236 protein-coding genes, 1 pseudogene and 3 riboswitches are annotated in these 229,064 nt (G+C 32.3%); of the genes and pseudogenes, 134 read left to right on the forward strand and 103 right to left on the reverse strand.

Going from position 1 to position 229,064, the window contains the following annotated elements:
* Positions 1-65: 65 nt before the first annotated feature.
* The 3 genes from BX659_RS01510 to BX659_RS01525 all read right to left on the reverse strand — a co-directional run bounded on the left by BX659_RS01510 (position 66) and on the right by BX659_RS01525 (position 2,387).
* The gene (locus tag BX659_RS01510; protein ID WP_097016060.1) at positions 66-593 is read right to left on the reverse strand and encodes a hypothetical protein; all 528 of its coding nucleotides are present in this window, start codon (positions 591-593) and stop codon (positions 66-68) included.
* A 937-nt stretch (positions 594-1,530) separates the two neighbouring features.
* Positions 1,531-1,707, reverse strand: a complete 177-nt coding sequence (locus tag BX659_RS01520) for a YqaE/Pmp3 family membrane protein (RefSeq protein WP_097016062.1) — start codon at positions 1,705-1,707, stop codon at positions 1,531-1,533.
* 239 nt (positions 1,708-1,946) lie between these two features.
* Complete coding sequence (locus BX659_RS01525; protein WP_097016063.1) at positions 1,947-2,387, reverse strand: hypothetical protein; 441 nt, start codon at positions 2,385-2,387, stop codon at positions 1,947-1,949.
* Positions 2,388-2,537: 150 nt separating this feature from the next.
* Here BX659_RS01525 and BX659_RS19345 point away from each other — a divergent pair, with 150 nt between their 5' ends.
* From BX659_RS19345 to BX659_RS19350, 3 genes are all read left to right on the forward strand, one after another.
* Positions 2,538-2,669: a hypothetical protein gene (locus tag BX659_RS19345; RefSeq protein ID WP_258176085.1), complete on the forward strand. Its 132-nt coding sequence runs from the start codon at positions 2,538-2,540 to the stop codon at positions 2,667-2,669.
* A gap of 90 nt (positions 2,670-2,759) precedes the next feature.
* Positions 2,760-3,278, forward strand: a complete 519-nt coding sequence (locus tag BX659_RS01530; RefSeq protein ID WP_097016064.1) for a host-nuclease inhibitor Gam family protein — start codon at positions 2,760-2,762, stop codon at positions 3,276-3,278.
* 247 nt (positions 3,279-3,525) lie between these two features.
* Positions 3,526-3,660, forward strand: a complete 135-nt coding sequence (locus BX659_RS19350; protein WP_258176086.1) for a hypothetical protein — start codon at positions 3,526-3,528, stop codon at positions 3,658-3,660.
* A gap of 193 nt (positions 3,661-3,853) precedes the next feature.
* Here BX659_RS19350 and BX659_RS01535 read toward each other — a convergent pair whose 3' ends face one another.
* From BX659_RS01535 to BX659_RS18870, 6 genes are all read right to left on the reverse strand, one after another.
* Positions 3,854-4,360 carry a peptide deformylase gene (locus BX659_RS01535; protein ID WP_172431776.1) on the reverse strand — a complete coding sequence of 169 codons (507 nt, stop codon included), beginning with the start codon at positions 4,358-4,360 and terminating at the stop codon, positions 3,854-3,856.
* Between the two features lie 125 nt (positions 4,361-4,485).
* Positions 4,486-5,175, reverse strand: coding sequence for a type 1 glutamine amidotransferase family protein (locus BX659_RS01540; RefSeq protein WP_219884420.1), 690 nt, complete (start codon positions 5,173-5,175; stop codon positions 4,486-4,488).
* 134 nt (positions 5,176-5,309) lie between these two features.
* The gene (locus tag BX659_RS01545) at positions 5,310-5,630 is read right to left on the reverse strand and encodes a hypothetical protein (RefSeq protein ID WP_097016067.1); all 321 of its coding nucleotides are present in this window, start codon (positions 5,628-5,630) and stop codon (positions 5,310-5,312) included.
* A 176-nt stretch (positions 5,631-5,806) separates the two neighbouring features.
* Positions 5,807-6,058: a hypothetical protein gene (locus BX659_RS01550; protein WP_097016068.1), complete on the reverse strand. Its 252-nt coding sequence runs from the start codon at positions 6,056-6,058 to the stop codon at positions 5,807-5,809.
* A gap of 300 nt (positions 6,059-6,358) precedes the next feature.
* The gene (locus BX659_RS01555; protein ID WP_097016069.1) at positions 6,359-6,994 is read right to left on the reverse strand and encodes a LysE family translocator; all 636 of its coding nucleotides are present in this window, start codon (positions 6,992-6,994) and stop codon (positions 6,359-6,361) included.
* A gap of 520 nt (positions 6,995-7,514) precedes the next feature.
* Positions 7,515-7,658, reverse strand: a complete 144-nt coding sequence (locus tag BX659_RS18870; RefSeq protein ID WP_172431777.1) for a hypothetical protein — start codon at positions 7,656-7,658, stop codon at positions 7,515-7,517.
* Between the two features lie 511 nt (positions 7,659-8,169).
* Between BX659_RS18870 and BX659_RS18875 the strand changes: the two genes are divergently transcribed.
* Positions 8,170-8,334 (forward strand): hypothetical protein, encoded by a 165-nt coding sequence (locus BX659_RS18875; RefSeq protein ID WP_172431778.1) that lies wholly within the window; start codon positions 8,170-8,172, stop codon positions 8,332-8,334.
* Between the two features lie 417 nt (positions 8,335-8,751).
* On the opposite strand, the gene BX659_RS01565 is transcribed toward BX659_RS18875, so the two are convergent.
* Positions 8,752-9,330: a DJ-1/PfpI family protein gene (locus tag BX659_RS01565; RefSeq protein ID WP_097016071.1), complete on the reverse strand. Its 579-nt coding sequence runs from the start codon at positions 9,328-9,330 to the stop codon at positions 8,752-8,754.
* Between the two features lie 259 nt (positions 9,331-9,589).
* Between BX659_RS01565 and BX659_RS01570 the strand changes: the two genes are divergently transcribed.
* Entirely contained in the window at positions 9,590-9,826 is a 237-nt protein-coding gene (locus tag BX659_RS01570; protein ID WP_097016072.1) for a LysM peptidoglycan-binding domain-containing protein, read from the forward strand.
* A 118-nt stretch (positions 9,827-9,944) separates the two neighbouring features.
* On the opposite strand, the gene BX659_RS01575 is transcribed toward BX659_RS01570, so the two are convergent.
* The 6 genes from BX659_RS01575 to BX659_RS18880 form a co-directional block, all read right to left on the reverse strand.
* Complete coding sequence (locus tag BX659_RS01575; protein ID WP_097016073.1) at positions 9,945-10,385, reverse strand: NUDIX domain-containing protein; 441 nt, start codon at positions 10,383-10,385, stop codon at positions 9,945-9,947.
* A 62-nt stretch (positions 10,386-10,447) separates the two neighbouring features.
* Positions 10,448-11,089: a lactate utilization protein gene (locus BX659_RS01580; RefSeq protein ID WP_097016074.1), complete on the reverse strand. Its 642-nt coding sequence runs from the start codon at positions 11,087-11,089 to the stop codon at positions 10,448-10,450.
* A 119-nt stretch (positions 11,090-11,208) separates the two neighbouring features.
* Complete coding sequence (locus tag BX659_RS01585; protein WP_097016075.1) at positions 11,209-11,961, reverse strand: cyclase family protein; 753 nt, start codon at positions 11,959-11,961, stop codon at positions 11,209-11,211.
* A 27-nt stretch (positions 11,962-11,988) separates the two neighbouring features.
* On the reverse strand, positions 11,989-12,420 hold the full coding sequence (locus BX659_RS01590; RefSeq protein ID WP_253250634.1) for an N-acetyltransferase: 432 nt from the start codon (positions 12,418-12,420) through the stop codon (positions 11,989-11,991).
* 148 nt (positions 12,421-12,568) lie between these two features.
* Positions 12,569-13,114: an FxLYD domain-containing protein gene (locus tag BX659_RS01595; protein ID WP_097016076.1), complete on the reverse strand. Its 546-nt coding sequence runs from the start codon at positions 13,112-13,114 to the stop codon at positions 12,569-12,571.
* Between the two features lie 274 nt (positions 13,115-13,388).
* Positions 13,389-13,547: a hypothetical protein gene (locus BX659_RS18880; protein WP_172431779.1), complete on the reverse strand. Its 159-nt coding sequence runs from the start codon at positions 13,545-13,547 to the stop codon at positions 13,389-13,391.
* Between the two features lie 305 nt (positions 13,548-13,852).
* Between BX659_RS18880 and BX659_RS01600 the strand changes: the two genes are divergently transcribed.
* Positions 13,853-15,202 carry an FAD-dependent oxidoreductase gene (locus BX659_RS01600; RefSeq protein ID WP_097016077.1) on the forward strand — a complete coding sequence of 450 codons (1,350 nt, stop codon included), beginning with the start codon at positions 13,853-13,855 and terminating at the stop codon, positions 15,200-15,202.
* Positions 15,203-15,238: 36 nt separating this feature from the next.
* Here the strand turns inward: BX659_RS01600 and cooS are convergent, their stop codons facing one another.
* Positions 15,239-17,377, reverse strand: coding sequence for an anaerobic carbon-monoxide dehydrogenase catalytic subunit (gene cooS / locus BX659_RS01605; protein WP_097016078.1), 2,139 nt, complete (start codon positions 17,375-17,377; stop codon positions 15,239-15,241).
* Between the two features lie 141 nt (positions 17,378-17,518).
* Here cooS and BX659_RS01610 point away from each other — a divergent pair, with 141 nt between their 5' ends.
* From BX659_RS01610 to BX659_RS01630, 5 genes are all read left to right on the forward strand, one after another.
* Positions 17,519-18,283 carry a DUF438 domain-containing protein gene (locus tag BX659_RS01610; protein ID WP_097016079.1) on the forward strand — a complete coding sequence of 255 codons (765 nt, stop codon included), beginning with the start codon at positions 17,519-17,521 and terminating at the stop codon, positions 18,281-18,283.
* A gap of 327 nt (positions 18,284-18,610) precedes the next feature.
* Positions 18,611-19,036, forward strand: a complete 426-nt coding sequence (locus tag BX659_RS01615; RefSeq protein ID WP_097016080.1) for a flavodoxin — start codon at positions 18,611-18,613, stop codon at positions 19,034-19,036.
* Between the two features lie 238 nt (positions 19,037-19,274).
* Positions 19,275-19,544 (forward strand): hypothetical protein, encoded by a 270-nt coding sequence (locus tag BX659_RS01620; protein WP_097016081.1) that lies wholly within the window; start codon positions 19,275-19,277, stop codon positions 19,542-19,544.
* Between the two features lie 390 nt (positions 19,545-19,934).
* Positions 19,935-21,533, forward strand: coding sequence for a bacteriohemerythrin (locus BX659_RS01625; protein WP_097016082.1), 1,599 nt, complete (start codon positions 19,935-19,937; stop codon positions 21,531-21,533).
* 330 nt (positions 21,534-21,863) lie between these two features.
* Entirely contained in the window at positions 21,864-23,066 is a 1,203-nt protein-coding gene (locus BX659_RS01630) for an FprA family A-type flavoprotein (protein ID WP_097016083.1), read from the forward strand.
* A 306-nt stretch (positions 23,067-23,372) separates the two neighbouring features.
* Here the strand turns inward: BX659_RS01630 and BX659_RS01635 are convergent, their stop codons facing one another.
* Complete coding sequence (locus BX659_RS01635) at positions 23,373-23,990, reverse strand: FxLYD domain-containing protein (RefSeq protein WP_097016084.1); 618 nt, start codon at positions 23,988-23,990, stop codon at positions 23,373-23,375.
* Between the two features lie 342 nt (positions 23,991-24,332).
* On the opposite strand from BX659_RS01635, the gene BX659_RS01640 reads away from it, so the two are divergent.
* Positions 24,333-24,665 carry a LysM peptidoglycan-binding domain-containing protein gene (locus BX659_RS01640; RefSeq protein WP_097016085.1) on the forward strand — a complete coding sequence of 111 codons (333 nt, stop codon included), beginning with the start codon at positions 24,333-24,335 and terminating at the stop codon, positions 24,663-24,665.
* A gap of 86 nt (positions 24,666-24,751) precedes the next feature.
* Here the strand turns inward: BX659_RS01640 and BX659_RS01645 are convergent, their stop codons facing one another.
* On the reverse strand, positions 24,752-25,258 hold the full coding sequence (locus tag BX659_RS01645) for an HD domain-containing protein (RefSeq protein WP_097016086.1): 507 nt from the start codon (positions 25,256-25,258) through the stop codon (positions 24,752-24,754).
* A gap of 250 nt (positions 25,259-25,508) precedes the next feature.
* Here BX659_RS01645 and BX659_RS18885 point away from each other — a divergent pair, with 250 nt between their 5' ends.
* The 3 genes from BX659_RS18885 to BX659_RS01655 all read left to right on the forward strand — a co-directional run bounded on the left by BX659_RS18885 (position 25,509) and on the right by BX659_RS01655 (position 27,611).
* Positions 25,509-25,685 (forward strand): hypothetical protein, encoded by a 177-nt coding sequence (locus tag BX659_RS18885; protein ID WP_172431781.1) that lies wholly within the window; start codon positions 25,509-25,511, stop codon positions 25,683-25,685.
* A gap of 178 nt (positions 25,686-25,863) precedes the next feature.
* A complete protein-coding gene (locus tag BX659_RS01650; RefSeq protein ID WP_097016087.1) occupies positions 25,864-26,637 on the forward strand; it encodes a methyl-accepting chemotaxis protein in 774 nt (257 codons plus the stop codon).
* Between the two features lie 251 nt (positions 26,638-26,888).
* Positions 26,889-27,611 carry a class I SAM-dependent methyltransferase gene (locus BX659_RS01655; RefSeq protein WP_097016088.1) on the forward strand — a complete coding sequence of 241 codons (723 nt, stop codon included), beginning with the start codon at positions 26,889-26,891 and terminating at the stop codon, positions 27,609-27,611.
* A gap of 110 nt (positions 27,612-27,721) precedes the next feature.
* Here the strand turns inward: BX659_RS01655 and BX659_RS01660 are convergent, their stop codons facing one another.
* A complete protein-coding gene (locus BX659_RS01660; RefSeq protein ID WP_097016089.1) occupies positions 27,722-29,095 on the reverse strand; it encodes a hypothetical protein in 1,374 nt (457 codons plus the stop codon).
* Between the two features lie 652 nt (positions 29,096-29,747).
* On the opposite strand from BX659_RS01660, the gene BX659_RS01665 reads away from it, so the two are divergent.
* Positions 29,748-30,476, forward strand: coding sequence for a DUF421 domain-containing protein (locus BX659_RS01665; protein ID WP_097016090.1), 729 nt, complete (start codon positions 29,748-29,750; stop codon positions 30,474-30,476).
* 29 nt (positions 30,477-30,505) lie between these two features.
* Here the strand turns inward: BX659_RS01665 and BX659_RS01670 are convergent, their stop codons facing one another.
* Together BX659_RS01670 and BX659_RS01675 are read right to left on the reverse strand one after the other, a co-directional pair.
* Positions 30,506-30,772, reverse strand: a complete 267-nt coding sequence (locus tag BX659_RS01670; RefSeq protein ID WP_097016091.1) for a hypothetical protein — start codon at positions 30,770-30,772, stop codon at positions 30,506-30,508.
* A gap of 108 nt (positions 30,773-30,880) precedes the next feature.
* Positions 30,881-31,147: a hypothetical protein gene (locus tag BX659_RS01675; protein WP_097016092.1), complete on the reverse strand. Its 267-nt coding sequence runs from the start codon at positions 31,145-31,147 to the stop codon at positions 30,881-30,883.
* Between the two features lie 476 nt (positions 31,148-31,623).
* Here BX659_RS01675 and BX659_RS01680 point away from each other — a divergent pair, with 476 nt between their 5' ends.
* Entirely contained in the window at positions 31,624-32,007 is a 384-nt protein-coding gene (locus BX659_RS01680; protein ID WP_097016093.1) for a PadR family transcriptional regulator, read from the forward strand.
* A gap of 210 nt (positions 32,008-32,217) precedes the next feature.
* Positions 32,218-32,382: a rubredoxin gene (rd, locus tag BX659_RS01685; RefSeq protein ID WP_097016094.1), complete on the forward strand. Its 165-nt coding sequence runs from the start codon at positions 32,218-32,220 to the stop codon at positions 32,380-32,382.
* A 37-nt stretch (positions 32,383-32,419) separates the two neighbouring features.
* Here the strand turns inward: rd and BX659_RS19355 are convergent, their stop codons facing one another.
* Positions 32,420-32,545, reverse strand: coding sequence for a hypothetical protein (locus BX659_RS19355; protein ID WP_258176088.1), 126 nt, complete (start codon positions 32,543-32,545; stop codon positions 32,420-32,422).
* 633 nt (positions 32,546-33,178) lie between these two features.
* On the opposite strand from BX659_RS19355, the gene BX659_RS01690 reads away from it, so the two are divergent.
* The 15 genes from BX659_RS01690 to BX659_RS01760 all read left to right on the forward strand — a co-directional run bounded on the left by BX659_RS01690 (position 33,179) and on the right by BX659_RS01760 (position 49,331).
* A complete protein-coding gene (locus BX659_RS01690; RefSeq protein WP_097016095.1) occupies positions 33,179-33,484 on the forward strand; it encodes a hypothetical protein in 306 nt (101 codons plus the stop codon).
* A 345-nt stretch (positions 33,485-33,829) separates the two neighbouring features.
* Positions 33,830-35,677: a hypothetical protein gene (locus BX659_RS01695; RefSeq protein ID WP_097016096.1), complete on the forward strand. Its 1,848-nt coding sequence runs from the start codon at positions 33,830-33,832 to the stop codon at positions 35,675-35,677.
* A gap of 233 nt (positions 35,678-35,910) precedes the next feature.
* Positions 35,911-36,162: a hypothetical protein gene (locus BX659_RS01700; RefSeq protein WP_253250635.1), complete on the forward strand. Its 252-nt coding sequence runs from the start codon at positions 35,911-35,913 to the stop codon at positions 36,160-36,162.
* 124 nt (positions 36,163-36,286) lie between these two features.
* A complete protein-coding gene (locus BX659_RS01705) occupies positions 36,287-36,520 on the forward strand; it encodes a hypothetical protein (RefSeq protein ID WP_097016097.1) in 234 nt (77 codons plus the stop codon).
* A gap of 757 nt (positions 36,521-37,277) precedes the next feature.
* Positions 37,278-37,817: a stage V sporulation T C-terminal domain-containing protein gene (locus tag BX659_RS01710; protein ID WP_097016098.1), complete on the forward strand. Its 540-nt coding sequence runs from the start codon at positions 37,278-37,280 to the stop codon at positions 37,815-37,817.
* A gap of 772 nt (positions 37,818-38,589) precedes the next feature.
* Entirely contained in the window at positions 38,590-40,050 is a 1,461-nt protein-coding gene (gene ptsG / locus BX659_RS01715) for a glucose-specific PTS transporter subunit IIBC (RefSeq protein WP_097016099.1), read from the forward strand.
* 328 nt (positions 40,051-40,378) lie between these two features.
* On the forward strand, positions 40,379-41,263 hold the full coding sequence (glcT, locus tag BX659_RS01720) for a glucose PTS transporter transcription antiterminator GlcT (RefSeq protein ID WP_253250636.1): 885 nt from the start codon (positions 40,379-40,381) through the stop codon (positions 41,261-41,263).
* Between the two features lie 110 nt (positions 41,264-41,373).
* Positions 41,374-41,859: a PTS sugar transporter subunit IIA gene (locus tag BX659_RS01725; RefSeq protein ID WP_097016100.1), complete on the forward strand. Its 486-nt coding sequence runs from the start codon at positions 41,374-41,376 to the stop codon at positions 41,857-41,859.
* A 66-nt stretch (positions 41,860-41,925) separates the two neighbouring features.
* Positions 41,926-42,189 (forward strand): HPr family phosphocarrier protein, encoded by a 264-nt coding sequence (locus tag BX659_RS01730; RefSeq protein WP_097016101.1) that lies wholly within the window; start codon positions 41,926-41,928, stop codon positions 42,187-42,189.
* 254 nt (positions 42,190-42,443) lie between these two features.
* Positions 42,444-44,447 carry a PAS domain-containing sensor histidine kinase gene (locus BX659_RS01735; RefSeq protein WP_097016102.1) on the forward strand — a complete coding sequence of 668 codons (2,004 nt, stop codon included), beginning with the start codon at positions 42,444-42,446 and terminating at the stop codon, positions 44,445-44,447.
* Positions 44,440-46,125, forward strand: a complete 1,686-nt coding sequence (locus BX659_RS01740; RefSeq protein WP_106231555.1) for a DUF3369 domain-containing protein — start codon at positions 44,440-44,442, stop codon at positions 46,123-46,125. Before BX659_RS01735 ends, BX659_RS01740 begins: the two co-directional genes overlap by 8 nt.
* 457 nt (positions 46,126-46,582) lie before the next feature.
* The gene (locus BX659_RS01745) at positions 46,583-46,771 is read left to right on the forward strand and encodes a hypothetical protein (RefSeq protein ID WP_097016104.1); all 189 of its coding nucleotides are present in this window, start codon (positions 46,583-46,585) and stop codon (positions 46,769-46,771) included.
* A 160-nt stretch (positions 46,772-46,931) separates the two neighbouring features.
* A complete protein-coding gene (gene rsgA / locus BX659_RS01750) occupies positions 46,932-47,963 on the forward strand; it encodes a ribosome small subunit-dependent GTPase A (protein ID WP_097016105.1) in 1,032 nt (343 codons plus the stop codon).
* Positions 47,964-48,103: 140 nt separating this feature from the next.
* Complete coding sequence (locus tag BX659_RS01755) at positions 48,104-49,033, forward strand: alpha/beta hydrolase (RefSeq protein ID WP_106231556.1); 930 nt, start codon at positions 48,104-48,106, stop codon at positions 49,031-49,033.
* A gap of 22 nt (positions 49,034-49,055) precedes the next feature.
* Positions 49,056-49,331: a hypothetical protein gene (locus BX659_RS01760; RefSeq protein WP_097016107.1), complete on the forward strand. Its 276-nt coding sequence runs from the start codon at positions 49,056-49,058 to the stop codon at positions 49,329-49,331.
* A gap of 67 nt (positions 49,332-49,398) precedes the next feature.
* Here BX659_RS01760 and msrA read toward each other — a convergent pair whose 3' ends face one another.
* Positions 49,399-49,869: a peptide-methionine (S)-S-oxide reductase MsrA gene (gene msrA, locus BX659_RS01765; protein WP_106231558.1), complete on the reverse strand. Its 471-nt coding sequence runs from the start codon at positions 49,867-49,869 to the stop codon at positions 49,399-49,401.
* A gap of 430 nt (positions 49,870-50,299) precedes the next feature.
* Here msrA and BX659_RS01770 point away from each other — a divergent pair, with 430 nt between their 5' ends.
* The 12 genes from BX659_RS01770 to BX659_RS01825 all read left to right on the forward strand — a co-directional run bounded on the left by BX659_RS01770 (position 50,300) and on the right by BX659_RS01825 (position 66,507).
* Complete coding sequence (locus tag BX659_RS01770; RefSeq protein WP_097016109.1) at positions 50,300-51,082, forward strand: class I SAM-dependent methyltransferase; 783 nt, start codon at positions 50,300-50,302, stop codon at positions 51,080-51,082.
* Between the two features lie 66 nt (positions 51,083-51,148).
* Positions 51,149-51,790, forward strand: coding sequence for a PAQR family membrane homeostasis protein TrhA (trhA, locus tag BX659_RS01775; protein WP_106231560.1), 642 nt, complete (start codon positions 51,149-51,151; stop codon positions 51,788-51,790).
* Between the two features lie 61 nt (positions 51,791-51,851).
* Positions 51,852-52,481 carry a TetR/AcrR family transcriptional regulator gene (locus BX659_RS01780; RefSeq protein WP_097016111.1) on the forward strand — a complete coding sequence of 210 codons (630 nt, stop codon included), beginning with the start codon at positions 51,852-51,854 and terminating at the stop codon, positions 52,479-52,481.
* A 750-nt stretch (positions 52,482-53,231) separates the two neighbouring features.
* On the forward strand, positions 53,232-55,361 hold the full coding sequence (locus tag BX659_RS01785; protein WP_097016112.1) for an InlB B-repeat-containing protein: 2,130 nt from the start codon (positions 53,232-53,234) through the stop codon (positions 55,359-55,361).
* A 26-nt stretch (positions 55,362-55,387) separates the two neighbouring features.
* Positions 55,388-58,642: a hypothetical protein gene (locus BX659_RS01790; protein WP_097016113.1), complete on the forward strand. Its 3,255-nt coding sequence runs from the start codon at positions 55,388-55,390 to the stop codon at positions 58,640-58,642.
* 155 nt (positions 58,643-58,797) lie between these two features.
* Positions 58,798-59,898 (forward strand): hypothetical protein, encoded by a 1,101-nt coding sequence (locus BX659_RS01795; RefSeq protein ID WP_097016114.1) that lies wholly within the window; start codon positions 58,798-58,800, stop codon positions 59,896-59,898.
* A 308-nt stretch (positions 59,899-60,206) separates the two neighbouring features.
* Positions 60,207-60,827 (forward strand): TetR/AcrR family transcriptional regulator, encoded by a 621-nt coding sequence (locus BX659_RS01800; protein ID WP_097016115.1) that lies wholly within the window; start codon positions 60,207-60,209, stop codon positions 60,825-60,827.
* 82 nt (positions 60,828-60,909) lie between these two features.
* Positions 60,910-61,599: an ABC transporter ATP-binding protein gene (locus BX659_RS01805; RefSeq protein WP_097016116.1), complete on the forward strand. Its 690-nt coding sequence runs from the start codon at positions 60,910-60,912 to the stop codon at positions 61,597-61,599.
* 131 nt (positions 61,600-61,730) lie between these two features.
* A complete protein-coding gene (locus BX659_RS01810) occupies positions 61,731-62,978 on the forward strand; it encodes an ABC transporter permease (RefSeq protein ID WP_097016117.1) in 1,248 nt (415 codons plus the stop codon).
* Between the two features lie 13 nt (positions 62,979-62,991).
* Entirely contained in the window at positions 62,992-64,254 is a 1,263-nt protein-coding gene (locus BX659_RS01815; RefSeq protein WP_097016118.1) for an ABC transporter permease, read from the forward strand.
* Positions 64,255-64,325: 71 nt separating this feature from the next.
* A complete protein-coding gene (locus BX659_RS01820; protein ID WP_097016119.1) occupies positions 64,326-65,075 on the forward strand; it encodes an outer membrane lipoprotein-sorting protein in 750 nt (249 codons plus the stop codon).
* A 370-nt stretch (positions 65,076-65,445) separates the two neighbouring features.
* Positions 65,446-66,507: a hypothetical protein gene (locus tag BX659_RS01825; protein WP_097016120.1), complete on the forward strand. Its 1,062-nt coding sequence runs from the start codon at positions 65,446-65,448 to the stop codon at positions 66,505-66,507.
* A gap of 35 nt (positions 66,508-66,542) precedes the next feature.
* On the opposite strand, the gene BX659_RS01830 is transcribed toward BX659_RS01825, so the two are convergent.
* Positions 66,543-66,734 (reverse strand): DUF3006 domain-containing protein, encoded by a 192-nt coding sequence (locus BX659_RS01830; protein ID WP_097016121.1) that lies wholly within the window; start codon positions 66,732-66,734, stop codon positions 66,543-66,545.
* 10 nt (positions 66,735-66,744) lie between these two features.
* Positions 66,745-67,032: a lamin tail domain-containing protein gene (locus tag BX659_RS19630; protein ID WP_097016280.1), complete on the reverse strand. Its 288-nt coding sequence runs from the start codon at positions 67,030-67,032 to the stop codon at positions 66,745-66,747.
* A gap of 856 nt (positions 67,033-67,888) precedes the next feature.
* Here BX659_RS19630 and BX659_RS01840 point away from each other — a divergent pair.
* Positions 67,889-68,542: a hypothetical protein gene (locus BX659_RS01840; RefSeq protein WP_097016122.1), complete on the forward strand. Its 654-nt coding sequence runs from the start codon at positions 67,889-67,891 to the stop codon at positions 68,540-68,542.
* Positions 68,543-68,641: 99 nt separating this feature from the next.
* On the opposite strand, the gene BX659_RS01845 is transcribed toward BX659_RS01840, so the two are convergent.
* Together BX659_RS01845 and BX659_RS01850 are read right to left on the reverse strand one after the other, a co-directional pair.
* The gene (locus BX659_RS01845; RefSeq protein WP_097016123.1) at positions 68,642-68,833 is read right to left on the reverse strand and encodes a DUF3006 domain-containing protein; all 192 of its coding nucleotides are present in this window, start codon (positions 68,831-68,833) and stop codon (positions 68,642-68,644) included.
* Between the two features lie 10 nt (positions 68,834-68,843).
* Entirely contained in the window at positions 68,844-70,019 is a 1,176-nt protein-coding gene (locus BX659_RS01850) for an MBL fold metallo-hydrolase (protein ID WP_097016124.1), read from the reverse strand.
* 850 nt (positions 70,020-70,869) lie between these two features.
* Here BX659_RS01850 and malQ point away from each other — a divergent pair.
* Positions 70,870-72,387: a 4-alpha-glucanotransferase gene (gene malQ / locus BX659_RS01855; protein ID WP_097016125.1), complete on the forward strand. Its 1,518-nt coding sequence runs from the start codon at positions 70,870-70,872 to the stop codon at positions 72,385-72,387.
* Positions 72,388-72,441: 54 nt separating this feature from the next.
* On the opposite strand, the gene BX659_RS01860 is transcribed toward malQ, so the two are convergent.
* From BX659_RS01860 to BX659_RS01870, 3 genes are all read right to left on the reverse strand, one after another.
* Positions 72,442-72,636: a hypothetical protein gene (locus tag BX659_RS01860; RefSeq protein WP_097016126.1), complete on the reverse strand. Its 195-nt coding sequence runs from the start codon at positions 72,634-72,636 to the stop codon at positions 72,442-72,444.
* A 382-nt stretch (positions 72,637-73,018) separates the two neighbouring features.
* Entirely contained in the window at positions 73,019-73,393 is a 375-nt protein-coding gene (gene mgsA / locus BX659_RS01865; RefSeq protein WP_097016127.1) for a methylglyoxal synthase, read from the reverse strand.
* Between the two features lie 186 nt (positions 73,394-73,579).
* On the reverse strand, positions 73,580-74,230 hold the full coding sequence (locus tag BX659_RS01870; protein ID WP_097016128.1) for a hypothetical protein: 651 nt from the start codon (positions 74,228-74,230) through the stop codon (positions 73,580-73,582).
* Positions 74,231-74,500: 270 nt separating this feature from the next.
* Between BX659_RS01870 and BX659_RS01875 the strand changes: the two genes are divergently transcribed.
* Positions 74,501-74,674: a small, acid-soluble spore protein, alpha/beta type gene (locus tag BX659_RS01875; RefSeq protein ID WP_097016129.1), complete on the forward strand. Its 174-nt coding sequence runs from the start codon at positions 74,501-74,503 to the stop codon at positions 74,672-74,674.
* A 327-nt stretch (positions 74,675-75,001) separates the two neighbouring features.
* Here BX659_RS01875 and BX659_RS01880 read toward each other — a convergent pair whose 3' ends face one another.
* Positions 75,002-76,231: a restriction endonuclease gene (locus tag BX659_RS01880; RefSeq protein ID WP_097016130.1), complete on the reverse strand. Its 1,230-nt coding sequence runs from the start codon at positions 76,229-76,231 to the stop codon at positions 75,002-75,004.
* A gap of 620 nt (positions 76,232-76,851) precedes the next feature.
* Between BX659_RS01880 and BX659_RS01885 the strand changes: the two genes are divergently transcribed.
* The 20 genes from BX659_RS01885 to recQ all read left to right on the forward strand — a co-directional run bounded on the left by BX659_RS01885 (position 76,852) and on the right by recQ (position 94,364).
* Positions 76,852-78,330 carry a sensor histidine kinase gene (locus BX659_RS01885; protein ID WP_097016131.1) on the forward strand — a complete coding sequence of 493 codons (1,479 nt, stop codon included), beginning with the start codon at positions 76,852-76,854 and terminating at the stop codon, positions 78,328-78,330.
* A 176-nt stretch (positions 78,331-78,506) separates the two neighbouring features.
* Entirely contained in the window at positions 78,507-79,475 is a 969-nt protein-coding gene (locus BX659_RS01890) for an RNase H family protein (protein ID WP_097016132.1), read from the forward strand.
* A 566-nt stretch (positions 79,476-80,041) separates the two neighbouring features.
* The gene (gene larA, locus BX659_RS01895) at positions 80,042-81,298 is read left to right on the forward strand and encodes a nickel-dependent lactate racemase (RefSeq protein ID WP_097016133.1); all 1,257 of its coding nucleotides are present in this window, start codon (positions 80,042-80,044) and stop codon (positions 81,296-81,298) included.
* Positions 81,299-81,359: 61 nt separating this feature from the next.
* Positions 81,360-81,920 (forward strand): hypothetical protein, encoded by a 561-nt coding sequence (locus tag BX659_RS01900; protein ID WP_097016134.1) that lies wholly within the window; start codon positions 81,360-81,362, stop codon positions 81,918-81,920.
* A complete protein-coding gene (locus tag BX659_RS01905; RefSeq protein WP_097016135.1) occupies positions 81,913-82,317 on the forward strand; it encodes a hypothetical protein in 405 nt (134 codons plus the stop codon). The genes BX659_RS01900 and BX659_RS01905 overlap by 8 nt, the downstream gene beginning before the upstream one ends.
* A gap of 341 nt (positions 82,318-82,658) precedes the next feature.
* The gene (locus BX659_RS01910) at positions 82,659-83,102 is read left to right on the forward strand and encodes a DUF3795 domain-containing protein (protein ID WP_097016136.1); all 444 of its coding nucleotides are present in this window, start codon (positions 82,659-82,661) and stop codon (positions 83,100-83,102) included.
* 187 nt (positions 83,103-83,289) lie between these two features.
* Positions 83,290-84,519, forward strand: coding sequence for a type II secretion system F family protein (locus BX659_RS01915; protein ID WP_097016137.1), 1,230 nt, complete (start codon positions 83,290-83,292; stop codon positions 84,517-84,519).
* A gap of 71 nt (positions 84,520-84,590) precedes the next feature.
* Positions 84,591-85,031: a type II secretion system protein gene (locus BX659_RS01920; RefSeq protein WP_097016138.1), complete on the forward strand. Its 441-nt coding sequence runs from the start codon at positions 84,591-84,593 to the stop codon at positions 85,029-85,031.
* A gap of 41 nt (positions 85,032-85,072) precedes the next feature.
* The gene (locus tag BX659_RS01925; protein ID WP_097016139.1) at positions 85,073-85,543 is read left to right on the forward strand and encodes a type II secretion system protein; all 471 of its coding nucleotides are present in this window, start codon (positions 85,073-85,075) and stop codon (positions 85,541-85,543) included.
* 69 nt (positions 85,544-85,612) lie between these two features.
* Complete coding sequence (locus BX659_RS01930; RefSeq protein ID WP_097016140.1) at positions 85,613-86,020, forward strand: type IV pilus modification PilV family protein; 408 nt, start codon at positions 85,613-85,615, stop codon at positions 86,018-86,020.
* Positions 86,021-86,051: 31 nt separating this feature from the next.
* Positions 86,052-86,489 carry a prepilin-type N-terminal cleavage/methylation domain-containing protein gene (locus tag BX659_RS01935; protein ID WP_097016141.1) on the forward strand — a complete coding sequence of 146 codons (438 nt, stop codon included), beginning with the start codon at positions 86,052-86,054 and terminating at the stop codon, positions 86,487-86,489.
* A 12-nt stretch (positions 86,490-86,501) separates the two neighbouring features.
* Positions 86,502-86,852, forward strand: a complete 351-nt coding sequence (locus tag BX659_RS01940; protein ID WP_097016142.1) for a hypothetical protein — start codon at positions 86,502-86,504, stop codon at positions 86,850-86,852.
* A 41-nt stretch (positions 86,853-86,893) separates the two neighbouring features.
* Positions 86,894-87,859 (forward strand): type IV pilus biogenesis protein PilM, encoded by a 966-nt coding sequence (gene pilM / locus BX659_RS01945; protein ID WP_181186401.1) that lies wholly within the window; start codon positions 86,894-86,896, stop codon positions 87,857-87,859.
* Positions 87,852-88,358, forward strand: coding sequence for a PilN domain-containing protein (locus BX659_RS01950; protein ID WP_097016144.1), 507 nt, complete (start codon positions 87,852-87,854; stop codon positions 88,356-88,358). Before pilM ends, BX659_RS01950 begins: the two co-directional genes overlap by 8 nt.
* A gap of 5 nt (positions 88,359-88,363) precedes the next feature.
* Positions 88,364-88,873 carry a hypothetical protein gene (locus BX659_RS01955; protein ID WP_143786638.1) on the forward strand — a complete coding sequence of 170 codons (510 nt, stop codon included), beginning with the start codon at positions 88,364-88,366 and terminating at the stop codon, positions 88,871-88,873.
* Positions 88,874-88,906: 33 nt separating this feature from the next.
* Positions 88,907-89,428 carry an ECF transporter S component gene (locus tag BX659_RS01960; protein ID WP_097016146.1) on the forward strand — a complete coding sequence of 174 codons (522 nt, stop codon included), beginning with the start codon at positions 88,907-88,909 and terminating at the stop codon, positions 89,426-89,428.
* 72 nt (positions 89,429-89,500) lie between these two features.
* The gene (locus tag BX659_RS01965) at positions 89,501-90,166 is read left to right on the forward strand and encodes a hypothetical protein (protein WP_097016147.1); all 666 of its coding nucleotides are present in this window, start codon (positions 89,501-89,503) and stop codon (positions 90,164-90,166) included.
* 159 nt (positions 90,167-90,325) lie between these two features.
* Complete coding sequence (locus BX659_RS01970) at positions 90,326-91,120, forward strand: L,D-transpeptidase (RefSeq protein WP_181186402.1); 795 nt, start codon at positions 90,326-90,328, stop codon at positions 91,118-91,120.
* Positions 91,121-91,299: 179 nt separating this feature from the next.
* The gene (locus BX659_RS01975; RefSeq protein ID WP_097016149.1) at positions 91,300-92,040 is read left to right on the forward strand and encodes a sulfotransferase; all 741 of its coding nucleotides are present in this window, start codon (positions 91,300-91,302) and stop codon (positions 92,038-92,040) included.
* A 206-nt stretch (positions 92,041-92,246) separates the two neighbouring features.
* Entirely contained in the window at positions 92,247-94,364 is a 2,118-nt protein-coding gene (gene recQ, locus BX659_RS01980) for a DNA helicase RecQ (RefSeq protein WP_097016150.1), read from the forward strand.
* A gap of 44 nt (positions 94,365-94,408) precedes the next feature.
* Here the strand turns inward: recQ and BX659_RS01985 are convergent, their stop codons facing one another.
* Complete coding sequence (locus tag BX659_RS01985; RefSeq protein WP_097016151.1) at positions 94,409-94,993, reverse strand: lysophospholipid acyltransferase family protein; 585 nt, start codon at positions 94,991-94,993, stop codon at positions 94,409-94,411.
* Between the two features lie 207 nt (positions 94,994-95,200).
* Between BX659_RS01985 and BX659_RS01990 the strand changes: the two genes are divergently transcribed.
* The 8 genes from BX659_RS01990 to BX659_RS02025 all read left to right on the forward strand — a co-directional run bounded on the left by BX659_RS01990 (position 95,201) and on the right by BX659_RS02025 (position 102,914).
* On the forward strand, positions 95,201-95,719 hold the full coding sequence (locus tag BX659_RS01990) for an ECF transporter S component (RefSeq protein ID WP_097016152.1): 519 nt from the start codon (positions 95,201-95,203) through the stop codon (positions 95,717-95,719).
* A gap of 26 nt (positions 95,720-95,745) precedes the next feature.
* Positions 95,746-96,735, forward strand: a complete 990-nt coding sequence (locus BX659_RS01995; protein WP_097016153.1) for an AIR synthase family protein — start codon at positions 95,746-95,748, stop codon at positions 96,733-96,735.
* Positions 96,736-97,075: 340 nt separating this feature from the next.
* Positions 97,076-98,617, forward strand: a complete 1,542-nt coding sequence (gene cls, locus BX659_RS02000) for a cardiolipin synthase (protein WP_097016155.1) — start codon at positions 97,076-97,078, stop codon at positions 98,615-98,617.
* Between the two features lie 178 nt (positions 98,618-98,795).
* Positions 98,796-99,572: a tRNA lysidine(34) synthetase gene (locus tag BX659_RS02005; protein WP_097016156.1), complete on the forward strand. Its 777-nt coding sequence runs from the start codon at positions 98,796-98,798 to the stop codon at positions 99,570-99,572.
* A 308-nt stretch (positions 99,573-99,880) separates the two neighbouring features.
* Positions 99,881-100,378 carry a cupin domain-containing protein gene (locus BX659_RS02010; protein WP_097016157.1) on the forward strand — a complete coding sequence of 166 codons (498 nt, stop codon included), beginning with the start codon at positions 99,881-99,883 and terminating at the stop codon, positions 100,376-100,378.
* Positions 100,379-100,575: 197 nt separating this feature from the next.
* Positions 100,576-101,166 carry an HD-GYP domain-containing protein gene (locus BX659_RS02015; RefSeq protein WP_106231564.1) on the forward strand — a complete coding sequence of 197 codons (591 nt, stop codon included), beginning with the start codon at positions 100,576-100,578 and terminating at the stop codon, positions 101,164-101,166.
* Between the two features lie 32 nt (positions 101,167-101,198).
* Positions 101,199-101,534 (forward strand): hypothetical protein, encoded by a 336-nt coding sequence (locus BX659_RS02020; protein ID WP_106231566.1) that lies wholly within the window; start codon positions 101,199-101,201, stop codon positions 101,532-101,534.
* A 339-nt stretch (positions 101,535-101,873) separates the two neighbouring features.
* On the forward strand, positions 101,874-102,914 hold the full coding sequence (locus BX659_RS02025) for a GGDEF domain-containing protein (RefSeq protein WP_097016159.1): 1,041 nt from the start codon (positions 101,874-101,876) through the stop codon (positions 102,912-102,914).
* A 90-nt stretch (positions 102,915-103,004) separates the two neighbouring features.
* Here BX659_RS02025 and BX659_RS18775 read toward each other — a convergent pair whose 3' ends face one another.
* The gene (locus BX659_RS18775; RefSeq protein ID WP_143786639.1) at positions 103,005-103,211 is read right to left on the reverse strand and encodes a hypothetical protein; all 207 of its coding nucleotides are present in this window, start codon (positions 103,209-103,211) and stop codon (positions 103,005-103,007) included.
* A gap of 158 nt (positions 103,212-103,369) precedes the next feature.
* Complete coding sequence (locus tag BX659_RS02030; RefSeq protein ID WP_097016160.1) at positions 103,370-103,600, reverse strand: DUF1657 domain-containing protein; 231 nt, start codon at positions 103,598-103,600, stop codon at positions 103,370-103,372.
* 209 nt (positions 103,601-103,809) lie between these two features.
* Between BX659_RS02030 and BX659_RS02035 the strand changes: the two genes are divergently transcribed.
* From BX659_RS02035 to BX659_RS02055, 5 genes are all read left to right on the forward strand, one after another.
* Complete coding sequence (locus BX659_RS02035) at positions 103,810-104,358, forward strand: DJ-1 family glyoxalase III (protein WP_097016281.1); 549 nt, start codon at positions 103,810-103,812, stop codon at positions 104,356-104,358.
* 246 nt (positions 104,359-104,604) lie between these two features.
* Positions 104,605-106,185: a DUF3794 and LysM peptidoglycan-binding domain-containing protein gene (locus BX659_RS02040; protein ID WP_097016161.1), complete on the forward strand. Its 1,581-nt coding sequence runs from the start codon at positions 104,605-104,607 to the stop codon at positions 106,183-106,185.
* Positions 106,186-106,409: 224 nt separating this feature from the next.
* Positions 106,410-106,703 carry a glycerophosphodiester phosphodiesterase gene (locus BX659_RS02045; RefSeq protein WP_097016162.1) on the forward strand — a complete coding sequence of 98 codons (294 nt, stop codon included), beginning with the start codon at positions 106,410-106,412 and terminating at the stop codon, positions 106,701-106,703.
* A 246-nt stretch (positions 106,704-106,949) separates the two neighbouring features.
* On the forward strand, positions 106,950-107,579 hold the full coding sequence (locus BX659_RS02050) for an HAD hydrolase-like protein (protein ID WP_097016163.1): 630 nt from the start codon (positions 106,950-106,952) through the stop codon (positions 107,577-107,579).
* An 85-nt stretch (positions 107,580-107,664) separates the two neighbouring features.
* Complete coding sequence (locus BX659_RS02055) at positions 107,665-108,564, forward strand: MBL fold metallo-hydrolase (RefSeq protein ID WP_097016164.1); 900 nt, start codon at positions 107,665-107,667, stop codon at positions 108,562-108,564.
* Positions 108,565-108,642: 78 nt separating this feature from the next.
* Here BX659_RS02055 and BX659_RS02060 read toward each other — a convergent pair whose 3' ends face one another.
* Both BX659_RS02060 and BX659_RS02065 read right to left on the reverse strand, forming a co-directional pair.
* Positions 108,643-109,071 carry a bacteriohemerythrin gene (locus BX659_RS02060; RefSeq protein ID WP_097016165.1) on the reverse strand — a complete coding sequence of 143 codons (429 nt, stop codon included), beginning with the start codon at positions 109,069-109,071 and terminating at the stop codon, positions 108,643-108,645.
* A 549-nt stretch (positions 109,072-109,620) separates the two neighbouring features.
* Positions 109,621-109,869 (reverse strand): AbrB/MazE/SpoVT family DNA-binding domain-containing protein, encoded by a 249-nt coding sequence (locus BX659_RS02065; protein ID WP_097016166.1) that lies wholly within the window; start codon positions 109,867-109,869, stop codon positions 109,621-109,623.
* 555 nt (positions 109,870-110,424) lie between these two features.
* Between BX659_RS02065 and BX659_RS02070 the strand changes: the two genes are divergently transcribed.
* From BX659_RS02070 to BX659_RS19640, 36 genes and pseudogenes are all read left to right on the forward strand, one after another.
* Positions 110,425-113,586 carry a BTAD domain-containing putative transcriptional regulator gene (locus tag BX659_RS02070; protein ID WP_172431785.1) on the forward strand — a complete coding sequence of 1,054 codons (3,162 nt, stop codon included), beginning with the start codon at positions 110,425-110,427 and terminating at the stop codon, positions 113,584-113,586.
* A 362-nt stretch (positions 113,587-113,948) separates the two neighbouring features.
* Positions 113,949-117,119 carry a BTAD domain-containing putative transcriptional regulator gene (locus BX659_RS02075; protein ID WP_106231567.1) on the forward strand — a complete coding sequence of 1,057 codons (3,171 nt, stop codon included), beginning with the start codon at positions 113,949-113,951 and terminating at the stop codon, positions 117,117-117,119.
* 200 nt (positions 117,120-117,319) lie between these two features.
* A complete protein-coding gene (locus BX659_RS02080) occupies positions 117,320-117,496 on the forward strand; it encodes an aspartyl-phosphate phosphatase Spo0E family protein (RefSeq protein ID WP_172431786.1) in 177 nt (58 codons plus the stop codon).
* A 45-nt stretch (positions 117,497-117,541) separates the two neighbouring features.
* On the forward strand, positions 117,542-118,189 hold the full coding sequence (locus tag BX659_RS02085) for a hypothetical protein (RefSeq protein WP_097016170.1): 648 nt from the start codon (positions 117,542-117,544) through the stop codon (positions 118,187-118,189).
* Between the two features lie 158 nt (positions 118,190-118,347).
* Complete coding sequence (locus tag BX659_RS02090; RefSeq protein ID WP_258176091.1) at positions 118,348-119,217, forward strand: CheR family methyltransferase; 870 nt, start codon at positions 118,348-118,350, stop codon at positions 119,215-119,217.
* 59 nt (positions 119,218-119,276) lie between these two features.
* The gene (locus BX659_RS02095) at positions 119,277-121,316 is read left to right on the forward strand and encodes a methyl-accepting chemotaxis protein (protein WP_106231570.1); all 2,040 of its coding nucleotides are present in this window, start codon (positions 119,277-119,279) and stop codon (positions 121,314-121,316) included.
* Positions 121,317-121,571: 255 nt separating this feature from the next.
* Complete coding sequence (locus BX659_RS02100; protein ID WP_097016173.1) at positions 121,572-121,928, forward strand: hypothetical protein; 357 nt, start codon at positions 121,572-121,574, stop codon at positions 121,926-121,928.
* A gap of 44 nt (positions 121,929-121,972) precedes the next feature.
* Positions 121,973-122,356: an HD-GYP domain-containing protein gene (locus BX659_RS02105; protein WP_097016174.1), complete on the forward strand. Its 384-nt coding sequence runs from the start codon at positions 121,973-121,975 to the stop codon at positions 122,354-122,356.
* Between the two features lie 93 nt (positions 122,357-122,449).
* Positions 122,450-123,703: an HD-GYP domain-containing protein gene (locus BX659_RS02110; RefSeq protein WP_253250638.1), complete on the forward strand. Its 1,254-nt coding sequence runs from the start codon at positions 122,450-122,452 to the stop codon at positions 123,701-123,703.
* A 96-nt stretch (positions 123,704-123,799) separates the two neighbouring features.
* Positions 123,800-124,000 carry a hypothetical protein gene (locus tag BX659_RS02115; protein ID WP_097016175.1) on the forward strand — a complete coding sequence of 67 codons (201 nt, stop codon included), beginning with the start codon at positions 123,800-123,802 and terminating at the stop codon, positions 123,998-124,000.
* Positions 124,001-124,083: 83 nt separating this feature from the next.
* Complete coding sequence (locus tag BX659_RS18890; RefSeq protein WP_172431787.1) at positions 124,084-124,227, forward strand: hypothetical protein; 144 nt, start codon at positions 124,084-124,086, stop codon at positions 124,225-124,227.
* A 525-nt stretch (positions 124,228-124,752) separates the two neighbouring features.
* On the forward strand, positions 124,753-125,097 hold the full coding sequence (locus tag BX659_RS02120) for a hypothetical protein (protein WP_106231572.1): 345 nt from the start codon (positions 124,753-124,755) through the stop codon (positions 125,095-125,097).
* A gap of 674 nt (positions 125,098-125,771) precedes the next feature.
* On the forward strand, positions 125,772-127,967 hold the full coding sequence (glgB, locus tag BX659_RS02125) for a 1,4-alpha-glucan branching protein GlgB (protein ID WP_106231574.1): 2,196 nt from the start codon (positions 125,772-125,774) through the stop codon (positions 127,965-127,967).
* A gap of 19 nt (positions 127,968-127,986) precedes the next feature.
* Complete coding sequence (locus BX659_RS18895; RefSeq protein ID WP_172431775.1) at positions 127,987-128,154, forward strand: hypothetical protein; 168 nt, start codon at positions 127,987-127,989, stop codon at positions 128,152-128,154.
* A gap of 188 nt (positions 128,155-128,342) precedes the next feature.
* Complete coding sequence (locus BX659_RS02130) at positions 128,343-128,864, forward strand: GNAT family N-acetyltransferase (protein WP_097016178.1); 522 nt, start codon at positions 128,343-128,345, stop codon at positions 128,862-128,864.
* Positions 128,865-128,912: 48 nt separating this feature from the next.
* A complete protein-coding gene (locus BX659_RS02135; protein WP_097016179.1) occupies positions 128,913-129,398 on the forward strand; it encodes a GNAT family N-acetyltransferase in 486 nt (161 codons plus the stop codon).
* Between the two features lie 171 nt (positions 129,399-129,569).
* Entirely contained in the window at positions 129,570-129,971 is a 402-nt protein-coding gene (locus tag BX659_RS02140; RefSeq protein WP_097016180.1) for a YkvA family protein, read from the forward strand.
* Between the two features lie 105 nt (positions 129,972-130,076).
* On the forward strand, positions 130,077-130,778 hold the full coding sequence (locus BX659_RS02145; protein WP_097016181.1) for a Crp/Fnr family transcriptional regulator: 702 nt from the start codon (positions 130,077-130,079) through the stop codon (positions 130,776-130,778).
* A 311-nt stretch (positions 130,779-131,089) separates the two neighbouring features.
* The gene (locus BX659_RS02150) at positions 131,090-132,319 is read left to right on the forward strand and encodes an FprA family A-type flavoprotein (protein ID WP_097016182.1); all 1,230 of its coding nucleotides are present in this window, start codon (positions 131,090-131,092) and stop codon (positions 132,317-132,319) included.
* Positions 132,320-132,457: 138 nt separating this feature from the next.
* Positions 132,458-133,171, forward strand: coding sequence for an iron-sulfur cluster repair di-iron protein (ric, locus tag BX659_RS02155; RefSeq protein ID WP_097016183.1), 714 nt, complete (start codon positions 132,458-132,460; stop codon positions 133,169-133,171).
* Positions 133,172-133,328: 157 nt separating this feature from the next.
* On the forward strand, positions 133,329-133,862 hold the full coding sequence (locus BX659_RS02160; protein WP_106231576.1) for a hypothetical protein: 534 nt from the start codon (positions 133,329-133,331) through the stop codon (positions 133,860-133,862).
* A 102-nt stretch (positions 133,863-133,964) separates the two neighbouring features.
* On the forward strand, positions 133,965-134,273 hold the full coding sequence (locus BX659_RS02165) for a DUF5412 family protein (protein ID WP_106231577.1): 309 nt from the start codon (positions 133,965-133,967) through the stop codon (positions 134,271-134,273).
* A gap of 49 nt (positions 134,274-134,322) precedes the next feature.
* Positions 134,323-134,460: a hypothetical protein gene (locus BX659_RS18900; protein WP_172431788.1), complete on the forward strand. Its 138-nt coding sequence runs from the start codon at positions 134,323-134,325 to the stop codon at positions 134,458-134,460.
* Positions 134,461-134,576: 116 nt separating this feature from the next.
* Positions 134,577-135,635, forward strand: a complete 1,059-nt coding sequence (gene dusA / locus BX659_RS02170; RefSeq protein ID WP_106231579.1) for a tRNA dihydrouridine(20/20a) synthase DusA — start codon at positions 134,577-134,579, stop codon at positions 135,633-135,635.
* Between the two features lie 19 nt (positions 135,636-135,654).
* The gene (locus tag BX659_RS02175) at positions 135,655-136,395 is read left to right on the forward strand and encodes an NADPH-dependent oxidoreductase (RefSeq protein ID WP_097016187.1); all 741 of its coding nucleotides are present in this window, start codon (positions 135,655-135,657) and stop codon (positions 136,393-136,395) included.
* Between the two features lie 170 nt (positions 136,396-136,565).
* Positions 136,566-137,330, forward strand: coding sequence for an exodeoxyribonuclease III (locus tag BX659_RS02180; RefSeq protein ID WP_097016188.1), 765 nt, complete (start codon positions 136,566-136,568; stop codon positions 137,328-137,330).
* A gap of 133 nt (positions 137,331-137,463) precedes the next feature.
* Positions 137,464-138,135 carry an L-serine ammonia-lyase, iron-sulfur-dependent subunit beta gene (sdaAB, locus tag BX659_RS02185; protein WP_097016189.1) on the forward strand — a complete coding sequence of 224 codons (672 nt, stop codon included), beginning with the start codon at positions 137,464-137,466 and terminating at the stop codon, positions 138,133-138,135.
* A gap of 12 nt (positions 138,136-138,147) precedes the next feature.
* On the forward strand, positions 138,148-139,026 hold the full coding sequence (gene sdaAA / locus BX659_RS02190) for an L-serine ammonia-lyase, iron-sulfur-dependent, subunit alpha (RefSeq protein ID WP_097016190.1): 879 nt from the start codon (positions 138,148-138,150) through the stop codon (positions 139,024-139,026).
* A gap of 342 nt (positions 139,027-139,368) precedes the next feature.
* Positions 139,369-140,286: a Gfo/Idh/MocA family protein gene (locus BX659_RS02195; RefSeq protein WP_106231580.1), complete on the forward strand. Its 918-nt coding sequence runs from the start codon at positions 139,369-139,371 to the stop codon at positions 140,284-140,286.
* 21 nt (positions 140,287-140,307) lie between these two features.
* The gene (locus BX659_RS02200) at positions 140,308-141,294 is read left to right on the forward strand and encodes an SDR family oxidoreductase (RefSeq protein WP_258176092.1); all 987 of its coding nucleotides are present in this window, start codon (positions 140,308-140,310) and stop codon (positions 141,292-141,294) included.
* Between the two features lie 104 nt (positions 141,295-141,398).
* Positions 141,399-142,343, forward strand: coding sequence for an esterase/lipase family protein (locus BX659_RS02205; RefSeq protein WP_106231583.1), 945 nt, complete (start codon positions 141,399-141,401; stop codon positions 142,341-142,343).
* 219 nt (positions 142,344-142,562) lie between these two features.
* Positions 142,563-143,246, forward strand: a complete 684-nt coding sequence (locus BX659_RS02210; protein ID WP_097016194.1) for a cell wall hydrolase — start codon at positions 142,563-142,565, stop codon at positions 143,244-143,246.
* 214 nt (positions 143,247-143,460) lie between these two features.
* Positions 143,461-143,946: an ECF transporter S component gene (locus BX659_RS02215; protein ID WP_106231585.1), complete on the forward strand. Its 486-nt coding sequence runs from the start codon at positions 143,461-143,463 to the stop codon at positions 143,944-143,946.
* 97 nt (positions 143,947-144,043) lie between these two features.
* A complete protein-coding gene (gene lnt / locus BX659_RS02220; RefSeq protein ID WP_106231586.1) occupies positions 144,044-145,531 on the forward strand; it encodes an apolipoprotein N-acyltransferase in 1,488 nt (495 codons plus the stop codon).
* Between the two features lie 414 nt (positions 145,532-145,945).
* Positions 145,946-147,790 (forward strand): annotated as a pseudogene (locus tag BX659_RS19635) (rhamnogalacturonan lyase); the annotation flags it as partial.
* Positions 147,773-148,216, forward strand: a complete 444-nt coding sequence (locus BX659_RS19640) for an RICIN domain-containing protein (RefSeq protein ID WP_258176096.1) — start codon at positions 147,773-147,775, stop codon at positions 148,214-148,216. The pseudogene BX659_RS19635 and the gene BX659_RS19640, both read left to right, overlap by 18 nt.
* A gap of 127 nt (positions 148,217-148,343) precedes the next feature.
* On the opposite strand, the gene BX659_RS02235 is transcribed toward BX659_RS19640, so the two are convergent.
* Entirely contained in the window at positions 148,344-148,727 is a 384-nt protein-coding gene (locus tag BX659_RS02235) for a hypothetical protein (RefSeq protein ID WP_097016198.1), read from the reverse strand.
* 235 nt (positions 148,728-148,962) lie between these two features.
* A riboswitch (TPP riboswitch) is annotated at positions 148,963-149,061 on the forward strand.
* Between the two features lie 71 nt (positions 149,062-149,132).
* On the opposite strand from BX659_RS02235, the gene thiT reads away from it, so the two are divergent.
* The 6 genes from thiT to BX659_RS02260 all read left to right on the forward strand — a co-directional run bounded on the left by thiT (position 149,133) and on the right by BX659_RS02260 (position 152,998).
* Positions 149,133-149,594, forward strand: coding sequence for an energy-coupled thiamine transporter ThiT (gene thiT, locus BX659_RS02240; RefSeq protein WP_106231588.1), 462 nt, complete (start codon positions 149,133-149,135; stop codon positions 149,592-149,594).
* Positions 149,594-150,232, forward strand: coding sequence for a thiamine diphosphokinase (locus BX659_RS02245; RefSeq protein WP_106231589.1), 639 nt, complete (start codon positions 149,594-149,596; stop codon positions 150,230-150,232). The genes thiT and BX659_RS02245 overlap by 1 nt, the downstream gene beginning before the upstream one ends.
* A 128-nt stretch (positions 150,233-150,360) precedes the next feature.
* Entirely contained in the window at positions 150,361-150,654 is a 294-nt protein-coding gene (locus BX659_RS02250) for a 4Fe-4S dicluster domain-containing protein (protein WP_097016201.1), read from the forward strand.
* Between the two features lie 75 nt (positions 150,655-150,729).
* Positions 150,730-150,900, forward strand: coding sequence for a hypothetical protein (locus BX659_RS18905; RefSeq protein ID WP_172431789.1), 171 nt, complete (start codon positions 150,730-150,732; stop codon positions 150,898-150,900).
* 95 nt (positions 150,901-150,995) lie between these two features.
* Complete coding sequence (locus BX659_RS02255; protein WP_106231591.1) at positions 150,996-151,391, forward strand: ribosomal maturation YjgA family protein; 396 nt, start codon at positions 150,996-150,998, stop codon at positions 151,389-151,391.
* A 671-nt stretch (positions 151,392-152,062) separates the two neighbouring features.
* A complete protein-coding gene (locus tag BX659_RS02260) occupies positions 152,063-152,998 on the forward strand; it encodes a tyrosine recombinase XerC (RefSeq protein WP_097016203.1) in 936 nt (311 codons plus the stop codon).
* Here the strand turns inward: BX659_RS02260 and BX659_RS02265 are convergent, their stop codons facing one another.
* The gene (locus tag BX659_RS02265) at positions 152,999-153,454 is read right to left on the reverse strand and encodes a hypothetical protein (protein ID WP_097016204.1); all 456 of its coding nucleotides are present in this window, start codon (positions 153,452-153,454) and stop codon (positions 152,999-153,001) included.
* Positions 153,455-153,578: 124 nt separating this feature from the next.
* Between BX659_RS02265 and BX659_RS02270 the strand changes: the two genes are divergently transcribed.
* A complete protein-coding gene (locus tag BX659_RS02270) occupies positions 153,579-153,791 on the forward strand; it encodes a DUF1540 domain-containing protein (RefSeq protein WP_097016205.1) in 213 nt (70 codons plus the stop codon).
* Between the two features lie 30 nt (positions 153,792-153,821).
* Here the strand turns inward: BX659_RS02270 and BX659_RS18910 are convergent, their stop codons facing one another.
* Positions 153,822-153,971, reverse strand: coding sequence for a hypothetical protein (locus BX659_RS18910; protein ID WP_172431790.1), 150 nt, complete (start codon positions 153,969-153,971; stop codon positions 153,822-153,824).
* Between the two features lie 141 nt (positions 153,972-154,112).
* On the reverse strand, positions 154,113-154,565 hold the full coding sequence (locus tag BX659_RS02275) for a DUF5667 domain-containing protein (protein ID WP_106231592.1): 453 nt from the start codon (positions 154,563-154,565) through the stop codon (positions 154,113-154,115).
* Positions 154,566-154,745: 180 nt separating this feature from the next.
* Between BX659_RS02275 and spoVB the strand changes: the two genes are divergently transcribed.
* The gene (gene spoVB / locus BX659_RS02280) at positions 154,746-156,296 is read left to right on the forward strand and encodes a stage V sporulation protein B (protein WP_258176093.1); all 1,551 of its coding nucleotides are present in this window, start codon (positions 154,746-154,748) and stop codon (positions 156,294-156,296) included.
* A gap of 61 nt (positions 156,297-156,357) precedes the next feature.
* Here spoVB and nhaC read toward each other — a convergent pair whose 3' ends face one another.
* The 3 genes from nhaC to BX659_RS02295 all read right to left on the reverse strand — a co-directional run bounded on the left by nhaC (position 156,358) and on the right by BX659_RS02295 (position 158,470).
* Positions 156,358-157,731: a Na+/H+ antiporter NhaC gene (gene nhaC, locus BX659_RS02285; protein WP_106231594.1), complete on the reverse strand. Its 1,374-nt coding sequence runs from the start codon at positions 157,729-157,731 to the stop codon at positions 156,358-156,360.
* A gap of 69 nt (positions 157,732-157,800) precedes the next feature.
* Complete coding sequence (locus BX659_RS02290; protein WP_097016208.1) at positions 157,801-157,986, reverse strand: type Z 30S ribosomal protein S14; 186 nt, start codon at positions 157,984-157,986, stop codon at positions 157,801-157,803.
* 169 nt (positions 157,987-158,155) lie between these two features.
* Positions 158,156-158,470 (reverse strand): hypothetical protein, encoded by a 315-nt coding sequence (locus BX659_RS02295; protein WP_097016209.1) that lies wholly within the window; start codon positions 158,468-158,470, stop codon positions 158,156-158,158.
* A 375-nt stretch (positions 158,471-158,845) separates the two neighbouring features.
* Between BX659_RS02295 and BX659_RS02300 the strand changes: the two genes are divergently transcribed.
* A complete protein-coding gene (locus tag BX659_RS02300) occupies positions 158,846-159,913 on the forward strand; it encodes a hypothetical protein (RefSeq protein WP_106231596.1) in 1,068 nt (355 codons plus the stop codon).
* 87 nt (positions 159,914-160,000) lie between these two features.
* Entirely contained in the window at positions 160,001-161,206 is a 1,206-nt protein-coding gene (locus BX659_RS18915) for a hypothetical protein (RefSeq protein WP_181186403.1), read from the forward strand.
* 87 nt (positions 161,207-161,293) lie between these two features.
* On the opposite strand, the gene BX659_RS02315 is transcribed toward BX659_RS18915, so the two are convergent.
* From BX659_RS02315 to BX659_RS02330, 5 genes are all read right to left on the reverse strand, one after another.
* The gene (locus BX659_RS02315) at positions 161,294-161,893 is read right to left on the reverse strand and encodes a hypothetical protein (RefSeq protein WP_106231602.1); all 600 of its coding nucleotides are present in this window, start codon (positions 161,891-161,893) and stop codon (positions 161,294-161,296) included.
* A 58-nt stretch (positions 161,894-161,951) separates the two neighbouring features.
* On the reverse strand, positions 161,952-162,791 hold the full coding sequence (locus BX659_RS02320) for a DUF7164 domain-containing protein (RefSeq protein WP_106231604.1): 840 nt from the start codon (positions 162,789-162,791) through the stop codon (positions 161,952-161,954).
* 436 nt (positions 162,792-163,227) lie between these two features.
* On the reverse strand, positions 163,228-164,424 hold the full coding sequence (locus tag BX659_RS02325; protein WP_106231605.1) for an O-acetylhomoserine aminocarboxypropyltransferase/cysteine synthase family protein: 1,197 nt from the start codon (positions 164,422-164,424) through the stop codon (positions 163,228-163,230).
* A 28-nt stretch (positions 164,425-164,452) separates the two neighbouring features.
* The gene (locus BX659_RS19245; protein WP_219884421.1) at positions 164,453-164,566 is read right to left on the reverse strand and encodes a DUF6485 family protein; all 114 of its coding nucleotides are present in this window, start codon (positions 164,564-164,566) and stop codon (positions 164,453-164,455) included.
* A gap of 57 nt (positions 164,567-164,623) precedes the next feature.
* Positions 164,624-164,737, reverse strand: a riboswitch (SAM riboswitch).
* 64 nt (positions 164,738-164,801) lie between these two features.
* Positions 164,802-166,202, reverse strand: coding sequence for an ABC transporter substrate-binding protein (locus tag BX659_RS02330; protein WP_258176094.1), 1,401 nt, complete (start codon positions 166,200-166,202; stop codon positions 164,802-164,804).
* A gap of 278 nt (positions 166,203-166,480) precedes the next feature.
* Between BX659_RS02330 and BX659_RS02335 the strand changes: the two genes are divergently transcribed.
* Positions 166,481-166,744 (forward strand): hypothetical protein, encoded by a 264-nt coding sequence (locus tag BX659_RS02335; RefSeq protein WP_106231607.1) that lies wholly within the window; start codon positions 166,481-166,483, stop codon positions 166,742-166,744.
* Between the two features lie 90 nt (positions 166,745-166,834).
* Here the strand turns inward: BX659_RS02335 and thiI are convergent, their stop codons facing one another.
* Genes thiI through BX659_RS02350 form a run of 3 tightly spaced genes read right to left on the reverse strand, consistent with a single transcriptional unit; the run spans position 166,835 to position 169,534 of the window.
* A complete protein-coding gene (gene thiI, locus BX659_RS02340; protein WP_097016218.1) occupies positions 166,835-168,019 on the reverse strand; it encodes a tRNA uracil 4-sulfurtransferase ThiI in 1,185 nt (394 codons plus the stop codon).
* Between the two features lie 5 nt (positions 168,020-168,024).
* On the reverse strand, positions 168,025-169,176 hold the full coding sequence (locus BX659_RS02345) for a cysteine desulfurase family protein (protein WP_106231608.1): 1,152 nt from the start codon (positions 169,174-169,176) through the stop codon (positions 168,025-168,027).
* A 58-nt stretch (positions 169,177-169,234) separates the two neighbouring features.
* Entirely contained in the window at positions 169,235-169,534 is a 300-nt protein-coding gene (locus BX659_RS02350) for an MTH1187 family thiamine-binding protein (RefSeq protein ID WP_097016220.1), read from the reverse strand.
* Positions 169,535-169,781: 247 nt separating this feature from the next.
* Here BX659_RS02350 and BX659_RS02355 point away from each other — a divergent pair, with 247 nt between their 5' ends.
* On the forward strand, positions 169,782-170,558 hold the full coding sequence (locus BX659_RS02355) for a DUF1385 domain-containing protein (protein WP_097016221.1): 777 nt from the start codon (positions 169,782-169,784) through the stop codon (positions 170,556-170,558).
* Positions 170,559-170,706: 148 nt separating this feature from the next.
* Complete coding sequence (locus tag BX659_RS02360; RefSeq protein WP_097016222.1) at positions 170,707-171,273, forward strand: 5' nucleotidase, NT5C type; 567 nt, start codon at positions 170,707-170,709, stop codon at positions 171,271-171,273.
* Between the two features lie 84 nt (positions 171,274-171,357).
* Here the strand turns inward: BX659_RS02360 and BX659_RS02365 are convergent, their stop codons facing one another.
* From BX659_RS02365 to BX659_RS02380, 4 genes are all read right to left on the reverse strand, one after another.
* Positions 171,358-172,830: a sodium-dependent transporter gene (locus BX659_RS02365; protein ID WP_097016223.1), complete on the reverse strand. Its 1,473-nt coding sequence runs from the start codon at positions 172,828-172,830 to the stop codon at positions 171,358-171,360.
* A 236-nt stretch (positions 172,831-173,066) separates the two neighbouring features.
* Positions 173,067-173,348 carry a hypothetical protein gene (locus BX659_RS02370; protein WP_097016224.1) on the reverse strand — a complete coding sequence of 94 codons (282 nt, stop codon included), beginning with the start codon at positions 173,346-173,348 and terminating at the stop codon, positions 173,067-173,069.
* 56 nt (positions 173,349-173,404) lie between these two features.
* The gene (gene splB / locus BX659_RS02375; RefSeq protein WP_097016225.1) at positions 173,405-174,418 is read right to left on the reverse strand and encodes a spore photoproduct lyase; all 1,014 of its coding nucleotides are present in this window, start codon (positions 174,416-174,418) and stop codon (positions 173,405-173,407) included.
* A gap of 72 nt (positions 174,419-174,490) precedes the next feature.
* The gene (locus BX659_RS02380; protein ID WP_097016226.1) at positions 174,491-175,477 is read right to left on the reverse strand and encodes an asparaginase; all 987 of its coding nucleotides are present in this window, start codon (positions 175,475-175,477) and stop codon (positions 174,491-174,493) included.
* A 446-nt stretch (positions 175,478-175,923) separates the two neighbouring features.
* Between BX659_RS02380 and BX659_RS02385 the strand changes: the two genes are divergently transcribed.
* The gene (locus tag BX659_RS02385) at positions 175,924-176,130 is read left to right on the forward strand and encodes a hypothetical protein (RefSeq protein WP_097016227.1); all 207 of its coding nucleotides are present in this window, start codon (positions 175,924-175,926) and stop codon (positions 176,128-176,130) included.
* A 199-nt stretch (positions 176,131-176,329) separates the two neighbouring features.
* Here BX659_RS02385 and BX659_RS02390 read toward each other — a convergent pair whose 3' ends face one another.
* The 5 genes from BX659_RS02390 to BX659_RS02410 all read right to left on the reverse strand — a co-directional run bounded on the left by BX659_RS02390 (position 176,330) and on the right by BX659_RS02410 (position 182,678).
* Positions 176,330-177,385, reverse strand: a complete 1,056-nt coding sequence (locus tag BX659_RS02390) for a GTP pyrophosphokinase (protein ID WP_097016228.1) — start codon at positions 177,383-177,385, stop codon at positions 176,330-176,332.
* Positions 177,386-177,451: 66 nt separating this feature from the next.
* Complete coding sequence (locus BX659_RS02395) at positions 177,452-178,462, reverse strand: M42 family metallopeptidase (protein WP_097016229.1); 1,011 nt, start codon at positions 178,460-178,462, stop codon at positions 177,452-177,454.
* Positions 178,446-179,483 (reverse strand): M42 family metallopeptidase, encoded by a 1,038-nt coding sequence (locus BX659_RS02400; protein ID WP_097016230.1) that lies wholly within the window; start codon positions 179,481-179,483, stop codon positions 178,446-178,448. Before BX659_RS02400 ends, BX659_RS02395 begins: the two co-directional genes overlap by 17 nt.
* Entirely contained in the window at positions 179,474-180,529 is a 1,056-nt protein-coding gene (locus BX659_RS02405; protein WP_097016231.1) for a M42 family metallopeptidase, read from the reverse strand. Before BX659_RS02405 ends, BX659_RS02400 begins: the two co-directional genes overlap by 10 nt.
* A gap of 634 nt (positions 180,530-181,163) precedes the next feature.
* On the reverse strand, positions 181,164-182,678 hold the full coding sequence (locus tag BX659_RS02410) for a Mur ligase family protein (RefSeq protein WP_097016232.1): 1,515 nt from the start codon (positions 182,676-182,678) through the stop codon (positions 181,164-181,166).
* Between the two features lie 266 nt (positions 182,679-182,944).
* On the opposite strand from BX659_RS02410, the gene BX659_RS02415 reads away from it, so the two are divergent.
* Entirely contained in the window at positions 182,945-183,868 is a 924-nt protein-coding gene (locus tag BX659_RS02415) for a VanW family protein (protein ID WP_097016233.1), read from the forward strand.
* On the opposite strand, the gene BX659_RS02420 is transcribed toward BX659_RS02415, so the two are convergent.
* The 8 genes from BX659_RS02420 to BX659_RS02455 all read right to left on the reverse strand — a co-directional run bounded on the left by BX659_RS02420 (position 183,865) and on the right by BX659_RS02455 (position 194,821).
* Positions 183,865-184,896, reverse strand: a complete 1,032-nt coding sequence (locus tag BX659_RS02420) for a hypothetical protein (protein WP_097016234.1) — start codon at positions 184,894-184,896, stop codon at positions 183,865-183,867. The two genes, BX659_RS02415 and BX659_RS02420, sit on opposite strands and share 4 nt — an antisense overlap.
* 139 nt (positions 184,897-185,035) lie before the next feature.
* A complete protein-coding gene (locus tag BX659_RS02425) occupies positions 185,036-186,067 on the reverse strand; it encodes a hypothetical protein (protein WP_097016235.1) in 1,032 nt (343 codons plus the stop codon).
* A 197-nt stretch (positions 186,068-186,264) separates the two neighbouring features.
* Positions 186,265-189,021: a UPF0182 family membrane protein gene (locus BX659_RS02430; RefSeq protein ID WP_097016236.1), complete on the reverse strand. Its 2,757-nt coding sequence runs from the start codon at positions 189,019-189,021 to the stop codon at positions 186,265-186,267.
* Between the two features lie 193 nt (positions 189,022-189,214).
* On the reverse strand, positions 189,215-190,387 hold the full coding sequence (locus BX659_RS02435; RefSeq protein ID WP_097016237.1) for a HEAT repeat domain-containing protein: 1,173 nt from the start codon (positions 190,385-190,387) through the stop codon (positions 189,215-189,217).
* Between the two features lie 661 nt (positions 190,388-191,048).
* Positions 191,049-191,753 (reverse strand): vWA domain-containing protein, encoded by a 705-nt coding sequence (locus BX659_RS02440; RefSeq protein ID WP_097016238.1) that lies wholly within the window; start codon positions 191,751-191,753, stop codon positions 191,049-191,051.
* A gap of 224 nt (positions 191,754-191,977) precedes the next feature.
* The gene (locus BX659_RS02445) at positions 191,978-192,241 is read right to left on the reverse strand and encodes a hypothetical protein (RefSeq protein ID WP_097016239.1); all 264 of its coding nucleotides are present in this window, start codon (positions 192,239-192,241) and stop codon (positions 191,978-191,980) included.
* A 371-nt stretch (positions 192,242-192,612) separates the two neighbouring features.
* Positions 192,613-194,163, reverse strand: coding sequence for a Na+/H+ antiporter NhaC family protein (locus BX659_RS02450; RefSeq protein ID WP_097016240.1), 1,551 nt, complete (start codon positions 194,161-194,163; stop codon positions 192,613-192,615).
* 110 nt (positions 194,164-194,273) lie between these two features.
* Positions 194,274-194,444: riboswitch (Lysine riboswitch) on the reverse strand.
* Positions 194,445-194,575: 131 nt separating this feature from the next.
* Positions 194,576-194,821 (reverse strand): hypothetical protein, encoded by a 246-nt coding sequence (locus BX659_RS02455; protein WP_097016241.1) that lies wholly within the window; start codon positions 194,819-194,821, stop codon positions 194,576-194,578.
* A gap of 299 nt (positions 194,822-195,120) precedes the next feature.
* Between BX659_RS02455 and BX659_RS02460 the strand changes: the two genes are divergently transcribed.
* Positions 195,121-195,387: a hypothetical protein gene (locus tag BX659_RS02460; protein WP_097016242.1), complete on the forward strand. Its 267-nt coding sequence runs from the start codon at positions 195,121-195,123 to the stop codon at positions 195,385-195,387.
* Between the two features lie 621 nt (positions 195,388-196,008).
* Here BX659_RS02460 and BX659_RS02465 read toward each other — a convergent pair.
* The 30 genes from BX659_RS02465 to BX659_RS02610 all read right to left on the reverse strand — a co-directional run bounded on the left by BX659_RS02465 (position 196,009) and on the right by BX659_RS02610 (position 223,476).
* Complete coding sequence (locus BX659_RS02465; RefSeq protein WP_097016243.1) at positions 196,009-197,202, reverse strand: ABC transporter permease; 1,194 nt, start codon at positions 197,200-197,202, stop codon at positions 196,009-196,011.
* The gene (locus tag BX659_RS02470; RefSeq protein WP_097016244.1) at positions 197,199-197,879 is read right to left on the reverse strand and encodes an ABC transporter ATP-binding protein; all 681 of its coding nucleotides are present in this window, start codon (positions 197,877-197,879) and stop codon (positions 197,199-197,201) included. Before BX659_RS02470 ends, BX659_RS02465 begins: the two co-directional genes overlap by 4 nt.
* Positions 197,879-198,928 (reverse strand): efflux RND transporter periplasmic adaptor subunit, encoded by a 1,050-nt coding sequence (locus tag BX659_RS02475; RefSeq protein WP_097016245.1) that lies wholly within the window; start codon positions 198,926-198,928, stop codon positions 197,879-197,881. Before BX659_RS02475 ends, BX659_RS02470 begins: the two co-directional genes overlap by 1 nt.
* On the reverse strand, positions 198,912-200,333 hold the full coding sequence (locus BX659_RS02480; RefSeq protein ID WP_097016246.1) for a TolC family protein: 1,422 nt from the start codon (positions 200,331-200,333) through the stop codon (positions 198,912-198,914). The genes BX659_RS02475 and BX659_RS02480 overlap by 17 nt, the downstream gene beginning before the upstream one ends.
* Positions 200,317-201,396 carry a TolC family protein gene (locus BX659_RS02485; protein ID WP_097016247.1) on the reverse strand — a complete coding sequence of 360 codons (1,080 nt, stop codon included), beginning with the start codon at positions 201,394-201,396 and terminating at the stop codon, positions 200,317-200,319. The genes BX659_RS02480 and BX659_RS02485 overlap by 17 nt, the downstream gene beginning before the upstream one ends.
* Before the next feature lie 195 nt (positions 201,397-201,591).
* Positions 201,592-202,008, reverse strand: a complete 417-nt coding sequence (locus BX659_RS02490; protein ID WP_097016248.1) for a DUF2721 domain-containing protein — start codon at positions 202,006-202,008, stop codon at positions 201,592-201,594.
* 10 nt (positions 202,009-202,018) lie between these two features.
* A complete protein-coding gene (locus tag BX659_RS02495; protein ID WP_253250643.1) occupies positions 202,019-202,417 on the reverse strand; it encodes a DUF2721 domain-containing protein in 399 nt (132 codons plus the stop codon).
* Positions 202,418-202,657: 240 nt separating this feature from the next.
* Positions 202,658-202,930 (reverse strand): hypothetical protein, encoded by a 273-nt coding sequence (locus tag BX659_RS02500; protein ID WP_097016249.1) that lies wholly within the window; start codon positions 202,928-202,930, stop codon positions 202,658-202,660.
* A gap of 16 nt (positions 202,931-202,946) precedes the next feature.
* Positions 202,947-204,359, reverse strand: coding sequence for a sensor histidine kinase (locus BX659_RS02505; RefSeq protein WP_097016250.1), 1,413 nt, complete (start codon positions 204,357-204,359; stop codon positions 202,947-202,949).
* Entirely contained in the window at positions 204,343-205,023 is a 681-nt protein-coding gene (locus tag BX659_RS02510; RefSeq protein ID WP_097016251.1) for a response regulator transcription factor, read from the reverse strand. Before BX659_RS02510 ends, BX659_RS02505 begins: the two co-directional genes overlap by 17 nt.
* Positions 205,024-205,198: 175 nt before the next feature.
* The gene (locus tag BX659_RS02515) at positions 205,199-206,113 is read right to left on the reverse strand and encodes a cation diffusion facilitator family transporter (protein ID WP_097016252.1); all 915 of its coding nucleotides are present in this window, start codon (positions 206,111-206,113) and stop codon (positions 205,199-205,201) included.
* Between the two features lie 232 nt (positions 206,114-206,345).
* Positions 206,346-206,747, reverse strand: coding sequence for a cytidine deaminase (locus tag BX659_RS02520; protein ID WP_097016253.1), 402 nt, complete (start codon positions 206,745-206,747; stop codon positions 206,346-206,348).
* A gap of 246 nt (positions 206,748-206,993) precedes the next feature.
* Positions 206,994-207,476 carry a protease complex subunit PrcB family protein gene (locus BX659_RS02525; RefSeq protein ID WP_097016254.1) on the reverse strand — a complete coding sequence of 161 codons (483 nt, stop codon included), beginning with the start codon at positions 207,474-207,476 and terminating at the stop codon, positions 206,994-206,996.
* A 128-nt stretch (positions 207,477-207,604) separates the two neighbouring features.
* Positions 207,605-208,129, reverse strand: coding sequence for a chromate transporter (locus BX659_RS02530; protein ID WP_172431791.1), 525 nt, complete (start codon positions 208,127-208,129; stop codon positions 207,605-207,607).
* Positions 208,113-208,676, reverse strand: coding sequence for a chromate transporter (locus tag BX659_RS02535; protein ID WP_097016256.1), 564 nt, complete (start codon positions 208,674-208,676; stop codon positions 208,113-208,115). The genes BX659_RS02530 and BX659_RS02535 overlap by 17 nt, the downstream gene beginning before the upstream one ends.
* Positions 208,677-208,856: 180 nt before the next feature.
* Complete coding sequence (locus BX659_RS02540) at positions 208,857-209,678, reverse strand: sigma-70 family RNA polymerase sigma factor (protein WP_097016257.1); 822 nt, start codon at positions 209,676-209,678, stop codon at positions 208,857-208,859.
* Between the two features lie 429 nt (positions 209,679-210,107).
* Positions 210,108-210,782, reverse strand: a complete 675-nt coding sequence (locus BX659_RS02545; protein ID WP_097016258.1) for a Crp/Fnr family transcriptional regulator — start codon at positions 210,780-210,782, stop codon at positions 210,108-210,110.
* A gap of 114 nt (positions 210,783-210,896) precedes the next feature.
* The gene (locus BX659_RS02550) at positions 210,897-211,574 is read right to left on the reverse strand and encodes a DUF4912 domain-containing protein (RefSeq protein WP_097016259.1); all 678 of its coding nucleotides are present in this window, start codon (positions 211,572-211,574) and stop codon (positions 210,897-210,899) included.
* A gap of 232 nt (positions 211,575-211,806) precedes the next feature.
* The gene (locus tag BX659_RS02555; RefSeq protein WP_172431792.1) at positions 211,807-212,280 is read right to left on the reverse strand and encodes a DUF4912 domain-containing protein; all 474 of its coding nucleotides are present in this window, start codon (positions 212,278-212,280) and stop codon (positions 211,807-211,809) included.
* Positions 212,281-212,560: 280 nt separating this feature from the next.
* Complete coding sequence (locus BX659_RS02560; protein ID WP_097016261.1) at positions 212,561-213,622, reverse strand: Gfo/Idh/MocA family protein; 1,062 nt, start codon at positions 213,620-213,622, stop codon at positions 212,561-212,563.
* Between the two features lie 311 nt (positions 213,623-213,933).
* A complete protein-coding gene (locus tag BX659_RS02565; RefSeq protein ID WP_097016262.1) occupies positions 213,934-214,800 on the reverse strand; it encodes a nuclease-related domain-containing protein in 867 nt (288 codons plus the stop codon).
* 340 nt (positions 214,801-215,140) lie between these two features.
* Positions 215,141-215,455, reverse strand: a complete 315-nt coding sequence (locus tag BX659_RS02570; RefSeq protein WP_097016263.1) for a carbohydrate-binding protein — start codon at positions 215,453-215,455, stop codon at positions 215,141-215,143.
* 62 nt (positions 215,456-215,517) lie between these two features.
* Positions 215,518-215,805, reverse strand: a complete 288-nt coding sequence (locus tag BX659_RS02575) for a carbohydrate-binding protein (protein ID WP_097016264.1) — start codon at positions 215,803-215,805, stop codon at positions 215,518-215,520.
* 89 nt (positions 215,806-215,894) lie between these two features.
* Positions 215,895-216,185: a carbohydrate binding domain-containing protein gene (locus BX659_RS02580; protein ID WP_097016265.1), complete on the reverse strand. Its 291-nt coding sequence runs from the start codon at positions 216,183-216,185 to the stop codon at positions 215,895-215,897.
* Positions 216,186-216,411: 226 nt separating this feature from the next.
* Entirely contained in the window at positions 216,412-216,702 is a 291-nt protein-coding gene (locus tag BX659_RS02585; protein ID WP_097016266.1) for a carbohydrate-binding protein, read from the reverse strand.
* A 143-nt stretch (positions 216,703-216,845) separates the two neighbouring features.
* Positions 216,846-217,817 carry a flagellar filament capping protein FliD gene (gene fliD / locus BX659_RS02590; RefSeq protein WP_097016267.1) on the reverse strand — a complete coding sequence of 324 codons (972 nt, stop codon included), beginning with the start codon at positions 217,815-217,817 and terminating at the stop codon, positions 216,846-216,848.
* Between the two features lie 92 nt (positions 217,818-217,909).
* On the reverse strand, positions 217,910-220,489 hold the full coding sequence (gene clpB, locus BX659_RS02595) for an ATP-dependent chaperone ClpB (RefSeq protein ID WP_097016268.1): 2,580 nt from the start codon (positions 220,487-220,489) through the stop codon (positions 217,910-217,912).
* A gap of 86 nt (positions 220,490-220,575) precedes the next feature.
* Positions 220,576-221,013, reverse strand: a complete 438-nt coding sequence (locus BX659_RS02600; protein WP_097016269.1) for an Hsp20/alpha crystallin family protein — start codon at positions 221,011-221,013, stop codon at positions 220,576-220,578.
* 239 nt (positions 221,014-221,252) lie between these two features.
* Entirely contained in the window at positions 221,253-222,650 is a 1,398-nt protein-coding gene (gene asnS / locus BX659_RS02605; RefSeq protein WP_097016270.1) for an asparagine--tRNA ligase, read from the reverse strand.
* 256 nt (positions 222,651-222,906) lie between these two features.
* A complete protein-coding gene (locus BX659_RS02610) occupies positions 222,907-223,476 on the reverse strand; it encodes a hypothetical protein (protein ID WP_097016271.1) in 570 nt (189 codons plus the stop codon).
* Positions 223,477-223,755: 279 nt separating this feature from the next.
* Between BX659_RS02610 and BX659_RS02615 the strand changes: the two genes are divergently transcribed.
* On the forward strand, positions 223,756-224,457 hold the full coding sequence (locus tag BX659_RS02615; RefSeq protein ID WP_097016272.1) for a hypothetical protein: 702 nt from the start codon (positions 223,756-223,758) through the stop codon (positions 224,455-224,457).
* Between the two features lie 35 nt (positions 224,458-224,492).
* Here the strand turns inward: BX659_RS02615 and BX659_RS02620 are convergent, their stop codons facing one another.
* The 4 genes from BX659_RS02620 to BX659_RS02635 form a co-directional block, all read right to left on the reverse strand.
* Positions 224,493-226,082, reverse strand: coding sequence for an NAD(P)/FAD-dependent oxidoreductase (locus tag BX659_RS02620; RefSeq protein WP_097016273.1), 1,590 nt, complete (start codon positions 226,080-226,082; stop codon positions 224,493-224,495).
* A 329-nt stretch (positions 226,083-226,411) separates the two neighbouring features.
* Positions 226,412-226,660, reverse strand: coding sequence for a hypothetical protein (locus BX659_RS02625; protein WP_097016274.1), 249 nt, complete (start codon positions 226,658-226,660; stop codon positions 226,412-226,414).
* 131 nt (positions 226,661-226,791) lie between these two features.
* Positions 226,792-228,006: a divergent polysaccharide deacetylase family protein gene (locus BX659_RS02630; RefSeq protein ID WP_097016275.1), complete on the reverse strand. Its 1,215-nt coding sequence runs from the start codon at positions 228,004-228,006 to the stop codon at positions 226,792-226,794.
* Positions 228,007-228,060: 54 nt separating this feature from the next.
* The gene (locus BX659_RS02635; protein WP_097016276.1) at positions 228,061-228,798 is read right to left on the reverse strand and encodes an N-acetylmuramoyl-L-alanine amidase family protein; all 738 of its coding nucleotides are present in this window, start codon (positions 228,796-228,798) and stop codon (positions 228,061-228,063) included.
* Between the last annotated feature and the right edge of the window lie 266 nt (positions 228,799-229,064).

Genomic DNA, 229,064 nt, shown 5'->3' on the forward strand with positions numbered 1-229,064 from the left:
ATAGCTTTAGCTATAGTCCTTTAGTGGGCTTTAGCCTAAACGCGACTTCCAGTCGCAAAAGCATTCTACCGACTTCTAGTCGGTAGTTGTTGAATAGCTTTCATGATTTTATTAATAAATTCGATAGGGTTTCCAGGGTAGAAAGTAGCAGTACCATCTGCTGATAAAAGCCAATTTCTCTGTTCTACTGTTTCTTTATCAAATCTATATTTCACTAGTAAATTATCACCTAAATATTCATTCCATGAAATGAAGAGCTGAGTTTGTCCATTTTGATATCTAATAAATAGTGTTTTTTTTGATAAAATATTTGGATTTTCATCTACTAGCTTAAAGATTATTATCTGCTTATCGGTGAGGGGATCTGTTTTAGAATGTGAGATCCATTTACCCTTGCCTTTGAGTGAATCATCTTGAAGGGCTAGGTTTTTTATAAATGTATCATAAGCTAACAGTCTATCTTTATCATCTGATATTTGGGATATTTTTTTCAACTGAATTAGTATCTTTTCTTTGGTTAAAGTTTCTGCAGTTACTGCAAAAGTAAATAGAAAAATGATAATTAAGGTTAAACTAATAATTTTCTTTTTCATGATATCATTCCTTATAATTTTATTTTTAATTCATCATATGTAAATAACTATTCCAACTATTTGCAAAATGCCCTATTGCAAATATCAGAGTGGTAATTGTTAAATAAATTGAATTTATCCAAAAGGAAGCAAATAAAAAATAGCATACAGGAAAAATAGCCATTGGTATTGGAATAAATAATAAAGGCGTAAACAGTAATGAAAAATCTTGTCCTTTTAAAACATAACGTAACCATAAAACATAATATATTACTATACACAATATCATTAATAGTAAAAATAAATTAAAATTTAAATTAATAAAGCTCACATTTGAAGTTAGGAGAATAACTATAAAAGCAATTATTCCCATTCTCTCAATTATAGTGAACAATAAATTAACATCTTGTAACCTATTAGGAATATTTTTGGGGGGAAATATTACAAATAACAAGTTTGGTAACAGCACTACTGCTACAATTATTAATCCTACATAAGAAAATCCCAAATAAAACACCTCACTTCTTAGAAATAGACTCTAATTTGAATTTATATCAATACTTTATTTATCATTAGTTTATCAGTAATTAAAACAATCTAGGAATGTCTGATAACTATTATATTCCCGATATATCATGTTGCAAATACCTTTGATTGATGAGTCTTTGCGAAGTATGTCGGAAATATTTACTTTAATAACCATCTAATCAATATCACAATTACTTTTCTCCTCAAACAGAGTAGGGGAGTGGACTAAATCTAACACAATCCCTCACCATACCATAATCTTCGTAACTAAGCTAAAATAAAGAAGTTTGACATTATTTATTGTTGTCTTACTCACTTTTTCGATATAAAATATTAATTACCGACATAATACATTAATGTTAAAAATATCCCGAATAACTATTAATAAAAACTTAGCAAATCGCTAAGTTTTTATTAATTTTAATTTTTCCTATCTGTTTAATCTTTTAAATCTTTTATCATCTTTTTTATCCTTAACTACCATAATAGCATGAATCATTCCTGGTATATAAAGTAAAAAACATAGCAAAAAGTTTAAAAATGCTTGAAAAGGCTTACCGCATAGCAAAACCGCTACAGGTGGAAACAATATAGCCAATAAGTACATATATATTACCTCCCTCTAATTCGATATTACAGAACAATATCAATCCATATATTAACATATCTAGAAAGTAATTTAATATCACACATAGTTAATATTTAAAACTATCTCCCCAAAGCCCTCAGAGCCTGTACAGCCATCAAATCAGCAGCTTTCTCCATCTTACTATGCTGCATGTCCAATTCAAGAACGTAAGGTTTATTAGGCAGATGCTCATTAAGGCGATATAGATTCCCTCAGTATCAATTATTTAGCTTATGTCCATCTTTCTCAATTCTCCTAATAATATTGATAACATCCTGGATAGCTTCTTTAGGAAGGTCACGAGTCTGTTCAAATAATAGCTGTAAATCTTCTCGTTGACTTAGTTCATCCCAGAATTCTAATAGTTCAGGATCATCAGAGATTGCTGGTTCAATTTTATTATTAGGGTTTTGGCGATTGTCTTCAGTTATTCCTTCTAAGTAACCAGCTGCATCCATTAATTGTTTATATGTTATATTATTTCGAGCTACATTAGCTAAATTTTTTAATATTTCAGGACTAGGAGGTTTTTCTAGACTTTTATTTATAGATTGAGAAATATAAGTTCTACTTACATTAGATTCTCTAGCATATTCTGAGTTAGATCTATCTCCTCTGGCTTTTTCTATGAGTTTTCTAAATTTACTAGTGTTAAACATTTTAACACCTCCTATCTTAGATTATACTATATACGTTATAAATTTCAACAAAGCTATTGTTTAAATTTTTTTCATTTTCTGTTTAAAATATCAACAATAAGGTGGAAGTGGTTTATAATATTAACAGAGTTTAGAAAAAGAGGGCTGTTCTTGGAAGCAAACATGGATGAGATAGATAGATTATTTGAAAATGAATTTGAAGGTAATATAAGTTTATTTACTAAAGAAATAGGAGTTAATAGGAGAATTATCCAAAAGGATAGGAATAGAAAAAAGATGTAGATTATTCACAAAAAGAAGATATTGAGATGGAGGGACCGGCAATACTATTAATAGTTACTGATTAAGATAATTTAAGAAAGGGTGAGTAAGATGAGTGAAATTAAAGAAAGAGTTGAAGAAAGCCAAGAGAGGTTTATCATTACCGATGATGCTAAGGCAGATTGGGCTTTGGAGAAGTTAAGGGAATTGAAGGGTTTAAAGAGAGAAAAAGAAGAATTAGCAGAAAAGAGAAAAATAATGATTGATAGTTGGTTAGAGGAGGAGAGTTCTAAGATTGATAATGATATAGAGTTTTTTGAAGGGTTATTGACTGAATATGCTATGAAGTTAAAGGAAAAGAATAAAGATCTTAAAACTCATTCCCTGCCATTTGGTAAATTAAAATTTAGAAAACAGAATGCTAAATGGAATTATGATGAAGAGAAATTACTAAAATTCCTTAAGGTAGTGGGGATAGATGCTATTAAGGTTAAAGAGCAAATTGATAAGCAAGCATTGAAAAATATGGTTAAAGTAGTTGGTAATAAAGTTATTCACCCTGAAACTGGAGAGATTATTGAGGGTGTTGAGATTGAAGAAAGAGATGAAAAGTTTACTATAGATGTATAAAGCTAATCTACTATCTGTATCCACTAAGGAACAAGTGGCAGAGAAGGACAGGCTCATAACTCCTAACTTGGTGTAGCCTAGAGCATGGAATAGCTCAAGGCAAAAACCAAAAACAAGAGAGGAGGAGCCACCTTAGTATTATTCATCTTAAGTAGCTGGTCTAAGCCTAAGACCAGCTACCAATAAAGATTTGGCTTTATTAAAAAGGATGTGGAAAGAAGGTAAGAACAAAAAGGGGAGAATGTAAATGCCTAATTATAGTGAAGCTCTAGAAGTTGAAGAGATTGCTCAAGAAATTATAAAAGAACATAGAAATGATTTAGCTAACGCTCAGATATACTATATCTTTAGAGATAAAGCAGCTAAAAGTAAATGTCAATAAATCCATTTCCAACCTGTTGTTAATATTAATATGCTTTTAATATATCATTGATATACTCAAATATGTAATAAGCAGAATATCAGTATTGCTCTTGGGTTGGGTATTATATATCCTTTTTATATAACGATATTTAATAGTAAAATAAGGCAAATAAGAAGCAAATCATATTCTAAATATCTTATTATCTTTAATCTTATTTATATCTCTTTTCCCATTCATTTCTCATTATAATTTTTTGATTATCAACTAAATAATCAGTGGCTAGCTTGCCATAGAGGTGGTCAATCTCATGTTGGAATAATTCTGATAAATCATCATTAAATTGTTTAGTTATTTCTTTTCCTTCTTTATTTTGATAGTTAACTTTGATACTTCTGTGCCTTGTAATATTTACAAAAAAAGCAATATTAAAGCTATAACAACTATCCCAGACATTAAAGGTTTCTTCACTCTTCCATATGATTTTAGGATTAACCATAATTATCTCTTTATTATCTGAATTATAGTAGATTACCTTTTTCATATGACCTATTTGTGGGGCTGCTAATGCTCTACCTAGATTCTTTTTCAGTTGAAGGTCTGTTAGTGTATCCTTCAGATCTTGAATGATTTCTAGTAATTTTTTGTTAAAATCAGTCACAGTTGAAGATTTTTCTCGTAACTTTGGATTTCCGATCATTAATACTTCCTTTATAGCCATCATTATTTTCTCCTTTTGATTTAATAAACTTACTGTATTATTTCACTCACTAAGTAGAGTAGGGGATTGGGTTTAATACATTTCTGCTTAGCTCTTACTTATATTTGCTGTTAGGTATTTTTGATTTATTTTAGTGATTCCATTAATTTGTAAAAATATTTTGAGTCTTTAGTTTTATATAATTGATACCATGCTTCTAATGCATCCTTTTTCATTACCTCTATCTTTTTAAATACCTCGTATGAGAATTCCAATGGAGCAAGTCCTGAGGCAGTTATTAAATTATCATCTACCACTGTTGGGGCATTTATATAATGAGAACTTCCAATATAATCAGGACAGAACATTTTTAGAAAGTCCTGATCGTTACTTGTATGTTTTTTATTATCTAATAAGCCAGTTTGAGCTAAGGCTACTGTAGCACCACAAATTGCTGCAACTATAATCTTCTTATTAATTAGATTTGATACAATTTCTAATATCTTTTTATTTTTCTCATCCATCCATGTATCTGCTCCAGGAAGGATGAGTAAATCTCCAGCTTGGAATTTAACATCATTAATATCCTTATCGGGAGTGATAGTTATTCCCCCCATGGTCTTAATTGGCTTCAAAGTATTTCCAATCATTACAAGCTCTAATTTTGTATTTTTAGCAAAATATCTGCGACTATTTAACTCTGCAGTTATGAAAGCAATTTCCCAGTCAGCTAAAGTATCCAGAACATATAGATAGCATTTTTTAGAATTTGATTTGTTTGTCATTATTATCCTCCTAGTTTTTATTTCTATAATCATCTCAAAATTGAATGGCATCTAATTCTAAATAGAGTAGGGGCGGGATATAAGAACCTCTTATAATAAAAGTAATATTAAATAATTCAAATTAAGGCTAACTTAATTAAGTTAGCCTTAATTGTTATCAACTTTTATTTAGATCTTATTTATTACTAGTTAATACCAGTCTCTATTTCTTGGATAGGATTAGCAAAGTGTATTCCTTTAGTACTTAAATTATTTTTAGAATATTCATCAGCCGGAAGATAGCCTTTTTCTAAAAGATCCTTGATATAGAGTTTATTGTAGATAAAAGGGAAAACAAGAGCTGAAACTCCCGCAGTAACACAAGCAGCTAGGAACATGATTATTGCCCATTTGATATCTCCTCTGAATATAGCAGGGAAGAAACCAAAAAAGAATGTGGTCCATGAAAAGCCGATTGGTACTTCCTTGATTAGATTATTATTTTGGTTCTGTAAAGTAACTTTCATTATTAACACCCCTTAAGTATTTGATTTATTATATATGTAAAAATAAGTAGGTATAGACTCCTAATTACTAATATTAAAATATCTGAATTAAGTATAAATAAAAGTTAAAACTTGTCAATATGTATTAACTTACCACAATATAAATTTGGTGACTAAGATATATTATTTATTCTCCTCTAATCTCCTTCTTTTTTTAGTGGAATAATCCAGATTACAATATTGATAATTATAACTCCTATTCCTAAATAATAAGATACTGCATCTAGATCAGGTCCATAGATATTTCCTATAGCAAAAAAGGATATAAATAAAAATAAAGTAAATGTAAAGACTATTGTAAGTAATGTTAAGATTATCTTTCCTAATTTAGTTCTAATCTTAAATAAGCCTATAATAAATGCAACTAAAAGCATACTGAGTAATTCCATCTTTAACTCCTTTTGAAAATTTTTCTTAAGACATTAGATGGTGCTTCTACACTCTCACTTAAATCTTTCCTATGTAATTAAACCCATTTGACTTATTTCCATTCATAGTTGTATATACTACCTTTTCATACTCTAATTTATCAAAATCTTTTATTAGTTCGTCAATTCTTTTTTCAGCAAAATGCCTTAATATTGCTCCTTCATCTAATTCGAATACTCCATAACAATTATACTTATCTTTAAATTTCTTATATCTTTTAATATTTCTATCATCATCATTGAGTAAAAAATCATTAATATTTATTTAAAAGAATTAGTCAATATAATTTTTATAATTCTTAATATCCCATAACCTATTAAAATCAAAGCAACTAACATATTAGCTAATTGGACGATTAATGGTGAAATCAATGTCTTTAATATTGTTATAAGAAAGATAGAGAGGCTAAGAAAAAGAGGTGTAGCAAGACCTGCTGACAATCCAAAGACCATTAACTCTTTTTTGTTTAAGGAATATTCAACTGATCTAGCTGCAAATAAGCTAGTCCAAAAAAGAACTGTTAATGGACTGGATATGGTCAATAAAAAAGCTGAAATAAAACTTTTAAATAGATTTGATGAAGGGTCACTTATAGTTAAATTAATATTAATAGTCTCTGGAATATTTATAGCCATATAAAATCCAAAAGCAATAAGAACAATGGAACTAATAACTCCTAAAGTTTTTTTGACTTTTTTCTTCTCTAATAATTTACCTATTCCAGCAATAGCCAGTGCTATATATAAGTAATCTACAATTGTTACAGCAGCAACTGCAAATAATCCATCGATTAAAGATTTTTGAAGTGCAAGGTTTGCTAGAAAGAAGAAGACAGGTCCGATGGCTATTTGAAGAATTAATCCTGTTGATAGACCTCTTAAGAATACTTTTTTCATTTAATAAAGTCCTCCTTTAAGAATGGGAGCCATACTAATTAATAATTAATAGTATATTTATTGTTCTCACCAAGTAGGGTAAGGGAGGGAACTAAACCTCTAACACAGTCTCTCACCATATCACAATCTTCACAACTAAGCTAAAATAAAAAAGTTTTACAATTATTTATTATTGGTTTACTCATTTTTTTGACATTAAATATTAATTTCCGGCATAATACATTAATGTTAAAAATATCCCAAATAAGTATAAATAATAACTTAGCAAATCGCTAAGCTATAGAATAGAATTACTTTTTGCACAACCTTGCAACTGTATTATATCATACTGATTTAAATATTTGAAAATGTTTTTTATTACTAAGGGTTCTATTTTATAGCTAATAAAAGAATAATCCAAAAATAAAGAACCCCCAAATAGGGGGTTAACTAATAGATGCTGCTTCAATGAGAAGTCCGCTCCATAATTCATCAAAGATAGGTTCTTCACAATAGAAACCACCTTTTCTTAATGTATCTCTTATATGGATTCTAGTTCAAGATTATTATTTACAAGTTCTTTCATATCTATATTCTTGATGTTGTTTAGTCTGTTTTTTGAAACATTCTTTGCTAAGTAATAAGCTGCTTGTTTTGATTCTTTGTTGTCAGTTTTATTTAGCATACATATGCCTCCTTATAATCTTATAGAATTTTGGCTTATATATAAAATGTTCTTTAAATTTAAAACCTTTTATATGTTTTAATATAAACTAAGACTATTAACCTAATATTAACTATATGTTAATTTTTAATTAAATATAATCAGTTTTAGTGATGATTATAGATAGCATAGGTTTGATTAGAAAGATAAGAAAATCTTATGGAAGGATACGAAGTGTGATAACTTACTTGTAAAAAGGATTTACAGTAGAAAATTCTAATATATTAAATTTAAACAGAAAAATAGATATTTATATTTAGAATATTCTATCCTGTTTATTTTTTATAACTCAAGATTTCTGTATGGTTATAGGTATTATTTAGTCTAAGTATATAATCTTATAGTATAATTATTTACTTAGACACCTGATTAAGGTGTCTTTTTATACCTTCTCTTATACAATAACCTTTAACATATATGGCTATTAATTCATATGTTGAAGAGTGATTAAATGTAAAAGGAGGTATAATGGATGGAGAAAGTTGCTAGGAAAGTCGCTGAGATAGATAAGCTAATAGAGAAGTATAAATCAAAAATAAATAGCCCAGATACTTCGAAAGTAGTAAAGATAGCATCTCAGCATATGATTAGAGATTTAGAAATTTATAGAGCTAAGATCTCAAAACAGCTTAATTAATATTATTAATATGAAGTATTGAGTTGCTTAGTAAAAACAATGCAGGTTAAAATATAACTATAATTTGGGATGAAATGACAGTTAAATCAATAATTCAAAATCTGTATTGTAATGGTTATAAGGAAGATTGGATTTATAATTGAATATATAATAAGAGTAGGAACTAACACTCAGCAAGAGCTGGGTGTTTTTTTATGAACAATAAAATAATGGTAGATCTATTCATCAATATTAAGAAAAGCTTTTTTAAGCTGATTTAATTAGTATTTGAAGCAAAGAAATAATAAGGATTCTTGTATGCCAACTTTGTTACAAAAGAGAATGGGCAAAAGACTGGCAGGGGCAGCAAGTAATAAGAGAGAATTTATGAAATAGAGAAAACCTCCTAGGATAATCCTTAGGAGGTTAATAATCAACTTATAATTCAATTTTTATTTCTAAGACATCTAAAAATTTAGCTAACCATTCTGGATGTGCTGGCCAAGCAGGAGCAGTTACAAGATTACCATCTACATGAGCTTTATCAACTGCACAGTCGATCCAAGTTCCATTGGCATTTATCACATCTGGTCTTATAGCTGGATAAGCAGTACATTCTTTTCCTTCTAATACATTAGCTGCAGTTAAGATTTGAATTCCATGACAAATTGCAGCTATTGGTCTTTCTTGTTTAGCAAAATATTGAACCAAAGATATAACCCTTTCATTTAGCCTGATATATTCTGGAGAACGGCCTCCTGGAAGAAGCAAAGCATCATAATTATCAGGATTTACATCTTTAAAACTTGCATTTAACGTAAAGTTATGTCCTTGTTTCTCACTATAAGTTTGTGCTCCTTCAAAATCATGAATAGCTGTTTTTACAATATCATTTTTCTCTTTATCTGGACAAACTGCATCAATAGTACAACCTAGCATCTGTAGTGCTTGAAATGGAACCATTACCTCATAGTCTTCAACATAATCTCCTACTAACATTAGAATTTTCTTACTCACTAATATTTTCCTCCTCCATCTTGGTTTATGGTATTTATTTCTTCATTTATATTAATATCCCTTTGTATAATTTGGAAAAATCTCAAGATAAATATATACTATACTTTATCTATAAAGTACTTTGTTTATATTTTGAATTTATTACTGATTAATCTCATCTGCAGGAACTATTAATTTACAAATTATTATGGAATAAATTAACATGTTAGGTTAGTTTGAATATAATAATGTATATTAAACTAAAGAAAGGGGTGATTTGATGGGAATGTATCGCCGTCCAAGACCGCCAAGACCAAGACCTCCACGACCTGGTAGATGTCCTAGAGGATCAAGAGAGTATGTAGTTAGAAGAGGAGATACTTTTTATACGATAGCACGAGACTTTAATACAACAGTAGCGGAATTAAGAAGATTAAATCCAGGTATTAATCCAGATAGGCTTAGAGAGGGGCAGATTATCTGTGTTCCAGGTAGAGGTCCTTGTCCATATTATTAGACTGAGATCAGAGGGAGAAATATAGTAGTGAATAGGAAGTTTAAATTAGAATAAGCAATAAAACCCTTAGGATTTTATTGCTTATTATTTTTAATTTGTAAATAATTTATCTTAGACACTAATAATTATAAAGAATTTCTGTGTTATATTCAGATTTCTCTTTTTTCTTTAATTCTATTAATAGTTCTTTAGTAAATCCTCCTAGTTTATAGTTATCAATTGCATCTAAGTCTACCCAAGCATACTTTTGTGCTTCTTCATTTAATATTACATTATATGAATCGGTTTTACAGATGTAGTCGATAAATATGAAGTGTTTTTGCTTATGAAAAGTATCACTATAGATACTCTCTTTTAAACTGATTAGTTTGATATCATATATTTCTAACCCTGTTTCTTCTAGAATTTCTCTTTTTAGAGCATCTTCTATACTTTCACCTAATTCAATGTGTCCACCAGGAATTACATATTTGTTATCCCACTTATCTGATTTACATAGAAGTATTTTATTATCGGGGTTAAAGATGATAGCTCCAACAGTAGGTTCAGGATATGCCAATTAGATCACTCCTTATATCTTTGTTAGTCATAAAATTTATAACAGCTATGTATTAGCTAAATTTAGTATCCTAAATTTTCATCAACTATAATAATTTTAATTCTGTCCTTTTTTAGCTGTTTTTTGATTATTGTGATGTTATTACATATTCTATCTTTTGAATTACAGTCTACACAATAGCCAACTTTAGTGCAGGGAGTATTTTTATTGAGTCTTTTGGCATCAATAGGGGCTGCTATATTCTTAACCCTATTTTTGGCTTCCTCTAAATCTTTAACTATTTTATTCTTTCCAGCTACAATTATAACTTGTTTTGGTCCAAAGATCATTGCAGCCACTCTATTGCCATACCCATCAATATTATATAATTCGCCTTCTTCTGTAATTGCATTTGTACTGCATAAAAAGGAATCAGCACTGAAAACATCTGAATAAAGCTGATCTTTCTCTGTTCTTGTTAAATTTTCTTGATATTTATCTAAGAAAATATAATCTTTTTGTCTTAACAGATCGATAATACCAGTTTCAAATAAAGTCATCGAATCTCCAACTCCAACAACAGAACCCTTTGGAATAAGTTCGTTTACTTTAGTGAGCAACTCTTTGCGGGTTTTGACATAAAAGCCCTGCATATTATTATCACTTATATTATCTAATAATCTTCTTATTTGTAAATCATGGTACCATTTAATGTTTTCATCCATTGTTTTATCTTCCTCCTGAGTATAAAGTTATTAAGATTATTATAACTTGTATAAGATATTTTAGCTAATCGCATATTAGGAGTGATATACTATGAATATCATATTAGGATAACCAAGTATTAATTTGATAAGTTTTCCGAATCATCTTTTTCTATAAATTCAAGCTGTTTTGATAATGTGTTCTTTACAGGACAATCTAAAGTTTCCGCAAAAGCTCTAATTGGCAAAGCAGCAACACCTTTAGCTTTCAAAGGGACTGCAAAAAATCTAAATATCTTATTATGTAATTTCTCTAATCCTGTTAAATTTTCTACTATCAAAATTTCATTCTTCAAAAATAAGGTGTGAGCAGGGCGGTTCATCTTTTTTGAACTATCGATATTTAATGTGTCAACCCCCACAAGCCGTACTTCTTTAGCGATTAAATATGCTATTAATTCTTCTGACATATAAGGATATGAATGGTATTTGTCTTTACCCCAATATTTATCCCATCCAAAATTAAATAAAACTGCTTTACCTTTTAACTCTAAATTTTTGGGAATAACATCTAGACATACTGGTTTAAATTCATCTCTTCCCCGAACATCTATAACGATTCCTGGAAGAATTACCTCATCAATTTTAATTTCACTAATATCTCTACCAGCTGGATATCTATGATAAGGTGAATCAAGGTAGGTACCGATTGAAGTTTGAAATGAAATTTCTGTTATCTCAAAAGAAGCTTTTCCCTGATATTTGGGTTTTGATTCTTTATGGGTTAAAAATGGTTTTATATTTGCAGTATATTTAGTATAAGTACCATCTTCATTTTTCATTTTAAAACCTGGCATATCATTTTCGAAATAATGGCTTAAATCAATAAACATTTATATCATCCCTTCTTTAAGATTTTCTTACTTTTCAGCTCTCCATACCATTAAATATTCTTTCTCCTTTAAATCTTCAGATAATAACTCTTGTTCTATAATAAATTCATTATTAGAGTAGAAGTTATAAGCTTTTTTATTCTTCTTAAAAACCTTCAATTCTATATAATCTCTATTCTTTTTGACATGGTCTAATAGCCTTTTTCCATAACCACTGCTTTGAAAGTTGCTAGCAACAAATAGTGCTGCAAGATAATTATCTACCATTGAGATAAATCCTCGTAGTTGATTATCTTCCTCTATAATGTAAGTATCAGATAGTGGAATATATTTTTCTTTCATATCTTGCTGTGATGTTTTCCAATATTCTTTATCAATAAAATCATGGGCCTTCAAGGATACTTCATACCAGAGATGAACTATTTTATCAAGGTCATCTTTATTACTGTTTCTTATCATCAGCAACTCTTCCTTTCTTTAGTAAAGTCAAGATCTTAAGTTATTTATCTATTCATAAATCCCTATGTTGTAGAAATGATAGGGATTTATGATAATATAGCCTCTATTAGTAATAGGATTTTTAGAATTAAGTTAAAATAGCCATTTTTTAGATTCCGCTTTCAAATTTAATAACATAATCTTTTACTTGTGATAAGTAGCCAGCTGTAGTCAACTTAAAAGATTTAGTCTGCTTATCAGCAAAGTTATTAAGCTGGATATAGTTAGTTCCAATAACAGAACCTAAGTTATTATATAATTTAATAATAAAAGTAGTTGATTGATAGTCTTTACCTGTCTGATTGGTCAGCTTGCCAGTAATATTAATTCTACCATTACTTCCTCTTAGCTTAATATCCTTATAGACAAATCCAGGGTTTATAGTTTCCCCATCTGTATCTTCTGATAGATTATTAGATATAGATTCTTTGGATATCCAACCTTCAACCTTGACCTTAATCCATCTGTCAGTTGAACCAATTACCTCAACTTGAGTATCTTTAGGAAGGGTGGTTATAGCTCTTCCATTTGGTTCAATTCTTAATTTCTCTTGATTTACTTTAATGAAGAATATCTGTTTAGCCCAAGCGGTTAGTGCTATCAGTAGAAAAGAAAAAATTATTAAGAAAATTATCTTCTTATTAATATTAATCACTCCTATCTTAGATGTTATTAAATTTAGTTTTAGCTTAAATCTTGTTGCTTAAATAAAAATCAATTATATTAATTTTTCTATAAAAATAATTATAGTCCTGTTTATTGTCATTTATTTCTGTTAAGTGGTTTAGTTGATTCTCTAAACTGAATTTATCTAGTTTAGCTTCCTAAAAGTTGAGAAAGAAGATAAGAAGAAGTAAGTCCCTATATTTGAGATATGATAATGGGCTAGTGAGACTCTAGGTAAAGCAATAATATATTTTTGGTTGTTCTTATTTAATTATTTGTTTAAGCCTTTTAAGCTCTCGTTTTATTTCCCGTTTCACTTGATATTGAGCTTTTTTTATTTCAGTCTCTATTTTACGTTCTATTCTTTTTTCTATTTCTATCCTTTTTTGATTAACTTCCTTTTCAGTTTCAGACTTACCCAATCTTATCTACCTCCTAAATTATTGAACTTTACCTAGAGAATAGACTTATAATTCTAGGATAAAATTGTTATTCCTTCAAATAGAATCAAGAAAAAATCAAAATATTCTAAAACTTAAAAAGGTTAATTTCTTTTAAAACCTAACTATAAGTATCGAATTTTAGAGTTGAATAGTTATAGTAAAGGATTTAGCTATATAGCAAGGAGAATTACTCTTATTATAGAAGGTATAATATAAAGTATTTAAGTAAATTAGATTCTTAGATATCTACTTGATGGATATAATATAGTTGAGGAGGCGATAAGATGAAAATAGTAGTAATTGGTGGAGTTGCTGCAGGGACTAGTGCGGCAGCTAGAGCCAAACGGATTAATCCTGAAGCTGAGATTGTAATCTTTGAAAGAGATAGTGATATCTCTTATTCTGGTTGTGGACTCCCTTATTATATATCTAATATAGTTGAAGCAAGAGATGGTGTTATTATTTATACGCCAGAGAGGTTTGAAGCTAAAAAAGGGGCAGAGGTCAAAGCTCAACATTCTGTTGAAGATATACTAGTAGATAGAAAAGAGATAGTAGTGAGGGATATTTTAAGGAATGAAGTTAAGAGGGTAAGCTATGATAAACTATTAATTGCTACTGGAGCAAGCCCTATTGTTCCTGAGATTAAAGGGATAGACTTAGATAATATCTTTCCCTTAAGAAATGTCCATAATGCTGATAGAATCATTGATTATATCCAATTAAATCAGCCTAAAAAAGCAGTGGTTATTGGTGGTGGATATATTGGTTTAGAATTGACTGAAAGCTTATTAGAGTATGGTATAGAGGTCAGTGTAGTAGAGAAAGCCCACCAACTTTTAACCAATCTCGATGCTGATATGGCAGAGATAGTCGCTGAGCATCTAGAAGCTAAAGGGGTAGAGCTAATTTTAGGCGATGGAGTTGTAGAGTTTCAAGGTGATAAGAGTGTAAAACGAGTTATTACAGAATCAGGCCAAGAGTTGGACTGTGATTTTGTGATCTTAGCCATTGGTGTCAGACCAAATACAGATCTAGCAAAGAGGGCAGGGATTGAGTGTGGAAATACAGGAGCAATCAAGGTTAACTCCAAGATGGAGACCAATATTGCTGATATCTATGCAGCAGGAGATTGTGTTGAGAGTATCAATTTGATTACTGGTCAGCCAATTTGGGTGCCGCTAGGTTCTACTGCTAACAAGCATGGTAGGGTAGCAGGTAGTAATTTATGTGGAGTAGAGGATCAATTTAAAGGTATTTTAGGTACAGCAATTACTAAAGTCTGTGACTTAGCTGTTGGATGTACAGGGTTAACTGTTAGAGAGGCAGAAGAGAAGGGGTATAAAGTGGTCAGTTCTGTAATTAAAGCAGGTAATCATGCTGGCTATTATCCTGGTTATACTAAGATTAATATCAAGCTGGTTGTAGAACAAGATAGTGGTAGAATCTTAGGTGGGCAGATAGTTGGTAAAGATGGGGTAGATAAGAGAGTAGATGTCTTAGCTACAGCTATTCACAATGAAATGAAGGCAGCTGAGTTGATTGATCTTGATTTATCCTATGCACCGCCTTTTTCTGTACCTAAAGATGGATTAATGATAGCAGGTTTAGTAACTGATAAGAAGAGAAATTAAGAAGAAGTGGAGATGATTCTCCACTTCTTTTCTTCTTTATAGTCCTAACTCTTTTCTTTTCTTCTCAATATGATCTACATAGATTTGGACTGTCTTTTCAGCATCCATCTCTACTACTACCTTACCTAATCCAAGAGTTTCTGTAGTCTCAGTAAGAGTCTTAACTACTACATCACTACCTGTAATAGAAGGTACTGGAGCAACATGTACCAACCAACCAAGTGCAATAGCAGTACAAGCATCAGCAACGGCCTTCTGTTCAAGATACTCTGGTGCACCAATAACTAATGGTAGTTTATTAGTATCTACCTCTAAGGTATCAGCAATCTCCTTGGCAGTTTGAGTCATCTTACCGATATCGACACAAGCACCATAACTCAATACAGGTGGAATACCCAACTGTTCACAGACAGCTTTTAATCCATCACCACATTCCTTAGCAGCTTTAGGATCAGTTAATCCTGTATATTCCATCACAGCAGAAGTACATCCACCAGACAGAACTAGGATATTATTCTCAATCAATCCTTTAGTAATCTTAAAGATATTACTTCCACCTTGACCATAGCGAGCAGTAGTACATCCTACAATAGTAGCGATACCTCTGATATTACCATTGGCAATCTGGTCAATTAGTGGTTTAAAGTCCCCACCAAGGGCTTCTTTGACCGATTCTGTACTGAATCCAACCATACAGTCAGAAGTATGTGGTGGGATATAAGTTTCTTTATTAGATTGTTTACGTTCTTTAAAGGATTCAATTGCTTTTTCTAAGGCTTTTTCTGCTTGTTCTTTCATCTTTTCTGGAACAAAGTCTAAAGTTTCAGTTCCTTGTAACTTAATTACAGGGTGGGTACTTAATAATTTAGTACCGAATTTTTTAGCAAAGAGTGGCATAGTAGGCACAGTACAGTTATAGTCGAACATGAACATATCTACTACACCAGTTGCCAATAGATATTCTTGGCTCAACCATTCCCCTTCTTGTCCTCCGTATCCTGCTTGGTTATGGGTACCTTCATAGTTCATCAGTTGTTGTCCTTCACAGACATGACCAAGAATTTGAATACCTTCTGCACCAGCATCTTTGGCCTTTTGTTGCCACTGCTCACTAGAAGCAAGATCAATTGCAACATGAGAAAGTAAGGGCATATGACCATTTGTTACAATGTTAATCATATTCTCATCTAAAAGACCCATATTCTGTTTCTTCTTAGTTATCTCTTGAGTACCCATCAGGATTTCTTGGAGAATATCCAATAGGAATAACCCTTGATATTCATTGGCAACTCCTAAACGAACAGATCTCAATAAGAACTCAATTGGGTCAGAGTTGAAGTTGGTCATACACTGAGTCTGAGAATAAGCAACCTCACTATATCCACCACCTGGGAATAGTCCAAGCTCTCTCCATAGCTTTTTACGTTTAGCAGGAGCAAAGGCTTCTACAGCTTTAGATTCAATATGATAAGGGCTGTGGATATCATCTATAACCCAATTAGCAAAGGAAACGGCTAGCTCTTCAATAGATTTATTTGAGTCCAGTCCTGCCATTTCAGCATACTTCTTCAATTTTTCTGGATCACGAATCTTTAATCCACTCTCAGGATGCTCACCAGCAGCTTTTAGAGTTCTAGCAGCTTGCTGGGCATGGAAGATGTTGGCTGAGGTACCGATAGTAACATGGCGATACATGAAGTTTCTAGCAACCATAGTATGAGCATCAACACCACAGGTTCCACGAGGGGCTTTAGGATGGATACGGCAAGGACCGTTAGCACATAATTGGCAAGAAAGTCCCTCTACACAAAATTTACATTGAATCGGTTGTTGTTCACTAAAACGGTCAAAGACATTTGTCATCTCTGCTTTATTGACCACTTGATACATCTCTCTCATCGCAGGGTCAATAATAACATTCATTGGATACCCATCTTTACCTTGGTCATCCTTTGCAATATGTTCTCTCTGCCATTTATGTACCTCTTCCATCGAAGGTGACTTTTCAAAATCATTATAATCTACTTTTACATTATTGTGAATATCTCCATGGGTTTCAGGGTCATTATAGTCTTTATTTGATAATTGGGAACCGATAGTCTTATCGGCTTGGGATTTACCTTGCATTCTCTTAGCACTTCGTTCATAAGAATTCTTTACATCTTGATCTGACATTAAAAAACCTCCCCTTTTTTGAAAATTTGATTGAAATCACATACTGATAGTATTAATTAAAGTTATAATGAATATACAAAGAAAGAATTATTTTTGAAAAATCAAATTTTAGATAGATGATTATTTAAAGGAGGGATATTGATGAGCAGAAATAAAGTGGAGTTAAAAGAGTTATTGCTAAGATTGAATTCAGGAGAGAATATTGCAGAAGTAAAAGAAGAAGCTAGGGCATTACTAGAAAGAATTAGCCCTAAAGAGTTATCTGAAGCAGAGCAGGAGCTAATTAATGAGGGCTTGCCAGAGACAGAATTACGCCACTTATGTGAAGCACATATTGAAGCAATGGCAGAAGAGCTAACAGCATTAAAAGCCGAAGTAGAAGTTGGTCATCCTTTACAGATTTTAATTGCTGAGCATGATGAGATATTAAAGGTCTTAACTAGGTTAGAAGAAGTAAATCGAGCAATTCAGAAGCTAGATAGTTATGATACTAATAACTTTATTTTTGATGAATTAAAGGAGATAGCCTACCTATTATTAGAGACAGAGAATCACCATAAGCGGGAGGAAGAAGCCTTATTTCCAGAGGTAGACCAGACAGGGGTTACAGGACCAACAAGAATTATGAAGATGGAGCATGAAGACCTTTGGCCTAGAAAAGAGAGGATTGACTATTTAGCTCAACATGTGGAAGGGATAGATTTTGATGATTTTAGAGAAGAGTTAAATCAGCAGGCAGAGTATTTGATTTTAACACTAAGAGACCATATCTTTAAAGAGAATTACATTCTATATCCAACAGCTAAAGAGGTAATTCCAGAGGATAGATGGGAAGAGATTAAAAGAAATAGTGATGAAATTGGTTATTGTTCCTTTACACCAATAAGAGTGGATAGGAAAAATTAGATCGGGAATTTTTCCATCACGAAGAGTTGGCAGAACTCGTAGGGAGAAATCTTTGAGCTAAAGTTAAGGATTGAAGAATGTAGCTATAAATAAGATGTATAGTCAAAGAATTAAGATAGGAAAAATTAGATCGGGAATTTTTCCCCTGCGAGTTTCAAAAAACTCTCCGTGATCATAAAGTTTCTCAAAAATATGAAACTTTATATCTCCGCACGAAGAGTTCGCAGAACTGGCAGGAAGAGTAAAGAGATTTGATAATGATTATTATTTTACTTGTCACTCGTTACTGGTCACCTGTCACTGTATTTAAAAAGGGAGGAGATACATATGACAAAAGCGATTATTGTTTATGGTTCAACTACGGGAAATACTGAGGAGTTGTCAGAGATAGTAGAAGGTGTACTTACAGACAAATATGAGGTTAAACGAATTAATGTAATTAAGGCAGAGGTGGAGATGCTTAAAGAATTTGATTTAATTTTGTTGGGTTCATCAACTTGGGGTTCAGGAGAGTTGCAAGAAGATTTTTATGAATTCTATGATAATTTAGATGAGGTTGACTTATCAGCTAAACAGGGAGCAGTCTTTGGAACTGGAGATGAATCTTTTCCAGAATTTTGTGGAGCTGTAGATATATTAGAGGATAAATTAAAAGATTTAGGAGTAAATGTTTTAGCAGAAGGTTTTAAATGGGATGGAGATATAAATACTGAAGCTGAGAAGCAGGTGGAAAATTGGGTAGAAAATTTGTAATAATATAACTAATAAAGAGATAGCTAGATTGCAATCTAGCTATCTCTTTATTAGTTATATACCAGTTTATTCAAAAAATCAGAGAAAAATACTATAGATAACCAAGAGGAGTTAATTTTTCTTTGTCGAAATATAATACATAATAGTACAAAAAGGTATGGAATATATTTTTGATAGGAATTAGAGTAGCTAACTCAATAATAAATATAAATTTCTCTAAAAGAAAGTAGGTGCTATTTTGAAGTTATTTAAAGATATGAAAAGTATTAAACTTAAATTACTTATTTCTATATTACTAATAGTCTTATTGAGTATAATTGGAATTTCTTTATCTAGTTATTCCTTTATGAAGGAGAAATTATATGAAGAGAAGAGGTCTAAATTAAAGGAGCTTGTAGAATCTAATTTAGGAATACTAGAGTACTATCATAAGTTAGAGAAACAAGGGAGTTTAAGCCAGAAGGAAGCTCAAGCAAAATCTAAAGAGTTAATCAAATCAAAGCTTTGAAAGTATTAGAGAATATAGTATAGAAACTTCTACTAAAATTGAGCAAACAACATTATCTGCGCAAAGCTTGGCAGAAAGCAGTGAGCAATTAATGAGTTCTTCTCAAGATATAGTAAATATGTCTAGTGAAGTAGCTAATTCTGCTCAGGAATTGACTAAAATGGCTCAGGACTTACAAGAATTAATTCAGATCTTTAAGATTTAAAATTACTAAGTCCAGTCAGTATCTAATTTTTATAAGAAGTTATTTTAGTAATTGAGATAATTATTAAATAAAAAATGTGAGCTAAATAACAGAGATTTTGCAGGAATTTGGATATAATTAGGTCAATATTATAGATAACTCTTAATTGAATTAAGATAAAACTTAAATTAAAAAGGTGGGATGGTATGTATTTTAATAAGTTAAAGATCAAAGACAAAATCTTATTAAGTATAATTTTAGGATTAATTGTTACATTATTGAGTATTGGAATAGTAGTGAACTTGCAGTTTAATAATTTTCTAGAAGAAAAAAATGTTGATTTAGCAGGGCTTAAGATGGAGGTCTTAACTGCTATAGTAATTACATTTATCGTTATATCTGTATTACTTACTGTTATTATGCTAAGACTTTCTAATTATATAAGCAAAGGCTTGGCTAAAGTTACCTTTGGGTTAAAGCAGTTAGCTACAGGGGATTTAACTATTAGATTAGATGTTGAGAAGCAGGATGAGTTTGGAGTGCTTTATCAGGCTTTCAATAAGAGTGTTAAAGAGCAGAGTGTTTTGGTGAATAAGATATTAGAGGATGCAGAGAGCTTATTATTATATAGTGAGATCTTATCAGCTAGTACTGAGGAAGGTAATGCAGCTATAGAGACAACCAACCAACTAATTGAGAGTATGTCTGCTAGTATCCAGGAGGTATCTGCTAGTGGGGAAGAGGTAACCAGCTTTGCTGAAGAATCTACAGCTCAGACCCAATCTGGTAAAGAGAACATGGTAAAGACAGTTAGTATGATGGAAGAGATTAATCAAAAGGTTAAAGCAACTGTTGACCTAATCAAGGAGTTAAATAGCAATAGTGAAGAGATAGGTGGTATTATAGAGTTGATTACTAATGTTGCCGACCAAACAAATCTGTTGGCCTTAAATGCAGCAATAGAGGCTGCTAGAGCAGGGGAGCATGGTCAAGGCTTTACAGTGGTAGCAGAAGAGATTAGAGAGTTAGCTGAAGAGACTACTAAGGCTACTGTTAATGTTAAGAGGCTGATTGATAATACCAGAATGAACTCCAAGCAGGTAATTGAGGCTATTAAAGAGGTAGAAGAGAAGACCCAAGAAGGTCAATCTATTACAGAGAATACTAACCAGATATTTACTCAGATAGAAGAGGCCAGTGAAGAGACCACAATTCAGATTGAACAGATTGCTTATGGAGCTCAAGATCTCGCTAATGATAGTGAAGCTTTGGTTGTAGCAGCCAAGGATATAGACAATATGTCTCAAGAGATTAATAATTCATCTAATGAGCTTCAGAATAAGGCAAATGATTTGAAATCTTTAGTCTCTAGCTTTGTTTTAGAAGATAAGGTGGCTGTGACCAAGTGGAGTGATAAATATAAGGTTGGAGTAGAGAAGATTGATGAGCAGCATAAGGGTATCTTTGAAAGGGCAAATTATCTGTTAGATGCTTACAAGAATCAAAGCAGTGAAAAGGATATTGAAGAAGTAATGGATTTCTTGGCAGACTATATTGATAAGCACTTTAGAGAAGAGGAAGAGATACAACGAAAGTATGAGTATCCTGATTATGAGAATCATAAGGGTATACATCATAAATTTGAAAATAAGGTCAAAGAGGTTATCGCAGATTATAAACATTCTAATGTAAAGGTAACTTCATTAATGAAGCTAAATAAGATGGTAACAGGCTGGTTGATTGAACATATTAAGAGAGAAGATCAGAAGTTGGCTAAACATATTAAGGATAGTCAGAAGTCATAATTAATAGATATTTATTTAATTGAAACCTACCTTAAATAAGGTAGGTTTTTTTATCTTGATTTAATTTAAATATAAGACTATATGGGTATATTGCTATACTTTTATAAGCATAAGTCTAAGTAAATCATTAAAATAGTATTTTTATAATTTAATTAATTTTGAGCTTAATCTTAGACTTGAAATGTTGCATTAACTTGTTAAAATTTAATTTCAATTTTACACATTGCTGTGAAAAGCTGTGGAAAAATCATTTTAAAGATTTATTTGTATATTACAGGAAATTTAGGTTAAACTATGCTTAAGAAAATAAGCAGAGCAGAGGTGTTTTTAATGTCAACTTTTCAAATCAAAGAAGGTATTTATTGGGTTGGAGCAAGGGACTGGAATCTTAGGTGGTTTCATGGTCCAGCCTACAGTACCCATCAAGGTACTACCTATAATAGTTATATTATTAAGGATGAGAAGAATCTATTAGTTGATGGAGTATATAAACCCTTTATCGATAGATTTTTTGAACACATTGAAGAGGTTATTGATTTTAAAGAGATTGATTATTATGTTGTTAACCATGTTGAGCCAGATCACTCTTCATCCTTTCCTAGAACGATGGAGAGATTAAGAGATGATATCACTGTAATCTGCTCACCTAAAGGTAAAGAGGGGATTGTTGAGCATTATGGAGATGGATACAATTTCAAAATAGTCAATACAGGAGATACAGTTAATATTGGAAGAAGGAATTTAGCTTTTGTTAATGCACAAATGTTACATTGGCCTGATAGCATGTTTACATATATTCCAGAGGAAAAGCTATTATTATCTAATGATGCCTTTGGAATGCATCTTTGTACCTCTCAATTATATGATGACCAAGTAGATGATTGCTTGATTATGAATGAATCTAAGAAGTATTTTGCCAATATATTAACTCCTTTTAGTAGTATTTTACTTAAAAAGTTAAAAGAAGTACAGGAAATGAATCTTGAAATAGATATGATTGCACCTGCTCATGGGATTATTTGGCGCAAAGAACCAAATAAAATAATTGAAAAGTATCTAGAATGGGCTGAAGGAAAGACAAAGGAAAAAGCAATTATTGTCTATGAAACCATGTGGGATAGTACAGAGTTAATGGCGAAAAAGATTGCTGATGGCTTAATAGACCAAGGTATAGAAGTTCATTTTTATCGCAAATCTAAGTCTGATAAGAATGATATTATTAAGGAATTTCTTGATGCTAAGGCAATTATTATTGGTTCTTCCACTATTAATAATGTGATAATTCCTGAATTAGTACCTTTATTGGAAGAATTAGAAGGGCTGAGATTTAAAAATAAGCTTGGGGCAGTCTTTGGATCATATGGTTGGCGCGGAGGTGCAACCAAAAGAATTGTTGAAAGATTAGAAAGAGCCAAGATTGAGTTGATAGGTGAGCCCTTAGAGGTTGTATATATTCCTGATAAAAATCAATTAAGAAGTTGTTATGAATTTGGAGTAGAGATTGCTAAAAAAATAAAAGAGTCTGTTAGTTAAGAGAGAATATATTGATTTTAAAAAGGCAGGGATATCCCTGCCTTTTTCTTACTTGAAAGAAGGTATTACATTGTAAAGAAACTATTTTTTAGTTAGTCTGCCTATTACAAAAGCTCCAGTAGCTAAAGCCACTATCTTAGAATAGAATAATTCAGGGTCTTTAGCTAATAGCATTTGGTCAAACCTTTTCTTCATTTTGAAGATAGATTTGAGATTCATAATATCCCCCTTTCGAGTTATTATTATGGTTACCATTATCTAAAGAGAATATTCTAATAATAGATTATTACAGGCATAGTTGTTTAGCTATTTTTGAAACTCTATCCTATAATTTTTGACTTGAGTTGGGTCACAATCGATAGAAGTAGCAAAGGAACGAGTTTCATTTGCTGATAATTTCTTAATTCTACTATAGCCAGTTCCAATTAGCTCATTATTTGAGTCATATAAAGTAATTTTAAATTTAGCTTCCTTTAAATAAATACCAGAATAATTGGTTATTTCTCCTTGAACTCTAGTATAGCCAAAGGATCTAGTTAGCTTGATCTTATCATAGATAAAGCTACTATTAGTTACTTCAGTTTTCTTTGCTTTAGTTTCTTCATTTTTAATTTTGTTAGCTGTGCTATTATCTTCTTTATTAGCAGGTTTATCTTTTTTTATTATAGGTTCTTCTTTTGAAGCGGTAAGATCTACAATTGAATCCGTTAAAACCCAACCTTCTATCTGTACTTTGCTCCATTTACCACTAGATTCGATTACTTTAACCTCAGTCCCTTCTGATAGTGTAGTGATGCTCTTACCCTGAGGTCGAGCCATAAGCTTGGTGTTATCTGATTTAATTACAAAAAATCCCTGGGCAAAAACAGTCAAACTAGCCACTAATAGGGCTAAAGATAAATAAATAATAACTCTTCTTTTCATCATATATCCTCCTTGAAAAATTAGTTAGAATCATTTACTTCCCATAATATCATTTCAGTTTTGTTTTTAAATCTCCTGTTTTATAATGCTAAATATTTTATTCGGATCTATTGCTTTATTTAAGATTAAACTAGATATTATGGTATATTGTGATACTTGTAAAAAAGTAGATAAAATCTCAGATGCTATCCCTTGTGGCACCCCTAAACAAGACCTTTTGTAGCAAAATCCACTCACTACGCAGTTATCATCTGTTTAAAAATAGATTTTATAGTATCTAATCCTTCTTAAATTGAATAGTATAGATTATAATCGGAATCACTTTAGGAAGGAGTGAATAGAATGCCTACTGCTCCCTTAGGAACCTTTAGCTATATTGTTAAGGGTGGTGATACCCTCTTTGCAATTGCTCGTAGGTATAATACAACTGTTTCTAATATAGTGGCCTTTAATCCTATCTCTAAGCAAGATACTATCTATCCAGGAGAAGTTCTTATCATCCCGCAATCTCCTCCAGAGGCTATAATTTATACAATAAGACCTGGTGATAGCCTCCATTCAATAGCTAGAAAGTATGGGACACAAGTAGATACTATTGTAGAGTTTAATTATTTAGAGAATCCTAATCTAATTTATACTGGACAACAATTAGTAGTTCCAACTTCTTTACGTTAAATAATAATCTTTTTTATCCAAAATACTTAGAGATAACTTAAAAATCCATTTCAGTAAATTTACTGAAATGGATTTTTAAATAGCATTTAAGAAGATGATTTGATAAATAGTTTCTTAGCTAAGTCCTTACCGACATCACTTAGATAAAGCTTATCTATAAGCTCTGTTAAAGGCTTATTGCTATTTTTTAAATCATACTCATCAGGTAAATTGACCAACCAATCAGCATCATAAAGTAGTTGGAAGTTATTGGTCTTAATAGCTCTAGGAGAGTGATGATGACCGATGATCTGACAGACTTCATCTATTATCTCTTGATCAATATTGAAGTCCATAAGTATCTCTTTAGCAATAGGTGGACCTTCTAGTTCTTGATACTTACCAGCAACACTATTGTACTTCTTTTCAGCTTGGTGAATACCGATGTCATGTAAGATAGCAGAGTAGATAATTACCTCTGAATTAATGTCAGCTCCTTGGTATAAGTCAATCAACCTTTCAGCATAATCAGTTACTTGCAAAGCATGGTCTATTCTGCGCTGATCATTGCCAAAATAATCTTTCATCCTGTTAATTAATTCTTTTTTGAACATTAATCTAGCCTCCTTGATTTAAGACTTACTTTAAACAGGTTATTTATATTAATTATAACTGAGATTATTGGTAATATCTATGATATACTTCACATATAAATAAATATTATAGTCATCCAACTTTAGAATAAAATTCAAATATGTAGTTATAGATAGAAGAAGTGAGAGTTTATTCTAAATATCAAGATAAAGCTCTCTTAATATCTAATATTGAATAAATTTCAAAATAACTATAGAGGAGTGGACAGAAGTGATAATCTATCATGAAGCTAGAATAGGAGATAGCCTATTTACTTATAAGAAAGAAGAATTAAAGAAAATAGTTCCTTTAAAGTTGAAGAAAAGCTATGATTTTTTAGATGATCTCCAGTTAGCAAAGACCACTATTCCTACTATCAAATATGAGATTAGAGTTTTGTCTCTCTAAAGTATTTATTGTTTAAGACAAGGTATAAAAATTAATCAATTTTATATTTATCTACTAAATTATCTAAAATAATGACAAGCATCTTGACAGCACGTCTTTTTTTTTATAGAATAAAACCAAGTAAACAACTCAGAATTATATAAATTTATAAGTCTATAAGATAAAGGAGATGGCTAAGATGCTAGGAAGGGGTAAGTTAAAAGCAGAAATCAAAAGATTAGAATCAGAAAAAATAATTTTAAGGTCTGAGTTAGATGCTAAAGATAAGGAGCTTGAGCTTCTAAAAGATAAGTTAGTTCAACAGGAGAACATTCAAAATAAGGTTGATGATTATAAGGATAATCTGAAAAATCAAGTAGAAAAGATGGAAGAAGAGGATAGATGGATAATTGGCAAGGTCAATCAGATCAATAATAAAGCAGCTCTAGTTTTAGAGGAGAATAGGGTTGAAGAAGAGATTATAAAGAGTATGAAAGATGATTTAAAGGGTTCGATGCTGAGGTTAGATGATTTCCATAAGGTGTTTAATCAACTACATGGTGAGATTAACAATATTTCTAAATTCGTAGAGCAGATTAAAAAGATTGCTGACCAGACCAATATGTTAGCCTTAAATGCTACTATCGAAGCTGCGCGAGCAGAGCAATCAGGAGCAGGTTTTTCAGTTGTAGCTAAAGAGGTTAAGAACTTATCCTTAAGAACAGGTGATTTGTTGAAAGAGATTATTGATAGCACTAGAGAGATATATAAACAATTAGCTGAAGCTAAAGGTGGAATCAAGGAACTTGATTTACATATGAATAAGAACCATAGGGTAGCTTGGCAGCTAGAAAGTCATTTTACTAATGTAGTTGAATTGATAGATGGTATTTTTATGATGGTGGGTAGGATTAATGAGGCTGGAGAAGAGCATTTGGATTTAGGAAATAATATTATAGGACTGTTAAATTGATCCTAATCACAGTAAATACTTTCTTTATCTGTTATTATTAAATTAAAGTTGAGGGATAGTAAGTAGGTAGGTAGTTGCTTAGGTCAAAGCCAACTACCTATCAAAGATCAAAAAAAGTCTGATAAGATTTCTATATTATTAAATTAATTTTGCTATTAATTTAGTACATAATTGATAAAAAAGTAGTCTAATACTTAAAATAGTTATTAACAGCTAAAAGCTAGAAAATTAAATTATAGAGGGGTGTTAAGATGAAATTTTATGAAGAGTTCAGTCGATACTATGATTATATCTTCCCTTTAAAGGAGGGGAAGCTGAAATTTATAATGGATCATCTCCCAGATAACGGAAAAATTTTAGACTTGGCTACTGGAACAGGAAATTATGCTATAGCCTTGGCTAAGGAAGGATATCAGCTTTCAGCTCTTGATTTGAGTGGAGAGATGGTCAATTTAGCTAAGGAGAAGGCTTATGAGCAAAAGGTCAAGATAGATTTTAGAGTAGATGATATGCTCAATATAGATAGCTTATATTCCCAGGAAAGTTTTGATCTGATCAGTTGTATAGGCAATTCCTTAGTACATCTAGATAATCAAGAGGAGATAAGAGAGCTGATAAATAAAAGTTATGGTTTATTGAAGCAAGATGGTAAATTGATCTTACAGATTGTTAATTATGATAGAGTCCTAGCTAAAGAGATTAAGAGTCTTCCGACTATAACAGCCACTGATTCTATTGTAGAATTGATTAGAAATTATGAGTTTAAGGAGGGGAAGGTGGACTTTCAAACTCGCCTGACTACTCCTAGAGGGGAGTTTGAAAATTCAGTTTTACTTTATCCTTTAAAGTCAGATTTATTAAAGGAGCTATTGTTAGAGGCAGGGTTTAGTAGAGTTAAATTTTATGGTGATTTTAATTATAGTCAATATCAGAGCCTAGACTCCTTTCCTTTGGTGATAGTAGCAGATAAATAAAAGCTAAAGGAGAAATTTCTCCTTTAGCTTTGAATAAATCTTCAATTATAATTGAGTCCAAAATTAAAGTTAAGTTCTATTAGTACTTGAGTTTAAACTTAGACTCAATTTTAGATAGGATAATGAAGAGTACTATAAGCCAAATCGATTCTTAAACTCTCATTACCAGTAATATTATGTTCTAGTTTGAATCTGTTTAGCATCTCTTTCCATTCTTCATCTGAGACGTTCTGATATTCCCCTTTCAGTCTTTTTAACCTCAGTTCCTTCAAGTTTGGATATTTTCTTTCTAAATTCTTACTCATCAGATAACCTCCTTCATCTAATTTGAACTTTAGATTGTCATTAATCTCTATTAATGAAGCAGCTTGTGATATAATCCATAGTTTAGTTAAATCAAGCTCTGGATTGATAATTACCTCTTCCTCTATAATATGAATCTCTTTAGAATTTTGTGTCAATCTATTACTAAATACTCTCCAACAAAAAGGGGTCAAACTTAGATTATTATCTCTTATATTAAATATATTCAATAAATTCAATAAATTTCCTTTTTCCTCGATGTCAAAATTCAATTCTTCTACGATAAAGTTTATAGGAATCTCTTTATTTAAGGGATAATGAATTAAGACTGCGACTATTTCTCTTATCCTTCTGACATTATGAGGGAAGAAGAGTTCTAGAAAATCTAGAATCTTTTCTGAATAATCTGTATTTAACCATCTATTAAAGTTATTTCTTAACTTAAGGTTATTTAGAGAGATTAACCTGCGTTTATGGCTATAATCTAATATATAATCTAAGAGTTCTTCGGTGTTAAAATCAGTTAAGTTGATTTCATTGAGATAAGAAAATAGTTTATTCTGTATATCCTTATTGCTAATATTACTATTCTCAGATAACTTGTGAGCATAACCTAAGAGCAAGACTGTATAGATAAAGAAATTGATATCAGGCTTTTTGTCCACTGAGATACTTTGATTTAATAATTCAGGCACCTTCATTTTGATATCCCTTTTAACTAGTTTATTATCATCTTTACTTATAAGGTCTTTATTAGTATCTTCTCGATTAAGAAGTTTGGAGCTAGTATCAGCTTCTCTAATCTGTTCTTTGACATTTACAGAAGATTTCTTTACTTTAAGGTTCTCCTCTATAATTTCCTTTAGATCCTGTGGCAAGTAATAAAAACCCTTTCCTTCATAAATTAATCCCAATTGATTCAATTGCTGATATACATTAAATTTAACCCCTTTTTTATTAAGGGAGTCTGTAGAGCTTAGAGTCTTTAAGACCTTAGTTGCTTGTGGTGATAGTTCTGTACTTATTAGTTTTTGAAAGTAGCTATGATCAGATAATTTATTCTTTAACTGATTGCTTAACCAGTTTTTTGAGAATGTTGGTGCGTAATAGATATTATGATTATTGGCAATTTCATCTAGTAATTTGGGAGAACTCTTCTTTAGATACTCTATTAATTTCATATAATTGCCTCCTTTACTATTCACAAGTAGGTGAAGTTATGATATATATTTATGCATAGCTATTTTGATATATTCTATTTTAATTATAGTAAGCAACAGCTAGAATCTCTATTAACATTTAAAATATGCTTAACAAAGACCCCACTAATTTTTAGTGGGGTCTTTGTTAAGCTGAAGAATTTATAATCTTTATTAGAGCATCTCCTTTTTAGAAAGATAATATAAAATAGCAAAGCCAATTACAATAAATAGTATAGTCAATATAGCTTGAATAGTTAAAGACATCAATTGTTCCTCCTTAAAGATAGGTTCAAAAGTTTTATGGGATAGATTTATTATAGGTTCGTGATTTTAGAAATATAAGGCTATATGGGGATATTGAGACAGCTTAGCTACTAGTTTCTGGCCTCTCCTACGGGTTTGAAAATCATAAACCCTCCGTGATAAATCTGCTATTAGCTAAGAACTTATAAAGCTAGAGGCTAGTAGCCAGTAGCTAGTGGCTATTAAAAAGTGTCGCACTTTCTATATAAAGTTTCATTTGCTAAAAGGTATGGCAATAGGGTCTACAGTTATTGATTTTTAATTAATAAATCTTCTTATTTTAGTTTATCCTAGTGGTAGATAATAAATACTTAGGAGAAACTCAAAAATGGGAACAGTAATAGAGGTTATTTTACAAACTGTACTAGCTTTTTATGGAACCTTCTTTTTTGCACGGATAATTGGAAAGAAACAGATTGGAGAATTGACCTTTTATGACTATATTAATGGGATTACCTTTGGTTCTATAGCTGGTAATATGGCAAGTGATTTGAATCAAAGAACTTGGCAACATTTTATTGGATTGTTCTTGTTTGCACTGTTGACCTTCTTAATGCAGTATATCGCTTTAAAGAATAGAGGAGCAAGGAAGATTATAGAGGGTGAAGCAACAATCCTAGTACATCAAGGTAAGGTATTAGAGGGTAATATGAGAAAGACGAGATTTAATATAGAAGATCTGCTTTCAGAATTAAGAAAGAATAATATCTTTGATATTAGAGATGCCCATTTTGCTATTTTAGAGACCGATGGGAAGTTAAGTGTTTTAGCCAATGCTGATAAGAAGTCTATTACACCTAGAGATTTAAAGCTACCGGGGCAAGAAGAAGGAATTTGTAGTGAATTAGTTATAGATGGAGAAGTAATAATCCCTAATTTAAAGCAGCATGGACTGAGTAAAGAATGGCTAAAGGTTAAGTTAAAGGAGAATAATATTAATACTATAAAAGAGATAGTTTTAGCAAGCTATAACCCTATTGATAAGAGTATTTACTTTGATTTAAGGGAGGATAATTTAGGAAGAGATACTGTAGATATCAGTGAAGTTGAAGAATAGACCAATTAATTGGTCTATTCTAAATAGAGTTATTTTTTCTTGGTTTTTGGTTCAATGCTCTTGCCCATCTCTACTAAATCATCAGCAATCTGTCTTTGATACTCTTGGCTTATCCAGCCAAATAATGCAGGCATACTATGGGTACCTACATATCCCTTTGGAATATCTTCGGGTTCTTGAGTAGAACCAAGTTCTTGTTCTAAGATGTTTTTAGCATGAACAAAATCATTTCCAGCACCCTCAGGATTATCACTAGCTTCATGGTTATAATGCTTTTCTTTAGGTCCTTGAGCCATCTATTCATCCTCCTTTATCTTTTCTTATAGTTTGGTCTTTAGCTAAGCCCTTTATAATAAGTAAAAAATAACAGCAAAAAAGTCCTTTCAAAAATGAAAGGACTTTGTTTAAAACTCAATAGGTTGGTTTACTCTTCCAGAGAAGAAGATAGAAGTAAGTTCATTATAAATGGTATTAAATTTTTCTGCTTCTTCTTTCTTAAGATTTGCTTTTAAAAAGAAATGTTTATTACCTTGTTTATCCTCCTCTTCTGATAAAAAGACCTTATTATCACCAAATTTATTCTTTAGAATATTGGTAGTCTTCTCTAAAGCCTCCTGATAAGTTCTTACCTTCGCAAAACGATATTTTGATACTCTCTTTTTAATCCACATAACTAGTTCCTCCTTATGTACTTATTAAACAGAACATTCTACATTTTATATAAACTTATCATAAAAATCAACTAAATGAATTATTTTTCTCGAATATATCTGATTTCAACCTGTTTTTAACCTGATATAGGTTAATTATGTTAATATCAACCAAATAAAATTTTGTTTATAGATATTAAATTACAACGTGAAATTCAGTTGTATATTAGGACATTTTAAGCTTAAAATTAAGGATAAACCTAAGTAAAGCATTAAAACCATATCTTTTAGCCAAGCTTAATCTTAGATTTAGTCTCAAATTCTCGTAATATCATTATATGGCGTATTATATAAACACCTAAATTTAAAGTTTATTCTAAAGTGAAATGGATATATTTGCAGGAATTATTAAATTATTAGCTAACTTATAGAGTAGAGGTTTGTTATAAACTGGTCATTTATGAACATAATAATTATTATAAAAAAGGGGTGAAAAAATGGATTATAAAGGAAAGTTAAATCGTCAATTCCCAGCTAAAATTAGTACAACTGCCTTTACATCAATATATATATTACATTTGGTCGATAAATATGGCAAGATGTACGGTCAAAAAATATTGGATACAATTAATGAACAGATGGGAACAAGGTGGAAACCTTCACGAGGAATGGTCTATCCTTTATTAAGGGAGATGGAAGAAGAGGGTTATTTAAAGGCATGGTGGGATGAGCCTGACAAGAGGTCAATCCGCTATTATCGGATTACAGAGAAGGGTGCCAAACATTTAGATAAGATGAAGATTAAGTATAAGAGCTCCTTTCAAGATGCTTTAAAGATTGTCAATACCGCCATCGATGAGATTTATGATGGACAAATCTAGTATATCTTGACAAGGATAGCTAAATAGATTATAATGACTATTAGTAATCATTTCTATTAAATCCTATTTTAATTTATTAATATTTAGATAATTACAGTATTATTTGTAGATATACATAAAAATATTGGGTGGTAATTATTTTTATATTAATAAAAATAGGAAAGAATGATTACAATAAAGATTAAGAGATTATATAAGGAGGAGATAACTATGGCTAAATATGAATGTACAGTGTGTGGTTATGTTTATAATCCTGAAGAAGGAGATCCAGATAGCGGTATTGCTCCAGGAACTGCTTTTGAGGATATTCCAGATGATTGGGAATGTCCATTGTGTGGTGTAAGTAAGGATATGTTTGAAAAAATTGAAGACTAATAATGAAAAAAGCTGGTCAATTGACCAGCTTTTTGCTTTAATATTTAATGCCTGGTTTAACTCCTGGCTTTAAACCAGGCTTGAGTTCTGTACTACCACCGAAGAATAATGGTAGAAGTAGTAGTATAATAAGCCAAAGTAGGTTACCACCATATAATCCCATAAGAGTTCCTCCTTTATTAAATTTTAAATTAGTATTTTAGTCCCATATCTCCACCAAGCAGTAATAAGATAAGAATTAGGAAAATAATCATCATATTATCATCATATAATCCCATTATGTACACCTCCTTTAGAAGTTAGATTAATAATAGTCTAATACTTCATTCCCATATCTCCGCTAAAAAGTAGTAAAATAAGAATTAAAAAGATAAATAACATATTATTTTCACCATATTCACCCACTGGATATCCCTCCTTTAAATGTTATAATAGAGATTAATTATTAATAATTACTTAATACTTGATTCCCATATCTCCGCCAAGAAGTAATAAGATGAGAATTAAGAAGATGATCATCATATTATCATCGTAAAGACCCATTATGTATCCCTCCTTTTAGTAAGTGAATTTTACTTAAAGCTTATTTAGACAATGCTTTTCTTGCGTTTTCAATACATAATATACATTAGGAGCTAAATTGTTAATGGAAATATTTTGAATGATAGATTTATTCTTATAATCTGCCAGTTATCCCTAATAAAGATGGTTGCGTAATGATATCTGTTTTTATTTGAATTATTTAAAATATAAATCCTTAGTATTACAAATAATAGCTTTGAGGGGGGAATTATAAATGAGATTGAGCCAAGAGAATAGAGCTAATGGACTAGTTGATGCGGATTATTGCCTTAAGGTAGCCCATTGTATGTTAAATGTCTTTGATGAAAAAGAGAAGGAAAATCATGGTTTTAATAGCCTAGAGATGCTTATGATAAAAGCAGTCTTTGATGATATCTTTGAAAATACTATCAAAGAACGCTATAAGGCAGGGCGTGATGAGGTAATGAACTTTTTATCAACTGCTAATAATGATTTAGCAATCAATCAATCTCAGGACAATATAATTAATTTCTTGAATTTTTTAGATAGAGATCATTAAAGGGGAGCTATATGACTCCTGCTCCTCCCTCAAAAATTAAATTTATAGTTAAGAGATATTAGGCTGAATAGTTAATTATTAAGAGGCTAAAAGTTTGTATAATTAATAAATCGTCATCTTCTTTAAAATAATATGATATAATTGTTAATAAAGGGGTACAGAATCTTACTGTGCTCCTTTATTTTTATTTGTCATTCTGTTATCATTAAGATATACTATAAATAGTAATGAGTAGATTATCATCAAAAAATATATTTACTTGTCAAATCTATGCAATAAAATAAGATTGGTCAAGTAAATTATACTTAATATTATTAAATAGATTAAAAAAAAGGGGGAGAATTAATGAAGAAAAGATTTCTAGTACTATTATTATTAGTAGCATTAAGTATTACAGGGTGTAAGAGTAAGCTCTCTACATTAAATGTAAAACTTAATACTGAGGCTGAGGTAACGATTAGTAGGGAAGGTAGAAGCGAAACCCAAATTGGAGAGAATGTCCAATTTAAGGATAAGCCTGTTGGAGAGTATACCTTAGTAGCCAGTGCTGAGGGTTATGAGGATTATCAAGGACAAGTAGTTTTACAAGAGAGCAATGAAATTAAGGAGATTAATTTAGTAGAGATTAAAAAGGATGATTCTACTAATATTCCAGAAAACAATAAGGATGAAGAAGTAGCAGAAGTTAAAGAAGAGCCTAAAGAAGAAGTAGTAGAAACTAAGGAAGATATTATAGAGAAGGTTGATCTAACTTTAAGCTTATTTGATGTAAACAATAATGAATTAGATGCAGAGGTAGTTTTAAAGAAAGATAACCAAATAGTAGCTAAAGAAGAAGGAGAAGAGCTTTATTTTGAAGATTTAACAGCAGGAGAGTATACTCTAGAAGTAGTTAAAGAGGGCTATGATAAGCTTGTTAAAAATTTAAACCTTAAAGAAGAGCAAGAAGAGCTTGCAGTATATCTTTTAGGAGGAGAAGTAAAACAGCTTATTATTGAGAATGAAGAAGATTTTTCTAGAAACATAGAAAAAATATCAGAAGAATTGAAGAATCTAAAAGATAATGAAGAGTTAATCTTAGGAGTTTCTTATTTAAATTCAAATTATTCACAGCCAGAATTTGATTTAAGTAATGAGATTGATAGACTATCTAAGATTGAATATGATGTAAGAAAGAAAGGAAATGATCTTGTAAAAAGATATGGAGATAACTTTGCATTTACTACAGCAGATTATAATTTAGGTGATCAAAAGGAGTTTAAAATATCTAATGATGTTAAGGCAGATAAGGTAAATGCTACTTTAATGGGAGTAGGAGAACATATTTATCTTTTTGTTGATAATAATAAAGATATTGATTTAGAGAAGTTAGATGAAATAACTGATGAGTTTGATAATGTAATTTATCCTACATTGACTAGAGATAAAACAATAGACAAGGTTGTAGTATTATTAACTGATTTCAATGATTTACCTGTAACAGGATACTTTGATCCAGCAGATTTATATGCTCATGGTAACCAAGAGTTAATCTTCTATCTAAATGCTGATAGGAGTATCAATACTTTATTAACCTCTATGGCTCATCAATATCAACACCTAGTATTCTTCTTGGATAAAGCAAAGGCTAATCGTATAGCTAATGATGCTTGGATCGACCAAGGGTTAGCTCAATTGGCACAAAGAGTTACTGGTTATATCGATTATGAAGCTAAAGGATGGTCTAAGCAAAGAGGTAATGGATGGGTATATGATGAAGACTTTGGATATTTAAACAATACTACTGAAGTAAGTGTGTTAAACCATGATGGTAGTATCCCGTTTTCTGGAGCTGCTTCATTATTTGCTGACTATCTATTAGAACAATATGGAGCAGGGTTAATGGAAGAAATTATGTTAAGCTCTCAAGATCCAGTTAAAGTAATTGAAGGTTATACAGGGTTAGCTTTCAATAAGATATACTTAAATTGGATGACAGCTAATATTGCTGATAATTTAGCTACTGTCAATAACGATATTTATAAATACAACTCCTTTAATTTAAATCAAATGCCTAAGTTTGTAGAAGGACAAATTTTAGGAGAAGGAGTCTATTATATTAAGCTTAATGCTCAGGAAGGACTTAATTTAAAGCTACCTGAGGATAGCTTGAATAATCAAATAGGTATAGTTTTAATTAAGAAAAATAAATAGTATTTATTTAAAAGTCTACTCAATTGAGTAGACTTTTTTCATTAACAGATATCTATCAACTACTTCATTAAAAGCCATTATTTATAGAAAATTAGCTTGAAGTTATTGGAATGAAATTTTTATTTTGATACATAACTAATAACTATTTTAGGGAATAATATCATTAGCTAGTTTTTATGAGCCACAGTACACTTTAAATTTAATACATATAACTAAAAAGAAGGAGATGGATAATGATGGATTTTAAGGGGGAGCTTATCAATCAAATTAAGTCATCACCTGATGTTTTTAATGAGATTAGAGTTGAGGCACTGGTAGATAGGTTGAATGCTGTTGTAGAAGGGGATGGGTTGAGTTATATTGATGACCCTAATCAAGATAACACATTAGAAGATTTAAGTGATGAAGAGCTAATAAATTCTATTATTAGAAATTTACAGTACTATATTACATATGAACGGGAATTAGGAGAAAGTGATTTGTAATTATAGCTTAGTAAAATCAACCAATATTATCCTGGTCTTATAAGCTAATTTTTTAAAATTTCATTAGATTTTACCTAGAATTAAAACTTAATTGCTGGGGAGAATATTTTTAGGAGGGGATAATATGGCTAATGAAGTAGAACATTTTTTAAAGTATGGTGGAGTAAAGTTTAGGTATAATGCTCCAGAGAGAGAAATATGGAAGTTTGTAAACAGTTTACCTCCTGAAAAACGTGAAAGTATAGCGGAGGTTAGTCAAATTTTAGCCCAAAAAGGTTATATAGATTTAAAACCTGATTTTAGTACTATTGATAGAGAATTATTAGATGCACAATTAGAAGAGAATAGAAGAATTTAGTAATAAAATAAGCCTCTTTGAAGAGGCTTATTTTATTTAACTATTAGATTTTAAATAATTAAAATCGATCTTTTCAATTACTATCAAGCTCTAGCTGATCAAATAATGCACTTAGGTACTCGTTAACTGTTATTTTTTGTTCGATTAATTCCTCCATAAGATTATTGTTTTTAATAGTATTTTCCATTATTCATATCAGCTCCTTAAGTAAAGTGATTATTATTTATTATAAATTATTTTATTTAATAAAATACTAGTAATGCTTACCTATATTAAAAATAAATTTGAATAATTTAGTTAATATTGAATAAGATTAATTACTAAGGAGATTATATTAATAAAGAAGTAAAGTGATGAATTTGGAACATCACAAAGCTAAATTACATTAATCTATTTAAAATCACTAGAAAGTTAAAAGATAAAATAAGTATTAAAAAAAGGAGGTATTTATTTGTTCAATTGAAAATTATGTCATAAATATTAAATGTCAAAAAGCCATTAAGTATATTCAGTATTTAGTTATTCTTAACCTGAACTATGAAATTTGTTGTTGAATCCAAATTTTAGAACAGTGTATCGTTAGATATGTTATTTGAATAAAGTTGGAAATAAAACAAAATTTAATTTAATTTTAGCAAAAAAGCAAATTACACTTTAATTAACTTTATTCAAATTTAATAAATATATCTACTTTAGCATAAAATTGAAATAAAAGTAATATACTATTTACGAGAAACCACTAGGAGGTGTAACAATAATGAGAGCAACAGGAATAGTCCGCAAAATTGACAATTTAGGTAGAGTTGTAATACCCAAAGAGATCAGAACTGAGATGAAAATTGATAATGGTAATACACTAGAAATTTATGTTGACCAAAATGATACTGTAATTTTGAAAAAATACAGTCCAGTAAGGGAGTTAAGTAACTTAGAAGGTTATATAGATACTTTACTAGAAACAACGGGATGTAATGTAATGATCTCGGATACAGATAAGATTATAGATACCTCATCAGATTTACAAGAGTATAATGAACGTTTAGTAGGTAATAAGGTAAAAGAAGCAATGAAATCACGTAAAACTATAAATTTAGACAATGCCCAAGATGAGGATCTTTGTGCTAATTTTAGAAGTAAAGAGGATAAATTAGGATCAGTACTTATTTCACCAATTATTAAGCAGGGTGATATTTTAGGTGCTGTTATCTTATCATCTCAAGATAAAAACTTAGGCGATTTTGAAGCTAAAGCTAGTGAAGTGACAGCTAAAGTAATTAGTAAAAAACTAGGATTATAATTATAAGTAAGCGCATTAGCGCTTACTTATAATTATTTAATAAGACTAATTTTCTATGATAAAATTCCTAATTTAATAGGCACGTTGACTTACTTTGATTTTTACTCTAAGTGGAACATTAAGAGTATGTTTTATCATTTACTCAAGCTTAAATTTAAGCTCAGACTTTGATTAAATCACTGTCCCATAAGGACACATTTAAATCAAATTGCAGATTCATATAGTTACATTTGAATCAAGAATTAAAAAATTAATTTATAAATAATTTGAATATTCTGTTGACAAGTTGTAATGAAAAATGTATAATTTAATTAAAGTGAATACAAATACTAGCGTGTAACTGATATAAGCAGGCATTAGCTAGGAAGTAATATGAACTTCTGTTAATTTAATAAGGAGTTTATATTTCTTTCTAGCTTTTTTCTTTATTATATATAAAATTATTATAGAATATATAATTTTAGCTTTGGGAATTTTTTAATAATAACAAATTACTAATCAAAAAGTCATAAATTAGGCATTATATTAGTGAGCATGTTGTTATCTTAATTTCCCTGAAAAAAGCATGGAAGAGAAAAGTTTTGATGTGTTAGCTAACACAAAGCAGTAAATTTTTAGTAAGCAAGTTTTAACACTTTCACAATTTAATATTGATTAGTTTTAATTTATGAAGGTATAAGAAGATAAGTATTAATAAGGAATCCTTTGTTAGGACTAATACTTTAATCTATGAAAGATGTTATTTCAAACAACAAAAGGGGGATTCTTACTAATGAAAGCATTCAAACAATTACAAAAAATAGGTAAAGCTTTAATGACACCAGTTGCTATTTTACCAGCAGCAGGATTATTATTGGCGTTTGGTACAAGTTTAGGCATTCCATTAATGTCTGATGCAGGTGGAGTTATATTTTCAAATTTAGCATTATTATTTGCAGTAGGTTCTGCTATCGGTCTTGCTGGTGGTGATGGTGTTGCAGCATTAGCGGCTGTTGTTTCTTTCTTAATACTTAATAAAACAATGGGAATTGTTGCAGGAGTAACTCCAGAGATGGTAGCAAATAATCCAGCATTTGGTAATGTGATGGGTATTCCTACGATGCAAACAGGTGTATTTGGAGGTCTTATTTCTGGTGTGATTGCAGCAGTTATGTATAATAAGTTTTATAAGATTGAATTACCAGACTTCTTAGGATTCTTTGCAGGTAAAAGGTTCGTTCCAATTGTAACAGCTGCAGTTTCTTTTGTGGTAGGATTAATTTTACCAACTATTTGGAGTCCAATTCAAGCTGGCTTATTCCAATTATCTTACTTAGCAAATGAAACTAATACTAATCTTTCTACATTTATTTTTGGTATCATCGAAAGAGCACTAATCCCATTTGGATTACATCATATCTTCTATTCACCATTCTGGTTTGAATTTGGTGAATATGTGAATAAAGCTGGAGAGGTTGTTAGAGGAGACCAAGCTATTTGGTTTGCTATGTTAAAGGATGGCGTTGCTAACTTTAGTTCTGCAACTTATCAAGGAGCAGGTAAATTTATGACTGGTAAATTCCCATTCATGATGTTTGGATTACCAGCAGCTGCATTAGCTATGTATCATGAAGCTAAACCTGCTAAAAAGAAGGTTGTTGGAGGTATCTTATTCTCTGCAGCGTTAACATCATTCTTAACAGGTATCACAGAACCAATTGAGTTCTCATTCTTATTTGTTGCACCAGTATTATATGGAATTCATGTATTGTTTGCTGGATTATCCTTTATGTTAATGAATATGTTAGGAGTTAGAATTGGTATGACCTTCTCTGGTGGACTTATTGACTTTATCTCCTTTGGTGTCTTACCAGGTATGACTCCATGGTATTTAGTAATTGTAGTTGGGGCAGTACTTGCTGTTATCTACTACTTTGGATTCCGTTTTGCTATCAGAAAATGGAACTTAGCTACTCCAGGTAGAGAAGATGATATTGAGGTTTCTGAAGATGTATCAGGAAGCAATAGAGCTGAGTCTATCTTAGCTGCCTTAGGTGGAGCGGAAAACGTTGAAGAAATTGATGCATGTATTACTCGTTTAAGAGTATCAACTGTTGACCCTTCTAAAGTAAATGACGATACATTAAAGCAACTAGGAGCTTCTGGTGTAATGAAACCAGGTGGAGGAGCTGTTCAAGCAATCTTTGGTCCAAAGTCTGAAACTATCAAAGATGAAATTAAGAAATTATTATAGGATTTCAACTTAAACCTTATTGTTAATAAATAGCAATACCTGATTAAAGAAGTTATTGGTTAAAACCAATAACTTCTTACTATTTTAGATTGTGATAACTACAAAAATAGTTGAATTATTGATAATTTTTGAGTAGAATCTAGTGTTATTAAGTTAAGGATTTAAAAAATTTTGATTATATAATTGACTGATTTATTTATAAAATGTATAATGTGGTAGATGATAAAGGTATAATACAGTTATATATAGAAATAAATGTTTACATAGTAGATTAAAGTAGCGTGATTATCCTAAAAAGTTCTTCTTTGTAAATAGGAGGAAAATAGAAATGTCAAATTTAATGAAATCAAATTCTAGTCAAGATTATCAAATTAAGAAGGTTTTTAATAATAATGTAGTTTTAGTTACTCAAGGAGATCAACTAGATAATAGTTCAAAAGAGGTCATTTTAGTTGGAAAAGGTTTGGGATTTGCTAAAAAAGCAGGAGATATAATTGAAAATGATTCTCTTAATATAGATAAAGAGTTTATTCCAGCAAATGATGAGAAGAAAGAGCAATACAATCAATTGGTAAAGACTGTTAATGAAGAGATTATAGGTCTGACTACAGAGATAATAGCAATGGTCAGTGAAGAGTTGAATGAAGAGCTAGATAAACATATCCATATAGCTTTAACAGACCATATTGCTTTTGCTTTAAAGAGAATCAAAGAAGGGATGGAGATTAGCAATCCATTCTTGCCAGAAACTAAGACTTTATATAATGAAGAGTATAGATTGGCTAAAAAGGCTGTTGAGATGATTGAAGAGCGTTCTGGTATTCCTATTCCAGAGGGAGAAGTTGGTTTTATTACTCTTCATATTCATGGTGCTAGAACTAAACAAGGAGTTTCTAGGGCTGTAAAATATACCTCTTTAATTAAAGAGATGATAGATTTTATAGAAGGTAGACTAGAAATTGCTATCTCTCATGATAGTTTAAATTATGCAAGACTAGTTAGTCATTTAAGATTTGCATTAGAAAGAATAGAGACCAATAAGATCAATCAAAATCCTTTGCTAGAAAAGATTAAAGATGATTTGAAGCAATCTTATCAGATTGCTGAAGAGCTATCTGATTTGATTTATAAAAGATTGGAGATAGTAGTCCCAGATGATGAAAAGGGTTACTTAGCTATGCATTTAGAGAGATTAAAGAAGAACCTAGATTGAAGTATTAAAAATACTATTATTGATTTTTGAATTAATGCTACTGATTTGATTCTAAGAGTATTAAAAAACTAAAATAACTTTATAATTATATTAGAAAAGGAGTGTTATTTATGTTAGGATTGTTTAAGAAGAAAAAAGCTGTTGAATTACTTGCACCACTGACTGGAAAGGTATTAGATATATCTGAGGTACCAGATGAAGTATTTTCTCAAAAAATGGTTGGTGATGGCTTAGCAATTGAACCTACTGAAGGTGTATTAGTATCTCCAGTAGAAGGAACTATTAAACAGATCTTTCCTACAATGCATGCTGTAGGTATTGAAGCTAAATCTGGTGCTGAAATCTTAATGCACATTGGAATTAACACTGTTGAATTAAAGGGAGAAGGTTTTAAGAAGTTTGTTGAAACAGGAGCTAAGGTAAAGCCTGGTGATAAATTGATTGAATTTGATTTAGATTATATTAAAGAAAATGCAACTTCTATTATCACACCAGTTTTAATTACAAATATGGATGCAGTAAAGGAATTATCAGTAGTAGCTGATAGCCAAGTAACAGCCGGTTCTGATGCAGTCTTAAAGGTAGAGATGAAGTAGTAATTTATTAAAAGAAATGATATAATTTTAATTGATTATTATTAATCATATACAGGAGGGATAATCATGGTAGAAAAGAAAACAATAATTAAAAATGATACTGGTATTCATGCTAGACCTGCTTCATTGATTGTACAAAAGGCAAATGGATTTGAATCTGATATTACTTTGGGTAAAGATGGTCAAGAAGTAAATGCTAAAAGTATTATGGGGATTATGAGTTTAGGTGTTAGCAAGAGTACAGAAATTACTATTAAGGCTGAAGGAGCCGATGAAGCAGCTGCTGTTGATGCAATTGTAGAATTAATCGAAAACGGTTTTGGAGAGTAAGGTAAGTAAAATAAAAAGAGCTCTACTTCTGTAACAGAAGTAGAGCTCTTTTTATTTTATAGTATTAGTAGAAGGATTATGTTAGCTGTATTCTTATAGATTAAATATGCCAAAAATAAAGGGTTATAGGTCTGGTTGTAGTAATATATAGTTAATAGTTATTTTTAGATATCAATATAATAAATGATTTAAATGTTTAAATTATACATAATAGCTTTGGGTAGAAGTTTAAATTAAGTGAAAGGAGTTGTACTATGGATAATCAACTAGATGTAATTGGAGATGATTTTATAGATAAGTTAAATAATAGTCCAAAGTGGATGAGTAGAATCCTGCAGGTTGCTATTGATGCTTTTTGGATTATGGATGTTGAAGGGAATATTTTGGAAGTTAATAATGCAACCCTTAAGGTTTTAGGTTACTCTAAGGAAGAGTTATTAAAGATGAATATTAAGGATTTAGAGGCTGATAATCAGCAAAGGGACTATATAGAGAAAGTTATAAATGAAGACAGGCATAGCTTTGAAGCAAGGTATATTTGTAAGTCTGGGAGTAATGTAGATTTAGAGATAAGTGTAAATTTTATTAATGATTTAGATGCTCCTTTTTTAGTAGTTTTTGCTCGGGACATTACAGAGAGAAAGAGAAAGAATCAGCAGTTAGAGAGGGCATATCAGGAGAATCAGAGATTTTTAGATAAGCTACGTAAACAGAAGAATCGAATAAATACGATTTTACAGACATCAATGGATGCCTTTTGGGTAATGGATAGCCAAGGTGAAATATTGGAGGTTAATGAGGCTTTTATAGATTTATTTGGATACTCTTTAGTTGAGATAATGACTATGAATATTAGTAGTTTAGACATTAGAAAAGAAGCAGAAGAGCTTAAAGAAGATTTATCTGAAATCAGAGCTAAGAAGAAGGATAGATTTGAGAGTAAATATAGATGTAAAGATGGTAGTATTATAGAGCTAGAGATAAGTGCTACTTTTGTAGATAGTTTGGATGAGCCAATTTTTGTAGTTTTTGCTCGTGATATTACTGACCGTAAGATAAAGCATAGAGAGTTGGAGAAGGCTTATCAGGACAATCAAATCTTTTTAGATAAGTTACGTAAAGAAGGTAATAGAACCAATACGATCTTACAGACATCAATGGATGCCTTTTGGGTAATGGATAATCAAGGTGAGATATTGGAGGTTAATGAAGCCTTTATTGATCTATTTAAGTACTCTTTGATTGAAATTATGAATATGAATATTAGTGATTTAGATTTTAATAGGAGTAAAGATGATATTCAAGAGCATCTTATTGAGATTAAAAATAAAGAGAAGGATAGGTTTGAAAGCAGATACAAACGTAAAGATGGAAGCTGTGTAGAGTTAGAGATAAGTGCTACCTTTATAAGTAGTTTGGATGAACCAATCTTTGTAGTTTTTGCTCGAGATATTACTGAAAGAAAGAGAAGACAAAGGGAGTTAGATGATGCTCAAAAGCAACTTATGCAAGCAGAAAAGATGGCTGCTTTAGGTAGATTGGTAGCAGGAGTAGCCCATGAGATAAATACTCCACTGGGAATAGGGGTAACGGTAGCTTCTTATCTTGAAGAGATAACTAGGGAGATTCTAAGGTTGTATAACAATAATCAGATGACTAGAAGTGATTTAGAGGGATATTTAGAGTCAACCTCTGAATCTACAGAGATGGTTTTAAAGAACTTAGAGAATGCTTCTGAGCTAATAAGTAAGTTTAAGCAGGTTGCTGTAGATCAAACAAATAATGAGAAGAGGGAGATTGATTTAAAAGGGTATCTAACTGATATTTTGATCAGCTTAAAGCCTAGATTAAAAAAGAGCAATCATACTATTAAGCTAAAATGTAGTGATGACATTAAGCTATATACTTATCCTGGAGCCATTTCACAGATTGTTACCAATTTGATTATCAACTCTTTAATGCATGCTTTTGCAGAGAAGGAATTTGGTGAAATAAATATAGAGCTAAGAGAGGAGAATCAATTGGTTGAGCTGAAATATAAAGATAATGGAAAAGGTATTCCACAGGAGAATATCAAGAAGATCTTTGAACCTTTTTTTACAACTAAACGTGGTCAAGGGGGAACTGGTTTAGGATTGAATCTAGTATATAATTTAGTAACTAGTGCTTTAGGAGGCAAGGTTAGGTGTAAAAGCTCTAGCCAAAATGGAACTATCTTTATAATTGAGATACCTAAGGGGGTTATGGGTGATGGGTAAAGAAGAATACATAGTATTTAACTCTAAAGAAGAGTTTAAGAAACCCAAAGATCAAACTATATCTGTTCAAAGAGCCAGTCAAGAGATAGCAAAGAATGATGGTATCTTTTTTGCACCCGAGGTTGAAGATAAGGTAGAAAGAGAGTTATTCTCCTCTAAGGTTAAAACTAAGCAAGATGATTTTAGAGATGGATGGAAGTTATTAATTGTTGATGATGAAGAAGCGGTACATAAGATGACTAAGATGGTCTTAAAGAGTGTCAGTTTTGAAGGTAAAGGTATAGAGTTTATCAGTGCTTATTCAGGTAGTGAAGCCAAAAAGATAATGGAAGAGAATTTAGATATAGCGGTAATACTGTTGGATGTTGTAATGGAGGATGATGATTCTGGCTTGAAAGTAGCAAAGTATGTTAGAGAGGATTTAGGGAATAATTTAGTCAGAATTATACTCCGTACTGGACAACCAGGGCAAGCACCTGAGAGAGAAGTCATTAAAAACTATGATATTAATGATTATAAAGAGAAGACAGAGCTTACTTCTCAAAAGCTATATACTGCTATTATCACTGCTTTTCGTTCTTATAATGATTTGAATGCTATTCGTAGAAGTAAGCTAGGGTTACAGAAGATAATTGAATCCTCAGCTACTTTATTTAGACCAGAGTTTTTAAAAAAGTCATTACAAGAATTTATTGCTTCAGCTTTATTTCAGCTATCAGCTTTATTGAAGATGGAGAAGAGTTTCTTATATACTTCAGGCTTTGCAGCTGAGAGTGATGGTGAGCAATTCTGCCTTTTAGGAGGAATTGAGCAATATTATGGTTATGTCAATAAGCCAGTCAAAGAGGTAGTTTCTAAAAAGACCTATCAGAGGTTAAATCAAGTTAGGCAGAGAAAAGATAGCTGTTTTTTTGGCAATGAATATATTGCTTATTTTGAATCAAATAAGGGGACAGAGAATATTCTGTACTTAAAAGGAGAGCATGATTTTAACGATTTTGACAAGAACTTATTGGAGATATTCTCAACAAATATTATAGCAGCTTTTGACCATATCTTGATGAATCAGGAGATTGTAGAGACTCAAAAGGAGATAATATTGATTTTAAGTGAGATGACTGAAACTAGATCTAAAGAGACAGCTCAGCATGTTAGAAGGGTTGCAGAGTATGCATGCTTTTTAGGGGAGAAATTGGGTTTAGATACTGATATGTTAGATACCCTCAAACTGGCTAGTTATATGCATGATATAGGAAAAATCGGTATCTCTGACGCCATTTTAAAAAAGCCTGAGGCATTAACTGAAAAGGAATATAGGATTATGAAGCGGCATACTGAGTTTGGTTATGATATTTTAAAGAGTTCTAAACGAAAGATTTTGCAGGCTGCTGCAATTATTGCTTATCAGCATCATGAACGCTGGGATGGTACAGGTTATCCTGTTGGTTTAAAGGGGGAAGAGATTCATATCTTTGCCAGGATTGTAGGTCTTATTGATGTTTTTGATGCCTTAAGCCATAAGAGAGTATATAAGGAGCCTTGGGAGATTAAGAGGGTTTTAGAATTGATAAAAAGAGAGAGGGGAAAGCACTTTGATCCTAAGCTTGTTGATATCTTTTTTGAAAATTTAGATGAGATTTTAGCGATTAATAAAAAATATCCAGATAAGCTGAAGTAAAGAAGTTATGGGATTTACCATAACTTCTTTTATTTATATACTTATATAGTTAATTATGGTATATAGATATTTTAATTTAATCTGAAGCTTAATGGGTATATCGCGATACTTTAGTAATCGGTGACGGGTAAGGAGTAAGAAGCTTTTCTCATCACTTGTTACTGTCTTAATATCTCTATATGATAACACATTTAGGCTACTTTAGACGTATAATTATATATACTTTATATTTAAATATCGATGATTAAATTTGTAATCATAGCAGAATCAATTTTACTAAGAAATATTGATTCTTTAAGAATTATGTAAATTATTGCCAGGTGATTTAATGACCTCAAAGATGATATATTGTCCAATTTATTATCTGTCTTCTGATTTATTTTATCATAATTTTTGATTATAAGGTAATAATTAATCAAAAAAGGGGTAAGATTGATATATAAGAGGGGGGAGAGTAATGGATCAAGAAATGAAAAAGGATGCGGTAGAGATGTTACTTTCTACAGCAGCTAAGGATTTGGGAATTAGCCCTGTAGAGTTTGTACAATTGGCTCAGCAATTTGCTATAGAATATAAGAATAATGGTGAAGATATAGATATTTATAGAGAAATCAGTCCAGGGGTTTATAGGAGAATAGAGCTTTAATCTGTCAATCAAATTATTTAAATAATTTGATTGACAGATTAAGTATTCGGGAATAGAATGTTATTATAAGTTAAAATTTAAACATAGAATGAATAGTTTTCTGTAGATTAAAATGATTGTACCTTAAAATTTTTTGAAGTTATATATTAAGGAGGAAAGAATGTTGGGGTTAAGAGCTTTGGGATGGAAGGATAGTTTTACACAAGAACTTGAACAAATTAGCCTTAAGCAAGAGAATAAGATTGGTAGAATAGTCAGTAAATATCAGAATATTTATAAGATTTATACAGAAGATGGTGAGGTTTTAGGGCAGTTGGCAGAGAGGAGAAGCTATAATTATCAGATGCCTGTTGTAGGGGACTGGGTTTTAGTATCTTTAGTTGATGATAATCAAGCAATGATTGAACGGATCTTAACTCGTCAGAGTAGCCTCTCTAATAATATATTAGGTAATACCTTAGAGGAGCAGATTTTAGTTGTTAATATAGATACACTCTTTATCATAGTATCCTTGGCTCAAGAGTTGAATCTTAGAAATATACAAAGACAGATTACTCTTGCTTGGGAGAGTGGATGTACTCCAGTTATAATTTTGAGTCAAGCTGACTTATGTAATAATGCTGCACTAAAGAAGAGTGAGGTTGAATTGATAAGCCTTGGAACTCCTGTTCATCTAATAAGTATAGAGAGAAAAGAAGGTGTTGAAGAGTTAAAGCAGTATCTTAAGTTTGGTCAGACCTATGCTTTAATAGGGGCTGTAGGTGTGGGTAAATCTACTTTAAGTAATTATCTAGTCACACAAAAGGGAGAACTCAATCAGCAAAGAGAGACTATCAACTCTGAAATGATAATCTTAAAAGATGGTGGAGTAGTTATAGAATTAAATTGTATGGAAGAGGCAGAACTTTTGGCTGGTGAAGGAGCTAGCAGAGATAACTTTGAAGATATAGAAGAGTTGGCTAAAGGCTGTTATTTTAGTGATTGTCGCCATGAGGTAGAGCCAAATTGTGCTATAAAAGAGGCTATTGAAGAGGGAATGTTGGATGAACAAAGGTTAAAGAATTATCGCAAGTTACAAAAGGAGCGTGAATACCTAGAATTGAGTAAGAAGCATAGCCCTAAGGAGTTAGAAAAGAGTAAGTGGAAACAGATAATTAAAGGTAAGGAAAGAACAAAAGAGAAAGTTAAATAGATTATCTAGTCCCAGAAAACTCTAGGAGTGTTTTGGGGCTTTTTTTATTTGTTTGGAGGCTAATGATTAAAAAGAGGGATTTTATATAAAAATAAAGAAGTCAGGTATAATAGTTAATTTATTTAGTTTGGAGGTAAGTAATGGAGAGAAAAACATTTACTTTTAGAGTAGAAGATGGTATAGATATTTTTCTTTATAAGTGGGCACCTGAAAGTAAACAAAAGCTTAAAGGGGTAGTACAGCTTGCTCATGGTATGGCTGAGCATAGTGGTAGATATGAAGAGTTTGCAGAGTTCTTAACTAATTCTGGTTATGTAGTTTATGCCAATGACCATCGAGGTCATGGTAGAACTGCAGCTGATCTTGACAAGTTGGGTTATTTTGCTGATAAAGAAGGTTGGTCTTTGGTGGTAAAAGATATATATCAGTTGACTAAGATGATAAAATCTAAATACCCAGAGTCTCCTCTATTTCTTTTGGGTCATAGTATGGGCTCATTATTAGCTAGAACCTATATCATGGAATATGGTCAACAGATTGATGGTGTTATTCTATCAGCAACTTCAGGAAGGCAAGGATTACTTGGAGAGATAGGGATTATAATAGCAAGATTGGAAGCTAAGCTAAGAGGAAAAAGAGCGAAAAGTTACTTATTAGATAAGTTATCTTTTGCTAGTTATAATAAAGCCTTTAAGCCCAATAGAACTGATTTTGATTGGCTTAGTAGAGATCAGAGAGAGGTTGATAAGTATATCCAAGATGAATTCTGTGGAGTGGTCTCTACAGCATCTTTTTATATCGATCTATTAACAGGGCTTAAGTTAGTTAACAGCTTAGAAAATATACAGAAGGTACCTAAGCTTTTACCTATATACATTATTTCAGGTACTAAAGATCCAGTAGGAGCTGATGGTAAAGGGGTATTAGAAGTCTATCATGATTATAAGAAAGCTGGTCTTGAAGATTTAAGCTATAAATTATATGAAGGCAGTAGGCATGAACTATTAAAAGAGATAAATCGAGAAGAGGTATTTAAAGATATTTTAACTTGGTTAAAAAGATACTCTTGATACTAATGAGGGGAGTAAAAAGATGAATAAGAAAGAGAAAGAACGTTGGGAGCAGATTAGAGCTAAAGGGAAGTTAAGGTATATATTAGTTCATGGAATAATTGGTTGGGGGGTTAGTACAGCCATAATCTATACCTTGGTAGGATTAATCATGGATAAAGGTATAGGCATGGAAAATATATCTTTGCAGAAGTCCTTAATTGACCTTGCTATAGCCTTGGTAGTATTTCCCACTGTAGGAGTTTTACAGAGTATCTTTACTTGGAATAAAAAAGAGCAAGAATATTTAAAGGAGTAGTAATTGTTTTTAAAATTCTTATTAACTTGGATAAAAGAGTCTGCATTAATGCAGACTCTTTTATCAGTTAAATTCCACAACTGCTCTGTCCTCGTTTCTCTAAGTATTTTTGATGATATTTCTCAGCGGGGTAGAAGGTGGTGGCAGCTGTCATTTCAGTAACTATTGGCTTTTGATACCTATCACTATTATCCAGGGCTTCTTTTGCTTTTTTTGCAGTTTTTGCTTGTTCTTTGTTATGATAAAAGATAGCTGAACGGTATTGGGTACCTACATCAACCCCCTGTTGATTTAAAGTTGTAGGGTTATGATTAGTCCAAAACACCTCTAATAGTTCTTCATAGCTAACCTTATTAGGGTCAAAGATGATTTCAATTGCTTCAGCATGACCAGTCTGGTCTGTACAGACCTCTTCATATGTAGGGTTATCGGTCTGTCCTCCGATATAACCTACAGTAGTAGAGCTTACACCATCTATCTTATCAAACAGGGCTTGTACTCCCCAAAAACAACCTGCAGCAAAAGTAGCTTTTTCCATCTTATCATCTCCTTAGTTGATATTAGTAATTATTTTTAACTATTATATAATTTTTTTAAGATTAAATCAATGATTATTGATTTAATCTAGTTACGGTTTTAGAGGTATTATTGCTATTAGCAAAGATATTATTCATAGTATAGAAATTTATCAGGAATTATCCTTGATTATATTAATTAGTTGTATTTTAATTATGGGTCATATCTGTTGATGGGTATATTGCGACATTTTTAACTTTGGTGGTTAGGAGTTGGATGGTTAGCTAGTTGGATTTTTCTAATCCCAACCCACCTAACTTCTAAATATCGCTTTTTCTCTAAATTAAATCAAATTTTCTGCTAATAAAAGAGATTAGATTAATATCTTGAATATTAACTGATAATGGTTGTATAATGGGATTAAGTATTTATAGTTAGAGAGGAGTTTTATAATGTCAGAAGATAAGAAAGAGTGGTGGGCTGAAGCTTATGAACAGATGCAAAAGTTGGGATATGACTATCATTATATAGATTTTGCTTCAGCTAAGAAGGAGCTAGAGTTTATTGAGAGAGCATTGGATTTAAAGAAAGGAGATCGAGTGCTAGATTTAGGATGTGGTAATGGACGCCATAGTATTCTATTAGCTGAGTTGGGCTATCAAGTAATAGGAGTTGATTACTCTAAGAGTTTATTGGAGATGGCCAAGAGAGAAGCAGGGAAGAGGGATTTAGATTTAGAACTTCGTTGCCAAGATATGTTGACCCTTGATGAGAGCTCACTTTATGATGGGGTAATTATCTTAGATGGTTCCTTTGGAATATTTACTGATAGTGAGAATGAAGATATAATTAGAAGGGTAGCTAAAGCATTAAAGCTAGGAGGTAAGCTGTTAGTGCAGAGCTATAATCCCTATTATATGGCCTTAAACCAAGGTAGAGAGGCTGAAGTAGAAGGTGATAGTACCTTTATCAGAGAGACCAGCTTTGACATTGAACAGGGAGCGGTAGTCGATAATATCATCGCTCTTGATAATATTACAGGAAAGCATCAACGGATAAACACACGTTATTATCGTGCCTACACCATTCCTGAATTAAAGAAGATAAGTAATAGATATAGTTTAGGAAATTTAAAGGTTTATGGACATGATGATGATTTTTATCCTAAGTTAGAGTTACCCTTTGATGTGCAAGAGGATATGGTAATGTATCTGCTTTTAGAGAAGGTGAATTAGTTAGATATTTGGTTTTATCTATAAAGTATGAGTAAAAATTTTAGAGTAAACAAAAAGGAGAATAGCATGGATAATATAGAGAATTTTAGTAAAGGTGAAGAGATTACAAATGCTATCTTGCATGGGATTGGATTGGGTTTAGCGATTGCAGCTTTAGTTATATTGGTTATTTTCGCTAATGTTTCAGGAAATGTCTGGCATATAGTTAGCTTTAGTATCTATGGTTCCACCTTGATTTTGCTTTATTTATCATCAACTCTATACCATAGCTTTCCTGAGGGTAAAGCTAAGGATATCTTTGAAATCTTTGATCATTCTGCTATATATCTATTGATAGCTGGAACTTATACACCATTGACTTTGATTGCTCTAAAGGGAGCATTAGGTTGGACTATCTTTGGAGTGGTTTGGGCAATTGCGATTATTGGAATTATATTTAAGGTATTCTGGGTTAAGAAATTTGTGGTATTTTCAACAGTTTTATATATAGTGATGGGCTGGATAATTGTTTTTGCAATTAAGCCGTTACTGTTGACGATGACAGCAAGGAGTTTAATATTTTTAGTTGTTGGAGGGGGATTATATACAATTGGGTCTATATTTTATGTTTGGCGTAAGCTCAAATATCATCATGCTATCTGGCATCTATTTGTGTTAGCAGGTAGTATCTGCCACTTCTTTACTATATTATTCTTACTACCTGAATAAAGAAAGGTTAACTCGTTTGTTATGAACAGATATTTATTTTAGATAAAAAGGGAGTGATAAAATGCCAACAGATACTTTCTTTAATCTACCTCAAGAGAAGCAGGATAGAATTATTGCTGTAGCCATAGATGAGTTTGCTAATTATGCTTATCATAATTCTACTATAAATCGGATAGTAGAGAAGGCTGAGATAGCAAAAGGGAGTTTTTATCAGTACTTTAATGGGAAAAAGGATTTATTTAAATATATAATGCTAGATATTATAGGGAAAAGGAAATTAGAATATCTTGATTATATGGTAGAAAATATGGATAAGTTAAATTTTTTTCACCATTTACGTGAGCTTTATTTAGGTGGAGTTAAGTTTGCTAAAGATAATCCTAAGTTACAAGCTATAGCAACTAAATTTATTAAAGATAGTAGTAATGATTTGAAAAAGGAGATTTTAGGTGAGACTGCTGTTGCTGGTAATGATTTTATGAAAGAATTGTTAGTTAAAGGGGTAAAAGAAGCAGAGATTAAACCTGACTTAAATATAGATGTAATAGTATTTATTCTGATCCAATTTAATTTTTCAGCCTTTGAATTTCTATTTAATAAGATTGAAGTTTGGGATGAAGAGCAAATAGTAGCTTTGATTGATGATCTATTGTATATAGTGGAGAATGGGATTAAGAATAAGAACTATTGATTTTGGTTCTTCTATGTCTTTTGTAAAAAACCCTATATTGTAGTAAATTTAATGTAGGTTTACTCCAATGAAGAAATTCTTAAGCAGCAATAGTATTAAGATGATTTCTGTACTCTACAGGAGTCATCTCTTTTCAAAATCTATGCTATCACCACAGGTTAAACCACTCCAAGAGTACTTCCTCAAAATGATTGATGCTTACCATTAGAAATCTCCTAATAATATTCAAATATCAATTCACCTTGTGAATTATAAGGTTGAGTAGTATCACTATCATTATTTCAGATATAAGCTTTGCTCTATTTTCTGTCGGGAATCAGGAATCTGGAAGCAGTATAGTTCACAGGACACCTACCTACCAAAGTAAAAAGTGTCCCAATATCCCTATAAAGTTTCATTTTAAATGCACATACCTATAGAATAGCTAGATTGAAAAATACTATAAAAGATAAATTTTATAAATATTTATAATTATATACATATTATCTTAATATCCTGCAAAACATTTTATTATTTTGCAGGATATTTTAGTATTTTGTTTAATATATAATATTAAGAAAATCAAATGCTAAATAATGCAGTTTTTATGTGATGAATTTAAAAAATGATATAAGTAACACTTTTCTTAAATGATATTCGTAAATTTTTATAGTTATCTCCCAAATAGCAAAGTATTTTATAAAGGTTATATTAAGTTTAATATAATTATAGATGTATAATATTTTCAACCAAATAAAAAGGAGGGGTAAAATGAGAATTAACGCTAAATTATTGTTACTTTTAAGTTTAATTGTTAGTGCTACTTTAGTTGTTGGTTGCTCATCTGAATCATTAGATGAGTTAAGAGAAGATAAAGTAAATTTAACGATTGAAATTGAAGGTGAAGGGAATGTAAAGGATTTTTCACAAGGTGTTCATCAATTGGACAAAGATGCAAAGATAGCTTTGGAGGCTATAGCAGATGAAGGACAAGGATATGAATTCTCTGAATGGAAAGGTGAAGTTACTAATAAGAGTTCTGCTACGACCACAATCTTAATGGATAAAGATAAAATAGTTACAGCTGTATTTGTTAAACACAATGAGGCTATAGTGGAGACAGCAGAAGAATTAAATCAAGCAATAACTAATGAAAGTGTTACAGATATTATCTTAGCTAAAGATATTACTGCTAATGTGTCTGCTACAAGGCTAGTAAATATCAATTTTGCTGGCTATACTATTACAGGTAATATTAGCTTTAATACCAGTGATTCTGGTATCTTAAAGCTTAGTGGAGAGGGTACTATTACAGGTGATTTAATCATTGCGACTCCTAATGCAACAGTCAATAATGATGCTACTATTAATGGAACTACTAACATTGAAGACTCTAGTGTTATTGCTAGCATACAAGGGTTAGTCTCTATTCAAGGAACATCAACTCAATCCTTTAATAATACTGGAGAGTTAGGTGATGTAAATATCAAACTTGCTGGCTATTTTTTTAAGAATCGAGCTGGAAGTAAGGTTGAAAACCTAAATGTTGAAAGTAATAATGTAGTAGTAGAGAATGATGGGAGTGAAGTTACTAACATTAATGTTAAAGGTCAAGGAGCAAGTGTAAGTAATAAAAATGGTAGTAAAGTAGTAGGAAAGATTGAGGTAAGTGGTGATGATGCAGCAGTAGAGAATGATAGCAGTGAGATAGTAGAGATAAGTGTTAATGCTGCTGGGGCAAAGGTAAGTAATAAGAAGACAATCACTAAAAAAATTACTGTAGGTGTAAATGCAGATGGTGCTGAAGTTGATAATGAAGATAGTACAATTGGTGATGCAGATGATGCAGACAGTGGAATTGAGATAAAGGCACCTAATGTAAAATTGAGAAATAAAGCAGGTTCTAAGATAACAGGAAAGATTAATGTAAGTAATAGTGCAATTGGAGCAGAGGTAGAGAATGAAGATAGTCAAGTTAGTGAGGTTAGTGTAGACGCTCTAGGGGCTAAAGTAAGAAATAAAGCAGGAACTACAGTTACAGGAAGGATTAATGTAACTGCTGATAATGCAGAAATAGAGAATGAGGGAACTGTTGAAAACCCAGTTGAAGTTGCTGAGGTTAATGTCAATGCTGCTGGGGTAAAAGTAAGAAATAAAGTAGGTTCTAAAGTTACAGGAAAGATTAGTTTAGGTGATAATGCTTCAAATGCAGAGATTGAAAATAGTGGTGAGGTACAAAACTTAGAATTGTCTGATAATTCTAAAGATTCTGCTACAGTGGTGAATGAAGGTGAAGGTCAAGTAAAGAAAGCTAATGTTGAAATTTATATAGTAGCTATTACAGAATTAGAAGTTATAGTTGAGAAGGGTACAGAAATCAATTTACCTGGAAGTATAACTCCTAAAAAACTTGATACTAATGGTTTAAGTAATGGAAATCCAGTACAAGTTGCTTGGGAAAATGCAGCGGGAACTTCTCTAGGCAATGGAGCAATAAAAGTAATTGCTGATGAAATAGAGGATAGAATTTATATAGGAAAAATTACCCTACCAAATAATAGAGTTGTTAGCATTAAATTTAAAGTAAATATTAAATCTGAAATTCCAGTTGATATTGAACTACAGGATGGACCAGCTCAAGTAACTGGTGTAACTGCTAGTTTAGATACAAATGGGGATGTTAAATTAAATTGGAATTCAGTAGAAGATGCAGCTTATTATTTTGTTTATAGAAGTGAATCAGCTGATATTGATACAGCTCGAAGGATTGCTGATATAGATGATACTATGTATATAGATACTGAAGTAACAAGTGGAAGCTATTACTATTGGATAGAAGCCTACAATGTTCATAGTTTAGCAAGTCAAATGTCAACCAATACTTTTATCGAGGTTAAATAAATTAAAACTAAAAAAGGGGTGAAATAATGATTAAAGCATTAAAAAAATCAGGAGTTCAGTTATTACTTTTGTTAGTAGTAATTACCTCAGTTTTGATGACAGGATGTAGTAGTGAAGGTGATACTCCAGAAGTAGCCAAAGAAGGGTTAGTTAAGATTAACCTTAGTTCTGGAGTTGGTATTCAGAATATTGGTGAAGAGATTAATTTATCTAGTTATAGAATCACCATAATTAAAGATGGCAATGAATTAGCTTCACAAGAATTAGCTTCAATTAATGAAACAGCTAATTTTAAATTAAGAGCAGGAGATTATCAAGTTGTTGCTGAAGCTATTGAAACCATTGATGGTAATGATTATGTAGCATATAAAGGAAGTGAAACATTAAAGGTTTCTAGTGAAGGTGTAACTAGTAAAACTATTACTCTTAAGTTACAAGATGGAGATGTCAAGGTAAATATAAGCATTACTGGAGAATGGGTGCCTTCAAATCAAAGTAAAGTTATTATCAGTTATCCTCGTCGTGATGTTTATGAACAATTTATTGATTTAAGCGAAGGTACAGCGATCGCTAACTTTAAAGGTATTCCAGCAAGAAAATGGGATATAGTTGTACAAGTTGGTGAGGACAGTGTTAAAAAAGAAGGAATCTATATCTTGCCAGACCGTGTTAATATCTTTGGATTTAATGTAAGCCAAACAGAATCTGGAATTTCTATTGATGTAGAGAATGGACCAGCTCAAGTAACTGGATTAACAGCTAGTTTAGATAGTAATGGTGATGTTAAGTTAGTTTGGGATTTAGTCGAAGATGCGGCTTATTACTTCATTTATAGAAGCACTGAGTCAGAAGTAACAACTGCTAAAAGAATTGCTGATACAGAAACTACTGAATATGTTGATACAATATTGGGTGATGGGACTTATTATTACTGGGTAGAAGCTTATAATGCTAATGGATTAGCAAGTAAGATGTCTAGTGCTGTTGAAATATCAGTGACTAAGCCAGAAGCAACATTAGATGATGCTAAAGCCTTTGTAACTAATCTTAGACAGCATGGAGTTAATCTACAACAAGCAGGACAAGCTCAAGCTGAGAAGATAGAAACTAATCTAAAAGCAGATGTAATCCCTTATTTAGTTGCTATGGGGTATAGATTAGAGAGAGTTAAGGATGTACTTAAAGCTCATGGTATTTTAGTGGATCAAAGAAGAGGATATGGTCCTGGGACATATACTGTTGATTTAACTCAATTAGAAGCTTTTGAGGATATATACTGGGGGGAACTAGAAAATTATTTTAACGATTTCAATGATTATTGGGATGAATTCTATGCTAATACATTTTATGATCAGAATAATTGGGTAGAAGGAGAATATGAAGCTTATAAAGATTATTATATTTCTAATTATACTCAATATAATAGCTTTGTTGAATATGTTGAAACTCAAACAGGCTTTATAGCTAACAAAGCACCAGTAACTAATCCACAAGAATTAGCAGAATGGAATTGGGTGATTAATTTTGTTAATAGTGATGAGCAGGTTACAATTACAATGAATAATCTAGAGGATGTTGAAAGTAGAGAGGTAGTAGAGTTAGAGAAATATGACCATTACGAGATTGAAAAATTTGATTTTACAAAAGCAGACTTTACCTACAAGCATACATCAGCCATTGATGAAAATTTTGATTGGTCCTTTGACTTTACTGTTGATGCTGAAGAGACTGAAACTATAGTTGGTATTGATGAGTGGGTAAATGATTACTATTGGGCAAGTGTTTATTATGAGGACCCTGAAACAGGTTATGGAAGTTCATATCAAATCAAAGAGCTTTGGAAAGAGATAGCTCAATCTGGTCCAGGAGATTATGTGATTGATTTAGCTAAGTATGCTAAATATCAAGAAATTAAATATTATCAAGATATAAGTGAAGATGCTTATCCAGGGGATTATATAGAAGATTATTGGCAGTATGAACAAGATTTCTATAATGATACTGTTAAGTATGACCAGTATGCTGGAGATTATGAAGCATATTATTTTGCAGAGCATAGCCAATATGCAAATTTTGCAGACTATGTTATGGACTTAAAAGCACAAATTGAAGAAATAAAAGCTAATATTGTAGTAGCGAGTACTCCAATTATTAATCCTGAAGAATTAGATAAGTGGGAATGGAATATCAGCTTTGTTAATAATAATGAATCATATACTGTGGTTAGAGATAATACAGGTTATGTTCCAGAGTATGGAGAATATGATGAACCTGAGATTATAATTATTGAATCTAAAGAGGGATATGAATATTACACAACGATACCAACTAAGGGAAGCATCAAGGTCTTAGGTACTATGACTGATAGTCAGACTTTAAGTGATGAGAATAATATATTTGCTGAGCTTTATGAAGAGGAAGTTCCAACTGAAATTCCACCTATTGGAACAATTAATTTAGATGCTAGTCTTACTTTAGATTTAAAGCAAGATGATCAAACTCCTAATCAGTTTGTAAGCTATCAAGGTCAATTTGCTTCTGAAGCCTTTAGCTATAATGGAAATGCCAATATTAACTTTATTAATGTACCATCTTATCAGGAGGTGCATGATAGAAAAGGGGTAGGGGTTTTAGTAGATAATATGAACTTTGAAGGTGTGTTAAGCACAGCAGTATTTAAATTAACTGGTTCAACTAAAGCTGATTTTGTTAAGAAAGAGGTTAGATTTGAAGATGGAGAATATCAAATCATATCATTACCTGATATAGTGAATTTTGCTGGAAGTTATGAGGATATCTCAGTTGAAGAAGGATTTAGATTTGATGGTTCTTTAACCTTAGATCTAGATTATAATGATTTCAATATCGATTTAACTGCTTGGGACTTTGAGAATAAATTTAATTACTTGCCAGGAACTGTTACTTTAACTGGTGATTTAGTAAATACAGGATATGAAGATGTTCATTTAATTGTTAAAATTATGCGTGATGGTTATCAACATTTGACTTCTGACTTCAAGTATAGCTTTGGAAGTAAATATATTGCTGGAGTAGCTAAGTATGGAGCAGAAGAGCCTTTCCATTTAGAAGCATATAGCGAGCAAGGATTGAATCTTAACTTTAAGGATTATGCTGATGAGCTTAAGCTAGGAGAAATAAGAAGCAATAAAGGTACACTGTATGGAGAGATAATTTCATCTGATGGATTACCGCAGGTTAACTTTAGTGATGGAGAAATTATTTCATTAGTACCAGAGCAATCAGATTTACAAACACAGTAAACATTTAAAATAAGAGGGTAGTCGAATATTCGGCTACCTTTCTATATATAAACTGAAAAAAATTTCTGTTTATATAGTGTCAGTGTGAGTGGCTTTGTATTAAGGTCTTCTCACACTCACACTAGTCACTCACACTATATAATAAAGGTGATTAAATGAAAAAAATGATTGGATTAATATGTATATTTGTTTTAAGTGGGACTATAAATTTAGAAGCCAAAAATATAAGTATTAATTATAAAAATGAGATATTTTTTAATAATAATCAGTTTTCTTTAATGTCTTTGCTAGAGGAAGAATATTCAGAGTTATCAACAGATATAAGTAAAGATTTTCATGTAGAGTATGATAAGGAAGAGGAGTTTCTTGTAGAATTATTTGGAGGTAAGTTTTTTATAGGTTATATTAAAGAAAATGAACAAAATCTTACATCTAATGATGAAACTCTTAGCTTCTTTATTGAAGACCAGCAAGAAAATGATGGTTATAGTCAGGAACAATATAATATAGAGTTAAAGAGTATAAGTCAGCTTTTAGGAGGAGTCATTATTGGTGGAAAAATTTTATCTAGTGATAAAACTAGTTTGACAATCAATAGTAAAATATTAGAAGGATTAGAATTAATTTGGAGAGATTATACGGGAGAGATTAATGCTAAGCAGGATCAAAAGGATTACTATGCGTCTGGAACTAAGAGGTTTATAAATACTAATCTGAATCAAGAAATGAGTTTAGCTGATAAGTTTGATAGTTCTGGATATAGTTTAGGTGGTAGTTTTAAGTGGGAGATAAAAGATAATTTAGAGTTGAATTTAGTAGCAGAGAATATCTATAGTAAAATAAAGTGGAATAATGTGTATACTGAAAGTCAGTCTTTAAATGAAATTATTATTAAAGAGAATAATGTGAGGGTAAGTAATATTAATTTTCCTTATGATAAAGATGAACGAAGATGGGGGTGTGAAGATTATATTACTGAATTAACTCCTGAATATGATTTGTTCTTAACTAGTCATCGTAGTCAATTAGGGATTTTTTATCGTGAAGAAGTTTATCCTTATTTTAATTATAAATTATTAGTTAAGCCTATTATGATTAAAACTGGATTTTATGGTGAATTTTTATCCTTGGCTTTAGCATATAAAGGATTAAATTTAAACTTAAAGACTAAGAATATAGATTTGTTTTCATCCTCGGGAGTTTTGGTTGACTTAAGTTTTAAAATAGAATTTTGGAATAAAGAAAAGAAATTATAGTAAATGTAACCTATAGATTAGATTTTTTATTTGTCTATATAGAACATGAAAAAGAAGTTTAATAATTTAACTATTTCTGATAAGCCACAGGTTTAAACCTGTGGCTCAATATTATAATAGAACAAATAAAAAATCTTTAATGTCTTATATACTCTATAGGATACATTTTGCTATTGCAAAAGTTTGACAAAAGAGCTTTTTTGGAATATAATGTGACTATGGAGTCATATTATCTGTTTAAAAAATTTTATCTACTATGTGACTATTAAGTCATATAGTAGTCTATTTGGGATAAAGGAGGAGTAAAGATGCCCACAGATACATTTTTTAATCTAGGAGAAGATAAAAGAGAGAGGGTGATTAAAGCTGCTATTGATGAATTTGCCAAATATCCTTATCATAAGTCAAGTATTAATCGTATAGTAAAGAAGGCAGATATAGCCAAAGGTAGTTTTTATCAATATTTTGCTGACAAATCAGATATATTCAAATATATAATAGATTTATTAATGGAAAAGGAGTTTGCTTATTCAGAAGAGATTATGAATAATTTTAAAGCATTGAATTTTTTTGATACATTGAAGATAATCTGTATAAAGTTGATTGATTATTATAAAGAAAATTTAAAATTAGTCGATGTCTGGGTTAATTTTTTGAAGATGGATGACAATGATTTTAAGGGGAAGATATTACAGGGTATAATTGAACAGAGTGATAGCTTCTTTAAGGAACTATTGTTTGAAGGTGTGCAAAGAGGTGAGATAGACAATAAAATTGATTTAGATTTAACTGCGCATCTGCTAACTGGTCTGATTATGGGAATGCTTGATAAAGTATCAAATAATTACAAAGAAGAAGGAGATATTGAAAAATTTTTTGATAAGATTGATGAAATATTAGAAATAATTGAGAATGGAATTAAGAACTAAGATTGAGTTTAAGTCTAAGTAAAGAAGATTTAAATTTTGACTTAGCCTTAAACTCAATCTCAATAAGAAGGAGGAGTAAATTATGTCCTTATTAAAGCTACAAGGTGTAAAAAAGATTTATCAGCAGGGGAGGGTTGAAGTAGAGGCTTTACGAGGAATAGATTTAGAGATTGAAGCAGGAGAGTTTACCTCTATTGGAGGACCCTCAGGTTCAGGAAAGACAACCCTATTAAATATGATAGGTTGTTTGCATAGACCAACTATAGGGCAGATTATCTTTGATGGAGATGAGATTGAAAAATTACCTAAAGAAGAATTAGCGATGTTAAGAAGGCATAATCTTGGTTTTATCTTTCAAGACTATAACTTGATTCCTGTATTAACAGTTTATGAAAATGTTGAATTGGCTCTAAGATTATTAGGTGATGTGGAGAAGAAAGAGATTAAAGAAAGAGTGGTAAATATTCTAAAATCAGTTGGTTTAGGAGACTATATTAATCGTAAGCCCAATGAATTATCAGGAGGGCAGAAGCAAAGGGTTTCTATTGCTAGGGCTTTAGTAAAAGAGCCTAAGTTAGTATTAGCTGATGAGCCAACAGCTAATCTGGATTCTAAAACCAGTGAGGATGTATTAGAAGTAATGCTAGAGATGAATCAAAAACTAACTACTACCTTTATCTTCTCTACCCATGACCCACAGGTGATGGAATATGCTAAAAGATTATTGACTTTAAAGGATGGGAAAATTATTGAAGATAGAAAGAACAGTTGATAGTTGTTAGCTAAAAGGCAAAAGAATAAAGAGCGATAAATAATGAATTCTAAGTTAGGAGTTAATAGCTAATTATTTTTGAACTTAACTATCAACTGTACACTGTAAACTGAATTTACGGAGGTGGAAGAATGTTTTTAGCTAAGTTGGCTTTGAAAAATTTAACTAGGCATAAGCGGAGGGTATTGATTACTGCTTCTATCATTGCTTTGGGGATGGCTATGTTTTTAATTTATGATTCAATTCAAACTGGATTAAATGAATTATCCTTTGCTAACATTATAAATTTAGAAACTGGCCATATTCAAGTAGTTGATAAAGAATATTGGGAGCAACGTGAAAAGCTACCCTTAAAAAATTTAATAGCTCAGTCAGAAAATCTAAGCTCTGTAATTAAAGAGATTCCCTATTTTAAAGCAGCTACACCCCAATTAAAATTTTCTGCCAATTTAAATAATGGGATTGATCAATTACCAGTGCTTGCTTGTGGGATAGATAGTATGACTTACAGTCAGGTATTTACCACTAAAGATTATATAATCGAGGGTTCTATGTTTAATCAAGGGAAGCAAGAAACGATTTTAGGAAAGAAGTTAGCTAATTTAATGGACCTTAAGGTAGGCGACTATCTAACCTTAATCTTTAAGACCAAGACCAATACCTTTAATACTATTGACCTTAAGATAACAGGATTATTACAGACCAATAATCCTAAAATCAATGAGAATTTAGTCTATCTACCTTTAAGCCTTGCTCAACAATCCTTAAATTTAGAAGGTAAGATAACTGGAATGACAATTAGATTAAAGGAGGATGGAGTAGCCCAGCAGGTAAGTGAAGATTTGAATCAGAGCTTAGCGTCTCTAGATAATAAGTTAGCTGCTCATTCTTGGCGTGCTTCTGCTGGAGAAGTAATTGCAATGAGCAAAGCAGAAACAGCAGAAAAATTAACTATTATGTCCTTAATCTTATTAATGGCTGCTGTAGGAATTGTGAACACTATCATTTTATCCTCTTTGGAAAGAACTAAAGAGATAGGAATGATGAAGGCTTTAGGTTTAAAGGAAAACGAGATTATCTTTATCTTTATGGTCGAAGCTATGGGAATAGGTTTAATTGGTGCAATCCTTGGTTCCTTACTAGGAAGTCTAGTTATTTTATACTTTAATCTTTATGGAATTAATTTGACAGCTTTGCTAGGTGGTGTAGGAGATTGGGGACTACCAGTTATGGGGCGTTTATATGGTTATTGGAATTTAAGTGCCTTTATCTTTGTAATTGCATTTGGGGTAATTATTTCATTATTATCCAGTATTCTGCCAGCTCGTTGGGTAGCGCGTAAAGACCCAATAGAAGCAATGTATGGTATTCATAATTAAGGGGGTGAAATAAATGAGTTATTTGATTGATTTAGCAACTAAAAATTTATTTCGTAATAAATTAAGAAGTTTCATCTCAATTTTGGCAATTGCTCTGTCAGTAGCCTTGGTTGTCTTTGTTAAGGGGTTGGTAGGGGCTTTTATAGATAATATGTATTCCTTGCATATCCAATATCAAGCAGGAGATATCAAGATTATCGACCAAGAATATCAGAAAAAGGAACGCTTACTCTCTTTAAATTATCCAGTGGATGGATTCAATGGTGGTGGAATTAAAGCGATGGAGGGTGAGTTAAAGAGGATTAAGGGAATAAAGAGGGTAATCCCTCGTATCAAATTTGGAGCAGCAATCAGTACAGAGGATGAGATGATAAGAATGATGGGCTGGGGTGTTGAAGCAAGTAAGGAGCTAGAATTCACTAATATCAAAGATAAATTAGTAGAAGGTAGGATGGTAAGAAGAGGGCAACGCGAAGTTGTTATGGGAGCAGATTTATTAAAGAAAATCGGCTTAAAGGTAGGAGATAAGACCACTATCTTGTATCAAACCTCCTTTGCTTCTTTTAAAGGGTCAACCTTTAAGATAGTAGGTAAGATAAAAAGTGGGTTAAAATTATTAGATGAAGAGTTATTTTATCTTCCTTTAGATCAGGCACAGAAAATATTGGAGATGCCTGATATGGCAACAGATTTATTATTAGAAACAGATAATTATAGAGATTTGGAAGGTGTTTTAGCAAAGGTAGAGCAACTATTTAAAGATAAATCTGCTGATCAAAGATATTCTATTATACCCTGGGATAAAGGATATAGTATGATTGGTATGTTAAAGGTTGGAGAAAAAATTTATAATGGAATCTATATTTTTTTAGTTATACTAGGGGCCTTTGTAGTAATTAATACTATGATAATGATTGTTAAGGAACGTACTAAAGAGGTAGGAATGATGACTGCTTTAGGTGTGAAAAGTAAGGAGATACTTTCTATGTTCATCATAGAAGGGATTATAATGGGTATGGTAGGTAGCTTTTTAGGAGTAATTGTTGGAGCACTAATTACTAAGCTTACTGCGATTACAGGTATTATAGATTATAGTAAGGCAATGAAAGGGGTCAGTGGGAATATATTGATGAATCCAATTATCAGACCTGAAGTTGATCTTAGTAATCTTCTTTATGCTTTTATCCTAGGTGTGGTAGTTACAGCAATAACTGCTATTATCCCAGCACGTAAAGCAGCTAAGCTAGATCCAACTGAAGCACTAAGAAGTAATTAAGAATGTAAAGATTACCTAAAGGTTATTCTTCTTTTATCTTTAAACTTTAATTAAAAAGGAGGCTGTGATATATGAGTAGATTTAAGATTTTATTAGTAACTCTTTTAACCAGCTTGGTTCTTCTCTCTAATTTAGCTTTTGCCATGACAGCAGAAGAAATCATGAATCAGGTAGATGAATATCATCATTTAAAGTCAGCAAAGGTTGAATCTGAGATGATTATTACTAAAGGAAATAGAAAGCTGGTTAAGAAGATGAGCAGTTTGATTAAAGGTTCTAAACTTGGAATGACGGAATTTACCAATCCCCGAGATAGAGGAAGTAAGTTCTTAAAGCGTGGAGATGACCTGTGGATGTTCTTTCCTGATGCAGAGGATATAGTTAAGATTTCTGGACATATGTTAGAGCAAGGGATGATGGGCAGTGACTTCTCTTATAAGGATATGATGGAATCCGCTAAATTAACTGATCTATATGATTTTAAAATTTTAGGTGAAAAAGAGTATCAAGGGCGTTCCTGTTATCTAATAGAAGGAATCAAGAAGGAGGGAAAAGATGCCTCCTATTATCGACGGGTTGATTGGGTTGATAAAGAGCGTTATGTCCCTTTAAAGGAAGAGCTCTATGCCCAAAGTGGGAGATTATTAAAGATAATGGAGACTAAAAAAGTAGATAAAATTGATGGACGCTGGTTTGCAACTCATCAAGTTATAGATAATAAGCTAAAACGGGGAACTGAGACTGAGTATAGAGTTAATTCGATTGAATTTGATGCTGATATTCCGGATAATAGCTTTAGTTTACGGAATTTACGAAGATAAAGGAATAAGTAATTGTGAGTTTAGGAGCGAATTATTTTAAAGTTAAACTTAATGGGTATAATGCGATACTTTTTTAATTCAGTTTATAGTTAGTAGAGTATAGATAATAGTCAACTTCAAACCCAAGAGTACTTCCTCAAGGATTATCATCCCTTCAGGACACTGTGGCGGATTAATCACGAAAAGTCTGTAAGACTTGAAGGAAGAGAATAAATAATTATATTTCACAAAAGACTTTAACTATACTCTATACTTTATTCTCTATCTCTGACACGAAGTGTCGTATTATCATTATATTGTCCCATTCTAGAGTTACAAAACTGCAATTGATAATTTCCAAGATTATTGGTTGAAGCTGGGAGGTGTGATAGTGAAATTAAAGTTAAACTTGATGCTATTATCTTTCTTATTAATCTACTCTGTACCTGCTCTAGCAGAGGTAAGTGTAGGGGGCAAGGTAGAGGCTAATATCAATACAGTCTTTAGTGATGATGGAGATCTAAAGACTTTTCAGGAGGAAAAGCTCAATTTAGAATTGTTTTTACCTGTCAAAGGTGATACCGAAGCAAATTTTGAGATTGATCTATCTAATCAAAGTGATGGAGGAGTTAAAACTCGATTAAAAAAATTATATTTAGAGAATCATTTTAGTAATTTTGATTTATCTCTAGGGCGTCAACCAATTTCTTGGAGCTTTGGTTCCCTATTAAACCCTGTTGACTTTAGCTTGGGAGCAGAGGCGATGGATGAAGATACAAGTGCTAAGAATGTTGATGCAGCAGAGTTATATTACCCTTTTAATTGGAATACTAGTTTCACAAGTGTTGTGGGTATCCCTAATACAGGTAAAACTAAAGTTGGAGTTAGAGGAAGAACTTATTATAAGGGATATGATTTGAGTTTAAACTATGTCAATGATGCTACTGATAAAGATATGAGTAGAGTAGGTATTAGTGCTAAAGGGGATATTGCTTCAGTTGGTGCTTATGGGGCAGTAGGGTATTATTTTGAGCAAAAAGCTCCAACTTATTTAATCGGTATCGATTATAGTTTCTTTCTTAATGATGTGAATAAAATTACGGTGCAAGCAGAGTACTTACATGATCAAGCTGATTTTTTGGAATCGGTATTAGGGGAAATGTTGAGTTTGGATGGAGCAAGTATAGCAAATTTACAAGTACCGAGGGATTTATTAGCTATTATGTCTAAATATGATATTGATGATTTTTCTAGTATTAAGGCCTTTGTAGTAACCAGTCCTCTAGATGATGTTAGTACTTTACTAGGTGGAGAGTATCACAGTCAATTAAATAGTAATTTAGACTTTAAAGTAACTCTGTCTACTTTAACAAGCAAGAATAAAGTATGGAATATAGATAAATCTGATTTATATAAGGGGCAGCTAGGGGTTAGTTTTGAGTATTCCTTTTAAATAAAATAGAGAGCAACTGCAGTTGCTCTCTATCTCTATTCAAACAATTCATCTACCAGCTCATCAATCTCCTTCTTTAAATCCTTTTTAGCTTCTTTATCAATTATAATTTCAAGTACATCGCCCTCTTTAGCAGTTTTGAGTAGAGCTTCTTGTGGTAAGTTAAAAGTTTTAGTTCCCATTTCAATTACAGCATAATCACCTTCAAAACGGTCAATTATTAGCATTAAGCACCTCCTAATAATACTCTGCTATCAAGTTCCCTTTTAAATCATAAAGCTGAGCAGCATCTCCGTTGTTATTCCAAATATAGCTTTTAGTCCATATAATCTGTCCTTTACCTTTGCTAGCATTTCTTCCACTTACTACTTTTAAAGATTCCCCTGCTTTAACAATAGTTCCTTGAGGAAAGATAAATTCCTGCTTTCCCCTTAAACTAAGTAACTTCCATTTGGATATATTGATATCTTTACTTCCACTATTGGTGATAAGTACAATTTCATTTTTTAGGTCTAAATTACTTATTCACTACTTTACAACTTTAATTAAGCAATATTTCTTTTATTAATAAAGTAGTATAAACTACTCTTTAAAATCGAATATATTTTTGTACTTTCGAGCTTAGATACGAAACTGTCTAAAATTAATTCTTCCCTAATATAAAGGGCTAACCGTGATTTTATTTCTTGTACACTTGAAGATTTTAATTCGCTAAATTCTTTTGCCAAAAGGGTAGAATTTTAGTAAAAGTATAGACTAATTCTAAAAGATTAATATAAGTTTCTATACCTTGGAAGTTGTATAAATTGAAGTAAAGCTTTCTTCAACGATTTGTGTTACTTTTTCATTATATCCTCTTTGTGTTGATGAAAAGATAAAAGTGGATAAAATTAATTATTATGTAATTATTTGCGAAATTTTTACTTGTTTATAGTATCTATAATTATATTGGCTTTTTTGTATAAAATAAAGTTATTATAGTATTTGTTTGAAAATTATCTTTTTTTATATTATAATGGTAAATAAGGAACTTATAACATTTTAATAAGAATTGTAATGAATACCCTAATGTTTTTAGTTATTAGCAGAGCATTTAAGTGTTCATTTAATATATTTAGCTAAAATATGATTTATATAGTATTTAAAGTAATATAATTTTTCAGAAAAGAAAAATAGTAAAGAAATTAAATATAGAAGAAATTGATGTTATTATCGAAAATAAATACATTTAGGGAAAATTGAGGTTTGCATAATTTATAAATAAATTATGCATTAATTTTAAAGCTAGAATATTGAAATTATTATTTTAAGAAATCACTACTATATTGAAATAAGATAACAAATTAGTTTTCAAAATAAAATTAACGAAGGAGTGTTTAAAGTGAAAAAGCTAATTATATTGACTATTGTATTATGTTTTGTTTTTAGTATTTCTATTGATAGTTATGCGATTTTATTTGAAGAACAACTAGAAGAGGTAATTCCAGAAGCAATGAATTTAGGCGAAAAATATCAAAATGATAGTTATTGGAACCTAATAGGTAAAACAGGTCATTTTTTTAGTAAGACAATTACAACTAATAATAACTCAATCGATGGATATGTAGGTTTTAATACAAATTATTTATATTTGATTCTAGAGTCTCAGCAAGCTAGTAAACAAGGATTCAATTTATCTCAGGCAACAAAAGAAAAATATATAAATAGTGATGAGTTTTCAATTAGTGTTAATTTACAAACTGAAGATTTTAAAGCAGAAGAACTTAAGCCAGAACTTTTCAATGTAAAGATAGAAGTGTATGATGGTGATGAGTATGTGAATGCAAAAAGTCCTACTCAAATTTTCCGAAAAGATGTAGGGTCTAATAGTAATCTTGCATGGCTATCAGGACAATTTATATTTAAGGACTATCAATTTATGATGTCTTTATCTGATGATAGAAAATATGGAGAGTTAGATAAAAAAATTAAATTAGTAGTAGAGAGTCAATTTGGAAAACATGTTTTTGATATTAATTTAGGAGATATTAAGTAATGATTTAGTATAAGTACAACTTAATATCTGGATTAAATTTTAATTTTTAAATAAAATTTAGAAATATAAAGATAGGGAGCAATTAATTGCTCCCTATCTTTATTCAAACAATTCATCTACCAGCTCATCAATCTCCTTCTTTAAATCCTCTTTAGCTTCTTTATCAATTATAATTTCAATTACATCGCCCTCTTTAGCAGTTTTGGGTAGAGCTTCTTGTGGTAAGTTAAAAGTTTTAGTTCCCATTTCAATTACAGCATAATCACCTTCAAAACGGTCAATTATTAGCATTAAGCACCTCCTAATAATACTCTGCTATCAAGTTCCCTTTTAAATCATAAAGCTGAGCAGCATCTCCGTTGTTATTCCAAATATAGCTTTTAGTCCATATAATCTGTCCTTTACCTTTACTAGCATTTCTACCACTTACTACTTTTAAAGATTCTCCTGCTTTGATAATAGTTCCTTGAGGAAAGATAAATTCTTGTTTTCCTCTTAAACTAAGTAACTTCCAGTTGGAGATGTTGATATCTTCACTACCATTATTAGTGATAAGTACAATCTCATCCTTTAGGTTTAGGTTACTTATTGTAAGTGGGAGTTTATTATTTGAGATTTTTGTAGTGGATATAAAGGGTGCTTTGTGATTAAAGGTAATCTTTTGTCCATCACTAATAGCAATAATTGTTCCTAACTGGTCTGTTCTGTATACCTCTACACCTGTTCTATTTAGCTTTTCTAGAGTAAATTTAGTGGGGTGACCATATTTATTGTCTTTGCCAACACTTATAACTCCATATTGAGGGTTAACCTTCTCTAAGAAGGCTAAGGTAGTAGAAGAGCTACTTCCATGGTGCCCTATCTTTAATAGATCAGCAGCTAAATCAATCTTACTTGTTACTAACTCTTCTTCAACTTCGGCTTCAGCATCACCTGTAAAGAGAAAGGAGGTATCATTAAAATTAATTTTAACTATGGCAGAATAGTTATTTAACTCTTTATAATCCTCTTTGACTGGTCCAATGATTCTTACCTGTACATCTCCTTTATCAATTAAAGATACTCCTGCTTTAGCAATAGAAATCTTTAGTCCTTTTTCTTTGATAGCAATTAATAAATCTCTAAAGGTCTGAGAAGTATGACTGATTTTAGGCATATAAACTTTATTTACTTTAAAATTATTAATTATATTATCTAACCCACCAATATGGTCTTCATGGGGATGGGTGGCTACTAGATAATCTAGTTTATTAATCTTGAGCTTTGTTAAGTACTTTACTATTAAATCGCCATCTTCATTGTTTCCTCCATCTATAAGCATCTTCTCCTTATTAGGTAGCTGAATCAAGATCGAATCTGCTTGTCCTACATCGATGAAATCTATCCTTAATGATTCTGCTGCTAGAGCCATTGTATTTAAGCTAAATATAAGAGTGATTAAGATAATTAGAATAATTGTTAAATACTTGGTTCTCATCTGTATCTGCCTCCTTGTTAAGTTAATTAGTTAATCTATTTTAGTTAGATTTTGATATAGATAGTATCGAATCATGGGATATTACGATACTTTATTCTATCAGTTTTTGAAGTTTTAGATAGATTTGTTGAAAAAGGTTAAAAATTTAAATTAAATATTTTTATATAGTAAGAATATTATCTCATTTTATCACTTATAATAAATAATGTAAATTACAAATAACTAATGATAAAAATGTTATTATACATATTAATAATATTAGTTAATATAAATACCAAAACCTTTAACTAATTAAACAAAATATAAGGGGTAAAGAATTAAATTCAGTTGATAAACAAGCTAATTATTGACAAAGTTTAATTTTTTATAGACATCCCCCAATCCTAAACTGAAATTTTATTCTAAAAGTTGGATTACTATAGTGAAAGATTGATTAAAATAAGTAGTTCTTTTTAAATATAATTAAATTTATCGCAGGATATTTAATATTTTTGTCTAAATATAAATAACGAAGGTAATTATTAGGCGTACTAGAAAGCGTGCAAACGATCCCTTGAAAAAAATGGTGTGATGGTAATTTATTAACATAGAGTTGCATAACTTAATTGTAGGTGATTTGAGTACTAATATCTTAAATTAATAGGTAAAATTTATTTGTTTTTAAATAATATCCTTGTTATTGATTTAAATAACATTTATAATTAATATTGATTCAAGGTCAGTATCTTCCATAAATTTATACAAGATACTAATTTAAACAGAAATTTTAAATTCTTGTTGTCAAATTTACTAAATATTTTATGAAGTAAATTTTTATATTTATAATTTGAAGAATAGTGGGGGGATTTTAATGAAATTTAAAAGAAGTAGTGGAATACTTTTGCACCCAACATCTTTGCCAGGAAAATACGGGATAGGTTCTTTAGGAAAAGAGGCCTATGAATTTATCGATTTTCTCAGTAAAACTAAACAGAAATTATGGCAAATATGTCCTTTAGGGCCAACAGGATATGGAGACTCTCCTTATCAATGTTTCTCAGCTTTTGCTGGTAATCCATTATTGATTGACCTAGATTATCTGGAAGAAGAAGGATTATTATCAAAGGAAGATTTAATCTTAGAAGAAGAGTTTAGCCAAGATTATGTGGATTATGGTAGAGTGATCAATTTTAAGTTTCCATTATATAGAAAGGCTTTTGAGAGATTCAATTCAGCAGCTTCTGATATTGAAAAAGGTAAATTTAAGGCTTTCTGTGTAGAAAATGAAGAATGGCTAGAGGATTATACTTTATTTATGGCGTTAAAGGATCATTTTAATTGGAGGTCTTGGACTCAATGGGAAGATCCTATTAAGTTTAGAGAAGAAGCTGCTATTAATAAGTATAAAGATGATCTAAAAAATGATATAGATTTCCATAAGTTTATGCAATATTTATTCTTTGAACAATGGACTAAGCTAAAAGACTACGCTAATGATAAGGGGATCAAGGTTATTGGTGATATTCCTATCTTTGTAGCCTTTGATAGTGCTGATGCTTGGTCTAACCCAGAAATATTCTATTTTGATGAAAGAAGAAATCCCACTAAAATTGCTGGAGTACCTCCTGATTACTTCAGCAAAACTGGTCAATTATGGGGAAATCCTCTTTATGATTGGGATAAGTTAAAAGAAAGAGATTATGATTGGTGGATAGATAGATTTAAGGTTATTTTAAAACAAGCTGATATTGTTCGTCTTGATCATTTTAGAGGCTTTGAGGCTTATTGGGCAGTGCCAGCTGGAGAAGAGACAGCAATTAACGGTAGTTGGGAAAAGGGTCCTGGAGCAGACTTTTTCAATGTTGTCCGTGAAAAGTTAGGTAAGTTACCGATTATTGCTGAAGATTTAGGTTTGATTACCGATGAAGTAGAAGAGCTAAGGGATGAGTTTGAATTTCCAGGTATGAAGATTTTACAGTTTGCTTTTGATACAGGGGAGAAGAATAAGTATTTGCCACATAATTATGATGAAAACTGTGTTGTTTATACAGGTACTCATGATAATGATACTACTCTAGGATGGTTTTTAAATATATCTACTGAAGTTAAGGAGTATGTAGAAGAGTATCTAGAGATAGAAGCAAGTGATATCTGTTGGGGGTTATTAGAAGCAGCCTGGTCTTCAGTAGCTGTAATGGCTATTGCACCTTTACAAGATATATTATCTTTAGATAGTGGATCAAGAATGAATACTCCTGGTGCTCCTTCAGGCAATTGGCAGTGGAGATATAAAAAAGAGATGTTAAATGATGATATAATAAATAAGTTGACAGATTTAACAGAAAAATATCGTATTAATAATCAATTTGCTGATGTTGTAAATAAATAAGTTAGTATAAAAAGAGGATGGAATCCATCCTCTTTTTATATGTTAATAAAAGACTTATAAATATTTCTTATGGTGTTTTTGGAAGATATCACAATGGCTATCCTGCCAATTAACACAGAGATCGCATTTGGCATCCTCTAAGGCTTCTAGATTATTTAAGATAGAAGCTCCAAAATTTTGAGCAACTGTAATTGCTTCATATTCGGGGCATTTAGTAGCAACTTCTTTTAATAGTTTATCTTCATACATCAATAGACTCCTCCTTAATAAGGGAATTGAGTTTTATGCTTTGAAACTAGGGGGGGATTAATCTGATTATATATTTAATTCTTCTCAATATAATCAATTTTATACAAAAAAGTTATCTGCTCTTTTCTACTGGCGGCCAGGGGAAGGGTGGTAAGTCGATTGGGATGATTTTTACTAATAGCTTAATCAAAATCATGACTAATAATTGGGATATGTATTCGTTATTAAATTTATCATCTCCTTTTACCTCCTTTTATTTATTTTTATTAGTTTATTGGAGCTTCAAACTTATTGTTATCTTCAATATCAGGAATTTATGTAAGATAGAGGTAAGACCAAATCAAAAAAATCATGGAATATATTCCATGATTTTAAGGTGAAACTATTCATTTTTTAGAGATTCTAAGATCATATCTGCAGTTGCTAAATTTGTAGCCAAAGGTACATTATGAACATCACAGACCCTAAGTAAGGCACTGACATCAGGCTCATGGGGCTGTGCAGTTAATGGATCACGTAAGAATATAACTGCTTTTAATAAATTATCGGTTATTTGTGCTCCAATCTGCTGGTCACCACCTAAAGGTCCTGAAGCCATTCTAATTACTTCTAAGTTTGTGTTTTCATTTAGCTTCCTTCCAGTAGTTCCAGTAGCGATTAGCTCATATTTTTTCAGTATTGATTCGTGATTTTGAGCAAATTTAATTAAATCATCCTTCTTCTTATCGTGGGCAACTAATGCTATTCTTTCTGCCAATTAAATCCCTCCTATGATATTAATGTGATTTAGTGGTTAATCTTGCTTAAGAGATATATTCTAGATTAATATCAGATTACCTTTAATGATTTTAGTTTATTGTTACTCGTAATTATAATTATTATATTAAAATTAGCAATAAATAATGTAAAACTACCTATCTTATATAAGATAGGTAGTTTTACATTAGAATGTGATTTCAGCACCAAAGTATAATCCATGTAAGGCTTCATTATAGCCAGCTATCTGTTGACTTTGGTCATCACCATAATAGTATCCTTCTCTTAAGTAACCACCTTTGATACTAAAAGTATCTGTTAATTGTCCTTTAAGACCTAGGTTAAGCTTATAACCTGAAAATTTTCCTCCAAACTCTATATTTTCAGTGTTAACATCATAATTACCAATAGGAAAAATAGAAATATCTCCATTAAAGTCTATCTTATCATGTAATGGTTGTATAGTTTTAAAGGATAGTGGTAGTGCATAACCTTTAGTAGCTGCATTCTCTTCTTTTTTATTTAAAGCCTTAATTCCAAATCCAATATAATTTTCTCCTCTGCCAATACTCAATTCTTTGAAGAAAGAGAAGTTTATTAGATTATAATCTTCTATAGAGCTAGTTTTAGTTGTAGTAGCTGTAGTTAGATTTAATTCAGATGGTAAGAAGATATTGGCACCATCATCCCTATAAGTAAAGATAGAAGCTCTTAAATTATTTCCATTTAAGGTTTGGAGGGGGCTTCCATAAATTCCAAATTGATTATTATCTTGGGCAAAGGCTGATAATGTGAAAGCTGTAGTTATTGTCAAGATTAAGAGTAATATTCTCTTCATAAACTATTATCCTTTCTATTTTTAGGATTTTTAAATTAATCCTATGTATTTGCAAATTAAAAATTATATAACTAGAAGATAGTATTCAAATTATCCATCCTTATCTTTATTATAAGGGAAATTGGCTGTCTTATAAATGTAATATTTATAGAAGGAGTGTGATGATTAGGTATTGTTGTCAAATTTAATGCTGAGCTTATTCTATTCAATTATTTACCAGTTTATTATATTTTATATCTGCCCATAATATTAGTGGAGGTGGTTTTCCCAATGGGACGTAAAACAATTATGTCCGATAAAACTAAATATGAATTGGCTGAGGAGTTAGGTTTCGCTGACAAGGTCAAGGATGGTGATTGGGGTAATATAACCACCCGGGAAGCTGGGTCATTAGTTAAAAGAGCAGTAGAGAAGGTAGAAGAAATGATGGCTGGGCAGCAGTAGATATAAAAATTATCTACTCAATAATATTCTGAATAAATTACCAGTTTAATAACTTTTAATTTGGACAGAATATTAATGGAGGTGGTTATCAATGCTTTCATTATCTCACGTAAAGGAAAAGCAGAGATTAGCAGAGAAAAATCCTTTAACAGGTTATGATGAGTTATAGTAACCACCAAATAATTGGGATATTATAAAATCATAGTATCTCAATTAAAAAACACTAGGATTAAAACCCTAGTGTTAACAAACAACCCCACTAATTTATTAGTGGGGTCTTTATAATTACTTATTATTTTTCAAACTCGAACTAGCCTTCCCAGCTTTTCAATGAATGTAATACTTGCAGGGATTCTCTTTTATCTTCAGTTCATCTAAATTAATAGATGTATATTTAAGGGCCTCTGTAAGCTTTTCACGATCCCATAACTCTACATTATTAGCTTTAGCTAATTTTTTAGCAGATAGGGTAAAGGTACTATTAGTAATAACCATCATCTTTTGACAACTATAAAATGATTTAGCAGCGACTACTTCTTGAATAGCTGTATTTCCTATAGTGTTTTTAGATTTTTTTGCTTGTACTACAGTTTTGATGTTGAATCTTTTCAAAATTAGGTCAGCCCCTTGGTCGTCACTTGCTCCAATATGTTGTACATTATAGTCTCTTTTTTCAAATAGTAGCTTGAGAACTCTCTCAAATTCTTCCCCTGACATCTCATCAATATTATCAATCTTTAGTGGAGCTAAAGATCTTTTTTGTGAAGCCATAGCTTGATAGATATTTTTAGCATTGCCTTCGATTATTCTCTTTTCTATCTCTCCTTCAATTTGGCTTTCCAATTCCTTTTTTTCTAAATTTATTCCTTTATTAAGTATTAATTTTTCTAGAAAGTGAATATATTTAGTGTTATTTTCGAAAGTGTCTATATAGGCTCTGCTCCATTGTTTAATTGTAGGTTGATTAGCTAAAGTTGGATTCTGCTCTAAAAAGAACTTATTGAAATCTTCCTCTTTTCTTTTATGATAGGCATTCTTAACCTGTTTATATAATTCTTGTCGGCTAGTCTTTATCTTCAATTTATCTAATATATAGTGTAGACTTTTGAGTTTGAATTCAGGAAGTTCTACTAAGTTAGACTGAAACGAATAATCTAAATTGCTTTCAATAAAGCGTAATAGCAACTTTTCAAAAACTAAAGATAATAATATATCTTCCTTTAATTTAATCTCTTCTTTTTCTAATAGGTATTGAAGGCTATTTATACTTTTAGGAAAAGGGTGTGTTTCATTAATTTCCATAGAGTTAAGCTTAAAATAACTATCGATAAAATTATCTATATATGGGTGAGCCCTTTTTATCAGTTCGGCTTTTTGAGATTTATTATATCTTATTGCAATTATAGATAGGATAGGAATTAATAATGATAGTGAAGGAAGTGTATAAATAACTAGAGAAAATCCTATTAATATAGCAAGTATAGAAGTTAAGATGAGCAATAGAACTTTAACTAAATTATTAACTTCTACATTCAAGTTAAAAGGTTTATTTATCATAGATATGCCAACTCCTTATAATGGATATTTATATAATAATTCTGTACAAAAAGCTATTAATTATACATGGTCAGCTGAATTTATCTTGTTTTGGAGTTTATAGTAAAAATTATCAATTTTAACTTAACTTTAATCCAAGATTAAAGTTTTATCAATATATAGATGATAATATTATTTTAAGTGAAAAAGTTATAAATATAAACAATATACATGATTATGAAAAAAAGAATTATAAGGATTATTCCAAAGGAATTTAACCTTTAGTAGAAGAAGTAATCTAGCTAATACAAAAAAGATCTATTTGGCACTTTATAGAAATGAATGATTATTTTTTTATATTAATGAAGTGTTAGTATGAATTTGAAATGAAAATATAGAATAAAAAGAAGGATAAGTAGATGCTTCAAAGAATATATAAAAAGTAGAAATTAATGGAATAAGCTCTATTTAAGTAATAATTTAAAGTTTTTCTGGAAGATATTAATGAGTAGATAAGGTTTTGTAAAATAATTCCAATAAAGACAGCTAAATTAATTTTGCTATGGAAGTGCTTCAATTAACATATTATCTTTAGAATTATTCTAAAGATAATATGTTAAAACTATTAGGAGGGAATTTAAATGGAAGAAATTTTTAATTTTTTAATTAATAATTTCCCAGGATTAGCCGTCATTCTTGATGATAAATATAGAATTCGAAAGGGAAATAGGCATGCTTACAATCTGTATACCAAGATAAAGGGGGAGGTTGCAGATCCCCACCAATTAAGGAATCAAAATTTAAGTTATTTTCACCCTCGAGATAAAATGATTGCAGCATTAAAAACTTTAGATAAGGGCGAACCTAACCATGGTTATCTGGAATATAAGTGGGATGGTGTAAAGAGAAATGTCCTATATTGCCATCTTCCAGCTAAATTAAGTGATGGTTCTCAAGGGGTGGTAATCTTAAACTTAGATTTTTTAAATCCAATTAGGGAACTAAAGGATTTGCTTGAGGCCTTTCATCAGAACTATGATCTTTATTTCAGTCAGTTAGGGATAGGATTATTTGATACAGAGGGCAAGATCTTATATGTCAATAAAACAATTTTAGATATTTCTGGTTTAGAGAGCGATGATTTATTAGGGAAGAATCTTTTTAAAGATTATAAAAGCTATATTTCTAAAAGGGATGGGAATAGTATCTTGGGTGAATTCATCTTAAAAGGAGAGTTTTTACATACTAAATTATATATAAGTAAGGAGAGTATAATCAGTAATGGTTGCCAATCTATAGTAATGGAGGTTATATCCTTTCCTATTGAAATAGAGGGTCAATTTTTAGGATCGATCTGTATTGCTATGAATTTAAACCAACTTACTAAATATTCAAATCAAGTTAAACAATTTGAGCGTTTAGAGAATATCAGAGAGATGGCTTTTCGAGTTATCCATGAGATTCGAAATCCATTACAGGAGATTATGGCTGTAGCAGAACTTGGTAAAATCAAGTCAAAGCAGGAGGAAATTGAATCTTATTTTGAGCATATTAAAGCTGGGATAGGTTGGGTTAATGACTTATTAAATGACATTATTCAAATATCTGATCCTAGTTCGCTAGATTTAGAAGAGGTCAAGTTAGATCATATCTGCCAAGAAATACTAGCAGATATCTCTAAAGATCATAAGGATATCTACTGGAAGTCTTCAATTGCAGATATAGAGGTGGTCTTAGATAGAGAGTTGTTTAAAGAGATTATATTTCATTTAGTTGATAATGCTTTAGATGCTTTAGCTAATAAAACAGGGGAGAAGAAGATTATAATAAGTACCTCTGTACAAAGAGAAGATATTATATTTAGTATCTATAATTCTGGACATAAAATTCCAGATAAGATTCGAAATAGTATCTTTGACCCTTTTACTTCAACCAAAGGTCATAATGGGACAGGTTTAGGTTTAACAGTAGTTTATTATATTATCACCAAAGTATTTCAAGGAGATATCTGGTTTGAGAGTGATAATAATGGTACTACCTTCTTCTTTAAGATAAAAAAGGATATAGAAGAAGTAATAATCTCTGCTATAAATAATACAGACTATAAGGGGATTAGATAAATATTTAAAATAACCTACTACTATTTAAATAGTAGTAGGTTATTGATTTCTAAGGTTAAGTAGCCCTCAATTATAGGAATTAGCTTTTATCAACTCTTATTTTTAGATTTGATATATTTATCACCTTTTAATATAATTAATGTGATATTAAATTTAATTTTAGGAGGAGTAGAAGAATGGCTTATAAATGTGAAGAGCAGTTGAAGCTTAAAGCCAACGGATTTCTGAAAAAGCTAAAAGAAGAGGGGATAGATGGTGAGATTAAGCAGATTGGTGATTATTTGATTAGGTTAGAAATTATAGCTGAAGGGGAAAGCTGTGGTTATGTAAACCTTTATTATAGTCCTAAAAAGGACGAATATACTCTAAAAACTAATCAGTTAGAGCAAAAATCAATTACAAAGAGGATATTAATAGTATGGGATTGCGCTAATCTCAGTTCTAAACCAACAGGTGAAGAAGAGTATAAAATCTATGTTGATGGCTCTTATTTAGATGGGAATATAGGCTATGGCTTGGTAGTCTTAAAGGGTGATAAGGTTGTTGATGAATTATCTGGTTATGTTAGTGATCCTGATGCTCAAGATTCCAGACAAGTAGGTGGAGAGTTAGTAGCTACTCAAGAGGCAGTTAGGTGGTGTCAACAGAGAGGGATTAAGAGAGTGGCTATCTACTATGATTTAGAGAATATTAAGAAATGGGCTACTGGGGAGTATAAGACCAATAAGCCATTAACTCAAAATTTTAAAGATTTTATGGATAGTGTCAATATAGAAATCAATTGGCATAAGGTTAAAGCTCATACAGGAGTTAAATGGAATGAGCGAGCTGATGAATTGGCTAAAGCAGGGGCAGCTAGTCAGGAAAGTACAAATAATAATAGCTTAGTAGATGAGTTGGATAAAAAAGCTAAAGAATTCAGTGATTACTTACAAAGAAGGGGATATTCTGTTGATTATAAAGGTATTTATAATTTACAGGCAGCCAAACTTGGTTTAGATGATGGCTTTCAGAATATAGGACATTTGAATATTTATAATACTAAAAAACTCCATTTGGTACCGAAATACCATGAGCTAAGGGATAAATTTAGACAAGATGAGTTAGAAAAGTTGTGGCAGGAATTCTTAACTATAAAGAGCTAGTTCTAAGATTTTATAGGTCTTTGAATATACAATTTAAATATAAATTTATATTTATATGGGGAGATTGTGAAACTTTAGTAATCAGTGATAAGTGAGGGGTAACGAGTAAAAATTTCTTCTCGTTACTGTCTTAATATTTATATAAAGTCTAACTTTAAGTGCAGACATCGATAGAGCTTGAATATTCATAGCTTTTATTTATAGTAAAAACCTATTGATGATTATTTTATTTATGATAAAATAAGAATAAATTAGATAATAATAGATTTTATGGTGATGCTTTAGGCTAAATGCTAATAAGGAGGTATAGCTATGGGAGATGAGGTAATGTCTCAAGAAGAGATCGATGCTTTAATTGAGCAGATGAAGAATCAAAGTTAAGTCCTATTTAAAAGCTAGCTAAACTGTACCTTGGAACGGGTATAGTTTATTTCTAAATTTATAGTCAATTCTTAAATAGTCACTTATGACCCTTTGTTAAGAAGGGAAATGATGATTTTTATCTAAATATAATATAAAATAGATGATTAAGTAAAGAATAAAAACAGAAGATGGAGGAGTAGAGTATGAAATTAAAGTATGGAGAAGAAAAATTAGCATTAAGTCTAGATAAGTTAGGAGAAGAAGTAGAGACATTATTACCCAATGAAAAAGAGGGGGTAGCAGATCCTTTAAAAGCTGTTAAAGCTAGCTTAGCTAACCCTATTAAATCTTTATCCTTAGATAAATTAGTAGAGCAGAGGAATCCTAAAAAGGTAGTAATAGTAGTCAATGATGTCAGCAGATTGACACCTTATGATTATATGTTGCCACCATTATTGGAGCAGCTAGAGCAGGGTGGGGTTAAGAAAGAAGCAATTACCTTTATTATCGCTACAGGTATTCATGAGCCCAATACTGAAGAGCAGAATAGGAGAATCTTTGGTGATGAGATAGTTGATAATTATTGTTTAATATCTCATGACCCTGATAATAATTTAGTTGATTTGGGAGAGTTGAGCTCTGGAAATACTTTATTGTTAAATAAAGAGGTTGTAGAGGCAGATTTTTTGATTACTACTGGAGTGATAACTGCTCACTATTTTGCAGGATTTTCAGGAGGGCGTAAATCTATTTTACCAGGAGTAGCAGGTAGGGAGAGCATTCAAAGAAACCATGCCCATATGGTCAATTTACTTGGTAATCTGCCTAAGATAGAGGATAATCCTGTCAGTTTAGAGATGATTGAAGCAGCTAATAAGGTGGGAGTAGACTTTATTTTAAATGTAGTTACAAATAGTAAGAAAGAGATAGTAGAGGTAGTAGCAGGTGATTTAGAAGCAGCTTGGTATCAGGGTGTTAAGACCTCTAGTCAGATGTATCATGTTCCAATTAAGAAGAAGGTAGATGTGGCAATAGTCAGTGCAGGAGGCTATCCAAAGGATATTAATATTTATCAGGCCCAAAAGGCTTTAGACAATGCTGATTATGCTGTTAAGGATGGAGGAACAATCGTGCTTTTGGCAGAATGTCGAGCAGGTTTGGGAGAGGATGTCTTTGAAGAGTGGCTAAATACTGCCACAAGACCTGAAGATAATATAGAAAGAATTAAAGAACGCTTTGTAATTGGTGGCCATAAAGCTTTTGCCATTAGTAAGGTGGTTTTAAACAAGGAGTTTATCTTAATTTCTGAGTTTAATCAAGAGATTACAGAGCTAATGTTTGCTAAGAAGATGAATAATCTAGATGAAGTGTTATCTTATCTAGCTGATAAATATAATAAGAAGTATAGTTCTATTATTATGCCTCAGGGAGGTTTAACAGTACCAGTTATGGAAAAGTAATTTTTCAATTTTTCTAAAATTGCTTACCTAGATCTTAGTTAATTTTGAAAGGAGGAATAAGATGGTTGAACTAAAGAAAGTAGATGCTTTATCAGCAGCAAAAGTATATGTATTAACAATAATGCCTTTTTTATTACTTGGCTTTTTATTGAATTTAACTGTAGTGTTGGCTGGAGGAGATGTAACAGAATTGTTCTTGGGCCTAGTACAAATTGTTTTTGCTTTCATAGGTACCTTTATTGGTGCTAAAATTTATAATTTTCTTGCAGCTAGAGTCGGTGGTTTAAAGGCTGAAGTAGTAAGTTTAGAGTCCAAACTATCTGAAGGGAGGAAGGAAAGGATGATAGAGGTTAAGAGCTTTGACATTAAGTCAATTGTCAAGATTTATGGAGCCATAGCAGCAGCTATCTCCTTAATCTTTGCTATATTTGCCTTGATTTTTGGAATTTTAGCGGGTGAGATGTCTTTAGTAAGTTTAGCTATAGTCTCTCCAATCATTTATATTGTTTTAGGAATAATATTTAGTGCTTTAATGGGATGGATTTATAATTTTGTTGCTGCTAAGCTTGGAGGAGTTAAAGTAGAATTAGAAGGAAAGATTGAGGAGGATAGCATTGTTTAGATTGATTAAAAGAGTAATTGGGCTATCAATTATGATAATATTTATTGCAATAGCTATATTTGCTTATAACCTCTATCAAAGTGAAGACTTTAATGATTTAAATATCTCTAAATTAGTTGAATATCCTCTCGAAAAATTTCAAGAGCTACTAGGTGAGAATAAAGAGATAATTAAGGTCTTAAATGATTTGCAGGATGATGGAATTAAGCTTAATCAACAGCTAGTAGCTAAGATTAGTGAAGAGGTTGAAGGTAATGGTGATAAGATTGAGGTTATAAAGGTGGTGGGAGAGGAGTTGCTAAAGGATAATCCTGATTATGATAGGGTTCTTGAAGAGTTGAATAAGTTAGGTATTGATATCTCTAAAGAAGAATTAATGAAGTTAAAGAAGGAGTAAAATAGAAAAAAATAAGATTACTTTGTTAGAAGATTGAATAACTAAAAATAAATTGACCATAACAGCAGGATTTTAGTGATGTTATGGTCAATTTTATTTATGTCAAAAGTAATATTAGAGATTAAAGAAGTTTTCTATTTATTTATCAATTGTTATAGATGTCAAATTAAAATGCTGAAATAAAATCTTTAATATTTTAATCTCTTTGCCTTTGATTTATCAGATGTTATTCTTTATTAATGGATTGAGTATAGAAATCTTGTATAAAGATCCTTTGAGATAAGTATATTATTTTTGGAAGGTTTAATTATCAAAACTACCACCAAAAGGGGAGTAGACAAATGGAAGAGATGATAGGCTGCTGTGGTCACAAGTGTAATCTTTGCTTAGCTTATAGAGAGAATATCACTAGTAAAAGTGATCAAAGAAGGCTAAGTGAAGGATGGTCAAAGTACTTTGGTCTAGATATTTCTGCTGATGAGGTCTATTGTTATGGTTGTTCTATCCAGATTGAGGGGGTAAAGAGAATCAACAAAGTTTGTGAGGTTCGTAGTTGTGTATTAGATAAGAAGTTAGAGAATTGTGCTAGTTGCAATCAATATCCTTGTACTCAAATATCAATCAAGATCTTAGAATATAAAGTTCTAGATGAGTTCAGTGAGCAGATCCCCTTAGAGGATTATCAAGATTTTATCAAACCTTATCAGAGTAAGAAGGTTTTAGAGGATTTAATGAATAATTCATCATGTAAAGCAGAGAAGAGGATGGTCAGTGGAATCAGATAATACCAGCTATTAAAATAATATAAATAATAAATTATCCTTAAGATCATAAAAAATTAATCAAATTAGCCCTTTTATTAATCATTACTCAATAATTAGAGGTAATTTAAAAGAGGAATTTATCTTGGAATGTAGTATTGATATGGTAGATGAACTAATGAATTTTAGACATTGATTGATTTAGCAAGGGGTGAGACTGATAGATAAAGTATTTAATTATAGAGTTAGAGATGCTAGTAGCAAGGTGTTATCAGGCCATCTTAATGCCCAAAGTAGAAAGATAGCTATTCGACGTTTGAGAAATCAAGGCTATTATGTGGTTGAGATAGAAGAGCAAGGCAAGAGCTTTTTTACTCTTAGTTGGGATTATCCCTTTAATAGGTTTAAAAGAGTAGATTTAAGGGAGCTAGCAGTCTTTTCACGCCAGTTGTCTACTCTAATAGAGTCAGGAATACCCTTAGTTGCTGCATTAAAGTTATTAACAGAAGAGACAGATCATCCTAAAATGAAATCAGCTTTATCTGATATTAGAAAGAATGTAGAGCAAGGGATGTATTTGGCTGATGCTTTAGAGCAAGAGAAGGATATTTTTCCTGAAATATTGATAAAGATGGTAGCAACAGGTGAACAGGTCGGAGCTTTAGCCTATGTCTTAAATGAGATGAGTGAATATTTTATCAGGGAGAGAAAATTTAAAAGGGAGCTGCTTTCTATTATCTCTTATCCTACTATTATCTTGGTAATGACAATAGTGGTAGGTCTATTTATTGTGACTAATATCTTACCTAAGTTTGTTAATCTCTTTGTTAAGATGAGATTAGAGCCACCTTTACTTACCAAAATATTATTGGCAGGTGGTACTTTTATAGCAGAGCACTGGTATTTGCTGATACTCTTCTTTAATCTCATAATATTGGCTTTAAATTATTATTATCGGCAGGATGAAGGTAGGTATAAAGTAGATAGTTTACTGTTGAAGTTACCTATTGTTGGAACTCTGATTATCAAGATGGAGATTGCTCGTTTTACTAAAAGTCTAAGTCTATTATCTAGAAGTGGTCTTCCTATTCTGCAATCTTTAGATACTTTAAGTGGGAGTATCTACAATTCGGTTCTTGCCAAGACGATTAGCGAAGCCAAGAAGGAGATTCAAGGTGGAAAGAGTTTGACAGCTACATTAAAGGACAACCCCTTTTTTTCTAAAATGGTACTTAAGATGCTAAAAACAGGGGAAGAGACTGGGAAGCTAGAGGAGATGTTGCTCAGTATATCTGAACTTTATGAGCAAGATTTTAAAGAGGGCTTAGACGGAGTTATGTCTATGCTAGAGCCTGCTCTAATCCTCTTATTAGGGCTTGTTATTATATTTATTATCTTCTCTACGATGATGCCGATGTACCAAATGATCAATCAGGTTTAAGTGATAGTGATTAGTAAATTAATTTAATTGATATAGAAATAAAGATAATTATTTAATCAAGGAGGAATCAGATGTTTAAAAGAGAAGATGCCTTTACTTTAATAGAATTGATGATAGTAATCTCAGTTATAGGTATTTTAATTGGAATGATAATACCTAATGGAGCTAAAGTCCAAGAGAAGGCTGATGAGACTGTGGTTAAGTATCACTTGAATCTCTTAGATAACTTTAATCAAGCTTTAAAGGGGGAATATGGTAGGTATCCCAATTCAGTAACGGGCAAGGATATTCCCGATGTCCTTAAAGATTATGCTTCAGTAGATGATAATTATAAATATATTTCCAATAATTTAGATGATAAGAACTTCAATAATGACCCTACTGATGATTCTTTCAACTCTAGTACTTATATAATCTATTACGATTTCAAGATTGGTGGTCAGTATTATTATGTAGATAGTCTAGATAAGAGGATTAAAAGGAGCAAGGAGATACCAACCTTAGCTTATTAAGATAATCAATTTGTTAATTACCATATATAAAGGAGCTTAGTATGTTCAAGCAATTTCAAGGTGAAGCAGGATTTACATTAATAGAACTTATGATAGTAATTTCGGTTATTGCCATCTTATTGGCAATGATTATCCCCAATGGGGCAAAGGTTCAAGAGAAGTCAGAGCTGACAGTGGTTAAGAAGCAATTGAAGAACTTAAGGAGCTTTAATGAAGTGTTAAAGATAGAGTATAAAAATTATCCTAGTTATGGAGGTAGTAGCTATTTACTGCCAGATGCTTTACAAGAGTATCTATCTTTAGAGGATAATAACTATAAATATCTATCTGATGGTAGGTGGGATACTAATAATTTTGATGGAGAATTCAAGGAATTTGGAGAGAAGGCCGATGTCTTTGGAGCTACTAAATATATTATCTGGTATGACAATAAGCTTGGGGGAAGATATTATTATGTAGATAGTTCTAACTACGAAATTCAAAGCAGTGCAGAGAAGCCAAGCTTACCTTAATTGGATAGCTAAATTAAATCTTTACCCAGCATAATGCTGGGTAAATTACTTTATTATTAGAGGTGGATTATGTTTAAATCTCAAGGTGGATTTAGCCTAATAGAGGTTTTAATTGCTCTAGTAGTGCTAGGGATAATTGTTAGTGGTCTCTTAGATTTTTGGGCAATCAATGATAGGTTAGTTGAGAGGACTGGGGCTAGACTACAGGCACTAAGTTTAGCTAAGATGAGTATTGAGAGTTTTAAAGCTGAATTGATAGAGTCTGATAGGAGCAAGCCCTTTGTTAAAAGGCTTCAGCAGATAAAGCTTAAAGAAGTAGAGGAAGAAGAAAGAAATTTTAAAAAGTGGTATCCACAGCTGACTTTTAAACGGGAGATAACTTTTGAGGAGAATGATGCTAGTAGTTACTGGGTGATAGTTAAAGTGGCTTGGGATAATAGAAATTTAGAGCTTAGGCGACTATTTGCTGAGCGTTGATTTTGCTTATTAAGGAGGCAGTTAAAGCAGGATGTCTGGTAAAGAAGAGGGCTTTAGTTTAGTAGAGATACTGATTGTAATTACAGTAATGGCAGTAATTTTGTCGCTGTTGTATAATCTACAGCTAGTAGGCAGTAATCTGTGGAGAAGGGATACGGATAGACTAGAGTTACAGTTAGATTCGCTACTTTTTTTAAAGCAGATTAATCAAGACTTAAGAGCGACTGGAGAGTTGAGCTTAGTTGCTGATAATTCAACTTTGACATTGCAGCTAGATAATGAAGAGTTGATCTACTACTTCTTTGATAAGTCTGCTATCTATCGCAATGGGGAGAAGGTAATTGGTTTTGTGGAGTCGTCTCCTTTTCAACTAGAGAATAGTGGGCTATTGACTATAGATTTGATGTTAAAGAAGAATACAGAGACTTATCGAGTAGTAGATAAAATTTCTACAAAAGATAATTTTTAAGAGGGGATTAAGATGCTAAAACAGCAGGAAGGTGCTATTACTATCTTTGTGCTATCTATATTTTTAGCCTTGATGGTTTTAATAGGTGGGGTTATTGAAGTGCTTAATAGTCAATTTGCTCTGTTAGAGAAGAAGGAAGATAGCTTGCAGGCTCTATATCTGGCTGAATCTGGGATAGAGCAAGCAAGAGTAAAGATTAAAGCAGGAGAGATTGATAGCTTTAGGCAAGAGGTTATAGTTAATGGGCGATATAATGGTAGCTATGAGGTTACAATTACTATTGAAGGTGATAAAAATCAAGTGATTTCTACTGGTAACTTTCAAGGCAGAAAGAAGGTCTTAAAGAGAATAATAAGCAATTAAATTAATTAAACTTGAGGTGATTGAAGAAGGGGGTTGGTAGATTGCTTAGTAGGATAAAGAGTTTATTTGACCCCAAGGTGCTGGGGATAGATTTTGGAGATAAGCTGATTAAAGTAGTTGAAATAGAGCGAGGTACTAAAGCTATCAAGTTAAAGAGATTAGCACTTATCGAGAATGATAGGATGGTCGTTAATGGAGAGATTAAGGACTTTGCTAGATTAAAGAAAGAGTTAGAGGCTGTACTTGCTAAGAAGGAGATTAGAGCAAAAAAGGTGATAACTGCAATCAGTAGTGAGAGAATAACCAAGACAATTATTGAGGTGCCAGTTATGCCCCAAGGTGATTTAGCGAAGGTACTTCCTGTAGAGTTTGAGTATTATGCTACCTTGCCTTTAAAGCAGATCTCATTTCAATATGAAATCTTATCCGAAGATAATGGTAGATATAAGGTCTTAGTCATGGGGGTAAAGAAGAGTATAATCTATGATTATTTAGATTTATTTGAAAAACTGCAATTACATCCCTTGGCTATAGAGGCAGAGTTTATGGCATTGGCTCGTTTTATTAAGACTTTATCTGATAGGGAGCAGCAAAACTGCTGTATTATCGATTTAGGAAGTAATACTACTGATGTCTCTATTATTCATCAAGGTGAAATTATCTTCAATCGTACTGTAGAATCTGGTGAAGATGATTTTAATTCTAGTAATGAGCAATTAGCAACCTTTAAGGCCTTAGCTACTAAGGTCTATCGTTGTTTAGATTACTTTGAGATTAAGTATAGGGATTATCAGGTTAATAAGGTGTTATTAGCTGGTGCTAAGAATAGATGTAGAGGTTTTGTTCAACAGCTAGCTAATATCATAGGTGTTGAGATAGGTAAAATCTCTTGGGGGAGTAGATTGGAGATAGACTTAAATCAAGAGGATATGAGCCTTTACAATGATAATAGGGATATCTTTACAGTCGCTATTGGCTTAGCCTTAAGGGGAGATGGAGATGATTGATTTTATACCAGCAGACTATAAGAGCAGGGGATTAAGAGGAAACTTTAGAGTTTTTGAATTTTCTATCTTGCTTTTAATTATATTGATATTATTTTTGAATATCTTCTTATACTTCAAGCTAGCTAGTAAGAAGAAGACAGTAGCCGATGAATTAGAGGTAGCCAGTGCCAGATTAGAGATAGTGGATAGGCGATTAGAGAATTTTCATTCTCAGGATAGTTTTAAAACTCAGTTTAATTTAACTCCACTGATGGAAAAGTTAAAAGAGCTATTACCTCAGGGGCTTATAATAGATAGTTTTATTATTAATGAGGATAAGAGTTTTGAATTTAGAGGTCAGCTAAGTGAAAGTGATAAGTTTTTTCAATTAATGGACAAGATAAGTAACTCTGCTTATTTCCAAAAAGTGATGATTGAACATAGCTTAGAAGATAGAGAGGATAAGCTGAAGCTGATTAAGTTTAAGATTAGAGGTGAAATAACCCAAGTAGGAAGGTGAGTATGATGGAGGTTAAACTAAGTAAGGCAGTAGAGAAGCAAGGAAGAGCTAAGGTAATTATCATGGTTATTATCTTTATCTTATTCAATTATCTTTGTTATATTAGATTTTATCAGCCTTCTAGAAATACTTTATTAGACAGTAGAGAAAGGCTAGTAGATCTTCAAGAAAGGATTGCCGCTAATGATTTAAAACTTGCTAAAGCGAGTAAGCATAAGGGGAATCAGATAATATCCTTGAAAAAAGATAAGTTAACTGAGTTTGTAGTTAAGTTAAATAAATTAAGCTTTAATTTTGAAAAGGAGTTCTTTAATCTAGAGATAGGGGCTCTTAAAGAGGATAGTCTGCCAATTAATCTCCACCTACAGAGTGATTATACTAACTTTTTAAGCTATTTAGCTGCTTTAGAAGAGTTTGAATACTTACAGTTAAGAGCAGTTGAGATCAAAGGTGATGAAAATTACCAAGATAGATTAGATATAAGAATGAAGCTTGTAATTAATATAGCCAATTAGGTAATAGTAATTAAAGAATAGAGGTGCAATTAGATGAAGAGTAAGAGGTTGATAAAAGGTGGATTATTGTTAGGGTTAGGGTTGGTAGTGGCTTATCTCTTGAAGCTAGGTGGATTGGCTATTGATATATTTTTCCCAATTGAGATAACAGTCTTGTTAGCAGGATTTCTCTTAGGTCCAAGCTATGGGGGCTTTTTAGGTGTACTAGCTCCATTAGTGAGTTTATTAATCTTTAAGGATCTTACAGTGCCACTGTTATTATTGTTGATCTGTAAATTAGGGGTTTATGGATTATTAAGTGGAATGATCTATCGAGAGTTTAATCTATTAAGCAGTTTAATCAGTGCAATTACTGGAGGAAGGATTGTTTTTCTGTCAGGGTTGTGGATAGCTACTAATCTCTTTAAGATAGAGGAGTTGATGAATTTAATTAGCAAAAAAACCCTCTTAACTGGATTTTATTCTGCCCTTATACAAATTGTCTTAATACCAGTTATTGTAGGAGTAATTAATAAGAAGTCTAGCCCTAAGGTAGATTATAAATTAAGAGTTTAGTAGGTGATGAATCTTTAGTAGGGATGACTACCATTAATTTAAATCATAAGAGGTATTAAATGAGGAGAAGAGATGAATTTATTTAAAATTGAGAGCAAGGTTCAAATATTTATGCTGATAGTTCTGTTTTTGGTAATTTTTCTAGCTGGGAATCAAAAGCTAAGTGCTAAAGAAGATTATGATTGGAATCGGTTAAATCAGAGATATAAGTATTATCTAAGTCATAAGTCTGATATTAGTCAAAAAAGTTTATTAGAGATACTTCCTAAAGAAGAGGTAACTAATTTAAAAGATGCTGAGGATACCATAGATTATATTTTTAATAATTTTGCTATTCTTGAAGAAGGGGCTAAGGCTGGAGATTTAGATACTATTAATATTCTAGTTAGATTAAGAAGAATAACTGATGGTGCTAACAGTGAATATATCTCTATACTGCTAGGCAAGATCATTGCTGTTCACCCTGAAGTTTTTCTTATGAGTTTAAAAGAGAATTTAGATAATATCACTAGATTGGATTCCTTATTGTGCAATTTAGGACCAAAATATGTTGATAAGATATATAAACAGACTGAAGAGTTAGAGCGAAGATATTTAGCCCTGAGAGAGGTTGATAATAAATCTCTAGCTAAAGTTAAAGAGTTAGCTTTATATGTCTTAAGCAAGGAGATTTCAAGAAATAGAATTAATATTATTTATATTAATTATGACCAAGAGTTGTTGGACAAGGTTAATTAATAATATTTATCTAAACCACTTCCATTTGAAGTGGTTTTTATTTAAGGGCTAACAAAAATTTCTTTTATCTGCTAATGGTTAAAAATCATCTAAATACAGATAATAAATAACAATTGAAATAATATCTGTATTTGGAGGTGCAGTAACATCTTATCAAAATTGGATAATCAGAACTATATCTTAGGGATATTAGTTGTACTGCTTATTATCTTAGTAGTATTAGTTGTAGTGCTAATTGATAGCTATAGGCCTGTAATAAAAGATGAGCCAAGCTTTAGCAGTAATTCTTTAAGGGCTGATTATAATTATCAACAGATACAAAGCTATCTTGAAGATAACTCTTGGAAAAAAAAGGGGATAGAAGATGAGGATGTTGCCGAGCAGGATGAAGTGAACAAGGTGGGGACAGCACTCTTATTATATTTAGAAGATAACCAGCAACTGCCGGAGAGTCTTAGTGATCTGCTAGGAAAATATCTTGTTAAACTTCCCTCTAAGGTTAATAGCCTAAATTACATTAATAATGAGCTCAATTTAATAGAGACTATTAATACTATTCTAAGAAAAAGCAAATTTGTTCAGGATAAAACTTTAGCCTTTAGACCTTACAGTCTATTAGTAGATAGTTTAGATAAAAGAATTTATCTGTTGCAGGGAAAAAAGCAGGTTAAAGCTTATCCAATTGGAGTAGGTGGAAGAGAAAATCCAACCCCAAAGGGAGAGTTTAGAATTAAGAATAAATTAAAATTATCTGGTAAAGATCAGAAAATTTATGGTGATTATTGGCTAGGAATTGATCTTTGGACCAAGGGTGGCGGCTATGGAATTCACGGTAGCACCAATCAACTTCCAGTCAGTGAACAGAAATCTAAAGGATGTATTAGAATGAGAGCAGAGGATTTAGAGCAGCTGTACCGATTGATTCCTCTTAGAACGAAGATAGTTATTAGATAGTGAGAGATTAAGAAGGATTAAGTTAGAGTATTTAAGTCTTATTGTAGACTGACTAAGGTATTTTGAACTATTCTTTCCCCTCTAACATATAATTGAGTAATGCAATAAAAGAGGATTTAAGTCTGGTCTGGGACTTGAATCTTTTTTTATAAAAGTTATATGTTGGAGGTGAACTAAAATTGGATTTAATTATATCTGCTGCTACCCATCGTACTGGCTCGACACTTTTACAGAGAATCTTTAATGCCAGAGCAAAGACTTTGATTTGGGGGGAGCAGGATGGAGCTTTAACCCATTTTTTCAAGATATACAAAAAAGCAGAGCATTATTCTGTAGATTTAAGTGATCAGCGAAGGAAGTATTTTGAGAACAATGAAGATCCCAATCGTTGGATTGCTTGTATGATGCCAGAGTTAGAGTATGTTGAAGAGGCTATTATAAATAGTATCAAGGTCTTTTGTGAAACTCTTTATACTAAATATCCTGGTAACCATGACATAATTGGCTTTAAGGAAGTAAGGTATGGAGAGGATGAGCTGACCTTATTTAGAAAGTGCTATCCTAAGGCTGAAATTATTCTGCTAGTCAGAAATCCAGTAGATGTCTGGAAGAGTATGATTGGAGTGGGTTTAGGTAATAATGTCAATCGCATGGTTCAAAAATGGAATAGAAATACAGAATATTATTTGAAATTGGCTCAAAATGATCCTAAGGCTCATCTTATCTTATATGAGGATATGATCAATAGAGATAAAGGTACCTTGGATTTAATTAGTGATTTAGGTCAGCTTACTAAGCAAGAGATTGATCATGTTCTAAATAAGAAGATATTATCTACTTCTAAAGAGATAGCAGCTAAGCAGAGAGAGTTTATTGTGAATAAATGTGAAAAAATTATGAAAGAGTGTAATTATATTTGATTTTAAAGTCTACTTTGTCTTGACAAAGTAGACTTTTTCTTGAATAAAAAACCATAAATAGTCTAAAATAACAGAAAACTGATCTGATTTTAAAAAAGGTTATTCCCAATCTTTTTAGAAGTTATAAGATAGGATCTGCAATTTGGAATTGTTTCAAAGAAAAAGGTTAACACTAGATTATTCAATAAATGTAAGGAGTTGTTTTTATGTTTGAACAGGCTCAACAGGCTTTACAAGAATATTATGGTTATCAATCCTTTAGAGTGGGGCAGGAGAAGATAATCAAGAATATATTATCAGGCTATAATACCTTAGGGATAATGCCAACTGGTGGAGGAAAATCGATCTGTTTTCAGATACCAGCCCTCTGTTTTCCAGGGGTAACATTGGTGATTTCTCCACTGATCTCTCTAATGAAAGACCAGATAGACTCTTTAAATACTATCGGAATTCCAGCTACCTTTATTAATAGTTCTTTGGAATGGATTGAGATAGAGGAGCGGATTGAGATGGCTCGTCGAGGTGATTATAAGCTTCTCTATATTGCACCAGAAAGACTAGAGAGTGAAGACTTCTTATCGAGGCTAAATGCTATAGATATTTCAATGTTGGCTGTAGATGAAGCCCATTGTATCTCTAGCTGGGGACATGATTTCCGCCCTAGCTATCGTTTAATTCCTAAACTGATTAATAACCTTGCATCAAGACCATTGGTAACGGCATTTACTGCTACAGCTACTCAAGAGGTTAGAGATGATATCAATGAGTTGTTGGGAATTAGTACAGAGAATACTTTTGTCACAGGTTTTGATCGACCAAATTTGACCTTTAAGGTGATTAAAGGTGAGAATAAGCGAGACTTTATTGAAGAGTATTTGAGTGTCAATCAGGATGATGCAGGGATTATCTATGCTGCTACTAGAAAGGAAGTTGAGGCATTATATAACTTCTTAAATAATAGAGGATATTCTGTAGGAAAGTATCATGCAGGTTTAGACCATGAAGAGAGAAAGAAGACCCAAGAGAGCTTTATTTATGATGATTTAAAGGTAATTGTAGCTACCAATGCCTTTGGGATGGGGATTGATAAGAGTAATGTTAGGTATGTAATTCATCACAATATGCCTAAGAATATAGAGGCTTATTACCAAGAGGCAGGAAGGGCAGGCAGGGATGGGGAGGACAGTGAGTGTATTTTATTATTCAGCCCTGCTGATATTAGACTACCCAAATACTTTATAGATCAGTCTAAGCTCTCAGAAGAGCGTAAAGAGTATGAATATGATAAGCTCCAGAAGATGATTGACTACTCTTATACAGGTAAATGTTTAAGGCACTTTATTTTAGATTACTTTGGTGAAGAGAACCCTAAAGAGAGTTGTGATAATTGTACTAATTGTAATGGTGAGGGGGATTTAGAGGATATAACTGTGGAGGCTCAAAAGATTTTATCTTGTATCTATAGAACTGAGCAGCGATTTGGGATAGGGCTTGTAGCAGCTGTTTTGAAGGGGTCTAAAAGGCAGAAGGTCTTAGAGAATGGATTTGATGAATTATCGACTTATGGTATTATGAGTCACTATAAGATCAAAGAGATTAAAAATTTGATTAACTTCTTAATTGCCGAAGGATATGTACTCTTAAGTAATAGTAAATATTCTGTGACCCAATTGAGCCCAAAAGCTATGCCTGTCTTAAAGGGTGAAGAGAAGGTATATCACAAGATTAGAAAGAGAATCGAGAAGGTCTTTGTTAAGAATGAACTTTTTGATATCTTAAGGGATTTACGAGCAGAGTTGGCAAAAGCAGAGGATTTACCTCCTTATGTTATCTTTCAGGATAGTAGCTTAAAGGAGTTTGCCAGTAAGTTACCCCAAAATAAGGATGATATGCTTAAAGTTAAGGGGGTAGGCTTTATTAAGTATCAGAAGTATGGTAAACAGTTCTTGGAGAAGATTAGAGAGTATCAAATTCAGAATCGAAGTGAGGAAAGTAAGGTAAACCAGTCCAATCAAGAGAAGGTCCCAAGCCATCTAATCAGTTATAATCTATATCAAGAGGGTAAATCCTTAGAAGAGATAGCTGAAATAAGGGGATTGGTCATTTCTACTATAGAAAGTCATATGATTAAGGTCTCAACAGAAGGTTATGAGATAGATTTAGAGTCCTTTGTACCCGATGAATACAAAGAAATGATTGTGGAGAAGATCAAAGAGGTTGGTGATGAGAAGTTAACCCCTATTAAACAGGAGTTGCCAACAGAGGTGAGCTATTTCCATATTAAGATTATGCTCATGCAGGATAGATTAAAGGATGCTATTTAACTTAAAAAGAGAGGATTCTAATTTAATTAGAATCCTCTCTTTTTTTAAAGTAACTCTTTAATCTTAGTCATAATTAGAGAACCAGCTTCTTTCATCTCCTCTTTAGAAAGCTTCTTATCATAGAACTCATCTAATGTGAACATCTCTCCGATATTAGCAATAATATTTTCTTTAAAAGGGGAGTTGGTTCCCTTAATACCAATAGGAATAATAGGGCTTTTAGACTTTAAAGCAAGCAGGGTTGCCCCTAATTGTGGTTCTTGTAGCTGACCATCTGTACTTCTAGTCCCTTCAGGGAAGATCCCCAAAATCTGATTATTCTTTAATAGCTCTAAAGCATATTTAATAGCACCTCTATCAAAGCATCCTCTTTTAATTGGAAAAGCTCCTAATTTCTTTAGTATAAAGCTACCAAATTTATTCTTAAACAGATTATCTTTTGCCATAAAGTTGATCTTTCTATTCAATAAAGTGGTTAAAAATGGTGGATCATAGTTACTGATATGATTAGATACAACAATAAAGCTCTGATCTTTAGGAAGCTTTCTTGTTCCAATTATCTGTGGTTTAGAACCAATACCGTAAAACATCTTAAATAGCTTGATTGCAATTCTATAAGTTAAGTTCATAGTATTTCCTCCTTAAATTTCTTCTTTGGAGTACAGTATATCATATTAGCGGTCTAATTGACAAGCGTTATCATTTAAATCAAGAGAAAAGTGTCGTAATATCTATGTATTGTATCAGTTTTGCTATTAGCTAAAGTTTTGACAACCCTTCTCTTTTATGCTATTATTGAGAAAAAACACAGTTAGTATCAAAGGAGGATATCTAGTATGAATAATACTAAGCATTTAGCTTTAGGGGGATTATTAATCGCACTAGTAGCTGTAGCAACAATGTCAATTAAGATACCTATGCCAGCCACAGGTGGATATATTCATCCAGGTGATAGTATAATTTATTTAGTGGCTATTTTATTTGGTGGCAAGTATGCTTTATTAGCAGGGGGGATTGGTTCAGCCTTAGCAGATGTGTTATCAGGTTATGGTCAATGGGCTTTACCTACTTTAATTATTAAAGGTATTGAGGGGTATATTATTGCTAAGATAGCTAGTCGTAAATTGACCCATACTAAATTGAGAGCAAAAGATATTATGGCAATACTTATCGGTGCATTATGGATGGTAGGAGGTTATTACATAGCAGAGGGGATTATGGTTAAAAGCTTTGTAGTACCAGTGGCTAATATCTCTTGGAATTTAACTCAGGCATTGGGAGGGGCAGTGATTGCAGTTCCCCTTATATTTGGGCTTTTAAAGACGAATATAGTAGAGCTTAGTAAGGATAAATAGATATTAATTAGTGAAAGGTGAGGTTAATGAAAGCAGGCAAGATTGATATTGGAAACTTAAAAGAACTGATTTTAGATAAAATTTCAGCAAGTCATCAAGATGTACTGGTTAGACCAAAGATTGGAGAAGATTCAGCAGTTATCGATTTTGGAGAGTTTGTAGCTGTAATGTCTACTGATCCTATTACTGGAGTAAAAGAGGGGATGGGGAGCTTGGCTGTCAATGTAGCTTGTAATGATATTGCTGCTAATGGTGCTAAAGCTATTGGGATTCAACAAGCCTTATTGATTCCTCCTACTACCAGTAAAGAGGAGATTGTAGCTATTATTCAAGATATCAATCAGGCTGCTCAAGACTTAGGAATAGATATCTTGGGAGGGCATACTGAGATTACCGATATAGTTACTCAGCCTCTAGTTGTCTGTACTGCTATTGGTAAGACGACCAAAGATAAGTATGTAACCTCTTCTGGTGCTAAGGTTGGTGATGATATCGTAGTAACTAAGTGGTCAGGGCTTGAAGGAACTGCTATTTTAGCTAATGATTATTATCAAAAACTAGTAGAGTTAGGAATAGATGAAGGCTTATTAAAAGAAGGACAAGGTTTAATTAAGGATTTAAGTGTAATCTCTGAAGGATTGATTGGAGCAGAGTTTGGAGTTAATGCGATGCATGATGTAACAGAAGGGGGCTTATATGGATCGGTCTTTGAACTTTCTATTGCTGCAGAGGTTGGCTTTGAGCTAGAGGAGAACTTAGTACCTCTCCATCCTGCTACTAAGGCTATTTCTGATAAGTTAAAGATTAACCCTTATCAGCTAATTGGTTCAGGGATGATGATTTTAACTAGTGAACGTGGAGAAGAGCTGGTTAAAGAACTTGAATTGGCAGGAATTAAGGCTACTATTATTGGTAAAATTGTCGAAAAGAAAAGAGTAGTCAATACTAAAGAGGGGCAGGTTACATTTACCAATGCTCCCCAAGATGAACTGTGGAGATTTCTAGCGGAAAATTAAATTTAAATGAGATTAGGCAACTTCTTAAAGAGGTTGCTTTTTATTATCCCTTCTATCTTAAAGGCCTATTGGGGATGATAAAGATAGAAGGGAGAGTAGTTATCTACTATACTTGGAGCTATATATTTATATAGCTTCAATCCCAATCAAAGCTAATTTGAAGTTTTTAAGAAAGATCTTAGTTTAACTTCTATATTTTTCAATAATGAGTTATAATATTCTTGAGCTTATGATTATAATTAAAAGATCTTGAAGTTCTATGCTTAGCTTAAATTAACGAAAGTTAAGAATCAATTATTAATATATGGAAGTTAAATAATAATTTTAAGGGATGATTAAGATGAAATTTGTCAGAAAAATTTTGTTTCACAGAATTATTTTCTTATTTGTATCTATACTAGTACAGTTACTAGTTTTGATAGCAATAATCTTAAAGTTTAATGAGTACTTTGTCTTTTTCTATGGAGCAAGTATACTTATCAGCATGGTTGCAGTATTAGGGATTATAAATAATCATATTAATCCTGCATATAAGATTGCGTGGATTATACCTATATTATTATTTCCAATCCTTGGAGGAACATTTTATATCTTCTTTGGTGGAAAGAAGTTGGGTAAAGGTGCAAGAGATAAAATGATATCAATCGAGAATAAAACAAGGAAGGTATTAGTATCCCAAGAGTCTGTTTTAGAAGAGATAGAATCCCAAAATAAAGTTGCTGCTAACCAGTCAAGATATCTTCAAGATTATGGCCATTTTCCACCTTATCGCAAGACAATAAGTAAGTACTTTCCAAGTGGTGAGCTGAAGTTTGAAAAGTTAAAGGAAGAATTAAGAAGGGCAGAGCATTATATCTTTTTAGAGTACTTTATTATTGAAGAAGGTGAGATGTGGAACAGTATACTTGATATATTAATAGAAAAAGCATCAGAGGGTGTAGATGTTCGAGTTATATATGATGATGTAGGTTGTTTATTTACTCTACCCTATGGATATGATGCAAAGCTTGAAGAGCTGGGAATTAAGTGCTGTGTTTTTAACCCCCTAATTCCTATATTGTCTCCGATGATCAACAATCGCGATCACCGCAAAATTACAATCATTGATGGTCATACTGGCTTTACAGGAGGGGCTAATTTGGCTGATGAATATATAAATAAGGTCGAAAAACATGGTCATTGGAAGGATTCGGCTATTATGATTAAGGGAGAAGCTGTCTGGAGTATGACTGTGATGTTTTTATCTATGTGGGATTATCTTAGAGAAATTGAAGAAAACTTAGAAGAATTTAAGTATGATAATAATTTATTAGAGTATAATTCAAAGAATACAGATGGATATATTCAGCCCTTTGCAGATAGTCCCTTAGATGATGAAACGGTTGGGGAGATAGTCTATCTTAATCTAATTAACAAGGCCAGAAAATATGTCTATATTACAACACCCTATTTAATTATCAATAATGAGATGGTAACAGCACTATCATCAGCGGCTAAGGGGGGAGTTGATATTCGTATAATTACTCCCCATTGTGCAGATAAATGGTATGTTCATGCAGTTACCAGATCCTATTATAGGATTCTTATTAAAAGTGGAGTTAAAATCTATGAGTATCTTCCAGGCTTTATACATTCAAAAAACTACATATCAGATGATGATTATGGAGTTGTTGGTACGATAAATATGGATTATAGGAGCTTATACTTACACTTTGAATGTGGAGTTTGGATGCATAATTGTAGTACTATTATGGAAGTGAAAGAAGATTTTCTTAATACCTTAAAGGTCTGTAAGGAGATTACTATGGAAGATTTTGAGGATATTAAGTGGTATAGGTCCTTAGGGAGTTCAGTATTACGCCTCTTCTCTCCATTAATGTAATGATATTAGTAATTTTATTTCCAATATGATTTGTAATAGAGTATTTTAGTTGAAAAATAAATTGATTTTTATTATATTTGCCCTGATTATATTTTTCTTAAACTCCTGATTATAATCTGTTATAATATTATATTGATGGAATTTAGCAATATTTTTATAGCTAGGGGAGGATTGAATTATGAAATTATCATTACCAAAAAGTTATACTAGAAAGATTGCCAGAGCGATAGCTGAGTTTGAGCTAATAGAAGAGGGGGATAATATTCTAGTTGGATTTTCAGGAGGGAAGGATAGCTCTTTATTATTATATGCTCTAGCAACCTTGCAAAAGAGTATGGGCATTAATTTTAAGGTAAGTGCTTTAACTATCGATTTGGGCTTTGAAGAGGATGCAGAGTTTAAGGAGATGAAGGATTACTGTAAAAAGCTAGAGATACCCTATTATATTGAAAGGACTAAGATCTCTGAGATTATTACCGATGAGGCTACGAAAAATCCTTGTGCAAAGTGTGCTTATTTTAGAAAAGGAGCAATCTCTAAATTTATGAAAGAAGGTGGCTTTAATAAGATTGCTTATGGTCATCATTATGATGATGCAGTGGAGACCTTCTTGATGAGTATTCTCTACTCTGGACAGGTCAAGACCTTTGAGCCAAAGAGTTATTTAGATAATAGTGATATCTATGTAATCAGACCTCTGCTTTACTTAAGAGAGCAGGAGACCCGTGAGGCGAAAAAGATCACTGAATTTGAGCCAATTCCAAGCCCTTGTCCCCATGATGGTGAGACCAAAAGAGAAGAGATAAAGCAGTTGCTTAGAAGTTTTGATGATAGTAAACAGATATTTTATAATGTAGCAGCAGCTATGAGAGAAGGGGCTCCTTTACAGCTATGGCCTCAGGAGTTAGCTGATAAAGAGGTGCTCGAAAAAACCAATAAGTTATGGAAGGGCTAAGTAGAAATTTATTCAGTGCAGGACTGTCTAAAATTAATTGATCATTGATAGTAGGAGAGAATTAGGGATAAATTTTACAATTAAAAAAGGAAATTTATCTTTTTAGGATAAAGTATATAGTATAGTCTAGTATGCTTATGTTTTTGTTCAAAATCGAAGACTGAAGATGAATTGATAAATTCATATAAATTATCTGATATATGAGATGTGAATATAGATAAGGCTGGAGATATTATCTCTAGTCTTTTTATTTTATATTTATTATTAAGAACCTTAGATATAATCAACTTAAAAAAGGAGAGAAGATAATGGTCCATATTTTTAATGAAGAGAAGATTAGCTATAAGTTCAAAGAAGCAAAGGTCACTGAATTTGCTTGGCATAGCAGCCAAGAACTATCAAAAATAGTCGACTCCCAAAACTTAAAATTTGACCTAAGGCTGCTTGATTCAGGTAAATACTCTTATCCATATCATTTTCACAGAAATGCCGAAGAGATATTTATTATATTAAGTGGCAAAGCAATGCTTAGAACACCAAAAGAATTTGTAGAGTTAAATGAAGGTGATATTGTATTTTTTGAGATAGGACCTGAAGGTGCTCACCAATTATATAATCATACCCAAAAGCCCTGTAAATACCTTGATATCAGAACCGACATTGGGATAGATGTATGTGAATATCCTGATTCAAATAAGATAAATATACTACCTTATCAAGAGGTATATCAAAAAAATAGTACTGTTGATTACTTTAAAGGTGAAGATAAAGTTAAGGAAAAGTGGGGAGAAGAATTTTCTAGATGAATCATAAATCCTAATCTTCGAAAGAAGGAAATTTTTTATAAATATAGAAATACTAATGTAAGTAAGATTTTTTAAGAGGGAATTGCTATTTGCTTAAAACAGGAGATAAGAACTGTGATATCATGGATAAGGCTTTAATAATACTCCTCATGAAGTTCAACTGTAAATTTTGTTTTATGGGAGGAGGAGGTATCATGATGTATCTAGCTAGCATAGGTGATTTAAAGGAAGGGGACATATTAGCTAAGAAGATATATACTGCAGATGGTAAATTACTATTAGGTGCAGGAAGAAGATTGAACAAGAAATACATCAATAAATTAGAGAAAATTGGTATTAACCATATCTATCTTAAGGATGATAGATTAAAAGAGTTAAAGAAAGAAGATATTGAGATAATACCAGAGGAGATTAGAAAAGAAGCAATAATTATAGCTAGAGATTGTATTAAAAAGATAAGTGATGCTGATATTGGACTAAAAGGTGGAGAACAGCATCAACTATATAAAGTAATTGCAGATATTATTGATAATATAACCATCAATCGGAAGCTGCTTAATTGTATTAAAGACATTAGATTATTACAAGATGAACTCTTCTTTCATCTAACCAATGTCACTGTACTCTCTTTAGTAGTAGCTAAGCAGCTAGGTTATGAGAGGGAACGATTAATGGAGTTAGGGATAGGTGCCTTCTTACACGATGTAGGTAAGATAAAAGTTCCTCCAGAAATTTTAAATAAGCCCGGCAGACTTACTGATATGGTTCTGGTTATCCAAAAGGAATAAGTAGAAGATATATCGATGAATATGCCAGAATTGTGGCGATTGCTGATGTCTTTGACTCTATGATTAATGATAGAGTTTATCGTAGCTCAATTAAAGTTAAAGAGGTAATAGAGTACTTATATACTACCTTTACAGAAAATAAGATGGATAGACAATTACTAGATAAATTTTTAAGAATGGTAGTTCCCTACCCTATTGGAACTAAGGTTAAATTAAATATTGGTTGTGAAGCAGTAGTTACCCAAGTAAATGAGACTATGAAGTTAAGGCCGGTAGTTAAGGTCTTAAATTTTATTGGTCTAGATAGGGACTTTGTAATTGATTTATCGAAGGATTTGCATATTGATATTGTAGATGAAATAGTTTAGAATTTTTAATTAAGCCAGAATATTCTGGCTTTTTTTAGGTTTTAGTGGTCAATTTTATATTGGTCATTTATGACTATCTTTAACTAAAAAATAATAAACATTTATAACAACATTATCATAAAATATAATCTATAACTAATTGATTTTAACTTTGAAATAGCTAGTATTTTCTAATATAAATGATTATTTTATATCATAAAATGTTAAATAAAGGAATAGTCTATAATTTTATGATTCTATAATCAAATTTTATTATAGGGACAATATTGTTTCAACTTTAGAATCAAATCTATAGAAGTAAGAAGAGTAGAAGGATATTAAAAGAAAGGAGGTCTAAAGATGGAAAGAATCAACAGGTCAATTAGACTTACCACTATTATTTCGGTAATTATTTTTGTAATAGCTAGTGCTGCAATAACAGCGACCTTGATTATGGAATATTATAATCAGCTACTACCTCTTAGCCTGTCAATGGCTGCAATAATTTTGATAATAATAGTTAGAGTTAAAAGAAAGAATAATTATTATGGGTTAAGGATGATGAGTGATTTTAATAAGTATATTCTGCTAACAATATCAGTTATATTCTTATATTTAACTTTTAAGTTCTTTAAATTTGATTTTAATTTCTTTAGTATCATTGTCTTTTATATCCCCTTACTTTACTCTCTAGTTTTTCCTAATCCATTCTTTACAGTAGTAATTGCGATTTTAATTATAGATTTATTTTCAGGTTATTATCCAGAGGTTGGAAGGTATCAACTACATGGATATTCTGTAGGAGTCTTTACAGCTTCTTTATTATATGCTTGCTTGGCTTATCTAATTGATTATTTATTTAAAGAGAAGGAGAGGTTTAGGAATTTAAGTATTAAAGATAGTCTGACCGATGCTTATAATTTAGATTATATACTAAAGGCTGGAGAAGAGATTTTAGCTGATAAGAAGAAGCTTGGAATCTATCTTTTAGATATCAACCACTTTAAGCAGTTTAATGATACTTATGGACATTTAGTTGGTAATCAAATTTTAATACAACTGGCTAATTTTTTAAAGAAGGAGTTAGTGGACTATACTAGTTTAGTAGGCAGATTGGGAGGAGATGAATTTGTCATCTTAATTGAAGATATATCTTTAAAAGAATCTAAGCACATTCTTAATAGATTGATATCAGATTTGGAAAATAAGTCTTTTGAAGGGGATAAGGATCTAAGCCAGTTTAATATCTCTGTTTCAGTCGGCTTGGCTCATTGTAAAGAAGGAAATACTTATAATATTCAGGAATTATTAAATCATGCCGATGAGAGGATGTATTTTCATAAGCACCATAATTTCTCCTTGGGAACAAAAATCTCTTCTAAAGACTATTTGAGTAAATAGATTGAATCTTTTTAATGGGCTTGGCAATAATAGCTAGCTTGGAGTTGTTAAATTACACAAGCTTGTTGATTAGAGAGATGATTTTTTAGTTTAGAGATTTATACTTAGATACTGTGCTTGGCTAAGGCTATTTAATTTATATAGATAATGGGGATTGAAGATTGTTCTTACTGAACCCTTTGATGTAGTTAACAGATGGTAAATAGAATAAATAGAAGTTAATAAGAAGAGAATAATCAATAGATAGAGTAGTCCTTTAATTGTTGAGGAAATCAATTTATCCAATAACTCGACCATATAGATTCTCCTTTTTCTTATACAGAGCTTTTTAAGATAGTTTTTGTTAAATGACTAGATTCTATTCTGTTAACTTTTTCCATCTGTTTTATTTAGTTATTAATTAAAAAGGAGAGAGGGGGGTTCCCGCTCTCCTTTATCACTAGAAATTTATATGATTATTGCTGTGGATTCTGTTCATTTTGTCCCACTTTAAATTGTGGTTCTTGACTCTCTACATAGTTAACTCTGTTGCGTAATTCATTTACTACATTGGCAACCTGTTGAGCATGTTTATTATACATATCTTGTGCCATCTTATCTTGAGTATCTTGAGCAAATCCTTCTAAGGTAACTCTAGCAGTTTCTAAACCATTAAGAGCTTTGTGTAAATCTTGTCCAACTGTCATTTATTTTTTCACCTCCTTATCTCCACTAATTATAATAACCCTTTAATTAGAAAGTATAAGATGTAGATTAAGTGAAAGAAGAGAAGATATACCATCAATTTTAGGATGGGATTAACTGGAGTAAATAAAGGTATTCTAGTAATAATAAAGAAGAACATTAAAGGAGAAGATAAATAAAAATTAATATAATGGAAGGGAGAGAAAATTTGATGAACAAAATTTTAATTCCTTTAGCTGAAGGTTTTGAAGAGATTGAAGCTATTACTAATATTGATATTTTACGGAGGGCAGGATTGGAGGTTGAGACTGCTTCTTTAGGAGATTTGGCTGTAACTGGTGGTCATAATATTATAATTAATGCTGACAAACTGATAGATGAGGTCAAAGCTCAAGAGTTAGCGGGGATTGTCCTACCAGGAGGAATGCCTGGAGCAGCACATCTAAGGGATGATGAGAGAATTGTTAGCTTAATTCAAGAGCTAGCTAAAAGAGAAGCTTTAATTGCTGCTATCTGTGCGGCTCCTATTGTTTTAGAAGAAGCAGGGCTGTTAAGTGATAGGGTGGTAACCAGTTATCCAGGATTTGAAGAAGAACTGGAATCTTGCAATTATTTGCAGGATAGAGTAGTAGTTGATGGGAATATCATTACAGGGCGTGGTCCTGGGGTAGCTGTAGAATTTGCCTTAAAGCTAGTAGAGTACTTAGTAGATAATAAAAAAGTAGAAGAGCTCAAGGCTACAATGCTGACAAATTTTTAATTAATAATCTCCCAATAGTTCTTTAGCATACTCTTCTTATATAGTTATCCAAATTTAGAGATATTAAGAGAGTCACGAGTGATGTCAAGAGGTTTTTACTTGTTACCTGTCACTTGTCACTGATTACTAAGCTGTCGCAATATTCCATTTTAGCTTAAATAAATTTAAACATTCTTTTAATAATTATCTTTCTTCTTATTACATATATTTATAATATATCTTTAGTTTCTAGAAAGGAGAGGGAAGATGATTGACTTTAAAGAAGAGCAGGTTAGAGTAGAATATCTAATTGGAGAAGATACAGTTACTGAATCTATTACTAAAAATGTTCCTATCCCAGTTGAAGCCAAACCTGATATCGAGGAGATTTTAGAGGTAAAGGCTGATTTGATGGGGGTTATGGGTACTGTAGAAGATGGTGGAGTAACAATTAATGGTCTAATTGAGTTAGGTGTGATGTATGTGGCCGATACTCCCGAGGGTGACCAGCCAGTTCACTTTTTTGAAGGAGAGTTTACATTCACTAACTTTGTAGATATCCCTGAAGCTGAGGAGTATATGGATACCTATGTCAATGTTGATATCTTAAAGGTTAATTATAATTTTGTTGATGATAGAACTGTAGAAGTTACTGTTGTAATTAGAAAGTTTGCTAAGGTCTTTGATTATCGCCAGATTAATATTATTACTGAAGTAGAAGGTATTAGAGAATCATTGGTGGAGAAGGAATTACTTAGAATAGAGCATGTCATTGGAGAGAATACCTATCAAACGGTTGTAGAGGGAATAATTGAAGTTCCAACCCAAAAACCAGATATTGAAAGAATTTTAAAGATCAATGGTGCGCTGATTGAGGATGAGATAGCAGGGGTTATCGATGATGCTATCATTGTAGGCGGTGTCTTTAGAGCTGATGTTACCTATGTAGCTGATACTCCAGAAGGTGATCAGCCTGTTCATGCCTTTGAAGGTGAGGTTGGACTTACTGAAGTTATTGAAGTTGCAGGGGCTAAAGAAGGGTTGAATGCCTATGCTGATATAACTATTAAGCGTTGGGATTATAATGTTGTTAATGGAAATCAGCTTGAGATAAGGGCTTTAGTAGATATCTTTGTTAAGGTAACTGAGACTAAGCAGATAGAGGTTGTAACAGCTATTAACAGTGATCAAGTAGAGGTTGAGGAAGAGTTATTGAGAGTAGAAGAGGTAATTGGTGAAGATACAGTAACTGAAACTATCATTCAAGAGTTTAGTCCACCTCCTGTCAAGCCTAATATTGAACAGGTATTACAGGCAGATGTCCAATTATTCTTGCCAGTCTGTACAGTAGAAGAAGGTGGGGTCTTGGTTGAAGGGCTGCTTGTAGCAGGAGTACTTTATGTAGCAGCTACCCCAGAAGGGGATCAGCCAGTTCATTTCTTTGATGATGTAGAGGAATTTGAGAACTTTGTGAATATTCCTGGAGCAGAGGCAGGGATGTTCTGCTATGGTAATATAGATATTAAAAAGGTCAAAGCTAGACTGATAGATGACCGAACTGTAGAGCTATCTATTATCTTAAATGAGTTTATCAAGGTAATAAACTTTAGACAGCTGACTATAGTAACCGATATAATTGGAGTTACTCCTGGAGATGATCAGCCTAGTGATTGTCCTAAGAAAGAGTATACTGTGCAAGCAGGAGATACCTTATATAAGATAGCTAAAAGGTATGGAACTACTGTGGATGCAATTTTAGCGGAGAATGAGATAGAAGATCCTGACTATCTCGAGGTTGGTCAGAGATTGATAATCCCAAATTGTATGGTTGATAATCCTAGAGGATAATAAAAACGATATTATTTATTTATGCCCCTTTTAATTTAAGGGGTTTTTTGTTTTTAGTTATCTAAAAAGGTGTTAGCAGACAGAATATAGAAGAATAGCTTAGATAATATTAAATCAATATACTGCCTGTTTTTATGTTAAGTATCGATGAAATATAGGTTGAGATAGTAACTAAACAGATTAGTAATTTACTTATTTAGTAGTGATAAAAAAGAGTCGATCAAATGATAAAGGTAGCTCATCGAGGGTATATAAATGGGAATCATCCTGATAATTCTCGGTCTGCTTTACTAAAAGCGATTGAATTGGATTATGATATGATAGAGATTGATCTTAGGGAGACTAAGGATAAACAGATAATCTTACACCATGATGAAGATTTGATGAGATTATTTAAAGTTGATATAAAGGTTAAAAATTTAACTCTAAATCAATTAAAAGAGCTTAAATTTAGCAATTATGTAGATTTGATGTTGAGTTTTGAAGATGCTTTGTGGCACTTCTTGTTTAACCATTAAAATTAGCTCGATTATTGAATTGGTTAAAGAAGAGATATAATTTTATATTGGAGGGGATTTTAGATAAATAGTTCGGTAATTGTTGTATCTATGGGCAAAGTGATTTTCAAACTTTTAACTCTATCAAGAGAATATTTGCTGAATTACGGTATAATAAAAAAGGTTATGAGAGTAGAAACCCAGAATGTATAAGAGAAGAGCTGGGGCAATTTTTATAATATATTATTTTAATAAAGGAGTATAGTTATGAGCAAATATATAGCTTTTGATTTTGATGGAACTCTAGTTGATTCACAGGATATTGCTATATCAGTGGTTAATCAACTTGCTAATAAGCATGATTTCAAACCTATAGAGAGGGAGGATATTGAGCATTTAAAGGGTTTATCGGTTTTTGATAGGTGTAAATTTTTGAATGTTCCTGTATATAAGTTGCCCTTTTGGGCACCAGAATTTTATAGAATCTATAAGAAATCTATAAAAAATCTCCTCTTCTTTGATGGGATTAGTAATTTATTAAAAGAGCTAGGAGCGATGGATTATAATTTGGCTATTATATCATCCAATTCAGAAACCATTATCCGAGACTTTTTAAAGAATAATCAGATAGATAATATTGACCAAATCTTCTGTTCTAGTAATCTCTTTGGGAAGGATAAGGTTATTAAGAAATTCTTAAAAAGAAATAAACTCAAAAGTTCCGAGCTAATCTATGTTGGTGATGAATCAAGGGATGTGATTGCTTGTAAGAAGGTTGGGGTAGAGGTAATATGGGTTAGCTGGGGTTATGATTCAATGGATACTATACAAGAAGAATCCCCAGATTATATCGCTAAAGAGCCTAAGGAGATTTTAGAGATAGTGAAGTCCCTATAATTTTAAATTTTTAGGGTTAGCGGTTTATCCTATTTAATATTGAGAGTACATAAAGCAATAAATAAAGTATAAGGAGGAGTTGATGATGGAATTAAAGCAGTTGACAGAGCAGGTATATTATTTAGATGGACCTACCAATATTGGGGTGATTAAGGATAGAGAGAGTGCAATCTTAATTGATAGTGGTTTAGATGATAGTGTGGCTAAGAAGATATTAAGAATCTTAGAAGATAATAACTTAACTCTAAAAACAATTATCAATACTCATTTCCATGCAGACCACTGTGGTGCCAATAATTATTTACAGCAAGCGACTGAAGCAGAGATTTATGCTTATGGGATCGAAGCTGCTATTATCAATTATCCTTATCTTGAGCCACTATCCTTCTTCTCAGGAGCCAATCCAATTAAGGATTTAAAGAATAAATTCTTAATGGCCAAGGAATCTAAGGTAGATCATCTATTAAAGGAGACCAATATAAAGTTAAATTTCGATAGCATTGAAGTGGAGATAATTCCTTTACAAGGCCATTCAGTAAATCAGATTGGAGTTGTAGTAGATGGGGTCTTATTCTGTGGAGATTCAATCTTCTCTAAGAAGGTAATTGATAAACATAAGCTACTCTTTTATACAGATATTGAAAAACAGAAAGCTACTCTAGAGTTTCTAGCTGAGACTAACTATGATTGCTATCTACCTTCACATGCTAAAGCTACTACTGATATTAGAGAGCTAGCTAAGGTGAACTTAGACTGTATCAATGAGATAGAAGGTATAATCTTTAAGCTATTAGAATCTGCTAAAAGTACTGAACAACTATTACAAGAGACCTTAGCTTACTACCAAGTTAAGCTTAAGAGTCTGCAACAGTATCACCTGATGAAGACCTTGATTATGGCTTATCTCTCCTCACTCTATAATAATGATAGAATAGAATTAGAGCTGAGGGATAATTGCTTATACTGGAAGAGCATAAAAGGTTAAAGAGAGGTGAGTGATAGGTGGTCAATTACAAGTGATTTGATATAAAATAAAAACTAGAGCTATTAATAGCTCTAGTTTTTATTTTATATCATGGGTCTTTATGTATTCACTAATTTTAGTATCTTCTTCAGCAATATGATTTATTAACCATTCCATTATCTTATCTGTAATTATTTCAACTAACTCATCTATACTCTCTTCTTCATCAAAAAACTCATACTTGATTTTATTGATCTTTCTGATAAAGTTTTGGTGAATCTCTTTATGGCGTTCATATTTAGGGTACTTATATTTTAGTTGTAACTCTTCTTCATCATTAAAATGAGTTACAAAATAATCACTTAAGAAGTAGAAGAGATGTTCTACAGTCTCTGTTGATTTTTCTCGATTATCTTTATTTTTTTCTAATTTTTTTAGAAAATTGTTTGTTTGTCTAAAGATTTCCTGATGTTGTCTATCAATCAGTTCAATCCCAATATTGAAATCATCTGCCCATTTGATGAACATATACAATCACCCTCCTTTTAGATTGAGCTTATAATACTTCTTCTATGCCTAAAATTTATTTCCTGCAATATTATATCATTTATAATTAAAAGTCAAATAAATCATTGTGTGATTAATTTGTAACTGATATGTTAATCTTTAGAGAGTATCTAGTGTTATTATATAAGTGAGTAAAGCAAAGGATGGAGTAAGGTAGGAATTAAGATTGAGAATGCTAATATGTGGTATAGCTAAGGAGGTGTTTGAAGAGGAGTAGTAATTAGTTTAACTTATAATTAGTAAGGACTAGAGATTGAAAACTTGATGGTTTTATAGTGCTAATAAGAATTATAATACTAAGAAAGGCTTAACAAGGACAAGTTTCTAAATTATAATGGCTAGGTGATAACTTAAAAGAAACTTTGTAGATATTATTGGGGATCCTATCATAGGAGGGAGTGGGATCCCCTATAGTATTTATAAGGATAGTTTTGGATAATAGAGGTTAGGGAGTGAAGGAGGTTAACAAAATAGAAAGAGAGATGGCTTAAGCCATCTCTCTTTCTATTTTTAACCAATCTTATCTGCTATCTTATCTAAGCATTCTTGGCAAACAATCTTATTTTTGAAGTTGATAGTTGAATCAGCATTACCACAGAAGGTACAAGCAGGTTCATATTTTTGAAAGATTACCTTATCACTATCTACATAAATCTCTAAAGGATCCTTTAGATCGATTCCTAAAGTTCTTCTTAATTCAATTGGAATAACTATTCTGCCCAATTCATCTATTTTACGTACAATTCCAGTTGCTTTCATTCTTTTAGCCCCCTTTTTAATTTATTTTAGTTGGAGGGATAATAAAAAGTAAATCATTTAAATCTAATACATTTATTATCTTTGTTAACCTAATTATAACACAAGCAGTAATAATTATCAATATCAAAAATGAAAAAATAATGAATATTTTGGAATGTAGTTTATTTTTAATGATAGCTAAGAATAGAAGAGAAGCAGCTATACCACAATAGTAATATCAGAAGGAAAATATAAAAATAATTCAGAATAAAGAATAAGAATAATACTAATTAATACAGGAAAATTTCATAACAATGCTGAAAGAGTTGAATTACTGATATGTATTACCAAGAAATCTTAGAGGACAAAGCAATAATTTTGTCTAAAATAGATAAAGAGCTTAGATATACGTGGGTTTTCAATTCACATCTTGATTTTTCGGTAAAGAGTGTGATAGGAAAGACCAATTCTGAAATCGATCCCAACCCAGGGACATTTCAATTAGAAGAACTAAAGATAGTTTTGCTCAAGATCAGATTATATATAAGGAAGGTTTATTATTGGGAGGGACTTAGAATGAATATTAAAAAGAGAAATTGTTTTATTAAGCCCAAATATCACTTTGATAATTGGCGTAGTCAGGAGTTAGTATCGAAATACAATAAAATAATACATTATCCTTTGACAGTAATTGAAGGTGGTATTGGCACTGGAAAATCAAGTAGTTTATCCAATTTTTTAGATAGTAATTTTCAGGGAGAATCTATCTGGTTTACTTTAAGTGAACAGATTGATTGGGAGGTTAACCTTTTTTGGAGATTGTTTCTTAAAGCTATTATCTTCTATAATAATAGTCTAGAAGAGGATATACAGGAAATTATTATAAAAATCGAGAAAAGAGATTCAAATATAAGAAGTATTATCAATGATTTAGCGGAAGTAGTTTTTGATGAATTTAATGATGATAGTTTATTGATAATTGATAATTTTGAATTGATTATTAAAAATCAAAAGGTAGTTGATAGTTTAAGTTACTTTGTAAACTTAATCCCAAACTACTTTCATTTAGTGTTGATAACAAAAGAGAAGATAGTTTTTCCACATTTAGACAGATGGCAAGCTCAGAGCTTAGTCCAGTTTATTAAAGAGAAGCAACTTATTTTAGAGAAGGAAGATATAAAAGAACTATTATCCTTAGAGTATAATCTAAAGCTATCAAATAGTGAGTTAGATAAAGTATATCATTTAACCGAAGGCTGGATTTTAGCTGTTGATTTGTTTGCTAAAGAGTATAATGGTCAAGCGCTAGATGATTTTTTAAATGATGATAGCAACTTTACAATGATAGATGATTACTTTAGTTATTATGTTTTAGCTAAATTGGAGGATAAAGAGCTAATAGAGTTCTTATTAAAGACTTCTTTGTTAGAAGAGTTGGACATTAGGGTTTCTAATCTAGTTTTGAAGATAGATAATAGTCAAGAGATTATTAATTTAATAAAAGATAAGTTTGGACTAATAAAGAAGGTGGAAGAAGGAAAATATCGCTATCATAATCTATTTAGAGAATTTTTAAAGAGAAGATTTGATCAGATCTATGTTGAGTTTAATCATCGTGAACTGATAGATATATATTTAGAATTAGGTATGCTTAAAGAGGCACTTTGTTATAGTTATAAGATTGATGACAAAGATAAATTGATAGCTATAATTTTGGGGAAGGAAGAAAGGGTGATTGCTAAAGTAGAATCAAAACTGTTAGAAACTATTTTTTCTTATTTAACAGAAGAGGACTTTATCAATAATCCTTTATTATATCTTTATCACGGGGATTATTATCTTTATAAGCAGGATCCCTATAAATCCTTAGCCAATTATCAGCAAGGGGAGAAGTTGTTTAGAAGTAGAGGTGATAGAGTAAGTTTAAGGAGAGCACTCTTTAAAACGGCCAAGGTATATGCCTTTTTTAATTCTAATCACCTCTTAAATTATTTAGAAGAGTTACTTACTTTTCAAGACCAATTATCAATAGTTAAAGAGGAGGAACTAACTTATCTAAGATATATATCTACTCTAATCAGAGGGGATATGAAAGAAGGAAGGAAGTTGTTAGCTAAACTTGAAGGTAGTAATTATTATGAGGAGCTATTGACCAATCATTTATTCATGAAGGGGGATTTTAATCAGGCAATAAAGTTAATTAAGCAGATCGATAAGCCTAGAGAAGAGTACTTTTTTTACAATACCTTTATAGCACCGATACTTATACATCTGCTTTTAGGTAATTTCTACCAAGCTCAAGAGTATATCTTAATTGAATTAGAACAAGATAACTTTGTAATTAAATTATTTGCTCAGTATTATCTAGCCCAGATCGCTGAGTTCTTTTATATAAAGCCTAGAGTGGAATTAAAAGAGCTATACTTAGAGAAGCTGGAGATGATAGATGGCTGCCCTTATGATTCATCTTGGTATAGGTTGGAGCTGTTATTAACTATAGTATTTTGGGAGGTCTTTTATGGTGATTTAGAGCAGGTACTTGCTTATGGAGAACTAGGTTTAGACCATGCTCTAAGTAGGGAGGACAAGCTCTTTAGCGGATTTTTTAATAAAGCGATAGGAGTAAAATACTATTTTGAAGAAGATTTGACTAAAGCAGTTCAGCTATTAAAGAAGTCTATAGATTCTTTTCTGAGTATCGAAAATAAATTATTATTGGCTTCATCCTACTTGTGGATAGCTTTAGTTATTTACAAGAGTAAAAAAAGTGACAGCCTTAGATACTATGCTACTAAGTTCTTAAAATTGAGTAGGGAGCATAACTATGATTTTCTATTGACCACTCCAAATTTATTGGGTTCAAGAGACCCAAATCATTTTATTCCACTATTGCTTGAAGTAAAGAGCCTAGGAGTAGAAGTAGCTTATATAGACCAAATCTTAAACCAGCTACATTTAGAGCGACTAGATAATGCCCCAGGATATTCACTAAGGATTAAAAGCCTAGGGAGGTTGCAAGTCTATCGAGGTACTGAGCTAATTACTGAAGATGATTGGGGACGTAAGAAAGCTAAAGAATTGTTTAAATTATTACTAATCAATTATGGGCAGTTAATTAATAAAGACCAGATCTGCCAGCTATTATATCCTGATTATAATCAAACAGATGCCTATCGCAACTTCTCAGTTAATTTGACATATTTAAATAATCTTTTGGAGCCTAGTAGAGAGGTTGGTGAGAAAACCTATTTTATAGTTAGAGAGGGAGACTATTATGGACTGACTAATAAGTTTGCTTATTTTTATGATGTTGATATGTTTCAAAGCTTGATTAATAGAGGAAGACAGGCTGATAATAAACTGATAAGAATAAAGTATTATCAACAAGCTCTAGAACTTTATGAGGATGATTTCATTGCTGATGATCTGTATAATGAAGAAATAAGTAAAGAAAGAAAGAGAATACAACATCTATATTTAAAGCTAGCAGATGATTTAATGGAATATTATTATGATAATCAAGATTATCATAAATGTATAAAGCTAGCCAATAAGTCTTTAGAGATTGATAAATACTTTGAATCGGCTTATCTCTACCAGCTGAAAGCCTATAAGGAGCTTAATTTACGTAGTTATGCAATTAAGGCTTATAAGAGATGTAAAGATATTTTAGAAGAGGAATTAAATATCTCTCCTAATCAAGAGATAGAAGAATATTATAAATCAATTACAAAATAAAGTCTTCATTGAAGAGATTGGAGATTGTCTTGAAATATGATACAATAATGGTATATATTAATTAAAATTCATGTTTAAGCCACTTTGATAGGTGGCTCTTCTAATTTTTAGACAAATTTTATCATTGTATTTTGAGGTGGATTTTTATTTCTATTTCACTACTAGTTAGATGTTGAAAAACGTCGAAATATACAATTATTTGAATTTTATAAAATAATTTGGTTTTGTAATGGTTTTGTAAGTAATATGTAATCGATTTGAAGTAGTAAGTTGTTATAATTGAAACATCAGTTAGTAGTAACAGTTATTAATAGCAATATTTTACAGCAGTTTTAAATAATAGTTTTTAGGGAGGGGACTAAATGATTTTAAGAACTGAGTCTGTTATATCTAAAGTTAAGGCTAGTTGGAAGAATCAGAAGTTAATAGAGAAGTTCTCATGGCTAGATAAGAATACATTAACTGTAATCGAAGCTAAGATGGGGTATGGTAAGACTATCAATTTGGCAAATTTTCTAGAAGATGAATATTATGATAGAGTTTATTGGTATAAACTCAAAAAGAGTAATATTACAGAACTTGATTTTTGGAATAAGTTAACAAAGATTCTAACTTTAGAAGATAAGAGTATCAAAGAAGAGATGGATCAGATAGTTAGTAAATTAGGGCAAGAAGAGATTGAGATAGAGGATTTTTTGGAAGAATTTTGCCAAAAAATCTATGATATTCTAGTAGAAGATACTTTCTGGATAATAGATAATTTTGATAAGTTTAGTCTAAATGTAGATTTTTTAAATTCTTTTCAATTTTTTATTGATTTAATACCCTCTCAGCTACATATAGTGATTATTAGCAGAGGGTCAATTAATATCCATAAGTTTGCCTATTGGCAGATAACTGGGATGGCAATGAAGATAGAGCAGGATTTATTTACCTTAGATATTAATCAGGTTGAAGATTTTTTAATCAACTATTATCAATTGACTCTAACTTATGAAGATCTTGAGAGGATATATAATTTGACAGAGGGTTGGATTATTCTCCTTGATTTAATTGCTAATAGATTAACAAAAGGATTTAAGTTAGACAGGCTATTAAACGATGGAAATTCCTTTGGGTTGATCTTTGATTATTTTAACTATGAAATTTTGAACAATTTAACTAATCAAGAGATGATATTAAAAGAATTTTTATTTAAAACTTCAGTACTAGGTGATTTTAGTATAGAGTTCTGTAATGACTTTTTAAATATTAACAATAGTAGGGCGTTAATAGATAAATTGATAAAACAAGGAGTATTTATCTTCAAAATTGATGATGACGTATATAAGTATCACAATCTTTTTAAGAGTTTTTTAATTAGCAAAGCCAAGCTGATCTATGATTTGAAGTTATTAAAACAGAGGGCTAAGAAGATATACTTACAGAAAGGTAATGATATTGATTTAGTAGATTATATCTTAGAGAATGGTTCTAAAGAAGAGATAGTAGATATGGTACTTAATCAAGGGCAAGGGTGGCTACAAAGAGGAGATCTATCATTATTAGAGAGAGTTCTATCCAACTTATCGGCTGCTACTATAGCTTCAAATGCAGAGTTATTGACTTATCACGGTGATGTATATCAGCAGAAAGAGCATTTTGATAGAGCAATAGAGAATTATCTGCAAGCAGAAGAGATTCTTAGTGGTACCAAAAATAAATATTTAATTAAGATACTATTTAAAATTGCCAAGCTCTATGCTTTCTTTACTTCAAATAAATTACCGGTTTATCTTGATAAGTTAAGAAATTTCAAAGAAGAATTCTCTAAATTAGAAGTTAGAGAATTTTTAGAGCTAGAGTTGGTCAATAAGCTGCTTAGTGGGGATATACATGGGCTAAATTATATTATAGAGGAAGCTGAGATAGATGAGAGTGTATATAAAGAGTTAAAGGCATATATCTACTTATTTGAAGCTAAAGCTGATAAAGCAGAAGAGTTATTTAAAGAGCTAGAAAGTCAAGATAAAAGCTTGAGTGACTATCTATTATTTTATAGTATTACCTTACCTATTACTTATAACTTACTTGAGGGTAACCTCTGTACTGCTTTAGAGTATATTTGGAGCCATTTAAAGACAGATTGCAAGATAGTTAAAGAGTTTTTAAATTATTATTTGACCAATACTTTGGAACTCTTTGGGGTCTATGATGATAAGAGTTTAAAGGCTGAATATGATAATTTTATAGAGAGTTTATCTGCAAGAAAGATTGATTTTTCTTGGTATAAAGCAGAAGCTATAATTAAGTTGATGGTTTGGGAGGCATTTTATGGAGATTGTGATAAAGGGATTGACTATTGCTCAAAGGCTTTAAATGATTTAAATTATAATAAATATAGTATTTTAAAGGGGATACTCTTTAGAGTGTTAGGAATAAATTGTTATTTTGCTAATAAATTGGAAGCTGCTGATAAATATTTGGGTATAGCTAGAAAGGAATTGATGGGGCTAGACAATAAGATGTACCTTTCTTCTACAGCTTTGATTTTGGCAAAGGTCAATCGTGAGTTGGGTAATGATAAAAAATTCTATCGATACTTAGAAGAGGGGATTAAGCTATCTAAAGAGAATGGCTTTGATAATATCTTTATTAAATCATCTCTAGGAGGCTTTAGGGATCCAAATCGTTTAATTCCAATTCTGCTTGAAGCCAAGAAAGCTAAGGTTGAAGAGGATTATGTAGATGGCTTACTTAGCAAGATTAAACTATCAGAATATACTAGAGCACCAGGATATTCTTTAAGAATTAAGACCCTAGGAGGGTTAGAAATCTATCGAGGAAAGACCAAAATCGAAGATTCTTACTGGAAACGGAAGAAGTCTAAGGAGATACTGAAGCTATTTTTAATCAATTATGGTAGCTTGTTGCCAAGAGAGAAGGTCTGTAATATCTTATGGCCTAATAAGGATAAAGAATCGGCTATTCATAGCTTTAATGTTGCTTTAAATAGTTTAAATAAGATATTGGAACCAAATAGAGGCTCTAGAGAGGATAGCTACTTTATTATAAAGAAAGGTCATTCTTATGGTTTGGCAAATACCTTTGCTTATTATTATGATATTGAAGTATTTGAGAGATTTATTGAAAGAGGTAAGAATTCTGATGATGAATTAATAAGTATGAACTATTTTAAAGAAGCGATAAGGCTTTATAAAGATGATTTTTTGATAGAAGATTTATATAATGAATTTATTATCAGAGAACGGGAGAGGTTACAGCAGCTGTTTTTAGAAGCTGCTAATCAGTTAATGAAATATTATTATCGCCAAGGAGATTATAAGAGTACTATCAGCTTAGCCAATAAGATGCTCTCTATAGACCCTTATTTTGAAAGTGCTTATTTATATAAGATGAAAGGTTATCATCAGATTGGTAGACGGGAGTTTTCAATCAAGACCTATCGTAAATGTAAGGAGATTTTAAATGAAGAGTTGAACATTGACCCAAATGAGAAGATAAAGAATTATTATAAACATTTGTTAATATAAGGAGTAACCTTGAGGTTGCTCCTTATATTTTATAAAATGGTATATTTCTTATCTGTGACTTGATTGTAAGTCAATTGTGATTAACTAGATAGAGAGAGGTGCTACAATTAGATAGAAGATAAGTTAGTTGTATTTATAATTTGTAGCACCCTCCTATAAGACTTTAAATTTAGAATCTGATGAAAGGGGTGTTGATAATTATGACCAAAAAGGAGCGTTTAAGAAGAGAATTAGATGCTTTAAGGGTCAAGATGATTACACTAGCTGTAGATAAAGAGGATTTGTTGGATGAAGAGGTACAAAAATTAAGTAGAGAAATTGACCAGCAGATACTTACTTATATGAAGTCCTGTGACCTTGTAAGTAAGCAGGGATAATAATATATAATAGGATCAATATTTGATAATCGAGGAGGTTAAGAGATGACTATAGTCAATGTATTAATTAGTAGCTTAGAAGAGTGGGACAAGCTTACTGGCAAAGAGCAGATTAATGATTTTAAGGGTTTAATAGACTCTATACTACTCCATTTAGGGGTTATCAGTGAAACTAGTATTAAATCGAAAATAGAATTGTTAGTAGACTTACAAGAAAGAATTAGATATTTAGTAGAAGAAGAGGGGATAGATCAAGACTTATTGGTGATGGGGTTAGTTAATTTTATTTCAGAGAAGTTAGAAAGGACTTTAATGAGACAAGGGCAGACTATTGTCTTAGATGAGAAGCTAATTTCTTCTGACAAGGTCGATTTAGATATGAAGAATAGACTTTCTTATAGTTTGAAAGAGTTAAAAAGGGATAACTTTTATGAGAAAGCCACTAAAGAGTTGGATCACTGGAGATTTATTGTAGCCAGTAACTTTACTAAGGGAAATAGAGCAAGGTGGAGGAAAGAGGGGTTTGAAGTGGTGGCAGAGGATTTAGAAGAAGAGCTTTCCCAGATTCCCAAAAAAATTTTAGATATTTTATTTGATATTCCTATTGTTAAGCTGATAGCCAAGATTGAGTTAGAAGATATCAAAAATTTAAGCTGTAGTGAAGCGATGGATTTAAGGGAAGTATTGATATAGCTAGCTAAGTTTAGAGTGAAGTTTAATGGGGATATTGCGACACTTTTTACTTTGGTGGTTAGGAGTTAGAGGGTTAGGTAGTTAGGCAGTTCCTAACTCTCTACTCACCTACCTCCGAAATGTCGCTTTTTCTATTTATTATTTGATTTTAAAGTTAGATGATGGATAATAAGTGGATCTTTATAAAAGTAGGTGAGAAAATGGAGCCATATCAGATGAGTAATCAGATATTTAAAGATATCAGTCAATGGATTTATAAAGAGATAGGGCTAAAGTTGACTGAGAAGAAGAAGGCGATGGTAAAGGCTAGATTGACTAAAAGATTAATAGAATTAAAGATAAATAGCTTTGAAGAATACTATCAACTAGCAATCTGTTGTGAAAATGAGAAGTGTGAATTAATCAATTTATTAACGACCAATGTGACTAAATTTTTTAGAGAGAACTACCATTTCCGATTTCTAGAAGAAAGAATACTCCCCAAACTTAAATCAAATTCTAAGCAAAATAAAATAAGAATCTGGAGTGCAGGATGCTCTACCGGAGAAGAGGCCTATAGTCTAGCAATAGTATTGAATGAATTTTTCACAAAAGGGTGGGATATAAAAATATTGGCTACAGATATCAACACAGATGTTCTAAAGAAAGGGGCTAGAGGAATCTATTCTTGCTGTGAGTTGGACAAGCTTTCACCAGTATTAGTTGACAAGTACTTTAAAAGACTTAATTCATCTGGCAAGAGTTACTATCAAGTAAGAGAGGGGTTAAGAAAGCAAGTAATCTTTAAGAAATTGAATTTAAAACAGGCTAAATTATATCAGATTAACTCTAGCTTAGACCTTATTTTTTGCCGTAATGTCTTTATTTACTTTGATGATAATGTCAAGCAGGAGATTCTTAACTTCTTTTATAATAATTTAAAAGAGAGGCAGTATTTATTTCTAGGAAATTCAGATTCCATTGATCATATTGTACATAGTGATAAAAAATGGAATTTGGTTTATCCTACTACTTACCAGAAGTTATGATCTTTTAAGATTAGCTAATTAGAGTTTAACAAATAATCTTAATTAAGAGGTGATACTTTATGTTAGAGTTTTTAAAGAGGCTGATTACACTTAGAAATAAACTATTATTATTTATTCTAGTACCTATTATCTTGGTAGGAGTTTGGAATGTTCAAAGTATCAATAAACTGATAGTTAACAATGTTACTAAGATGGTAGAGAGTAATGGCTCTGAGAATGTCAAAAATGGTGCTGATGTAATTGCTAATTGGTTAAGATCTAAAGAGAATGAGTTGCTTGTGATGTCCAAAATGGTCGATTTAGAAGAGGGCTGGAGTGTAGATGAGAAGAGAGGTTGGAGAGTAATTAAGCAGCTGCTCAAAGTTGATGATTCTAAGAAGACAGATCAATTTATGCTAATGGACTTAGCTGGTAAGGGGTGGACTAGCTATGCTGAGAAGGTAGTAAATTTAGCAGATAGAGATTATTTTCAAAGGGCTAAAGCTAGTAAAGGCTTAGTAGTTAGTGACCCGAGAAAATCTGAGTTAATGGATAAGGATGTTGTTGTAATTACTATACCAGTTAAGAATGCTAATGGAAAGATTATAGCATATTTAGGTCAAAGTATTCCTTTGGTAAATTTAGAGGAGATAGTAAATGGTTTTAAATTAGGGGATGTGGGATATGCATATCTAGTCCAGCAGGATGGTGAGATATTTGCCCATCCTAGTGAAAAAAGAGAGCTTAGTCTACTAGAGAGAGGTAAGGAAGAAGGTGGAGTTACTAAAAAGATTATTGCTGGTGAAGAAGGCTTTGGGTTATATAACTTGGCTGGTGATAAAATGTATGCTTTTTATCATCCGATTGAAGGTGTAAACTGGTCACTGGTCTTAACAGCTCCTAAAGCTAAATTAACTTCGATAGTAGATATGTTGATTGGAGAGGTTAGCCAAGGCTATTTACTTTTGTTGATTATTATCTTTATAATCATCTTCTTAGTAACTACCAATGTCTCTAAAAATGTCAAGAGAATCGATCAAGTATTAGATAAGATGGCCAAAGGGGACTTTAGCCATAAGATAAAAGTTAAAGGTTCTAGTGAGTTAAGTAGAATGGCCCATAATATCAATAAAGTAATTGATGCTTTAGGCAATACTATCAGTAGTATAAAAGATTTCTCTTTAAATATAGCTAACTCTTCTGATGAGATAGCAGAAGGAAATAATGAGCTTTCTGACAGAACTCAAAATAATGCCTCAGCCTTAGAAGAGGTATCGGCAACGATAGAGGAGATCAATTCTTCGATGCAAGAGGTCTCATCTAATTCAGAAGATGCTAATAGATTATCACAAAATACGATGAAATCATTAAAGACTGGTAGTGATGTTGTCAGTGATACTATAGAAGCTATAGGGGAGATAAGTGATCATAGTGAGAGGATATCAGAGATTATAGTAACGGTTAATGAGATTGCTTCTCAGACAAATCTATTGGCTTTAAATGCTGCAGTAGAAGCAGCTAGAGCAAATGAGAATGGTAAAGGCTTTGCTGTAGTAGCAGATGAGGTCAGAAGTTTGGCTGAAAGGACTGCTGAGTCTGCTAATGAGATAGAGAAGTTGATTAAAAGTATTATCAAAAAAATACTACATGGAAATAACCTGGTCAACGAAACCGGTTCTACTTTAAAAGATATTGTAGAGAATAGTAAAGAGGTTCATAAAGCCATTAGAAATATCTCCATCTCTACTGGAGAGCAGGCTTCTGCTATTGAACAGACTCAGCAGGCCTTAGAAGAGATTAATCAAGGTACTCAAGATAATGCAGCTATGGTAGAGGAGATAGCAAGCTCAAGTGAAGAGCTCAATAGAGAGTCTGTAGAGATGGCCAAATTGGTCGAGAAATTTAAGGTTAGAAAGATCAAACAAGAGAAGATAGAGTTATTGAATTTGATTAAAGAGCAATTAGAGAAGCAAGGAAGTATTAAGAAGAAAAGAGGTAATAAACAGGCTAATCAAGAGATAAAAGAGCTTGAAGAGATTGACCTATCAGAATTAGATTTATCTAAGTTAGATCTAGATAGAGAAGATCTAGATAGAGAAGATCTAGAGATAGACTTTTAGTCCTTAAGTTATAGTGATTTTTAGTGATGAAGCGTAAGTGAAATAAGGTTTTGTGGGGATATTGGGACACTTTAGTAATCAGTGACAAGTGACAGATAACGAGTAAAAATCTCCTCTCGTTACTTGTTACTATCTTAATATCAGTTTATAACATTATCTTTAAATTTCATTATAAAAATGTTAATTTGTGATGACCGTTTTTACAAAGAAAATAGAATATTTACTAGGCTAATCTTTTAGAAGGGGGATGAATATATGGAGAGTATTGATAAGCAGACTAAATTTAAGAGGATAAAGTTGGAGATGGTTGAATCTGAAGAGGTAGATTATCCAGGCTATCTAGCTATTCGCGTTTATAATTGTGTAATAGATGTAGAGGATAGTGAGTTTTTAGGTGTAGATAGTGGAGGTAATCAGCTAAGAGCAGATGGTGTAAAAGGAATCTGTGTAGAAGAGAGTTGTGATGAAGGGACTCTGTTCTTATTTGATATCGAGAATTTGGTGGACAGTGGAAATTTTAATTATAATACTGCTGAAGCTGTGATAAGGGTTGCTGGCTTTACAATAGGTAAGGTTTCTATTGATTTGCCACCTTGTATTTATTTACCTTAAAATTAATTGAAGATGAAGCTTTAAACTAAGAGGAAGGAGAGAGGATGGATAAGAGATATGATATTCCATTTTATACATATCAGATCTTAGACCCAATTAAAGCATTACAGGAAATAAAAGAATGGGCTGCTTTCCATCATGAACGAGTAGATGGAAGTGGATATCCTTTTCATTATGAAGGTAAAGAGCTTTCTATTGGGAGCAGAATTATGGGGGTTGCTGATGTATTTGCAGCCATTACCGAAAATAGACCTTATCGTGATGCTATGAGTAAGAAAGAAGCCTTAAATGTCTTAAATTCTATGGTTGAAGATGGGGCATTAGATAAGGAGATTGTGGGGCTGGTCACTGATAATTATGAGAAGTTAAGCTTTATAAGAAGTAAAAAGCAACAGGAAGTAATAAGAGAGTATTCTTTAAGTTTTTAAGTTAAGAGTCATCTTCCTTTACTAAGGCAAATATCCACACGTCTCTCTATGAAAAGAAATTTAAATCATATTATAAAAAAAGGGGGCTAAAAGGTGGATGAAGTTAATATTAGTCTATTTAGTATGTTGAGTTCTATATCGAATTTAATAAATATTTTAGATGATAAGGCAACTATGCATCAAGAACAGGTAGCGTATATTTCACTTAGGATTGCCAAAGAGTTTGGAATGAAGCAAAATGAGATAAATGAGTTGATTATTGCTACATCCCTTCATGATATAGGGGCATTTTCTTTAGATGAGAGGTTAGAATTATTAGATTTTGAAGTCAATGGGAGGTTAAATCATTCAGAGATTGGGGCGGCTTTATTGGGACAATTTCAGTACTTTGAGCAAATATCTAAAATAATTAAATATCACCACCTTGATTGGAATTATGGAAAGGCTAACTTAACAGAGGATGATCAGGTTCCTATAAGTAGCCACTTACTTCATTTAGCTGATAGGATAGCAGTATTAATAGACCCTTCTAAGAATATTTTAGGTCAAAAAGGGAGAATTATAGAGAAGATAAGAGCAAATTCAAAGGCTAGATTCAATCCTGAATTGGTCGATCAATTTTTGAGCTTAGCCGATAAAGAGGAATTTTGGCTAAGTACTGTCACTCCAGACTTAATCAAGAGAAATCTAATAAGAGAGATGGGGACTGAAGATCTTAGGCTGAATATAGATCAGCTGCTGGATTTAAGTAAAATATTCAGTAAAATTATAGATTATAGGAGTAAGTTTACTCTAAATCACTCTTATGGGGTAGCAGTTACGGCAGAGGAGGTAGCAAAACTGATGGGCTGGTCTAATTACCAAGGCAAAAAAATCAGAATAGCAGGTTATTTACATGATTTAGGAAAGTTAGCTGTAGCAACTGAAATTTTAGAAAAACCAGGAAGATTATCAGAAGCAGAGGTTAATATTATTAAGGTTCATACCTTTTATACCTACTATATCTTAGATCCAATTGACCAATTAAGTGATATTAAAGAGTGGGCAGCCTTTCATCATGAACGTTTAGATGGAAAGGGGTATCCTTTTCATCATACAGGCAAGAGGTTATCAGAGGGGAGTAGAATTATGGCAGTTGTTGATGTATTTACTGCTGTGACTGAAGATAGACCTTATCGGGAAGGAATGAAGAAGGGTGAAGTAATAGCTATATTAAGCTCTATGGCAGAGAATAATGCTTTAGATCAGAATATAGTCGATATAGTAGTAGATAATTATGAGCAGATAAATTCCCTTAGAATAGAGGCTCAACAGAGGTCTTTAAGGGAATATAGTAATCTATTATAGTTTTTTAAGTAGCTAAATTCTATCAAATGGAGGTGAAGAATTATTCATTCTTATGAGTTAGTTAATTAGTATCGATAGGGGGGAGGAGTATGGCTATTGAAATCCTGCTATAATAATCAAGATAAAGAAGAATTAAATCAGATGGTTGAAGAGGCATTGGCTAAAATTGAAGCTATAGATTGTACTAAAACGGATTCTTCTTTGTTTACTTTTTGTTATTTGAATAAGATTGTAGAAGATGCTACTAGTTATTTAGAAAAGTTAAAGCAGAGGAATGGCAGATATGAAGGTAACTAAGATTAGTCTGCGTAAGAAGAGAGGTAAAGTTAGGTTGGTGATTATTGGCTGATTGTAATGTTAAAAATAAGGAGGTGATACTTATGGAAGAGAAAAGAGTCTATCGTTGTAAAGAGTGTGGAAATAAAAAGATGATTGTCAGTCCAAGTAATAAGGGAATTATCTGCTGTGGAGGGATAATGAATAAGGTTAACTTTGCCAAAAAAGAGAAAGTTCTTAGTAAGTAATAAGTTATTAGCTATCAGATTAAGCTGGATTAGAAGAGTTATTTACAGAAGTAGATTTAGAGTCAATATTAGATTACTTTGGCTAATCGGAGTTCTTCTTTAAGCTATTTTATGTGCTAGAAGGTAGGATAAAGGGTATATGTTCTAGCACATAAAATCTGGTCTTAATAGAATTTAAAGGTAAAGAGGTCTGTAGAAGCTGTATAGCAGAGATGGAAGATAAAACTGAGAGTAATATTGCTAGGCTAAATATCAATTGATACAATTGTTAGTGCTTACATTCTGAGGTCAAGCTCATCAGTTTTTATGCACTAAATTCTATAACATAGAGTCTGTATCTATTCATACCCCAATAAATTTTAAATCTCTATACCTCCCTTATATGAGAGATAAATTTAATATAATAGATACGGGCTCTATGCTATGGTATTTAACAGATAGAAGGTGCAGTTTAATTGAGATAATAGATAAATTTAAGAAAAGCTTGATTTTTCGATATTTGCTATCAAGTGAGGAGGGACTAGGATGAGAGGACTTAATAAAGTTAGAGAATATAAGAAGATTAAATTAGAATTGATGGATTCAACCAATAAGGAAGGTTATTTAGCCATAAAGGTTTATAACTGTCTATTGAGAGCAGATGATGTTCAATTTTTAGGAGTGGATAGTGATGGGAAGATTGTCGGTGATACTCCAGTTACTGCTACTCATTTAAATGAAAGGTGTGATCAAGGAACAGAGGTTTTATTTAATATCCAAGGGTTAATTGAGAGTGGACAGTTAGATGCTAAAGTTGTTAAGGCGATTATTAAAGTTGGAGATATTGAATTAGGACAAATTAATATAGGGTTGTTAGAAGCAGATTATTAATTTTTATAAGGTCTATAAAAGATTGCTCTTAAAAGTCCTACAAGAAATATTTCTTGTAGGACTTTTATTTTTGCAGGAGATTATCAGTTATAGAAAGAAATTTAAATAAAGGAGAGGAGGTTAATAATAAATATTAGATTATATAAATAATAAAGGTAAAATTTATAAAAAATAATTATTAGATTCATACAATTCTAGGGTCAGCTTTGAAACTGATAGATAGCTTAAATTATCAGTTGTCTAAAGGGGTCTGTTAAGAGATTTAGAGCTAGCGGTAATTAACTAAGGTCAATTTTAAAGTATGATACTTAACCTTTTTAAGCAAAATAAAAGAAAAATATCTTTTCTGTGTAATAATTAGTAATATATGTTATGGTAACTGAATAAAAGATATAGTAGTTAGAGGTTATTTAATTTAAATATAACCTCACATAATTATATTTTTTGAATTTTTATTGTTTTATGAAGGAACTAAATGTAAAAAAGTAGAATTAACTTTAACAAAGTACTTCTTATTAAAAAATCAGCAGGTTTATAAATCTAAACCTGATTTTTACATTTAAACTTTTAGTTTAAAGAAGATGATAAAATTGGTTAATGATAGAAGCTGCTGATTAAAGATTAATTATTAACTCAATAAAAAAAGAAATTATTAGAGATATGGAGGTTTAGTTATGGCAACTTTAAATGAATATGAGATGAACCTAGTATTAAATGCTCAAACAAAAGACCCTGCTTATTTATTAGGGATGCATCAATTAGCTCAAGATAAGGTAGTAGTAAGAGCTTTTGAACCACATGCTGAGAAAATCTTTCTAAAATCAGACCAGTTTGAAGAGGAAATTGAGTTGGAATTAGTCCATGGAGATGGTTTATTTGAGAAAGTATTTCAAACTAAAGAATTTTTTGATTATAAGCTAAAGTACAGGGGATATCATGGTGGAGAATGGGAGAGAAGAGATCCATACTCATTTATTCCATACCTATCTGATTATGACTTATACTTATTTAGTGAAGGTAATCACCATAGGGTTTATGAGAAGATGGGGGCTCATATAGTTACTCATCAAGGAGTAGAAGGGACTGTTTTTACAGTATGGGCACCAGAAGCAGAGAGAGTAAGTGTAATTGGTAACTTCAATAGTTGGGATGGTAGAGTCCACCAAATGAGATTATTAGGCCATTCAGGGGTTTGGGAGATATTCATCCCTAGCATAGGAGAGGGTGAGGTCTATCGATTTGAAATTCTCACTAAAGAAGGCTATACTTTAATTAAATCTGATCCTTATGCATTTTATAGTGAGCTTCGTCCAGCCAATGCTTCAATTGTCTATGACTATAACGGAAAGTATGAATGGGAAGATGATAAATGGATGGAAAAAAGGGCTAAAACGAGCTGGCTAGAAAGACCTATGTCTGTCTATGAAGTTAATCTAGGATCTTGGGCTAGAGTACCAGAAGAAGAGAATAGATTCTTAAGTTATAGAGAATTAGCTGATAAACTAGTTGAGTATGTAAAAAAGCATAATTATACCCATGTAGAATTGATGCCAGTTGCCGAGCATCCTCTTGATGAATCTTGGGGATATCAGGTGACAGGTTACTTTGCTGTAACAAGTCGCTTTGGTAAGCCTGAAGATTTAATGTATTTAATTGATCAATTCCATAAGAATGATATTGGAGTAATTTTAGATTGGGTTCCAGGTCACTTTCCTAAAGATGCTCATGGTCTAGGGCGTTTTGATGGTTCAGCAGTCTATGAGCATTTAGATCCAAGACTAGGAGAGCATCAAGATTGGGGAACATATATCTTTAATTATGGGAGAAATGAGGTTAAAAACTTCTTAATTTCTAATGCCCTTTATTGGCTAGATAAATTCCATATTGATGGTTTAAGAGTAGATGCGGTAGCTTCTATGATCTATTTAGATTATAGTAGAGAAGGTGATCAGTGGGTTCCAAATAAATATGGTGGTAGAGAGAACTTAGAAGCAATTGAATTCTTACAATATTTTAATTCTATTAGCCATGAATATTATCCAGGAATTCTAACTATAGCTGAGGAATCTACTGCCTTTGAAGGTGTATCAAGACCTACTTATCTTGGTGGTTTAGGTTTTTCTATGAAGTGGAATATGGGCTGGATGAATGATGCTTTAGAGTATATTGAAAAAGATCCTATCTATAGAAAGTATCATCATAATAATTTAACATTTCCATTGGTATATGCATTCAATGAGAACTTTATGCTGGTCTTATCCCATGATGAGGTTGTGCATGGTAAGGGCTCAATGATTAATAAGATGCCAGGTGATTATTGGCAGAAGTTTGCTAACTTACGTGCTTTTTATGCATATATGTATGCCCATCCAGGAAAGAATTTAACCTTTATGGGCGGCGAGTTTGGTCAATGGAAGGAGTGGAATGCTACCCAAAGTCTAGATTGGAATCTATTAGATTTTGAAGCACATCAGAAATTATTAGACTTTATGACAGATTTAAATGGTATCTATCAAGAGCAAGAGGCTTTATGGGAGATAGATTTCAACTATGATGGCTTTGAATGGATAGATTGCCATGATGCCGATAATAGTATTCTCTCCTTTATGAGAAAAGCTAAGAATCCAGATGAATTTATTATTGCTGTCTTCAACTTTACCCCTATTGAAAGAAATAATTATAGAATAGGTGTTCCTAGAGAGGGATATTATGAAGAAATCTTAAATAGTAATGCAGGAAAGTACTGGGGAAGTAATTCTGGGAATATGGGTGGAGCCTGGTCTGAAGCTCACCCATGGCAGAATAGAGGATATTCAATTAATATTACATTGCCTCCATTGAGTGGTTTATACTTTAAATATAAGAGATAAAGACTGATAGATAGCCTTTGTGAGATCGATTTCACAAAGGCTATCTTTAAGTGGTGCTAAACTGGTACCAGACGTAGTAATGGAGAGTACTAATGGGCATAACAGCTCATCGGCTCTGGATATCTTGGAGCTATTGAAGGTTAAGACTGCTAAGGATTTGCAATTAGACTTTCAAATTGATAAGTAAAGCTGTGCTCAAAATTAAATTAAAAGGGGTTTTTAGTAACTCGGGATATTATCCTGAGTTACTTTTTTTGCAGAAAATAGTTTAATTTTACTTAGTCATTTATGACTACATAATTTAATGTAATAAATATAAAGGAATTAATTGATAAAACTAGAATAGTAATTTACTAAATAAGAGGAGTGATAATTATGGGAAGAATTGATACTAAATCAAAAGATTTTAAATTAAGATTTGCTCAAAAAGATGATACTGGTTTAATATTAGATTTTATTAATGCTTTGGCAGAGTATGAAAATCTCTCCCATGAGGTAGTGGCTACTGAAGAGAGTTTACGAGAATCCTTATTTGAACGTAACGTAGCAGAGGTAATTATTGGGGAATATCAAGATAAAGCCGTCAGTTTTGCTTTATTTTTTCATAATTTCTCTACATTTTTAGGTAAACCGGGAATCTATTTAGAGGATCTATTTGTAAAGCCTGCTTATCGTGGTAAAGGATTTGGAAAAACCATGCTCTCCTATCTAGCTAAGTTGGCAAAAGAAAGGGGATGTGGACGCTTTGAATGGGCTTGCCTTGATTGGAATGAACCATCTATTGAATTCTATCAATCAGTGGGAGCAGTAGCGCTGGAAGAGTGGAGTATTTATCGAGTAACAGGTGATGCTTTAGATCAATTAGCAGCAAAAGCAGAGATAGGTGCTAAAAAATAGAGCAAAATAGTTACTAAGAATTAATATAGTATAAAGAGGAGTAGATTAATGAAGATTAGAAGAGCAAAAACAGAAGATTTAGAGAGAATAACCGATATTTATAATAGTGCAATTTTAAATACTACAGCAACCTTTGATATAGAGACTAAGAGTGTAGATTCAAGAAGAGAGTGGTTTAATAGCCATGGTGAGAAATTACCTATCTTTGTTGCTGAAGCTGATGAAGTGATGGGCTGGGTATCTCTATCTAAACTTTTTGATAAAGGAGCTTATGCTGGGACGGTAGAAATCTCTATCTATATAGATCAAGAGTATAGAGGTAGGGGAGTGGGCAATGCTTTGATGGAAAGGATAGTCTCTCATGCTAAAGATAATGATAAGATACATACTGTCATTGCTAGAATTACTGGAGAGAATAAGGTTAGTGTTCATCTTCACCAGAAATTTGGTTTTGAATTTGTGGGAACTTTAAAGGAAGTAGGCTATAAATTTGATAGATATATAGATGTTCATCTATATCAATTATTGGTATAAGTTAGAGCCAGACACTCCGTCTGACTCTTTTTCTTATTTTTTATAGTAACTTTAGATATAGTCACTTATGAACATAAAAACAATTAATCTATACAAATAAAATAACTAAATTTAAATATCAGTTGATTTATGTTAAAATATAATTAATAATTATAAAAAGAGGGATATAATATGTTTAATTTTAGTGAAGCCCAAGTATTAAAATTATTAGGTAAGTTAGCAAACAAGTGGGGAACTGGTCATAATAGTATTACTAGAATACTAAGTAAGATTGAGAACTTTTTGGATAAGCATAGTGATAAACTCAAATCATTGGATAAGGTTAAGCTATTGGTTGCTATGTTAAAGGACCACTCTGATCAAAAGTTTAAAATTGAAGATGGTGCTTTAGGAATGATTATTGCTTGTTTGGCCTATATAATATTACCTAGTGATGTAGTACCTGACTTTATTCCAATTGCTGGCTTTGCTGATGATGCAGCTGCCTTAAAGATAGCCTGGGATCAAATTCGAGGAGAGGTTAAGCGCTATAAATTATGGCAAGCTAGTCAATTAATTGATAAAGCTCAATAAAGTTAAATATTTTATTAAGAACTAATTTAGAGAAATTTTAACTGAATTGTTTCTCTAAAATACAGATAAAATAAATACTTGATCTTTATAAATGGAGTGATGATAATGTCCAACTGCTGTGATCGTTGCAAGAATAGATTATGTGCAAGTAAGGTTCCTATATTTTCTAATTTATCTGATTCTGAATTAATAGATATTATTAAAATGACAGGCCATGAAGAGTTTAAAAAAGGTGATACGATCTGCTTTGAAGGTTTGGAAGCAAATACTCTATATATCATTAATCAAGGTGAAATCAAATTATTCAAACATACTAAAGATGGTAAGGAACAGATTCTTCATATCCTTACAACAGGTGATTTTTTTGGAGAATTGAACCTCTTAAAAGGAGGACACTATAGTTTTAGTGCAGAAGCAATTACTTCTACCAAATTATGTACTTTGACTAAAGATAAGATGAAGAGTATTATCTTAGAAAAACCAGGGATTGCTTTAAAGATAATGGAGACCTTAGCAGATAGGCTGAGTAGTTTAGAAACCTTAGCCCAGAATCTAGCTACCAATGAAGTTGAGGTGAGATTGGCCTATATGCTATTGGAACTGAAGAAGGAGTATGGTAAAGAGACTTCTGAAGGTATAGAAATGAAGATACCTATTACTAGAGAGGATATGTCCAATTATACTGGTGTAGCCCGTGAGACAGTCAGTAGGAAGTTGAAGACCTTTGAAGAAGAAGGGGTTATTAAGTTAGTAGGTAATAAGAAGATAATTATTTTAGATGAAGAGAGATTGAAATTAATGCAATAGTCAATGACTAGTAACGAGTGAAGAGTAACTTAGCTTAAAATCAGAATCAAAACTAAGTAAGTTTAAGAAATATTCTGTTCAATCTTAGAACTAAAGTTATTAAATTAAATCAGTTAAAATAATAAGCTTATATAAAAACTCCAAGAAATTTGACTGTCTTGGAGTTTTTATATTCATAAGAGGTATTAATTTAACTTTTCCCTTAAATTTGATTACAATCACATCTTTCTTCTCCTACTTATCCTATAATTAAGTTGAGCTTAAGGAAAAGAGATAACCAAAACTTAATTATAAATTAGGAGGAGATAAAGATGACTAAAGAGATTAAGGTTGCTGAAAATGCTTATTGGGTAGGTTATGTTGATGATAGAAAGGTTCCTTTTCACCGCTTAACCTTGGAGAAAGGTACAACCTATAATAGTTATTTATTAAAGACAGAAAAGCCAACTGTGATTGATACTGTTGATATTAGCTTTGGAAAGATATTTATAGATAAATTAAGTGAGCATATTGATCCAGCAGAGATTAAATATATAGTAATTAACCATGTAGAGCCAGACCATTCAGGTGGATTGCCTGCATTAACAAATAAAGCTAAAGATGCAGTAATTGTAACTACTGAATTAGGAGCTAAAGAGTTAAAGGAGATGTATCGTTTACATGATAGGGAGTTTTTAATTGTTAAGGATGGAGATAAGCTAGATATTGGAGGAAAGCAGTTAATCTTCTTTGAAACCCCATATCTACACACAGAAGAGACAATGATTACCTACTGTATTGAGGATAAAGTCCTATATCCTTGTGATATTTTCAGTACTCATGTAGCAACCTATAAATTATTCAATGATTTAGCAGCAGAAGATATCACAGAAGATTTTGAAGTTTATTATCAATTGATTATGCATCCTCATCGCCCTTATGTGCAAGATATGATTAAGAAGATTGAAAATTTAGAGATAGAGACTATTGCTCCATCCCATGGATATATCTTAAGGGATAATCCCCAAAAGTATATCGATAGCTATGATAGGATGAGTAAACCTACTAACGAGGAGAAAAATGCCTTAATTCTCTATTCAACAATGACTGGAAATACCAGAACTATCGCTAAAGAATTACGTGAAGGATTAGAGGAGAAAGGGATAATTACTAAAGTGATTAATGTTAAGAAGAATGCTGATGTAAATCAAATTAAAGAGGAGATTGAGAACTCAGACCTTATCTTATTTGGAAGCTCAACTAGATATGCTGATATAGTTGGAGGAATTGAAGAGGTATTAAAGGAGTTAGCAGAGATGGACTTATCAGATAAATTTGGTGTTGCTTTTGGTTCCTATGGTTGGAGTGGTGAAGCTATAGAGGTAATTAATGATTACCTAGAGGATAGTAATATTAAAGTAATAGATAGCTCACTGATTATTAAGAGTACTGGAATAGATGACTTGAAATTCCCAATTAGAGTCAAATTCTCTCCAGGAGAAATTGAAAGCCAAAGTCTGAAAGAGTCAGCTTATGTAGTAGGAGATTTATTGTTAGCCTAATTTGCAGCGACAAGTAACGAGTGATGAGTAATCAGTAAAACTAAAAGATATTTCTAAAACGAAGTTTATTCTTTTAGGTTTTGCTCATCAATTGTCACTAATAACTTATTACTGAATTTAAAAGAAGGAGGAGATATCATGAAAGAGAATAAATTTACTATAAAAGATAGAATAGGTACTATTGTAGCAGAGTTTCCTAAAGCAGTTGAAACTTTTATGAAGTATAATATAGATTTTTGTTGTGGTGGTGATAGACCACTTCAGACAGCTCTTGAAGAGGGGGATTTACCACAAGAGAAGGTGATTGAAGAGTTAAATCAAGCTTATTGTGAGTTTGATCGTAAAGCAGAGGATATCGATTGGCGTCAAGAGAGTATGACTGATTTAATAGATTATGTGGTTAACACTCATCATCAGTTTATGAGAGAAGAGTTACCTGTATTAAATGAGCTATTAAATAGAATTTTAAAAGCCCATTATTTAAAAGAAGGGGAGTTATTAGGAAGAATTCATAAGCTCTTTTATCAATTAAGAGGTGAAATTGAGGAGCATTTAATTAAAGAAGAGAAATTGCTCTTCCCAGCAATTAAAGAATATGAAGCTAAAGGAACAGAGGAAAAATTAGAAAAAGCATTAAAGATAATGGCAGAGACTGAAGATGAACATGACCATGCAGGGGATATCTTAAAGGAGGTTAGAAGTTTAACAGATAACTATCAATTACCTGAGGGTGTCTGCAGAACCTTTGCTCTAACCTATGATAAGTTTGAAGAAATAGAACAAGACTTGTTCCAGCATATTCATTTAGAGAATAATATTCTATTTGAAAGACTAAAAAATATTAATTCTTAAATAATAAAAGGTGGTAGCAAATTTGCTACCACCTTTTATTATTATGTAAATATTGGAATTTGAAGGATAAAGCTAAAGATTATAGAATAAAAGAGTGTCAAGAATTTATTATTAATAATCAATTATGTGAGATTGTCATTTACATCAGGAGGTACTTATGAAAGAAGAAGAGATTATTCTAAAACTGAATAATTTTAATGAACTATTTATTCCAAGAGAGACGAACCCTTTAGAACAAGAAGACTTATTTGAAAGTGGAATGAAGAAGATATATATGACATTAAATAATGATTGGAAAGCAGTGAAATATCATATTAAGATATTTGTTCCAGAGGATGAAATAGATAGCTATACAGTAAAAGAGGTTAGAGATGCTATTAATAGATATTGTGATTATAAGATTAAAGAGGTAAAAAAGAAGAATAGATTCCATAAAATAGAGTTTATTAAGACTTCTGCTCAGGGAATTTCAGTCTTAGTCTTAGCATTATTTGTATCCTTTTTTATTGAAAAGAAAGCTTTTTTGAATCCTTTATTTAATAGAATTATAAGAGAAGGATTATTTATCGGTGCTTGGGTGAGTCTCTGGCATCCCTTTGAGTTGATATTATACAATCGTTGGAATGATAAGTGGGAGTATTTGATTTATGAAGAGATTAAAAAGATAAAGGTTAGTATAAGTAGCAATTAATCGGTGTGATAAAAGATCATTAAAAATAGCTTTAGCTTTAAAAATAAGTATTTAAAAGTTTTTAATCTAGTTGTATTTAGCTTAATCAGTATTCTCTCGATTATGTTTATTTTAAGTTTGCTAAATGATATGATTCTTACTATTGAAGAAGGTCATGATCCTAGCTTTAAAAAAGTTCAGCAAATAAAGATTGATGATTATATTGTCAATGTGTATTTGACTAATGGAGGAGCTATCACAGATTTTGGTATCATAATTAGACAAGAAAAAGAAATAATCTTAGGTTTGTTACTAGTTAAGAATATCTATACTAAATATCATCAAAAGAATATTGCAGTGAAAAAGGTGGGAGAAGATTTATTAGAGATAGATAATCAGCTAATTAAATTAAATAGATATGTTTACTTTTAGATTCAGTATTAGAATTAAATTTATAAAGATATTAATGGAGTGTTTTTTGATGAATAAGAGAATAATTCAAATTATCTTAGTAATAAGTATAATTTCTCTATGCATAACTGGATGTACAACTAGAATAAGTGAAGAAGAAACTAGAGAGCTACTTAATAAGAATAAAGAAATCTATTTAGATTATTAAGTAATTATTCCATTGAAAGATATGCCTTTATATTATTAGACAGAATCTAAAGTTGGTGTATTATCTTACTAATATGTACAGAATAAATAGTAATCAGAAGGTAGGAGGTAAAACTAATGAAAAGATATATTTCTGATGTTAAAACTCCTAAAGTCAGTATTGCGCCGATGATAGATAGAACTGTTAGACACTTTAGATACTTCTGTAGATTACTGACTAAAAGGTCATTACTATATACAGAGATGATAACTACTCATGCTATCATTCATGGTAATAGGGATATAATTTTAGGGTTTGATGATTTCGAAAAACCTATTGCTTTGCAGGTAGCTGGCTCCAATCCAGAAGAAATCTATCAAGCAGTTAAGATTGCTGAAAAATGGGACTATGATGAGATCAACTTAAATGTTGGTTGTCCTTCTAATCGGGTCTCGGGACATATGATGGGAGCTGTGTTGATGGCTTATCCCAAGTTAGTAGCTGAGATGGTAAGTGCAATAAGAGAGGCTACCGATAAGCCAGTAACTGTTAAACATAGAATTGGAATTGATGGAAGAGGAATTCTGCCAGAAGACTCTCCCAAAATTGTTTTTGATAAATATGAGGATATGAGCAAATTTATCGAGATAGTAGAAAAATCTAAGGTTGATAGATTTACTGTTCATGCTAGAATAGCAATCTTAGCTGGGCTAAGTGCTAAAGAGAATAGAAATGTTCCTCCTTTAAAATATGAAGATGTTTATAGGTTAAAGAAAGACTTTCCTTATTTGAATATAGAGATTAATGGTGGAATTAAAACTCTATCTCAAATTAATGAACATCTTAATTATGTAGATGGAGTCATGTTAGGTAGAGTAGCCTATGATAATCCTTATCTTTTAACAGAGATAGATGGATTATTTGAGAATGGTGATGTCAATAATATTAGTAGAAAAGAAGTAATAGAAGGATTAATTACTTATATCGAGAAAATAGAAAATAATGGGGGTAATGTTTATGAAGCTTTGCGCCACACTCTAGGATTATTTTATGGAGTGGCAGGTAGTAAAGAGTGGAGGCGTTTAATTACACCACCATGGAAAAAGGGTTATAGTGGAAAAGACATATTAGAAGAAGCATTAAGAATTTTACCTAAAGAATCATTAGCAGAAAGTGAATTGATAATGAACAGTTAATTTAAAAGGAGGATTGGAAATGAATCAAACAATAGAAACAATGAAAGACCATAGAAGTATTAGAAGCTATTTAGACAAAGATATCTCTGAAGAGATTATTGACAATCTAATCGAGGTTGCTCAATCTGCACCAACTTCTATTAATGGTCAAAGCCCATCAATAATTGTAGTGAAGGATAAAGAGAGAAAGACAAAGGTAGCAGAGCTGGCAGGGGGGCAACCTTGGATTTCTGAGGCACCAGTTTTCTTCTTATTTGTAGGTGATTTTTATAAGGCCAAGCTAGCAGCAGATAAGGTTGATAAAGAGTTAGTAATTACAGATAGTGTAGAATCCTCACTTGTAGCTGCTGTCGATATAGGATTAGCTATGCAGAATGTAATTACAGCAGCTGAGTCTTTAGGTTTAGGGATTGTTCCTATTGGAGGTATCCGTCGCAACCCTCAAAAGATGATAGAGTTATTCAATTTACCTAAATATGCGTACCCTATGGTAGGTTTAGTAATTGGATACCCAGCAGATAGATCTAAGAAGAAGCCACGGATGCCCAAAGAGGCTTTTAGGCATGATGAAGAGTATAATAAAGAGAAGCTACCTGCCTTAATAGATGATTATGATCAGGAGATGGCAACTTATCTTAAAGAGATTGGTAGAGAACAAGAAAAAAATTGGACTTCTTATATCATGGAATTTTATAATAAGGTCTATTTCCCTAAGGTCTATCCTACTATGAAAGACCATGGATTTAAAAACGAAAAATAATATAGTTTTAGTTAATGGTCTACTTATATAAGTAGACCATTTTTATTTCTATAAATTAAGATAAGTATAATTTTATAAAGGAATTGAGGTAGAGTTAGAGAATATATTAAATAGGAATCTTTATCAATAATCAATACACTATCTTTAATGGTAATAAAGGAGGAACTTAAATGAAGATCTATTCTTGGAATGTAAATGGTATTAGAGCAGTGCATAAGAAAGGTTTTTTAGATTGGGTAGCAGAAGAGGGTCCTGATATCCTCTGCTTACAGGAGATTAGAGTACAGGAAGATCAATTAATCAACAAGTTAAAAGAGATAGATGGATATAACTCTTATTTTAATTATGGCGAGAGAAAAGGGTATAGTGGGGTAGCTATTTATAGTAAAGAGAAGCCTTTATCTGTCCGTAATGGTATTGGAATTGAGCGTTTTGATGAAGAAGGAAGGGTGATTATAGCAGAGTACAGTGAATTTACTCTGATTAATATCTACTTCCCCAATGGTCGAAGTAGTAAGAAGAGGCTTCAATATAAGCTTGATTTTCATGAGGCTATCCTTGAATATTGTGAAGAATTAAAGAAGAATGGTAAGAGATTAGTTATCTGTGGTGACTATAATATTGCCCATACTGAGATAGATTTGAAGAATCCAAAGGATAATGAGGATAAGTCTGGATTCTTACCTGAAGAAAGAGCTTGGCTAGATAAGTTGATAGACCATGGCTATGTGGATACCTATAGAAGCTTTTATCCCGATAAGGTGAAATACTCTTGGTGGAGTTATAGAACTAGAGCTAGAGAGAGGGATGCAGGGTGGAGAATAGATTATCACTTTGTCAGTGAAAATTTAATGAAAGAAGTAAGTGATGCTGGAATTTTAACTGAGGTGATGGGCTCAGACCATTGCCCAGTAATGATAGAATTGAATATCTAATCCAAGAAGAACCTCTTGTATTTAAGGGGTTCTTCTTTCTGTAAATAGATTAATAAAGTTTAGCATTTATGATATACTGTTAATATAAAGAATTCAATTAAAATAATAATAAATCATAAAAAGTGGTGGTAAAATGAGTAATCTAAGTATTTTTGATATCATTGGTCCAGTAATGGTTGGACCATCAAGCTCCCATACTGCTGGAGCTGTTCGAATAGGCAATTTGGCCAGAAAGATAATTGGAGAGGAGTTCAATCAGGTAAAGATATATCTACATGGCTCCTTTAAAGAGACTTATCAGGGTCATGGTACTGATAAAGCTATTATCGGTGGATTATTGGGCTTAAAGACTGATAATCCAATAATTAAAGAGGCCTTTACCTTAGCTAAAGCAAGAGGATTAAAGTATGAATTTCTTCCTATAGATTTAGATAATGCCCATCCTAATACTATCAAGCTAGAGATCGAGAATATTAAAGGGAAAGTTATTAGTATTATCGCTTCATCTATTGGTGGAGGGAGTGTGGTCATAAATGAAATTGATGGAATTAAGGTGGGAGTTACAGCAGAACTACCAACATTACTTACTATTCATCAGGATAAACCGGGAATAATAGCTAAAATCTCTAAGGTCTTAGAGGATTATAAATTAAACATTGCTTACATGAAGGTACTAAGGGAGTATAAAGGCTCTTTGGCAACAGCAGTCATTGAAGTTGATGAGGAGATTGAAGGTGAGATTATAGATAAAATCAAGGAGATAACAGAGGTTGAAGAGATTAAATTGATAGGACCCATTAATTAGGGAGGAGTTATCATGTATAATTTTAACAGATTATCGGAATTGATAGAGTTAGCTAAAAAAGAGCAATTATCTATAGTAGATATAATCATTGGTCGTGAGCAAGAGTTGACAAATAAATCAAGGGGTGAGATCAGAGCTAAGATGGCTAAGGCTTTAACAGTGATGAGAGAATCCGTTGAGATAGGCCTAAGTGAAGATATCAAATCTACTAGTGGATTAAGTGGTGGTGATGCTAAATTACTAATTGAAGCTCAGAAGAAAGGAGCTACTGTAACCGGTACTCTACTAAGTTCAGCAATTGCTAAGGCGATAGCTGTAGCAGAAGTAAATGCTGCTATGGGCCGAATCGTTGCAGTCCCTACAGCTGGTTCTTGTGGAATCTTACCTGGGGCATTATTAGCAGTAGCAGAAGCTAAAGACCTTGATGATGAGGCTATTATCGATGGATTATTCGTGGCCTCTGGGATAGGGTTGATTATAGCCAAGCAGGCAACTGTCTCTGGAGCAGAAGGTGGTTGTCAGGCTGAATGTGGTTCTGCAGCAGCTATGGCAGCAGGAGCAATTGTCTATATGTTAGAGGGTAAGGAAGAGCAAGTACTTGATGCAGTAGCAATTGCTTTAAAGAATGTACTGGGTCTAGTCTGTGATCCAGTAGCTGGATTAGTGGAAGTGCCTTGTATCAAAAGAAATGCTGGAGGAGCTACTAATTCCTTAATGGCAGCAGAGTTGGCTTTGGCAGGAATAAAGAGCCATATCCCTGCTGATGAGGTGATTATAGCGATGAAGAAGATTGGTCAAGCTCTAGCACCACAGCTTAAGGAAACGTCTTTAGGAGGATTAGCTGTGACACCAACAGGTTGTAAGCTTAAGGATGAAATATTGAGCAAATAATTAAGATATAACCTTAAGATTAAAACTATCTATAACCCTAAAATTTGTTAGCAAAGCTTATAGATTTACAGAGAGCTATGCGAATATTAATACATCCCCCTGTATGCAACCCCCCGGATATTTCGAGACAATATTAATGTTTTTGTATAATTATGCAAAACAGTGATTATAACCTCTGCTAAAAAGAATAAATCAACAAATAAAGGGATGCGATTTTTCGCATCCCTTTATTTTGAGATAATAACTGGAATTTTATTAATTATTAAAGGACTTAGCTTTAAAAAATATCTAAAATTAGATATAATAACCTTAAGGTAATCTTTGAAGAAAGGGATGATATAGATGAAGATTGGAGTAATTGGTTTGGGAAGTATTGCCCAGAAGGCTTATCTACCAGTAATTACTGCTAAAGAGGAGTTAGATCTATTTTTTCTTACCCGCAACCAAGAGAAGTTGGAGTCTTTAGCAAAAAAGTATAGAATAAGCAATAAGAGCAGCAACCTCGATGATTTGATAGACTTTGGAGTTGAAGCTGCCTTTGTTCATACGGCTACTACAGCTCATGTTCCTATTATAGAAAGATTATTAAATCATGGTGTCCATGTTTATGTGGACAAGCCTATCTCTTACTCTTTAGCAGAGTCCAAGAGAATGGTAGAATTGGCAAAGGAGAATAATTTAAAGTTGATGGTCGGTTTTAATCGTAGATTTGTACCAATGTACCAACAGTTAAAGAGGGAGTTTACAGCTGAAACTATTTTATTAGAGAAGAATAGGTTAAATAACCCCCAAAACTTTAAAATAGCTATCTATGATGATTTTATTCATGTAATTGATACCATTCGTTTTCTAGCTGAGGGGCAGTTAGCAGATTTGATGATAGATGCTATTTTAGATGGAGAGCTATTAAAGCAGTTAGTAATTAAACTTAAGGGAGAAAGGTTGACTGCTATTGGAATAATGAATAGGGACAGTGGAGTTAATCAAGAAATACTCCAAGTAATCGGTAAAAAAAGAAAGGCTATAATTAAAGACTTGGTAGAGAGAGTTGACTATCAAGGGGGAGAAGAGAGAATAAGTAGAAGTGCTAGTTGGCACCCTACTCTATATAATAGAGGATTTGTAAATATAGTCGATGAATTTATCAAGGTAGTGCAGGAGGATATAGCAATTGATCAGCTTCTTGATGACGCATTAGTAACCCATAAGCTTTGTGAAGAGATTATAGAGAAGATTGAGGAAGAGATTAGTAAGGAATGATAAAGCAAGTAGAAGAAAATTATGTTAGGATGTGATAAAGTGAAGGATGCTTTAGTTATGGGAGGAACAGAGTTTGTCAGTAAAGCAATAGCTAAGTATTTAATCTCCTTAGGATATACTGTAGATATCTTTACCCGTGGTAGAAGAGAGGTCGACTATGAAGGGATTAGAGAGCACTTACAAGGGGATAGGCATTCAGTAGAGGAGCTACAAAGGGAGTTGGGAGATAGGTCTTATAACTATATCTTTGATATCACTGCTTATACTAAAGAAGATGTAGCCAAACTGGTCAAAGTAGTTAAGAGGGATGATTTAAAGAGGTATCTTTTCTGTAGTTCTGGAGCTGTCTATCTACCCAATAAAGGGGTTAGCTCTGAAGATTTTCCAAGAGGAAGAAACCCCCATTGGGGAAGCTATGGCTTAGATAAGGCACTCGCTGAAGACTACCTATTTGATTTATATCATCAGGAAGGCTTTCCAATTACTATCTTTAGACCCACCTATATCTATGGTGAAGGTAATAATCTATATCGTGAAGCTTACTTTTTTGATAGGATTAGAGAGGGATTGGCAATACCTATTCCAGCAGGAGAACAGGAGGTACAGTTTGTCTATATCGGTGATCTGGTAAAGAGTTTTGTCAGTGGAGCTATTTCTGAAGATGCTTTAGGTAAAGCTTATAATCTTACTAATGATAGAACTATTACTTGGAAGAAGCTCTTAACTACAGCTATGGAGGTGGTCGGTAAAGAGGTAGAGCTAGTAGAGGTTGATAAGGCTACCAGAAAGGAATTTAATCTAGTATCCAAGAACTTCTTTCCCTTTAGAAATATCACCTTTTTACTAAGTATAACTAGATTGAAAGAGGATAATTTATATATCCCTAAGACTACTTTAAAGCAAGGGTTAAGCAGGGCCTATCAATGGTACTTAAAAGATAATAACAATGATTTTAATCATTCGATGGACAAAATTGATTTTATCTTAACTAAGCATAAGACCATCTAATTTAAAATAATTTCTAAGAAACCTAGTGGGAATAATTGTTTTAGGTTTCTTTTTCTTTTTGTGGTATGATTAAATAAAAGCTTGAGAATAAGGAGAAAAAACTTATGTTTAAAAGAGTATTTCTAATTTTTATAGCCCTGTTAATGCTATTTTCTAATAATCTATTGGCACAAGGAGACTATGATTATTCCAGCAAGAAGTTCTGGCAAGAACTCTATAGCAAAAATAAGGTTGTTGATTATCCTCTAATCTTTATCCATGGGATAGGTGCTAATATAGACTATTGGAAGCAGAGTATGGAGGCTATTGATCCTGATTATTATGAGATGAGATTTATAGCAGAGGATAAGATTTATCATAATTATGATGGGAAGAAGAAGGATTATACCATCTGGGGGATATCCTATTATACTTTAAATCCTATGGAAGAAGCCCTTAGAGGGAATTTGGACTTATATGCTTTAAGGGTTGAGAAGATGGTGAATCTAATTAAGGATTTAACTGGTAAAGATAAGGTGATTATTGTAGCTCATAGTATGGGAGGTCTTGTTTCTAGAAGGTATATGACCTTAAGCCAAAATAATTGGGATTCAGTCCATAAAATATTAACAGTAGGAACTCCTAATGAAGGGGTCAAGACCTCTGTAGAGCTTGTAGGGCAGCTGGTAGATTTAAAGGAAGGTAGCTTATTTTTGAACAAACTCAATAAAGATTGGCAAAAATTAAGTTTGGACAACTCCGCTAAACTGTGGGGGGTTGTAGGGGGGATAGATAAGAGTATGCCCTTTAATTTAGAAACAGATCCTGATGCTACTGATTCAGCAGGAGCTGGTTTTGTAAGTATAGCTTCTTCAATACCTTATGGAGAATGGAAGAGTGCTGTAGGTGATAATTTTAATATTAGCTATTTTGATACTCCTAATTTTGGATTTAGATTGGCTGTTGATGCTACTCATATGGAACTATTATTTCATCAAGGTACTTTTAGAGGAATAGCCTGGACCTTAACTAATTTTACAGCTAATGAGAAGGGCAGAGAAGAATTCTAATTGCTAACTTTACAAAGAATTACCTTTGCAAATTCCTTTAAAATAAGAGAAAATATAAGAGTGACTTAAGTCTAAGGTTAAGTTTAAGCAGAGTATTTAATCTCTTGTATAACTACTTAATCTTAATTTTAAACTTAATTATAATCTACATTTAATCTACTATTAGCTCTAGTAAAGAGAATTTAAAATAAAATTAGCTACTTAGAAAGGGTTAGAGCCATGCAGAAAAGAAAAAAATATAATAATCTAATTATATATATACTCATATTCACTTTAATCTTCCCAATGCTATCAGGCTTTGTCCTGATTAGTCCTGTTTTTGCTGCCGAAGGGGGCTTGGCAGGATTAACAGGTAACAAAGGGATTATGTCTGTCTTTAAAGGCTTACTGATGTTATTCTTTTTCTCCTTTTTATCAAAGAAGGATGATGCTTCCGAGGTTTTAGATGACTCATACCAGTCTGCTGTTCAAGAAGAACCTAACATCCAAAATGGCTCTTCTTCAGCCCAACGTTTGGATGTGACAGCAGAGGACTTTGATTGGTTGGCTAAAGGGGTTTATTCTGAGTCTAGAGGTGAACCCTTTGAAGGTCAGGTTGCAGTAGCAGCTGTTATTATCAATAGAGTATTAAGCTCTGAGTTCCCTAATACAGTGGAAGGTGTTATTTTGGAAAGACCAGGTGGTAGAGCCTATGCCTTCTCTGCTGTATTAGATGGACAGATTCATTTAACTCCTGATAAGACAGCATATCAGGCAGTAGATTACGCTCTTAAAGGGTGGGATCCCACTGGTGGGGCTTTATACTATTATAATCCTGTTAAAGCTACTGCTAGCTGGATTTTTGAAAATACTACTCCAAAAATTACAATTGGAAACCATATCTTTGCTGATTTAAAGAAGTAAAAATTTATAAAAAGAGGGCATCCTAAGTAAAGGGTGCTCTTTTACATATACATTATTATCAGCTATAGCTGATAATAATTGAGATTAATTATTAAAATAATCGATTAAAAGAGGAGAATGGGTTCAATTCAAGAATTATAAGATAAGTAAATTGTTTAATTATTGTTTAATTTAGGTTTTACTATTTAAATATTTTGGAAGGGAGGTTATTAAGGTGAGATATACGAAATGGTTGACTAGAACAGCAATCTTATTAGCCTTGACTTTGGTAGTTCAGGCCTTAGGATTTCCTCTTTATGTAACAGGTCCTTTGGTCAATATGATGTTATTATTGGCTACAATATTGGTCGGTTTAGAGAGTGGTCTATTAATCGGAGCTCTTACTCCATGGATAGCTCTGTTAAGAGGTATCTTACCACCACCTTTGGCAGTAATGATTCCCTTTATTATTATCGGTAATCTATTATGGGTCTTAATCTATCATTTCTTAGCTAAGAAGAATAAATACCTAGGGGTTGGACTAGCTGCTTTGAGTAAATATGGGGTGTTGGCTTCAGCTGTCAACTTCTTAGTAAATGTACCACCTAAGATAGCTACTGTAATGCAAATTCCTCAATTACTTACAGCTTTAGCAGGAGGATTATTGGCATTATCTATAGTCAGAGCTATTAATCTTAGTGATATTATTAAAGAGAATTAATTTGTTTATAAAGACTTATTTTCAGCTACAGGCTTTAACCTGTAGCCTTATTAATATCTGGTTTAACTTATAGATTTGATTAGAGAGGAAGAATGATATGGAGAATTATTTATTAGCTATCTTTGCAGGAATACTATTAGGAATCCCTTTTAAATTTCCTAGCTTAGCTTTACTAGCTTGGGTAGGATTGATTCCACTTTTATTTGCTTTAGAGAATAATAAAGGAAAGGCTTCCTTTAAATTAGGTTGGACAACTGGAATGGTCTTCTTGGCTATCAGCAGCTATTGGCTATTAATCTCTGTAGCCAACTTTAGTGACTATCCTTTGATAGTCTCTACATTGATCTTTGTTGTTGCAATAGCGATTGTTAGTCTTTATTTTGGGTTATTTGCTCTGCTCTTAAATAGTCTCAAAGGCAAGATATCTATACTAATTATTACACCTCTAGTCTGGACTGGAGTAGAGTTTTTAAGGACTGTCTTTTCATTTCAGTTCTTATTTGCTTTTTTAGGTTATTCACAGGCTTTTATCCCTCAGCTGATTCAATTAGCCCAGTATGGTGGGGTATATCTAGTTACTTTTATCATCAGTCTTGTTAATACTCTTCTTTATGTAGCTTTAAAAGAGAGAAAGATTAAATATTTACTTACAGCAGCTCTGATTTTTGCTCTCTTATTTACTTATGGTAATACTACCTTAAAACAAGAGGTAGTGGCTAAAAAAGAGTTTACAGTAGGGGTTATGCAGCCTAATATCCCCCAAGAGATGAAATTAAGCAGGGATAAGCAAGGGGAGGTTATTAATAAGATATTGAACTTAACCTCACAGGAATTGGCAAAAGGAGACCCAGATTTAATGATTTGGCCAGAAACAGCTATTTTAAGAGGGTATTATGAGGATAGAAAGTTTCCTTATGCCTTTTACCGAGACAACCCACTCTTTATCGGTGGTCATATTAGGGAGAATGGTCATTATCTAAATAGTGCCTTTCTAGTGGATAGTAATCGGGATATAGTTCAACGTTATAGTAAGGTCAAGCTTGTTCCTTGGGGCGAATATGTACCTTTTCCTAAATTAATACCAGATATCATTGAAACAACCTTAAATCATATTACTCCAGGTAATAAATTAGTTGCTTTTAATTTAAAGGGAGTTACTTGGATTAGTCCTATTTGCTCAGAGATACTAAATCCTTTTTACATTAGAAAACTATATCAACAGAATGACTTTATGATTAACATCTCTAATGAAGCTTGGTTTGGTAAGAGTCATGCCTCTTTACAGGTTCTACAAGCAGCTATCTTTAGAGCAGTAGAGCATAGAACACCTGTAGTTAAGGTTGGTAATACAGGAATTAGTGGGGTAATAAGTCAACGAGGTGAAATTTTAGCAAGAACCAAGATATTTAAAACAAAAACTTTTACCTTTAATCTACCTATCTCTGAACGTAAAGAGACCTTTTATGATAAGTTTGGAGATGTTTTTGGATGGCTTAATTTAATTGTAACAGTATCATTATTGATTATTCATAACAGAAATAAGATTAATTTCTTTAAAAATATAAATAATTCTAAAAATAATTAAAGAGTAGCGATTATCGCTACTCTTTTTCTTATGGTGTAATTTGTAAATTATAGAGGTGCTAAGAAGAGTATTTTAGTCTCTGTTTATTTTAGAGTATTATTATGATATAATATAAAAAAGTAATTATTTATATATATTAGAAATTTATTCTATAAACATGGCGATTTATATACAAATCATAAAATAGATAATGATAAAGATTATTAGAGGAAAAATCAAAGTTACAGTATTTATACAGAATATTATGAAAATTGCTCTACATATTATAATCATAGTAGCTATTACTGTAATACTTACAAGTTCAATTATCTTTAATACTGTTTATATCTGATCCATTTAATAATTTTGAATATCTAACTCCAAATATTTTGTATAAGACTGATTAAATAAATACTAAATTTTAGGAGGCTAAGAATGAGAAGAAGAGAAGGGATCAATTTAAGGTTAATGATGTCTGTCTTGATGATTTGTACTGCAGTAGTCTTTATGTATACAGTAGTAGCCGCAGCCAGTGTTCAGATGGAAAGATTAGATCGTGGGGCTGTGGCTGTAAAAGTAGATAATGGTGTCTATGTAGGGTGGCGTATGTTAGGTATAGAGTCGATGGATGTTGGCTATAATTTATACCGGGGTAGCACAAAGCTTAATTCTACTCCTATTACTTCTAGCACTAATTATCTTGACACAAGTGGCACTACTAGCTCAACTTATTCTGTAAGTGCCGTTGTCGATGGTGTTGAGCAGCCTAGATCAGCGGAAGTATCTGTTTGGGGAGCAGATTATATGTCTATTCCTCTAAATATTCCAGCAGACGGGACAACTCCTGATGGAGTTTCATATACTTATAGTGCTAATGATGCTAGTGTAGGTGATCTTGATGGTGATGGAGATTATGAGGTTGTTATTAAATGGGATCCATCTAATTCTAAAGATAACTCACAAAATGGCTATACAGGAAATGTATATCTAGATGCATATACCTTGGAAGGTGAGCAGCTATGGAGAATTGATTTGGGAAGAAATATTTGAGCAGGTGCTCATTATACCCAATTTATAGTATATGATCTAGATGGCAATGGTAGGGCAGAGGTGGCTTGTAAAACAGCAGATGGGACAGTTGACGGTGAAGGTAATGTTATTGGAGACTCTAGTAGAGATTATAGAAATTCAGCAGGACGAATTTTAGAGGGTCCTGAGTATCTAACTATATTTGAAGGTATTAGTGGAAAGGCTTTAGTAACAACTGATTATTTACCAGCAAGAGGAACTGTATCTGACTGGGGAGATAGCTATGGTAATAGAGTAGATCGTTTTCTAGCAACACCAGCTTATCTTGATGGTCAGAGACCAAGTCTTGTTATGGCTAGAGGTTATTACACAAGAATGGTATTAGTAGCTTGGGATTGGAGAGATGGTCAGCTGACAAAGCGCTGGACCTTTGATTCAAATAATAATCCAGCTTACTATGGCCAAGGTGATCATGACATAAGTGTATGTGATGTTGACTTTGATGGAAGAGATGAGATTATTTATGGATCAGCAGCTATAGATGATGATGGCACCGGATTATATTCAACAGGATCTGGACATGGAGATGCCCTACATCTAAGTGATATGAATCCTGATCGCGATGGCTATGAGATATGGCAGGTACATGAAGAACATCCAGATTCAGCTTTACGTGATGCAGCAACTGGATTAACTATATTCAGTTTGCCAGCTTCTTCAGATGTTGGGCGTGGGATGGCTTCAGATATTGACCCCCGTTATAAAGGTTATGAATTATGGTCATCTGCAAGTGGAGGTGTCTATTCTGTAACAGGATCAAAGATTACTTCATCAATGCCTGCTTCTATAAATTTTGGAATCTGGTGGGATGGAGATCTATTAAGAGAATTACTTGATGGTGATAAGCTTGATAAATGGGATTATAATAACGGAAGATCAAATAGACTAAAGACCCTATATCTTAGTCCTTATAATGGTGCTAAAAATAATGGAACAAAAGCTAACCCATGTCTAAGTGCAGATATATTAGGTGATTGGAGAGAAGAAATCCTGATCAGAACAGCAGATAATACTAAACTTAATATCATTACAACAACTGCTTTAACTAATCATCGTATCTATACCTTAATGCATAATCGTAAATATAGACTCAGTATTGCCTGGCAGAATGTTGGTTATAATCAACCTCCCCATCCTGATTATTATTTAGGTCAAGGCATGAGCACCCCAACAATGCCAGATATTTATTTAGTAGATTTTGAGGGTTATTACAAGATAGAAAACCGTAATGTATCAAATATGTATATTGATGGTATGGGAAGAACTACAGATGGTAGTGATGTCGGTCAATATAGTGGTAGTATTAGTTTTAATCAACAGTGGGAGGTTATTCATGCCACTGGGCCATACTATAAGCTAAAAAATCGTAGCACTGGTCTATTTTTAGATGGGATGGGACAGACGGCTAATGGTTCTATTGCAAGCCAGTGGAGTAGCAGCCCATCCTATAATCAGCAATGGGAGATTATCAACTTAGGCAATGGCTATTATCAGTTTAAAAATCGTTATAGTGGAATGATGTTAGATGGTGCTGGAACAACTACTGATGGTGCTTCATTAAAGCAATGGAGCGTTAGTAGTCATTACAACCAACAATGGAAGCTGTATAAGCAGTGATAATGTTGATTTTATATAAATAATAGTAAAAGAATATATCATTAATAGTTCATAAAAAGATCGGAAGTTTTTACTTCCGATCTTTTTATTTGGTGTGATTTGTAAGTGTTAAAAGCTTAGCTATCTATTAAATTTCCCTAGCTTTGTTTTGATCAATGATCTCATTATAGATAGCATCTTTTTTCTTAGTTGTTTTTGTAAAGAGCTTACTGAGGGCAGCTAAAATAATAACTAAGTCAATAAACAACATAAGTAAGATAGTTACTTGTCCTAAAGTAAAACTCTGTAAATCAGTAAAATCAATACTTGCTAGTTCTTGTGGGTTTTGAGAAGTAATATAAATTAATAAAGCTACAATATACAAAGAACTATTAGAGATAAATCTGAAGAATAAATTAAGCACTTCTTGTGAGTCTTTTTCATGATTAGATTTTAGATTTTTTAAAAGAATTGTCCCTTGGGCTAAGATCATTATTACAAAAGAAACTCCTATTACTAACTCTATATTCATCAAAATCTCTCCTCCTTTTAATGTAGTTTTAAGCTAAAATAAAAATAATTGCCAAGCTTTTATTAAAATCCTATATTAATATTTTAACATATTACAGAGACTTTTCAATATAAATCAAGTTGCTGGCCTAATTAGATTTTGAAATTCACTAACTAAAGAGGAGGATTTTATTGAAGTTTTCCTTATAGTCTGTTATAATTATCTTTGATTTAATAATATTATATATATAATTGAATAGAAGCACTGGGGGTGCCTCTAGGCTGAGAAGAGCTTTGCTCTAACCCTTAAACCTGATTGGGATAATACCTGCGTAGGGAAGTGGAAGTATAATATTAATTGTAACCACTCTCTTAAGAGTGGTTTTTTATATAGATAAGCTAATTTAATATAGAAGGGATGATATTGATGGAGAATATAAAGATTAGAAAACTAACAGAACGCTGGGGTTGGAGAGAAGGGTTCTTTCTAGGTACTACATATGGTCTGTTGCAATTGTTACTGGGAGCTAGTATCTACTATCCTCTACAAGCAATTCTTGATTATCCTTTAGCTTATGGTCTTGTGGGGTTAGCGGGATTAGTTGCTAAATTAATTACTAAGAGTTCTTTTAAAGTCAGATCTATTTTGATAAGTATGGCAATAATCTTAGGCTCTAGCTTTAGATTCTTAGCCCATGTGATTTCAGGGGTAGTCTTTTTTGGGGAGTATGCCCCTGAAGGTATAGATGTCTGGGTTTACTCTTTAGGTTATAATGCAAGCTATATGATTCCTCAAATCGTAATAACGATAATAGCTATGGTACTATTAAGTAAAGGATTAGAAAACACCCCTCTAGCTACTATCAATAAGAGTCAGGAATTAAAATAGTGGAGCGAGCAATCCTATTTATCAACGGGGAGCTAATAGGTGATGATGATTTTTATTTAAATTATATTAAAGCAGCAGATAAAGTAGTCTGTGCCGATGGAGGAGCGGATCATGCTTATAAATTAGGGCTAATTCCTGATTTGATTTTAGGTGATTTGGATTCAATCTCTTCTAAGGCGTTAGAACATTATCAAACAGAACAGGTCGAATTTGCTAAATATCCTGTAGCTAAAGATAAGACCGATACTCAACTTATTTTGGAAGAGTTAATTGGACTAGAGTATAAAGAGATTATTATCTTTGCAGGTCTTGGCGGACGTCTAGATCATACTTTGGCTAATCTCTATCTCTTAGATTTCTTAGTAGAATTTGATACTAAAATTAAATTCATCAGTCCTAAAGAACAGGTAGAGATAGTTTGTAAAGAAAAGATTCTAGTAAATGAAGTTGACAAGACTCTCTCTTTATTACCTTTAAGCGATGAAGTAACAGGGGTTTATTTGGAAGGTTTTAAGTATGGACTAGAGGATGCCAGTTTTAAGCGAGGAGACACTTTGGGCTTGAGTAATATCGTACAAGAGAGTCCGGCTAAGATAAAACTAGCTAGTGGTAAACTGTTGATGATAATTAATAATTAAATAGTAAGTTATGAGGCTAACCTACACTGGTTAGTCTTTTTTATTTATTAGAATTATAATGAATTCACATATTCGGTCTTCTTTTAATATATTAGTATAATAACTGCTTTGTTATACAGGAGGTTATAATGACAGATTATTATACAGGAAGAACAAGGGGTGGGGAGAAGTACACTTTGACTTATCTTGTTGATGTTGATTGGGATAAATGCATCGGTTGTGCTGCTTGTGTTAAGGCCTGTGGGCAAGATGTATTGATGATGGTCAACACCTCTTCTGGTTACAAGGCTAAATTATTAGCACCTAGTAAATGTTTAGGTGAAGGTCATTGTATGAAAAAGTGTCCTACAGATGCTCTTCAATTAGAATTTATAGAAGTTAAAGAAAATGGAGAAGATACTTCTGATAGAAAAAGAAAGTAAACTTTATTTTCTATCCACTATATGTTAAACTAACATAGATAAAGAAGATAGTCTATTAAACAGGAGGTAAATTAGATGTCGGCAGAAGAGTGTGTTTTAAAGGAAAAGATTTGTAATGACTGTGGAGAATGTTTAGTTTGTGACTTAGATAGAAGTAAGGAGTGTAATAACTGTATGGACTGTATCGATATCGAAGCAGACTTTAGTGCAATTGAGATAGATGATATCATTTATGATGAGGAGTAAGTGGAATAACAGTTAACTAGAAGCTCTTGCTGATTTAGCAAGAGCTTTAATTTTAAGGAAGAATATTAGTTTGTCCAACTAGTGAGGTGAATGAGATGAAAACTAGATTGTCATATATGGGCTTGGCTTTGTTTTCTTTTATATTAGGTCTGTTGATTGTAGTGTTCTTTTCCAACTATTATTTCATTAGAGGTGTACTTGGAGATTTGCTTATTGTAGTCTTTACATACTCCTTGATTAAGTCTTTTTATCAAGTTGATTCTAAGCTTCTTAGCTTTATAGTAATATTAACCTTCTTTATGGTAGAGGGGTTTCAATATTTGAATCTTATCAAGTATATAGGTCTATCTGAAAATAAAATAGCCAAAATAGTGTTAGGAGCAACCTTTGATCCTATTGATTTACTCTTTTATCTTTTAGGAGGGCTTCTCGTTTACTACATAGATATAAAGTTAATTGATTCTGAGCAAAAGAAGATAAATAATATATAATAGAATCTAAAATTCATTCAATAATTATCAAAAACAAGATTACTTTGAGATGTACAAATCCACAGTAAAAATTATAATTTTGCATTTTTAAGCTCTGTGCTTTAGTGTGATAAAGTGTAGTTTTTGGCTGATAGCACTCATTAAATCAATATATAGAACATGAAAAAAATTGAATTAATTTAGCAACGAATTAATGCCAATTCTACGAATCAAAAACAGAAGTTATAAATCAATATTTTTAAGTACTTATTGTTTTAAATTCGAGATAATTAGTAAGATTCGTTGCTAAAAGATTATTTTTATTCTTTAAGAATTAATCATGCTTTTTAATATGAAATATTAATCGGTTTCTATATATTTTCTATAGAATAATTACAAATAATGCTATTGATAATACAATTTCAAATATCGATAATAAATCCTAGGTTACCACATAAGAAAAAGATGATAAAGATTAAATAAGATGGAGTGTTGTGTTTTAGTTTAGAAACTAGTGTACATGAATCAAAAGAGGGGAGTGGGATTATACCTTTATATTATTTCGCAAAATGTGAATTTTGCGAAAATAGAAAGAAAAAGAGGATTAAAAACTTGGTAATTTGAATTATATCGTTAAAAATATTATAATTTAGATATACAGAGCAATTTAATATCTTGGAGGTGCAATTACTTTGCAACAAAACTTAAAATATAGACAAGCAGTTAAGAGCTTTATGAAATACCTAATAGCCGAACGTGGTTATTCCAAATTAACTATCAAAGAATATAAATCTGATTTAAATCTATTTGCTAGATATCTTGAAGATGAATTTGATTGTAATGTTGATCGACTGACTATAGATGAAATCAATCAGTTTCAATTAGCCGAATTTTTAAGTGACATCATCTTAATCAATGATAATTCAGCTGCAACCCGTAATCGTAAATTATATAGTTTGCGTTCCTTCTTCAATTTTTTGGTTAAAAGAAATCTATTACCCCATAACCCAACTTTAGCTATAGATGCTACTAAGGTCAATTTAAAATCTGAGCCAGTCTACTTAAAAGGAACTGATATTAATGATTATCTAAAAGCCATAGAAAACTATAATTCTAAAGCTCGTAGCCGTGATTTGGCGATTAATAAGATGTTTTTATACTGTGGATTACGTATCTCTGAGCTAGTCAACTTAGATCTTGATGATATCAATTATGAGGATAACTCTATTAAATTCTATGGTAAAGGTAATAAAGAGCGCTATGTCCCTCTACATGAAGAGGTTATCTTGGCCGTTAAAAACTATTTGCCAGATAGAGCCCAAATTGAAGCAAATAATGATGATGCTACTCAAGCCCTGTTCTTATCAAATCGTGGTAACAGAATCAATATACGAACAGTTCAAATGATGGTTAAAAAATATGCTAAGCTTGCTGGGGTCAAGAATGCTAATGACGTAACCCCTCATAAATTACGCCATACATTTGCTTCTATGTTATATAAAGAGACTAAGGATTTAAGAGTTTTACAGGAATTATTGGGTCATAGTAACATCTCTACAACCCAAATCTATACCCATACTGACAAAGAAGAACGTAAACGTGCTGTTGAACAACTACCAAAACTATAACTACATTATACCGAAGGTATCCTTAAGAGTGTTCTCATAATCTCTAAGATTATAAGTAGCTATCATTACTATAGTGTCCATCGTGTCTATCAGGAAGTCTTCATCGACATTGTTATAATTTTCACTAACTTCCTCGATGTCTTCTAGAATTACTTCTAGATTCTTAATCTCTTCCTCTATCTTATATATAGGATCTAATTGATAGTTTTGATACTGCTTTATAATAAACTTAACTTCTTCTTCTTCTGGAAAATTATCAATTAATTCGATATTAAGTTTATTAATCTCTATCATCTTATTTAATAATTTACGCCCTGTCTTTAACAGTTGTAAATCCTGATATTCCTGATAAATCACATAATCCGATAGATTTATCATATCTTGTAGTAAATTAAATTGATGGTCCATTAACTTTTCATAGTCATTGCTGATATTTTGAATGTCTGTTGTTGTCATGCTATCACCTCTGTTGTGTTATTACTAATACCTTATACTTTAGATTGCCCTTTATCTTAAGAACAAATACATTTCCAGTATAAAAAGCTAAAAATCGAACACCCTAATATTAGGAGGTGATTTTATGGCAAACATGAAATGCATTGAGGTTGCCTGTAATGTAAACAATTGCCATTATTATGGAGAAGGAGATATCTGTACAGCAAGTAAAATCCAAGTAAGCAATATTGAATTTGGAACTAAGATGGGTGATATGGAGGCTGGTAGACTTGACAAGCCTGCACCATCTGCTAATTCCCACTCTACCCAATGTGTGACCTTTAAACCTAAACAATAACAAAATTTACTACTGAAAAGACGGAGTTATTCAACTCCGTCTCTCTTTATCTTTAACTATTAATAATTTATATATTTCTTTAAGTTCTGCCTCTTCAAAAGCTGTAATTTGATTCTTGTCCCGTTTAGCCTTTAAGTTTTTGGCAACTCTAATTAGATGCTCTATCTCGCTATCTTTCATACCTCCTCCCCCTTAATAAGTACTACTTAATCCAATATATTTAAGATAAAGCAATTTCGTTACTGTTAACGGTAACTAAAAAGGTCACCTAGCTAGGTGACCTTTTTAGAATCAATTAGTAGAACTTAATTTAAGATCAACTCAATCAAAGAAGCCATTGACCTTCTCCTTTAAAGCTTCAATCGATAAGTTATTTTCAACTATTAAATCCTTCAACTCTTCAATTGTATTAGTTATCTCAACCTTAATCCTCTTAAATTCTTCACTATCAGCGACATACTCTTTAGACAATCTAAGAGCTTCGGAGAATTCATTTAAAGCTTCTTTAAATAGTTCTTTAGCCTTATCATCCTTATCTTTTTTGAACAGATCCTTGGCTTCTAATAATCTTTCATAAGAATTTCTAAACTTCAACTTAACCTTATCCTTCTTAGAAGCAAATAAGTAACTGATACTCTCTTCTGTCTTATCTAAGAAATAAAAAGGTGAATCAGGGCCAAGTCCCTTTTTAGGTAGAGGTTCTTCTTCTTTAGCTAGAACAGGAATAGTAATTAGAGCAAATAATAGTGTGATTATAATTGTCTTTTTTAGCAACCTTCTCACCTCCCTTATAATTTATTCCACAGCAAAATCCTTAACCCTCTTTAAATTTCTATAATTATTCTTAATCGACACTGCTATTTATTAATAGAAAAAGTAATAATTATAATCCTTACCTTAATAGACTATAGTATATATTAACGTCTTACCCCCAACTACCTAATAAAAAAAGGAGTGATTATAATAAAACAACAGTCATTAATTAAAGGTGCCTTTATTCTGATGATAGCAGGTCTTTTAAATAGGGTTTTAGGCTTTATCTTAAGAATCATACTAGTTAGAATAATTGGTGATGAGGGATTGGGACTATTTCAGATGGTCTTTCCTATCTTTGTAACCTGTTCTATCATCACTACCCTTGGACTACCAGTAGCCATTTCTAAATTCGTCTCTAAAGAGGTTGCTCAAAATAGATATCGCAATGCCCTAAAGATTTTTAAAATTTCATTGTTGATTGTAGTAGGTAGTACTATACTAGTAGTATCACTATTTGCTAAAAATACCGATTTTATTGCAGCTAATCTGTTAAACGATACTAGAACCAACCATATTCTATTAGCAATTACACCAGCCTTACTATTTGTTAGTATCTCATCAATCCTAAGAGGCTTCTTTCAAGGCTTAAGGATTATGACACCCACAGCTATTTCACAAATCATTGAGCAGATAGCCAGAATGACTATCACTTTATTACTGTTGGCAAAGCTGATAGATACTTCCTTAAAATCTAAAACTCTAGCCCCAGCAATCGGAACATCGGCAGGAGAGTTTGTAGGATTATTAACTCTAGGGGCTATCTTTATGTATTACTTACCTCAGCTACGCAAATATAGAGATAATAAAAAAGCTGAATCTACTATAACTATCGTTAAAAATTTAATGAAGTTTGGCATACCGATTACTATTGGTAGAATAGTAGCTTCATTAATGTATACTGTCGAAGCAATCACCATTCCAGGAAAATTACAGCAGGTTGGCTATAGCATCTCTGAAGCTACATCTTTATACGGACAACTTTCGGGGATGGTCTTACAGCTTATCTACTTACCGACTATTATCACTATAGCCTTAAGCTCTAATCTAGTTCCAGCTATCTCTGAATCCTTAGCCCAAAATAATGAGCAGGCTATTAGAAAAAGGGCTCATGAAGCCATTAGATTGACCTTCTATTTTGGACTATTGGCTGTAAGTATCCTCTTTATAGTCCCTAATGAAATCTGTAATTTATTCTTTAACCATCCTCAAAGTGGAGATGTTTTAAGAATAATAGCAATTCCAGCTATCTTCTTATATTTAGCACAGATCTCTGGAGGAATTTTACAAGGCTTAGGCAAACCAAATTTAGTGGTAAAGAACTCAGTGCTTGGCTTGTTAGCAGAGATAGGGATGATCTATTCAGTTATTTACTTCCCCTCTACCCTTGCTTTTAAGATAATTACCCTAGCAATTGGAATTAGGTATTTGATTGTTGCTGTATTGAACTTTAAGTCAATCTCTAAATTTGTAAAGTTAAAACTGCCTATCAATCATCTCTTTATCAAACCACTATTAGCAAGTACTATAGTCTTTTTAACCTTAAGACAGGTCTATCAAATGATGGACTATATCTCTTCTAGTTCTGTATTGAGCTTAAGTACTTCCATCATTATAAGTACCCTCTTTTACTTTGCCTTCTTGGTCTGGACTAACGGAATCAGTAGCGATGATTTCAAAAAAATTAAATAGCTATAGCATTGATAATAATAGCCACAGGTTTAAACCTGTGGCTCAAAATTTGTTGTATACTTTATTTGATTTTCTCCATAGTAAAACCAGTATAAGCATAAATGATAGAAATAATCGGTGTAATCAAACACAGGAAGGAATAAGGCAGATATTCTAATACTGGTACATCTAAGGTATTAGCAATAAAGGCCCCACTTAAGCCCCAAGGGACTATCGCATTAAATAATGTCCCTGAATCCTCTAATACTCTAGAAAGATTCTTAGGAGCTAGCTTCAACTTCTGATAGGCATGAGCATACATCTTACCTGGTAAAATAATAGATAAGTATTGGTCTGCCAATAAAATATTAACCCCTAAACAGGTCAAGACTGTAACTAGGACAAGGTTTCCTCGACTCTTGACCATAGTAGATATCTTCTTTAAAATCACCTTTAACACCCTAGTCTTATCAAGTACCCCTCCAAAGGATAGAGAGATTAAGATTAAAGAGACAGACCAGAGCATATTATGTAAGCCACCTCTAGTTAGAAGTTTGTCGATAAACTCTACCCCACTTTGACTCTGATAACCATAATGCATCACATTAATCACTTCTGTTAAACTAGCTTCCTGAAATATCATTCCAAACACTCCCCCTAGCAATGTAGCCAAGAGTAAAGTAGGTAAAGCAGGAGATTTTCTAATAGCTAACAGGACTACCAAAATCGGTGGAATCAATAAGACTGGACTGATATAAAAAGCTCCATTTAAATTATTTAAGATTATATTAATCTTCTCAGCATCGATTGCCCCTGTCGTATATTTAGCACCTAAAATCCAATATAGAATTAAAGATATAATCAAACTAGGAGTTACAGTATAGAACATATGCTTGATATGCTCAAATAAAGTACTCTCTGCTACTGCTGGGGCCAAATTCGTAGTATCAGAAAGGGGAGACATCTTATCTCCAAAAAAAGCACCAGAGACGATTGCTCCTGTAGTTATAGGCAGAGGAATATTCAAGCTTTGAGCAATGCCGATCAAGGCCACACCAACAGTTCCAACAGTTGTCCAAGAGCTGCCTGTAGCTAAAGATACAATCCCACAGATTAATACTGTAGCTACTAAGAATATCTTTGGTGATAATAAGTTTAAGCCATAATAAATCATAGTCTGTACCGTCCCACTTAAAATCCAAGTTCCAATTACAGTTCCAACGATCATTAAAATCAAGATAGAAGGTAAGCCGATATTAATTCCTTTGATGATACTATCCTGTATCTCCTTCCATGAATAACCTAGATATAACGCTACTATTGCTACTATAGCTGTAGAGAATAATAATGGAATTTGAGGAGCTACTTTCAACCCTAAAATCCCTACACTTAAAATTAGAATACTTACTGCGATTACGATTAAAGCTAAGAGTATATTTGGTTCCTTGCTATTCATCTGCTTTCATCTCCCTTGAAATTAATTTAACATAAAAAAGACCCCCATCTCAGGAGGTCTATCATAGATTTACCAACTAGCTTTCTTAACTCCTGGTAATTTACCTTCGTGAGCTAGTTCTCTAAAACAGAGTCTACATAATTCAAATTTGCGGATAACACCATGAGGTCTTCCACACTTACGGCATCTGTGTTCTTTTCTTGTAGAAAATTTAGGTTTTCTATTTGCTTTATTGACTTTTGCTTTACGAGCCACAATATACCCCCTTTCTATCTAGGAAATTCCTTTATTAATATCTTATTTTGATTAAATTATCAATTAGAAAATATCAATTTATTATAACATATATCGATTTATAATACAAATTCGATCGCTATTAAGCTTAAAACCTCTATAATTATCTAAAATCTATCATAATATAACTTTAAATTAAAGTAATTAAAATACTCATAATTACTATCGGTAAAGAGATAATAATCAATTCTAGTCCACGATTTAAATTATCACCTCCTTTTTCCCTTCCCTCTTTACTTTCCTTAATCTTAAATAGAAATTCCTCTTTAATAGCTAGAAAAGAAGCTAAAACTAACAGAATTAAAAATTCACTAAATAAAGCATTACTGATCTTGATTAATGTCAAAGGTATCCCTCTTATTATCGAGATTAACAACAGAACAACTATAGTAGCTCCTATAAAGATACACCCTGTTATCAATAATTTCTTTATTCTCTCTTTCATTTAAAGATCTCTCCTCTCTAAAATTACTTAAACTTAGCCTTAACCTTACCTTGGTCTGCGACTTTATAGAAAAATCTTTTCTATAAATCACTCACACCTATTTATCCACTGCATATCATGTGAATAGAGCGGGTAAAGAAAAGAAATCAACTCATTTATTAACATAAATAACATTATATTCTTCACAGATTTATAACTAAGCTCATATTATAATAACAAATAATCACAAGAAATCAATAGTTAATCACTGATAATCTAAATTAATAGTATTTAATGTTAAAACAAATATATTTTTCATGTGCCATTTAGGCAGTCCTTTGAATATTATAACCTATCAAGTCTCTAGTCTATCTTTAATATGAAAGGGGATTGTCTATGGATTTTAATACCTTGGTTAATGTGACTATTGAACTGTTCAATATGAATAATAGACAATTAGGAGAATTACAGAATTTTTTACATAATTTAATAGGTAATAAATTAAGAAGGGAGGTAAAGTTTCTAATGGACGAACAGTTTATTGATAATAAAAAGATTGAAGTAGATTTATCAGATCAAAGAGTAGATATTGTTGACTTAACAGAAGAGAATCTATTTACAGATAGCTTAACTGATGATAATTTAACTAAGCAGGTCAGACAGATACTTGAAGATGATCAGATTATGAGTAAGATAAATATTGAAAATATAATTGAAGAAAAATTGAATAATCCTGCAATAATAGAGGAATTAAAGGAATTGAAGATGGAATTTAATACATTAAAAGAAGAGTTAGTTGATCAACAGGAATCAATTATTGAAATTGCCCTTCAGAAGATGAAAGAAGAAAATTCTTTGAAAGGAGGTGATAAAATGGCTGATGAAAAAGTAACGCTTGAACAGGTTGATTGTCCTGGCTGTCCAGAAGGATGTGGTGATATTGGGGATTTAAACCCATGTGACACTCCACTTGAAACTATAAGCTTTTGTTGTACCTTAGTTATTCCAGGTGGCTTTACTATACCAGTACCTCCAGAAGAGAGAGCTGCATATATTGAAGATAACTTTGATATCGCTGCTTACTTCTTAGAAGATGAAGGATGCTTTAGCTGTAGAACAATTGATTGTGTTGTTGTTGCAGGTACTTTTGGTGAAATTGCTGTAAAACAAGTATTGATTGAAGGATGCATTAAATTTATAGGTGGATTCTGTGTAGCTAGTGATTCAGCTTTAGATACTGGTTCTCAAGCTCCTGTATGCTGTGAAGGAATAATCTGTGTTCCTGATGAAGTTCCTGTTTGTATTGGCGGAGCTGATACTAGTTGCGATAACCTTAGAGTTATCAGAGCTGATAATGTAACTGCTACTTTCAACGCTCCTACTACTTGTGATGAAATTGGTGGCGGAGATGCTGTTTGGGAAATAACTGGTGACCTTGTCTTTGCTTGTGGCCCATGTGAATAATAATATCTTTCTACAGTGTGGGTTAATAATCCCACACTTCTTTTATCAATTTTTTTACTTTAAATAAATTAGGAAAGAGGTGAAAAAATGGCAGAGAGTAAAACAACTATAATACAACAACAGGTTGATTGCCCTGGTTGTCCAGAAGGATGCGGTGATATTGGGGATTTAAACCCATGTGACACTCCACTTGAAACTATAAGCTTTTGTTGTACCTTAGTTATTCCAGGTGGCTTTACTATACCAGCACCTCCAGAAGAGAGAGCTGCATATATTGAAGATAACTTTGATATCGCTGCTTACTTCTTAGAAGATGAAGGATGCTTTAGCTGTAGAACAATTGATTGTGTTCTTCAAGATACTTTTGGTGAAATTGCTGTAAAACAAGTATTGATTGAAGGATGCATTAAATTTATAGGTGGATTCTGTGTAGCTAGTGATTCAGCTTTAGATACTGGTTCTCAAGCTCCTGTATGCTGTGAAGGAATAATCTGTGTTCCTGATGAAGTTCCTGTTTGTATTGGCGGAACTGATACTAGTTGCGATAACCTTAGAGTTATCAGAGCTGATAATATAACTGCTACTTTCAACGCTCCTACTACTTGTGATGAAATTGGTGGCGGAGATGCTGTTTGGGAAATAACTGGTGACCTTGTCTTTGCTTGTGGCCCATGTCCAGTTACAACAACTACTACCACAACAACTACGACCTCTACTACTTCAACAACCACAACTACTACCGATACTACTACTACCACAACAACTACTACTTCAACTACTACTTCAACTACTACTTCAACTACTACCACTACAGCCGAGCCTGAGCAAGTTTGTTTTTGCCAAGTAACAACTGCGCCTGGAGCAACAATTGATGACTGTGATATTATTATCGGTGATGGTTGCCCTTGTGATTGTAGCTTAATGGTTGAAGTCTGCACAGGATGTATGGTTAATGGTAGCCAAATAACCTATATAGAAGGAGATAACTCTCTTCTATACCAACAAGTTGGAGGTAGTCCATTTAACGTAGGAGAATTATGTTCAGTGACCTGCCCAACTGATGATACAGCAGTGATTGAAGGAATAGGAGAGTGGAATGGTGAGTTATGTAACTTCCGTATAACTTTAACTGAAGTTCCTGGTGAAGATGATGAAGGAACTATCACTATCTTCTGTCCTGTAGTCTCCTGCTCTGAAGACTTTGACGATGATGATATAGTCTATCGGGCAGAATTTGAGTTTGCAGGAAATTCAGTCAATATTAACCCCCAGCCTTGTGAAGCACAAGAATAATCTAATCAATAGAAGAATAAAGCGTATTGGATATATCCAATACGCTTTATTTATATATCGTAATAATAAATACTTAAAAAACTAAAATCAACTATAAGAATATCCATAAAAATCACAAAAGAACCTATACTCTATAATCAATTCCTGATTACAGTTCTTCTTAATCTCTTCATAGCTTAATTTAGAATGCTTTCTAGCATTAACATTAGTAGGCAAAGTTTCCAAAGGAAATTCTACATCTTCTTCTAATTGATACCTTAGATAATAGTATAAGGTCTGTTCTGGGTTGGCATCTACTTTAAGAATCAACTCTGGGTTCTGAGCTTGAATTATCTTATACCAGCCTAATACACTTTTAACTGCTTTCTCTATCTCATTCAACCCTGTAAAGTCAATATACTTTGCTCTTAAGTTATAGCTGACAGGGACAGTATTTTCAGTATACAGTACACTAGAGATAATATCTAAAGGCTTTCTAATATTCATAATCAGATGCTCAAATTCATAATTTTTTCTATTAACTCCACGTGGTCCCCAAAACTGATCCTCTTCAACAGCAAACATCCAACTGCTGATCCCATCTTCACCTAAGACCTCATGCCCAACATCATAAGCAAATTTTTTTAATAACTTAGAGGTGAAGCCAGTACCACTTCGCGGATGACCAATATTTAAAAATTTTCTCACCCATAGCACCTCCTAATCATTATTTTCTCAAGAAGCGAATAAATACTTTTATCAGTTTTCATCTATTAACCTCTTGGGATTTTAGTGCCATATACAAGCAATAATTCCTAACCTTATCTATATCTAAATTTTCAGTTGATAAGTGATTATAATTACCTGCCTTAAATTGACCCTTAGAGAACATATTCTTGGTATGCCAACAATGGATATGAGGGTGTGTATCAATTGAATCACTTCCAGTGCTACCATAATCCAGCTTATCTCCATCAATTACAAAGTTATTGACAAGGTGATTAACTGCAATTTCACAGCTATACATGGTGGTTAACCCCCGATACCATCCAGGCCATGCACCTTTATCAACTTTAAACTCAGTTGTCAATAAATATTCTGATATCGATAAAGCTAAAGTACAGACACTTCTTACTAACCTAGCCTTACCATAATGAGTCGAACCCAAATTATGAATCCCCTGATGCCTAAGTCCAAAGTGCTTAGCTATCCTTTTAATATTATCTCTAACTTCATCATTATTAGTGTATTGACCTCGTCCTACTGTATATAACTGAGGATAAAAAGAGTTCCAAGCAGGAGTTAAAAAGGTATCAACATCTGTCCTTAGAATCAAATCATAATCATCTAGAAAATCAGCCTGACTACCAACCAAACAACTAATAGAATTAATAAATCGATATTTTAGGAATTCTGCTGGGTCACTTAAAACACCATATTCTACTTTAATACAGTCATCTGCTACCCACTTCAAAGCACTCTTCGTCCCAAATACAACTAGATCGGTATCTTCACTCTGTATATGCTTATATGATGTATATAAGCATTGAAATTGTAGCTTTAGCTTTCTTTTATCTTCAACAAAGACAACTATCGCCCTACGCATAATTAACACCTCCTTCTAAGAAAGAAATATTTTAATTTATCATCTAATATCACTATATTAAGTCAAATTTAAGATTAATGGGGATATTGTGATACTTTAAGTTTTAGCTACGGGTTTTAACCCGTAGTGTAACATGTCGTCATCACCACAGGTTGAAACCTGTGGCTAGTAAATTTATTATTATAAAAAGTGTCTTAATATCATTCTACAAGGACAGGTTTATAGATGTAACAACTGCTTAATTTGATAGCGTTATTTACCAATGATACTATATATTATGAAGTACTTAACCTTTTAGTTACATTAATTTTGGATAAGATCACTTTAAGTTACTTATATGATAGATTTCTAGCTACCAATAGAAAAAGTCGAGTTCCGTGTTAACACAGAACTCGACTTTTTTAATTTAACTCTAAAATATATAATTTGAACTATATTAGTTTATCTTCTCAAAGGCCTGCTCTAAATCAGCAATGATATCCTCTACTTTTTCAATTCCTACAGATACTCTAATTAAATTATCTGTAATACCTGCCGCTACTTGGTCTTCTGTTGATAACTGCTCATGAGTTGTTGAAGCTGGATGGATAATTAATGTTCTAGCATCTCCAACATTGGCTAATAATGAGCATAATTCAACATTATTGATTAATGCTTTACCTGCTGTAACTCCACCTTTAATTCCAAAGCATAACATTCCACCAAAGGCTTTTTGTTGCTTCTTAGCAAGTTCATGATGTGGGTGACTCTCTAAACCTGGATATCTAACCCACTCTACCTGTGGATGTTCCTCTAGCCATTGAGCTACCTTCAATGCATTTTCAGAATGTCTCTCCATTCTAAGTGCTAAAGTCTCTAAGCCTTGAATAAATAACCAAGTATTGAAAGGACTTGCTGCAGGTCCAATATCACGATAACCTTCTACTCTTGCCTTTAATAGAAAATCTGCAGGTCCTACAATAATTCCACCAATTGAGCTACCATGACCACCGATATATTTAGTAGCTGAATGGACTACGATATCAGCACCAAATTCAATGGGACGGGATAAGTATGGTGTACAGAAGGTATTATCAACTACCAACTTTAAATCGTGTTTATGGGCAATCTCAGCTACCTTCTTAATATCAACTATATCCAAAGTAGGATTCCCTGGACTCTCTAAGTATAAGAACTTAGTATTCTCATTAATAGCTTCCTCCCAAGCATCAAAGTCATGGGGATCAACAAAGTTAGTATCAATTCCATACTTAGGTAAAGTTACATCAAATAAGTTATAAGTACCTCCATATACATACTTAGAGGATACTATCTCTCCACCACCTTCAGCTAAAGTAATCGCTGTCAAATGAATCGCAGCCATACCTGAAGAAGTAACTAGTCCAGCTTCTCCACCCTCTAATTCTGCTAATCTCTTCTCAAATACATCATGGGTAGGGTTCATAATTCTTGAATAGATATTACCTGCTTCCTCTAAAGCAAATAACCTAGCTGCATGGTCTGCATCATCAAAAACATAAGAAGTCGTCTGATAAATAGGTACTGCTCTTGAATTTTGACTATCCTCTTTTGGATCATATCCTCCATGTAAAGCAACTGTCTCAAATCCATATTTTCCTTCTCTGCTACTCATTTTAATTAATTCCTCCTTAGATTTATAATTAATTATTTTCTAAATAAAATTTAGCAAAATCTTCTAACTTATATCCCTTAAGCTCACTTAAATCTTCAGAAACTAATCTAAAGAAGCAAGTAGGAATCTCATTAGCTCTCAAACCTCCTAAATAAAAAACCCCTTCGCTAAGAAGAGGTTTTGAATTTCTATAGACCACTTCTTATCTATCAACACCCTTAAGGTATTGCTGGAATTGGCACCGCCATAGTAATCAGTTACTACCGGTTGCCGGGCTTCATCGGGCCAGTCCCTCCACCACTCTTGATAAGATTTAAGAATATTTTCTATTTTTTATAATGATAACATAACCAAGTAAACCTGTCAAGCTTTAATTATTAATTCTCCTCAGCTTTTTCTGTTTTGTCTTGATTAAAGTAGTTTTGGCTTTCATTAATAATATCATCAACTACCCTATCTACACTTAATGTCTTTAACCAAAACTCTTGATAATGTTTGTCAATTATATCTTTTAACTCTTCTTCTAAGCTGTAGTTAGAAGTTATTCTTCTGTAGATACCTCTGTCAACATAACTTAGCATCTCTTCTTTCAGCTGATTATTTAGATTTACTCTTTCCTGCCATATGCTCTGTAAAGGTAGATAAGCTGGTACAACTCTCAACTTTTCTGCTAGATATAAACTCTTCTCTTGATTGATAAATTTAGCAAATTGGTAGACTGCTTTACTATGATCATCACCTTGATATTCTTTTTGCCTAAAGAGGAGTAAAGAAGTGACTTTTAGCGGTGCTTTACGTTTCATTGAATTACTTGGAACAGGTAATAAAGTTATATCAATGTATCTCTCCTTTAAATCCCGCTTAAGCAAGTTGTTTAATAAAAAGGTATTAACAGGTGCTATTATTCCAGCTTCCCCTTTCCAAAAACCTGCTATTAACCGTTTATTCATCTTATTTATCTTTCTAGGGAATAGCTTCTCTTTACGTAATCTATCTAAAAAAGTAAAGATAGCAACTAAAGATTTTCGGTTAAAAGAACCACCATCAGGCGATAATAGATTATTTTCATCTATATTAGCTAATAACTGATAAAAGATATCTGTATTATAAGGATTGAACACAATATAAGACTTATCATCTAAATCTTTAACCTTAATAGCACTCTGGTAAAATTCATCCCAGCTCCATCCTTGAGATTTAATCTTAGCTAAATCAACCTTAGCTCTATTTAATATTCTTTGATTTCCTACCCAGATTTGAGGAATTAACCAATTAGGCAAACCCCATATCTTATTATCATAAGTCAAAGCAGATATACCTAGTTGCTTATACCTAGCTTGATCACTTTCTCCAAACAATAGATTAACAGGAATCTGTAACTCTTCACTGATTAATCGACTAGAGAAGATATCATCATAGATATCTGGTGGAGTCCCTAACTCTACTGCTTCTTGTAGTTTCTGCTCTCCTCTAGAGAAAGGTAAGAGTTGATAAGTGACCTTAATATTTGGATATATATTACTGAACTCTTCAATTGTTTGTTGGAGAAATTGATTATAATCTTCACTCTGACCAATCAGCAGGTCATAATCCCAATAACTTATCCGGTATTCCTTATTAGGGTCTATTGCTACTTCAGGGTCGATAGTAAAGGGTTTAGCTCCCTCTATCTGTTGATATCTAAGATAGAAGGTGATTCCACCACTAACTAGAAAAACAACTAACATTATAATTATAATCATCTTCCAATTTAGCTTTTCTTTTTTGTTTTTAAGCAATATATACTCCTCCCTGAAATCAAATCTAAGTCTAAACCTAGGTAAACCATTAAAAGAGTGTTTTATTATTTACTCAAGCTTAAAATGTCTTGATATCTCTAATTATATCAACTATTATAATAGCGCTAGAAAACTTTCATTTATTTCTTATCTTATCAATAATTATGTAAAGAATAGTTAAAATATACAGTTTAGTTTCTTCACAATTTAATTTTTTTCAAAACAGATAATTAAAGATTCTCATATACTATTATAAACCTATAAAGGAGGACATTAAGATGTGCTGCTTAAATTCAACTTCACCAGAGAACCTGGCAGTTTTAGCTACATTAGTCGGAGTTATATTGGCTAGTGATTTAGATGCCAATACTCAAAATTCCTTAGGAAATTTTCTAGAAGCCGTTGGTCAGACGATATTGACCATTGCTGCCCAAGAGCAATGCTTAGCTACTGATGAAAGTTCAAAGTTAGAATATGAAAGATTACAAAAACAGATTGAAGAACTTAGCCTAGAGATTAATGCACTAAAAAAGGAAGAATAGCTATTAAAAATAGCTATTCTTCCTTACTCTTAAAATATTTTAGATATTTAGGGATTGGATGCTACTGGCTACTCTTCACTCGTAACTACCTTATTTATATGGATTAATAGTAATAATCTCTACCTCATCGATAGCTTTTTCAATCAAATCATCTATATGTAGATCTTTTTCTCCTTCTTTAACATCATCTGGAGTAGCCTTAGTAGCAGGCTTTTCTGGAACAAAGACAGTGCAGCAATCCTCATAAGGTTGAATTGAAGTTTCATAAGTTCCAATTCTTTTAGCAATCTCGATAATCTCCACCTTATCTAAGCCAATCAACGGTCTAAAGATAGGCATTTCAGGAACCATATTGGTAACATACATCGATTCCATCGTCTGGCTAGCAACCTGCCCCATACTCTCACCTGTTAATAGAGATTTACCTCCATTATTTAAAGTGATCTGTTCAGCAATTCTCATCATGATTCTTCTCATGATAATCGTAGTCAATTCTGCTGGACATTTATCATTCATCTCTGTTTGGATATCGGTAAAGTGGACTACATGTAATTTAGTCTCACCTTGGTAAGTAGCCAGAGTCTCGGTCAAGTCAATAACTTTCTCTTTAGCTCTATCACTGGTAAAAGGAAAGCTATGAAAATAGATTGGTATTATCTTAACTCCACGTTTCATCAGCATCCAGCCAGCTACCGGACTATCAATTCCTCCTGATAATAATAGACCAGCTGTTCCTGTTACTCCAACAGGTAAGCCTCCACAACCAGGGATGTCCTGAGTATAGATATAGACAGCCTTCTTTCTGACCTCTACATTAACCATCAATTCAGGGTTATGGACATCTACCTGTAAGCGTCCATCTTCAGTATTGATTAAGATATGAGCCCCTAACTCTCTATTTAATTCCATACTATTTAGGGGGAAGGACTTATTGTTGCGGCGGGCATTGACTTTGAAAGTGGTTACTCCTGATTTAGGTAAAGCCTCTTGTACCATCTCCAAACAATTCTTCTTGACCTCATCTACATCAAGCTCCACTTCACGGGCTGGAGCGATACCGACAATCCCAAAGACCTTCTGCAACTTCGCGATAACCTTATCTCTAGCAAGGTCAGTCTCTACATAAATACGACCATAGGTCTTATAAACATCTAATTCATCAGATTCCTTCTTTAAAGCCTTAATGATATTAGAGATTAACTTATCTTCAAACATAAACCTATTCTTACCCTTCAAACCAATCTCACCATAACGAATCAAATATAACCTTTTCACTCTTATCACCTCTGCATTATTTTTCTCAGCATCTTAACTGCATCTTTTAGCTTGTCTACTGTGTAATTTACCTCTTCTTCAGTCGTTGAAGGAGCAAAACTGAACCTAATTGCCCCTTCAATCAACTTAGGCTTAACCTTCATAGCCTCTAACACATAACTTGGTGTATCTTGCTTTGAGGAGCAGGCTGCTCCTGTCGATAAATAGATATTATCCCGCTCTAAAGTATGAATTAAGACCTCACCCTTCACCCCAGCAAAGGAGATATTAGCAATATGGGCTGCCCCAGAATGAATCTTAGGGCCATTAAGGTAACTCTCTTCAATTTCATCTAAGATTCTAGTAACCAATAACTCTTTTAGCCGATACATCTTCTCTTTATCATCTTGACTAGGAAGCAACTCTACTGCTTGACCAAAGCCTGCAATCCCAGGAACATTCTCAGTTCCAGGCCTAATTCCAGACTCCTGCTTACTACCTGAAATCAGATTATCTATCCTTGTTCCTCTCTTTATGTATAATGCCCCTGTCCCCTTAGAACCATGGATCTTATGAGCACTGATAGAGTACAAATCGATACCTATTTTAGATAATGGGATATCTACCTTGCCAAAGCTCTGTACTCCATCTACATGGAAATAGAGATTATCATAGTCCGATAGCAACTCTCCAATTTCAGCTAAAGGTTGAATAGACCCCGTTTCATTATTAACACCCATGATACTAACTAAAATCGTCTCATCATTCAAATATGCTTTCAACTCTTCTAAATCAATAATTCCTTCATTATCGACCTGAAGATATTTAACATCATAACCCTCACTTTCAAGCCTCTTAAATAAATTCAACACCGATGGATGCTCTATGGAGCTAGTAATCAATCGCTTCCCATGACGTTTTAGGGAATTGACTGCTCCTTTGATAGCCAAATTATTTGACTCTGTTCCACCAGAGGTAAAATATACCTCTTTATCACTGACATCTAACTTAGAGGCAATGTTCTTTCTAGCCTCTTTGATCATCTTTTCTGCCTCTATACCCATTCTATGTAAAGAAGAAGGATTACCATAGGTTGTAGTCAAAGCTATTTTCATCTTCTCTACAACCTCTGGATAGGGTTTAGTCGTTGCTGCATTGTCTAAATAAATCTCTTCCATAGAAATTCCTCCATTTTTAATTCTTCATACCTAGTAATTAGTGATTATGGCTAGCAAATTATAATTTACTTGCTACCGACTCTAGCTTTTGATACATAGTAGCCTTCTTATCACGACGGTCATCGATTTTAATATTAGTATATACTCGTTGGGCTTCATTGTTAAAGGGAAGTTGATGTAATTTCTTAATTATATCAAAAATAACATCTAACTCTCCTTCGATAATACTCCCCATCGGTGTCAATTGATAATGAATATCCTTTTCTTCAGCTAAGATCTTTTGACAACCAGCTACATACTTACTCAAGCTAGTATCACCAGTTCCTAAAGGTACTACACTTACTTCTACAATAGCCAAATTTATCACCCCAAAATTCAATTAATAATTTCTTTTACTCGTCACTGCTCTTACACTGCCTTATTATTATATCAATTTAAGAATAAAATTAAAAGTATCCAAGGGATTTTATGTGATTATATCTTGCTAGAAGGGATTGAAAATTGACATCTAAGATTAAAAAGAATAAACTATTAATATATTCAGTTAGAGATTAAGTAAAAATTATACTTAAGCTTCTACTTAATTTTAGTTTAGGAGGTGTATTATGAAAATTGGTGGCAGAGCCTACAAAAATGGTGTCAGGCTAGTAGGACCAAATTATTCTGTCAAAGCCTATTACCAGAATGGGGAATTAAGGTATAGTATAAGTAAGAAACTGGTTAAAGATAATCAAGTTATAGCATTAATCAAGAAAATTCCTATACTTAGAGGAATTTACAGTCTATTTACAGCCTTAATCTCCTTCTTTAAGGAAGCTACAGGAAATCCTAAGAGATACTGGCTAATATTACTGCTTTTATTGCTAGATATTATCATAGAAGGTTATCTAATATTAATGCCTGAAAGTAGTAGTGCTTTATTAAACTCTATTCCAGATTTGAATATATATTGGGATATTTTAATTTGGACTTCTATTGCCTTTTTATTGAGGGCAACACTCTTAAAAGAGACCTTTAAATTCCATGGTGCCGAGCATAAAGCCGTTAATCATTATGAAAATAACTTCAAAAATCCCTTAATAGAGCAATCAAGGTTGGCCAATCGCTGTGGAACCAATTTGGTGGTATTTTATATGATAATTCTTAATCTTTTTATCTTCTTAGGGATTAACATTAATGAACTTTTAGGAAATCTGTTAGCTATCGGTATCGCTTATGAAATTATCACTTATGGAACCGATAGTCTCTTATCAGTAGCTTACTTAGCACAATGCTTTACTACTCTAGAGCCTGATGAGAAGCATCTTAGAGCAGCAGAAACTGCATTAAGGGTTTTAATTAGTAAGGAAGAGGAAGAAACACCTCCCTCTATCATAGTTTAAGAAGGATTAAATAGATTTATAGAGAACTTAATTAATGGTAACTTATAATTGATATTTGAGTTTAAGGATAAGTCTGGACTTTACTTTTACTTACCCTTAAACTTAAGACTATATATTTTAGATAAATTGAATTTGTTGGGGTGATAGAATGAAAAGAATAATTGGTGTAGATATCGATGCAGTATTAACAGATGAAGGGCGTGGTACAGAGAATATTTGGTATAAAAATCTTTGTGCTTATTTTAATTTAGACGGTAGAGTCAGTAATTCTTATGATTTTAGAGATGCTTATGGATTAAGTACTGAAGAGGTAGAGGACTTTATAAATAAGAAGGGTTTAGAGATATTTGAGACTGTGCCCCCTCGCCCTAAGTGCAAAGAGGTATTGACTAGATTAAAAGCCAAAGGCTATCAGATTATCTTAGTAACAGCTAGACCCGAAGAGAATAATCAGGTTACCTTGGAATGGCTAAGCAAACATGAGATTCCTTTTGATAAGCTCTATCATAGTGACGAAAAGATCAATATCTGTAAAAAAGAGGAAATAGAGTTCTTTATCGATGATAATCCTGAACATCTACTTCCAATGATGAAAGCTTTAGAGATTCCTGTATTTCTGATGAACATGGACCATAATCAAGACCATAAAATAGATTTTAATCGAGTTGATAATTGGACTGATATTGAAGAGAAGATCCTAGACTATTTTGAATAAAAGGTCGAGTTATCATTAACTTATTTTAAAAATAAACTCAGCTAGAGGTTTAAACCTCTAGCTGAGTTTATTTGCTTATAATATTTACTCTTCTTTTCTCCATTTAACAGAGCTTAAAATTATAGCCAATGCTAAAGCAGCCAGTGCTACTAGCCAGCCAATTCTTAGACCAGTAATTGGATAATCTCCATAGCCATCTTTAATTTCACTGATAAAGCTTAAAATTAGCATGATTCCCAAAACTAGTGGAGTAAGATACTTGATTGTAAAGTCCCACCAGCTACCAATCTGGAAGTTAGAGACAGGATTGAAAAATTCTCGTAATTTAGTGCTTTTATAGATCCATCCTATAGCAATACATTGCAAGATCCCAATCGTTACTATCCCAAATTGCATATTAAAGTAATCGATTATATCTAAGAAATAAAGCCCTGCTCCTGTAGTAAAGATTAAACTTCCTAAGACTCCCAATACAGCTACCACAGTAGCTGCCTTCTTTCTACTCCAGCCAAACTTATCATTAAGGGGTTTAACCACTGCTTCTACCATAGATATACTTGAAGATATTCCTGCAATCACTAAGGCTGAAAAGAATAAAACTCCAAATAAGGTATTAAAAGCAGGTAACATATTGATAGCTTTAGGAAAAGCAATAAAAGCCAATCCTATGCTCTGGGTTACCACCTCTTCTAAAGGTACCCCACTATGAGTAGCCATATACCCTAAGATACCAAAGACCCCTATCCCTACAATAAAACTGAAAGCACAGTTGGCAAGGGCTGTAATAAATGAATTGTTAACTACATCTGAATCCTTGGGAAGATAACTGGCATAGGTTATCATTACCCCAAAGCAGACACTTAAGGTAAAGAATATCTGACCATAAGCAGCTAACCAAACTTTAGAGTTTAATAGTTGTGAAAAGTCTGGATTTAGAAACTTATTGATTCCAGCAACTGCACCAGGTAAGGTGATTCCTCTGATAGTAATAATTAACATTAAAAAAGCCAATAAAGGCATAAAGATTTTAGATGCCTTTTCAATCCCCTTTTCAATACCATTATAGACGATAAAATAGTTGATTGCCCATAAAGCGACTACACTGATTAAGACAGTAAGATTGACTCCACCTAGACTCTCTATCCCTGAAGTTAGCTTTAAATTTGTGCCATAAAAAAAGCCTTCTGGATTAGAACCCCAAGCTTGGTTAAAAGCATAAAAAATATACTTAAGGCTCCAACTGACAATAACTATATAATAAGTAAGTAAGATAAACACACTGATAACAGGCCACCAACCAATCCATTCCCATTTACTAGATAGTTTCTTATAGGCTAGTACTGTTGAACCTCTCATCTTTGTTCCAAAACCAAACTCTAAAATCAATAATGGAATCCCTGTTGTTAATAATGCTACTAAGTATGGGATTAGAAATGCTCCTCCTCCATTCTCATAGGCAACATAACTAAAACGCCAGATGTTACCTAAACCTACTGCTGAACCGACAGTAGCTAAGATGAAGCCTAATCTACTCCCCCACTGATTATTCTCTGACATATAAATTCCTCCTCTGCTACTAATAATTATTAGATATTAAATTAAAAGGCCTTTACACCCCTGGATAATAGGAATGGAAAGGCCTTGGTTAATCAAAAATTCAGAGACCAATCTTATTTTATCTCAACTAGTATAGATTATGTAAATCAATATATCATCTCTTTAGAATAATGTCAAGATTTTAAAATGAATTATAAATTTATATGAACAGAGTTATCATTATTAATTCAACTAAATTATTGTTCAATCTTTCTGTTGATTTTACTTAAATCCTCTTTGATATCGACAAATACTAGCAGCAGTTCCCCTAAGCCATATAGAACTACAGTCTGTAAAATACCAAAATATATTGGGAAGAGATTATTAAAGAGAATGACAATTCGATTCTGTCCCATACCTGGGGTCATTCCTCCAGCAAAGATACTACCAATCGTTGTTACAAAGCTGCCGATAAAACCGATCACAGCAAGAACCTTTAATAAAAGAGCAATAGTTCTTAATATTCTATAATCCTTCAAAATAATACCTCCTTTCTGGAAAGACATGAATTATCAAGAGTTTATTCTACGGTATTTTAAGTAAAATATTCTATTTTGGCCTGAGGAAATAACTCTTTTATATTATCCTCCATAAAAGTCTTTAGCTCTTCAGCTTCATCAGCTGGATAAACATATTTACCAAATCCTTTGTGCTGGTATCGCTCTTTATCTAAAGTTAATTTAGTGTTAGGAAATCTAGCTTCTATTAAATTCTTAGACTTGGTTGTAAAGCGATGCATAATCAATTCAAAGCTCAACTCTTCATCTTCAGGTGAGCTTAACTCCTTATGAAGATTAAGTAGCATATCCTTATAACCTTCTTTCCAGCCCTCATAAAGCATTAAAGGAGCGACAATAAACCCTAATGGGTAGCCTGCTTGTTGTATTTTATTAGCAGCTACTATCCGTTCTTTTAAACTAGCAGTTAAGTGTTCAAAACTATCGATAACATAATTAGAGTTGATACTAAAGCGGAATTTAGTATGATTATTATGGTCTAAATCTAATAACTTGTCGACAAAAGCAAATTTACTTACTACCCTAAGTCGCCCCTTCTCTTCTTTAGCAAAAAAATCGATCATCTGCTGCAAACTACCTGTCAAATGCTCAACAGCTAGAGGATCAGAAGAACTACTAGCTTCAAAAGTAACAATCTCTCCCTCTCCCTTTTTAATGTGCTTTTTAACCGCTTCTAAGATCTCATCAATATTTACATAGACTCTAAGATAAGAGGCAGAGCCTAAACTTTTAGCCAGATAACAATACTCACATTTAGCTGGACAACTTGTATTAGTAACGAGCCGATAATCTGCAGAGGGTTGGCATGATTGAAACCTTAATGTCTTCTTAACACCGACCACCAAGGTCTCTTTAGTCCAATTAAATAAAGCAGTTGGGCTCATCTCTTCTTTAGGATTGAGGCGATTGTGAGATTCTATATACTCTACTGGAATTCCTTGACTCTTAAATTTATCATCTAATTCTTGGGCTAAACTGTATTTTAATGCTCCCTCTTCAATAAATACACGTTTTGGCTTAAATAGTTTCATATAATTTTGCCTCCATTATTGTGATAGGTTATATATACTGTTTGGACGACTCAACCTTAACTTAAATTCCCTTTACATCTTCAGTTTAAAACCAAAATATCTTCTGATCTCATTTTTAGATAGTCCTTCACCTAACAATAACATCAAAGCCAGCCGTGCTTTTGTGCTATTAAGATTACCTGCAAAGATAATATCCATCTTTGCAATATTTGCTCCACCTATTGAAGCACCATAGAGGTTATAGACTCTACCTTCTAAGCAACGAGAAGTCACTACTATAGGTATCTCCTCTTCTTTTGCTCTGATCAGCCCTGAGCTTATATTCTTAGGAAGTGTTCCTAAGCCAAAACCCTCTAAGATTAATCCTTTATATCCATAATCTAAGGCCGCTTGAATCAACTTATCATCACTGCCAATAGATAATTTAATAATCTCTATACGCTCCTCTAATTTTTCAGGTCTAATGGTAATCTGCTTAGTTAAATCATAAAAATAGTTGACACCACAATGGTCAATATAACCAATAGGACCTGTATTGACAGATGAAAAGGCTGTTAATTTATTGGTATGAAGCTTAGATACAAATCTAGCTGCATGAATTTGATTGTTCAAAACTACTAGCACACCTTTGTTCTTACTGTGAGGCTCAATAATAGTTTGTAGAGACTGGACTAGATTAGCTTCTCCATCAGAGCTAAGCTGATTAAAGCTTCTTAATGCTCCAGTAATTACAACAGGTTTTGTCGTATCTAAGAGTAGATCCAGTAGATATGCTGTCTCTTCTAAAGTATCAGTACCATGGGTGATCAATACTCCACTAATCTCTTCCTCTGCCAAAGACCCTTCCACTAATTTAGCCAAATCCCAAATCATCTGAGGTGTTAGCTGGGAGCTATCTAGGTTGGTATATTGGATTAAATCTAACTTAGCCATATTTTTTAATTGAGGAACATGACTTAACAGCTCTTCTCCAGATAATTTAGGAACTATCTGATGAGTAGACTTATCCTCTCCCATAGCAATAGTGCCACCAGTGGTAATGACCTTAATTTTCTTCACCGTTTCCCTCCCTTTTATCAGTGACTAGCAATTAGCTCTTTGTAGTAATAAATTAATCTAATCATGCTGTTGGTAGTCACCACTTAACAAATCTATCCTTAGTATTAGATTATGTATTTTAATATTTCAAAATACATTCTTTCTACTTTTATTTTAATTCCTAAAGATAACAAGTGAATATATAGCTTCTATCCCAAAATTATCAACTTCTAAGTTGTAGCTTGATTAATAACTATTATACTGAGAGATTGAATTGAGATCTTGTGTTCTAAAAATAAAACAATTGATAGATAATGCGACACTTTGTTTATTAGGTAGACAGGTGGGTAGGTGGTTAGGAACTGTCTAACTACCTAAATTTCTAACTCCTAACCACCAAAGAAAAAGTATCGCAATATCCCCATTACTCGTCACTACTCACTATGATTTAACAAGGAGGAATTACGATGTGCCCTTTTTTATTGATAGCCAATAGTAACCTGTTTCCAAGTGCCAAAACTTTTACAGAATTTGAAAGATTTAAAGATAAGCTGATAGAAGCTAGTGAATGTATTAGTGGAGAGTGCCATTGGTATTATGAAGCTAGTGGAGAATGTAAACTAAATCAATTGACTAGACTAGAGGATATTTATACTGCTTTGATGAGAAACTAAAACTTGTTCAAAAAATATAAGAAAGGGCATTTATGCCCTTTCTTATATTTGATATAAATTTAGTTTGATATAAACTTGGAGTTGAATCTCAATTCTTCTTAATTGAAAATGATTTTCGATATCGTTATTATATCCTATAAAGATATCCTTGTCAACTATATAAGCATATTTTTTCAAATTTTAAAGATTATTAGCTATATTATCTAATTCGCTTCTTTACCTCTGTTACAAAATCATATCTCGGTCCTATACTAAGCCCCTCAAAGACCTCCCAGGCCTTCTCTTTAGAATATCTAGTAGCAATTACCAATAGCAACAGAGCAAATAGGATCATGCTTGGTGCCCAATAGGGTTCTTCTCTTGTATATACTAAATCAATACACTTTTTGATAGACTGTGAATACTCTTTAAGTAAATCACCAAGCTCCTTTATATTATTTACACCTATATAGTGAAACTCCCTAGGTAGACTCTTTAGCCAATAACTATCCTTATCAGGCTTTAAACCTTTTCCAAACCAGTCTGTAAAAAAGACCTTTAAATCCTCCATAACTTGATTTGAATTAATAAACTTCTGTAGTGATACCTTGTTTATACTGGTAGCTTCTGGTGTATATTTAATCTCTCTTTCAACCTTGCTTCCATAACTATCTAAATCATCCCTTAAACGCACAAATTCATCATCACCTAATTCAAGCAGAGCTGCTAGCTTGGCAAAACGCCTCTTGATAGCATCAGGTATACCTTCCTCATTTTTATAACCCAAATCATGTTCAATCTCTGCCCAAGCATGCTGTAAAATAGACCTGATCTGTATTTCAAAAAAGAGCCCTCTAAATTTAGAATAACCCTCTAAATCAACTCTTGATAAATTAAGCCTTCCTACCTTATGTAAGGAACTATAGCCAAATTCAGCATAATCCCATTCCTTTCTCTTATCTATTGAGTTTTTTTGATCGATTTCAAACTCCTTTTCAATCAGTTCTGCTACTTTATCTACATCATCTGCAAAATATGTAATGATACGCACTCCAGATAAGTCTTTGATATCCTTTAACTTCTGATAGACCTTATTTGGTCTGCTAATCTTTTCAGCCAGACTCTCTATCCCTTTAGTTCGCGAGGTAACAGAGTGAATACAGACTTCATCATCAGCTAATATCTTTTTAATCAAGTTTTTTAAACTTGTAGTAAAATCATTATATAATCCTTGCTCTCTTTTAAACTCCTCTAAAATTAGCTCCTTATTAGACATCACAATAGCCCCTTTAATTGATTAAAGGAGTTATGAAATTTCATAACTCCTAATTATCTAATCACTTTATTCAAATAATCCTGTATAGCTACTCTCTAAAAGCTGTGTTAATAACTTAATACTATTATCTACATCATTGATATCAACCATCTCTGATGGAGAATGGACATAGCGGCAAGGGATAGATAAAGCACCAGAAGGTATACCCTCCCTTGTTAAATGAATTGCCCCTGCATCGGTTCCACCAGACACTAAAACCTCTAATTGATAAGGAATATTATTCTCTTCAGCAATATCGATCATCAAATTCTTAACCTGAGGATGAACCAGCACTGAGCTATCCTTGATCTTAATAGCTGGACCTTTACCTAGACCAACCTCCATTCTTCTGGCTTCTGGCATATCACCTGTCAAGGTAACATCTACTGCAATCCCTAAATCAGGATTGATCCCAAAAGAAGAGGTCTTAGCTCCTCTTAAACCTACCTCCTCTTGTACAGTGAAGACAAAATAGGTATCATAAGTAGGAATACTCTCTAAGCGATTCAAAGTCTCCAATAAGACTACACATCCAATTCTATCATCCATCGCCTTAGAGACTAATTTATCACCTAAATCATCCATCTGACGATAATAGCTAGCTGTATCACCAACCTTAACCTTAGCTGCTGCTTCTTCTTTATTAGTAGCGCCAATATCAGCATACAGCTTTTCATGCTTTAATTTACTGATATCATCTAACTTCCCTTCTTTATCGATAACTCCAATTGTCTCACCATTGAATAGAACTCTAGCTCCCAATAACATATAAGGAGATAGTCCACCAACATTGGAAAAACGGATAAACCCATCATCATCAATATGGGTAGCAATTAATCCAATTTCATCCATATGGGCTGCTAGCATTACTCTCTTACTAGAATCCTTTCCTTTCTTTAAGGCGATTAAATTGCCCAAACTATCAGTTCGTAGCTCATCAACTTTGTCCTCAATTTTAGCTTTAATGATCTCTCTAATTCTATCTTCATGCCCTGATGGGCCATAGGCTTCTACCAACTCTTTAATCAACTCTTTCATTTAAAAAACCCCCTTTTTCAATATCATGGCAGAATTCATCTGCTAAATCTATCATAGCTTGATAATCCTTTAAATTCATAACAGCTGCTGGTGAGTGGATATAACGGCATGGTACGGAGATAACCGCTGTTGGAATCCCCTCTTGGGTCAGATAAATCTTACCACCATCAGTCCCTGCTTTAGTAAATTTTCTAAGCTGATAGTTAATTTGATTATCCTCTGCAACCTTAATCAATCTATCCAATAAAGGTTTATAGGTAATCATCGCACCATCTCTAAAGGTTAGTGCAGGTCCATCTCCTAACTTAGTGACATGACCTTCCTCTTTGATATCAGGTACATCAGCTGCTGTAGTTCCTTCAAGAACTAATGCTAAATCTGGCTCTATATCATAAGCTGCAACAGTAGCCCCGCGAGCACCAACCTCCTCTTGTACAGTAAAAACACCATAGACAGGGAAGTCATAATCCTTCTTCATTAGCTCTACCAAAGCTGCACAGCCTACCCTATCATCAAAGGCCTTCCCTTTAACAGTATCCTCTCCTAACTGCTCATATTTACTATCAAAGCTGGCCATAGTACCCAACTCTACTAATTTCTCACTCTCTTTTTTATCCTTAGTACCTATATCTATGTAAAGCTGTTTATAATCTAAAGGCTTCTTTCTCTCATTGGGTTTCTGTAAATGAATTGCTTTAGCGCCAATTACTCCAGGAATTTTATCCTCACCAACCAAGACCCTCTTTGATACCAAAACCCTCTTATCTATCCCGCCAACAGGCTTAAAGCTTAAGAGTCCATCATCGGTAATGTCAGTAATCATCAGTCCAATCTCATCCATATGGGCTGTAATCATCAATCTAGGGCTTGATTGCTTTCCTTTCTTATAAGCAATCAGGTTACCTAAAGCATCAGTTCTTAATTCATCAACATAATTGACTAACTCTTCTCTGATTATATTTCTGACCTCATCCTCTTTACTTGAAACACCTATCGCTTCACTTAATCTCTTTAAAAGCATCTTAACCCCTCCACAAACTCATCATTTATTTCTACAATAAAATGGGCTAATAATCTAGCTCCCCGCTTAATATCATCTAAGCTGGCTGTCTCTACAGAAGTATGCATATACCTTAGTGGGATAGAGAGTAATGCCGTTGGAATTCCAGCACGGGTAACTTGGATAGCATAAGCATCAGTTCCTCCTGGACGATTTGATGGTTCCACTTGATAGGGTATATCCAGCTCCTTAGCTATCTCTGTTAACTTTTTAAATATCTTTGGATGGACATGGGGACCAAAGCCAATAGCAGGACCTTTACCCAACTCAGCTGCATCCTCTTTACTGACACCAGGCATAGTAGCATGGCAGACATCTATAGCTATCCCTATATCAGGAACAATTCCATAAGTACTAGTGATAGCCCCTCTGACTCCAACCTCTTCTTGCACAGTAGCTACCCCATAAACATCTATTTGGTGCTTTAACTTATTTAAATTCTTTAGTGTTTCTAAGATCATCAATACCCCTGCTCTATCATCAAGGGCTTTTCCTGTTATTCTATCATTCTTTAATTCACAGAACTCTCTTTTAATAGAGATAATGTCACCTACTCTAATTTGAGACTTTACCTGCTCTTCATTAAGTCCTAAATCTATGTACATATCCTCCATCTTATAGGCCTTGGTGACCTCTTCAGCACTTTGGATGTGAGGTGCTTTGGCTCCAATCACCCCTTGTAAGCTCTCTTTGCCATGGACTAATACCTCTTGTCCAACTAAGGTTCTTTGGTCAACACCACCTACAGGGGTAAAGCGTAAAAAGCCACCTTCTTCTATCTTGGTGACCATTAACCCAATCTCATCCATATGGGCTGCTAGCATAATTTTTAACTGAGAAAAATTACCCTTGCCTCTTTTACAAGAGATTAAATTTCCCAAGGCATCATATTCAATTTCATCAGTATATTGCTCAAAGGCTGTGGCTACTTGCTTAGATATTTTCTTTTCATAGCCAGATACACCTACTGCGTTAGATAACTCTGCTACAAATCTCTTTCCTTCCATCTTACGTCCCTCCTCTATTAGATTAATCTCTTTAAATTCATTTGAGTAAAGTTGAGGATAAAGTTAAAATTATCCTTAATTATTATTTCGTATAGAATAGCAAATGTCAATACAATGAGTTTATTTTATTTGATAATTATTTATTATTTTATTCAATCTTCTAGCAGTTTTATTTGTAATAGCTTAAAAAACTATTATCTATAGATAAACAATTCTAGAACGGAATTTAAATATTCTACTAATTTAATACATTTAACTTCTTAACCAAAAACTTAAAAGATAACTTTCAGCAACTAATCTCCCGCGCCCTGAGGGGAATTATACCGAAGAAGTACTCTTGGGGTGAATCTACGCCAATGAGACCAAATAATTTGAAATATTAATTAATTATTTACTCTTTAATTTGTAAAATTCGTGTTAATTCGTTGCTAATCTTTAGTTTTTGAACTTTAGTCTTTTATTTTACTTTGGACTTGGACATCCATAGCTTGTCTTAGCTTTTAAAAAAAGATATAGCAAAATGATATTAAGACACCTTTGTTTTGGTAGTTAGATGGTTAGGCTTAACCTAGCTAGCCAACCATCTTTCCACCTAACCCTCAAATTATCGTAATATATCACTTGAATTATTAATTTAAAGATATTCTCTAATCAACTCAGCAGCTCTATCTAAACCCGGACCTCCAATTATTAATAAGAGGTCATTTCTCTTAGTTTTGCCCAAAGCCAATTCGATTGCTTCTTGTAACCTAGCAGTATTCTTAATATTAATACCCTTATTCCTGATAATCTCAGTAAAGACTGCCTCTTCCTCTAATAATACTTTATTCTTGTAAATTACCTCTTCTTCAGCTCTAGTAGTAATAAGATCTGCTAAATTCAATCTTTTAGCCCACTTACCAATAAGCTGAGCATTTAAGCGATTGGCCTGAAGTCCTCGTCTTCCTTTTAAAAAGTGGACCATAATTAAATCATTATAATCAAAGCTTTTAATAGTTTGAAAGTTGGCCGTTAAGCTTGCTGGATTATGAGCAAAATCATCGATAATAGTAAAATCTTGATCATAAATCACTTCCATTCTTCTTCTAATTCCAGTAAAGGACTCTAAAGCTGCTTTGACCTTTAATAATGGGAATCCTAAGATTAAGGCTGTAGTAAAAGCAGCTAAAATATTATATATATTATGATAACCTAATAATGGTGTCCTTAATCTAAGAACTGTAGGATGAACCATCTTTCCAAGATTACTAATAATATCACGATTAATACTAATTTTAAATTCCAAACCATTTTGATTCATTTTTATATCTTCAGCTTTAATATCTCCATGCTTATTATAGATACTATAGGTATATATCTTTGCTTCTGTAATCTTTACTAACCTGTTAGTATACTTGTCATCTAAATTAAACACGGCAGCCTTATCCTCAGCTAAATATCTAAATAACCGCTCTTTACTTTGATAATAGTCCTCTAAACTCTTATGAAACTCCATATGGTCATAAGATAGATTGGTAAAGACACCTACATCATAATCTACACCCCAAACCCGATCCAACTTCAAGCCATGGGAAGATACCTCCATGGTCAAATAGTCTGTCTTACTCTTTCTCATCTTAGTAAAGAATTTATTTAAGGTGATAATGTCTGGAGTAGTACATTTGGTAGGGTCATAAAGGTACTCTGTTCCAATCTTATTATATAGTGTCCCAATTAAGCCACTACTACCGACTATATCAGTTATAATATGATCTATCATAGAGCTTGTAGTCGTCTTGCCTGTAGTACCAGTTACCCCAATTATCCTTAGTTTGTGACTAGGGTTATCATATACTCTATTGACCAGCTCTGCTAATACCTTCCTACTATTCTTGACTCTGATATAGGTGAAATCTTTGTTATTTTCAATCTTATCTTCACCAATGATAGCAATAGCACCCTGACTTATAGCTTCATTAATATATTGGTGACCATCTACATTAAACCCTTTAATAGCTACAAATAATGAGTTAGCTTTGACATTTTTAGAATTATCTGTTACATGGTCTATCTCCCAATTTTGAAAGTTATCAATTTCTATTATATCCAAACCTCTAATCAATTCATCTAATAACAGTTCATTTAAATCTACCAAGGGATTTGAAAACACTTTATCCCCCCTTTTATAAGCTTTTAAAAAACAAATTCAGATATAAATTTTCTGAAGTTACTATAACTATATGTACTAATTAAGGTGATTATTAAGACAAGAGCTATATCCAGACTGATAAAATTAATTATACTTTATATTATATATAATACTTTTAAATTTTTAAAATGATAGAATCATCTACTAATTATGGAATTAAATCAAATACATATTTATGATAGCTTTAACAGATTATAAAAATATATTAAAGATTGGGGGATAAAATAATGAATCGCAATGATAAAAAACAAACTTCAATTGTAATCTTAATAGTACTAGTCACCTTGATTCTTAGTTTTATCATCTCAATACCAGACAAAAATAACCTCTCTAAATCTAAAAAAGAATTAGGAACTGATGAGCCATTCTTTCTTAAGGTAGTAAGACCAGAAGTATCATTAGAAGGATTAAATATAGGAGGACTAAATGTTAATCAGATCAATCAGCTTTTACACAAATTGTCCCCCAAAAAGAGTATAGAACCTCAAAATGCCTTTATCTTCAGGGATAAAATCTTTGATAGTAAATTAGGCAGATCAATAGATACTAAAAAAACTATGCAAAATATTCTCTCTGCTAAAACAGAAGATAAGATAAGTTGCTCCTATACTACTATAGCCCCTACTATCAGTAAAGAAATGCTTAAGAGTAAAGGTATCTTTTATTTTACAAAAATAGATAAATCAAAATCAAAAGGTAGAATATTAGGGCACTATACCACTTATCTTGCAAATAATTCGCTAAACCGAAGGAATAATATTAGGATAGCTCTTGAAGATATAAATTATTATGAACTTAAACCCAAAGAAGAGTTCTCATTTAATCAGATTATCGGACTACCTAGTCAAGAGAAAGGATATAAAAAAGCACCTATTATCGACTCTGGTAAATTCATCCCTAAAGTCGGTGGAGGTATCTGTCAAGTTTCTACAACTCTTTATAACGCCACTTTAGAAGCAAAGCTTAAAATTACAGAAAGGCATCGCCATAGCAAAGTTCTTTCCTATATAAAAGCAGGCCAAGATGCTACAGTAGTTCCACAACAAAAAGACTTTAAATTTGTTAATAATACAGAAAATCCCCTTATCATCTTAACAGATATTATAGATAGGTATGTAGCTATTTATATCCTAGAAGAGATAAGGGATTAAAAGATTATTAAGATAAAGATAATTATAATTATAAATAATGTTATGAAGAATAAAAGCATAAAGGTTCCTTGGTCTATAGCCGCTCCTTCTTTATTCTTTATACTCTTTTCTTCTGCCTGTGGTGTTGATATTTTAATCTGAGGACTGACCGATAGATTCCCATAGATATTGGGACCAAATTTAATTAAAACCCAATATCTCTCTGTAGCTTGATTGAACTCTCTATCTTCAATTGTTGCCTTAATCATCCCTGTTGTATCTTTTAATAAACTTGCTAAATATCTGCCCATCTCACTATTGTCACTAATTTTGACTAAAATTTCATCCCCATTAAGCAACTCTTCAACTCTTTTTCCACTACTAGGAGAAATAACAGGCTGACAAGTCAGATTTATATCTAAGCCTAACTTCTTCTCTTCTCCTTCTTGTTTTGCAGAATGATTATCATCATTTTGAGCTTGTTCTTCTTTAAAGAAGAGATCAGGATAATAGGTTTTTAATTTAACCTTAGTTAAAGTTTTAGCAAATAGCTTTAAATTTATCTCCTCTTTAAGAAACTCCTCTAATTTTTCTTTAAAAATCATTTTAAATTTAGAGAGATCATCTGCTTTTAATAGTGTAAATAGTTCGTATATCTCAGCAGCAGTAAATAGCCTCTCAAACTTTAAATGGGACTCCTTAGAATTAAGACTTTTTTTACTTTTAACATTGACATCAGTTAAAGTCTTAGTAAAGACCATATGGTCTATGTTAAGACTTATATTCTCCACATCCTCTTTGGAGGTTGTTACCAGATCAGAGCTTAATATCTCTCCATCCCTTCCATCACTTACGATACTGAATAAGAGATAGGTCTTGTTATAAGCACCATAGCCGACTCTACCATGAATAATCATATAACTTTGGCTGACATAATCGACCATCTGTAATGCCTTATCTAAATCACCTTCAGCTAACTTTAAAGCCTGTTTAGCCTCATCTTGATTTATTTCTGCAGTCTGTTGTATTACTCCAATTTTTTGGTCCATGGTCTTCACCCTTTATTAAATGAACTTAGCTAGACTAATTTCATAGAATCTAATGATTATTATCGTACTCTATATAGTCTTTTAATATTTGAATTCTTTTTAAGTTGATTGTACCCTTTAATGAAATATTATATCCTAATTAAAGATAATTATAGAGAATGATTCCTAGAATAATTATAACGATGATAATTGAAAATATAGTTAAATTATTTTTATTAATCTTTCCCTTATCGATTTCTTTATTATTACTAATTTCAGAGTCTACAGTACTTATCTTAACTTCAGGCTCTACAATTAAATTACCATAGATATTAGGACCAAACTGTACCACAACTGAATAACGCCTTAGATTTTCATTGAAGGACATTTTACTTATAACACCTGTAGCTGTTCCTGAGGAGTCTTTGAGTAATTTATTGAGATATTGACCAATCTCTTTGTGGTCAGTAATCTTAACTTTGAGTTTATCACCTATATTTAGCTCACTTATCCGTTTACCCTTAGTAGCTGAAATAATAGGTACACAGCTTAAATTGATATCTAAACTACCTTTTGTCAGCTTCCCTTCCCTCTTAGATCCCTTCTCTTCTATCTCTTCTACAGGAGCTTCTTCAAAAAATTCAGGAAAGAGATTTCTTAATTTTGCTTTTGTTATTAATTCTAGGTAAATTTCTAAATCAAAAGCACCTTCAAGGACATTCATCATCTTCTCTTTAATAAAATCATGTAACTGTTCTATCTGATCTTCTTTACTCATTTTGAATATCTTAAAGATAAGTGTTGGATTAAATATTTCTTCTATCTTCTTCTTAATTTGATATTCAAAATTAAAATTTTCTGACTGCTTTATCTTCTGCAAAGCTTTCATAAAGACCTGAGGATCTACCTTTAACTCTATATTAGAAATTAATTCTCTATCATTAATAGCAACATCACTATTAACAAATTCTCCTTCTTTTCCATTCCAAACAACTCCAATCAGTCCATAATTTTTATTATGGTTACTAGCACCTGAAGTGAATTTGATCTGAAGTAGAATATAATCTCTAGCTACATAATCACCCATGTATAATGCTTTTTCTAAATCATCCTCAGCTAATTTTAGAGCCGTTTCAGCTTCTTCTTGATTAACCTCTAAGGTCTGCTGTATAATCTTAATCTTCTCGTCCATAAAGACCTCCTAATAACTTATTAAATTAATCTTTTGCACTCTAAATTTAATAAAACAAAAATTTCCCTATAAATTCAATTTATTTTATATAAAATAATTCTATGGATTTTACTTTAATACCTTTATTTAATTTTGATTTTATCTAAATTTAGTACTCTTTTATAAAAATAATCAAAGGGGCATTAATGCCCCTTTGATTATTTTTCTGCTTTCTCTTGTAATAAATTTAATTTCTCCTCTAAGTTCTTAATTAGTCTTCCATACTCTGTCCAATCTCCTGCTTTCAATGCTTCTTTAGAACTACTATAGAGCTTAGCAATCTCATTGATCAATCCTTTAACACTAAGATTCTGCTTACCTTCTTCTGTTTCTTCTGTTTCTGCTGCTTTATCTTCTTTTAAATCTTCTTTATTAACTCTAAATAATCTTTGTAGTGCCAACTCTAAGCTATTCTCCATAATCACATCTTCACCATAAGAGACAATTACCTTCTTTAACTCAGGTAATTGGCTCTGTTCTGCTTGCAAGTAGATCGGTTCAACATAAAGGATAGAATTTTTGATAGGAATAGTCAATAAATTACCTCTGATTACTCTTGATCCTCTTTGATTCCATAAGCTTAGCTGTTGGGATATCTCTGAATTTTGATCTATTCTTGCTTCAATCTGCATTGGACCATAGACTAACTCCCGTTTAGGGAACTTATATAAAACCAGTTTCCCATAATCATCATGATCAGATTTAGCTGCTAACCAAGAGATCATATTATTCTTCCTCACAGGAGTAAAAGGTAACATCAATAAGAATCTCTCCTCTGCTTCATCAGGAAGCTTCATCAATGTATAATAAGGTTCCATCTCAATAGCAGTTCCTGCATAATTCTCCTGAGGTATATTCCATAAATCCTCTTTATTATAAAAGACTGTTGGATCCTCCATATGATAAATACTGTATAGCTTAGCTTGAATCTTAAATAGATCTACAGGATAACGAATATGAGCTTTAATATCTGCTGGCATTTCCTTAAATTTACTGAATAGTTCAGGGAATATCTTCTGATAGGTTCTAATAATAGGGTCACTATTATCAACTACATAAAATTTAACCTTTCCTGTGTAAGCATTGGTTACTACCTTAACAGAATTACGGATATAATTTCCCCAGTTCTGTGGTTCTGAATAGGGATATCTATTACTTGTAGTATAAGCATCATGAATCCAGTATAACTCTCCTAAATCGCTTACTACTAAGTATGGGTCATTATCATACCTTAAAAAAGGCGCAATCTTAGCTACCCTAGTTTTGATATTACGATTAAACATCAATCTACTCTCTGAGCTAATATCATCATTTAATAATAACTTTAAGGTAGCATATTTAGCGGCAAAGGCTAACCGTCTAATTGGTGAACTTAACTTAACCCCTCCATCGCCATTATATTGAGTATAATTATTCCGATCACCTTCTGGATAATCAAATTCCTTAGCCTCAGTATTAACTATTACATATTCATTGCTTAACTCTCCATAGTAGATTCTTGGCTGCTTGATTTTAAACTTCTTACTTTGTGGTGGGATGTCCTTAATTAGAAATTCTGGCAATCCCCCTGGACTTACCCTATTTACTGGGCTCATTGCCAAACCAAAACCATGGGTATAATTTAATCGCTTATTTACCCAAGTTTTAGCTCTATTAGATAAGAGTTGTTGACTAAGTTCCCTAGCTCCTAACATCACTTGTCTGGTTTCGCCATCTATTTGATACCTATCTATATCTATATCATTAAAGGAATAATAGGATCTAATCCCTTGCAGCTGACCATAGGTAGTCTTTAGAGGTCTATTGTCCCATAGTCTAATATTATTTATGGTAGTCTTATTACTAAGAATATCATCATAAGTTAAATCTTCTTTAAAATCAAAATCTCGCTTCTCAATCTCATCAAGGTTGTAAGCTTTTTTAGTAAATTCAATGTTATATTCAATATAAGGAGCTTCCTTAGCTACTTCATTTGGTTCAACTTGATATTGCTGAACAAGTCCAGGATAAATAGTATTCAACAGTAATGAGGCTATAAATAATGTAACAACACCCCCAATTATCAACTTTGTCTTTTTTATAAAAATATTTATAAAGATAAAGATAGCTAATACTATTGTTATTAAAGATAATGCTTTTAAACCAAAAAGCTGAGCATGAATATCAGTATAGCTAGCTCCAAAGGCGACACCTCTACTAGAGTATAGTAATTGGAACATATCTAAACGATAGCCCCAAGCCTTTAATAGGAAGAAGAGACTGATTAAAATTGATAGATGATACTTGCCGCGATTGCTGATTCGACTAAAGAATCCACCACGATTACTCAGTAGATAAACTCCTCCTACTATTAGACCTGTAATAATAACCAAGGTAGATAATAGCTGATAAATAAATTGATAGAAAGGAAATTTAAAAATATAAAAAGAGATATCCTTATTAAATATAGGATCTGTATTAGCAAAACTAGTAGCATTTAAAAATTCCAATACTACCCTCCAACTATTAGCGCCAATACTACTAAAGAAGAAACCTATTATTATACTGATCAATAAATAGATTAAATTTATCCTATTTGAATTTAGAAAACCTAGAAACTTGATATCTTTTTTAGGATTAAGCTCTACTACATGATTATTATCAGTGTCATCACTTCTTTTGAAATTTTCAATTAGCTTCAATAATGCTTTTTTAGTAAATAATAAATTGAAATATATAAATAGGGAAAAACAGAACCAAACTCCTAGTCTAACAATAATCTTTGCTTGAAAGATGGTCCAAAAACTATCTATAAAATTTAAGCTCTTAAACCAGAGTATATCGGTGTAAAAATTTACCCCTAAACCTAAAAAATTTACCCCCAAAATAATTAAAAATAATAAAGAAATAATCAACCCTCTAGAAAATAATTTCATACTCCCAACCCCTCAATCTCTATTTTATAGTTTAAGTTACTAGTACTGCTTTATAATTCAAATCTTAAAATAAATTCTAATCTTAGTTTATGTTATATTATCACATCCTAGTATCTCCTTACAATGTTAATAAAAAAGTGCAAGTGTGAGTAAAAACCTTCAACTCACTCTCACACTTAAATTTTAAGGTGATTTATCCTATTATCTGAAATTCCCTCTGTTCTTCTTTAAGATAATCATCTAAAGATAGCTCTTCTCTTATATCATCATTCATTTTATCTCCTAGTTCGTAGATCCTATTAATATTATCTATTACTTTTTCCATATCTAGCTCTTTTAATACCTGTAATGCTTCTGTCTTAGTTTCTTTTATTCTAGTAGCTTTAAGCAAATATTCAAATCCTTTATCCCCTAATTTAATTAGCGAATGATAAGCATTCATTCTCACCATACCACTACTATCTGTAATTAATGTAAATAATTTAGGCACTGCATCTTCCTTACCATATTCACCAAGGATTTTGGCGGCTTGGCTTCTTACTTCACAATTATTATCCTCTAATTTATCAATTAAATTATCAAAGACCCCTTGACTATCCTTAAATTTGGCTATCGCCTTGATAGCTTGAACTCTAATCATCTCCGATTTGTCATTTAATAAGTTGCTGAAAATATTGATGATCTCTTCATCCTGTCTATCTTCATAATTCATATTGCTTAATAGCTTGATAGCCCAACTTCTATATACTTCCTTCTTAGTAAAAGCAACTTCAACCAGTTGTTCAAAGGCCAAATCTCCAATCTTTTCAAAAGCCTTGGTCAACTTAGATAGAACCAGCTCATTATCACAATAAGATAGGTACTCTATAAAAGTCTCAATGATCTTAGAATTGACTAACTCTGCTAAGGACTCTATAGCTATTTTCTTAACCTCATTACTTTGATCATATAAAGAAGTAATAGCATAATCGATAGCTTGTGGGGTATTAAGTTTTACTAAAATCTCACAAGCTTCACCCCGCTTAGTTTCATCTTTAGCAACTAGCTCATTAAAGAGCTCATCTATTACACCGTTATTAATAAGTTCCTCCTTTACTTCTTGATATAAACTCTTTCCTAAGGATTGCTTACCTTCTGATAAGAGTTTCTTCTTGATTTCTATATCCTTTGACTTATTTAATTTTTCTAGTCCTTTGAGCAGATCCTCTTTGAGCAACCTTTCGATATAGCTATAACTCTTTTTGTTTTTAATCTTCTTTATTATCCATCTACTTATAACTAAAATAGTAATTATTATAACTAAAGTTGTTATCAAATTTTCCAATAAAAGAGTTATAGTATTTTGCATAAAGATTGGTATCTCCATCTTCTTCTCTCCTTTTTAATTTGTCTTTATTTCTTTATATTCTATAAATTAATTATTTTTCCTTCATAAAGATTTATCTACCAGTATTATTGCTAGCAATATTCTTCTATCTCATAAAATAATCCCCCTACTAAGGTGATTAGTAGGGGGATTTTGGAAGAAATAAACACGAATATAAATATAATTGAACTTTATCTATATCAACCATATTATATTGTTATTACATTATTTTGTCAAGGAGATAATTCATTTTATATATATTATCAGATTCTTATGTTATTAAAAACTGATATAATAGAATGACATTAAGACACTTTTGAATTTACAATTAAAAAGATTTTAAGATTTTTAAGCCGAAAAAAATTTCTGTTTGAACGAAGCAAAAATTGAGCTAGGATTTAGAGTATCATGAAATTTTGATTTAGAGAGTCTAATAAGTGATAATACTCATTATTTTGATTGCTAAGTGAGTTGAATTTTTTTTCTAGACTTTTTGGTGACTTTTGCGGCAATGACAAAAATCACTCGGGAAAAAAGCTGATAAGCTTTCCCGAAAAATATTTTAATAATTTTACTCACTTTTTAAAGTGAAAAGTGTCGCTATACACCCATTAACAGTTACTCTCTGTATTGAAATTTAACTAATAAATCCTTCTAACCATTATTGAAGGTTCATAGTTGGTACAACCTCTTCTTCTTCAAAGTAAGTGAAGTATTTACCATCACCAAGTTTAGCAAGTTCTTGTAATTGCAATTGACTGATATGAGTAATTTCACCTACCTGTATAATGTGGGTTTTAATCCCCTTCTTTCTCAATTCACTTACTATTTTATTAGGCATAATATCCCCAGTATCTTTACCATCAGTTACTAATAGTATATGCTTTTCTCCTGGGAGGCTAATTAAATCCTTACCCGCTAATAAAAGATTGATTCCAATTGGTGATTTTCCTGATGGTTTAATCTGATCAATTGCTTTTAGAGTAATTTCTTTATTATTTTCTGATAGGGGAACTATCAATAGACTGGCTTTATCAATAGAACCTTTATTACCAAACACTCTTAATCCTAAGTTTATATTCTCTGGAATATCTTTAATCACCCTTCTAATAATCTGTTTAGATTGGCTTATTTTATTTACTTTTTCGATCTTTCCCCACATACTGCCAGAAGCATCCCAAACAATCTCTATATTTATCTTATTATTTTGTGGAGCTTGGACAGTATTAACCTTTATCTCTCTACCTATTGCACTACCTTCTTTACTTGCTGGAATTGATATAATATTTAGAGTATTAATACCAAAGATAGCTGATAATAAAATTAATATTAAAGCAACCAAAGTTAAATTCTGTTTTGCTCTCATAATCTGCTCCTTTCCTTAAACTCTTATTCTTTTTTATAATATTATGTTTGTTCTGTTTATATATTCTTATATTTCTATTGTTAATGATAGTATTATAATTTAGTATAGTTATTTTTATATATTAATTTTATTGTAGTTATGTTCATAAGTGACTATATCTAAAGTTACTATAAAAATCAAAAAAAGTCAGATTAAATATCTGACCCCAACTCCTATATATTTTATTAACTTTTCTCTAACAGATGCAATGTACATCTTTGGTTTACATCTGTATAAGGTTGTTCTAATTTAAACTTTTTTGTTTTTGGTAATAACTCTTTTCTAGACTGTTCTACTTCTCTCTTGCTAGGCATTCTGCTTTCATGGGATATTGATAAATGATATCTACCAGCATAATTACTAACTGATATCATACAACCTGTAGAGGTGGCATATAACTCTAATGATATGTCTCCTATTTGCTGTCTTCTCTGATATCTTATTTCCATATATCATCCCTCCTCAATTATCCACTAAATTAAAAGAATCTATCATTTCATTAACTATATCTTATGCACCCCTTAATTACATAAGTTTTTTTAATTACAAATCTTATACTCTATTCAGTCTCTCTAAGCTTGAATCAACCCCTAATAATATGATTATACCATCATTATAACACATATATTACTTTTTTCTACTTTTTTGAAAATTCCTTAAAAATCAAATGAGAAGTTTGATTAGCAAAGGTAACTAAAATAGATTTTTAGTATATTATTATCAGCCTAACACTAAAAGATTATAAGATAAAAGCCAGGTGGCATATGCCACCTGGCTTTTATCAAGTTAGATTCTATCATTTAGCTGTTAAACATCTAAATTAGTTTTCTTCTACCGCTTTACCAAAGTAATTTACAATTAGATATAATGCTATCATACCTAGCAATAGTAATGGAAAGACAGTCCAACTAGGCACATTAAATCCTGCTGGCAAGAATCCAAATAAAATTGCTACTATACCAACTACAATCGCATAAGGTAATTGGGTCTTAACATGATCTATATGATCTGCAGCTGAAGCTGTTGAAGACATAATAGTAGTATCAGAGATTGGACTACAGTGGTCTCCTAATACAGCACCTGTCAATACTGCACCAATTGTCGCCATCATAGGAGAGCCTAATTGATAAGCCATCGCTACCGCTAAAGGCATGATAATTGAGCTTGTCCCCCAAGATGTACCTGTTGCAAAAGCAATGATTCCTGAGATAACAAATATCATTGTAGGTACCATAAAGGCAGGAATAGTCCCTTTACTAAGATCAACTAAGAAATTGGCTGTACCTAACTCTTTAGTTACAAGACCTAAAGCCCAAGCTAGGATTAAAATTCCACATGCTCCTGCTAAAGCCTTAGCCCCATTTATCCATCCTTCCATACTCTCCTCTAAAGATAATCCACCTTTAAATAGTGCTAAGATAATAGCTACTAATGTTCCACTAAAGGATGACCATAATAATACAACACTGGCATCGGCATTACCAAAAGCTTCATGTAATGGCATTGCTTCTGTCCAACCACTAGTACCATTATACCACAGACCAATTATAGTAACTACTACTACAGCTACCATAGGTATAAAAGCATCATACCATTTCATTTTACTTTCTGGATTGACTTCCATATTTGTCAATTCATCAGAAGCCAATGGAGTAGCTCCATCTGCTAATACCTTCCCTTCCTTTCTTGCTCTTCTTTCTGCATCATACATAGGACCAAAGTCCTTACCTGTTAAGGCGATAAATAATACCATCGCTAAAGCGAAAATACTATAAAAGCGATAAGGAATAGTCTGCATAAATGTAGAGTATGCATTTGCTTCTATTCCTAGACTATCAAAAGCTGCTCTAATCAAGCCTAATTCATGACCTACCCAAGTTGAAATGATAGCCATACTAGTTACTGGAGCTGCAGTACAATCAACTATATAGGCTAATTTCTCTCTAGATATCTTCATCTTGTCAGTAATTGATCTCATAGTTGTTCCTACAATCAAAGAGTTAGCATAATCATCAAAAAAGATTAAAATTCCCATCAACCAGGTTGCCAGCTGTGCTCTACGCGTAGTCTTAGCCTTTTTAGCAACAAATTCAGCCACTGCATTAGTAGCACCTGATCTGGTAATAATTCCAACCATCCCTGATAATATTATTAAGAACAATAAGATTGATATATACCATGAATCTGTTAAATTCTCAATCATATATTTGTCAAGTGTTCTCATAAATCCTACTAAAGGATTGAAATCGGCTATAATAGTTGCTCCAACGAAGACTCCTATAAATAATGATACTAAAACCTCTCTACTCCACCAAGCTAAGATAATAGCTAAAACTGGTGGTATCAATGATAACCATCCATATGTTTCCATCAAAATTCCTCCTTAAATATTTTATTCTTTTTGCTCATTTACCAATTAAAAAATCCTAGATGCCTTACTCATCTAGGATTACAAACATAAGTAATCATTTCTAATAAAATGAGTGAGATAGCGCTCCACTGATAGTGGCAGTTCTGCACTTATTCAATACAGACCCAGCAGTAAGTTTGGAATAGACTTACCACTTCGGCAATTGCCCCTTTCCTTTTAACTCCTCAAGTTTTCCCACTCTCATTAAAAGTACTCTTGACTTTTGCACCTCTACCCCATTTCAATTATTAGAAATGAGGTCTTTTTATTCTTTTATGCTCAACGTTGAGAATTATAACATAGAATTAATTAAGATTCAAGATTAATTTAGAGGCTTTAATAGAGATGAGAATATAAGAGAGATAAATCCCCCTTATATTTCATTAAATTCATCTTTGAATTCATCAGATTCAGTCAAATATTGATCATTGGCTAATAGTTGAAAAGAATCTGGAGCTTTGTTTAAGTTTACATCTAAAGCCATTAGTTCCTTCTTTTCACTAATCATCTCTGCAATAAGATCACCTATCTCCATATTATTTTCATAAGCCATTGTTTCTAATAGATTGTAAGCTTTATTAGACAATTCTATAGTATATTCTGGACTCGTTGTTATCACCCCTTTTACTCTTATTATCTCTAGCCTCAATTGCTTTAATACCTGAATATATCTAGCAAATGTTGAAAATTCATCTTTATAGATTATTTTTATATATAGATATCCAAAGTTTTAATTTCATTCTAGAGTTGGATGACTATAATTATTCATGAATAAATTTTATATCATTTTCATAATATTAACAGTATAGGTTATATCATTATAATATTATATTTTTTAAAATAATTATTAGTTTCTGTTCTAAAAGTAATTAGTGACTAATAAATATAATATTAAATTTGATTAAAGGAGGAAATTAAATGAATAGCTTTGCTTCAACATTTTCATCTGTTAATGAATCTAAAATTTTAAAGTGTCTTTACTTCTCTTATCAGCCAAATTATCTATATAGAATAGTAGAAAAAGGGTTTAATAAGATTGAGCTTTTACGCACATTGGAAAAGGGATTAGAATACGGATTGGTACAAATTGACTTTCATGAATATAATAGGGATAAAAGTATTGTCTGTTTAACTGATAAAGGTAAACATTTTGTAGAGGCTATGATCAAAGATAATGTAGTTTAAAAGATAAAGGGGCTAATGAGCATTAGCCCCTTTATCTTTTTTATAATTATTATTAACAGTAACTAATATTAAATTCTTAAGCTATACTACTTTTAATAGGTGAATAATATTAAAAGTAGTATTCATTATTTATATTTGAGCTCTATTACTCTTTTGAACTGATCCATAATATTGGATATATAAACCAACTAAATAGTATAAAAACTATTGATCCTTTAAGGTCAACATGAATGCTATTTTGGTGTTTTAAGAAATATAATAGAAAAAATACTATATTAAAAATAATTCCCATGGAGTATATAATTATAAAATTATTCAACTTAATCAGCTCCTCTTATTTAACTAATAGAATAGATTAAAATTCATTAGTTAATCTGCTATATGAATTTTATGTTAATAGGATTTATTATTAATAATATTAGACATTTGTTTAAGAAATCCTTTAATATATTTTTTATTTTTATATGTTCATATCTGACCAAGTAATTATTTACTATATATTAAAGTAATTAAGTAGATAATAAGTGTTTAATATTAATTTCTAAAAAAAGGACTAGAGCCTAAATTTAGGCTCTAGTCCTTTTTTTAGTTGATTTTACGGAAGATATGAATACTAATTAACTATTCATAATTTAATGCATCTACTGGTGCTAGCTTAGCAGCCTTCATCGCTGGATAGATACCAAAGAAGATACCTATTAATAGTGAGAAGGTAAAAGCAATCATTACCGATAAAGAGTTGACAACAAAGGGCCAACCTCCTATATTTGAAATTAGATATGCAGCTAAATATCCTATTCCAACCCCTATAACACCGCCGATACCACTTAAACAAAGGGATTCAATTAAGAATTGGGTTAAGATATCCCTCTTCTTAGCCCCTAAGGCTTTACGGATACCAATCTCACTTGTTCTTTCAGTTACCGATACTAACATAATATTCATAATACCAATTCCACCAACAACCAAGGAGATGGCAGCAATCCCCCCTAACATCAAGCTCATTGACTCAGTAACACTACTAATTGTATCTAAGATCTGATCTTGACTTCTAATTCTAAACTGATCATCATCGCCAAGATATTTGCTCAGAAAGTATTCAATCTGTTCTACTGCTTCATTGGCATCTTTAGAAGAGTTAGCTTGAGCAATAAAACCACTTACTTGATTAGAATTAGCTAGCTTATTCATATAGGTACTCATAGGAATATAGGCTTGATCATTTAAATCACCCGTAATTCCTCTCCCCTTCTCTTCCATCACCCCTATGATAGTAAAGACAAAATTATTATCATTATAATTGAACTTAATCTTCTGCCCTAAAGGATTTTGCTTACCATATAACTCTGTTGCTAATTCAGATCCTAAAACTATTACATCACTAGCATTGTCCACTGCTGCTTTATCAATGAATTTTCCTATTAGAGGATAATATTTATTAATCTCTTGGTAATACCCTTCAGTTCCTACTATAGTTGCTCTTAGATTAATCTCTTCTTTGATTAATAAACCTGAAGCTTCGAGATTTGCTAATACTTTTTTGACTGCTGGGCTTGTCAGTTCAATATATTCAGCCATCTCTAAAGTAAATTCAGTAGAAGAGCTATTTCTATGTCGCCATCCTTGATCAATATTAATTAAGTTAGAGCCTAAGTCTGAAATATTGGAAGTAATCTGCTGTTGACTCCCAGTTCCAATAGAGACAATAGCAATTACTGCCCCCACCCCAATAATAATCCCTAACATAGAGAGCAGTGTCCTTAATTTATTAGAATTTAGACTTCTGACTGCAATGATAAAGGTCTCTAAAATCATCCTAGTACCACCTCATCTTTTACAAGCTCTCCATCAAGGATATGAATGATTCTATTTGTCTGCTGTGCTACCTTTTCTGAATGAGTAACTATTACAATGGTATGACCTTGGCTGTTAAGCTCATGAAATAAATCGATAATCTCAGCTTCTGTCTTAGAATCAAGATTACCTGTGGGCTCATCGGCCAGTATCAAGGATGGATTATTGACTAAAGCTCTAGCTATAGCTACCCTTTGACGTTGCCCTCCTGAGACCTCATTGGGATTATGATCTAAGCGATCAGCTAAACCGACTTTATTAAGTAAGCTAGTTGCCCGCTCTTTTCTCTCCTTCTTCTTAATTCCTGCATAGATTAAAGGTGTCTCTACATTATGAAGGATTGAATCACGAGCTAAGAGGTTGAATTTTTGAAAGACAAAACCTATCTTATTATTTCTCACCTCAGCTAACTCATCATCATTGGCTTTACTGACATCTGTAGAATCTAGAAAATAGCTTCCAGAAGTTGGAGTATCTAGACAACCTAATAAATTCATCAAAGTAGATTTTCCTGAACCAGAAGGACCCACAATAGCCACCATCTCTCCATCCTCAATAGTAAAGGAGATTTTCTTCAAGGCTTCAACAGCTATCTCACCACTCTGATATACCTTACTTAAATTCCTTACCTCTATCATTAACGTGACCCCCTTCCCATCCCACCAGGAAATGGACCTCCAAATCCTCTTTGAGAGCTCTCTTCTGTATCACTAGCTCCATAATTGTGAGTATTGATTAAAATCTCATCACCTTCCACCAAGCCTTCTTTAACCACAACATATGCTCCACTAGTTACACCTGTCTTAATTTCTACTGAAACCTCTTTGCCATTTACTAGCTTAACTGCTTTAGTCTGATCCTGGTCATTATAGATTGCTGTTAGAGGAATCATCAGTTTATTATTAATCTCACTAACAATTATCTCAACCTCTGCCGAAAAGTTTGATTTGATAAATTCAATCTCATCCTTAATTAAGATAGTAACTGGTACAGTAACTACTCCACTATCCTCTTGGGCTACTGCAGAGATATCTACAACCTCTCCTGTCAGCTCTTCTTCTGGTAAAGCCTCCATAGTTATTCTAACCTTCTGCCCTAACTTTAGTTGTCTACTCTCACTCTCATCAACATCAATTTCAACTTCATAAGCACTATTATCTATCACTTGAACTACCGTATCATTTGACTCTACATAATCTCCTTCTTCTACTGCTACTTCAGTAATTATCCCTGTAAAAGGTGCTTTTAGCTTGGTACCCTCTAGAGCCTTTTTAGCAATCTCTAGCTTTAATCTAGCCTCTTCAATCTCTGTTTTGGAGCCACTGATTAGGGTCTGCTCATAATTGTTCTTACTACTTAAATAATCTAACCTCTCATCATCACTATCAATCTCTGCTAAGATCTGACCCTGCTCTACTCTATCACCCTCTTGCACACTGATGCTTTCTATCTCTCCTCCTGTAGCACCACGGCTAGCAAAGGATAAAGAATTCTCTTCAATCGGTTTTACATAACCACTACCTGAAATCGTCTCTTCTAAACTCCCTTTATGAACTGTAATGGTCATATTTCTAGGTCTAGCTGGAGTTGAGCTAGCTGCTTTATTAGCTGAATGCTTTCTCCAAAAGAAAGCTCCCATACCTCCAATTAAGACAATTATTAAAATAATACTAATCCCTCTTTTCAATCTGATTCCCTCCTCTAAAATCTACTTTACCTAAGAATTTTATCAGTTCTAGTTTATTTACTAATAAGCTATCCTCTACTCCATTGTAATTGATTTTAGCCTCTTTTAAAGAGAGCTCTTTCTCTTTTAACTCAAAATCATCAATTAACCCTCTTTTTAACTGTTCCTTAGCTATTTTGGCTTCTAAACTAGCTTTTGCTAAACTAAGCTCCTTTGCTTTTAAGCTGTTCTCATTGAGTTTAAGTTGGTCAATTAGCTGATCCAGTTCTAGACTTAAATCTGTAATTAAATCATCATACTTTCGCTTTAAAGTGGCTAACTCTGCTTGCAAAGCTTCCTCTGTTAACCTCTGTTTTCCAGAGTCAAAAATATTATAAGATAAGCTAACTCCTACACCCCACTGCTTATTACTATCATAGCTACCAGTTAGATCAATATCTGGCTTATCATCATCCTTATTCCATTTTAAATCATCTTTTTTGCTCTGTTGCTCCAAACAGCTTTCAAATATCTCAACACTATTAGCAATACCCAAATCTAACAATCTACTTTTATTTTCTAAGTCAAGCTCTTTAGCTCTAGCCAAATCTTTAATCATTAGCAGATAATCAGAGTCCTCATTTAAAAGCAACTCATCTTCTATATTTAACTTTAATTGACTATAGAAGGATTTCTTAGCCTGCTGATAATTATTAGCTGCTTCCTTTAAGCTATATTGGGCTTGCTGCACTTCTATTTGAGCTGTTAAGATATCTATTTCACTAGCCTCATTAATCTCTTGCTTGGCACTGACCTCCTTGAAATTATTCAAAGCCAATTCATTCTGCTGAACTGCTAGTTCTTGCTTCTCTTTTAAGCGTAATAGATTGAGATAATCACCTAGCCAAGTAATAATCTTAGCTTCCTTTTCTTCTTCTAATTGCTTCTGAGCTACTTGTAAATCTAGCTCTTTGTTAATATAACTCTGCTCTCTTTCTGTAGGTATGCTTGGATAAAGGTTCTGGCTTAAGCTCAATTTAAGACCTGTTTCATCATTGCTTAATTCCTCTTCTGTAGAGTAATTACCTGCCCCATAGAGTTCAGACTCTAAGGTCAACCCCCACCAATAAGTTCTACTACCTGTAATAGAAAATTCAACATCACTTGATTCATCATCAAAATTTAATTCATTAGCATAGCCATCTACAGTTAAATCTAGTTGCCAATTATCTTCTGCTTTCAACTGCTTTAGCTCTCTTTCTATACTCTCTAGATTATCTTGTAGATCTAAAATATCTGAATTATGATTAAGACCTACTGCAATTGCTTCTTCAAGACCAATCTCTCCAGCAAAGGCTACTACATTAAAAGAAGATACTAGAAGCACTGTGACCAATAAAGCTAATGACCTATAACTTAATTTCATCAAGCAACACCTCTACTTGCAAGCCCATATCGATCTGTAATTGTAATCTATTGAGATAATAGTCTACTATCGCTGCTTGATAATTATACTCTGCTTCTAAAAACTCTATCTCTGCTGAAAGTAAATCATCAGCTGACTTTAACCCCTTCTCTTGTTCTTGTTGAACCAGCTGATATTCTTCTCTACTTGCAGCTGATTTAGCTTCTTCTGAATCTATCTTTTTAATTGCTTGTTTAAAGCTATAATAATCCTGTTCTATTGTTATAATTAACTCCTTTTTTGAACTTTCTTTCTCTAACTTAGCAATTTTCAAATTATTTTCAAGCTCTTGTAAATCAAGCTTTGGAGTGGATACTTGTTGGGCTCTTTCTAATTCCCTTTGAGCTAACTCTACAACCTCCTCTTTTACTTGCAGATCAAAACTATTCTTTACAGCACTAGCTATTATCTCAGCTTTATCTAGCTTCCATATCTTCTCTAAAGACCAAGTCTGTAAATTAAGGTTCTGTTCTGTATTTAAATCAAGAGTTAATTTAAGGTTTATTAATTTCTCTTGATAATCATCACTTAGCTCCTCTAAGCTCAATAGAATCTCATTATAATCATTTTTTTGTTTCAATAGCTCTAAATCATCCTTATAACCTCGCTTTACTGCCAACTCTACCTTATCTAATAAACTCTTTTCTAATTCGACCTTCTTCTCTGTTAATTTCAGCTTTTTATTAAGTAATATAAGTTCTGAATACTCTGTTAACACCTGATTAATAAGCCCAGTCTGACTTTGATAATAATCCTTTTGAGCCTGTAATAAATTTCTCTGTGCTTCTAAATTGGAATAAACTGATTGATTAATTAGATTTTCTGCTTGACTTCTCTGATAAGTAAGTTTTGCATTAGCTAAATCTAATTTTGCAATCTCTAAATCTATACTATCTTCTAAAGCAATCTGCACAGCTTCAAATTTATCGATTCTTTCTTTACTAGCAGCAAATACCGAAATAGACAGTACAAGAACCATTGCTACTAAAAATATTGATACTTTAATCCCTCTGTCCAACTTCAACTTTAACTCCTCCTTTAACTTATACTATATTTATAGTTATAGTTTAAATAATAAAGATTAAATACCTCTTAGACTAAGATTAGAATTTAATTAAAAAAACAACCCACTCTTTACTATTGTAATTAAACAAATACAAAAAACCTATATATTCACTTTAAAGTGAATATATAGGTTTTACTTATTGATTTCTATCTACTATTTATCAAGTTCAGCTCCCTCTTTAACACTCTCACTTAACTGAATATTTAAAGCATGAACAGATATATTAATTTCAATAGCTGAAAGAATTAAGGATAACATCAGTAATCCAAGTCCTATTGCAAAGACGATTTCTCCAGCCAAATTCTGATTAAAAAATAATAAAAACATAGAGAAAACACAGAAAAACAGAGATAAGATAGCTAAAAATTGCATATTTCTAATCAGTCTAACCCTCTTTTTCAATGACGAGAGTTGAGACTTAATAATATAATCCTTCTCTCCCTTTTCCTTTGCTTTGTCATGGAGATCTCTAATTAAACTAGCCAATATTGAAAACCTATTTGTATATGCCAAAAGTAGAAGTGAAATAGTAGAAAAAATAAGAGCAGGTGTTGTCAAAGTAAATTTCATTTATATCACCTCATAGTTCTAAATTTAACTCTAAAGCTCTAACTGAATAATAAATTTCAATCAAAGAAATTAATAAACATAATAAGAAGAATATTATAGCAAATACAAAGGAGATGTTTGCCAAGAGAACTTTTTCAAATAATAAAAAGAACATAGATAGTGATGAACAGAAAAGAGAAGAGATCCCTGATAATTGCAATCGCTTAATATAGCTAATTCTCTTAGAAAAAAGTAAAATCTGTCCTTTTAGATATTGTTTCTCTGCAGAATTACTACTATGTAGATCAACAGATAGCCTTCTTATCATTTTAGAAATTTTAGAGAACCTCCCAGCATAAGCAGACATCAGTAACGAAATGGTAGAAAATAAAAAAGCAGGAGTATTTACTTCTAAAACCAGCTTGATCACCTCCCTAAATCTTAAAAATAATTATAAATTAACTAGATTAGTACTCACTATTAGCAAAAACACCTTTATTTTCGTAATATGAATTTTATTATATCATAAATTTAAAGCTGATATCAAAGAAAACTTCTAATCTCTTCTTGTTTGTCCAACCCAAAAATGACTTTTAATTTAAAATCTACTTTTTTTAGATTAAAATAGGAAAAAACCTAGTCGATTAATCGACTAGGTCAATATTATAGGTTATCCAACTATATTAAGTAAGCTGTCAGTCTCTTCAGTACTAAAGGAGGTCTGATAAGCTGATATTGGTGGTCTCTTCTCTTGATTATACTCTTCTATCTCTGCCTCAGTCACACTACCATCCTCATCTTCATCCATCTGAGCAAATAGCTCTTGGGCATCGATATCTTGTCCTATCTTTTCTGATAAATTACTTACAAAGCTTGAAAATTCACTCTCACTTAAAGCTTCATCTTCATCCTCATCAAAACTAGACATTACTTCTTCAGTCATAAACCTACCTGCTAATTTAGCAAGTAGGTAGTTTAATAATAATTTTAGTTCCTTGATTTAATTTGCTTTCAACCTCTATTTCCCCTAAGTGACTATCTACTATCCATTTAGCTATAGACAAACCTAGACCAGTTCCTCCACTCTCTCTATTTCTCGATTTATCAGCACGATAAAATCTATCGAAGATATTATTTAGATCCTCTTTAGCAATCCCTATTCCTGTATCAGTTATGGTGATTTCTACAAAATCATCTACAGCTCTAGAATCAATACTTATCTTACCTCCAGACTCTGTGTACTTAATACTATTATCCATTATAATCCTCAAAAGCTGTTTGATTAATTGTTCATCTCCATTAATCTTAACCTTATCATTATTCTTTAAGATAACTGCATGGTGATCATCTATCAATTCCGTCTCCCTATAAACCTCAGTTGTCAAAGCATCTAATTGGAACTCTACCTTTTCAAAACCATCTTGCTCCCTGTCACTCCGAGCCAAAAATAACAATTGCTCCAAGAGCTTTTTCATATTAATGGTCTCTGCTTTAATGGCTTCTATAGACTCATCTAAGACCTCCTGGTTAGACTTGCCCCAACGATCTAATAAATCAATATAACCTTGAATTACTGAGATAGGAGTCCTAAGTTCATGGGAGGCATCAGAAACAAAGGCTTTCTGCTTCTCAATAGACTCTTGTAAGCGGTCGATCATATTATTAAATGTAGTAGCCAACTCCCTTAGTTCATCACTAGGCCCCTCACTAACTATTCTCTCATCAAGGTCATTAATTGTTATCTTCTGTGCTGCATCGGTTATCTGACCTATTGGTTTAAGTATTTTTTTAGAGATATAATTACCAACTATTATTGATACCAGAACACCTAAAATATTAGTAGCAATCAATACTATCATTAGGATATTAAATATATCATCCCTCCCAACCAAAGGTAAGCTAACTTGCACATAAAAGCTTTGCTGTTGATAAGTAACCTTAGTATTTAGATAAATTGTCCTTTTAAAAAACTTCTTCTTCTTATCTTCCCAAGGTTTATCTCTCTCTTCTGAAATACTTATTTGACCTAGATTGCTTTTCATATCAATATGTGGACTATGAGGGCTATTTTTAAATAATAGATATCCATCTTCATTATAAATTTTCAAGTCCATAGGTCTTCTGATATTAAGAGCTTCAAAGATATCTTTATTAACAGCTTTTCCTTCCTTTATATAATCAGATACCTCTTGACTGATAGTGATAATATCCCTTTTAATCCTTTGAAAACCAAGGTATCTACTACCATAAAACGTAATCACACTGATAACCATTATCGCTATCGAGAATACAACTGCATAAATCAACGTCAATTTTAAAGAGATTGGTATACTCTTCTTCCAAAATTTTAATTCATTAATCCTTGATAACATAGCCGACCCCTCTTACTGTATGAATATAATTTTGATTATTTCTGTCATCAATTTTAGAACGTAAATATCTAATATAGACATCGACAATATTGGTATCTCCAGGATAATCATAGCCCCAGACCTCTTCAATAATCTGATCTCTTGTCAATACTAACCCTTTATTCTTTAATAAATATACCAATAAATCATATTCAGTCTTAGTTAAATCAACCGACTCTCCATCGATAGTTAACTGCCTAATATCAGTATTGATAGACAATCCCTTGATAGATAAGGTATTGTCTTGAATATCGCCTGTCTTATTTCTACGTAATATCCCTCTCATTCTAGCTAATAATTCCTCGATTGCAAAGGGTTTGGTTATATAATCATGGGCTCCTAAATCCAATCCCATAACCTTATCCATCACTTGATCCTTGGCAGTAAGCATAATAATTGGGATATCAGAGTTCTTTCTTACTCTTCGACAGATCTCCATTCCACTAAGACTTGGTAACATCAAATCTAATAATACTAAATCAAAGTCACCATTATTTATCTTCTCTAAGCCTTCTCTACCATCATAACTTAAGTCCACCTCATAGCCTTCATGCTTCAATTCCAGCTCTAAAAAACGTGCTATCTTCTTTTCATCTTCTATGATAATAATTTTATATTTTTTCATTATAACCCCCTGAATTAATAGATAACTATATTATAATAAAGTCTATCAGATTTAAATTAGAAAAGACTTAATTGAAGATTAGAAATTGATTAAAAATTTTTTAATATCTTTATCTTATTATTCTATGTTTAGATTATAATTATCTTTTATATAGTCATAAATGACCAAGTAATAACTAAACATCTAATTTCTGATCTCTTCTCTGCTGCAATTCTTTATGAACGGTAACTGGGTCGATATGAATCAAAATCTCTTGTATGTTATTTATACTATCTTTAATCCTCTCTTCTGCCCTCCTAGAGATCTTATGCCCTTCTACAACACTTAGCTCATCTTCGACTACAACACGCAAGTCTATAAAGATATCTGGTCCATGGCTTCTCACCCTCAAATCTCTAATATCTATTATCCCCTCACTAGTACAAACTACTTCTCTAATCTGCTGATAAAGTTCATCATCTACCTTATCCATTAACTCATTAACAGCCTCCATAAAAATCTCATAGCCCATATGAAGGATAAATAATGCTACTACCAAACCTGCTACTGGATCAGCAATTAAATAACCTAGCTTAGCCCCTATTACTCCAATTAAAGCAGCTATTGATGATAAAGAATCAGATCGATGATGCTGAGCATCTGCAATCAAAGCCTTGTTATTTATCCGTTTTCCCTCTTTATAGGTATATCGATACATCAACTCTTTAACTATAATTGAGATCAAAGCTATCCAGAGATTTGCTACTCCTGGCTCCTTGATATCATTATTAATAATAGTCATTATGCTGCCTTTAATAATAATTAAGCCTGTTAAAAATAATAAAACACCTATGAACTTAGCTGCAATTGTCTCCACCTTACCATGTCCATAAGGATGCTCTCGGTCGGCAGGCTCACGAGAAATCCTAATTGCTATCCAGACTGCTAAGGTTGAAATTACATCAGAGATAGAATGGATACCATCGGCTACAATCGCCTGACTAAAGCAGATAAAACCTACCAGTACCTTAGCAATTGATAAGATGAAATTAACTGTCAAAGTCACTAAAGTTACCTTCTTACTACTTTGATATCGCTCTTCTGGATTCATGATACTCCTCCCTTGAAATTATAAGTTATATAAACTACTACACTTTTTTATCAATCACTTATTTATATGTGCAACCTTTGAAATTTGTTAAATTAATTAAAAATCTTATATAAATAATCATAATTCTAATAATCATTTTCAAAATAACATTGCCTTTTGAATTCATTATTCCTTTCTTTTAAATTAAAAACCAGAGGGATATCCCTCCGGTTATAAAAACTATATATTAAATTTAACCTAAATCTTGATTAGAAAAAGAACCCCATAATAAATCATCAGCCTTCTTAATGATTACATCTCCATCTAAGTTACTCATTATTACCTCAATATCCTTTCCAAATTCGACAATTACCTGGCGACAGGCCCCACAAGGAGGACAAGCCCTTTTGGTATCAGCAACAATAGCAATCGCTTCAAATTCCATTTCACCTTCAGATATAGCTTTAAAAATTGCTGTTCTTTCAGCACAGTTACTTAGACCATAAGAAGAGTTCTCTACATTGCAGCCAGTGTAGATTTCTCCATCTTTAGTCAATAAAGCCGCTCCTACTTTGAAGTTAGAGTAAGGGACATAAGCCTTTTTTCTTGCTTCAGTCGCCTTCTCTACTAGCTCTTTAGTCTTATCTTTTATCATCAATAACTCCCCCTCAGCAATTAAGTTAGACGTCTAACGACTTTTTCAAAAAAATTATAATTATATTTAGAAGTACTATATACTTATTATAACAAAGTAAGCTATCTTCTAAAAGGATATTTTCATAAAATTATTGATAAATCTTTAATATAGTTAAAAACTATTAGTAACTAACAAAGAAGAAAGAACTAATAATAAAATTATTATTAGTTCTTTACTTATACTTATACTTATCTCTATCAGTTTTTATAAACTCTTTTCTATAATCTTCTTTCCTTCTTCTGATACAAAAATAACCTTTTTGATCCCCTTAACCTCTGATAAAGGTATTTTGACAATATCATAAGGATGAGTTATAACCTGTGTAACTATATCTGTAGCCGCTGGACTCACAGCCTTTACTACAACAGCCAATTTATCATCCTGCTTTCTAATCTGTTTAATCTTTATTCCATAACCACCAGTTGCTTGCTCCCCTAAACTAACATATATACCTAGTTGATCTTTAAAACTTAAACCTTTAATCCCTCGCAATTCCTCTTGTAAGTTCAAGAGGTTGTCCTCTGTAATAAGAATGAATTCAGCATCCTTTGGATATTTATTCTGTTGCCACTGCCCTTCTAATTCCTCAGGGTTCTTATAAAGTAGTTCTCCTCCTTGCAGTATATCCTGATTACAGCCAGCAATCACCAACATGGCTAATAATAACAAAACCAATTTCAATTTCATATCAATGCTCCTTCTATCTATAATTTAAAAAATTAATTTTATAGAGTAATTAACAAAGAGACCTTAATTCTATTATAACAGACAAATTTGATGAAATTGTGACATAAACTTGATATATCTAATAACTATTAAATATAAGTGAAAAGAACCCCCAAGATACCCGAAATTACAATTACCCCAATAGGATGTAACTTCACCTTAGCCAATAGAACTAGTGCTATTATCCCAATAATAATACCATCAATTCCTATAATCACCTCTTTACCTATGGAAATAACTGCTACCATAATCAGTCCTACCACTGCAGGCCTTATTCCTTGCCAAGCACCCTCTACTAGAGGATGATTACTGAACTTGTCTAGTAATTTAGCCACAATCGTAATAATTATTAAAGAAGGAGCAATTAGCCCAAAAGTACTCATCGCTGTACCAAAAAAACCAGCGACCTTGTAACCAACAAAGGTAGCATTATTGATAGCAACTGCTCCAGGGGTCATCTGGGAAACAGCTACAATATCGACAAATTGATCTATAGTCAACCAACCATGGGCTACCATCTCCTCTTGAATTAGAGGTATCATCGCATACCCTCCACCAAAGGTAAATAATCCTATTTTAAAAAATGTTAAAAATAGCTCAATCAGTATCATCATTATACTCCTTAGTCTTAGTAATTGAAGTTATCATTCCAATTATTCCAGCAAATCCAATCAATACTATGGGATGTAATTTAAAGACTAAAATCCCCAATACCACCCCCAAGGTATAAATCAGACTACTATAATTGACAATAGCCTTCTTACTCATCTTATATCCTGCCCAAAAAATTAAAACCACAACAGCAGATCTAACCCCCTTAAACAAAGCTTCTACCCACTGATTTCCTTGAAGATTGAGCAGCAGCTGAGCAATTGACAAAATAATTAGTATCGAAGGTAAACTAATTGCTAAAACAGAGGTCAATGCCCCTAGTATTCCTCTTAATTTGTAGCCTATAAATAAAGAAGAATTAACCGCTATTACTCCTGGTATACCTTGAACTACTGCAATAATATCGATAAATTCTTCCTCAGTCAATAGTCCCTTTTGCTCAACTAATTCTTTCTCAATTAGAGGAATCATCGCATATCCTCCACCAAAGGTAAATCTACCAATTCTCATAAAAGTACTAAATAGTTCTCTTAATTTTATCTGCTTCATATAAGCTCCCTTCAACATTAATCAACATTCACTTAATAACCAAATTATTACAACCTAATCATATAAAAGAGCAGACTTGCAAGTCTGCTCTTTTATATTTCTAGCTAATCCATATTTAATTATATTATAATTCTCTATCCCTTTCAATATACCACTCAAAATTTCTAAACAAACAACAGATTAATTGACCATTACTAAATAATTATCTACATTTCTATTATAATTTAGAGATTTTAACTTTTCTAAAGCCTGATTAAGTAATTGTCTAATCCTCTCTCTAGAGAGATTTAATCTACTAGCTATCTCTTGAAAGGTTCTCTCTCGACCATCATCTAAACCAAACCTTAATTTGACAATCAACTCTTCACGCTTACTTAAATACTTCAATAAGTTCTTAATAACCTCTTTTAAATCCTCTTTTAAGACCTTGTCCACTAAATTAAATTCACTAGGAATTAAAGTAAAGAAGTCATCCTCCTGCTCCTCACCTATCTTATTATCTAAAGAAGAGACATCCTGCTTTAATTCTATTAAATCATAGACCTTATCTACTGGTAAATCCAACTCTTCAGAGAGCTCCTCTGGGGTAGCCTCCCGTTGTAAGTTAGCCCGCATATAATCTTGAGCTCTCTTTAATCTATTGATGTCATTTTGAATCTGAAAAGAGAGTCTAATTGTTCTGCCATGGCGTTTGATAGCACGCCTTACCTTCTGCTCTATCCACCAAGTAGCATAAGTACTGAATCTATAACCTTTACTATAATCAAACTTCTCTACTGCTTTAATCAACCCAATATTTCCCTCTTGAATCAAATCCAATAAATCTAAGCCTTGACCTGTATACCTTTTAGCAATACTTATTACTAGCCTAAGATTATAATTGATCAACTTCTCTTTTGCCTCTTTATCCCCTTGAGAGATTAATAGTCCTAATTTCTGTTCATCCTCCCAATTCAATAATTTGTGTTCACTCTCTTGAAAATATATATTGGTTAAATTCATTATTATCAACTCCCTTATTAAGCTTAATTATTATCTATTATAAATAAATTATTAGACCAAAATAATAGTATTTGAAAGATAGTCCCTTTATCTTACATTTATATTATAAATAATAATCTTTACGAAAGTATGACAATAATAAATTTTCTTATAAAAAAACTATATCTTAAGACTAATAGTCTTAAGATATAGTTTTTTTAATTAAATATAATAACTTATATTAGCTAGAGGTATGTGAATTCAAGAGGAGATTTTACTCGTTACTCGTCACTGATTACTAAAGTATTGAAATATCTCGATTAAATTCAACTTTAGACTTAAAACAAAAATAAGGCTAATTCTATCAAAATAGTAGAGATTAACCCCAATATAGCTCTAACATATAAGTATAAACTTTCCCCCTTAACACCAAATAGATAGGCCTTTTGCCTAAATGGTCTCCTTCAATCCAGCCAAATCCTTAATCACTATCTTCTGCCTAGAAACCAAAACTAGACCCTCATCTTTGAATTTATTTAAGGTTCGAGATACCGTCTCTCGTGAGGTTCCAATTAAGCTAGCCAATTCCTGTTGGGTCAAAGATAGATTTATCTCCACCTTAGTCTCATCACCGACACCATGCTCTTGAGCCAAATAGACCAAAGCACTTGCTGTTCGGCTGGTAGTATCCTTTAGCCCCAAGTTTCTTATCCGCTGTTGTGCTCTTCTTAATCTTTTACTCATTACCTTCAATATTTTTAGAGCAATCTCAGGAATTCTATACATTAATTTTTCAATATCTCTACCATTAATTATTCCTACCTCTGTATCCTCCATCGTAATTGCAGTAGCAGGATAATTGCCATCATCAAATAAAACTACTTCAGCAAAGATGTCCCCAGTCTTTACTATATTGATAATCTGCTCTTCACCACTTTCTACCATCTTAATCAGTTTCACCTTCCCAGATTTCACAAGATATAGAGACTCCCCTAAGTCACCCTCAAAGAAGATGATTTCCCCCTTCTTATAGCTTTTAGTGATGATTAGCTTGCTTATCTCAATTAACTTCTCACTATCCAATTCAGAAAAATAAGGATGTTCCTTTAGAATATCTTTTTCCATCCAATCCCCTCCTTATTAATCTATTATAAGCTATATTTCTTTAATTGCAAGAAAAACCCCCTGTTAAACGCTGAAGTTGCCTTAGGGTAATAAAAGAATATGCCTATACTAATACTATTTTATCTTTAAAACCTCATTAGAGCTATAACTCTGCTTCAACTTAAATTTTAATCCCTCTTTTCTCTGCTTTTCTGCTACCTTTTTAATCACATCAGAAGAGCTATACCTTCTTTTATCATTAATCAATCCCTGACTGGATAAAATATAGATTTCTTCCATCTTAGATTGAACTATCATCCACTCTTGATCTAACATATCACTGACAGAGTTAATTGGCATTTTAATTGTATTAGACTCTAATATTGAGTGAAATTCTCCCTCTTTATCTAAAGCACCTAACCTTACTAGGTAAATATTATTCACTTCTAAATCATTCAAGTAACAACTATCATCTGCTAATTTAATCCCAATCTCATAATAATTATTATAATTTCTATCAAGGCTTAGATTATAAACTCTTAAAACTAATACATCATCATTGATATCTTCATATCCCAATTGTGATAATAATTGATCTAGTCTCCCAGTTGAATACTCCCAATATAAATGGGCTGTCTTAGGATTTTTAACCTGTAGAACAATCTTATCTATACCATATTTTTTAGGAAGGTGATATTGATCTTTCAAATTATTTTGATAGAAATCTTTTTTAGAAGCTTTTTCATCACCTTGGCTACTTAATGTTTCACCCCCTTCTAATTGATTCACATTCAAACCCTTAACCTCTTCCATATCTTATAACCTCCTTATGAAATCCCTTGCTAACAACTGTAATATATTTATTTATCAGCAGATAATTAAAGAACATATTTTTTTGGGAAAAATAATTTTATAATTTTCTGATAATTGATTTAATGACTCCTAATTAAATTTCTAATTACATAGCTATAAGATTATAATTAGATATTTGCACTCTATAAATATTTAAGGAGCACACTTTAATGTACTCCTTAATTAAATTCAATTATAGGATAATTTGATTTGATTCGATCATCACATGAAATTTATCGGATCGATCAACTACACCTAGTTTAGCTAAATATTTATGACCTTGCTTTAAATTATTTATGTAGCAACTATCATCAGCAAAACTAACTTCTAAGTTACTATAATCCTCAAGATTATTACCTTCTGTTAAATCATAGATTCTTAGTAATAAATTAACCTTTCTTATGTCCTCATATCCTGCACTAAAAGCAGCTTTATTAATCTTATCAAAGGTATATTCCCAGTATGCATAAACAGTTATAGGGTTTTTAGCTTCTAAAAATAGCTTATTACTATTATAATTATCTGGAATAGTGTAGTGGCTATTAATACTCTTTGCTGATAAATTAGCTCTTTTCTGTTGAGTTAGCTGACTTGTGCTAACAGAACCTTCTAACAAATAATTCATCCCTTCTAATCGATCGAAATATAATTCTCTAATCTCTGACATATCCTCTCTCTCCTCTATAAAGATCTTTTTATAGTTATCAACTATCATCCAATATTAGAAAAACTCATCTTTTTATCACAAATAACCTATATCAGTTATAACATTTATAATAAATTAGTCTATCTACTAAAGTATATTGAGACATATTCAAAATATTACTATAAGCCAAATTATTTCTTAAAACAAATATCAATGAAATTAGATTATTATAATAGTTGATGCCACAGAATAAATTCTGTGGCTTATTAATGCTTATTCAATTTAACTAAAACTTATAATTTTATAATAATGTTATAGAAGGCTGTTGAACCTTAGTTGCTTCATCTACCTTAACTACCTTCTTCTCTTCTATAGATTTTAAAATTGCCAAGACAGTTTTAAGATCACCAAATTCAACCTCTGGAGCAACTGAAATACTCTCTTGAAGAGTGAAGTCTTTATAGAAATTTAACAGCTCATTATAAAACCCTCGTTCAGGCTTGAAAGAAATCTGTTCTGAACTGCCATTATTATAAAAGACATTGACTATACCAGATTTTCTCTCTTCTAAATAAATCATTCCCTCAGTTCCAAAGATTCTTGTCCCTAACAATGGGCGTTGAGCCTCTTGTCCACTTGGAAAATAGGAGAACTGTCCAACCACACCACTTTTAAACTCCATATTGACATGGGCAGAACGATAGGGCATGTAATCCTCCTGTTGAGGTTGACCAAAGGCCTGTAAATTATCTATAGCCCCAAAGATGTGTCGAATCCCAGCTAGATTATGGATAGCACCATCTAATAATCTACCACCAGGAAAGTCAGGATGCTGTCGCCATTCTTTAGCTGCAAAGGTATTACCTAACATATCTTTAGGAAAATCAGTGATATAATTGCTGATAAAGTAGATTACATCACCAATTTTACCTTGCTTAATTATATCCCTAATAATATTATTCTCTTCATTATATCTAAAGTTTTCAGCAATCATGACCTTAATCTTATACATATCAGCAAATTCGGTAAATTCTAAAGCATCTTCTAAATTGGTGGCAAGGGGTTTTTCACAGATGATATTGACCCCTACTTGGGCTATATCTTCTGCTACTGGGAAGTTATCCTCAATAGGAACCATGATATCCACAGCATCTAAAGTCTCCCGATTAATCATCTCTCTATAATCAGTATAGGCCTTATCTTGGCCAAGAGAGACCATTTGAGTAGCTTTCACTGCCTTATTCTTATCAACATCACAGCAAGCAACTATCTCATACTTATCTTGAAGTTCTTGATAAGCTGGATAATGTAATCTTTCCCAAGCTAATCCGCACCCAATAATCGCTACTTTTACTTTTTGCAAATTTATCAACTCCTATAATATCTCTTAGTTTGATAATTGATTTTTAAAACTTAATTAATCTATACAATTATATCTTGTGCCTCAATCATTATCTTTATACTTAGCTAGTTCTAACAATTAAAGAACAGCTATTTTCATTATAATTAGCATACTAGAAAGATATTAAGAGAGTAACAAGTGACGAGAAGAGATTTTTACTCGTTATCCGCCACTTGTCACTGATTACTAAAGTGTCGTAATATACCTACATTCTAATACTTCCAAACTATCAGATAATCAAAAGTTCCTAATAATCAACCTTTAAATTCTGATCACAACAAATCATACTTTCTTAACACCTGATTATTTAGATTCTGCTCAACAGCAAGCAATGACTTAAAATGTAATTCTAACAGATAATCTATCAAATTCTGCTGCTCTTCTTCTGAGATTATCCCTTGCCTTCCTTGCTCCTTACCTTTAATCCAGTACAGAGCATCATAGAGATTATCAAAGATAGGAAATCTACCTTTATCTGGGAGATTGAAATTAGAGTTAAGCTCAAGATTAACTACTACATTATAAATTCTAATCTTTTTATCAGAAATTATATTATAAAGCAACTCCTCTACTGCTTCAACATTACCTTGATTGCTTTTATATGGATTAAAAAGCTTCTTATCTTTAGCAAAATTCCAATACTCCATATTGACCATACCACCTATTATCCCTGGAGCTTTCATCAGCTTAATTACATAAATATGATTTAAACCAAAGATAATAGAATCAATCTGTTGTAAGTATTTATCACTACAAGGTAGATAAATGTTATTTAGGACTTTAAATTTATTATTGCCCAATATATCTAGCAAATTGGCTTTAAATCTCTTATCTAATTTATCTTCCCTCACTTTAAATTCTATATTCTTATGGTAGCTATGATATTTATATACCTTAGGACCCATAATCCATACAGCAACTACCAATAATAGTATAAATAAACTAACTCCATATAGTGAATAACTATAGTAAGGGGTATATCTATAATAATAATCTAATCCAAACAACAAGCTGAATAATATCAATATAGCTCCCAACAGAGCTTTTCTAACTTTCCTTCTCTTACTGATCTGCAAATCAACCTTAGTAAAGTATTCAGTCTGGTTATCACTCTTCTTATCCTTGACTATTATAGCCATTCCTTCTCCTCCTAAACCGCTTACCCCAACTAGTTCTATATAAAATATTAGCTAATATTAAAATTAGTGGCACTAATATATAGATAATGCGACACTTTGTTTATTAGGTAGACAGGTGGGTAGGTGGTTAGGAACTGTCTAACTACCTAAATTTCTAACTCCTAACCACCAAAGAAAAAGTATCGCAATATACCCATTAAGCTTCACTTAGATTAAGATAACTATAGTATCAACTAATATTTATTCATAGTATATAGCAACTATTCAGAAATAATCAATTCCAGCCTATTCATAAAAAACTTCGATTCTTAAGAACCGAAGTTAGAGGTTATCCATTTTATTACACTAGACCTTGCCCATGGACTATAGTATAAGTCCAGTTTTTTCCGTTGTTATTGTCCCAATTATCAGCACAGTCCTTAAAGCAGAAGTTAAACTTCTCAAACTCTGTTGGAACTTCTAGCTCTGCTGTCCAAGTATCTATATTATTATCCATTACTATATCCTTTGCCTGCTCCCAGATATCTCCATGTCTACTAAGACCAGCATGGAGATAAACTTGGTTGGCACCACTTTTAGCAAGTAAGCCATTATAACCTACTCTTACTCTCTGCCCTGCTTTAACAGGAAATGGTTCAATTCTTATCTCTTCCATTAAAAAACACCTCCTTTTTTTATTTATCCACTCTTTAATCTATACAACCTCAAAGTAGATTATCAAAAGATATTATAGCTCCAATTATAACCATTATTATTGTCCCAATTATTTGCAGAGTCCTTAAAACAGAAATCAAAGGTCTCCCCTTCTTGAACTTGTAGATTAGCTGTCCAGATACCAGAGCGGTTCTCCATCTTGATATCAGAAGTATTACTCCATTGGTGCTGTTTAGCTACTCCAGCATGAAGATAGATCTCTGCTGCACCACTTTTGGCAAGTAAACCACTATAGGTTACCTTAACTATATCTCCAGCATTGATTGGTTGTGGATCTACTCTAACTTCCATCTAACTCCTCCTTAGAATATAAATTTAATTAGATTCTCTTAAGCAAAATCCTTCGATTACAAGAACCGAAGGATAATCTCAACTAGCTATTATATGATTGTATAACTCCAATTACGTCCATTATTATTATCCCAATTATCAGCAGAATCTTTAAAGCAAAACTTCAATTTAACAGGCTCTTTGAGTTCTACATTGGCTATCCAATCATTCTCTGCTCTATTCATCTTGATATTCTCTACATTGGTCCAATCATATTCATAGGCCATTCCAGTGTGAAGATAAACCTGGTCTGCCCCACTTTTAGCAAGTAATCCATTATAGCGTACCTCTATTACATCTCCATTATGCATTGGCAGTGGTCTAACTCTTACCTCATCCATTACTATCTCCCCCTCTTAATTATTATCACAAGTTTAATTTATGTGTTTTTCGTTATTTTTATAATATTTTTTAATATTTATTTTAACTATGATTACTATTTCACTAAATCAATTAAAATCTACTAATTTAGCTCTTAAAAAATATTTACTGCTAAATTTTTATTTCTATAATAAATTATTGACTTAGATAGCTATCTAAGTCTCTTACTGTAAAATCAATTATACTTCATTTAAAGATTTTATAGCTCCAATTCTCTCCATGATTATTATCCCAATGCTCAGCAGAATCTTTAAAACAGAAGTTTAATCTATTATCATAATCCTCTACTCTAATATCTGCTATCCACCCCTCTTGATTATGTTCCATAGCAATATCAGTTACGTAATCCCAGTTTTGATAACCCAATCCAGCATGTAAGTAGATTTGTTCTGTATCATCTTTACTGAGGATTCCATTATACTTGACTCTGATTTTATTTCCATTCTTGGTTGCTAAAGGATATACTACTATCCCCATTGTTTTCCTCCTTATTTAGACTGCTTTTCTTCTTAATTTGTGCTATTTTATAATATTTATTAAGGAAAAATTTCTCCAGCTAAAGATAAAAGGCTATCAATTGGTTAAAACCAATTGATAGCCTTTTAAATTAATCTCAGCTCTTATGTGATAACATCCATCAATAGACCATTCTCCCTTTCATCAAAAAAATAATCTATCGAGCTGTCTTCTGTATATAACTCAAAATCTGACCATCTATCAAGGTCATAGTCTGGAAAATCAATATATTTAGAGAAAGGATTGGATAATACTTCATCGACCTTGTGGTTTATTTGCTTAGCTATTCCTAAATTATCTCCTAAAGTCTCTTCAAGCAAATATTTGTCCTTATCTAAATTATCTTTAAATAAAGGCTCATCAAGAATTAATCTATTATCTTCCGAAACATTAATTCCTATCTCTTCTAACTTTGACTCTTTAAAACCAATAATCTCATTAAAGTCTTCTAAAATACTACTAACATTAATATTATCAGGATTTAATTCTAACAGATCTAAAGTCTGATTATAGTTCTCAATAAAAGCTTGAACCCCTTCTATAATCTTTTTATCATTACCTTCAACTCTAACTTCTGCTAAACCCTTACCTTCTAATTCAATAGTTAAACCTTCATCTAATAGTTCAATCTCATTACTTGATGATGTAAATTCCTCACCATTAATTGTAAATTGAGCATCCTTTGATAGTTGTGCTGATTGATCTTGAGCAAGTTTATCTACTTCAATTGTATAAAGACCTTCTTCACTTCCTGGTTCCACCATTAATTCAGCTACGTCAGGATTAGAATTGACTACACTTCTTTTTTGAAATACTGAGGATTCATAATCAGTTACTAGCTTGCTTGTAGACTCTTTTAAAGTATTCATACTTTCTCTAAATTCATCTAAATAGTTAGTTACTCTATTAGTAATTTGCTTACTAACAATCTTATTGCTTTCTTTCATACTAGTTTCATTATTATATAGTGGGCTATCCTTTATTAGATTAAAAGAATATCTAACACGTGGTTTAATATCTGAATAATCAGCAAGACTCTCATAATAATCATAGCTTCCAATTCTATCGACCATCATGTTGATCGCCCCCTTTAACTACTATCTAATTTTATTATAAAGGATATCTATCTATTCTGCAAACTAGTAACAATTACTAATTAATAGAGATACTATTTCTCAACCTTGAAACTAAAATCTCCATCATAGTCTACTACAACCTTATCGCCCTCATCAATATTACCTTCTAGTAGCTTTAAGGCCAATTTATCCTTGATATATTTTTGAATAACCCGTTGTAAAGGTCTTGCTCCATAAGCAGGGTCATAGCCTAATTGAGCAATTTCTGCTTTTGCCTTGTCAGTCAATTCAAGCTCTAAGTTCTGTTTAGCTAACTTCTCTGTTAAATATCCTAAATGGATATCAATAATCTCCTTAATATGCTCTTCATCTAAAGCATGGAAGATTATCTGCTCATCAATTCTATTGATAAACTCTGGACGAAAATGGGCTTTAACAGCTTCTCTAACATTCTCTGCCATTAGATCTCTATTATCAATATCTTGGATATACTGTGAACCGATATTTGAGGTCATAATAATTACTGTATTTCTAAAGTCAACCTCTTTACCTTGACTGTCAGTTAAGATACCATCATCTAAGACCTGTAATAGAATATTAAAGACATCAGGATGAGCCTTTTCCACCTCATCAAGCAAGACTACAGAATAAGGCTTTCTTCTGATCTTCTCAGTCAACTGTCCTCCTTCTTCAAAGCCAACATAGCCTGGAGGAGAACCGATTAATTTGGCTACAGCATGGCGTTCCATATATTCAGACATATCTAAACGCACTATAGCTTTTTCATCATCAAAGAGGTATTCAGCTAAGGTCTTGGCCAACTCTGTCTTACCAACCCCTGTTGGTCCCATAAATAAGAAAGAACCTAAAGGACGGTCTTCATCTTGTAATCCAGTACGGGAACGGCGAATAGCATTACTGACAGCTTCAATAGCATCATCTTGCCCGACTACCCTGCTACTTAACTCCTCTTCTAGATGAATTAATTTATGCTTTTCACCTTCCATTACCCTAGTCACAGGAATATTGGTCCAAGAAGCAATTATCTCTGCTATATCCTCAGATCTAACCTCTTCTTTCAATAGATTTCTCTCCTGTTTTAATCCTTGGGCTTTAGCATTGGCTTCTGCTAATTTGCCACTTAAATCATGCAACTTCCCATACTTTAAACGGGCAGCCTTCTCATAATCAGCATCCCTTTCAGCAGCTTCTGCTTCTATTTTGGTCTCTTCTATCTCCTCTTTTAAATCTTGTATCTTCTGAAGAATCTCCTTTTCATTGACCCATTTTGCTTTAAGGGGATTTATCCTATCCTTCAATTCACCTATCTCTGCTTCAATAGCGGCCAGTCGCTCCTTAGAGGCAGAGTCATCCTCTTTTCTTAAAGCCTCCTTCTCAATCTCTAATCTTCTTAACTTACGGTCTAACTCATCAATCTCAGCAGGCATAGAATCAATCTCTATGCGTAACTTAGAAGCAGCTTCATCAACTAAATCTATCGCTTTATCTGGTAAGAAACGTTCTGTTAAGTACCTATCTGAAAGCTTAGCAGCTGAGACTAGTGCATTATCCTGAATCTTAACTCCATGATGGATCTCATACTTCTCTTTTAAACCTCGTAAGATAGAGATAGTATCCTCAACTGTCGGCTCATCGATTATAATCGGTTGGAATCTACGCTCCAAGGCAGCATCCTTCTCAATATGTTTCTTATATTCATTTAAGGTGGTCGCCCCAATACAACGTAACTCTCCACGGGCAAGAGCAGGCTTAAGTAAGTTAGCTGCATCCATTGCCCCTTCAGTAGCTCCAGCACCTACTAAGGTATGCATCTCATCAATAAATAGAATAATCTCTCCATTAGACTTATTGACCTCTTTTAAAACACTCTTTAATCGTTCTTCAAACTCTCCACGATATTTGGCACCTGCTACCAATGATCCCATATCTAAAGAAATTACTCGTTTATCCCGTAACCCTTCCGGAATATCACCATTTATAATCCGTTGGGCTAATCCTTCTACAATAGCTGTCTTACCAACACCAGGATCACCGATCAAGACAGGATTGTTCTTGCGCCGTCTAGATAAGACCTGCATAATCCTTCTAATCTTCTCATCACGACCGATCACTGGATCCAGCTTACCTTTACGTGCTAATTTAGTTAAATCTATAGTATAATTATCTAAGGCTCGATATTGACCTTCAGCACTTTGGCTAGTCACCTTCTCCCCACCTCTAATCTCCTTGATTGCATTTTGAACCCTCTTAAAATCAACTTGATTATCTTGTAACAATTTAGCTGCTTTATTCTTTCCTTCTGATAAAATCGCCAATAAGAAATGTTCAGTAGAGATATATTCATCATCTAAATTTTCCGCCTCTTTTCTTGCTTTACGTAAAACTCTACTAAGCTCTTGAGAACTATAGAGCTGAACATCGTCAGAATAGACTTTAGGTAAGCTCTTCATTGTCTCTTTTAAATTAGCTTCTAAAGCAGCTAAATTAACCTCTAGTTTCTCTAATATCGGTCTAACCACCCCTTGGTCTTGCTCTAATAATGCCAATAAGAGGTGTGTTGGATAAAGCTCTTGATTGCTGTTATCTTCTGCTAGATGTTGAGCTTCCATCAAAGCCTCTTGAGCCTTAATTGTAAAATTATCAGTCTTCATAAAATCACCCCATTTTATATAATGACAAGTGACAGGTAAAGAGTAAAAATTTTTCGTCACTCATCACCTATCACCCGTTACTACTCTTAATTAATATCAATTCTCTTTCTTTTAGGCTTTTCTTGCTCTAATTTAGGCAAATTCACCTCTAGAATCCCATTATTATACTCTGCGCTAATCTGCTCTATATCGACATTATTGAATTTGAAGCTTCTCTGATAACTTCCAGTTCTTCTTTCACGATGGAGGAAGTTATCCTGCTCTTCTTCAAAATTTTCCTCTTTATCTACTCTAATTGTTAAGTAATTTTTTTCAGTTTCAATTGTAATATCTTCTTTCTCTAAACCAGGCAATTCAGTTTCTAGGATATACCTATCTTCCTTCTCTTTGATATCTGTTTTAAAGTTAGCACCCTTCATCTCCATAAACTCATTAATGAAAGTAGCAGGTGTAAAATCAAAGAACTTCTCCATTAAATTATTATTTTTAGCTTTTCTGTTGTCAAAAGGCATTAGGTCAAACATTAATATCTACCTCCTTAATTGATCTTTAATAATATTCTAACCACAATCACCTTTTTTCAACCGCGATTATTAGCACTCACCTCTAACGAGTGCTAATAATATTATAAAAAAATATCTCTGATTTGTCAAGTACTAGTAATTAAAGACAGTTATGAGTAACAAGTAAAAAATTCTTCATGTATATAGACTATATTAATATTGAAAAAGACACCGCTAAGGTGTCTTTAATTAATTCCATCTTAAAATTTAGCATTACCTGGAGTACGCGGGAAGGAGATTACATCACGAATATTCTTCATCCCTGAAATATACATCAATATTCTTTCAAAACCTAGACCAAAACCAGAATGGGGCACAGTACCATACTTTCTTAAATCTAAGAACCAGTCATACTGCTCTAATTCCATTCCATCCTCTTCCATCATCTGAACTAATACATCATAGCGCTCTTCCCGCTGACTTCCTCCAATAATCTCACCTACACCTGGAACTAAGCAGTCAACTGCTCTAACGGTCTTCTGGTCATCATTTAGTCTCATGTAAAAGGCTTTAATATCCTTTGGGTAGTCTGTAACCATTACTGGCTTATTAAAATGCTCTTCTGTTAAGTACCTCTCATGCTCTGTCTGTAGGTCAATCCCCCATTCTACCTGATAATCAAATTCTTTATCAGCTACAGTTAGGATCTCTACCGCCTCAGTATAACTAATCTGAGCAAAATCACTGTTGATAATCTTCTTTAAATTTTCGATACGATTATCTTCAGCAATCCATCTATCGAAAAATGCCATCTCTTCTGCACACTCTTCTAAGGCATAGTTAAACAGATACTTTAAGAACTCCTCAATTAGCTGCATATTCTCATCCAAATCACAAAATGCCATCTCTGGCTCAATCATCCAAAACTCAGCAGCATGGCGAGTAGTATTGGAATTTTCAGCTCTAAAGGTAGGTCCAAAGGTATAGACATCACCTAATGCAGTAGCTAAGACCTCTGCCTCTAACTGCCCACTAACTGTTAAACCCGTCTCCTCATTGAAAAAATCTTGACTAAAATCAACTTCACCTTTATCTGTTAATGGTAGGTTTGCTAAATCAAAGTTAGTTACTCTAAATAACTCTCCTGCTCCTTCAGTATCATTGGCAGTAATAATTGGAGTATGGATATAATTAAAACCTCTTTTTTGGAAGAACTTATGTACAGCATAGGACATCTTGCTTCTAAATCTATTCATGACACCAAAGGTATTGGTTCTTGGTCTTAAATGGGCAATCTCTCTTAAATACTCAAAGGAATGGCGCTTCTTCTGTAGCTCATAATCAGAAGGGCAATCACCTATTAGCTCAATCTCTTTTGCTTTCATCTCTACACTCTGCTCTCTACCCTTAACCTCTTCAAGATATCCCACAATCTTCAAGCTAGTACCAGTATTAATCTCAGCTAATACTTCAAATTCATCAGGATTTAGGATTACAACCTGTAGATTCTTTAATGTACTTCCATCATTAATCTCTATAAAAGCAATATTCTTAGAGACTCTCTTGGTCCTAACCCAACCTAATACCGTTACATTAGAGGTATCTTCTAACTCTTTTGTTAGAACATCCTTTACTTTCTTTCTTTTAAAATAATCCATTTTAACCCTCCTCAATATCATCAAAACTTTATATTTATATATTATTTTCTAAAAAATCAAAAATTCCTGCATGAGATAGGCAAAGATAAATTTAACTTAAATATTATATCAAATTATATGCTTATAATAACCAGTAAGAACTAAATTATTATAAATAAGATAAAAAAAGTGCCAGCAGCAGTATAAGCATGAGTACCTTATTAGTAAGGTCTTCTCACATTTAGACTAACCACTCACACCCTCTTAAATATTCAGCCTAAAAATCTATCTTGATACCATAGTTTACACCAGTAGCTGTACCAAAATCCTCATCATTACTAGCTGCTACCTTAAAGCCAATTACTCCTAAAACACCTTCAGCAATCTCTCCACAAAATCCTATCTCTCCATCAAAGATAGTATCTGAGCCAGCCACCATGTCAAGGTCTAAATACATTAACTTGTCCTCAAGTGCCCGTTCAATAATAAAACCTGCCTTCAACCCTGACTTACTAGAGTCAACAAAGGTCCCACTTACCCCTCCTAGCTTAAAGGCATAGTTAAAGTTCTTTCTAGTGCCTCTTTTACTTTGGGGAATAAACTGATACTCTAACTCAGCTATTGCTTCTTTACCATCTTGATCATAAGGTGCTATCACAGAAATACCATAACCGGTATACTTATCTACACCATAACCCAAATCCACCTGAATAAAATCACCTTCCCCTGAGTGAAAGTTGGTCATTTGAAACCTATAAACATCAGTCCCTAGGTTTAAAGTTGAAGCCATTGCACTACTGCTTAAAATTAGTACAGATAATACTAACAATAAGATAATCTTCTTCATTTAAATACTCCTCCTAATCTGAATTTATCACTGCTTATAACTATTCTATGTTTAACATTTAATTTCCTGCTTTTATCAAATTTATGACATTATAATCAATTTTATTATTCTTCTAAGCAGGATATCCTAGTTAATTATAGAATATTATTAATTATGGAGCAAATAGGTATCTCCACAGCATCTTTGCAGGGCTTGAATGGCCAATTATATTCAAAATGATAATAATATCAAAGTATTTCTTGCTACAAATTTTACACAATTATAGAAAGGGGATTTATCATGAAAAAAAGATTAGTTTTCTTATTAACCTTTGCACTAATAATAATTTCTAGCATGCCTTCTTATGCAACCTTCACTACGGGGACAGGCAAACACACCTTTAAGTTAGAGACCTTTAGACCCGATCCAGAATACAATCTACAATCATTTATGGCAGGTTTTGGTATTAACAAGAGATCATCTATCAACTTAAGATTAACAAATACTGATGATGACCACCAACAATTAAACTACCTTGCACCTTATTACTATAACATGTCTGGCTCCAAAGATGAGGATGGTAGTGGAAGTACCGACAATAATTTTTATGCTGTAGGACCAATCTTAGAGGTTATGTATCAATATATACCTAACCACCCTCTCTTTGTTAATCCAAACTCACTGAATGCTTTACAGATTGGTTTAAGAAATCTAAGAGGTGATAGTAAATCTTCTTATGAAGATGATACTACTAGTGAACATGTCAATAGAACCTATTTAATGCTAGGCTTGATAAGCCGTTCTCGCTGGGAGAATTATAATGTCTTCTCAAACCTGAATTTAACTACTGACCTTAGTCATAATAGTTGGGGATTTGATGGACAAATTGGTCTAGAAGTTGTTATTAAAGGAAACTTCAAAGCAGAGATTGGCTATAAGTATATGGGGACAACTTCTGGCTCAGCAAGTGGAGCTACTATCGGCTTAAAAGTAGATTATTAAAAAAACTTGGGATTTTTATCCCAAGTTTTTTTTATTTAGAGCTTATACTTTTTAATAACTGCTTCAGCTACCTTGATCCCATCTACTGCTGCTGACATAATTCCTCCAGCATATCCTGCTCCTTCTCCAGCAGGATATAATCCACCAATATTACTCTCATGTTCTTTACTTCTGATAATTCTAATTGGTGATGAGCTTCTCGTCTCTACTGCTGTCATCACTGCATCATCCATAGCAAAACCACTCAATTTCTTATCTAGCTTAGGTAAGGCTTCTTTAATAGTCTCAACCACATACTGTGGAAGGCACAGACTTAAATCTGTCATACAAACCCGCGGAGCATAAGAAGGTTTAACCTCTCTCCACTTAACAGAGGGCTGTCCTGCTAAGAAATCCCCTACCAGTTGGGCTGGAGCATCATAATTTCCTCCACCAACTTCAAAGGCTCTCTGCTCCCATCTTCGTTGAAACTCCACACCTGCTAAAGGATGTTTACTAGCAAAGTCTTTAGGACCCACCCCTACCAATAAAGCACTGTTGGCATTTGCCTTGTCCCTGTTATATTCACTCATACCATTAGTAACTACTCTACCAAGCTCAGAAGCAGCAGCTACCACCTCTCCACCAGGGCACATACAGAAGGTATAAGCCGTTCTACCAGTTGAACACTGGTGGGATAGGCTATAATCAGCAGAACCTAGTTTAGGATGCCCTGCAAATTGACCATACTGACTCTGATCGATTAAACCTTGGGGATGCTCGATTCTAACTCCAATTGAGAAGGACTTCTGTTCGATTTTGGCACCCTGTTGATAGATCATTTCAAAGGTATCTCTAGCACTATGACCAATAGCTAAGATGACTATCTCTGCTTTAAGCTCCTTTTGCCCATTGACTATCACCCCTTTAACCTGCTTTTCTTCTATTAACAAGTCAGTAACCTTACTTTGAAAACGAATCTCTCCACCTAAAGTGATGATCTTCTTTCTTAAATTTTTGACTACATTCTGAAGTATATCTGTTCCTACATGGGCTTTATTCTTATAAATAATCTCTTCAGGAGCACCAGCTTCAATTAACTCTGTTAGTACCTTCCTACATCGTAAATCCTTAATCCGAGTAGTCAATTTACCATCAGAAAAGGTTCCTGCCCCACCTTCACCAAACTGCACATTTGATTCAGGGTCTAATTTCCCACTCTCCCAAAAATCATTAACATCTTGACTACGCTCTTCTACTCTCTTGCCCCTTTCTAAAACTAAAGGACGATAGCCCATCTGTGCTAAAAGGAGAGCAGCAAATAAGCCAGCTGGGCCTGTACCTACAACCACTGGACGATGCTTTAAGCTTTTATTTCCAGCCTCTACATACTTATATTCTAAATCAGGACTCTTTCTAATCTTATTATCATCTAATCTGCTTAAAATCAACTCCTCTTGCTCTATTTGAGCATCAACAGTATAGACAAAATAGACTACATTTCTCCTTCTCGCATCGATAGACTCTTTATAGATCTTATAATCGACTAATTCCTCTTTACTTATCTTAAGCCTCTTTAATAGCTCTTCTTTGATCTTACTCTTATCATCTTCAATTGATATCTTGATATCAGAAATACGAATCATAATTATTTAATTCCTTTCTATAATTTAATTTTAATCAATCTCCCCTATAAATTTTAATGGCAGATCACTTTAATATCATATAATTTTATATCCAGCTTTGCAACAGCTAGCAGGACTGTCCTCTAATTTAACAGCGGTTATTCCTGAAATAAAAATAGACTAATAGAAAACAATAGAGGGATATTACAATACTTTTAGCCTAAGATTAATGCTTATTTATACTTAAAATAACAAAAGCTAATCATAATCGATTAGCTTAACTATTAATATCAGGTTAACCATATCCAATCACATTTTAAAATTAGTTAATTTATATTCATTAGAGTATTCTATTGCCTTTCAAAGATAGCTGGCTGCTGGTCATCATAATAATAAATAAGTTTATAGATACAAGCTATAGGAATGTATACTTTAACCTCTGCATTGCCTTTTAAAACCAGATAACAGCCATCAAAGATTTCATCTATCACTCCAGTATATTCACAAGCTTCTACACCTGAAATCACTGTAACACAAATATCCTTTTTCTTCTGCAAAGAACTTAATAATTCTACTAATTTCTCATCTCTAGGATCCATATATATAGTACCCCCTTTTTATGAGATACTCTATAATATTTAAAGATAAAGATATCTGCTACTTAAATTCAAAATATTTTATTGATAATATCAAGTGGCAAGTCAAAGCTCATTTGATAATTGTTAATAGCTCACTTGTTATTAATTAGACTGCTAATTCCTACAAACTCAACCCCAGCTCTCTCAATTGGATTCAACATGTTTTTCAAAACTAGAGCTGTGACATTTCCACCATGGGGACCTACATGACCTATCCCTATAGCACTACCTTGAGAAATAGCTCTGCCAGCTAAATCAAGCATTGCCTCTCTAATATACCCATAATCCTTCTTATGATCTAAGAATACATCTCTCTCTAAAACTCTAACACCTACCTCTTTTCCTACTTGAGCTACTACAGTCTTAGGGGTTGTTCGACTATCTATAGCTACTAAGCCTCTTTGTTTAGCCACCTCCAATAAAACCTTCATCACCCGCCTATCAGCGGTTGCCTTTCCTCCGGTATGATTATTAAATCCAACAGCAGTGGGAATATCCTCTATAGCCTCTTCCATCCTTGATCTAATCTCTTCATTAGATAGGGTAGTTAAGATCGGCTTTGCACCCATCCAATTTGGTCTATCCAGCTCAGACTCCATTGGTAAATGAATGATTACATCAAAGCCTAAATTCTTAGCATACTCCCCCTCCTCTGTAGAATCATCTTTAAAAGGGATAATTGCACAGGTAATCTTCTGCTTTAACTTTAAAATACTATCAGTTCCTTCAGCTCTATTGCCAAAGTCATCAATAATAATCGCTATCTTGGCATCATCTTTCCTCACCCTAATCGGCCTAGTAATATCCAAATGGGCTGAGAGCTTACCCTTGTGACCACCGATTAAAAATTGTATATCCTCCACCCCACCTAGATCAGCAAATAACTTTACTAAAGATTCAATGACTAGAAAGTGTTCAAATACATCTAATTTATAGATATCATTTGATAGATTAAGATAAACCCTACCATTCTTGTATCCAATATCACTGATCAATTGGCTTCTATCAATATTTAACTTAGAAAATTTAGTCCCACTTAAGAGATTAACAGCTATCTCTTCCAAATCCTTGCGAGTCTGATAGCTCTTATTATCAATTACACTAGCAGCTAGATGGCTAATTTTAGAATATAACAAGAAGTTTCTTACTTTAACCCTCAATTGAGCTGCTAAGCCTCTCTCCTGAGGAACTTCTGTCAATCCCTTTGCCGCTAAGAGCTGATTGCCTTCAATAAATAAGGTTATCATAGCTGTAAGTAAGAAACAAATAATAATATATTTAAAATATCTTTTATCAACTCTAATCATAATAACACCCCCTTATCTTCTAAATAATTTAATTAAGATCCCTTAATTTTAAGGTTATTCCTCATCTAAAAATTGAAAGCTTGAAAAGTACTCTTCTATTCCCTGATAGATCGCCTCTACTAAAAGCTTTTGATAAGCTGCTTGTTGCAGTAAGTCCCTATCCTCTTTATTAGTGATAAAACCCAATTCAATCAAAATACCAGGGTTCTCTTTGGCCTTTAAGATATAGAGATCACTTCTCTTCTTAATCTGGTGCTGCTTCTTTCTAACACCTTGATATTCCAATTGATTAAGATGCTTCTGTACCACCTCAGCAATGATCTTATTTTGACGATGGCGTGGATAATAAAGAGCTGTTGCCCCCTGCTGCCAAGTCTGACCAATACGATGGTCAACATGTAGACTGATAAATAAATCTACTCCATCTTGATTGATAATATCCAATCTAGCCCGTAAATCTCTTGTATGGCGACTGCTAGAGTATTGATTGAGATGGTCTAAAGAGATGTCTTTTTCTCTAGTCATAATCACCCTAGTATTACTATTTCTTTCTAAATAGTCCCTTAACTTCAATCCAACAGCTAAATTGATATCCTTCTCTAAAATACCTAAATAGCTAGTTCCACCATCTATTCCTCCATGACCTGGATCTATAACTATTACTCTCTGTTGAGCAATTGGCTCTGTTGATAAAATAGTATCACTTATATCCAAATTATTTGGTAAGAAGAAGACTAGATATATCAATAATAATAGTAAATATACCCTATACCTCTCTATTTTTATAATCACTCTTTCACTTCCTTATCCCCTAGAATAGTTCCTAATCTAAATTTATTCATTCAGAGATTAGATTATCATAATCAAATACTCTTTTAGTAGATTATTAATAACAATTAAAGGTGATAGAACTAATATTATAATATATCTATATACTTTTACCTTTAAATTAAGTTCTAGTTCATTCAACAACTACCGACTAGAAGTCGGTAGAATGCTTTTGCGACTGGAAGTCGCGTTTAGGCTAAAGCCCACTAAAGGACTATAGCTAAAGCTAT

Source organism: Orenia metallireducens (genome assembly GCF_003001995.1).
GTDB lineage: Bacteria > Bacillota > Halanaerobiia > Halobacteroidales > Halobacteroidaceae > Orenia > Orenia metallireducens_B.

Bases quoted from the DNA above. Each gene is read 5' to 3' on its own strand.
- BX659_RS01935 (WP_097016141.1), top strand. From the start codon at position 86,052: ATGTCTGGTAAAGAAGAGGGCTTTAGTTTAGTAGAGATACTGATTGTA.
- BX659_RS01930 (WP_097016140.1), top strand. From the start codon at position 85,613: ATGTTTAAATCTCAAGGTGGATTTAGCCTAATAGAGGTTTTAATTGCT.
- BX659_RS01800 (WP_097016115.1), top strand. From the start codon at position 60,207: ATGCCCACAGATACATTTTTTAATCTAGGAGAAGATAAAAGAGAGAGG.
- BX659_RS02450 (WP_097016240.1), bottom strand. From the start codon at position 194,163: ATGGAAACATATGGATGGTTATCATTGATACCACCAGTTTTAGCTATT.
- BX659_RS01690 (WP_097016095.1), top strand. From the start codon at position 33,179: ATGAGATTGAGCCAAGAGAATAGAGCTAATGGACTAGTTGATGCGGAT.
- sdaAB (WP_097016189.1), top strand. From the start codon at position 137,464: ATGAGTAATCTAAGTATTTTTGATATCATTGGTCCAGTAATGGTTGGA.
- BX659_RS01630 (WP_097016083.1), top strand. From the start codon at position 21,864: ATGTCAACTTTTCAAATCAAAGAAGGTATTTATTGGGTTGGAGCAAGG.
- BX659_RS02070 (WP_172431785.1), top strand. From the start codon at position 110,425: ATGAATATTAAAAAGAGAAATTGTTTTATTAAGCCCAAATATCACTTT.
- BX659_RS01725 (WP_097016100.1), top strand. From the start codon at position 41,374: ATGTTAGGATTGTTTAAGAAGAAAAAAGCTGTTGAATTACTTGCACCA.
- BX659_RS02035 (WP_097016281.1), top strand. From the start codon at position 103,810: ATGAACAAAATTTTAATTCCTTTAGCTGAAGGTTTTGAAGAGATTGAA.
- BX659_RS01795 (WP_097016114.1), top strand. From the start codon at position 58,798: ATGAAAAAAATGATTGGATTAATATGTATATTTGTTTTAAGTGGGACT.
- BX659_RS02175 (WP_097016187.1), top strand. From the start codon at position 135,655: ATGAATCAAACAATAGAAACAATGAAAGACCATAGAAGTATTAGAAGC.
- BX659_RS02535 (WP_097016256.1), bottom strand. From the start codon at position 208,676: ATGAAGCAGATAAAATTAAGAGAACTATTTAGTACTTTTATGAGAATT.
- BX659_RS02390 (WP_097016228.1), bottom strand. From the start codon at position 177,385: ATGTCTAATAAGGAGCTAATTTTAGAGGAGTTTAAAAGAGAGCAAGGA.
- BX659_RS02445 (WP_097016239.1), bottom strand. From the start codon at position 192,241: ATGGAAATAAGATATCAGAGAAGACAGCAAATAGGAGACATATCATTA.
- BX659_RS01545 (WP_097016067.1), bottom strand. From the start codon at position 5,630: ATGAAAGTTACTTTACAGAACCAAAATAATAATCTAATCAAGGAAGTA.
- BX659_RS02415 (WP_097016233.1), top strand. From the start codon at position 182,945: ATGAATCGCAATGATAAAAAACAAACTTCAATTGTAATCTTAATAGTA.
- cls (WP_097016155.1), top strand. From the start codon at position 97,076: ATGAAATTTGTCAGAAAAATTTTGTTTCACAGAATTATTTTCTTATTT.
- sdaAA (WP_097016190.1), top strand. From the start codon at position 138,148: ATGTATAATTTTAACAGATTATCGGAATTGATAGAGTTAGCTAAAAAA.
- BX659_RS02490 (WP_097016248.1), bottom strand. From the start codon at position 202,008: ATGAAATTTACTTTGACAACACCTGCTCTTATTTTTTCTACTATTTCA.
- BX659_RS02050 (WP_097016163.1), top strand. From the start codon at position 106,950: ATGAGCAAATATATAGCTTTTGATTTTGATGGAACTCTAGTTGATTCA.
- BX659_RS01670 (WP_097016091.1), bottom strand. From the start codon at position 30,772: ATGGCTCAAGGACCTAAAGAAAAGCATTATAACCATGAAGCTAGTGAT.
- BX659_RS01850 (WP_097016124.1), bottom strand. From the start codon at position 70,019: ATGAGAACCAAGTATTTAACAATTATTCTAATTATCTTAATCACTCTT.
- BX659_RS02010 (WP_097016157.1), top strand. From the start codon at position 99,881: ATGGTCCATATTTTTAATGAAGAGAAGATTAGCTATAAGTTCAAAGAA.
- BX659_RS02550 (WP_097016259.1), bottom strand. From the start codon at position 211,574: ATGGAAGAGGTTAAGGGTTTGAATGTGAATCAATTAGAAGGGGGTGAA.
- BX659_RS01570 (WP_097016072.1), top strand. From the start codon at position 9,590: ATGGGAATGTATCGCCGTCCAAGACCGCCAAGACCAAGACCTCCACGA.
- BX659_RS01740 (WP_106231555.1), top strand. From the start codon at position 44,440: ATGGGTAAAGAAGAATACATAGTATTTAACTCTAAAGAAGAGTTTAAG.
- glgB (WP_106231574.1), top strand. From the start codon at position 125,772: ATGGCAACTTTAAATGAATATGAGATGAACCTAGTATTAAATGCTCAA.
- BX659_RS02465 (WP_097016243.1), bottom strand. From the start codon at position 197,202: ATGATTTTAGAGACCTTTATCATTGCAGTCAGAAGTCTAAATTCTAAT.
- BX659_RS01550 (WP_097016068.1), bottom strand. From the start codon at position 6,058: ATGGAATTACTCAGTATGCTTTTAGTTGCATTTATTATAGGCTTATTT.
- BX659_RS01540 (WP_219884420.1), bottom strand. From the start codon at position 5,175: ATGCCATTCAATTTTGAGATGATTATAGAAATAAAAACTAGGAGGATA.
- BX659_RS02065 (WP_097016166.1), bottom strand. From the start codon at position 109,869: ATGAAAGCAACTGGAATTGTACGTAAAATAGATGAATTGGGCAGAATA.
- BX659_RS02135 (WP_097016179.1), top strand. From the start codon at position 128,913: ATGAAGATTAGAAGAGCAAAAACAGAAGATTTAGAGAGAATAACCGAT.
- BX659_RS01535 (WP_172431776.1), bottom strand. From the start codon at position 4,360: ATGGCTATAAAGGAAGTATTAATGATCGGAAATCCAAAGTTACGAGAA.
- BX659_RS02255 (WP_106231591.1), top strand. From the start codon at position 150,996: ATGAAAACTAGATTGTCATATATGGGCTTGGCTTTGTTTTCTTTTATA.
- BX659_RS02440 (WP_097016238.1), bottom strand. From the start codon at position 191,753: ATGAGAGCAAAACAGAATTTAACTTTGGTTGCTTTAATATTAATTTTA.
- BX659_RS01640 (WP_097016085.1), top strand. From the start codon at position 24,333: ATGCCTACTGCTCCCTTAGGAACCTTTAGCTATATTGTTAAGGGTGGT.
- BX659_RS01880 (WP_097016130.1), bottom strand. From the start codon at position 76,231: ATGATAAATAAACCTTTTAACTTGAATGTAGAAGTTAATAATTTAGTT.
- BX659_RS01525 (WP_097016063.1), bottom strand. From the start codon at position 2,387: ATGTTTAACACTAGTAAATTTAGAAAACTCATAGAAAAAGCCAGAGGA.
- BX659_RS02335 (WP_106231607.1), top strand. From the start codon at position 166,481: ATGTGCTGCTTAAATTCAACTTCACCAGAGAACCTGGCAGTTTTAGCT.
- BX659_RS18775 (WP_143786639.1), bottom strand. From the start codon at position 103,211: ATGGTCGAGTTATTGGATAAATTGATTTCCTCAACAATTAAAGGACTA.
- BX659_RS01665 (WP_097016090.1), top strand. From the start codon at position 29,748: ATGGGAACAGTAATAGAGGTTATTTTACAAACTGTACTAGCTTTTTAT.
- BX659_RS02525 (WP_097016254.1), bottom strand. From the start codon at position 207,476: ATGAAATTGAAATTGGTTTTGTTATTATTAGCCATGTTGGTGATTGCT.
- BX659_RS02600 (WP_097016269.1), bottom strand. From the start codon at position 221,013: ATGTTTGACCTAATGCCTTTTGACAACAGAAAAGCTAAAAATAATAAT.
- BX659_RS01735 (WP_097016102.1), top strand. From the start codon at position 42,444: ATGGATAATCAACTAGATGTAATTGGAGATGATTTTATAGATAAGTTA.
- BX659_RS01655 (WP_097016088.1), top strand. From the start codon at position 26,889: ATGAAATTTTATGAAGAGTTCAGTCGATACTATGATTATATCTTCCCT.
- BX659_RS02435 (WP_097016237.1), bottom strand. From the start codon at position 190,387: ATGGAGATACCAATCTTTATGCAAAATACTATAACTCTTTTATTGGAA.
- ptsG (WP_097016099.1), top strand. From the start codon at position 38,590: ATGAAAGCATTCAAACAATTACAAAAAATAGGTAAAGCTTTAATGACA.
- BX659_RS02025 (WP_097016159.1), top strand. From the start codon at position 101,874: ATGGAAAGAATCAACAGGTCAATTAGACTTACCACTATTATTTCGGTA.
- BX659_RS02405 (WP_097016231.1), bottom strand. From the start codon at position 180,529: ATGGAAGGAAAGAGATTTGTAGCAGAGTTATCTAACGCAGTAGGTGTA.
- thiT (WP_106231588.1), top strand. From the start codon at position 149,133: ATGGAGAATATAAAGATTAGAAAACTAACAGAACGCTGGGGTTGGAGA.
- BX659_RS02420 (WP_097016234.1), bottom strand. From the start codon at position 184,896: ATGGACCAAAAAATTGGAGTAATACAACAGACTGCAGAAATAAATCAA.
- glcT (WP_253250636.1), top strand. From the start codon at position 40,379: ATGTCAAATTTAATGAAATCAAATTCTAGTCAAGATTATCAAATTAAG.
- BX659_RS02615 (WP_097016272.1), top strand. From the start codon at position 223,756: ATGAAAAAAAGATTAGTTTTCTTATTAACCTTTGCACTAATAATAATT.
- BX659_RS01590 (WP_253250634.1), bottom strand. From the start codon at position 12,420: ATGATAAGAAACAGTAATAAAGATGACCTTGATAAAATAGTTCATCTC.
- BX659_RS01845 (WP_097016123.1), bottom strand. From the start codon at position 68,833: ATGCTAATAATTGACCGTTTTGAAGGTGATTATGCTGTAATTGAAATG.
- BX659_RS01760 (WP_097016107.1), top strand. From the start codon at position 49,056: ATGAATAAGAAAGAGAAAGAACGTTGGGAGCAGATTAGAGCTAAAGGG.
- BX659_RS01555 (WP_097016069.1), bottom strand. From the start codon at position 6,994: ATGAAAAAAGTATTCTTAAGAGGTCTATCAACAGGATTAATTCTTCAA.
- BX659_RS02510 (WP_097016251.1), bottom strand. From the start codon at position 205,023: ATGAAAAAATATAAAATTATTATCATAGAAGATGAAAAGAAGATAGCA.
- BX659_RS02150 (WP_097016182.1), top strand. From the start codon at position 131,090: ATGACTAAAGAGATTAAGGTTGCTGAAAATGCTTATTGGGTAGGTTAT.
- BX659_RS02160 (WP_106231576.1), top strand. From the start codon at position 133,329: ATGAAAGAAGAAGAGATTATTCTAAAACTGAATAATTTTAATGAACTA.
- BX659_RS19350 (WP_258176086.1), top strand. From the start codon at position 3,526: ATGCCTAATTATAGTGAAGCTCTAGAAGTTGAAGAGATTGCTCAAGAA.
- BX659_RS02270 (WP_097016205.1), top strand. From the start codon at position 153,579: ATGGCAAACATGAAATGCATTGAGGTTGCCTGTAATGTAAACAATTGC.
- BX659_RS01885 (WP_097016131.1), top strand. From the start codon at position 76,852: ATGGAAGAAATTTTTAATTTTTTAATTAATAATTTCCCAGGATTAGCC.
- dusA (WP_106231579.1), top strand. From the start codon at position 134,577: ATGAAAAGATATATTTCTGATGTTAAAACTCCTAAAGTCAGTATTGCG.
- BX659_RS01660 (WP_097016089.1), bottom strand. From the start codon at position 29,095: ATGAAATTAATAGAGTATCTAAAGAAGAGTTCTCCCAAATTACTAGAT.
- BX659_RS19640 (WP_258176096.1), top strand. From the start codon at position 147,773: ATGCCAGATATTTATTTAGTAGATTTTGAGGGTTATTACAAGATAGAA.
- BX659_RS01580 (WP_097016074.1), bottom strand. From the start codon at position 11,089: ATGGATGAAAACATTAAATGGTACCATGATTTACAAATAAGAAGATTA.
- BX659_RS02630 (WP_097016275.1), bottom strand. From the start codon at position 228,006: ATGATTAGAGTTGATAAAAGATATTTTAAATATATTATTATTTGTTTC.
- ric (WP_097016183.1), top strand. From the start codon at position 132,458: ATGAAAGAGAATAAATTTACTATAAAAGATAGAATAGGTACTATTGTA.
- BX659_RS02300 (WP_106231596.1), top strand. From the start codon at position 158,846: ATGGATTTTAATACCTTGGTTAATGTGACTATTGAACTGTTCAATATG.
- rsgA (WP_097016105.1), top strand. From the start codon at position 46,932: ATGTTGGGGTTAAGAGCTTTGGGATGGAAGGATAGTTTTACACAAGAA.
- BX659_RS01610 (WP_097016079.1), top strand. From the start codon at position 17,519: ATGAGCAGAAATAAAGTGGAGTTAAAAGAGTTATTGCTAAGATTGAAT.
- BX659_RS01870 (WP_097016128.1), bottom strand. From the start codon at position 74,230: ATGAAGAGAATATTACTCTTAATCTTGACAATAACTACAGCTTTCACA.
- BX659_RS01955 (WP_143786638.1), top strand. From the start codon at position 88,364: ATGGAGGTTAAACTAAGTAAGGCAGTAGAGAAGCAAGGAAGAGCTAAG.
- BX659_RS02120 (WP_106231572.1), top strand. From the start codon at position 124,753: ATGAGAGGACTTAATAAAGTTAGAGAATATAAGAAGATTAAATTAGAA.
- BX659_RS02355 (WP_097016221.1), top strand. From the start codon at position 169,782: ATGAAAATTGGTGGCAGAGCCTACAAAAATGGTGTCAGGCTAGTAGGA.
- fliD (WP_097016267.1), bottom strand. From the start codon at position 217,817: ATGATGGTCGATAGAATTGGAAGCTATGATTATTATGAGAGTCTTGCT.
- BX659_RS02200 (WP_258176092.1), top strand. From the start codon at position 140,308: ATGTTAGGATGTGATAAAGTGAAGGATGCTTTAGTTATGGGAGGAACA.
- BX659_RS02515 (WP_097016252.1), bottom strand. From the start codon at position 206,113: ATGAATCCAGAAGAGCGATATCAAAGTAGTAAGAAGGTAACTTTAGTG.
- BX659_RS02130 (WP_097016178.1), top strand. From the start codon at position 128,343: ATGGGAAGAATTGATACTAAATCAAAAGATTTTAAATTAAGATTTGCT.
- BX659_RS01755 (WP_106231556.1), top strand. From the start codon at position 48,104: ATGGAGAGAAAAACATTTACTTTTAGAGTAGAAGATGGTATAGATATT.
- splB (WP_097016225.1), bottom strand. From the start codon at position 174,418: ATGAAACTATTTAAGCCAAAACGTGTATTTATTGAAGAGGGAGCATTA.
- BX659_RS01625 (WP_097016082.1), top strand. From the start codon at position 19,935: ATGTATTTTAATAAGTTAAAGATCAAAGACAAAATCTTATTAAGTATA.
- msrA (WP_106231558.1), bottom strand. From the start codon at position 49,869: ATGGAAAAAGCTACTTTTGCTGCAGGTTGTTTTTGGGGAGTACAAGCC.
- BX659_RS02585 (WP_097016266.1), bottom strand. From the start codon at position 216,702: ATGGGGATAGTAGTATATCCTTTAGCAACCAAGAATGGAAATAAAATC.
- BX659_RS02100 (WP_097016173.1), top strand. From the start codon at position 121,572: ATGGAGAGTATTGATAAGCAGACTAAATTTAAGAGGATAAAGTTGGAG.
- BX659_RS02610 (WP_097016271.1), bottom strand. From the start codon at position 223,476: ATGAAGAAGATTATCTTATTGTTAGTATTATCTGTACTAATTTTAAGC.
- BX659_RS01790 (WP_097016113.1), top strand. From the start codon at position 55,388: ATGATTAAAGCATTAAAAAAATCAGGAGTTCAGTTATTACTTTTGTTA.
- BX659_RS02400 (WP_097016230.1), bottom strand. From the start codon at position 179,483: ATGCTTTTAAAGAGATTAAGTGAAGCGATAGGTGTTTCAAGTAAAGAG.
- BX659_RS02265 (WP_097016204.1), bottom strand. From the start codon at position 153,454: ATGACAACAACAGACATTCAAAATATCAGCAATGACTATGAAAAGTTA.
- BX659_RS02235 (WP_097016198.1), bottom strand. From the start codon at position 148,727: ATGAATATAGAGTTAGTAATAGGAGTTTCTTTTGTAATAATGATCTTA.
- BX659_RS18900 (WP_172431788.1), top strand. From the start codon at position 134,323: ATGAATAAGAGAATAATTCAAATTATCTTAGTAATAAGTATAATTTCT.
- BX659_RS02205 (WP_106231583.1), top strand. From the start codon at position 141,399: ATGTTTAAAAGAGTATTTCTAATTTTTATAGCCCTGTTAATGCTATTT.
- BX659_RS02555 (WP_172431792.1), bottom strand. From the start codon at position 212,280: ATGTCAGAGATTAGAGAATTATATTTCGATCGATTAGAAGGGATGAAT.
- BX659_RS02365 (WP_097016223.1), bottom strand. From the start codon at position 172,830: ATGTCAGAGAATAATCAGTGGGGGAGTAGATTAGGCTTCATCTTAGCT.
- BX659_RS02320 (WP_106231604.1), bottom strand. From the start codon at position 162,791: ATGCGTAGGGCGATAGTTGTCTTTGTTGAAGATAAAAGAAAGCTAAAG.
- BX659_RS01770 (WP_097016109.1), top strand. From the start codon at position 50,300: ATGTCAGAAGATAAGAAAGAGTGGTGGGCTGAAGCTTATGAACAGATG.
- BX659_RS01710 (WP_097016098.1), top strand. From the start codon at position 37,278: ATGAGAGCAACAGGAATAGTCCGCAAAATTGACAATTTAGGTAGAGTT.
- BX659_RS01745 (WP_097016104.1), top strand. From the start codon at position 46,583: ATGGATCAAGAAATGAAAAAGGATGCGGTAGAGATGTTACTTTCTACA.
- BX659_RS01675 (WP_097016092.1), bottom strand. From the start codon at position 31,147: ATGTGGATTAAAAAGAGAGTATCAAAATATCGTTTTGCGAAGGTAAGA.
- BX659_RS01730 (WP_097016101.1), top strand. From the start codon at position 41,926: ATGGTAGAAAAGAAAACAATAATTAAAAATGATACTGGTATTCATGCT.
- BX659_RS02570 (WP_097016263.1), bottom strand. From the start codon at position 215,455: ATGGAAGAGATAAGAATTGAACCATTTCCTGTTAAAGCAGGGCAGAGA.
- BX659_RS01900 (WP_097016134.1), top strand. From the start codon at position 81,360: ATGGTTGAACTAAAGAAAGTAGATGCTTTATCAGCAGCAAAAGTATAT.
- BX659_RS01615 (WP_097016080.1), top strand. From the start codon at position 18,611: ATGACAAAAGCGATTATTGTTTATGGTTCAACTACGGGAAATACTGAG.
- larA (WP_097016133.1), top strand. From the start codon at position 80,042: ATGAAATTAAAGTATGGAGAAGAAAAATTAGCATTAAGTCTAGATAAG.
- BX659_RS01940 (WP_097016142.1), top strand. From the start codon at position 86,502: ATGCTAAAACAGCAGGAAGGTGCTATTACTATCTTTGTGCTATCTATA.
- BX659_RS01700 (WP_253250635.1), top strand. From the start codon at position 35,911: ATGATGGATTTTAAGGGGGAGCTTATCAATCAAATTAAGTCATCACCT.
- BX659_RS01965 (WP_097016147.1), top strand. From the start codon at position 89,501: ATGAATTTATTTAAAATTGAGAGCAAGGTTCAAATATTTATGCTGATA.
- BX659_RS01645 (WP_097016086.1), bottom strand. From the start codon at position 25,258: ATGTTCAAAAAAGAATTAATTAACAGGATGAAAGATTATTTTGGCAAT.
- BX659_RS02500 (WP_097016249.1), bottom strand. From the start codon at position 202,930: ATGACTGAAGAAGTAATGTCTAGTTTTGATGAGGATGAAGATGAAGCT.
- BX659_RS02295 (WP_097016209.1), bottom strand. From the start codon at position 158,470: ATGAAAGAGAGAATAAAGAAATTATTGATAACAGGGTGTATCTTTATA.
- BX659_RS02075 (WP_106231567.1), top strand. From the start codon at position 113,949: ATGATTTTAAGAACTGAGTCTGTTATATCTAAAGTTAAGGCTAGTTGG.
- BX659_RS02195 (WP_106231580.1), top strand. From the start codon at position 139,369: ATGAAGATTGGAGTAATTGGTTTGGGAAGTATTGCCCAGAAGGCTTAT.
- BX659_RS01530 (WP_097016064.1), top strand. From the start codon at position 2,760: ATGAGTGAAATTAAAGAAAGAGTTGAAGAAAGCCAAGAGAGGTTTATC.
- BX659_RS02105 (WP_097016174.1), top strand. From the start codon at position 121,973: ATGGATAAGAGATATGATATTCCATTTTATACATATCAGATCTTAGAC.
- BX659_RS02395 (WP_097016229.1), bottom strand. From the start codon at position 178,462: ATGAAAGAGTTGATTAAAGAGTTGGTAGAAGCCTATGGCCCATCAGGG.
- BX659_RS01860 (WP_097016126.1), bottom strand. From the start codon at position 72,636: ATGTATGAAGATAAACTATTAAAAGAAGTTGCTACTAAATGCCCCGAA.
- BX659_RS01650 (WP_097016087.1), top strand. From the start codon at position 25,864: ATGCTAGGAAGGGGTAAGTTAAAAGCAGAAATCAAAAGATTAGAATCA.
- BX659_RS02360 (WP_097016222.1), top strand. From the start codon at position 170,707: ATGAAAAGAATAATTGGTGTAGATATCGATGCAGTATTAACAGATGAA.
- recQ (WP_097016150.1), top strand. From the start codon at position 92,247: ATGTTTGAACAGGCTCAACAGGCTTTACAAGAATATTATGGTTATCAA.
- BX659_RS02565 (WP_097016262.1), bottom strand. From the start codon at position 214,800: ATGGCTATAATAGTCAAGGATAAGAAGAGTGATAACCAGACTGAATAC.
- BX659_RS02620 (WP_097016273.1), bottom strand. From the start codon at position 226,082: ATGATTCGTATTTCTGATATCAAGATATCAATTGAAGATGATAAGAGT.
- BX659_RS01875 (WP_097016129.1), top strand. From the start codon at position 74,501: ATGGGACGTAAAACAATTATGTCCGATAAAACTAAATATGAATTGGCT.
- BX659_RS02095 (WP_106231570.1), top strand. From the start codon at position 119,277: ATGTTAGAGTTTTTAAAGAGGCTGATTACACTTAGAAATAAACTATTA.
- BX659_RS02425 (WP_097016235.1), bottom strand. From the start codon at position 186,067: ATGGACGAGAAGATTAAGATTATACAGCAGACCTTAGAGGTTAATCAA.
- BX659_RS02015 (WP_106231564.1), top strand. From the start codon at position 100,576: ATGTATCTAGCTAGCATAGGTGATTTAAAGGAAGGGGACATATTAGCT.
- BX659_RS01585 (WP_097016075.1), bottom strand. From the start codon at position 11,961: ATGTTTATTGATTTAAGCCATTATTTCGAAAATGATATGCCAGGTTTT.
- BX659_RS01705 (WP_097016097.1), top strand. From the start codon at position 36,287: ATGGCTAATGAAGTAGAACATTTTTTAAAGTATGGTGGAGTAAAGTTT.
- BX659_RS01805 (WP_097016116.1), top strand. From the start codon at position 60,910: ATGTCCTTATTAAAGCTACAAGGTGTAAAAAAGATTTATCAGCAGGGG.
- BX659_RS02430 (WP_097016236.1), bottom strand. From the start codon at position 189,021: ATGAAATTATTTTCTAGAGGGTTGATTATTTCTTTATTATTTTTAATT.
- BX659_RS02575 (WP_097016264.1), bottom strand. From the start codon at position 215,805: ATGGAAGTTAGAGTAGATCCACAACCAATCAATGCTGGAGATATAGTT.
- BX659_RS01950 (WP_097016144.1), top strand. From the start codon at position 87,852: ATGATTGATTTTATACCAGCAGACTATAAGAGCAGGGGATTAAGAGGA.
- BX659_RS18915 (WP_181186403.1), top strand. From the start codon at position 160,001: ATGGCAGAGAGTAAAACAACTATAATACAACAACAGGTTGATTGCCCT.
- BX659_RS02140 (WP_097016180.1), top strand. From the start codon at position 129,570: ATGTTTAATTTTAGTGAAGCCCAAGTATTAAAATTATTAGGTAAGTTA.
- BX659_RS02580 (WP_097016265.1), bottom strand. From the start codon at position 216,185: ATGGATGAGGTAAGAGTTAGACCACTGCCAATGCATAATGGAGATGTA.
- BX659_RS01910 (WP_097016136.1), top strand. From the start codon at position 82,659: ATGGAAGAGATGATAGGCTGCTGTGGTCACAAGTGTAATCTTTGCTTA.
- BX659_RS01785 (WP_097016112.1), top strand. From the start codon at position 53,232: ATGAGAATTAACGCTAAATTATTGTTACTTTTAAGTTTAATTGTTAGT.
- BX659_RS02250 (WP_097016201.1), top strand. From the start codon at position 150,361: ATGACAGATTATTATACAGGAAGAACAAGGGGTGGGGAGAAGTACACT.
- BX659_RS02060 (WP_097016165.1), bottom strand. From the start codon at position 109,071: ATGTTCATCAAATGGGCAGATGATTTCAATATTGGGATTGAACTGATT.
- asnS (WP_097016270.1), bottom strand. From the start codon at position 222,650: ATGGATTATTTTAAAAGAAAGAAAGTAAAGGATGTTCTAACAAAAGAG.
- BX659_RS01925 (WP_097016139.1), top strand. From the start codon at position 85,073: ATGTTCAAGCAATTTCAAGGTGAAGCAGGATTTACATTAATAGAACTT.
- BX659_RS01990 (WP_097016152.1), top strand. From the start codon at position 95,201: ATGAATAATACTAAGCATTTAGCTTTAGGGGGATTATTAATCGCACTA.
- BX659_RS02145 (WP_097016181.1), top strand. From the start codon at position 130,077: ATGTCCAACTGCTGTGATCGTTGCAAGAATAGATTATGTGCAAGTAAG.
- nhaC (WP_106231594.1), bottom strand. From the start codon at position 157,731: ATGAATAGCAAGGAACCAAATATACTCTTAGCTTTAATCGTAATCGCA.
- lnt (WP_106231586.1), top strand. From the start codon at position 144,044: ATGGAGAATTATTTATTAGCTATCTTTGCAGGAATACTATTAGGAATC.
- BX659_RS01780 (WP_097016111.1), top strand. From the start codon at position 51,852: ATGCCAACAGATACTTTCTTTAATCTACCTCAAGAGAAGCAGGATAGA.
- BX659_RS02210 (WP_097016194.1), top strand. From the start codon at position 142,563: ATGCAGAAAAGAAAAAAATATAATAATCTAATTATATATATACTCATA.
- BX659_RS18875 (WP_172431778.1), top strand. From the start codon at position 8,170: ATGGAGAAAGTTGCTAGGAAAGTCGCTGAGATAGATAAGCTAATAGAG.
- BX659_RS02005 (WP_097016156.1), top strand. From the start codon at position 98,796: ATGAAATTATCATTACCAAAAAGTTATACTAGAAAGATTGCCAGAGCG.
- BX659_RS02030 (WP_097016160.1), bottom strand. From the start codon at position 103,600: ATGACAGTTGGACAAGATTTACACAAAGCTCTTAATGGTTTAGAAACT.
- cooS (WP_097016078.1), bottom strand. From the start codon at position 17,377: ATGTCAGATCAAGATGTAAAGAATTCTTATGAACGAAGTGCTAAGAGA.
- BX659_RS01890 (WP_097016132.1), top strand. From the start codon at position 78,507: ATGGCTTATAAATGTGAAGAGCAGTTGAAGCTTAAAGCCAACGGATTT.
- BX659_RS01985 (WP_097016151.1), bottom strand. From the start codon at position 94,993: ATGAACTTAACTTATAGAATTGCAATCAAGCTATTTAAGATGTTTTAC.
- BX659_RS02460 (WP_097016242.1), top strand. From the start codon at position 195,121: ATGAATAGCTTTGCTTCAACATTTTCATCTGTTAATGAATCTAAAATT.
- BX659_RS01920 (WP_097016138.1), top strand. From the start codon at position 84,591: ATGTTTAAAAGAGAAGATGCCTTTACTTTAATAGAATTGATGATAGTA.
- BX659_RS02325 (WP_106231605.1), bottom strand. From the start codon at position 164,424: ATGAGTAGCAGAGAAGGAAAATATGGATTTGAGACAGTTGCTTTACAT.
- BX659_RS02385 (WP_097016227.1), top strand. From the start codon at position 175,924: ATGTGCCCTTTTTTATTGATAGCCAATAGTAACCTGTTTCCAAGTGCC.
- BX659_RS02480 (WP_097016246.1), bottom strand. From the start codon at position 200,333: ATGAAATTAAGTTATAGGTCATTAGCTTTATTGGTCACAGTGCTTCTA.
- BX659_RS19355 (WP_258176088.1), bottom strand. From the start codon at position 32,545: ATGGGATTATATGGTGGTAACCTACTTTGGCTTATTATACTACTACTT.
- BX659_RS01635 (WP_097016084.1), bottom strand. From the start codon at position 23,990: ATGAAAAGAAGAGTTATTATTTATTTATCTTTAGCCCTATTAGTGGCT.
- BX659_RS01830 (WP_097016121.1), bottom strand. From the start codon at position 66,734: ATGCTAATAATTGACCGTTTTGAAGGTGATTATGCTGTAATTGAAATG.
- malQ (WP_097016125.1), top strand. From the start codon at position 70,870: ATGAAATTTAAAAGAAGTAGTGGAATACTTTTGCACCCAACATCTTTG.
- clpB (WP_097016268.1), bottom strand. From the start codon at position 220,489: ATGAAGACTGATAATTTTACAATTAAGGCTCAAGAGGCTTTGATGGAA.
- BX659_RS02180 (WP_097016188.1), top strand. From the start codon at position 136,566: ATGAAGATCTATTCTTGGAATGTAAATGGTATTAGAGCAGTGCATAAG.
- BX659_RS02345 (WP_106231608.1), bottom strand. From the start codon at position 169,176: ATGGAAGAGATTTATTTAGACAATGCAGCAACGACTAAACCCTATCCA.
- BX659_RS01815 (WP_097016118.1), top strand. From the start codon at position 62,992: ATGAGTTATTTGATTGATTTAGCAACTAAAAATTTATTTCGTAATAAA.
- BX659_RS02545 (WP_097016258.1), bottom strand. From the start codon at position 210,782: ATGGAAAAAGATATTCTAAAGGAACATCCTTATTTTTCTGAATTGGAT.
- BX659_RS01995 (WP_097016153.1), top strand. From the start codon at position 95,746: ATGAAAGCAGGCAAGATTGATATTGGAAACTTAAAAGAACTGATTTTA.
- BX659_RS01600 (WP_097016077.1), top strand. From the start codon at position 13,853: ATGAAAATAGTAGTAATTGGTGGAGTTGCTGCAGGGACTAGTGCGGCA.
- BX659_RS02530 (WP_172431791.1), bottom strand. From the start codon at position 208,129: ATGATGATACTGATTGAGCTATTTTTAACATTTTTTAAAATAGGATTA.
- BX659_RS02470 (WP_097016244.1), bottom strand. From the start codon at position 197,879: ATGATAGAGGTAAGGAATTTAAGTAAGGTATATCAGAGTGGTGAGATA.
- BX659_RS01960 (WP_097016146.1), top strand. From the start codon at position 88,907: ATGAAGAGTAAGAGGTTGATAAAAGGTGGATTATTGTTAGGGTTAGGG.
- BX659_RS02540 (WP_097016257.1), bottom strand. From the start codon at position 209,678: ATGAATTTAACCAATATATATTTTCAAGAGAGTGAACACAAATTATTG.
- BX659_RS02055 (WP_097016164.1), top strand. From the start codon at position 107,665: ATGGAATTAAAGCAGTTGACAGAGCAGGTATATTATTTAGATGGACCT.
- rd (WP_097016094.1), top strand. From the start codon at position 32,218: ATGGCTAAATATGAATGTACAGTGTGTGGTTATGTTTATAATCCTGAA.
- BX659_RS01820 (WP_097016119.1), top strand. From the start codon at position 64,326: ATGAGTAGATTTAAGATTTTATTAGTAACTCTTTTAACCAGCTTGGTT.
- BX659_RS01680 (WP_097016093.1), top strand. From the start codon at position 31,624: ATGGATTATAAAGGAAAGTTAAATCGTCAATTCCCAGCTAAAATTAGT.
- BX659_RS01810 (WP_097016117.1), top strand. From the start codon at position 61,731: ATGTTTTTAGCTAAGTTGGCTTTGAAAAATTTAACTAGGCATAAGCGG.
- BX659_RS02045 (WP_097016162.1), top strand. From the start codon at position 106,410: ATGATAAAGGTAGCTCATCGAGGGTATATAAATGGGAATCATCCTGAT.
- BX659_RS02625 (WP_097016274.1), bottom strand. From the start codon at position 226,660: ATGGATCCTAGAGATGAGAAATTAGTAGAATTATTAAGTTCTTTGCAG.
- BX659_RS18890 (WP_172431787.1), top strand. From the start codon at position 124,084: ATGGAAGAGAAAAGAGTCTATCGTTGTAAAGAGTGTGGAAATAAAAAG.
- BX659_RS02040 (WP_097016161.1), top strand. From the start codon at position 104,605: ATGATTGACTTTAAAGAAGAGCAGGTTAGAGTAGAATATCTAATTGGA.
- BX659_RS18910 (WP_172431790.1), bottom strand. From the start codon at position 153,971: ATGAAAGATAGCGAGATAGAGCATCTAATTAGAGTTGCCAAAAACTTA.
- BX659_RS02520 (WP_097016253.1), bottom strand. From the start codon at position 206,747: ATGATAAAAGATAAGACTAAAGAGCTAGTAGAGAAGGCGACTGAAGCA.
- BX659_RS01520 (WP_097016062.1), bottom strand. From the start codon at position 1,707: ATGTACTTATTGGCTATATTGTTTCCACCTGTAGCGGTTTTGCTATGC.
- BX659_RS01695 (WP_097016096.1), top strand. From the start codon at position 33,830: ATGAAGAAAAGATTTCTAGTACTATTATTATTAGTAGCATTAAGTATT.
- BX659_RS18870 (WP_172431777.1), bottom strand. From the start codon at position 7,658: ATGCTAAATAAAACTGACAACAAAGAATCAAAACAAGCAGCTTATTAC.
- BX659_RS02505 (WP_097016250.1), bottom strand. From the start codon at position 204,359: ATGTTATCAAGGATTAATGAATTAAAATTTTGGAAGAAGAGTATACCA.
- BX659_RS02165 (WP_106231577.1), top strand. From the start codon at position 133,965: ATGTTTATTTTAAGTTTGCTAAATGATATGATTCTTACTATTGAAGAA.
- BX659_RS02090 (WP_258176091.1), top strand. From the start codon at position 118,348: ATGATGGATAATAAGTGGATCTTTATAAAAGTAGGTGAGAAAATGGAG.
- trhA (WP_106231560.1), top strand. From the start codon at position 51,149: ATGGATAATATAGAGAATTTTAGTAAAGGTGAAGAGATTACAAATGCT.
- BX659_RS18905 (WP_172431789.1), top strand. From the start codon at position 150,730: ATGTCGGCAGAAGAGTGTGTTTTAAAGGAAAAGATTTGTAATGACTGT.
- BX659_RS02085 (WP_097016170.1), top strand. From the start codon at position 117,542: ATGACTATAGTCAATGTATTAATTAGTAGCTTAGAAGAGTGGGACAAG.
- BX659_RS02080 (WP_172431786.1), top strand. From the start codon at position 117,320: ATGACCAAAAAGGAGCGTTTAAGAAGAGAATTAGATGCTTTAAGGGTC.
- BX659_RS01510 (WP_097016060.1), bottom strand. From the start codon at position 593: ATGAAAAAGAAAATTATTAGTTTAACCTTAATTATCATTTTTCTATTT.